Raw genomic sequence first — 226,959 nt, 5'->3', positions numbered from 1 at the left:
TGGCCGCGGCCCGACGTGAGCAGCAAGGGCAGGTGGCTCGACATCGACGGCCGCGCCGGGCTCGTGGTACGCAGCGGGAAGCATCCGATCGCGGTGTACGGCGACACGGTGGTGGCGGCCGACGGCCCCGCGGCGCCCGTCGTGGTCGAGGGCTTCGCGGGATCGTCGGCGGGCGCGTTGCGCGCGCTGGCCCGCGGCGCCTCTCCGAAGGCGGCGTCGGACAGCGTTCGAGCGGCGCTCACCGATGGCCACTTGAGCCTGTTCAATCTGTCGGGCGAGCGGGTCACCACCACGGTCGAGGTCCCGCGGTCCGGTGACCGGTGTGCGGTCTTCGAGGGGGACCAGACCCTGACCGACGGCGGTGTCACCTACCGTGCGGACCTCGACGCGGCCGGGGCCGTGCTGCTCGCTCCCCGGTTCACACTGACCCCGCTGTCCGGCGACCGACTGCCCGCAGGGCTGCGCGTGCGCGTGGTCGACGGGGCCACCCTGCGACTGTCCGGCGCCACGTGTCGCATGCGGGTGGCGGCGCAGGGCCGCAGTGCGGTGGCCTCGGTGTCCCGTGCCCGGGAGACGACGCTGCACCTGCCCGGCGCCACCGCCCACCCGTTGGACGACCGCGCGCTCGGCCGGACCGTCTTCCCGACCAGCCCGCTGCCCGAGGGCATGTCCGATCCGGCGGCGGCGGTGGACGGCGACCCCGCCACGTCGTGGCGTCCGGGGCCCGGTGGGCGCCTGGTCGTCGACCTCGGGGCGGAGATCCCGGTCCGCACCGTGGAGGCGCGGTGGACGGCAGGTGGCGCGCCCGTCGCCGAGGTGGAACTCAGCGCCGACGGGCTCGACTACCGGCTCGCGGGCCGCCTCGACGGCAAGCGCCCCGACCGGACGCTGTCGCTCGGCTCCGCGACCGCGCGCTACGTCGCCTTCAAGGTGACCGGGGAACGGGCCACGGACGCCCGGCTGGTCCGGCTGACCGTGCGCTGACCCGCACCGGGCCGGGGCCATCGCGGTGGCCCGCGGCTGACCGGGGCGGTCAGTAGCTCGCGGGGGCGGCGGCCGGCGCGTCCTGCGGGGTCTGCGCCGGTGCCGCCTTCGCCCGGCGCCACGGGCCGCGGAAGAGCAGCGACGCGGGGACGAACACGGCCATGCAGCACGCCGAGACGATCAGCCAGGCCCGCCAGCCGTCGGACGCGACCACCCGCGGCACGGCAAGGAGCACCACCACGCCCATCGCCTTGGTGAGGAAGGTGAAGACACCCCAGGCGGTGCCCTGGAGGCGCGGGTCGATGTCCTCGGCGTTCTCCGAGAAGTTCGCCATCCACGGCCCGTAGGCGCAGCCCATGACGCCGCCGAGGAGTGCTCCGGTGATCGCGACGTGCAGGTGGGACACGTCACCGCGTCCGACGAGACCCGCCAGGTACGCGGTGAGCAGCACACTGCCGACGGTTCCCGCGACGCAGAAGGGCTTGCGCAGTTGCAGTCGGTCGGAGAGGCGTCCCGAGACGACGAGCGTGAGGATGTTCAGCGTCCAGAACGCCGCCATGATCTGCGAGGCCGTCGCGGCGTCGAGGTCGAAGCTCTCGGCGAGCATCGTCTGCCCGTACACGACGAGCGTCACGTACAGCACCAGCCAGGCGGCGATGCCGACGACGTGGGCCCAGATGGCGCGGTGCGCGAACAGGTCGCGGGCGCGGGCCGGTTGCGTGTGGTCCGCCCGGCCGAGGGTCTCCCGCTCGGACTGCACGATGCGGGCGCGCAGTTCCGGTGACAGGTCCGCGATGTTGAAGGCGATCACCACGGAGAGCACGAGGGACACCGCCCCCATGATGACGAACTGCGAGCGCCACGAGTCGTCGAACAGCGGCAGGGTGAGGCTGGCGACGGCGGCGGCGAGGAAGCTCGCGCCGACCGGGCCCCACGTCCAGAACCCGAAGGCCTGCGCCCGGCCCATGCGCGGCGAGAAGTCCCGCACCAGCGGCGCGGTGCCCGCCATGGCCATGCCGTCGACGACCGACAGCACGGCTCTGACGGCGAGGAGCTGGCCCGCCGAGTGGACCGTCGTCATCAGGAAGCAGCAGCCCGCGGTGAGGATCAGCAACGGCACGATGAGCCGGACCCGGCCGACGGTGTCGGTGAGCCGTCCGCCCACCATCGACGCGACCGCCCCGGCGACGAGCGCCAGGGCGGAGACTCCGCCGTACGTCGTCAGCGACATGTCGAGGTCGTCGAGGAGGAGCGGCACCACGGGTGCGATCTGCCCCTCGTAGGACGCGATCAGGACGGCGAGGACCGCCATCGACAGGATGCGCATCCGCTGTCCGGCGTCCGGGTACCGGTCGAGCTCGCGCACCCGGAAGAGTCCGGTGCGCGGGCGCCCGCCGGTCACTCGCCGATCCCGCCGAGTCGTACGTGCCCCTTGATGAGGTTGCGGGCGATGGTGCGCTTCTGGATCTCGTCGGTGCCCTCGAAGATGCGCAGCAGCCGCAGCTCGCGGTACCAGCGTTCGATGGGCAGCTCCTTGGTGTAGCCCATGCCGCCGTGGATCTGCAGGACGCGGTCGACGACCTGGTTGGCCATCACCGCGCCGTTGAGCTTGGCGATGGACGAGGCGTGCCGGGCGTCGAGCCCCTGCTGCGCCCGCCAGGCCGCGTACAGGGTGAGCCACTTCGCGGACTCGATCTCCACCTGCGAGTCGGCTATGTGCCACTGGATCGCCTGGTAGTCGGCGATGGGCCGGCCCATGGAGTGCCGCTGGCGGGCGTAGTCGACGCCCATCTGGAGCATGCGTTCGGCGGAGCCGATGGCGCGTGCGGGAATGAGGTAGCGGCCCTGACCGATCCACTCCATCGCGAGCTGGAAGCCCTTGCCGACCTCACCGAGGACGTTGCGGCCGGGGACGCGCACCTCGTCGAAGACGAGGGAGGCCGGGCCCCACTGCCCCATGGTCTCGATCGGTTCGGACTTCCAGCCCATGTCCCGGTCGACGAGGAAGCAGGTGACGCCGCCGTCGGCGCCCCTGTCCGGGTCGGTGACCGCGAACACCATCACGAAGTCGGCCTCGTTGCCCCCGGTGATGAAGGTCTTCTCGCCGGTGATCAGCCAGTCGTCTCCGTCACGGACGGCGCGGCTGCGGATGTTGCGGGCGTCGGAGCCGGCACCCGGCTCGGTGATGGCGAAGCAGGAGCGGCGCTCGCCCTCGATGGTGGGCAGCAGGTACTCCCGCTTCTGCGCGTCGTCGCAGGCGTAGAGGATGTTGTCGGCGCCGCCGCCGAAGCTGAACGGGACGAAGGTCCGGCCGGTCTCCATGGCGATGATCGCGGACATGACGGCGCCGAGGTTCATCCCGCCGTACTCCTCGGGGGTGTTGACACCCCAGAAGCCCGCTCTGCGGGCCTTGGCGCGGAGTTCGGCGACGGTATCGGGATCGATGCCGCGCCGTCCGGCCCGTTCACGGCGCAGCACGTCCTGCTCGAGCGGCATCACCTCTTTGGTGACGAAGGCGCGGACGGTGTCCCTGATCTGGCGTTCCTCGGTGGAGAGCGAGAAGTCGACCACGGCAGTGCCTCCTCGGGCCCGATGACGAGAATCCTGGAACGGGAATCTAGGAATGAGTTCAAGTTGCCTGCGGCCCGGCGATCGGTCAAGAGGTCGGAACGAGTTCAACCGGCCTGCTGGCGCGGGGAATTGAGTGATCCTAAAATGCGGTTCGGTACGGCGGCGGGGCAGCGGGACAGCGAGTGCGCAAGGGGTGACGGCCGATGGCACGGAAGGCGGAGCGACTCTCGGCCAAGGAGAACGCCTGGCAGTGGAGTCGCACGGAACAGACCCGGCGCACGCTGCTCGACGCCGCCCGCGAGGTCTTCTGCGAGCAGGGGTTCACCGACACGGCGATCGTCGCGGTGGTGCGCAGGGCCGGATCGAGTGTCGGCAGCCTCTACCACCACTTCGGCGGCAAGACGGAGCTGTTCGTCGCGCTGTGGGAGGACTACGAGAACGAGCGCGAACGCGAGGCGGCGGAGGCGGTGGCCGCGGCGCGGGCGGCGGGCGAGACGGATCCGCTGGAGCTGTTCCTCGTCGGCACCCGCAGCTTCCTGGAGGGCTGCTGGCGGCGGCGCGACCTGATCGAACTGTGGATGGACGGCGACGGGCCGCCCGGCTTCGAGCTGATGCGCAGGGCGCGCGGTCGCGAGTGGATCCGGCAGAACGCGGTGCTGCTCGAAGCGGGCAGCGAGCCCGTGGACCGGCTGGTGGTCGGCGTTCTCACGGCCGTCATCGGCGAGGCGGGCCGGGAGATCGGCACGTGTGCGCGCAAGCGGGACGCCGACGAGATCTGCCGGGCCACGCTCGCGCTCATCCGGAGGCTGGATCCGGTGGACATCGAACCGCTCCGGGCACCCCGGCCCCGTACGCACTGACGCACTGACGCACTGACGCACTGACGCACCCACTCAGCCAGGCACTTGAAGGCCATGCACTGCAAGGCCGTGCACTTGAAGGGAACACACGTGGCACAGACCGAGGACGAGGCGCCCTACTTCACCCGGAGCGCGGACACCGCGGCCACTGGGGACACCGGGGACACCGGGGACACCACGGAGACCTTCGTGCCCGAGGCGCACGCGCGCGGCTGGTGGGCGCCCGACACAGTGCACGGGCGGCTCCTGGGCGGACTCGCCGCGCGGGCGCTGGAGCGCGAACACGCCGAGGAGGGGCTGCACTTCGCCCGGCTCACCGTCGATCTGTTCCGCACCGCGCGCTTCGCCCCGGTCGATGTCACCACGGAACGGGTCCGCGACGGGCGGCGGATCCGCGTGGCCGACGCCGTGGTGCGCGGCGGCGACGGGAAGGCGGTGGCGCGGGCAAGCGCCGTGCTGCTGCGCACCAGTACACCGCCGCCGGGGCACATTCCGGCGACCGGTCCGTGGGACGCGCCCTCGGCGCAGGAGATGCTGGCCCCGCACGGGCGCACCCAGTTCCTGCGCTTCGACGAGGAGCTGCGGCCGGTCCGGGAGTGGAGCGGCGATCAGCGGCGGCGGTCCTGGATGCGCGACGCCCGGCCGTTGGTCGGCGGGGAGGCGCTGTCCCCGCTCGTACGGGCCGCGCTGGCCGCCGACACCGCCAGTCCGCTCGCCCACGCGGGCGACGACGGGCTGCGCTACATCAACGCCGACTACACCCTGTCCCTGAGCCGGCTCCCGCTCAGCGACGAGATCGGCCTGGAAGCCACGGCGCACACGGCCGAGGACGGGATCGCCGTGGGGCAGTGCACGCTGTACGACGCGGCGGGTCCGATCGGCTACTGCACGACGACGGCGCTCGCCAACCCGGCGCCGGAGCGCTGACCCGCTACAGGGCCTGCACCTCCCCGTACGAAAGGGTCTCGGCAGTGGGCCGCCGCCCTTCGCGGATCGCACGCGCGGCAGCCACGGCCTCGCCGAGCGCCGTGCGGTAGAGCAGCGAGCCGAGGCTGACCCGGCGCACACCCAGTGCGCCCAGCTCGGCGAGGGGCGGGCCGGAGGGCGAGTAGAGGATGTTGAGCGGAAGCTCGAAGCGGCAGGCGAGTTCGCGGATCCGGTCGGGTGCGGTGACCCCCGGCACGAACAGCCCGTCGGCGCCTGCCTGTTGGTAGGCGCCGAGGCGCTTCTCGGTGTCCTCGTGGTCCGTATTCAGCCAGTAGGTGTCGGTGCGAGCGTTGACGAACAGCTCGGGTACGGCCGCCTTGACGGCCTCGATCTTCGCGGCGTGCAGTGCGACGGGGGTGAGGGTGCCGTCGGCGCGCCCGTCCTCGAGGTTGATCCCGGCGGCCCCGGCGTCGCTCACCAGCCGTGCCAGGTGGGCGACTTGCCCGGGCTCGTCACTGAACCCGCCCTCCATGTCGACGCTGAACACAAGGGCCGTGCGTCCGAGTCGGCGGGCCAGGGCCAGGGTGGCATCTGCGGTGGCGCCCGCGCCGTCCGGCAGCCCGGCCGCGGCGGCCACACCGAGGCTGGTGGTACCGACGGCCTCGAATCCGTCGGCGGCGAGGGCCGCGGCCGAGGCGCAGTCCCAGGCGTTCGGCAGGAGCAGCGGCGTGTCCCTCCGGTGCAGGCGGGCGAAGGGGGTGGCGTCGGGGCGGCGCGCCGACAGAGCCCCGGACGCCAGGGCCATGGCGTGGTCCCGCCCGGGGCAGCTCCGCGGCGGCGCTCCGAAGGCGAGAGGCTCGTCGTCGTCCGAGGGGGCGGCGGCCGTGGCGTCGAGGAGGACGAGATCACCGGCGGCGACGGCCGTCGCGCCGACGACGGTGTCGCGTGCGGCGACCCGGCGCAGGGCCCGGACGGGCGGGTCGTCCCGCAGTGTCTCGTGGAGCAGCCGCTCCACCTCGACGGAGCGGTGACGGTCGGCGGACGCGGCGTGCGCGTGCCGCACGAGGGCGGCGGTGGCGTCGCAGGCCTGCACGAGAAGACAGATCCGGGCGGCGACGCCTTCGTACCGGTCGTCCGGCCCGGGCCTGCCGGACTCGGAGGGCCGCCCGGGGCCGTCGGTGATCGGCTGCCGGAGGCTGTCGCCCTGCGGATGCCCCGCGCCGTCGCCGTCCGGCTGCCGAGGACCGGAACCGTGGCTCTGCGGAAATCCGTGTCCTTGAGGCTGAACGCAGCGGCCCGAGGCCGAGGACCGAGGGCTGCCGCCGTCCGGCTGACCGGGGCCGACGCTGTCCTGTCGCTCGAGGGCGCCGGCGCGCGCCTGCGGGAGGGCGGCGTCCTGCGGCTGCCCGGAGCCATCGCCGCGCGACTGCCCGAGGTCGCCGTCCTGCAACTGCCCTGCACCGTCACCCGGCAGCCGGCGAGGGGCGGAAGCGCGCCGCTGCCCCGTGCCGTCGCTCTCTCCCTCCTCCCCCGACGGCGACAGCAGTTCCACGAGACGAGCCACCGCCTCGTCCGCCGACGCGCTCTCGCCGCCGAAGTAACTGGCGGCCACCGTCGTGACCGCGTCCGCCACCGCGCGGGGGTCTCGGTAGCCCAGTGCTTCCGCGAGGGTGTGGACCACGTGGGGTGCCGCGTTGTCGGCGGCCGTCGCGGGCCAGCGGATCGCCGACTGTTTCAGCCGCCGCACGTCCAGGCGGGCGAGTTCGGTCTCCACCAGCGCGCGGCGGCGCGCGTGCGCGGCGCCGGAGCTGAACCGGGGCACGGTGGCCCGCAGCCAGGCCATGGAGGCCCCTGGCCGTCCCTCGGCGGCGGCCGGACGCTCCGGCACCAGGTGCGGGTCGGCCAGTGCCGCCCGCACGTCCTCGTAGCGGCGGATCTCGTGCACGGTTCGGTTCATGCCGTCGACGCTAGGTGCGGGACGCTTCGGGACCGGCCGAACCGTCCCCGCGGCGCAGCGACGCGTCCAGCGCACTCATCAGGTGCGCCACCCGTCCCTTGCCCCGAGGGGCCTCGGGATACCTGCTCAGCACGTCGACGAGGGCCGGGGTTGCGCGGCGCCGGGCCTGTTCGATGTACCGCTCCCCCGCCTGCGGATCGTCGCCCGCGACCAGCTCCGCCACGCGCGCCGCGCAGGCCGCCGCGCGCAGGATGTGACCGACCTGGGTGGCCTTCGCGATCGGGTGGAGATACGCGGCGGAGGCGGCGTCGCCCGCGGCGCGCGCGGCGAGGCACGCGGCTTCGGTGTCCGCCTCCTTGGCGGCCCGGTGCGCGTCGAGCGCGGTGACGCGCTGCAGCCGGGACCGCTTCGCCCCGCCGACGAACTCCCACGCGGCATCGACGGCCGCACGGGGCCTCGGGTCGTCCGGCGCCGCCGCCTCGAACACGGGAAGGACCTGATCGGCGCACTGTACGGCGTACCGGGCGACGGCCCGCAGCTCGTCCATGGTCAGGTCGAAGTCGCCGGTCACCGTGGTCGTCGCCATGGCCCGATCCTCTCACCGCGGCGCGGCCGTCGGCCTTGAGGTGATCTCGTTCAGGACTGCTGTCGGCGGTCCGTCACCCGGCGCAGCAGACGCAGGAATTCCTCCCGTTCCGCCGCCGAGAGCACGTCCAGCATCTGGTCGCTCACGTCGGTGACGCCGGGGGCCAGGCGGGTCACCAGGCGGCGGCCCTCCTCCGTGACGCGCACGACCTTGCGGCGCCGGTCGCGCTCGTCCTTCTCGATCTCCAGCAGGCCGCGTCTGCGCAGCCGCTCGAGGAGCGGCGCCGCGGTCGACTTGTCGAGGTTGGCCTGGGCGCCGAGGGTGCCCTGGTCCATGTCGCCCCGCAGGTCGAGCAGGCTCAGGACGGTGAACTGCGGGCCGGTCAGGTCCTGGTGGACCTGCTCGTACCAGAGCCGCGTGTGCAGCTGGTTGAGCTGGCGGGCGAGCGGCCCGAGCCCGCCGAGTGCGGACTCCAGGGCCTTGGCGTGCGCGCTCTTCCGGGACATCGGACGTCACCCCTCGCTTGATTAGGACGTACACGTACTTTACCGTGAAGCATATAGGACGTGTACGTAATAACTGTGCGTGAAGACGGGGAAGGCCGCGCGTCCGGGCCCTCGCCGCAAGAAAGGGTCGGTCATGACGCAACGCGGCAGCGCGCTCAACTTCCGGGATTTCGTGGCGGAGTTGCTCGACGTGGGCGACGCGGTCGACATCCGCGAACCGGTGAGCCCCACCCTTGAGGTCGGCGCCGTCACGCGGCGCGTCTACGAGACGCGGAGCCCCGCTCCCCTGTTCGGCAACCTCACCGAGGGCGCGCCCGGTCACCGCATTCTCGGCGCGCCCGCCGGTCTCACCGGCCGCGCGGACGGCGCGTACGGACGGCTCGCCGCGCACTTCGGGCTCCCTCGCGGGACCACGCCGCGCGAGCTGCTCGAACGGCTCATCTCCGCGATGCACGCCGATCCCCTCACCCCACGCGTCGTGGCCGAAGGCCCCTGCAAGGAGAACGTGCTGACCGGCGAGGACGTCGACCTGACCCGCTTCCCCGTCCCGCTGCTGCACGCCGAGGACGGCGGACGGTACTTCGGGACGTACGGCTTCCACGTGGTGCGCACACCCGACGGCCGGTGGACGAGCTGGTCGGTCAGCCGCACCATGCTGCACGGGCCGCGCACACTCGTCGGGCCCGCCATGCCGCAGCAGCACCTCGGCATGATCCACCAGATGTGGCGGGAACGCGGCGAGCCCACCCCGTGGGCGATGGTCATCGGGGCCCCGCCCGCCGCACTGGCGGCGGCGGGCATGCCGCTGCCCGCCGAGGTGAACGAGGACGGGTACGTGGGCGCCCTCACCGGCAGCCCCGTCGACGTCGTGCGGACCGAGCTGCACGACCTGCACGTGCCCGCCACCTCCGAGATCGTCCTGGAGGGGTGGATCAGCCCGGACGAGACGGCCGCCGAGGGGCCGATGGGCGAGTACCACGGGTACTCCTTCGCCGGGAGCAAGCAGCAGCCCGTGTTCCACGTGGAGACCGTCACGCATCGCGACGACCCCATCCTGCCGGTGTGCGTGGCGGGCCTCCCGCCAGAGGAGAACCACACCATTTGGGGCACGATGATCTCGGCGACCAGCCTGGACCTGCTGCGTTCCAGCGGGCTGCCCGTCTCCATGGCCTGGTGCTCGTACGAGGCCGCGACCTGCTGGATCGCCGTCGCCGTCGACATCGAGCGGCTGGCCGGGACGGGGATGAGCGAGCGTCAACTGGCCGATACGATCGCCGATGTGCTGTTCAGCTCGCACACCGGGTGGCTCGTCCCGAAGGTGATCCTGGTCGCCGACGACATCGACATCACCGACATCGACCAGTTGGTGTGGGCGATGGCGACGCGCTACCACCCCGGCACCGACGAGTACGTGTATCCGCAGGCGCCGGGCATCCCGATGGTTCCCTACCTCACGCCGGAGGAGGCGCGGGCCGGTCGCGGCGGGAAGGCCGTCATCAGCTGTCTGCTGCCCGCCCAACTGGCCGGTGAGACACCGGGGATCACCGCGTCGTTCCGGAATTCGTACCCGGAGGACATCAGGACCCGGGTCCAGGAGAAGTGGGCGGATTACGGATTCCGTCCCGCAGCCCCTCGGTAGCCCGCACATACGCCCGTACCAGCGGGCGCCGGTCGTCGGCGCGCCAGGCCAGGACGAAGCGGCTGGGCGCGATGCCGGTCACGGGGCGGGTGACGACGCCGCCGAGCGTGACCAGGGGCGCGTTGCCGACCGCCAGCAGGACCACACCCAGTTCCGCGACGAGCGCCTCGTACGTCTCCTCGGTGCTGGCCACCTCCGCGCCGACGACCACGGGCCTGCCGCCACGGGCGTCGGTGGCGAGCCAGTAGTCGCGCAGCGGCCCGGCGCTCTCGGGGAGCGCGAGGAACGGCTCGTCGAGCAGCTCGGCGAAGTCGACGCTCTCCCGGCCGGCCAGCGGGTGCGTCTCCGCCATGGCGACGAGGCGGGGCTCCTCGGCGACCGGCACCCATCGGTAGCGCTCCTGGTCCGGCAGCGGCAGCCAGACGAACGCCACGTCGCTGCTGCCGTCGGCGAGCCCCGCGCTCGCGTCGTCCCAGGACACCTGGCGGACCCGGAGCCGACTGCCGGGGTGTTCGGCGGTGAAGCGGGAGCGGATCGCCGGGAGCACGCCGCCGCGCCCCGGGCTCGAACTCATCCCCACGACGAGCGCAGCCGTCTGCTCGGCCACCACCTTGGCGAGCGTCTCCCGTGCCGCCTCCCACTCGGCGACGATGCTCAGAGCGTGCGGCAGCAGCGCCGCACCGGCCCCGGTCAGCCGGACCTCGCGCCGGTCCCGCTCGAACAGCACGGCGCCGACCTGCTTCTCCAGCATCCTGATCTGCTTGCTCAGCGCGGGCTGCGAGACGTACAGCCGCTCGGCCGCACGCGTGAAATGGAGCTCCTCGGCCACCACGGTGAAGTACCTCAGGTCCCGCCCATGAACGTCCATAACCATCGGCTATCACAGCAGGTCTTAGACGGGCAACTGGCTTTCCCCGCAAGGTGGTTCACAGACGGGCCGCCGACCACGGCGGCTCCCCCGGATCGAGGAGCACACCATGAACAAGGTTTGGCTGGTCACCGGAGCGAGCAGCGGGTTCGGCCGGGCGATCACGGAGGCGGCGGTCGCAGCGGGGGACGTCGTGGTGGCCGCGGCCCGTCGCACCGCGCCGCTCGACGATCTGGTGGCCGCGCACCCGGACCAGGTGGAGACGCTGGCGCTCGATGTCACCGCCGTCGACGACGTGCGGGCCGCGGTCGACGGCGTGGCCGCCCGGCACGGGCGGATCGATGTGCTGGTCAACAACGCGGGGCGCGGCTCGGTGGGGGCGGTCGAGGAGGCCACGGACGCGGAGCTGCGGGACCTGATGGACCTGCACTTCTTCGGTCCGGCCGCGCTGACGCGGGCCGTCCTGCCGCACATGCGCAGCCGCCGCTCGGGCACGATCGTCCAACTCACCAGCATGGGAGGACGGTTCGCGTTCGCCGGGGTCGGCGCCTACTGCGCCACCAAGTTCGCTCTGGAGGGGCTGTCCGAGGCGCTGGCCGCGGAGGTCGCGCCGCTCGGGATCCGGGTGCTGATCGTCGAGCCGGGCGCGTTCCGGACCGGCTTCGCCGGGGCCGCCTCGCTGACCCCGACGTCGACCCTGGACGCGTACCAGGACACCGTGGGTCCCGTCCTGACGGCGCTGCCGGGCGGCAGCGGCCAGGAACCCGGCGATCCGGCCAAGGCCGCGGCCGCGATCCTCACCGCCGTCACCGCCGACGAGGCACCGCTGCGCCTGCCGCTCGGCAACGACGCGGTCGACGCGATCACCGACCACCTCGACCGCGCCCGCACGGAGCTCAACTCCTGGGAGAAGCTCGCCCGTTCCACCGACTTCGACGGGTGACACCGTGCAAGGGCAGCGCCCCGGCAGACCTCAGCGCACGACGTCGAAGACGTTCTTCTGGAGCCCGTTCGCGTACGCCTCGTGCTCGACGAGCTTCAGGTGCTGGGTGTCCTTGTCGGTGGCGCTGAACAGCCGCTTGCCCGCGCCGAGCAGCACCGGGAAGACCAGCAGGTGGTAGCGGTCGATGAGGCCCGCGTCCGACAGGTTCTGATTGAGGGTGACACTGCCGTGCACGATGATCGGGCCGCCCTCGGTCTTCTTGAGCTCGGCGACCTCGTCCAGCGAGCGCAGGATCGTCGTCTCGCCCCAGTCGGAGACGAGGTCGCCGGACTTGAGGGTGGTGGACACGACGTACTTGGGCATCGGCTTGTACTCGGCGAACTCCTCCATGCCGGGCCACACCTGGCTGAACGCCTCGTAGCTGACCCGGCCGAGCAGCATCGCGGAGGCCTCGGTCTGCTCCCGGCCCTTGATCTCGAAGGCCTCGGGCACGAAGTCGATGCCCTTGGCCGTCCACCCGGAGTTGCGGTAACCGGGCTCACCGCCCGGCGCCTCCATGACTCCGTCCACGGACACGAAGGCTGTGCTGATCAACATACGCATGTCTGGACTCCCCTGACTCTGCACCGACAACCGACAACCGACAATCGAAAGCCGGTCGGCTCTGCATCAACTAACACGCTTTGACCGGCGGGTGCGGCGAAACTCATCGATATACGGCGGGTCGCGGATCCGAACCGGTCAGTCGAGGAGTGCGCCCGAGCTGCCGACCGGCTCCAGTTCCGTCGATCGCGCCGACGGGGCCCATCCTCGCCGTCCCCGTCGACCTGAACGACCGGGTGGGGCCGGCACTCCACCCGGATCTCGTCAAGTGCGTCCGCGGACCGGTCAGTCGGCGCGTCGCGTCCGCATCGCGTCCCTGAGCAGTTCCGCGAGATGGCGGGGCCGGCGGTCGGAGAGCTGGGTGATCTGGGTGCGGCAGCTGTAGCCGTCGGCGAGGACCACCGTGTCGTCGGCGGCCTCGCGCAGGGCCGGAAGGAGTGCCTGTTCGCCGACCGCGACCGACACGTCGTAGTGGCCCTCCTCGAAGCCGAAGTTGCCCGCGAGGCCGCAGCAGCCGGAGTCGAGGCGGCCGCTGTCCACACCGACGCGGGCGAGGACCCGGTCGTCCGCCTTGCTGCCGAGCGTGGCGTGCTGGTGGCAGTGGGTCTGGGTCAGGGCGGTGACGTCGTCGAGGCGGCCGAAGTCGACGTCGGGGGCGCGCTGGTCGAGGAGTTCGGCGAGGGTCACGGTCTGCTCGGCGAGGCGCTTCGCGCGCGGGTCGTCGGGGAACAGCTCCGTCGCGTCGGTGCGGAACAGGGAGGTGCAGCTGGGCTCCAGGCCGACCAGCGGCATGCCCTCCTGAAGGTACGGGTCGACGGCGTTGAGGGTGCGCTCCAGCACCTTCTTGGCCATGTCGAGCTGGCCCGTGGTGTGCCAGGTCAGGCCGCAGCACAGCCGGTCTGGCGGGAGGACGACTTCGAATCCGGCGTGTTCCAGGACGAGGACGGCCGCACGCCCCACCTCGGGCGACATGAACTCGGTGAAGGTGTCGGGCCAGAGGAGGACCTTGCCCCGGCTGCCGGGCGCCGGGACGTGGCGGCGCTTCTTGAAGCTCGTACGGAAGCGGCGTGCGGCGAAGGGCGGGACGGGGCGCTCCGGGGCGATGCCGCCCGCCTTCTTCAGGAGGGTGGCCGCCTTCTTGTTGCGTGTCACCGCGTTGACGACGCCCGGTGCGAGGCCCGCGAGGTGGGACCACAGCGGCAGCCAGCCGAGGGCGTAGTGCGAGGCGGGGCGGCGCTTGCCCTTGTAGTGGTGGTGCAGGAACTCCGCCTTGTAGGAGGCCATGTCGACGCCTACGGGGCAGTCGCTCTTGCAGCCCTTGCAGGACAGGCAGAGGTCGAGGGCCTCCGCGGCCTCCTCGGACTGCCAGCCGTCGGTGATGACGTCGCCCTGCACCATTTCGTAGAGCACGCGTGCGCGCCCGCGCGTGGAGTCCTTCTCGTCTCCGGTGGCCCGGTAGCTGGGGCACATCACGCCACCGGACGCGGTGCGGCACTTGGCGACGCCGACGCAGCGGCGCAACGCCTTGGTGAGGTCGCCGTCGTCCTCGGCGAGGGCGAGCGTGGTGGTGAGCTGGAGGGTGGGGCGGTGTCCCGCGGTGATGCGCAGGCGTTCGTCGGCAGGGCGGGGGTGGACGAGGATGCCGGGGTTGAGCCGGTTCTCCGGGTCCCAGATCGCCTTGAAGGCGCCGAAGGCGGCCATGGCCTCCTCGCTGTAGACGAGCGGCAGGAATTCGGCGCGGGCCTGGCCGTCTCCGTGCTCACCGGAGAGGGTGCCGCCGTGCCGGGCGACGAGTTCGGCCGCGTCCTTCATGAACGTACGGAAGATCCGCACGCCTTCGGCCGTCGCGTGGTCGAAGTCGATGCGGATGTGCACGCAGCCCTCGCCGAAGTGGCCGTACGGGGTGCCCTGGAGGCCGTGCGTCTCCAGGAGCGTGGCGAGGTCGCGCAGGTAGTCGCCGAGGTGTTCGACGGGGACGGCGGAGTCCTCCCAGCCGGGCCAGGCCTCGGAACCGTCGGGGGCGCGGGTGGCGAGGCCCGAGCTGTCCTCTCGGATCCGCCACAGGGCGGCCTGCTCCTTGGGGTCCTGGACGAGGCGTACGTCGACGGCGCCGGTGTCCTTCACCAGGGCCTCGGCGCGGGCCTGTTCGGCCTCCGGGTCGGGCGTCGCGTCGGCGTGGCCGAACTCGCACAGCAACCAGCCCGCGCCTTCGGGGAGCATCTCCTCGGGGCGGGCGTCGGGGACGTTGCGGCGCAGCGCCGCGACCTGGTCGCCGCCCAGGCCCTCGCAGGCGATGGGTTCGTGGCGCAGGACGTGGCGGGCGGCGTCGCCCGCCGCCGGGAGGTCGGAGAAGCCGAGGGCCACGAGGGTGCGACGGGCCGGGAGGTCGACGAGCTTGATCGTGGCCGATACGACGACCGCGCAGGTGCCTTCGGTGCCGACCAGCGCCGCCGCGAGGTCGAAGCCCTTCTCGGGCAGCAGGTGTTCGAGGCTGTAGCCGGAGACTTGGCGGCGGAAGCGGCCGAACTCGGTGCGCAGCATGGCCAGATGCCGGTCGCGCAGCTCGCGCAGGCGTGCGTGGATCTCGCCGGTGCGGCCGCCCTCGTCCATGACGTGCTGGAGTTCGTCGGCGTCGAGGGAGCGGAGCCGGATGCGCTCGCCGTCGTAGGTGAGGACTTCGAGTTCGACGATGTTGTCGGCGGTGCGGCCCCAGGCCACGGAGTGGGTGCCGCAGGCGTTGTTGCCGATCATGCCGCCGATGGTGCAGCGGGCGTGCGTGGAGGGGTCGGGGCCGAAGCGCAGTCCGTGCGGCTTGCAGGCGTCCTGGAGGCGGTCGAGGACGACGCCGGGTTCGACGCGGGCGGTGTGGGCCTCGGCGTCGATCTCGAGGATGCGGTTCAGGCTGCGGGAGGTGTCGATGACGACGCCGTCGCCGACGGCCTGTCCGGCGATGGAGGTGCCAGCGCCGCGCAGGGTGACGGCAACGTCGAGTCCGTGGCAGGCCGCGAGCGCCGCCGCCAACTCGTCCGTGTCGGCGGGCAGCACGACGGCCGCGGGCACCTGCCGGTACACGGAGGCGTCCTGCGCGTACTCGGCGCGCCGCCGCTTCCCGAAGGCGACCTCGCCGTGCGGCACGGCGTCCCGCAGTGCGCGCTCCAGCTTCTGCAGCGTCGCCGGGTCGGGGACGTCGGGGCGCGGCGCGGCGGATCCGGTCGTGGCGACGGGGGCGGACATGGTGGCTCCTTCGGGCGGGCGGAGTGGTGCTGCTGGAGGTGAGGGTCTCAAGATCGCTGCGGCAGGGTGGAGGATTCGCGGCATTGCGGGCCGTGCCGCCGTGGGGGGCGGTGCCGGGGTGGGCCGGGGGCGCGGGTGCTGGCCCGCACCGGGGGCCGCCCCTGTGCACACCCGTTCCGCCCTTCTGGGGCGGCCCGATTGCCCACAGCGGCGGCGGCCGACTGCCGGCACCCGGGAAGCACGTCGCCCCGGCGCGGCGAGGGCCGGCCGGGGCGACGACGGCATCCGGGGGCGCGTCGCAGCGCCGCCCCGGTTCCCACCGGAGGTGTCAGCCGAGGACCGCGGCGACCGACTCGCGCCACAGCCGCAGACCCTCGTCGATCTGTTCGCCGTTCACGACGAGCGGCGGGATCATCCGGACGACCTGGCCCTGCGTGCCGCAGGTGAGCAGGAGCAGCCCGCGCTCGGCCGCGGCGGCGTGCACGCGGGCGGCGGTGCCGCCGTCCGGCTCGCCGTCGGCGGTGACGAACTCGATGCCCGCCATCAGGCCGAGGCCGCGGACGTCGCCGATGCCGCCCTGCCCGCCGACCGGGTAGGACTCGGCGACCTCGCGCAGACCGGCGAAGAGCTGCTGGCCGCGCTCGGCGGAGTTCTCGACGAGCTTCTCCTCCTGGATGACGTCGAGGGTGGCGATGGCGGCGGCGCACGCCACCGCGTTGCCGCCGTAGGTGCCGCCCTGCGAACCCGGCCACGCCCGCGCCATCAGGTCCTTGGACGCGGCGATCGCGGACAGCGGGAAGCCGCTGGCCAGGCCCTTGGCGGTGACGATGATGTCGGGCTTGCCGTCGAAGTGGTCGTGGCCCCAGAACTTGCCCGTGCGGCCGAACCCGGTCTGCACCTCGTCGATGATCAGCAGGATGCCGTGCCGGTCGGCGCGCTCGCGCAGGCCGCGCAGGAAGGCCGTGTTGGCGGGCACGTAGCCGCCCTCGCCGAGGACCGGCTCGACGATGAACGCGGCGGTGTCGGCGGGCGTGGTGACGGTGGCGAGCAGCTGGTCCAGCTCGCGCAGCGCGAACTTGGTCGCGGTCTCCTCGTCCCAGCCGTAGTAGAAGCAGTTCGGGAACGGCGCGAGCGCGACGCCGGACATCAGCGGGCCGTACCCGGAGCGGAACTTGGTGGCCGACGTGGTCATCGACGCGGCGGCGAGCGTACGGCCGTGGAAGCCACCCTGAAAGGCGACGATGTTGGGCCGACCGGTGGCCTGCTTGGCGAGGCGCATCGCGGCCTCGACGGCCTCCGAACCAGAGTTGACGAAGAACAGCGAGTCGAGTCCGCTCGGCAGCACCTCGCCCAGGCGCTCGCTGAGCGTGCGCAGCGGCTTGTGCATGACGGTCGTGTACTGGCCGTGGATGAGCTTGCCGACCTGCTCCTGGGCGGCGGCGACCACCTTGGGGTGGCAGTGCCCGGTGGACGTGACGCCGATACCGGCGGTGAAGTCCAGGTGGGCGCAGCCGGACTCGTCGTAGAGATGGACGCCCTCGCCGCGTTCGGCCAGGACGGGGGTGGCCTGCTTGAGGACGGGGGACAAGGCACTCATGGACGGCTCCTCGCTCGGTGACCGCGGTGTTTCACGGATCTTCTACGGAGATCAACATCAGGCTGCGTCGTAGGATTGTCAACAACCTACACTCATGCAAGCATGCAATTCGGCGGCTGTCCACGAGTGAGCCGGGCCGGGAGTTCCAAAACCACGGGAGTCGAAGTGAGTGCAGTGACCGAACAGCAGACTGACCGCGAGCGGGCCGTCGTCGCGTCCGTGCCCGACGGACTGTTCATCGGCGGCAGCTGGCGCCCGGCGGCCTCCGGCGCGACCTTCGGCGTCGAGGACCCCTCACTCGCCCGCGAGCTGCGCACCGTCGCCGACGCGGGAGCCGAGGACGCGCGGGCCGCCGCCGAGGCCGCGGCCGCCGCGCAGGAGTCCTGGGCGGCCACCGCGCCGCGCGAGCGCAGCGAGATCCTGCGCCGCGGCTACGAACTCCTGATGGAGCGCCAGGAGGAGCTGGCCCTTCTGATGACGCTGGAGATGGGCAAGCCGATCGGGGAGGCGCGCGGCGAGGTGGCGTACGCCGCCGAGTTCTTCCGCTGGTTCGCCGAGGAGGCCGTCCGCATCGAGGGCGGCTACCAGTCCTCCCCCGACGGCAAGGACCGCTTCGTCGTGATGAAGCGCCCGGTCGGCCCGGTGCTGCTGATCACGCCGTGGAACTTCCCGCTCGCCATGGGCACCCGCAAGATCGGCCCGGCGATCGCGGCCGGCTGCACGATGATCATCAAGCCGGCCGAGCAGACGCCGCTGACGATGCTGAAGCTCGCCGAGATCATGACCGAGGCGGGCGTGCCCGCGGGCGTCCTGAACGTGCTGACCACGTCCCGCCCCGGCGAGGTCGTCGAGCCGCTGCTGCGCGGCGGCGTCATCCGCAAGCTGTCGTTCACGGGGTCGACGGCGGTGGGCCGCCTCCTCATCGAGCAGAGCGCCCAGCACGTGCTCCGCGTGTCGCTGGAGCTGGGTGGCAACGCGCCGTTCATCGTGTGCGAGGACGCCGACCTCGACAAGGCCGTCGAGGGCGCCATGGCCGCCAAGATGCGCAACATCGGCGAGGCGTGCACGGCCGCCAACCGGCTGTACGTGCACGAGTCCGTCGCCGCCGAGTTCGCCGAGAAGCTCTCCGCCCGGATGGCCGCGCTCGCGGTCGGCCGCGGCACCGAGGACGGCGTCACCGTCGGCCCGCTGATCGACGAGGACGGCCGCGGCAAGGTCGAGGAGCTGGTCGCCGACGCCGTCGAGCGCGGCGCGAAGGTCCTCACCGGCGGCGAGCGCGCCGAGGGCGAGGGCTACTTCTACACCCCGACCGTGCTGACCGGCGTCTCCCCCGACTCCGCCCTGATGAGCCAGGAGATCTTCGGCCCCGTGGCCCCGATCCTCACGTTCACCGACGAGGACGAGGTCGTCGCCGCGGCCAACGACACCGAGTACGGCCTGGTCTCCTACCTGTTCACGGAGAACCTGGAGCGCGCGTTCCGCCTCTCCGAGCGCCTGGAGACCGGCATGGTCGGCCTGAACAAGGGCGTCGTCTCCAACCCGGCGGCCCCCTTCGGCGGCGTCAAGGCCTCGGGCCTCGGCCGCGAGGGCGGCAGGGTCGGCATCGACGAGTTCCTGGAGACGCGCTACCTGGCGATGCCGCTGGGCTGACCGGCGGGCCGCAACCGACCGACCTTTCCCCTTCTTTGATCATCGATCAGACCGGAGCGACGACACCCATGGACCGTTTCATCGAGGTCTCCCTGCCCAAGCGCGGCGTCACCGCCACCGCCAGGCTGCTCGACGACCGCGCCCCGATCACCTGCGAGGCGATCTGGAACGCCCTGCCGCTGGGCAGCGACGTCTACCACGCGAAGTACGCGCGCAACGAGATCTACACCCTCGTCCCCGCCTTCGCTCCGCAGGAGCCCCCGCTGGAGAACCCGACGATCACCCCGATCCCCGGCGACCTGTGCTACTTCACGTTCTCCAACACCCAGATGAGCACGGCCTCCTACGGCTACGAGGCCGCCGCCGAGCAGCAGGGCAACCAGGCCGCGCACGCCGAGCGCGACATCGTCGTCGACCTCGCCCTGTTCTACGAGCGCAACAACCTGCTGATCAACGGCGACCAGGGCTGGGTCCCCGGCATCGTCTGGGGCACGGTCGTCGAGGGCCTCGACCGCCTCGCCGAGGCCTGCCAGGACCTGTGGCGGGCGGGCGCCGTCGGGGAGTCGCTGCAGTTCAAGCGCGCGGAGTGAGCGTGCGGGGATCGCACACCGGGTGAGGGGCGGGTACGGCCGCGGCTACAACGGGTCCCCGAGCGGCCCGTACTCCACCTCCAGGCTCTCGGCCCAGTGCGCCTCGAAGTCGGGCTGCGTGCCGTCGGCGTCGGTGAACCCGTACTCCCGGTAGAGGCCCCAGGTGGCCAGCGCCTGACCGGACTTGGCCAGGACGTCGGGGTCGGCGGCGAGCGCGGCGACGGCCCGGCCGAGGTAGGCGGGGGTCTCGGAATACGCGAAGTGCGGATCGCGGGCCGCGCCCTCGCGCCAGTTGGCCTCGGTGACACCGAAGCCGTCGAGCATGGCCTCCGAGCGCAGGAAGCCGGGTGTGAGGGCCACGGCCGCGACGCCGTGGGGCCCCAGCTCGGCGGCCTGGGCGACGGCGAGGCGGATGACCGAGGACTTCGCCAGGTCGTAGAAGAGCGTGCCGCGATAGCGGGCGGTGTTGCCGTCGGTGACCTCCACGACGAGGCCGCTGCGCCGGGCGACCATGAGGGGAAGCGCGTACCGGCTGGTGATGATGTGGGTCTCCACCGCCCGCCGTAGCAGCCGCAGGCCGGTGTCCAGGTCCTGCTCCCACATGGGGTGCTCCCAGTCGGTCAGCGGGTCGCCGCCCCAGACGGAGTTGACCAGGATGTCGAGCCGCCCGTCCTGCTCCGCGGCGATCCGGTCGACGAGGACCCGGACCTCGTCGGGGCGACTATGGTCGGTTCGGACCGGGATGCCGTGGCCGCCGGCGGCGGTGACCTGCTCGGCGGTCTGCTCGATGGTTTCCGGGCGGTCCATGTCGGAGCGGCCCTCCTTGCTGCTGCGGCCGGTGACGTACACCGTCGCGCCGGCCGCGCCGAGTTCGACGGCGATACCGCGTCCGCCGCCGCGCGTGGCGCCGGCGACCAGGGCCACTTGTCCGGCCAGGGGGCGTGGGTCGTTGGTCATGATTCCTCCGATTCGCTCGTGGTCGCGCCGGGTGGAAGGTGGGGGGCCAGGACGGCGTCGAGCTCCTGTCGCAGCCGTGTCTCGAGGCTGCCTTCGCGTTCGAGCGCCCAGGTCAGGCCGGCGCCCGCGGTGATCGCCTGGACGGTGCGGGCCAGCGCCGCGGTGTCGGTCCCGGCACGGAGTTCGCCCGTACGTGCCGCCTCGGCCAGCAGCTCCTCGATCACCCGGCCGTGAGTACGGTGAACGGCCAACGCGCTCTCGTACAGCTGGGGATCGCCGAGGTCCATGCACAGGAACGCCAGATGGTTGGCATAGCTCTCCGGGGTGGCCATCACGGCCGCCGACCGCACGGTCAGTGCCACCAGGGCCCCGAGCGCCGAGTCGGCCGATTCGCGCACGCGCTCGGCCGTCTCGCCCGCGTCCTTCTCGGTCCGGTCGGCGAGCGCAAGGAGCAGACCGCGCTTGGACCCGAAGCGCTGCACCAGCGTGCCCGGTACGACGCCGACCTCGCGCGCCACGGCGGCCAGCGTGAGTCCGGCGGGCCCCTCGCGGCCCATGACGCGCGTGGCCGCACGCAGGATCACCGCGTCCTCGATCCCTCGGGGACGTGCCATCGTCGCCACCCTCCATTAATAAATGCTCGTTCATTTATTAAAGCACGCGGGACACTGCCCTGGCAGCCCGCGGCCGCCGTCAGCAGTCGAAGACCGACCAGCAGATGTCGTTGCGCAGGCGCTGGTCGTCGAGGACGAGTGCGCGGACGGCGTCGGGGAGTTGGGCGCGCTGCCAGTGGCATTCGGCGCGGCCCGCGCTCTCGGCTTCGTCCTTGGGGGCCGCCGCACGTACCGCCTTGATTGCGTAGGCCGCGGCGCCGAGTTCGTGCGCGGCGACGTGCGCGACCACGGCCGCCTGCCCCGCCGCGAAGGCCGCGTGGCGGGGTGCGCCGGTCAGCACGCGGGCGGCGGCCATGGCGTGGCCGCCCGCCGCGCGGGAGTCGGACATCCGGATCTCTCCGCGCGTCCAGGCCCTGACCTGCTCGACGGCCTGCCGGGGACGCGGGTCGGCGGGCTCCACCACCTCGAAGAGCGGCAGCACGTGCTCGGCGCACGTGGCCGCCCACAGCGCCAGGAGGCGGTGGTCGTCGTCCGTGAGCGTCCCGCCGCGGCGCAGCGTGATGAAGCGCGGGTCGCGGACCTTGGGCAGGATCACGCGCCAACCCTACGGCGACGGGGCGCCGACCGTGGTCGGCTCCACTCAGCCCACGGGCGCCGTGCCCACCACACCGGTTCCGCGCAGGGCCGCGTGCAGAACCGCCGAGGCACGCAGGACCAGTTCGTCGCCGTGGCGTGCGGCGACCAGCTGCGCGCCGACCGGGAGGCCGGCCGCCGTCACACCGCAGGGGACCGTGGAGGCGGGCTGCTGCGTGAGGTTGAACGGGTACGTGAACGGGGTCCAGCCCGTCCACCGCCTGTGCTCGCTGCCCGGCGGCACCTCGACGCCCGCCTGGAACGCCGGGATCGGCACCGCGGGCGTGAGCAGCAGGTCGTACGTCTCGTGGAAGCGCCCCATGCGCACGCCCAGCGCCATGCGCGTGTCGACGGCGCCCAGGTAGTCGAGCGCGCTCTTCGCGGCGCCCTCGCGGCAGGCCTCCTGGAGTCCAGGGTCCAGGCTCGCGAACTGCTCGGTGCCCAGGTGTTCGACGACCTTGGCGGCGCCGGAGAACCACAGCGTGTGGTACGCCTCGACCGGGTCGGAGAAGCCGGGGTCGGCCTCTTCGACGTCGGCCCCGAGGTCGGCCAGGAGCCGGGCGACGGCGGCGACACGCTCGGCGACCTCCGGGTCCACGGGAGCGTTCACGAGGGTCGGCGCGTAGGCGATGCGCAGTCCGCGCAGGGAGCCGTCGGCGAGGGCCTCGGTGACGGCGCCGCGGTAACCGCGCAGCGGCGCGTCGAGCGCCGACCAGTCGCGGCTGTCGAAGCCCGTGACCGCGTCCATCAGGAGCGCCGCGTCCTCGACCGTGCGGGTCATGGGGCCCGCGTGCGCGAGGGTGCCGAAGGGGCTCGCCGGGTAGAGCGGGATCCGCCCGTACGTGGGCTTCATGCCGAAGATGCCGCAGAACGCGGCCGGGATGCGCACCGAGCCGCCGCCGTCCGTCCCGATGGACAGCGGTGCCATGCCGGCGGCGACGGCCGCGGCGCTGCCGCCGGAGGAGCCGCCCGAGGTCGTCGACGGGTCCCACGGGTTGCGGGTCACGCCGGTCAGCGGGTTGTCGGTGACGCCCTTCCAGCCGAACTCCGGCGTCGTCGTCTTGCCGACGAACACGGCGCCCTGGTCCCGCATCCGGGCGACGCACGGCGCGTCCTCGTCCCACTCCCGGTCGGCCGCGATGCTGAGGGAGCCACGCAGCGTGGGGTGGCCCTTGGTGAGCATCAGGTCCTTGATCGAGGTCGGTACGCCGTCGAGGAGGCCCAGGGCCTCGCCGCGCCGCCGCCGCTCCTCGCTCGCCCTCGCCTGGGCGAGCGCCTCGTCCCGGTTCACCAGGCAGAAGGCGTTGAGCTTGCCGTCGACGGCCTCGATGCGGTCGAGCACGGAGACGGTGGCCTCGACCGGCGACAGGTCGCCGCTCTCGTAGGCGGCGAGCAGTTCGGTGGCGGTCAGGGCGTACGGCTCCTGGGGAGCCGGGGTGCTCGTGCCGGTCGCGGGGGTCGCATCGGTCGTGCTGGTCATCGGGAGACCTCCTCTGCTGCGGCCTGCGGGGCGTCCGCGACCGGTACGTAACCCAGTTCCTTGTCCACGACATTGCGCAGCGGGCGGCCCGCCCGCCAGCGCGCGAAGTTGTCGGCGAAGACCTCGGCGAGGTCGTCGAGCCAGGTGTCGGTGTCGGCCGACATGTGCGGGGAGACCAGCAGGTTCGGCGCGCCCCAGAGCGGGTTGTCGGCGGGCAGCGGCTCCTGGCGGAACACGTCGAGCGCCGCGCCACCCAGGTGGCCGTCCTCCAGGGCGGCGAGGAGATCCTTCTCGACGACCATGGGGCCGCGTCCGACGTTGACGAAGCGGGCGCCCCGCTTCATTCGGCCGAACGTGGCCGCGTCGAACAGGTCCTGCGTCTGCTCGGTCAGCGGCGCCGCGCAGACCACCCAGTCGGCGCGCGCGAGCAGCGCGTCCAGTTCGTCGAAGGCGTGCACGGTGCCGACCTCGGGGTCGCCGTCCCTCCGTGTGCGTCCGACCAGGTCGGTCTCGATGCCGAGCGCCCGCAGGGTGCGCACGACGGCCCGGCCGATGGGGCCGCCGCCGAGCACGACGGCGCGCGTGCCCCAGACCCGCTGGGTGACCCGGTGCCGCCAGACGCGCTCGCGCTGCCGCTCGTAGGTGCCGGCGAAGTCCTTGGCGAGGGCGATGATCTGTCCCGCGACGTACTCGGCGATGGGCTGTTCGAAAACGCCGCGGGAGTTCGTCAGGATCGCCTCGGACTCCCGCAGGGCGGGGAACATCAGCCGGTCGACTCCGGCGCTCGCGGTGTGCACCCAGCGCGGGCCGCCCCGTTCGGGCCAGGCGCCGGGCAGCGCCTCGGTGCCGAACTCCCACACCAACAGCGCATCGGCGTTCGGCAGTTCGGCGGCGAGCCGGTCCTCGGGGATGCACACGAGCTCGGCGTGGGCGGCCACCTCGTCCAGGCCGTTCGGCCGGTGGTCGGCGAGCACCAGAACGCGGGATTTCTCGGTCTTCGGCACGGCGGTCCTTCGGGTCGCCCGGCGAATGCGGCGACGGTTGGTGCGGACGGTATGCGAGGAGCGGTTCGAGGGTTGACCATGGAGGGACGAAAGCTCTTCCGGAGCTGGGGAAGGGCCGTCCCCCGGGCTGAATTCCCAGCTCTTTACCGAGGCTTTCACCACGATGAACGAGCAGCCCCCCGTAGGGGATTGACACGCTAAGCAGCCGATCTTTACGTTGTCAACAATCTACAGGCGACCCACGGGCAATCTCTGCTACCCGTGGAGCGCCAAACCAAACACCCCTCCGCACCACCTGTCATCACACGTCCACCTCAGGCGTACGGACCGCTTCCCGTACGCGTGCAGCCACGAAGGGGCACTGCATTGGACATCACGACCTTCGGCGGGCCCGTCCCCCAGCTCGGCATCGGCGTCGTCGCGCCGTTCGACTTCGCGCTCGACCGCGAACTGTGGCGCTGGACCCCCGAGGAGGTCTCCCTCCATCTGACCCGCACCCCGTACGTCCCCGTCGAGGTCAGCGTGGACATGGCTCGTCTGATCAGCGAGCACGAGACCCTGCACAACGCCGTCATGGCGCTCGACGCGGTGCGGCCCGCGTCCTTCGCGTACGCCTGCACATCGGGCAGTTTCGTCGGCGGCACCGCGCACGAACGTGCGATGTGCGTGTCCATGAGCGGCGCGGGCCGCGGCGCGCCGTCCGTGACGACGTCGGGGGCACTGCTCGAGGCCGTCACCGAGCTGGGCGCGCGCCGGGTCAGCGTGATCACGCCGTACACGGCCTCGCTCACCGACTCGCTCGCCGACTTCCTGGGAGAGGCGGGCGTGGAGGTGGTCGGCCGTCAGTACATGGGCCTGACCGGGGAGATCTGGAAGGTCGGCTACCGCAACGTGGTGGAACTGGCCCGCTCGGCGGACCTGACGCACGCGGACTGCCTCTTCATCAGCTGCACGAACCTGCCCACGTACGACGTGATCCCGCAGTTGGAGGCGGAGCTGCGGATCCCGGTGATCTCCGCCAACCAGGTCACGATGTGGTCCGCGCTGCGGCACGTGGGCGCGCACGCCGCGGGTGACTACCAGTCGCTGATCGACCCGGCGGCCCGCGCCGCCCTCGCGCCGTACCACGCGCAGGGCGCCACTCCGCCGCCGCCCGCCGCCGCGGCGGCCGTCGTACGGGAGGCCGCCGACCGGGAGCAGCTCGCCGCGCCCGAGACCCCGGCGGCCGCTCCCCCGGACGAACCGGCCGCCGACCTCGACCTCGGCTGAGCCCTCCGAAGCCGCGCCACCTCCGTGGCGCTGCCGCTCTTCACACTGTCAACAATCTACATTTGACCGGATTCCCGGTACACTGCCTGCACGAAAGGACGACAGAAGCATGAGCGAGAAGACCACCCGCGTCGGGTTCCTGTACCCCGGACACTCCGCCGAGGACGACTACCCGCGCCTCGAGCGGATGATCGGCGGCGGCGCCCGGCTCACGCTCGTCCACACGGACATCGGCGTGGACGCGCACCGGGTGGACGACCTCCTGGAGATGGGCTCCACGCACCGTCTCAAGGCGGCGCTCGGCGAGCTGCTGGCCCAGCCGCAGGACGTGGTCGTCTGGGCGTGCACCAGCGCCAGCTTCATCTTCGGTCCCGACGGCGCCCGGAGGCAGGTCGCCGAGCTCGCGGAGGCCGCCGGCCTCCCGGTCGAGCGGGCCTCCTCGACGTCCTTCGCCTTCGCGCACGCGGTGCAGGCGCTCGGCGTGCGCCGGCTCGCCATCGCGGCGACGTACCCGGACGACGTGGCGGGCTACTTCGTACGGTTCCTGGAGCACCACGGCTCCGAGGTCGTCTCGGTGTCGGGCCAGGGCATCATCACCGCCGCCGAGGTCGGCACGCTGGGCCGCGAGCAGGTCATCGAGCTGGCGCGGAGCAACGACCACCCGGACGCCGAGGCGATCCTGCTGCCCGACACGGCCCTGCACAGCGCCGCCTGGCTGGACGACCTGGAAGAGGCCGTCGGCAAGCCCGTCCTGACCGCCAACCAGGTCACCGCCTGGGAGGGCCTGCGGCTCGCGGGCGACGAGGCACCGCGCGAGGGCCTCGGCTCGCTGTTCCGGCTCTCCCGCTCGTCCCATTCCCCGTCCCCCGCGGCCGTGTGAAGCGGCAGCCGCGCCGTTTGAGGAAGCGAACTGAATATGGCCACTGCGAAGACACTGCGACCGGTCAAGCGTGAACCCGCGGCGACCGTCATCGCCGCCCAGCTGACCGAAGCGATCATGAACGGCACCCTGGCGCCCGGCACCCAGCTGGGCGAGGCCGAGCTGGCGGGCCAGCTCGGCGTGAGCCGGGGCCCGCTGCGCGAGGCGCTGCAGCGCCTGGTGCAGCAGGGCATCGCCGTCAGCGCACCGCATCGCGGAGTCTTCGTGACCCGCCTCGACGAGGACGACGTGCGCGACATCTACCTGGCGCGCACGGCCATGGAGTCCGCGGCCTGCCGGCTCGTGCTCCAGCAGCACCCGCAGTCCACGGCGGACCACCTGGAGAAGGCGCACCGCCGGATGGAGTCGGCGGCGCGGCGGGGCAACGACGCGGCGCTGAGCGCCGCCGACATGGACTTTCACCAGGTCCTCGTCGAGGAGTCGGGCAGCCCGCGCCTGCAGCGCATCGCACAGACCCTGTTCGTGGAGACGCGGATGTGCCTGTCGGTCCTCACCGACGACCACCCCGACCCGGACGCGCTGGTCGAGGAGCACGCCGAGCTGATCGAGGCGATGCGCGACGAGGACGAGGAGCGGCTGCTCACGCTCCTCGACGCGCACATGCAGGACGCGGTCATCCGCCTCACGGGCGCGTCCGCGCAGGTGGCTGCCGAACCGGACGCGGCGGCTGGCTGATCCTTTCCGACACACACGTACGGCCTCCGGCGACCCGTCGCCGGGGGCCGTACGCATGCCCGGCCGCCTGTCGGAAATCCGTGAATCGGGGCACCCCCGCATCGGTTTTCCGGGGTTCGGCCCCGCTGGCTGGCCTCGACGGCGTCCGAGGACGGAGGGTGCACCAGGTCGGAAAGTCGAGCGCGGCGCGCGGCGCCGCAGGAGAGGGTCTTCGTGAACGTGGCGACAACGGCGAACGGAACACAGGAGCGGCGGGCCGTCACCCTCGTCATGGCCTGTGTCGGGGTGTTCGTCGCCTATCTGCCGGTGACTTCCGTGTCGGTGAGTCTCCCGGCGATCCAGCGCGCGCTGGGCGCATCCACATCCGAGCTGTCCTGGGTGTCGGACGCGTTCGTCCTGCCGATGGCGGCGCTCATCCTGACGGCGGGCGTGTTCGGCGACGTGCACGGGCGCAAGAAAGTGTTCCAGGCCGGTCTGGTGTTCACCGCCATCGGCGCCGCGACCGCGCTGTGTGCCCAGTCGGTCGAGGTGGTGTGGACCGGTCAGGCGCTCGCCGGGATCGGCGCGGCGGCGCTGCTGCCGACGACGCTGGCGATGATCAGCCAGGCGGTGCCCGATCCGCGTGAGCGCGGCAAGTTCGTGGGTCTGTGGGCGTCCTCGCTGATGGCGGCGCTGGCGGTGGGTCCGCTCGTCTCGGGCGTGATCCTCGACCACGCGGACTGGCGCTGGATCTATCTGCCGTCGATACCGGTGGCGCTGCTCGCCATGGTGGTCGCCGCCGTGCTGGTCACGGACTCCCGCGCCCCGCACGCCCGGGCCCTGGACTGGCCGGGGCAGATCACCGCGACGGTCGCCATCACGGCGCTCGTGTACGGGGTCATCGAGGGCGGCGCCGGGTCGTTCTCGGACACCCGGGTGCTCGTGGCGCTGTCGCTCGCCGTGGTCGGCCTGATCGCCTTCGTCCTCTTCGAGCGGCGCAGCGCGAGCCCGATGCTGGACCTGGGGCTCTTCCGCAGCGCCGGCTTCAGCGCGACGACCCTGATCGCGATGATCACGTTCATGGGGCTCATCGGGTTCTTCTTCGTCCTGAGCCTCTACTTCGGCATGGTGCAGCAGCTCGCGACCCTCGACGCCGGGTACCGGCTGCTGATGGTGACCGGGGTGTGCTTCTTCGTCGGCCCGGTGGCCGGGCGGGTGATGCACCGGATCTCGCCGCGCGTGCTGATCACCGTCGGTCTGCTGTGCGCGGCGGGCTCGCTGTTCTCGCTGACGTCGCTCACCGCCGACACCTCGTTCGGCCCGATGGCCTGGCGTCTCGCCCTGCTCGGGCTCGGCATGGGTCTCGTCGTCACGCCGATGACCGCGACCGCCGTGTCGTCCGTGCCGCACCACCTGGCGGGCATGGCGGCGGCGGGCAACAACGCGCTGCGGCAGGTCGGCGGCGCGCTCGGTCCCGCGATCCTCGGCGCGCTGCTCACGTCCCGGTCCACGGGGAACCTGGCGGAGCACCTGGCCGATGCCGGGGTCACCGGGTCCACGGCGGAGCGGATCGTCGGGGCGGCCGAGTCGCAGGGGCTCGGGGCGGTCGCCCAGTTGGACCTCGGAGCGAACCGGGGGCGGGCGCTCGGCGCGCTGTCCGAGGCGTTCCTCGACGGGATGCAGCTCTGTCTGATCGTGGCCGGTTCGCTGGCCGTGCTCGCGGCCCTGGTGGGTGCGGTGCTGCTGCGCCGTCCGCGCAAGGCTCCCGCGCCGGTCGAGGCGGCGGAGCCCGCCCAGTCCGGCACCGTGCGCGACGTGTCCGAGCCCGCCCTCTCCGGCACGGTGCGCGACGTGTCCGAGCCCGCCCTCTCGGGCACCGTGCGCGACGCGGCGGGCGCGGGCCTCGCGGGCGCCGTGCTCACCCTCATCTCGCCCACGGGTCAGCAGCTCGCCCGCGCGGTCGCCGACGCCGACGGGTACTACCGCGTGGGCGTGCCGGGCCCCGGCGCCCACGTGCTGATCACGACGGCGGAGGGCCACCACCCGCACGCCACGAATCTGGTCCTCGCCGACCGGTCGACCGCGCACGACATCCTGCTCTCCGGCGCGGGCAGCCTCACCGGGAAGATCGTCGGCGCCGACGGACTGCCCGTCGCGCACGCCGTCGTGACGGTGACCGACCCGCGCGGCGACGTGCTGGCGAGCGGCACCACCGACCCGGCGGGAAGCTACGTCTTCGGGGACATCGCGGAGGGCGACATCACCATCTCCGTGACCGCCGAGGGGTTCCGGCCCACCGCCGTCGCGGCGCAGGCCTCCTCCTCGGCGACCGTGCAGCCGGACATCGCGCTGCGGCCGGGCGTCCGGCTTCAGGGGCAGGTGCGGACGAAGGCGGGGCTGCGGCCGCTGTCCGACGCGCTCGTGACGCTGCTGGACGCCGCCGGGAACGTGGTCGGCACCTCGACCACCGGCTCGGACGGCGCGTACGCCTTCGGTGATCTGGACGCGGGAGAGTACTCGCTGGTCGCCAGCGGTTACCCGGCGTCCGCCACGTCGGTGTCGGTGAACGGCCGTACGGTGGACGGCCTCGACCTGGACCTGGCGCACCGGCGCGGCTGAGCCCGCGCGCACGACGAGCCCGAGCCCGAGGCCGCTTCCGCGCGGTCTCGGGCTCGTCCGTTCACGACGGCGCCCCGGGCTCCTTTACGATCACGGATACACCCATCCGTCCTGATCACGCCCCCCGGAGCCCCACGTGCTCGACGCACTCGACCTGCGGTTGCTGCAGGCCCTGCAGCTCGACGGGCGTGCGCCGTTCAGCAAGATCGCGGCCGTCCTCGGTGTTTCCGACCAGACCGTCGCACGCCGTTTCCGGCGGCTGCGCGAGAGTGTCCGCCTTCGGGTCGTCGGGGTCACCGACGAGGCGCTGCTCGGGCGCAGCAGTTGGCTGGTCCGGCTGCGCTGCGCCCCGGACGGCGCGGAGCAGCTGGCGGGGGCGCTGGCGCGGCGCCCCGACACCTCGTACGTGGGTCTGCTCTCCGGCGGCACGGAGGTGCTGTGCTCGATCAAGCCGCGCGGCGGGCAGGAGGACGAGCCGCTGCTCGCACGGCTCCAGCGGACACCGCTCGTCACCTCGGCGACCGCGCAGTGCGTCCTGCATCCGTTCTACGGTGGCCCGGTCGGCTGGCTCAACAAGATCAATGCGCTGGACGCGGACCAGGAGGCGGCGCTGCGGCTCCCGTCGGCCGCCGAACCGTCCGCGCCTCCCCCGGTCCTCGACGACGTCGACGAGACACTGCTCGCGCTGCTGCGCCGCGACGGGCGGGTCGCGCTGACCGAGCTCCAGGCGGCCACCGGCCAGTCCGAGTCGGTGGTCAAGCGCCGTCTGGACCGGCTGCGGTCGAGCGGCGTCCTCTACTTCGATGTACAGCACACCCACGAGTTGCTGGGCCGGTCCGTGATGGCGGCCCTGTGGCTCACCGTCGCGCCGTCCGCGCTCGCGTCCGTGGGCGAGTCGCTCGCGGCGCATCCCGAGGTCCGGTTCGCGGCGGCGGTGACGGGGGTGGCCGGAGTGTTCGCGGCGACCGTGCACCGCGACACCCGCGCGCTGTACACGTACCTGAGTGAAAACGTCGGGGCGCTCTCCGGAGTGCGGTCCGTGGAGAGCGCCCTGTTCGTGCGGCAGGTCAAACAGCTGACGTACGAGCCTGGCCGCTGACGTCCCGAGTGGTGCGTCCGCCGACGGTGACGAGCACCAGGCAGGCGAGGGCGACGCAGGCGATCGCGGTGAGCATCACCGAGTAGGGCAGCCACGTCGACAGCGTCGCCAGGACGGTCGGCAGCAGGAAGCCCGAGTAGGCGAGGGTGTAGTAGATGCCGGTCAGGCCCGCCAGGTCGTCGGGGCCCGCCATCCGCTGGATCTCCAGGAGCCCGGAGACGACGGCGATGCCGTATCCGGCGCCGAGCGCGACGGCCGCACCGGCCGCCCACCACGGGGACAGGAGTGCGGAGTTGACGGCGCACAGCACCGTGCCGAGCAGCATCACGGACATCGCCGCCACCGGCGCCCACGCGCCGCGCGAACCCGTGCGGCCGTCGAGCTTCTTGGCCAGCGGCTGCACGGCGAAACCGGTGCCCAGGGTCAGCACGGTCAGCGCGGTCGCGTAGGCGAGGCCCCAGTGGCCGACCCGGTTGTCGACGAGCTGCGGCATGACCGCGTAGGCGAGACCGGCCGCGCCGAACACCCACGGCGCCATCGGCAGCACCACCCAGCGGAAGCGGCGGCGGGCGGCGGCGGGTATGCGCAGGTCGGCGGCGAGTTCACGGAGCAGCGCGCCGGACGAGCGGACCTTGGCCCGGGTCTCCGGGATGCGCAGCAGGAGCACCGGGACGGCGGCGGTGAGCACGATGTGGACGACGTACGGCGTCACCATCGGCCAGGGGCCCCACTGGGCCAGGGCGCCGGCGACGCCCGCGCCGAGGGCAAAGCCCGCGGTCTGGCACAGGGAGGCGCGGCGCGCGGCGGCACCGGGGTCCGCGCCGGTCGACAGTTCCTTGACCCAGCTGCTGCCGACGGCCATGGCGATGCCGACGGCGACGCCGGTCATCAGGCGGCCCACGTAGATCGGCCAGGCGCTCTGTTCGCCGAAGCACAGGATGAGGCTCGCGAGGATGGAGGCGACGGCCCCGGCGATCATCACCGGCCGTCGTCCGCTGCGGTCGGACATCGGCCCGGCGAGCAGCAGGCCGGGGACCAGGCCGACGACGTAGGCGCCGAGGAAGGCGTCGACGCTGAGCGTCGAATAGCCGCCCAGTTCGCGGTACATGAGCAGGAGCGGCGTGAACTGGTTGCCGCCCCAGCCGCAGACGAACATCGCCGCGGCGACGGTCCGCCACTGGCCGGGGCGGATCTGAGCGGCCGGCTGTTCGGTCGACCGCTGGGTGGATTGTGTGTCGAGCATTGTGAGGGCAGGGCTCTTTCAGGGGTGGCAGGGGTGGGGGGTGCGGTTGTTGTGGGGGGGCTATCGGTCGTCGGCGGGACGGCCGTGCGTGGCTTCCAGGTGGGCGCGCAGTGCCGCGGCGAACGCGGCGTCGTCCCGTGCGCCGAGGTGGCCGAGCAGCGCCTCGTGCTCGTCGGCCAGGCCGGGCAGCCGCTCGGGCCGGTGCCCGAGCGCAGAGACGCTCATGCGGCGTTGCCGGTCGCCGAGGGTCTCGTAGAAGCGGGCCGCGATCGCGTTCCCGGAGGCCTCGACGACGCCTCGGTGGAAGGCCTCGTCCGCGACGGCGAAGGCGCGTACGTCCCCGGCGCGCGCCAATTCGCGCTGCTGCGCGACGAGGTCACGCAGCCGCTCCTCGTGCTCGGGGGCGAGGCCGACGCGGGCGATGCGTTCGGCGGCGGACTGTTCGACCGCCTGTCGCATCTCCAGCACGTCCGCTGCTTCCCCCGGCGGGACGGGCACCACGACGGCGCCGCGCTTGGGGTGCAGCCTCAGCAGTTCCTCGGACTCCAGGCGCAGGAACGCCTCCCGTACGGGCGTCCGGCTGACCTGCACCCGCTCGGCGATCTCCCCTTCACTGATGAGGCTGCCGCCGGGCAGCTTCCCGGTGAGGATCAGCTCCTTGGTGACGGCGTAGACCGTGGTGGCCGCCGACGCGGGTTTCGTCTGCTGAGGCTGGATCCGAGGCATGCCCGGACCCTAGCAGGCATAGATACAAGCTTGTATCTATGCCCCCTCCCTCGCTTTCAGGCCGCCCGCTCCAGGCAGTCCTCCACCACATGCTTGTCGAGCGCGGCCCGCACGAGGGCCGCCGACAGTTCGGCCCGTGGGGTGTCGCCGGCGAGGCGGGTCAGGGTGGTGGGGTTCTTCGGGAGGCCCAGGCGTTCAGCGCCCTGGAGGGCCTTGGCGTCCAGGAACGGGGCGTACTCCGGCCAGATGTCCTGGACCTCGCGCAGGAAGATGTTCGCTCCGGTCGGTCCGAGGCCGGGCGTGCGGCGCAGCAGGGCGCGCAGCTCCGTCCCGTCGCCGTCCGCCTGTGCGCGCATCCCGCGCAGGTCGCCGCCCCAGTCGTCGAGCAGCATGCGGGCGCCGTCGCCGAGCTGGGTGGCGGTGCGTTCGTCGTAGCGGCGGTAGCCGCCCTCCCCCAGCGCGTCGACGCGCTGCTGCCAGGTCGCGTCGGCCATGCCGCGCGGGTCGCGCAGGCCCGCCTCGTACAGGGCCCGGGTCGTGGCCACCGCGACCGAGGCCCGGATGCGGGCGCTGAGCAGGCTCGCGAGGACGAGCGTGCGGTAGAGGGGTTGCGGGGTGTTCTTGAGGCGGATGCCCGCCTCCGCGGCGTAGGTCCTCCCCTCGTGGTCGAGGAGTGCGCGCAGCACCTTCTTGTCGTCGGCCGTGGTCACGTGTGCTCCCTGACGACGTCGGTCGGATCCTTGTCGTCCCGCAGTCCCTGGTAGCGGGGGTGGCGCAGCATGCCGTCGCGGGTCCATTCGGAGAACTCGATCTGTGCGACGAGCCGTGGCCGCGCCCAGTGCGCGGTGCGTTCGGCGACGCGGTCGGTGAACGGCGAGCGGTCCTGCCGGAGTTCGTCGAGGCGTTCGCGCAGGGCGAGGAGGGTGCGCCGGTCGAAGCCGGTGCCGACCTTGCCCGCGTAGCGCAGCCGGTCGCCTTCGTAGTAGCCGATCAGGAGGGCGCCGATGCCCTCCCTGCTGCCGGTGGGCTCGGTGAAGCCGCCGACCACGAACTCCTGTCCGTGGGCGCACTTCAGTTTCAGCCAGTCCCCGGAGCGGCGCGGCTGGTACGTGCTGTCGGCGCGCTTGGCGATGAGCCCCTCCCAGCCGCGCCGGCAGGCGTCGGCGAGGAGTTCGGGGCCGCCCTCGTTGCGGTGGCTGCTGAAGCGGAGCGGGTCGGTGAACGTGAGCGCCTGCCGCAGCAGGGACTTACGGGTGCGCAGCGGCAGGCGGCGGACGTCCGTGCCGTCGAGACGCAGCAGGTCGAACACGTAGTACTTCACGGCGACCGGGCTCGCCGCGACGTCGCGGGGCCGGGTCAGGCCCATGCGCTGCTGGAGCCGCGCGAAGTCGGTGCGGCCGTGCGCGTACGCGACGATCTCGCCGTCGACGGTGAAGTCTGCGGCGTCCTGCGCGTCGAGCGCCTCGACGATCTCGGGGTACGTGGCGTCGATGCGGCGCCCCGAACGGGAGCGCAGCGTGGTGCGGCCGTTCTCGCGGACGGCGAGGACGCGGACGCCGTCCAGTTTTCGTTCGAAGACCCAGCCCTTGGCGAACTCGCGGCGGTCGCTCAGCGTCGCGAGCATCGGCGCGGCCGCCAGTTCGACGCCGGGGGCCGCGTCGCGGAGCCGGCGTTCCAGGTCGGACGGGAGTGTGTCGAGGAGGCCGGTCATGTGCCGTCACCGCCGTCGGAATCCTCGGCGACCTGGCGCAGGGTGCGGCCGCTGCGGGCGGAGCGGGCGCGCCGGGGGTCGGGGGTGCCGCCGCCCGTGCCGCCGGTTCCTTCGCGTACGAGGAGCCAGGTGGGTCGGGACTCGCGGCCCTTGAAGCGGGTCAGCGCGTACCGGCCGCGCAGTTTCTCGCCGTGCAGGTCGAAGGTGGCGTGGCCGTTCTCCAGCGCCTCGGCGAACGGTACGGGCCGGTCCCGCTTGTCGTGGCTCGCGGGGCTGTAGGTGCCCCGGTCCCAGACGATGACGGTGCCGCCGCCGTACTCGTCGTGCGGGATGACGCCCTCGAAGTCGCGGTATTCGAGGGGGTGGTCCTCGGTGGGGAGGGCGAGCCGCTTGTCGTGCGGGTCGGTGGAGGGGCCCTTCGGGACCGACCAGGACTTGAGGACGCCGTCGACCTCCAGGCGGAAGTCGAAGTGCATCGTGCTCGCGTCGTGGATCTGCACCACGAAGACGGGCTCGTCACCTCGCGCCGCGGTGGACGCGCCGGACGGCTCGCCGGTGGCGTCGAAGTCCCGCTTGCCCCGGTAGGCCCGCAGCCGGTCCTTCCCGCTCACGGCCACTCCCTTCGGTCGGGCCGCCGCTCCTGCTCGGCCCGGGCCGGGTACCCGTGATCGTCACGGGCACACGGCCGTCCGTGATCGCTGGTCCGCTGGTCCACTCAGGCCGCGGACGCCTCGTCGGCGATGGTGCGCTCCTCGCCCGCGGGGTGGGTGAGCTGGTGGACGAGGGCCGCGATGACGCCGCCGACCAGGGGCGCCACGATGAACAGCCACAACTGGGAGAGCGCGTCGCCGCCGGCGAAGATCGCCGGGCCGAGGCTGCGCGCCGGGTTGACGGAGGTGCCGGTGAGCGGGATGCCGACGAGGTGGATCACGGCGAGGACGATGCCGATGGGCAGGCCGTCGAAGCCGACCACGGCCACCCGGTGGGTCACGGCGAGCACCACGAACACAAGAAGGAACGTCAGTACGACCTCGGCGAGGAACGCGCCGCCGACGTTGATGTGCACGTCGGAGCGGTCGCCGTAGCCGTTGGAGCCGAAGGCGCCGCTGGTCTTGAGGCCGGGCACCTGCTTGGCGAGCAGGAACAGCAGGGCCGCGCCGACGATGCCGCCGACGAACTGGGCGATCCAGTAGCGGACCGCGGTCGCGACGTCGATGCGGCGGGCGCACAGCATGCCCAGCGTCACGGCCGGGTTGACGTGGCAGCCCGAGATCGGGCCGAGGGCGTAGGCCAGGGCGAGCAGCGTGAAGCCGAACGCGAGGGCGATGCCGAGGGTGCCGATGAACTGGGCTCCCAGGACCGCGGATCCGACGGCGAAGAACACCAGCAGCAACGTGCCGAGAAACTCCGAAATGACAGCGCGCGTCTGCATCTCCTGCGTTTCCTGCATCTCCACCACCTCGAACCTAGAAACGTAGCGTCACTTACTTGTGAGGCTCACGTGTCCGGGCCGTCGGCGCAGAGCGAGGCGGTTTGAATACCGCCGTTCGGGTGACAGGTGCTGTTCGGGGCGGGCGGGTCAGTCCTCGCCCCATGCCTGAAGGAGTATGTCGACGACTTCGTCGAGGTCGGCGTCGGCCAGGTCGTCGAAGGCGTCGGAGTGGCGGGCGAGCAGCACTCCGGCGACCGAGGCGACCAGGACGTCGGCGCGCAGTCCGGGACGGTCGCGACCCTCGCGGGTGAAGCGGGCGCGCAGCGGTTCGACGAGCCGGGCCTGGAGGGCGGCGCGGGCGGCGTCCTGCGCGGCCTGGTCGCTGGAGGGCTGCACGGCGACGCGCAGCAGCGGCACGGGTCCGCGCCGCTCCGCGCGCTCGGCGACCTCGCGCAGCCGGGGTCCGGTGAGCAGGTCGTCCGGGACGCTGTCGCCGTGTTCGGCGCGCAGTACCGCCACGTACAGCAGGGCCTTGCTGCCGAAGTAGCGGGAGATGAGGGCGGCGTCGACCCCGGCCCGTTCGCCGATCTCGCGGATGGTGGTGCGGTCGTAGCCGCGCTCGGAGAACAGTTCGGTGGCCGCCCGCAGCAGCGCCTCGCGGCTGCGGGCGCTGCTCCGGCGGCGGTCGGGGGCGGCCTCGGCGGTCATGCGCGGCTCGGCTCGGTGCGTGCCTCGGCGGCGGCGCCGGCCGCGACGACGGAGGGGCGCGGGCGGACGCCGACGCGGGTGAGGACCACGGCGATGACGGCGGTGACGAGGAAGGCGGCGCAGCCGACGAGACCCGCGGTGCGGTAGCCGTCGTTGGTGGGGAGCGCGGCGCCGGGGGCGGTGGAGGCCTGGAGCACGACGGCGCTGAGCGCGCTGCCCGTCGAGTAACCGATGTACTTCACGACCTGGTTGAAACTCATCGCGCTGCCGGTCTCCGCCGCGGGCACGCCGCCGACGATGAGTCCGGGCGTGACGGCGAAGGTGACGCCCACGCCGAGGCCGGCGAGCGCCATCATCGTGCCGATGCCCCACAGGCTGGAACGGGCGAGCAGGAAGCAGACGAGCGAGGCGAGCGAGAGCAGGCAGCCGAGCGGCAGCATGCGGGCGGGCGTCGCGGCCCGGCCCATGGCCCGCACCAGACGCCCGGTGACCAGGCTGGCCGCGGAGAACGGCACGAGCAGCAGGCCGGTGACGACGACGGAGGCGCCGAATCCGTAGCCGCTGCTGTCGGGGGTCTGGACGTAGCGGGTCACCAGGGAGATCAGCAGGTAGGTGCCGACGCCGCCGACCATGGTGGTCAGGTTGGCGACGAGGACGCCGCGGTCCTTGACGAGCCGGACGCGGACGAGGGGGTGCGTGGAGCGCAGCGAGTGCGCGATCCAGCCGCCGAGCAGCACCACCGCCGCGACCGCGAGGGCCAGCAGGGGCGCGGAGAGCCAGCCCCAGCGCTCCCCTTCGGCGAGCGCGAGGAGCAGCGCGGCCATGCCTCCGGCGAGGAGGAGCGCGCCGGGCACGTCCATCGGCGTGCTCGGCCGGTGCGGGGGCTTGGGGACGACGACGAGGGTGGCGAGGAACGCGGCGGCGGCCGTGGCGAGCGCGAACCAGAATCCGGCGTACATGCCGAGGTACTCCGCGAAGAGCCCCGTGATCGGGTAGCCGAGGCCGATGCCCGCGGCGGTGGTCAGCGACAGTGTGGTGACCGCGCCGCGCGCCTTCTCCGGCGGCAGCGCGTCGCGCGCGGTCGCGATGGCCAGCGGTACGAGTCCCATGCCGACGCCCTGCAGCGCCCGGCCCACCAGGAGGCAGGCGAACCCGACGGGCAGCGCCGCGAGCAGGCTGCCGACGAACACGGCGGCGAGGCCGCCGAGGATGACGCGCTTGCGGTGCGGACCGTCACCGAGCCGCCCCATGACGGGGGTTGCGATGGCGCCGACCAGCATGGTGACCGTCAATGCCCACTGCGCGGTGGAGACGGCGACGTGGTCCTCCGCGGCGATGGTCGGGATCAGCGGCGCGCCGAGGCTGCTGACGACGGCGACGAGCATCCCGAGGCTGACCAGGACCGGTACGAGGGCGCGCGGGTGGCGGAGCGGGGCGGGGGTCGAAGCGGGCGTCGGTATGGAGGGCTGCAAGGTCTTCCCGTTCATGTCATCAAGCGATGTCATCGCATGATGACACGGTGCCCTGGCCTTCTCTGCCTTCAGGGCGTCTTCGGTGGCCGACCTCACATACCGGCTGCGGGGAGTTCCACGGTGACGCGGAGGCCGCCGGAGGGGCGCGGGGTGAGGCCGAGGGTGCCGTCGTGGGCGCGGGTGATGGACTGGACGATGGCCAGGCCGAGGCCGACGCCCGCGTGGTCGGCGCGGATGCGTTCGGTGCCGCGCTGGAAGGGTTCGGTGAGGGTGGCCACCAGCTCAGGGGTCAGTGGTTCGCCCGTGTTCTCCACGGTGAGCAGCACCGCGCCGGGGCGCACGCCGGTGGTGACCCGCACGGTGCCCGCCCCGGGCAGATTGTGGACGATCGCGTTGTGCACGAGGTTCGTGGCCAGTTGCAGCAGGAGCGCCCGCGACCCGGTCGCATGGGCGATGTCCCCGTCGGCTTCGAGGGTGACGCCGCGCTTCTCCGCCAGCGGGAGCAGCGTTTCGATGGCCTCCTCCACCACGAGGGAGAGGTCGACGTCCTCGCGGGTGAAGGCGCGCCGCTCGGCGCGGCTGAGCAGGAGCAGCGCCTCGGTGAGGTCGATCGCGCGGGTGTTGACGGCGCTGAGCCGGTCGATGAGCTCGCCGGTGTCGCGGTGCGGATCGGCGCGGGCCACGTCGAGGAGCGACTTCGAGACGGCGAGCGGGGTGCGCAGCTCGTGGGAGGCGTTGGCGGCGAAGCGCCGCTGTTCGGCCACGTGTGCCTCCAGCTCCGTGAGCATCGCGTCGAAGGCGTCGGCGAGTTCCCGGAACTCGTCGCTGCGGCCCCTCATGCGGATGCGGTGGGAGAACGAGCCGCCCGCGGCCGCGCGCGTGGCGTCGGTGATGCGGTTCAGGGGCGCGAGCATGCGTCCGGCGAGGAACCATCCGCCGATGAGCCCGAACACCAGCAGGCAGCCCATGACGACGGCCGCGTTCGACGCGAAGTCGAGTGCGAGCTGTCTGCGGACCAGCAGTCCGTCGATGCCTGCTGTGACGTCGGGCAGGTCCTTCAGCAGGAAGAACCAGACCGCCGCGAGCATCAGGACTCCGGCGAGCATGAGGAATCCGGCGTAGCTGAGGGTCAGTTTGAGCCGGACGCTGACCCCGCGTGCCCTATCCACGCCCCGCTCCCCCGGCCTGCGGCTGCGCCTCGATGCGGTAGCCGACGCCCGGCACGGTGGCGATGATCCAGGGTTCCCCGAGCCGCTTGCGCAGCGCGGACACGGTGATGCGGACGGCGTTGGTGAACGGGTCGGCGTGCACGTCCCACGCGCGCTCCAGGAGTTCCTCGGCGCTCACGACACCGCCCTCGGCGGCCACCAGGACCTCCAGCACGGCGAACTGCTTCCTGGTCAGTGCGACGAACCGGCCGTCCCGGTAGACCTCCCTGCGGAACGGGTCGAGGCGCAGTCCCGCGATCTCCCGCACGGGCGGCCGGCTGTGGGCGCGCCTGCGGTCGAGCGCGCGGAGCCTGAGCACGAGTTCCTGGAGCTCGAACGGCTTGGTGAGGTAGTCGTCCGCGCCGAGTTCGAAGCCCGAGGCCTTGTCGTCGATGCGGTCGGCCGCGGTCAGCATGAGGATCGGCATGCCGCTGCCGGAGGCGACGATGCGTCTCGCGATCTCGTCGCCGGAGGGTCCGGGGATGTCGCGGTCGAGGACGGCGATGTCGTACGTGTTCACGCTCAGCAGGTCCCGGGCGGTGTGGCCGTCGCCCGCGATGTCGGCGGCGATCGCCTCCAGGCGAAGACCGTCGCGCACGGCCTCCGCCAGATACCGCTCGTCCTCAACAATCAGCACACGCATGGTCTTCACGCTACGAGTCGCCGCGTATCGTCGGCATATCGAAATGCGCAGACGTTGTGGCAACATCGCGCTGCCTTGACTGGCGGCATGACGCGCATCCCAACGGCCCGCCCAAAGCCCTGGCTTCCTCTCATCATCGGCCTCGTCGTCCTCGCGGCGGTGCTCGCGACCGTCCTCGGCCTGCGCTCGCCCGAGCCCTCGTCGGCCTCGCCGCCGAAGAAGGCTCCCCCGACGCCCTCGCCCATGGGCTCGAAGCACGACGCCGTGGGCGAGGCCGACGGGGTGGTCAGCGACGGCGTGACGGTCTTCGACGACACGACCCCGGCCGTCACCAGGCTCCGCCCCGACTTGCTGGGGGCCTTGCGCCGGGCGGCGACGGACGCCTCCGACGACGGAGTCACGTTCCACGTCAACAGCGGCTGGCGCTCCTCCGCGTACCAGAACCGACTGCTCGGCGAGGCGGTCTCCACGTACGGCTCGCGGGCCGAGGCCGCCCGGTGGGTGGCGAGCGCCGACACCTCGCCGCACGTGTCCGGCGACGCGGTCGACCTCGGGCGTTCCGAGGCGACGACGTGGCTCTCCGAACACGGCGCCGCGTACGGGCTCTGCCAGATCTACGGCAATGAGCCCTGGCACTACGAACTGCGTCCCGAGGCCGTCGATCGCGGCTGCCCGGCGCAGTACGCCAATCCCACCGAGGACCCGAGGATGCGGAAGTGACCGACAGCACGCGCGTACGGACGATGCGGTCGCTCCGCGCCCTCTCCCGGCCCGGCCCCTGGAGGCGCGGCCGGGTGCTCGCGGCCCTGGCGGTGCTGCTCGGGCTGCTTCTGCTGCTGCACGCGCGGATCCCCGACCGCGGGGGTCTTGGCAGTCTGGTGGACACCTTCCTGCCCTGGTTCGGCCTCTGCGTGCCGGTGCTGCTCGTCGCGGCGCTGTGGCGGCGGTCCGCCTCCGCCGTGGTGGCGGTGCTGCTGCCGGCCGCGGTGTGGACGGGCCTGTTCGGCGGGGTGCTCGCCGACAAGGCGCAGGCCGACGCCGGCGACCTCACCGTCGTCAGCCACAACGTCGGCGCCGCCAACCGCGATCCGGCGGGCACGGCCCGCGAACTGGCGGCCACGGGCGCCGACGTGCTCGCGCTCGAAGAGATCACGGCGCAGGCCCGGGGCACGTACGAGAAGGAGCTGGCCAGGGAGTATCCGCACCACGCGGTGCGGGGCACGGTCGGGCTGTGGAGCAGGCTGCCGCTGTCGGACGTCGAGGCGGTCGACACCAGGATCGATGTCGGGCCGCTGGGGGCCGCCAAGTCCGCGGCCGAGAAGGAGGGGTACGCCCGGGCGCTGCGTGCCACGGTCACCGCGGAGCGGGGCCCGGTGGCGGTGTACGTGGCCCACCTCGGTTCCGTACGTGTCACGCCCCGCACCGGTTTCGGGACGGGCGGCCGGGACCGGAACGCGCGGGCGCTCGCGGAGGCGATCGCCGCCGAGGACTACGAGCGGGTGGTGCTGCTCGGCGATCTCAACGGCTCGACGGACGACCGCGCCTTCGACGGCCTCACGCGGCAGCTGCGCTCGGCCCAGGAGGAGGCGGGCGACGGCTTCGGCTTCAGCTATCCGGCGGACTTCCCCGTGGTGCGGATCGACCAGATCCTGGTCCGGGGCGTCACGGCGGACAGCTCCCGGGTACTGCCGGCGACCGGCAGCGACCACCGGCCGGTGGCGGCCGGGATCAGCTGGTAGCAGACGGCGAGTGCCGGGCCCCGCGAGGTGCGGGGCCCGGCACGTGGGTGGCCGCTTCGGAGCGGCCGTCCCGGCCTGTCGGCGCGACCCGAGGACCGGCCGGGACGATCGTGTGTCGCCGTCCGGGGGTCAGTTGCCCAGCGCGTCGATCAGCGCCTTGGTGACGTCCTCGGTGGTGGCGGTGCCGCCGACGTCGCGAGTGAGGGTCCCGGCCCCGGTGACCGTCTCGATCGCCTTGTTGAGACGGGCCGCCTGGTCGGGCAGGCCGAAGTGCTCCAGCATCAGCGCGGCGCTGCCGACCGCGCCGATCGGATTGGCCAGGCCCTGTCCGGCGATGTCGGGCGCGGAGCCGTGCACCGGTTCGAACATGCTCGGGAAGCGCCGCTCCGGGTTGAGGTTGGCGCTGGCCGCGAGACCGAGACTGCCGGCGAGTGCGCTGCCGAGGTCGGAGAGGATGTCGGCGTTCAGGTTGGAGGCCACGACCACCGACAGGTCCTCCGGCTTGAGCACGAACTTCGCCGACATCGCGTCGACGAGCACGCTCTCGGTCTCCACGTCCGGGTACTCGGCGGCCACCCGCTTGAACACGTCGTCCCACAGCACCATGCCGTACTGCTGGGCGTTGGACTTGGTGACCGAGGAGACCTTGCGGCGCGTGCGGGTGCGGGCGAGGTCGAAGGCGAAGCGGATGATGCGCTCGCAGCCCACCTCGGTGAACAGGGAGGACTGGACGGCCACTTCGCCGCCGGGACCGCGCCCGGAGAGGTTCCGGCCGCCGAGCCCCGCGTACTCGCCCTCGCTGTTCTCGCGGACGACGACCCAGTCGAGCTCGGTGTCGTCGGCCTTGCGCAGCGGGCTGAGCACGCCGGGCAGGAAGTGCACGGGTCGGACGTTGGCCCACTGGTCGAAGTTCTGGCAGATCTTCAGGCGCAGGCCCCACAGGCTGACCTCGTCGGGGACGCTGGGCCAGCCGACCGCGCCGAAGTAGATGGCGTCGAAGTCCTTGAGCTGCTCCAGGCCGTTGTCGGCCATCATCTTGCCGGTGCGGGCGTAGTAGTCGCAGCCCCAGTCGAACTCCTGCCAGTCGAAGGCGAAGCTTCCGTCGGAGGCGTCGGCGAGGGCGTCGAGGACGGCGCGCCCCGCCGCCACGACCTCGGTGCCGACGCCGTCGGCGGGGATGGCGGCGATGCGGAAGGTGCGGGGCTCGGACACGAAGGCCTCCAGGAGTACGGGAAACGCCCGTGGCCAAGGGGGTACTCAAGAGCGCCTGGCCGGGCGGCGGTTGGTGTGTTCCCGAGTCAACAGGCCGGTGCGCGCAGCGTCCAAGACATGCTTCCGATGCGACACATAGGCACGGCTGATGGGTGCCGTGGCCGGGTGGCGTGTGCGTTACGTCGACGGGGTCCGGGCCCTGCGCTCCGCCAGCGAGCGGGTCAGCTCCAGGAAGGCGTGTGCGCCGGGTGTCAGATGCGCGGGGAGGCTGATCATCGCGACGTGCAGGTGTGCGGTCGGGACGAGCGAGGCGACGGCGAGTCCGCAGCGGCGGGCGAGCCGGGTCCAGGCGGCGGGCAGCACGGCGACGCCGACGCCGGTGAGCACCAGCGGGAGGATGGACGTGCGGTGGTCGACGACGGCGACGATCTCGGTGTCGCCGCTGCGGGCCGTGATGTCGTCGACGATGCCGCGCATGAGGCTGCCGGTCCGGGAGGCGATCAGCTTGTGCCCTGCGAGGTCCTGCGGGTGCAGCACGGCGCCGTCGGCGAAGGGCCCGTCGGCCGCGCCGACGACGACGAACGGCTGCTCCTCCACCGGCAGTACGTCGATTCCGGGCGCGGTCACCGGTTTGTCGGCGCCGAGCAGCCCCAGCTCGCAGGCGCCGCTGCGGACCAGTTCGACGGTCTCCTCGGGGGTGAAGGCGGCGCGGGTGCTGATGGTGACGTCCGGGTGGAGCTGGGCGAAGCGGTGGATCAGCGTGGTCATGGGCTCGATGCCGGGGGACGGCATGGTGGCCACTTCCACGGTGCCGCTGCCGAGTCCGGTGAGGGCGGCGGCCCGTTCGCGTACGGCGGCCAGGTCGCGCAGGACGCGGCGGCTCGGCTCCACCAGCTCGGCGCCCGCCTCGCTCAGGACGACGCCGCGGCCCATCCGGTGGAAGAGGGAGACCCCGAGGTCCGCCTCCAGGTTGGCCATCGCCTGCGACAACGACGGCTGCGCCACGTGGAGCGCGGCGGCGGCCCTGCTGAAGCCGCCGTGCTCCACGATGGCGAGAAAGTACTGCAGTTGCCGCGCGTCCATCCTGCCTCCTCCACCTGCTGCCACAAGGGCAACCTATCGACAGGTCGACATGGCGCCTCGGCGGGGAGGGGCAGGCCGGGCGGCCCGGGCTCAGGCGGGCGGGGCGGGCGCCGGCACGGGCTGGTGCACGGGCACCGGCGCCGCCTCGGCCGGGGGCGTCGCGGGCAGGGCGTCGACCTTCTCCCCCGCCAGGACCTTGCGCGCCCGCTCCAGGTCCACCGCGTTCTCCCAGCGGGCGACGACGAGGGTGGCGACGGCGTTTCCGCAGAAGTTGACCAGGGCCCGGCACTCGGACATGAACTTGTCGATGCCGAAGATCAGCATGATGCCCGCGGCGGGCACGTGTCCGACGGTCGACAGGGTCGCGGTCAGCGCGATGAACCCGCCGCCCGCGACGCCGGCCGCCCCCTTGGACGTCAGCAGCATGACGGCCAGCAGGCCGAGTTGCTGGCCGAGGGAGAGCGTGGTGTCGGTGGCCTGGGCGATGTAGAGCGTGGCGAGGGACAGGTAGATCGCGGCGCCGTCGAGGTTGAAGCTGTAGCCGGTCGGCACGACCAGGCCGACCGTCGGCCGGTCGACGCCCATGAACTGGAGCTTGCGCATCAGCCCCGGCAGCGCGGGCTCGGCCGTCGAGGTGCCGAGGACGAGGAGCAGTTCCTCCTTGAAGTGGCGCAGCAGTTGGAAGAGGTTGAGCTTCACGTACAGCGACAGCACGGCGCCGAGGACCACGACGACGAACACGATGGACGTCACGTAGAACAGCAGGATCAGCGAGCCGAGGCTGGCCAGGGTGGACAGGCCGAACTTGCCGATCGCGAAGGCCATCGCGCCGAACGCGCCCACCGGGGCCGCCTTCATCACGAACGACAGGACCTTGAAGACGACTTCGGTGAGCCGGTTGACGGACGCGATGATCGGCTCGCCGACCGGGCCGACCATCTTGAGGGCGATCCCGAAGATCACGGCGAGGAAGATGACCTGGAGGATGTCACCTTCGACGAACGCACCGAAGAAACTGTCGGGGACCAGGTGAGTGAGGAACTCCCACCAGTGCTGGGCCTCGCCCTGTTGTACGTACTGGCTCGCCTCGCCGGAGGCGTGCAGTCCGCCGACGTCCGCGTGCACGCCCTCGCCGAGCGGGAACAGGTTGATGGCGAGGAGCCCGAAGCCGAGCGCGACAATCGTGCCGACCTGGAAGTAGACGAGCGCCTTGACGCCCGTGCGGCCCACCTTCTTGAGGTCGGCCACGCCCGCGATGCCGCCGATGACGGTCAGGAAGACGATCGGGCCGATCAGCATCTTCATCGCCGTGACGAAGGTCGTGCCGACCGGTTCCATCGCCGTGCCCAGGTCGGGCCACCGCCAGCCGAGCAGGATGCCGACGACGATCGCCGCCAGCACCTGCACATAGAGCTGCCGGTACCACGGCTTTGCCTTCACCGGGGTGGTGGTGGCGCCTGTGGCGTCGTCCGGGGCATGCGTCATTGCAACCTCCATCCGGGCACGGCCGGGTGCTGCGGCACCGGGCCCGTCCGGCGCCGCCCCAACTACCGCGTCAGTGAAGCGGTTTGCGTGCGCGGAGGTCCACGACCAAAAATCGATGCCCCGGATAGGTGGCGCCTATGACCCCGGCGGCAGTTGCACCGTCATGATCAGTTGGCAGGTCCCGTCCCCCGCACCCCGGTAGGTGTGTGCGCAGTCCCCGTCGAAGGTGGCGGTCTGGCCGGCCGACACGGGGTGTTCGGTGCCGTCGACGACGAGGGTCATTCGGCCACTGATGACACTCACCGTCTCGATGACGCCGGCCTGGTGGGGATGGCTGGGGTACTCCTCGCCCGGTTCGAGGCGCCAGCGCCACACCTCGACCGGGGCCGGTCCTGCGGTCGTCAGCATGAGCCGGGCCTCGCCACCGCGCTCCCCCGCCCACAGCGGCATGACCTCGTCCGAGGACACCACGCGCACCCGTCCTTCGGCCGGGCCCTCCATCAGGGCCGACACTGAGACACCGAGGGTGTCGGCGAGCCGGACCAGGGTGGCGAAGTTCGGATTGCCCTGCGCCTTCTCCAGGCCGACCAGGGCACCCTTGCTGACCTTGGCGCGGCGGCCGAGCTCGTCCAGGGAGAGGCCCGCCCGCGAGCGAGCCGTCCTGACGTTGTGCGCGAGCGTGCGCAGGGCTGCCTCTGTCTCGGTCACCTGACCACCTTCCGCTTCACCACCGACCGGCCAGTGGAATGTACCGCGCGGTCGTTCGGTTGACACATCACGGTCGGTTCATTGTACGGTTTGGTCGTTCCACTGAAGCGCAAGGATGGCAAGGAAAGTCTCGTGATCGCTCTGCTGCTGGCCCTGAGCAGCTCACTCGCCTACGGGTGCGCCGACTTCCTCGGCGGCCTCGGCGCCCGCAAGGCCCATGTGCTGCGCACCGTGATGGTGGCGGCGCCCGCCAGCCTCGCGGTCGAGCTGCTGCTGTGGCCGTTCCTCGGCGCCTCGTTCGGTTCCGCCGCCGTCGCCTGGGGTGCGGCCTCCGGTGTCGCGTCGGCCGCCGCGTTCGCGCTGCTCTACAAGACCCTCGCGATCGGCCCGATGAACGTGCTGTCGCCCGTGACGGCGCTGGTGTCCGCCGCGCTGCCGGTCGCCGTCGGCCTGCTCCAGGGCGAGCACCTCGCCCTGGCGGGGATCATCGGGCTGCCGCTCGCGCTCGTCGCCGTGGTCCTGGTCAGCGCCGGGCACGGCGCGGGCGCGGCCCGCCCCTCGCGCACGGCGCTGCTGCTCGCCCTCGGGGCGGGCGCGGCCATCGCGCTGCAACTGGTCTGCCTGCACCAGGCGCCGTCGGACAGTGGCGTGGCGCCACTGATCGTCGGCAGGGCGGTCTCGTCGGCCGTCACGCTGGGCGCGGCCGGACTGCTGTACCGGCGGCTCGGGGCGGAGAAGCCCGCATACGGGATCTCGGCGACCGCGGGCGTGCTCGACTCGCTCGCGAACCTGCTGTTCCTGCTCGCCGCACGCAGCGGCGACCTGACCGTCGTCGCCGTGATCACCGCGCTGTACCCGGCCGGTACCGTGCTGCTCGCGCGCGGTGTGCTCGCGGAGCGCATCCACCGGGGGCAACTGGTGGGCCTCGGCACCGCCGCCGTGGCCGTCAGCCTGCTCGCCCTCACCTGAACACCCTCCTCCCCCGAACACCCCTCGCCCACCCGGATACGGAGTCGTCCGATGCCCGCCTTCCACCTCACCCCCGCCGTCGCCGACGCCTTCCCCGACACCCTCGTCGCCGTCGTCACGGCCACCGGCCTGCGCGGACGCGAGCCCTGGCCGGAAACCGGCACGGCGCTCGACGAACTGGAGCAGGAGCTGGCCGACGGTTCCTGGCAGCCCGCCGACGAGAGCGATCCCCGGATCGAGGCGTGGCACACCGCGTACCGCTCCTTCGGCACCAACCCGCGCCGCATCCGCCCCAGCGTCGACGCTCTGGGACGGCGCCTGGCCAAGAAGGGGTCGCTGCCGCGCATCAACCCGGCGGTCGACACCTACAACGTCGTCTCGGTGCGCCACGGCCTCCCCGCCGGCGCCTTCGATCTCGACCGGGTGACCGGCGACGTGGTGGAGATCCGCTACGCCGAGGGCACCGAGGAGTTCACGCCGCTCGGCGAGCCCGACACGGTCGAGCACCCCAAGCCCGGCGAGGTGATCTACACCGACTCCACCGGCGTACTGACCCGGCACTGGAACCACCGCGACGCGCACCGCACCTGTGTCACCGAGGACTCGACCCGGGTCGCGTTCCTGATGGAGACCGTGCGCGCGGACCGCGACGGGCACCTGCTGAAGGCGGCGGCCGAGGAACTGCGTGACCTGCTCGCCGCGCACGCCGAGCAGGTCACGGTGGAGTACGTCTCCGGGGCTCAGGCCGAGTAGGCCACCCGGAACCCGGTGTTGCCCGAGGTGCTGTCCGCCGTGTTGGAAGTGCGGGCGGCGACACGGTAGCGGTTGCAGTACGAGTGGTGGCAGAGGTACGAGCCGCCGCGCATGACGCGGATGTTCGGGTCGCCGCCCTGCTGCCACGGATCGGCGTTCCACTCCCACACATTGCCCGCGACGTTGTACAGGCCGTGGCCGTTGGGCCGGAAGGCGTGCACGGGGGCCGTGCCCGCGTAGCCGTCCTCCTCGGTGTTCTTGGTGGGGAAGGTGCCCTGCCAGATGTTGCACATGTGCTCGCCGCCGGGCGTGAGCTCGTCGCCCCAGGCGTAGCGGGCCTGGTCGAGGCCGCCGCGCGCTGCGTACTCCCATTCGGCTTCGGTGGGCAGCCGGCCGCCCGCCCACTGCGCGAAGGCGACGGCGTCGGACCAGCCGACGTGGGTGACCGGGTGGTCCCAGCGGCCTTCGAGATCGCTGCCGGGGCCCTCCGGTGTGCGCCAGGTGGCGCCCTCGACGCCGCACCACCACGGGGTGGCGTCGGGGCGCGGCGAGATCTTGCGCAGGTGACCGGGGAGGAACTTCGCGAAGACGTAGCTCCAGCCGAAGCGTTCGGCCTCGGTGCGGTGCCCGGTCTCCTCGACGAACGCGGCGAAACGCGCGGTGGTGACGGTGTACGCGTCGATGGCGAACGCCTTCACGCGCACCTCGCGCACCGGACCCTCCGCGTCACCGGGGTTCGCTTCGGCGTCCTCGCTGCCCATCCGGAAGGTGCCACCGGGCAGCTCGACACGGGTGTCGTGGGCGGCAGGTTCGTCGCGGGGTGCGAGCGCGACGACGACCGGCCCCGGGTCCGTGGCCCGCGGGGCCCCTTCGCGGGAGGGCGCGCAGCAGGACGCGACCGGACCGGGCGTGCGGCCGCTCATCAGGCCACGCCTTCCGATTCGAACGCGGAGAGCGTCGTGTCGTAGTCGGTCGGGACGTCGTACATCGGCGTCATCCAGTGGTAGAAGTTGTCGCCGCGGTCGCGCAGCAGGTGGTACAGGCGGTGCATCAACCGCGTGCGCACCTCGTGCAGTTCCGGGTGCTCGTACCGGTTCTGCAGCTCGTCCGGGTCGGCCTCGAGGTCGTACAGCTCGTTGTGGGACTCGGGGTTCACGACCAGCTTGTAGCGGCGGGTGCGCAGCATGCGCTGAGGGTACGGGAAGTGGTGGCCGTGGTACTCGGCGAGGTGGTGCTCGTCCCACTCGGGCCGCTCGCCGCGGGCCAGCGGCAGCAGGCTGCGGCTGTCGACGGCCGGAGCGGTGTCGGCACCGGCCAGCTCCAGGATGGTCGCCGTGTAGTCGGTGAGGGAGACGAACTCGTCGCGGACCTGCCCTCCCACGCCGCCGGGGACGCGGAGCAGTCCGGGGATCCGGTAGATGTCCTCGTACATGGCGGGGCCCTTGTCGTGCAGCCGGTGGGCGCCGGTGAACTCGCCGTGGTCGGCGGTGAAGCAGACGGCGGTCCGCTCGTCGAGCCCGAGGTCGCGCACGGCCTGCATGATGCGGCCGATCTGCTCGTCGATGAGCGTGACATAGCCCCAGTAGGCGGCTATCAGCTTGCGGCTGTCCTCCAGCGGCATGGTGTCGAAGGCCCACAGCCGGCTGTAGTTGCTCTGTACCGGCGGCTTGTTCGCGAACGTCTCGGCCATGGACGCGGGCAGTTCGACGAGCTCCGGGTCGTACATGTCGAAGTACTCGTTCGGCAGGATGTACGGCAGGTGCGGGCCGAAGAAGTGGGTGGCGAGGAAGAACGGATTGCCCTCGCCGCCGCGCTCGTCCTCGGCGAACCGGCGGAGCATCTCGATGGTGCGGGTCGCGAGGTAGTACTCGAAGGTGGCCTCGACGGGCTGGTGGAGGCGGGCCGCGAGCAGGTTGCCGGGGCTGCCGTTGGGGGTGGTGCCGCGCATCCGGTCGCTGATCGCGTACTCGGGCAGGCCCCGCTCCTTGAGGTAGGCGAGGTAGTCGGGGTGGTCGACCGGGTTGTGCCAGCCCTCCAGGTTCGGGCCCTCGAAGCCGTAGTCGGCGGCGGTGCGCTGGACGCCGCCGTGCCACTTGCCCATCAGGCCGAGGTTGTAGCCGTCGCCCTTGAGCTGCTCGGCGAAGGTGAACTGACCGTCGGAGAGGTCTTCCAGGTAGCCCACGTTGCGCTCGTAGTTGGCGAGCAGCTTGTGCCGGAAGGGGGCCGCGCCGGTGAGCAGGCTGGCGCGGGCCGGGGTGCAGATGGCGGTGGGGGTGTAGCAGCTGTCGAAGCGGGTGCCCTCGGCGGCGATCCGGTCGAGGTTCGGGGTGCGCACGTGCGGGTTGCCGTAGGCACCGAGGGTGTCGACCCGGTGCTGGTCGGTCATGAGGAAGAGCATGTTGTGGCGCACGGCGGTGCCTTTCGGATCGTACGAGGGGGGTTCGGCAAGGGACAGGTACTACGAGGCGTGCGTGGCGGTCCCGCCCGCGGACTCCGCGTCGGATGCCGGGGCGGCCGCCGCGTCCGGTGTCGCGTACCCCGCGAGCAGCGGTGACTCGTGGAAGACGAGGGCGAGCGCGCCGAGGGCGCCGGAGCGCTCGCCGAGCGCGGCCGGTACGAGTTCCACGTCGCGGTGGACGCGGGTGGCGGTGTAGCGGCGGAAGGCGGCCTCGACGGATCCGAGGAAGTCGGGGCCGAGCTCCGCCACTTCGCCGCCGAGGACGATGCGGCGCGGGTTGGCGGTGCTGGAGGCGGCGGCGAGGGCGCGGCCGACGGCGAGGGCCGCGCGCTCGACCGCGGCGCGCTCGGTCTCCTCGCCTGCCGCGAAGGCCTCGGTGAACCGGCCCCAGCTGCGCCGCCCGGCCGCCCGCAGCAGCGCGGGCACGGCGGCGACCTGCTCCAGGCAGCCGTGGCCGCCGCACCAGCAGCGCGCCCCGTCGACGTCGACGCTGATGTGTCCCAGCTCGCCCGCCGCGCCCTGCGCACCCCGGAACAGCAGTCCACCGGCGACGAGCCCGCCGCCGATGCCGTACGAGAGCGTGAGGTGCAGGGCGTCGCCCGCGCCGCGGGCCGCACCCCAGATCGCTTCGCCGAGCGCGGCGAGCCGCGTGTTGTTGTCGGCGAGGACCGGCACGTCGAGGGCCTCGGCGACCGCGTCGGCGACGGTCCGCCGTCGCTCCGTGGTGTCTCCGGGCCCCGGTGTGCCGATACCGACACCACCGAGTCCGGCAAGGTCGATGCGTTCGCGCGCGGCGAGGTTGCGCAGCAGCTCAAGGGCGGCGCCCGCCTGTTCGTGGTCCGGGGAACGCTGCGCCTGGTGAGTGCCCGCGAAGGCGGTGACCTCGTGCGCGGCGTTGGCGATCGCGACCGTGATGCGCTCGCGGCCGACCTCGATGCCGACCGCCTGGGCGGAGCGCGGGTTCAGCGTGAGCCGGTGCACCGGGCGGCCACGGCCGGAGGGCGGGCCCGCGGGCTCCTCGGTGACGACACCGTCGGTGAGCAACTGCCCGACGATTCCGGAGAGCGTGGTCCGAGAGAGCCCCGTGGCGGTGGCCACATCGGCCCTGCTGCTGGGGCCCTGCCTGCGCAGCACCTGGAGGACCCGCTCCACGTTCCCGTACCGCAACTGGCGGAGCACGGTGGGGTTCTTGACCACTGCCATGGGTCGGATACTCCCCCGCGGTCGGTATTTTCGTCAAGACTCCCGACAGAAATCAAAAGTGCTGGTCCGAACCCCCTTGATTTTCGTCGGAGTGTTGACGCTAATGATGCGGAGCCGACCAGCAAGGGAGCTCGTCATGCCTGCCGCCACCAGGGCCTCGGTGTCCGACGCACCGAGCGCGGACGTCCGATCGCGCCGCACGCTTCTGCTCTACCTGTGCGGCGCCTTCGGCGGTCTGCTGTCCGGGTACGACATGGGGATCGTCGCGGGTGCCCAGCTGTTCCTCACCCGCGACCTGGGCCTGAGCGCCTGGATGCAGGGCGCGTTCGTCAGCTCGCTGATGATCGGCGCGATCGCCGGCTGCTTCGCGGCGGGGCCCGCCACCGACCGCTGGGGGCGCCGCCCGGTCATGCTCGGCACAGCCGTGGTGTTCGGCCTGGGAGCGCTCGGCATGGCAGTGGCCACCGGGCCCTGGATCCTCATCGCGTTCCGGGTCGTCACGGGCGTCGCCGTCGGCCTCTCCTCGTCCGTGATCCCCAGCTATCTCTCCGAGCTGGCGCCGACCCGCATCCGCGGCCGGGTGTCCACGCTCAACCAGATGATGATCGCGGTCGGCATCTTCGTCTCGTACCTGATCTCCTACCTGCTCTCCGACGCGGGCGCCTGGCGCTGGATGCTCGGGCTCGCACTCGTCCCGGCCGCCGTGCTGTTCGCCGGGATGTGGACACAGCCGGAGACCCCGCGCTGGCTCGTCGCGCACGGCCGCGAGGACGAGGCCCGCTCGGTGCTGCTGCGGCTGCACACCGAGGAGGAGACCGAGACCGAGCTCGCGGACATCCGGGCCGCCGCGCACGGCGGGCGGGAGCGCAAGGGCCGCCTGGCCGAGCTGTTCGCCGACCGCCGGGTGCGGCGCGGGCTCCGGATCGCCGTCGCGATGGCGGTGATCCAGCAGATCATCGGCTCCAACACGATCGTCTTCTACGCGCCGACGATCCTGAAGGCGGCCGGTTTCGGCGATTCCGCGGCGCTCCTGAACAGCGTCGGCCTCGGCATCCTCTCCATCGTCACGACGTTCGTGACGGGACGTCTTGTCGACCGGGTGGGCCGCAAGCCGCTGCTCCTCACCGGGCTGGTCCTGATGATCGTCAGCATGAGCACGCTGTGCGCGGTGTTCTCGCTCGGCCTGCTGCACCAGACGCTCGGTCAGGTCGCCGCCGTCGCGAGCCTCGCCGTCTTCAAGGTGGCGTACTCGCTGAGCTGGGCGCCGCTGCTGTGGGTGATGCTTCCGGAGCTGTTCCCGCTGCGGGTGCGCAGCGTCGGCGTGAGTGTCGGCTCGGGCACGAACTGGGCCGCCAACTTCGTCGTCTCGCTGGTCTTCCCCGTGCTGCTCACGGCCGGGGCGGGCGTCGCCTTCGCGCTGTTCGCGGGGATCTGCGTCCTCGCCTTCGCGTTCACGGCGGCGTTCATCCGCGAGACGGCCGGTCGGTCCCTCGAGACGCTGGAGCGCGCGGCGGCCTGAGGCGTCACATCCTGGCCTGTACGAGCGCGTGGGCGCCGCTGACCCGCCACTTCTGGTGCGGTTCGGCGGCGTCCAGCGCGTTCAGGACGGAGGGCTCGAGGCCCGTGATCACGTCGCACTTCAGGGTGCGCAGCGCGACCACGGGAGTCGGCCAGTACGCGGTGCGCTCGGCGAACGACGTGGTGGGCTCCCACAGCCGGTCCCCCACCAGGCGCCGGTAGTTGAGGTCGCCCTTGAGCACGGTGAGCGTCGTGGCGGCGAACTCGGCGCGCAGATCGTCCGGCATGTCGGTGTACGGCAGCGGGGCGCAGGAGAAGGGGTGGGCGCGGACCACGATCCGCCCGTCCCCCAGTGCCGCCCAGATCCGCCCACCGGCCTCGCCTGCCGCGCCGCCCGCGCGGGTCAGCCGCCGCACACAGTCGACGACGTCGGCGGTCATGGCATCGGACACGTAGTACGGGTACGGCTTGACCTGCACGATCACGCGTGCGGCGCGCCCGCCGGCCAGCAGGTGGTCGACGAGCAGCAGGTCGGCGAGGAGTTCCCGCCCGGCGTTGTCCGCGACGAGGCTGATCGTGGCGCCGCCGCCCTGCGGCAGGGCGGTCCAGAACGCCTCGGAGTCGTCGGCGACGAGCCGCGTGTCGGCGCCGGGTTCGTCGCCGTCGGCGGTGACACGGAAGCCGAGGTCGGCGCGGTTGCCCCAGAGCGAACCGAGGAGCAGTCCGCGCTCCTGCTCCGCCACGGACACCGGGGCAAGCCGGTCGACGGCGCCCAGCTCGGCGTCGGTCTCGGGTGTGTCGAGCTCGGCCTGCTTGAACGGCCGGAAGGGGTCGACCCCCTGCCAGGCTCCGTCTCCTTCACCGAAGTACCCGACCGCGCCGAGAAGTTGTCGGTAGAAGTAGCTCTCCGCCCACAGGAACGGCGCGTCGAACCACGACCTTCCGAACCACTCGCTCCCCCACGCGTCCCACCGCTCACGGTCGTGCGCCCCGTCGCCGAGCGGCTCGATGACACCGTCCGCGGTGTTCCGCAGCAGCGCGTCCAGGGCGCGGTGCTGCTCGGGTCCGTACGGGAACGCGGCCCGCACCTTCTCGATGAGCGCGGGGTGCCGCTCGGCGAGCACGCTGCGGGCGAAGGAGCCGGGGGTGTTGCCATGGATGACGGGGGCGGTCGGGGTGTCGGGCATCGGCGGCGGGCTCCTCCGGGGTGGGGCGGGCCTTCGACCCTAGCCGTAGTGGACGAGGGTCGTGGGCACCACGGCGCGCCGCGCGGCAGCGGGGGCGCCGACCGACCCGCCCGCGGCCGGACGCTCGCCGAGTCGCGAGACGAGCAGTCGCCCCGCCTCCTTGCCGAGTTCGTCGCTGTCGTACGCCGCGATGGTCAGCGGCAGGCCGAGGAGGTCGGCGAGTTCGAAGTCGTCGAACCCCGCGAGCGCGGTGGCGGCGCCGGCCGCGCGGATGGCGCGGTAGGCGCCGATGGTGTTGCGGTTGTTGGAGCAGAACAGCGCGGTCGGGGGCTCGGGAAAAGCCAGCAGGTCGGCCGCGGCCCGCGCCGCCTCCGCCGTCTGCTGTGGTCCGAGGCGTACGTACCGGGGTGCGTGCTCGATGCCCGCTTCGGTGAGCGCGTCGGTGAAGCCGCGCAGACGTTCCGCGCCGGTGTACACGGCCGGCGGTGAGCCGAGGAAGCCGATGCGGCGGTGTCCCGCGTCGATCAGTCGCCGGGTGACGGCCAGGGCCCCGCCGTGGTCGTCGACGAGCACGCAGTCGGCGTCGAAGCCGTTCGGAGGGCGGCTCGCGACGACGACGGGCACGCCGTCGGCCGCGGCGGCGGCGAGGTGGCGCTGGTCGCCGTCGGCGGGCACGACGATGATGCCGTCTACTCGGCGGGCGACCAGGTCCTCGACGAGGCCGCGTTCGCTGTCGAGGTCGTGCCCGGTGTTCCCGATGACCGTCTTCAGGCCGTGCCCGCCGACGACGGCGTCCACGCCGAGGGCGAGCCGGGAGTAGAAGGGGTTGGCGAGGTTGGTGACGACGAGTCCGACGAGGCCGGTGCCGCTGCCCAGTCGCAGGCTGCGCGCCATCTCGTTGCGCCGGTATCCGAGTGCGGCGGCCGCCGCCCGCACCCGCTCCGCGGTCGCGGGCAGCACCTTGGGGTCGTCGCGCAGAACGCGCGAGACCGTCATGGCGCTCACGCGCGCCCGCTGTGCGACGTCCCACACCGTGGCGTGCGGGTCCTTGGCGGCGCCGGCCCCGGACTTGCCCAACGTCTCCCCCTCGCCGGTGGTGCTCGCCTCCACCCCGGCCCTTGTCAGCTCATGCTCCTGGCGGCGACCGCGCTCGCGGCGCCCAGCAGCGCCGCGTCACCGGCGAGCGCGGCGGGGCGCATCGCACGAGTATGCCGCGTGGGCGGCGGCCCGCTCACCTCGGTCACGTCAGGTGGCCAGCCGCACGTGGCGAGTCCGCGGTGCAGCGCCGGTGCGACCAGGTCCCAGGAGCCGGCCATGGAGCCCCCGACGACGAGGCCCGTTGCCCCGAAGGCGACGAGGCGCGGGCCGAGGACGGCACCGAGCGTTCCGAACGCCCCGTCCAGAACCCGACGTGCGTGCCGCTCCCCGGCGCGCGCCCGCTCGGCGATGTCGCGCACGTCGGCGCCCGGGTCGCCGTACCTGGCCATCAGGGCGCGGCGGGACACGGCGTCCTCCAGAGGGGCCCCGTCGACGGTGGTCAGGTCCATACGGCCCTCGGGCGGAACTCCGGGGCCCTGGTCGAGGATCCGGCCGTCGGCGAGGAAGGCGGAGCCGACGCCCGTGCCGAGGGTGATGCCCACGACGCGGGTGTGTCCGCGGCCTGCACCTGCCGAGCACTCCCCCAGCAGGAAGGCGTGCGCGTCGTTGAGGAAGACGATGTCACCGGGCCGCCGCGCCAATCGGTCGAGCAGCTCGGCCCGCACGTCCACCCCGTACAACGCCTCGAACTTCCCGACGTGCGCGAAGAGTCCGACGCCCCGCGCGTAGTCGAAGGGCCCGGGCACGGCCATCCCCCACATCGCCCCCGAGGGAGTGTCGAGTGCGTCGGCGCAGGCGCGCACCGCGCCGAGGATGTCCTCGGCGCGGCCGTGCGGGTCGAGGGGTCGGTGCGTGCGCCGCGCGACCCTGCCGGAGACCGGGTCGACGAGGCCGGCGGTGACATGGGTGCCGCCGACCTCGATGACCGGGATCACCGGACGAGCGCCTTCACGACGCGCACCGGTCCTCCGTCGGCCGCGCGCAGCCGGTACCGGCCGACGGCCGCGGGCACGGTCAGGGTCTCCGCACAGGCCAGTTCGTGGGTGTCACCGGACTCGGTGTGCAGGGTCACGCCGTCGCCGTCCACCACGTTGAGCACGTGGAAGCGTCCGGCGGTGTCGTCGTCCGCCTCGGCGCCCGCCTCCAGCACGAACCTCCGCACTTCGTAGAACATCTCGTCGAGCGCGCCGATGACCTCCTCGCGCCAGCCGGCTCCCTCGCGCAACGTGCGCGGTGACTGCACGAGGTCGCGGGCCACGGCATCGCCGCGCCGCACGGTCTCCAGGTTGGCGAAACCGTGTTCGTACGGCAGGGGGCGCGGGTTCCCGTCGGCGTCGGGCCTGAGCCAGTCGTAGAAGCGCAGGCTGTACAGGTACGGGGTGGCGCTGATCTCCAGGACGAGGTTGCCCGCGCCGCTGGCGTGCGGGGTGCCGGCCGGGATGAGGAACAACTGCCCCTGTTCGGCGGGGAAGGCGTGGACGTGGTCCTCGACCTCCATGGGGGTGCCCTGCGTGGCGGCCGCCTCGACCTGCTTGCGAAAGGCGTCGACGTCGGTGTGCTCGCGCAGCCCGAGGAACACCTTGGTGTCGGGGCTGCCGAGCGTCATGTAGTACGTCTCGTGCTGGGTGTAGGACCAGCCGAACCTCTCCCGCATGTACGTCTCTTGGGGGTGGCAGTGCAGCGAGAGGTTGCCGCCGCCAACGGTGTCGAGGTAGTCGAAGCGGATGGGGAACGAGGTACCGAAGCGGGCGTGCCCCTCCTCGCCGAGGACACTGTCCGGCTCCAGCACGCACATGAGCTGGAACGGCACTTCGGCCTGCGCGCCCGGGCCGGTCCCGACGAGAATGCCCGCCTCGGGTGCGATGAGTTCGTAGCCGAGCGCCGTGTTGCGGGCACCGGGATTGAAGCCGAGTTCGCGCTGCGCCCAGTGTCCGCCCCATGGTGTGGAGTTGAAGAAGGGGCGCGTGCGCACGGGCCTGCGGGCGAGTGCCGCGCAGGTCGCGCGCAGGCCGGGTCCGTCGAGCCATGTCGGGCGGCCGGGGTCCTGGAGGTCGAGCCAGCCGTCGAGGCGGGGGGCGAGGGCGTCACGGTGCCGGTCCAGCATGGGCCAGTCGGTGTAGAACAGGCGCCGCGGGTCGGGCTTGTCGTCAGGGAGGCCGAGGTGGGCGCCCCGGGTGCCCGCGACCGTGGCCGCCTCCGCGTGGCGCTTGGGCACGTCGGCGTACCAGAGCAGGTCGTGCTCGACGAGCGCGGCGCCCGGCCCGTACACGACGAGCAGTCCCTCGCCGGGGGCTTCGGGCGTCGGCACCGTGTCGAAGAGGTCGTCGAGCGGGTTCTCGGCGAGCTTGCGGAAGTAGGGGTCGTCCGCGCCGTCGGGATGGCCGACGCGGGCGCGGATCGCGGCGGGTGGTGCGTAGTGTTCGCGTACGTCGAGCAGGGCCACGGGGCGCGCGGCCCCGAGCCCTGCGGCGAGTGCCGCCCAGTCGACGGACGGCGGTCCGTCGACCGCCACTACAGCCCGCCCTGACGGCAGTTGAGCCGCCACCTGCTCCCAGCCGACGGCCAGGACGGCGGCGGGATCGGGGGCGTAACGCGGGTCGTGCCGGTACACAGAGTCTCCTTTACGCAAGGGATACGCAGCGGTGCACGCGGGCCGCGTCGTCAACGCCTGAAGAGCACCGCGGTGGTACCGAAGGCGGGGAGGTCGACGGTGACTTCGCCGTCCGCCAGGGCGAGTTCGTCCCCTGCCCGGCCGTGATAGTCGGCGACCCGCGCCGAAGCGACCGGGAAGTGGGCGCGTACCGGGCAGGCGACGGGCTCCTCGGCGAAGGACTGCAACCGCAGCAGCACGGCTCCTTCGGCGTCCGGGGTGGTGGCGCCGACGAGCCGGACTCGGGGGTCGCCGATCGTCGCGAAGGTCAATTGCCCGGCGGCGTCGGCGGACACGGGACCTCGGGCCCGCACGGCGTGCAGCGGGCGCGAGGTGCCGGCGGCGGTGCGCGGGCCGAGTCCCTCGGCGTCGTCGCCGGTGGCGCAGGAGAGCGAGTACCGGAAGGTGAACTCGAAGGCCTGCTCGCTGGGGAAGTTGGTGTCCCACAGGTTGTTGTGGATCCACGAGTACACGGTGGCGGGCTCGTCGTGGTTCATCGTCTTCGGGAACGGGGCGTACGGCAGGGCGATGTTGCCGAACTGCACGAGCGGCGCGTCCTGCGTGGCCCAGCCGACGGCGAGGTCGTCCTCCTGGAGCGTCACCCAGCGGCGCACGGCCCGCATGTGCAGGGCGGAGCCGGGGACGACGGGCAGGCCGGTGCCGGTGGCACCGCCCGAGGCCTCCATCCGCACGGTGGGTGTCTCGAAGGCGAAGGGGAACGCGAAGTAGGCGCTCTCCTTTCCGAGGGTGGCGTCCTTGTCGACCTGGTTCTCGATGTCGAGGCGGCCGATGCCGTGCGGCAGCGTGAGGGTGGTGCGGACGCGGTTGGCGCCCGGTGGGCGGGTCTCGTACGTGAGGGTCTCTGCGGTTGCCGTGGTGCGGCGGGCGATGAGCGCCGCGGGCGGGGCGACGGAGCGGTTGCCGAGGTGTTCGAGGCGGTCGGAGCCCGTGGTGCGGCTGGAGTTGTGGTTGAAGCCTCCGGACGTGGTGTAGCTGTCGTGGATGTAGGCGTTGAAGCCGGTGATGGCGTCGGCGCGGACCAGTTCACGCCCCGTCGCCCTGTCGATGACGGAGGCGATGCAGGCGCGGGCCAGGTCGACGCGTACGGCGAGGTGTTCGTTCTCCAGGAGCAGCGGGTCGGTGTGGGCGTGGGCCGCGGCGGCCGTGTCGGCCGGGTTCTCTCGTTCGCTGCCGCCCGTGGGGTTCCAGCCGGTGGCGGCCTTGACCACAGTCGACACCGCTTCGGTGCCGCCCGCGGCGGTGGCCGCGCGGACGTCGAGACGCACGGAACCGGCGGCCGGTACGTCGTCGACGCGGACGAGGAGGAAGCGGCCCGCGTCGCGGTGCTCCTCGTTGTCCTGCGGGCGCTCCTCGTGTGTCAGCTCGGCGCCGGTGCGGGCGTCGTGGACGGTCACGGCCTGGTCGAGGGGGACGCTGGACTCCGGAAGGAAGATCTCGGCGACCTCGGTACGCGGCGAGGAACAGGTGTTCACCACGTGGTAGGCGGCGGCCGCGTCGGCGGGCCGGGCCAGGCGCTGGCCCAGGCGGGCGTTCGCCCTGTTGAGGAGGGACTGTCCGTCGTCACGGGCGCGTACCGCCTGACCGTACTTCCAGTGCCACTGCTGCTCGCCGGAGTGGCCGTGGTCGTGACCGTGGGTCCAGGGGTCGCCCGCGCCCCAGGTGTGTTCGTCGAAGAGGGACACCGCTTCGTACACCCCGGCCGCGTCACGGGTGTCGTCGGCCGCCCCCGCGGCGCCGAGGACGCCCGCGAAGCTGCCGAGGGTCTGGGCGTCGGCGACGACGGCCTGGGCGGTGCGCGCCATGGACAGCGGGTGGGCGCCGGAGCCGACGCCGTCGACCCACCAGTCCGTCCAGTCGCCCTCGAAGGTCCGGATCTCGTCGCCGAGCCGGTTCTCGGCGTCGGTGAAGAAGTCCTCGTTGCGCGACAGGCGCAGCTGCGGGTAGGCCCAGGTCTCGTTCCAGCGCCGCACGGTGTCGGCGATGACGCGGCGCGGCGGCGCGTTGTCGCCGAACTTGCCCTGGACGCGCAGGTGCAGGATGTCCCACGGGTAGGGCTCGCGCTTGATCTCCCGCTCGTCCATGGCCCAGCCGAAGACGCCGCCGCGGTACGGGTACGGATGGGAGGCGAGCGAGGTGAGGTAGGCGGGCAGCAGGTCGTCGACGGAGGCGTAATCGGTGTCGAAGCCGAGCAGCGGGCCCTCCATGTAGGCGAGGCCGTGCGGGGTGTCGGTCATCCAGACGAGCACGCTGTTCCCGCTGGGTGCCTGCCAGCGGAACAGGCGCGGCAGCTTCTCGCCTCCGACGAGGTGGGGCACGGAGCGGCCGGCCCAGTTGTGCGCCACGGAAAGGTACTTGACGCCCGCGGCGCTCAGCGCGTCGACCATGCCGACGACGTGGCCGGGCACATCGGTCTGCATGGCGGAGGTGAACTCGACGCCGTGCTCGTCGCGGACCTGGTGGGCGAGGCGCAGCAGTTCGTGCAGCTCGTCGGTGGAGCAGGTCTCGCTGTGCAGGTTGAACGGAAGGGCGGTGAGTTCGATGCGGCCCTCCTGCACCCGCCGTACGAACTCCTTCACCTGCTCGGCGGGGCGGGCGTCGGCCCACTGCTGGAAGGAGAGCAGCGACTCGACACACCAGCGGAACTGGGACTCGGGCTCCCAGTCGTCGGTGGCCTGTGTCAGCTCCAGGCAGGAGTCGAGGAACGAGAGGTGTTCGGCGAGGACCCGGCCCTGCGGGTCGGTGTAGCCGATGTCGAGGTGCGAGTGGTGGACGAGGTGGATGGTCCACTCGCGCTGCGGGGTGAGGGTGACGTCGATGCCGTCGTCCTGCGAGGAGGCCACGGTGACCCGCTGGGCGGTGTCGACGGCGGGCAGCAGCAGGCGTACGGCTCCGTTGGGACCCGCGATGCGTTCGACGGGCAGTGCCGTGCCGGACTCGGTGCGCACGGTGAGCCCGGCCGGGATCCCGCCGCCGTTCACCGCCTCCACGCGCAGCGACTGCAGCAGTCCGCCGTTCTCGGCCCGGCGCATCAGTGGCTCGACGGTGAGCCGCAGGGGGCCGCCGGAGAGGCTGCCCTCCGCGCTCACGACGGAGCCGCGCAGGCTGTCGCGGATGCGGTCGTTGTCCCAGTCGGTGGTGCGGACGAGGGCCCGTGTGGTCATGCGGACTTCTCCAAATCTGGGTGCGGGGAAGGGTTCCGGCTCAGCGTGCGGAGGCGGTGACGCCGCGCAGGAACAGGCCGCGGAACACCAGGAAGACGACGAGGGTGGGCACGGAGACGATCAGCGCGCCGGCCAGGATGACGGGCGGGCCGGACGACGCGAAGGCGTTGTTGAGGTTGGTGAGGGCGGCCATCACCGGCTGGATCTCGGGGCTGCGGCTGAGGGTGATGCCGAACAGCAGGTCGTTCCAGACGGCGGTGAACTGGAAGATGAACGCGGCCCCGAGGCTGGATCCCATCAGCGGCACGTGGATGCGCCAGAAGATCCGCCGGAACGAGGCGCCGTCGATCATGGCGGCCTCGGTGACCTCGGGGGGCATCGTGGTCATCTGGTTGCGTACGAGGAAGAAGGCGAACGGGACGGCGTACGCGACGTAGATGAGCATGAGGCCGAGCCGGGTGTCGTAGAGGTTGCCGTCGGCGTACATGCCGAACAGTGGCGCGAGGAACATCTGCAGCGGGAAGAGCGTCCCCGAGTAGATGAGCCAGAACCAGAAGGTGGGCTTCGGGATGGGCAGCACCACGACGGCGAACGCGGCCATGGCGGCGACGACGACACCGGCCGCGCCGCACACCACCGCGTACAGCAGGGAGCCGAGGAAGCTGTCGCCGATGCCCGCGTCGCTCCATGCGGTCACGAGGTTGTCCCAGAGGGCGAAGCCGTTCGGTACCCAACTGGGTTTGCCCGCATAGGCGGTGACGGGGGTCAGCGCGTTCACGAGCAGCAGGTACAGGGGAATCAGCCAGAGCACCACGGTGCCGACGACGAAGATGTTGCGGACGATCCTTCCCACGGGTGTCACTCCTTGTCGATCGGCTCGGGTCAGTGCGGGGACGTCCCGGGCATCTGCCGCCGCAGGTACATCCAGGAGGAGGCGACGACGATGACGGACAGGACGAGGGCGATCGCGGAGCCGTAGCCGACGTGGAAGAGCCGGAAGGACTCGCGGTACATGGTCAGGGCGAGGGTCTCGGAGGAGCGTGCGGGGCCGCCCTGGGTCAGCACCCAGATCATGTCGAAGGCCTTGAGGCTGTTGACGATGGCCATGCCGACCACCACCACGCTCACGGAGCGGAGCTGGGGCAGCGTGATGTGCCGGAACATCCGCCACCCGGTGGCACCGTCGAGTTCGGCCGCCTCCACCGTCTCCCGTGGGATGGCGCGCAGTCCGATGGCGAAGAGGACGACGTTCAGGCCGGTCGCCTGCCAGGTGCTGGCCACGATCATGGAGAGGGTGTTCTGCGGCCATTCGAGCAGCCACGGCTGTGCGAGGGAGCCGAGTCCGATGCTGTCGAGCACCTGGTTGAGGGAGCCCTCCGAGGTGAGGATGAACTTCCAGAGCACGGCGGTCGCGGCGCCCGAGATGGCGTACGGGAGCACGACGACGAGCTGTGCGATCCGCCCGAAGCGCATCCGGTGCGTGGCCACGGCGATGGCGAGTCCCGCGGCGACGGGCAGCAGGAGTGTGCCCGCGACCCACAGCACGGTGTTGAGCAGCGACCGGCCGAAGATCGGGTCCTGCGCGAGCCGCGTGTAGTTCTCGAGGCCGGTGAAGTGGCTGCTGAAGCCGTTGTCCTCGAAGAGGCTGCCGTAGATGCTGCGCAGGAACGGGTAGACGAGGAGCACGCCGACGAAGAGCAGTGCGGGCAGCGCCCAGGGGACTCCGCTGAGCGGGCCCCCCATCCGGCCCGCGCCGCGTCCGCGGCCGGCCGCCTGGTGGGGTGTGCGGGTGGGGATGCGGCGGCGGGGCGACGCCTGCTTCGGCTGCCCGGACGCGGTGGGCGTGCGCACGATGTCGGTCATGAGTCCGCCGCCTCCCGCCACACCGGCCATGCCTCGTCGGCCCGGCCCTGCATCGTGCGCAGCACGCTCCGGTACGAGGACGGGTCGAGCAGGCCGGCCGCCAGGTCGTCGACCGTGGACTCGACGAGTTCGGGCGGCCCCAACTCCCAGAAGCGGTTGAACTGTTGCGCCTTCGACTCCCGTACGGTCGTCGTCACGCCGTCGATCAGCACGTTCGCGGGCGGCACCGTCGGGTTCGGGCAGCCGTCGCGCAGCGCGTGTGAGAAGGCCTTCATCACGTCGGGGTGCAGCCACGCGTCCGCGGCCCGCAGCGCCTCCGCCCTGTCGGAGCCCTTGACCGTGCAGACGAGGGCGCTCGACTCGAAGACGACGGCCCGGCGGACGCGGGTGTTCTGCATCGGCAGCACGAACGCGTCGAGGTTCTTGCCGGGTTTCCCTCCGATGCCCGCGAAGGTGGAGGCGAGCCAGCTTCCGCAGGGAACCATCCCGACCTTGCCGTGCAGCACCCCCGAGGCACCGGCCGCGTGCTCCATGTCGAGGGACGTGAACCAGTGCTTGTCGGCGAAGGAGGCGATGGTGCGCATGGCCCGCTGGGCGGGGGCGTCGGTGTAGCGCGCCCGGCCGTTCATGAGCTCCCAGTAGAACCGGGGGTCCTGCCGGGTGAGGATCTCCTGGAACCAGATGAACGCGGGCCACCGTCCTGCCGTGGTCGCGTGCAGCGGGGTGATGCCGGCGTGCTTGAGGCGTTCGGCGGTGTGCAGGAAGTCTTCCCAGGTCTCGGGCTTCTTGAGGCCGTTGGCCCGGAACACTTCCGGGTTGTAGAAGAAGACGTAGTAGGCGAGGTTCATCGGCAGTCCGTAGACCCGGCCCCGGTGGGTGAACGCGGGCCGCAGCGCCGGGTCGACCCAGCCCTTGCGGGCGGCGGACGCCCAGTGGCCGGACAGGTCCTCGATGCCGCCGGTGCGGGCGAGGTCCTGGAGCCGGTAGCCGGACCAGTACTTGAGCATGTCCGGTGTCTTGCTGGTGCGCAGCGAGGACTTGACGACCTGTTCGAAGGATTCGAGGGACGGGATGACCTCGGGCACGAGTCCGATGCCGTCGACCGAACGCATGGCCTGACCCGCCGCCTCGATCGGGGGCGCCCAGGTGGGGTTGTCCCCGTGCAGAGCCACCTTGCCGGGAGGCTGCCCTGCGGCGGTGCCGCACGCCGCGAGAACCGGTGCCGACGCGGTGGCCACGGCACCGGCGACGGCCGTCCGCAGCAGGGCGCGTCTGCGGGGGTGGGCGGCTGGAAGAGCTGGTGCGATGGGTGGTTGACGGCCTGTCATGGGGCGGCTCCCTCAGGCGTGCTCACGATCGTGTTATCGATAACACGCGATGCCGGGAGCATGGCGCCCGCATGCGGTGGGCGTCAATGGGGGCGTCACGAGGAATCTTCGGACGGGTATCTCGGCGCGCCGCGCCACCCGCCGGGTCTGGGCGGGTGGCGCGGGGCCGGGGAGCGCGGCCTACGAGGCGGCCGGAGCGTGCCTTACGAGGCGGTCGCGGCCAGCGCCGACGGGAAGTGGTCGGCCAGGTAGGCGTAGTCCTTGCGGTCGTTGTAGAGGTGCGCCGACAGGCGGAGGTAGCCGCGGCCGTGCCACGTCGTCACGGCGGTCTCGCAGCCGATGGTGTCCGCGACGTGGCGCTGCAGCGCGTGCGCCGCGTCCTGGTCGGCCGCCGTACCCTCGGGCAGCGGGACGAGGCGCATGGCCGGAGCCGGACTGCCGGCCACCGAGGACGTGTCCGCGCCCAGCGCTTCCGCGAGCAACTGCTGCGCCTGGTCGGCCAGTTCGACCATGTGGCGGCGCGCGGCGTCCCAGCCGAAGCGCTCCTCCACGAAGTCCAGAGAACGCGGCGCCGCGAGCCACGGCGCGAGGTCGGTCGTGCCCTGGTGGTCGAAGCGTGCGGGGAACGGGTACGGGGCGCCCCACGAGTCGGTCAGCGGGTACAGCCGCTGCGCCTGGTCGCCGCGCGCCACGAGGGCCGCCGTGCCACGGGGCGCGCAGGGCCATTTGTGCAGGTTCCCCACCCAGAAGTCGGCTTCGCCCGCGTCGCCGACCGGGTCCGCGAGCATGCCGGGCGCGTGCGCGCCGTCGACGAGGACGAGGGCGCCGGCCGCGTGGGCGTGCGCGGCGATGTCCGCGACGGGGAAGAGCCGGGCGGTGGGTGAGGTGATCTGGTCGACGACGACGAGGGAGGTCGGTGCCCGCTCCTCGCGCAGGGCGTCGGCGAAGCGCGCGGAGATCTCCTCGGGGGTCGCGTCGAGCGGGATGTGCAGGGTCCTCACCTGCGCGCCCGCCCGCTCGGCGGCCCGCCGCACCCCCATGGTGACGGCGCCGTAGGAGTGGTCGGTCAGCAACACCTCGCTGCCCGCGGGGAGTTCGATCGAGCCCAGGACCGTGCTGACACCGGCGCTGGCGTTGGGCACGAGGGCGAGGGTGTCCGGGGCGACGCGCAGGTGCCGGGCGATGTCGGTGCGGGCCCGTGCCACGCGCTCCGGGAGCCCGCGGAACCACCGGCACGGATTGGTCTCCATCTCCGTGCGCAGCGCCCGCAGTTCGTCGAGGGTGACTCGGGGCACGGCACCGAAGGAGCCGTGGTTGAGGTGGCGTACGTCGGGGTCGAGCGCCCAGGCGTCGAGGGGGTGGGAAGACATGTCACTCCGCGAGTCGTCCGATGACGGTGGCCGATCTTTCCGTACCCGCAGGACCGTATGCGGTAAAGCCCGCGCTGAACAGGGTGGACCGGCCCGGGCCGGTCAGCTGTCGGCGCGCCCGCTCTCGACCCGCACGGGGTTGGAGATGGCGAGGGAGGAGGCGTGCGAGCGGTTGCACGAGGCCCAGAAGAACGGGTCGTCGCTGGAGGTGTGCAGTTCCGCGCGGTAGTGGCCGGGGACGGGGTGCGGGTCCGTCACGCGGATGTGTGCAGGGCCCGTGGTGTCCAACGGTTCCATGTGCCACAGCAGGCCGTCACGCAGGACGAACAGGACGGCGGGCCGTGGTGTGTCGAGGTCTACGTCGAGGTGGACGGGGCCGTCGAGCGGCACGCTCCCGCCCATGGCGCAGTATCCGCCGGCGTCGGTGCGGGCGGACAGTCGCAGGGCGGCGCCACGGGACACGTAGGCGGCCCCCGCCCGCAGCGCGGTGAGGATGCTCTCGCGGGTGCGCTCGGCGTGTACGACGGTGGTGACCTGGCCGAGCCGGTGTTCCGGCTTTCGGGGGTGGTGGCAGTCCGTGCCGGCGACGCCGGTGACGTGGTGTCCCGAGGTGAGCAGCCGGTCCCACAGTCCGACGGCCGCGTCGTTGTTGGCGCCCTGGCCGAAGTTGTCGATCTCCAGGAGGTCGATGTCGTCCCAGGTGTGGTCGTCCCTGCGCCAGGCCTGGCGTCCGCTGAACGGATGGTTGACGCCCACGAGCCCGCCCTGGGCGTGCACGTCACGCGCGGCGTCGGCGAAGTCCCAGCCGTCGGCGTCGACGTAGGTGCCGGGCCATCGGGACAGTCCGTGCAGGTTCGCGTGGCCGAAGTGGGAGGTCAGCTCGATGGAGCGGAGGAGGACGAGACCGTCGGCCGCGCCCTGCTCCTCCAGGCGCGCGAGTTCCGTCCAGTGGCTCGACGTGTAGTGGTCGCTGACGGCGAGGAAGTCGAGGCCCGCGGCGCGCGCGGCGTCCAGCAGGGTGGGGAGGTCGGCGGAGCCGTCGCTGTGGAGGGAGTGGGAGTGGAGTTCGCCGCGCAGCCAGGTGGGCGGGGCCGAATGCGGTGTGGGTAGCGGCCGTTCGGCAGGTGCACAGCTTGCACCCGACGCGATGCCGGGCTCCGCGTCCGACACGTACACCCGCAACTCGTAGCTCCCGCCCTGCGTGAACCGGTCGAGGTCGATGCGGATGGTCCATTCCCCTGCGGGCAGCGATCCGGCATGGCATCCGGGGCTCGCGTGCCTCTCCCCCACCTCGAACGCGAGTCGGCGGGGTCCGGGGTCTCCTGGGCACTGGACGTGGCCGCGCAGGAATCCGGCGGGGTCGAGGGCGGCGGCGTAGAGCTGGAAGCAGTCGGTGACCTTGTCGAAGTCCAGCTCCACGCGGAGTGTGCCGACGTCGTCCGGGAGGGCGAGGGCACGGTCGAGGTACTGCTCCGTGGTGGACGCGGGATAGATGGTGCGGCTCTCCCGCAGAACGCAGCGGCTGCTCACCCGGCCCCCTTGAACGCCCAAACCCGCTCGCCCAGTTGAGCACGCCTCTTCGCGACGCGCCAGCGGATGCGCAGGATCGCGCGCCTGCCCGGCGCACATACACGTCGAACGGCGCCGTCAGCGCGCCGTCGACCACCCGTCGTACGCCGTGCTCCACGTAGAAGCTCAATCGGACTTGAGGTCAAGCCCCGCTGCCGCCTGCGCCCGGCGGCGTTTGCGCAAGAGGGCGTAGGAGGCGAGGACGATCATGACCGTGAGGAGACTGGCGGCGAAGTCCGCGCGGGTGGCGGGCAGGACCGCCATCGCGAGGATGACCACGGCCATCGCGCCGATCGTGAACCAGCTCAGATACGGGTAGCCCCACATCTTCAGCGTCAGGGCGGCCGGGTCCTCGCGCTCCAGGCGGGCCCGCAGCCGCAGTTGGGAGAGGGCCACGAGGAGGTAGACGAACAGGGCGACCGCTCCGTAGGAGTGCACGATGAACGAGAAGACCGTGTCCGGGGAGACGTAGGCGAAGACCACGGCCACGTAGCCGAGGACCGTGGCGAGGAGGATGGCCCGGCGAGGCACTCCGCTGCGGCTCAGTTTGGTGAGAGCGCGCGGTGCCTCGCCCTCCCGGGTGAGGGCGAAGACGATGCGGCTGGCCGAGTACAGGCCCGCGTTCAGGGAGGAGAGGACCGCGATCAGGATCAGGACGCGCATCAGGGTGTCGGCGCCGGGGATGCCGATCGCCTCCAGCGCCGCGATGTACGGTCCGCCGTCGAGCCGGTCCGAGTTCCACGGGACGATCACGACGACCAGGAAGATCGAGCCCACGTAGAAGAGCAGGACGCGCAGGACGACGGAGCGGGTCGCGCGGGCGACGTTGCGTCCGGGTTCGGCGGACTCCGCGGCGGCGAGCGCGGCGATCTCGGCTCCGGTGAAGAAGCCGACCGCCGGGATGACGGAGGTCAGGACCGGGCCCACACCCATCGGCAGGAAGCCGCCGTGCGCGGTCACATGGCCGACGCCGCCCGCGTCGTGGGCGCCGGGCCACAGGCCGACCACGAAGACCAGGCCGACGACGAGGAACACCGTGATCGCGGCGACCTTGATCGAGGAGAACCAGTACTCGAACTCGCCGAAGGTCTTCACCGACAGCATGTTGACCGCGGTCAGGATCAGCATCAGGGCCAGGCTGATGGTCCACAGCGGGAGCCCCGGCAGCCAGGCGCGCACGAGTTCGGCGCCCGCGACCGCTTCGAGGGCCACGACATTGACCCAGAAGTACCAGTACAGCCAGCCGATGGTGAAGCTGCCGAGGGGGCCGAGGGCGAGACGGGCATAGGCGTGGAAGGAACCGGCGGCGGGGCGGGCCACCGCCATCTCGCCGAGCATCCGCATGACGAGGACGACCAGACCACCGGCGAGCGCGAAGGAGAGCACGGCGGCGGGGCCGGTGTCCTGGATGACGACGCGGCTGCCGACGAAGAGCCCGGCGCCGATGACACCACCGATCGCGATCAGCGTCATGTGGCGCTGCTTGAGCCCGCCGCGCAGACCGGCGCCGCCGCCGTCCGGCGCCCCACCGGGCTGCGCACCGGCCGGGCTCCCGTCGCGCAGGGCCCGGTCGCTGGTGTCCGTCACGTCCGCCTCTTCTCCGTACGTCGCCGTGGGTCCGTCCGACGGCGCCACCACGTGGTGATCACGCGGCGCCGCCGGACAGTCTCGGCACGCCCGGAGGCCTGCGGGGCGTTTTCAATACACCGTTCACAAGGTCGCAACGCCGGATACGGGTCCAGGCCCTCGGGGCACCCCCGCGCACAACGACGCACCGTGTGCTCCGGTTAGCCTGCCACCTGCGGTGGTCTCCGCCGCTGCCGTTCCGCCCCGACGAAAGAGCCTTGAACATGACCACCACCGCCCGCGCCACGGTGCAGCACGAGGACGAGCGCACGCGGGTCACCCGCTGGGACTTCGAGCCGGGGCAGAGCACCGGTCGCCATGTGCACGAGTACGACTACGTCGTGGTCCCGGTCACCGACGGGCAGACCGACGTGATCACCCCGGACGGCACGGTCACGCGCAACGAGCTCTTCTCCGGCCGGTCCTACGCGCGGGCGGCGGGCAGTGAGCACGAGGTCGTCAACGCGGGCACCGCCCCGCTCGCCTTCGTCGAGGTGGAGCGCAAGTAACCCCTCCCCGCTCTCAGGCCTTGCGCCCCACCCCGCACACCGCCACCTCGACGGCCGCTTCCTCGGGCCGTGCCGATCCCGGCTCGGGGCGCCAGGCCGACGTACTGACGACCCCCGGTTCGACGAGGTCGAGTCCGTCGAAGAACCTGGCGATCCGCTCCGGCGAGCGCAGGTGGTAGGTGTGCACCGACTGCTCGTTGTAACCGGCGACCGCCGTGTTCAGCGCCTCATTGGTGTTCGTACCGTCGGTCAGGGCCAGGTAGCTGCCGGAGGGCAGCGCGTCGAGCAGCGCGGCCACCACGTCCGCGGGACGGTCGTCGTCGGACAGCTGCCCCATGATGCTGAGCAGGGTGAGCCCGATCGGCCGGTCGAAGTCCAGGGTGTCCGCCGCCTGCGCCAGGATCCGCTCCGGGTCCCGCACATCGGCGTCCAGATAGGCGCAGGCGCCCTCCGGCGTACTGGTGAGCAGGGCCCGCGCGTGGGTCAGTACCAGCGGGTCGTTGTCGACGTAGACGATCCGGCTGTCCGGAGCGATGCGCTGGGCCACCTCGTGCGTATTGTCCGCCGTGGGGAGGCCCGTGCCGATGTCGAGGAACTGCCGGACGCCCGCTTCGCCCGCCAGGAACCGCACCGCGCGCGCCAGGAACTTGCGCTGCACCCGCGCGACGGTGGCGAACTCGGGGAACGTGGCGAGGATGGCGTCGCCGACCTCGCTGTCGACGGGGTAGTTGTCCTTGCCGCCCAGCAGGTAGTTCCACACGCGGGCCGAGTGCGGACGGTCCGTCTGCAGCCTGTCTCGGAGCTCACCAGATGTGTGATCCATGGGCACAGCCTCACACACAACTCCGCTCAGGAACCGATGAGTTCGTGAACCGGCCGAGGTCTTCACAGGTGCCACCGTGGCGCGACACCCGAGGAGGAGTCCCCGTGATCGACCTGAAGCCGGCCTGCGACCGGATGATCGACGTACTGAACGGCGTGTCCGACGAGCAGTTGTCGTCGCCCACGCCCTGCTCCGAATACACCGTCCGCGACCTCGTCGGGCACGTCGACGACGCGGCGCGGGGGTTCACCGGCTTCGCCCGCAAGGAGGCACCGCTGCCCGGCGAGCCGGGCGACTGGCGGGCGGGCACCGCGAAGAGCGTGCGGGCGCTCGGCGACGCCTGGGACGATCCGGATGCCTGGCGGGGCGAGTCGGAGGGGCCGGGGTTCACGCTGTCGAACGAGACGTGGGGCAAGGTCGCGCTCACCGAGATGGTGGTCCACGGCTGGGACCTCGCCCGGGCGACCGGCCAGCCCTTCGACCTGCCCGAGGACACATTGCGCGCCTGCCACGACCATGTCTGCGGCTTCGTGACGGCGGCGCCCCTGCCGGAGCTGTGGGGGCCGCCGGTGGAGACGCCCGCCGACGCGCCCCTGATGGACCGCATCGTTGGCTTCACGGGGCGCCACCCCTAAACACCCCTGCCCCCCCCTGAACACCCCTGGACACGCCTGGACACCCCTCACAGTGCACTCTGCACAGCGAGCTCCGTCCCACCGGGCACTGCGCCCACCCCACCCCTTCGGCGGCCGCCGTAGCGTGCGGGCAACCGCAGTCGCTTGGAGGTTCGATGGCCGCCGCACGCGCCGTCGGGGTCGACGATCACGCCCTGACCAGAGTGCCCACCACCGCCCGTTACAGCTGGTGGTCCGTAGCCCTGCAGCGTTTCGGGCAGATCTCCGGGCTCAGCCAGTTCGTGCTCGGCGCGACGCTGGGCTTCGGGATGGACTTCTGGACGGCGTTCTGGGCACTCACGCTCGGCTCGGTGATCGTCGAGGTGCTCTCGATCTTCGTGGGGATCATCGGCGTACGGGAAGGGCTTCCGACGTCCGTGCTCGCGCGGTGGACCGGATTCGGGCGCGTCGGGTCCTCGCTGATCGGGCTCGCGATCGCGCTCAGCCTCATCGGGTGGTTCGGCATCCAGTCGGCGATCTCCGCGGACGCGCTGGCCGGGCTCGTCGGCGTGTTCCCCGCGCCCGTGTGGTCGGTCCTGTTCGGGCTCGGGGTGACGGCCGTCGTGCTGTGGGGCTTCGGCTCCATGAACTGGGCCGCGTACATCACGGTGCCCGCGTTCCTGCTGCTCGTCGGCTGGTCCACCGTGCACGAACTGGTGCGGTACGACATCGGGCACCTCGTGGCCTCCGCCCCGCCCGGCCCGCAGCTCTCCCTGGTCCAGGGCACGACGCTGGTCGCGGGCGGCGCCATCGCGGGCGCCATCATCACCCCCGACATGACCCGCTTCAACCGCTCCACCTCCGACGTCGTCAAGCAGACCGTGGTCGGCATCTCGCTCGGTGAGTACGTCGTCGGGCTCGCCGGAGTGCTGCTCGCGCACGCCACGCGGTCCGCGGACGTGACCGCGATCGCCGTGTCCTCGGTCGGCTGGGTCGGCACCCTCGTCGTCATCATGGGCGCGCTGAAGATCAACGACTGGAATCTGTACAGCTCCGGCCTCGGCGTCGTGAACTTCATCGAGTCGGTCTTCGGCCGCAAGGTGGGCCGCGCGACCGTCACCGTCCTGCTCGGCGTCGTCGGCAGCCTGCTCGCGGCGGCCGGCATCCTCGACCGGTTCGCCGACTTCCTCACCCTGCTCGGGGTCGCCTTCCCGCCCATCGCCGGCGTGATGATCGCCGAGTACTTCGTGGTCAAGCGGTGGCGCGGCGACCTGGAGGCCTCGCGGTCCTCCGGCACGCTGCCCGCGACGGCGCCGACCTGGGTCCCGGCGACGATCGTCGTATGGGTGCTGGCCTTCTGCGTCGGCGAGTTCGTCGACTGGGGCCTGCCCAGCATCAACTCGGTCGTCTTCGCGTTCGTCGGCTACGTCGTCCTGGGCCGGCTCGGCCTGGTGCGCGGTGTCGGTGTGTCCCGCGACATGGGAGCCGGGGTACCGGTGTCCGATGGCCCTGTACCCACCCCCGCCCCCTCCCACGACCCCCAAGCCTCTCGCGCCGCCAGCGGCGCCTCCCGCTAAGGAGACAGTTCCGTGCGTATCGGAATCGATGTCGGCGGCACCAACACCGACGCCGTCCTGCTCGAAGGACCGCGGGTGCTCGCCACCACCAAGTCCGCGACCAGCCAGGACGTGACGTCCGGCATCGTGTCCGCCCTGGAGGCGCTGCGCGCGCAGCACGCCTTCGACCCGGCGGCCGTCGGCGCCGTGATGATCGGCACCACCCACTTCCTCAACGCGCTCGTCGAGGCCCGCGGTCTCGCCCCGACGGCGGCGCTGCGCCTGGGACTGCCCGCGACGTCCGCGCTGCCGCCGTTCGTGGACTGGCCCGAGCGGCTGACGCGGGCCGTGTCGGGGCGGCCCTACCTCGCGCACGGCGGCCACGAGTTCGACGGGCGGAAGATCGCCGATCTGGACGTGGACGAGCTGCGCAGGCACGCCGCCGACATGGCCGCCCACGGCATCAGGTCGGTGGCGATCTCCTCGGTGTTCTCGCCGGTCAGCGACGAGTTCGAGGTGCGGGCGGCGGAGATCCTGCGGGACGAGCTGGGCCCGGACGTGGCCCTGTCCCTGTCCCACGAGATCGGCCGCATCGGCCTCCTCGAACGGGAGAACGCGACCGCCGTGAACGCGGCGCTGCGCGAGCTGGCCGCCGGGATCGTCGACGGCCTGGCCGGGGCGGTCGCCGGGTTCGGCGTCACGGCGCCGCTGTATCTGAGCCAGAACGACGGCACGCTGATGGACCTGGAGTACGCGCGCCGCTACCCGGTCGCCACGTTCGCCTCAGGACCCACGAACTCGATGCGTGGCGCCGCCGTCCTGTCCGGCCTCGAGACCTGCGCGGTCGTCGACGTCGGCGGCACCACCAGCGACGTCGGCGTGCTCACGCAGGGCTTCCCGCGTGAGGCGGGCACGGCCGTGGACGTGGCGGGGGTGCGCACCAACTTCCGTATGCCGGACGTGCACAGCATCGGCATCGGCGGCGGCTCGCTGGTGGTCTCGGAGGGCGGCCGGGTCACGGTCGGCCCGCGCTCGGTCGGCTACCGGCTCACCGAAGAGGCCCTGGTGTTCGGCGGATCCACGCTGACCGCCACCGATGTCGCCGTCGCGGCGGGGCTCACGGACATCGGGGACCGGGCGGCCGTCGCCCACCTGGACGCGCGGGTGGTCAAGGAGGCGCTGGACACGATCGCCGCCGACGTGGCGCGCGCCGTCGAGTCGATGCGGACCTCGCCGGAGCCGCTTCCGGTGGTCGCGGTCGGCGGTGGCTCGGTGCTGCTGCCCGACTCGCTGCCGGACTCCGGCGCGGTGCACCGCCCCGACCACTTCGCGGTCGCGAACGCGATCGGCGCGGCCATCGCGCAGGTCGGCGGCGAGGTCGACCGGGTGTACGCGATCGACGCGGGGCGCCGCGAGGCCGTCCTCGACGAGGCCCGGCAGGAGGCGGTCGACCGGGCGGTCGCGGCGGGCGCGGCCCCGTCCGGGGTCCGCATCGTCGAGTTCGACGAGGTCCCCGTCCCGTATCTGCCGGGCAACGCCACCCGGATCCGCTGCAAGGCCGTGGGCGACCTGCAACAGGTCGACTGAAGCCCGCCCCCACCCACGTAAGGAGAGCACGAGCACATGAGCTGGACCCTGGGCCCTGAGCAGCTGGACGACCTGGCGCGTGGCGCCGCGATCCTCGGCACCGGAGGCGGCGGCGATCCCACCATCGGCCGCCTGCTGGTGCGCGAGGCGATGCGCGAGCACGGTCCGGTGACCGTCCTCGACCCGGACGAGGTGGCGGACGACGCGTTCGTGATCCCCGTCGCGAACATGGGCGCGCCGACCGTGATGGTCGAGAAGCTGCCCGGCGCCGACGAGCCGGTGGCCGCGCTGCGCGCCCTGGAGGCGTTCACGGGCCGGAAGGCCGACGCGACGATGCCGATCGAGTGCGGCGGCAGCAACTCCCTGATCCCGCTGATCGTCGCGGCCCGCACCGGCCTCCCGGTCGTCGACGCGGACGGCATGGGGCGCGCCTTCCCCGAGCTGCAGATGGAGACGTTCCATGTGTACGGGGTGCCGGCCTCGCCGCTCGCGATGGCCGGCGAACACGGGGAGACCTGCGTGTTCGACACCGGCAAGGAGACCAAGCGCCTGGAGGACCTGGCGCGCCGGGTCACGGTCGGGCTCGGTGGCGGCGCCGCGATCGCCGAGTACTCGATGACCGGGGACCAGCTCAAGCGCACGGCGGTGCCGCGCACGCTGTCGCTCGCCCTGTCGCTGGGCCGGGCGGTCCGTGAGGCGCGCGAGGCGCACCGCGACCCGGTGGAGGCGCTCGGCGAGGCGGTGGGTGGCACGATCTACGGTCATCTGCGGGTGCTGTTCCGCGGCAAGGTGACCGATGTGGAGCGGCGCACGGAGGGTGGTTTCGCGCGGGGCCGGGCCACGTTCGCGGCGTTCGAGGGCGACTCTGCTCTCGAACTCCGTTTCCAGAACGAGCACTTGGCGGCGCTCCGCGACGGCGAGCCGATCTGTGTGGTGCCGGACCTGGTGTGCGTCCTGGAGGCGGACACCGGCGAACCGATCACGACGGAGGCGCTCCGCTACGGGCAGCGGGTCACGGTCATCGGCATCGCGGCACCGGACATCATGCGCACACCGAAGGCACTGGACGTCTTCGGCCCGTCCTGCTTCGGCCTGCCGTACGAATTCCGCCCGGTGGAGGAGACACTCCCGATTGAGAGCCCCTGCGGCGATTGAGCAGCGGGGTCCGGGCAGAGCCCCGGGACGCAGGGACGGACCGCCGCTGAGAGAATCGACGCGTGCCCCACACCATCACCGTCGGAGACGTGGACGCCCTGGTCACAGGGGTCAACGTACTGGGCTGCGGCGGAGGCGGCGACGCCGCGGCATTCGCCTCGATGCTGCGCCGCGCCCTGGGCGCGAACGGCACGGTCACCTGGCACGAGGCCGCCGGCCAGGACCCGGTCGTCGTCCCGGTGGGCGTCGTCGGCGCGGTGAACGTGCTGAGCGAGAAGCTGCCGAACGGCCGCGAGTTCCGCGAGGCGATCACCGCGGTGTCCCGCTGGACAAACGCCCCGGTCCCCGACGCCCTGATGGCCGTGGAGGCGGGCGGCCCCAACGCCCTCACGGTGCTGCTCGCCTCTCTCGACCTGGGCCTCCCCGTGGTCGACGTCGATCTGATGGGCCGCGCCCTGCCCCGGCTCGACCAGTTGAGCTGGGCGGTGCGCGGCCTTCCGGTCACCCCGTGCGCGCTCGCCGAGCCCGGCGGCCAGATCCTGGTGGTGGACTGCACGGACGCGCGCGGGCTGGAACGCACGGTGCGCGGCTTCCTCACGGCGGCGGGCGGCTGGGCGGCGATCGCGCTCGCCCCGGTGCGGCTGAGCACCGTGCGCGACGCCTGCGTGCACGGCTCCCTCACCCGTTCCCTCGCCCTCGGCCACGCGCACGCCACGCTTCCGCAGCGCCCGGCCCCGGAGTCCGTGGAGGCGGCGCTCGGCTGCCGGGTGCTCGCGGCGGGCCGGATCAGGGAGGTGGCGCGCAGCGAGGGCTCCGGCTTCGGTCGGGGCAGTGTCACGGTCACGGATGCCGGGTCCGGCGCCGTCGTCCGTCTGGAGACGGAGAACGAGATCCTGCTCGCCCTGCGCGACGGCGAGGTCGCCGCGACCGTCCCCGACGTCATCTTCCTCCTGGACCGCCGCACGGCACGGCCCGTGGCCATCGACCGGATCCGACCGGGTCAGGAGGTCATCGCGGCGACGCTGCCGGGCCCCGGGTTCTGGCGCCGACCGGACACGGAACCGTACGTGTCCCCGAGGGCGTTCGGCCTGGACGCGGAGGTCGTCGGATTCGAGGCGGTGGCCCGATGACGAGTGGTGTCGCGGGAAGTGCGCCGAGGGGCGTCTCGGGAGGTGTCTCAGGCGGGGTCTCAGGTGGTGACTCAGGTGGGGTCTCCCTCTCCGCGATGCTCGCTCACCCCACATGGCACGACGTCAGCCTCCTCGCCGGTCCGCAGGACGCCCGCCCCCTCCACCACCCCGTAGTGGCGCAGGACTTGGCGCACCCGCTGCCCGAGGAACCCGTCGGAAGGCTCCTCGTGCTGCTGGGCGGCGCGGACCGGGGCGACTGGCGGCTCGACGCGCTGCTGCGGCGGGCGCACGGCGCGGGGGTCGCGGCGCTGCTGGTACCGGGGGTGACGGCGCTGCGCATGTCGTCGACGCTGCTCGCCGAGCGGCTGCGGCTGCCCGTGCTCGGCTCCCCCGATCCGCTCGCCGCGTATCTCGCCCTGGAGCGGATGACCGCCGAACCGGCCCTGCTGCGCGCCGAGTCGGCACTCCGCGCCACGCAGGTGTGTGCCCGCGCGGACGACGCGGTGGACGCGCTGCTCGACGACCTGGGCACGCTGCTGCACCGCCCCGTCGCCCTGATCACGGCGGACGCTCGACACCTGGCGGGCGACCCGGACACGGTCCCGCACGCCGAACAGGACACGGTGGCAAGGCAGTTGACCGGCCGACCGCTCCCCCGCCCGATCGACCTCCGGAGCGGCGCCCGCCTGCTCACCCACCCGGTCGGCACCGAACGCGTCCCACCCCGCCTCGCCGTGCGCCTGCCCGCCCGGCTCGCCCCGGAGGCCGACGCCGTGGCGGCCGCCCTGGAGGTCGCGTCCGGCGCCGTACGGGAACGGCTCGCGCTGCGCCGTCTCGACCTGGAGCGCAGCGCCCGCCACCGCACCTCCCTGCTCGGCGAGTTGCTGCGCCCGGCGGGCGGTGAGATCCCGGACGCGGTGCGTCGGCACGCGGTGGAGTTCGGTTGGCGCCTGGACGGCTGGCACACCGGCATCCGCATCGGTACCGGGCCCGACGTGGACGTGGCGGGGCTGCGCGCCGAGGTCACGGACGCGTTCGCGGCGGAGCGGCTCGCCGCGCAGGTCGTCGAGCAGGGCGACGGCTGGTCCGCCTGGACCAGCACCGACCAGGAGCCGTCGACCAGCGACATCGAGCGGCACGCCGCCGCCGTGCGCCGTGTGCAGCGCCGCCTGCCCGAAGTCCTGCACACGTACGTGGGCGTGGGCCGCGCCCATCCGGGCCCCACCGGCATCGCCCGCAGCCTGGGCGAGGCGGCCGACGCCGCACGGCTCGCGCAGGGCCGGGAGGCGAGCGGCCGCTTCTTCCACGTCGACCGTCTCGGCCTCGCCCAGCTCCTGCTCGCGTGGACCCGCACGGACACGTTCCAGCCGGCGGCCCGCTCCCTGCTGGAGCCGCTGTCCGGCGAGCCCGGCGACCTGGTGCACACGCTCACCGCGTATCTCGACGCGGAGTCCTCCACGGCCGAGACCGCCGCGGTGCTCGGCGTGCACCGCAACACGGTCGCGGCGCGCATCGCCCGCGTACAGCAGCTGCTGAGCGTGGACCTCGCGGATCCGGACGAGCGGCTGGCCCTGCATCTGGCGTGCCGGACGGCCGTCGACGGATGAAGCGACCGAACTAGGACGCAATCTGACCTACTTGCTGAATAGCGTGACCGAAGCGAACACCAAGCGGGCACTTCCACGCGAGAGGCGGACACCATGACCACCAGCGAGCAGACGACCCACGAGGCGACCGACACCCCCGCCGTCACGGGCGAGCGCGCGGACTTCCTTGAGGCCCTTGCCAAGCAGCGGCACTTCCTGACCTTCACGACGCGCGATCTGACCGAGGAGCAGATCCGGCAGCGGCCCACCGCGAGCGCGCTGTGTCTCGGCGGTCTGATCAAGCACGTCACCGAGGTGGAGCGCGGCTGGGTGGGCTTCATGCTGGAGGGCCCTGTCGCCATGCCGGACTTCACGAAGATGACCGAGGCGGACTGGGCGGCCCGCGAGGAGGGCTTCAAGATGCAGCCCGACGAGACGCTGGCCGGTGTCCTGGCCGAGTACGAGAAGGCCGCTGCCAGGACCGACGAACTGGTGGCCACGCTGCCCGATCTGGACCGCAGGTGGCCGCTGCCGAAGGCGCCGTGGACCGAGCCGGGCGCGGACTGGTCGATCCGCCGGGTACTGATGCACCTCGTCGCGGAGACCGCGCAGCACGCGGGCCACGCCGACATCATTCGCGAGACCCTGGACGGCGCCAAGAGCATGGGCTGAACGCGGTCGGCCGGTCCCGCGGGCGCCGCGGGACCGGCCGGGGTCGAGGACCGAATGCCCGACGACCTCTCCGGCGCGCAACCGCCGCACCGGGTGGTATCGCTCCGGCGTCCGGAGGCTTGATGATGTTGGTCATGACATCACGCCCGATCAACCCCGCTTCCACCGACCTGATCACCGCGCTCGCCGACGGTTCGCTGCGCGTGGTCGATCTCACCGCCCCGCTGTCGTCCGGGACGCCGATCCTTCCGCTGCCCGAGCCGATGCATCCGATACCCCGGTTCGAGCTGGAGCGGCTCAACGACTGGGACGATCCGGGTGAGATCTCGTTCCAGAACCACATCCACACGGGCGAGCACGTGGGCACCCACTTCGACGCGCCGGTGCACTGGTCGTCGGGGCGTGATCTGGAGGACGTGGGCAGTGTTCCCGGGGCGCGGCTCGTGGGTCCCGCCGCGGTCGTGGACACGTCGGCCGAGTGTGCCAAGGACCCCGACCACCTGCTCGGTCTCGACGAGTTGAAGGCGTGGGAGCGGGAGCACGGCGCGCTGCCCGAGGGCGGCTGGCTGCTGTACCGGACGGGGTGGGACACCCGCTCCGACGACCAGGCCGCTTTCCTCAACGCGGACGACGACGGCCCGCACACGCCGGGTCTCACCGCGGAGTGCGCCCGGTACCTCGCGGAGGAGACCGGCATCGTGGGCATCGGGGTGGAGACCGTGGGCACGGACGCGGGACAGGCCTTCCGCTTCGAACCGCCGTTCCCCGTGCACCACTTCATGCTCGGCAACGGGAAGTACGGGGTGACGCAGCTGCGCAACGTCGGTGAACTGCCGCCGGTCGGCGCGGTACTCGTGGTCGCGCCGCTGCGCATCGTCGGCGGCTCCGGCAGCCCCGCGCGCGTCCTGGCGCTGACGCCCGCCGCGGAAGGCAAGTGAGCATGCTGGTAAGGGAAGCCATCGGCCGCGAACTGCACCGGCTCGGTGTGCGCACCGCGTTCGGCGTGGTGGGAAGCGGCAATTTTCATGTCACGGGCGCGCTCGTGGCGGCGGGCGCGCGCTTCGTCGCGGCGCGGCACGAGGGCGGCGCCGCGGTCATGGCGGACGCCCATGCCCGCACGAGCGGCGAGGTCACCGTCCTCACCGTGCACCAGGGCTGCGGCTACACCAACTCCCTGACGGGCGTGGCCGAGGCCGCGAAGAGCCGGACTCCGCTGCTGGTCGTGACGGCGGAGGCCACCGAGCCGACCTCCAACTTCCACGTCGACCAGTCGGCCGTCGCCGAAGGTGTCGGGGCGGTACCTGCGCGGGTCCGTTCCGCGCGCACCGCGCTCGACGACGTCACCCGCGCGTTCCGGATGTGCGCCGAGGAGCGCCGCACGGTGGTCCTCAACGTCCCCATCGACGTACAGGACGAGGCGCTGCCCGAGGACGCGGTGGCGCCGCGGCGCAGGCCGGCTCCCGGTCTGCCGCGGCCTGCCGCCGCCGACGTCGAGGACTTCGCCGAGCTGCTGCGCCGCGCCGAACGTCCGGTGTTCGTGGCCGGTCGCGGTGCCCGTGCCGCCGGGGCGGGCGAGGCGATCGCCGCGCTCGCGGAGCGGACGGGCGCGCTGCTCGCCACGTCGGCGGTGGCGCGCGGACTGTTCAACGGGCGGCCCGGCGCGGAGTGGTGTGTCGACGTCGCGGGCGGTTTCTCGACGCCGCTGGCCGCGGAGCTGATCTCGGGCGCCGATCTGATCGTGGGCTGGGGCTGCGCCCTGAACATGTGGACGATGCGGCACGGGCGTCTCGTCTCGGATGCCGCCAAGGTGGTCCAGGTGGACGTCGACCGCGACGCCCTCGGCCGCACCCGCGACATCGACCTGGGCCTGTGGGGCGGTGTCACGGAGACGGCGGACGATGTCACGTCGCTCCTGGCGGACGGATCCGCGACGATCGGCTACCGCACACCGGATATCGGCAAGCGCCTTACCGCTGAAGGTAGTTGGAGTCAGGTCCCGTACGAGGACGGAACCGGCGACGGCCGCATCGATCCTCGTACGCTCAGCCGCGTACTCAACGGCATGCTGCCCGCCGAGCGCACCGTCGCCGTCGACTCCGGCAACTTCATGGGCTACCCGAGCATGTACCTCGACGTGCCCGACGAGTACGGGCTGTGCTTCACGCAGGCGTTCCAGTCGATCGGCCTCGGCCTGTCGACGGCCATCGGCGCGGCGCTCGCCCGGCCCGACCGGCTGCCGGTGGCGGCGTGCGGCGACGGCGGATTCCTGATGAGCGTATCGGAGTTGGACACCGCCGTGCGTCTCGGGCTTCCGCTTCTGGTGGTGGTCTACAACGACGCCATGTACGGGGCCGAGGTCCACCACTTCGGCCGTCCCGAGGACGCGCCCGGACTGTCCACGGTCACCTTCCCCGACACGGACCTCGCGGCGCTCGCCCGCGGGCACGGCTGTGCGGCGCTGACGGTGACGGCGCCCGAGGATCTGTCCCCGCTCGCCGAGTGGCTCGCGGCCCCGGACCGGCCGATGGTGATCGACGCGAAGACGACGCGCGACGAGGGCGCCTGGTGGCTGCAGGAGGCCTTCGGCCACTGAATGCCCGCCCGGCCTGCCCGGCCGCCCTGCCGGTGGCCGGAGCAGGCCAGTGGCGGCCCCCACCGGAAATCGCTTCCGAACGTCGGCGGGGGCCACCGACGAGGAAGCACGGCTCCCCTTCGCGCGCTTCCTCGTGTGTTCCGTCCAGTGACGCCGCGGGACTGCGGGAGGAAGCCCCTGCCGGCATCTCGGACGGAGGACCACAGTCGCGTTGTCGGCGATGCGACTGTGGCGTCTACAGCCAAGTTGCCCGGGGACCAGGGGCGTTGAAGAGGGTAACCCTCCTCGGCGCATCCAAACTTATGGCACATGCCAGAGGCGCCTCAAGAGCCCTTTCCCGCCTAGTCCGACCGAAATCGCATGGGCCAGCGGCACGTGCATATTTCTATTTTTTCGCAGTCCCGTTCCGGTGAACGGGCGGTGCACTTGTCCGCATGGAGGACGTGTGTGCGTCACGGGGCGGCGGCCGCCGACGCCCGCAGCAGCTCCGTGAGCGCACGGGCCGCGGCGCTCGGCGGACGGTCGGCGGGCGCTGCCAGATACAGCGACCAGCCGAGGTCCGCGTCGGTCACCGGAAGGACGGCGAGGCCGTGCGCGGTGTCGGCGAGGAAGCGCGGCACCAGCGCGACGCCGAGGCCCGCCCTGACGTAGTCGGCGCTGGTGGCGAGGTCGGTGATCTCGATGGTGACGTGGCGCGGCACGCCCGCCGCGGCGAACGCGCGGTCGGCGACGGAGCGGTTGCCGTAGCCGACCGGGCAGTCGATGAACCGCAGCCCGGCCAGTTCGCGGATCGGCACGCTGTCGCGCCCGGCGAGCGGATGGTCGGCCGGTACCACGAGGTCCAGGGTGGACCCGGCCAGCGGCGTCAGGTCGACCTCGGCGGGGCTCGCCCCCGGCAGGGACACGAGGGCGAGGTCGAGGCGGCGTTCGGCGAGCGCCGTGAGATGCCCCCTGGATCCGGTCGGCGCGACGGTGATCTGCACCTGGACGCCGGGGTGCCTGCGGTGGAACTCGCCCAGCAGGCCCGGCAGATCGATCAGCTTGATCGACGTGAGGGTGCCCAGGCGCAGGGTGCCGCGCAGCGCGCCGCGCACCTCGGCCACGGCGTCGGCGGCGTCGCGGGCGGCGTCCAGCACCCGCCGGGCTCGCGGCAGGAGGGCCCGTCCCTCGTCGGTCAGCAGCACCCGCTTGGAGTTGCGGTCGAGCAGCCGGGCGTCCAGCTCGCGCTCCAGCGTCTTGACGGCGGCGGAGACGGCGGACTGGACGATGTGCAGCCGGGCCGCCGCGCGCGTGAAGTTCTGCTCCTCCGCGACCGCGACGAAGTATTCGAGATGACGTAGTTCCACGCGTCGACTATCGCATCGACGATCTGAGATCGCGATCGTCACGAGCGCGAAGATTCGTTGGACGCGATGGCTGTGTGCACCGAGAGTGGAACGTGCCCACCCGCTCCCCACCAGTCGAACGGACCCCTGCCGCATGGCCACGCCGACCCGCGTCCGCACCCCGCCCCACTCCCCCGGCCCGTCCACCGCCGCCACGTCCACCGCCTCCCCGTGCACCGCGGGGTCGCGCAGGCACGGCGTCGGCTTCTGGATCGTGGCGCTCGCCTTCCTCACCTCGATGGCGTTCTCGACGGTGCCGACTCCGCTGTATCCGCTCTACGAGGAGCGCGACGGCTTCTCGACCTTCATGGTCACCGTCGTCTTCGCGGTGTACGCGGTGGGCGTGGTGGTCAGCCTGATCCTGGCCGGCCACGTGTCGGACTGGGTGGGGCGCAAGAAGATCCTCCTGGCGGCGCTCGCCCTGGAACTGCTCGCCGCCCTGCTGTTCCTGTCGAGCCCGGAGCTGCCGGTGCTCCTTGTCGCCCGGTTCGTGAGCGGCCTCGGCATCGGCATGCTCAGCGCGACGGCAACCGCCCACCTGCACGAACTGCACCGCGCGCACCGTCCCGCCGGTTCCGCGCAGCGCTTCGAGACGGTGTCGACGGCCGCCAACATCGGAGGTCTCGGCCTCGGCCCGCTGGTCTCCGGCTTCCTCGCCCAGTACGTGACGGCGCCGCTGCGGCTGCCGTACGCGGTGTTCGCCGTTCTCCTCGCGGCCGTGGCCGTGGCTCTTTCGTTCGTCCCGGAGACCGTGGAGCAGCAACCGGTGCGGCCGCGCTACCGGCCGCAGCGGGTGAGCGCGGACCACGGCGACCGGGCCGGCTACGTGGCCGCGGCGACGTCAGCGTTCGCGTCCTTCGCGGTGTTCGGCCTTTTCTCGTCGATCGCCGCCGGATTCGTCGCGCACTCCCTGCACCGTCCGTCGCACCTGCTGGCCGGGGCGATCTCGTTCCTGGTGTTCGGGGGCGCGGCCCTCGCCCAGATCCTCACCAACCGCCTCGCGCCACGCACGAAGTCGACGCTGGGGCTGCTCGCGGAGGGCGCGGGCTTCCTGACGCTCGTCGTCGGCATGCACACCGCCGGCCTCGGCACGTTCCTGGTGGGTGGCGCGGTGGCGGGCGTCGGGGCGGGGCTGCTGTTCAAGGCGGCGCTCGGGGCCGTGGTCGCGATGGCGGCTCCGGCACGGCGCGGAGAGGCGCTCGCCGGCCTGTTCCTGATCGCCTACCTGGGTCTGAGCGGCCCGGCGGTCGCCCTCGGCGTCGCCACGCTCGCACTCTCGGCGACGACGGCGATGACCTGGTTCGCCGGGGCGCTGCTGCTGCTCCTGGCGATCTCCGCGGTCCTCAACCGGCGCTCGTACGGCGGACGTTGAGCCGCTCCTCGTTTGCTGCGCGAACGTGACGACCATGGCCGGTTTCGGTCGGCACTCACCCGCTCCCCTTCTGGCATGTGCCAGAAGGGGAGCCCGCAACGACGCAGGGCGGCGACGGCCAGGCAGCCACAGGACTCTCGACCGTGATTGCCGAATTCGCTGACCAGGCAGCCGGGTTGACGTATGGTCACCCAATGGACGGAGCGCAGTGGTTGGCCTCCTGTCACCGACAGCCGAGCGTGGCATATGCCGCTTGGGAGCGGTCGCCGTTTCTGGCGAGGCTTCCCGCGGGTCGCAACTGGGACGCCCTGCGTGTCCAACAGCCGCTCGGTCTGACGGTGTTGTGGGAGCTGGGCAAGGGGGCGGACGCCGTGCCGGTGCTCGAGGAGCACGCCAAGCCACGCCCCGTGTTCTACATCCTCACGCGCCGCGGCGCAGCGCACGCCCGGGGCTGGCCCGAGACGGAGGACGTCCGGATGCTCACCGCGGGCGAGGACCTGTCCATGCCGTCCCCCGACGCCGACGGCATCACGGGGGTGCGGCACCACTCGTTCCTGTGGCGGACCGCGCCGGACGGCAGCGGCACGCTGGTCGACCCCGAGCAGCTGCGCACCGCCCTGGAAGCGGCCCTCGACCCCGCGCGCCAGGCCGAGCGCATAAGGGCGGCCCGCGCCGTCTTCTGGGCGAGCAAGCGGCACAGCACCTGAGCGGAACCCATTCAGGGGATTCACCACAGCGAGTAACTGTACTGTGCACTCGTATCGGTTGTCCGAGAAAGGGTGATCCCCCATCGCCACCAGCAAGTCAGTCCACATAACCACTCCCGACGGCCGGGCCGACGCCTTCGTCGCCTTCCCCGACGACGGCGCGCGGCATCCCGGCGTACTCCTCTACATGGACGCCTTCGGCGTGCGGCCCGTGATCGAGGAGCTGGCCCGCGAGCTGGCCGGGCACGGCTACTACGTGCTCGTGCCCAACGTCTACTACCGGCACGGCGCCTCGCCCGTCGTCGAGCTGCCCGCGCACATCAGCGAGGAGAACAGGCCCGAGATCTTCGGCAGCCTGATGCCGCTCCTCGAGGCGCACACCGCCGAGCGCGCGCTGCGCGACGCGGACGCCTACGTCGACTTCCTCACCGCCCAGCCCGAGGTCGCCGACGGCCCCATCGGCACGACCGGCTACTGCATGGGCGCGGCCCTGGCGCTGCGCACCGCCGCGGCCCGCCCCGACCGGGTCGCCGCCGTCGCCGGTTTCCACCCCGGCATGCTCGTCACCGACGCGCCGGACAGCGCGCACCGCTCCGCCGACAAGGTCGCCGCGCGCGTCCACCTCGGTCTCGCGGAGGGCGATCTGTCGCCCGAGGCCGTCGACGAGCTGAACCGGTCCTTCGACGCCGCCGGCGTCGAGCACTCCATCGAGCTCTACCCCGGCAGCGTGCACGGCTTCACCATGGCCGACACGTCCGCCTTCGACGCGGACGCGCTCAAGCGCCACTGGGACCGGCTGCTGCCGCTCCTCGACGGCGCCCTGCGGGCCGGCTGAAGCTACGCGCCGTCGGGCGCGGCGCCCGCCGTGTAGACGTCCTTGACCTTGACCTCGGTCACGCCGCGCCCTTCGGGGAAGACCCGCCGCCAGTCGCCGATGACGTGCAGTTCGTCCGTACCCATCGCGCGCACGACGGTGAGGCCCTCCTCGTGTCCCTTCAGCGCCTTCAGCCAGAGGTTGGCGAAGGCCTGGGAGCGGATCAGGTGCATCCAGTCGGGGCGGTACAGGTCCCGGTTGTAGTTGGATTCGCCCATGGTGGCGACGAACTTGGAGTACATGGCCTTCACGTACTCCAGGGTCACGTCGTCGCCGTCGGCGATCGCCGTGTCCCGCGCGTCCTTGAGCGCCGTACGGAACTTCTCCAGCAGGTTCTCCGTCGCGCCGGAGGTGTACGACTCGTGGATCTCGGGCGGCTCGCACAGCCCGTACTTGGGACCCGAGAGGCGGTTCAGCAGCCGCAGCGTCGGTTCCGTCACCCACAGCGGGCCCGGTTCGTCGCGCTGTCCGATCGGGTTGGGCAGGACGGAGTCGTGGTCCCAGTGCGGCGGCGTGATCAGGTGGACGCCGGAGCGGCGCCGGTCGTGGTCGAAGCCCGTCGAATGCTCCAGCTGCCCGATCGGCAGATGTGTCTTGAGCGCGGACAGATAGGCGCCGTTGATGTCGAGCGCAGTCACCTCGTGCTCACCGGGCGGCAGTTCGGACCGCGTCCACTTCGGGCGGGCCTCCCAGATCTCGTCCGAGCCGCGAGCGGTCCGCTTCTTCAGGATGTCCGGCATCGCCGGGTAGGCGACGACGTCGTAGCGGGCGCCCTTGCGGGTCTCGTCGAGGAGCGCCATCGCGTCGGGGATGGCGCGCTTGATCAGCGCCGCGGTCGCCGCCTCCACGTCCCCTTCGTGCTCGGCGAGCACGGCGCGGACCGTCCGGCCGATCGTGTCGGACGGCTCGTCCGACGGCTGGAAGGCGCGGCGGGTGGGAGTGGTCCGGCGCTGCGGGCGGGGGCGCTCCGCGGGGCGTGGGGCCTCTGCGGCGGTCGCGGGCGCGGGCGGTGGCGTCGGCGTCCCGCAGTCCGTCGGGTCGAGGTGCTGGGCGAACCCGGCGACGCGCTGCCGGGCCGGCTCCCCGCACAGCACGCACGGCTCCGCCTCGGCGAGCGCCTCCACGTCGTCCTCGCCCCGGGGAGCGTCGGCCGTCGACTCGGCTTCCGGTTCGGGTTCCGGTTCGGGTTCCGGTTCGGTTTCGGCTTCCGCCGGGCCCTCGGCGGGCTCGCTCTCGGCGAGCTTCGCCGCCAGACCGTCGAGGAAGTACGCGTATCTGGTCCGGATCTCCCCCGCCGGGTCCCGCCCCGCCTCCCACGCGGCGAGCGTGGACGGGTTCACCCCGAGCGCCCGCGCCACCTGCACCTTGGTGAGGTGGGCCGCCTCGCGCAGCGCGCGCCGCACGTCCGGGGCGGGCAGTTCGGCCTCGGGGGTGACGGAGGCCAGCAGGGAGTCGATCGCGTCGAAGTCGCTCATGCGCCGCCCGCCTTCCGCTTGGCCCGGCGCCGCTCGGCGAGGGCCGGGACGGCGGCCTCCTTCACCCGCTGCTCGCCCCACCCCGTGAGGCGGGCGGCGCGCCCGATGCGCCCGTGCACGGGACGCCCGGTCACCGGGTCCCTGCTCAGGTAGACACGCAACGCCTCCACGACGCGCTCCTCCGCGGCCCGCAAGGCGGCCACTGCTTCGGCGAGTTCACGCTCGACATCCGGATCCGGCACATCGCGATTCTGTCATATTCGATCAGCGTACGGATTCCGTGACCGTCACGGATTCCGGCGTGTCGCCGGTTCCCGCTCAGTACCGCTCGGCCGCCCCCAGGTACTGCTCCGCGAACGCCGTCGCCGCCGCCCCTGACGTGAACAGACGGCGCAGCCGCGCCAGTGTCGTGCCCGTGCGGAACGGGTCGCCGAACGACGCCCCGTGGTAGACCTCCGACAGCCACTGCGAGAACTCCTGGTAGTCCCAAGTACGCCGCAGGCAGGCCGCCCCGTAGCCCTCGAGGCCGCCGCTGTCGCCCGCCGCGTGCGCCACGAGCGCGTCGCCGAGGAGGAAGGCGTCGTGCAGGGCGAGGTTGAGTCCCTTGGCCGCGATGGGGGCGACGAGGTGGGCGGCGTCCCCGGCCAGGAAGAGCCGGCCGTACGTCATGGGTTCGGTGACGTAGTCGTGCATGTCGAGGACGCGTTTCTCGATCAGCTCGCCCTCGGTCAGCGGCTTGGCGCCGTCGGCCGCGAGGCGGCGGCGCAGCTGTGTCCACACGCGTTCGTGGGTCCAGGACCCGGGGTCGTCGCCCGGCGGACACTGGAGGTAGTAGCGGGTGACGTCGGGGCTGCGCGGCATCTGCCCGGCGAAGCCCTCCTCGTGCATGCCGAACAGGACGCGGTCAGCCGACGGCGGCGCCTGGGCGAGCAGGGCCAGCCAGCCGATGCCGTAGTCGTGCCGCGCGACGCGGACCCGGTCGGCGGGGATCGCCTCGCGCGTCACCCCGCGGGCACCGTCGCACCCGGCGACGAACGCGCAGTGCAGCCACTGCCTCCGGCCGGTGTCGCCGCAGGTGTACGAGACCGCGGGGCGGTCGCCTTCGAGGTCGTGGAGCCGTACGTCGCTGACGCCGAAGCGGATGTCCCCGCCGCGTACGTCGGCGTACTCGCGCACGAGGTCCGTCACGAGCAGCGGCTGGGGGTAGACGAAGTGGTGGTGCCCGGCCAGTTCGGTGTAGTGGAAGGTGTGCCGCTCGCCCGCGAAGCGGAACTCGCACGCCGTGTGCCGCTCCGCGCGCCGCAGCAGTTCGCCCGCGAGACCGCGCCGGTCGAGGGCGCGCACGGCCCACTCCTCGATGACACCGGCCCGCGGCCTCCGCTCGATGAACGTACGGGTCTCGCCTTCGAGGACCACGCAGTCGACGCCCGCGGCCCGCAGGATGTTCCCGACGGTGAGGCCGGCGGGTCCGGCGCCGACGATCACCACTGAAGTCCGTTGGGAAAGCGTCGAGTTGGGGCCGCGCTCCGCGTCGGTCATGGCGCCCATTATGGGTCAGGTGATGTCGCCGCGGTCCACCGTCTCGGCGCCCTCCAGCGGCGCCCGCTCCAGGAACGCCACCGCGTCGGGCTCCCGCTCCCGCAGCCGCCGGAATCCGGCGGCGGTGAGGGTGCGGCAGCGCGTGGCGCGTTCGGCGAGGACCTTGCGGGTGCGGCGGGGCGGGAAGTCGGCGGGGGTGAGGGCCGCGCCGGGGCCCGCCGACCAGGTGCGGCCCGTCGTCACCGTGTCGGTGGAGTCGGCGCACACGGCGAGCCGTCCCGACTCGACGTACCAGAGGACGATCCGGTCGAGCGGGCGGGCGTGCGGCGGCGCGACGGACTCGCCCTCCGCGAGGTCGATGGTGTCGAAGGCCTCGGCGAGGGCGGCGCGCAGCCGGGCGTCGGCCTCGCCGAACAGATCGCAGTCGGCGAGCGGTACGGGGATCTCCGGGTCGAGCCCCAGGCCGGTGAGCAGCTCGTCCTCGCAGGCCTCCAGGGCCCGGCCGAGGTCGGGGAACTCGTCGGTGGTGCGGGTCATGGCCTGCCGCTCGTCCGGGTCGGCGAGCACCATGCGCAGGTCGCGGGCGCGCAGTTGTTCGGCAAGGCCGCGCAGCAGGTCGGCGGCGACCGGTTCGATGCGGCCGACGCGGGTGAGGTCGAGCACGAACCAGCCGACGGCGTCCGGGAGTTCGAGGGCAGCTTGCAGGGTCTGTTCGGCGGTGGCGAAGTCGAGGTCGCCCTGGAGGACGTGGACGCGGATGCGTTCCGTGCGGGCGTCGAGCGCGGCCCGCTGGGCGCGGGTGCGGTGGCGCAGGGAGCGCAGCGGTGCGGGGTGCAGGGAGCGGGGCGGCAGCGGCCGGCGCTCGGGGGACGTGGCCCGCATCAGGTGCAGCCCGAACTGGTCGGAGATGAGATGGCAGGCGGCGATGCCGCGCACACTGTTGCCCTTCTCCTCCAGCGGCGGGCTGAACACACCGATCCCGAACTGGCTCGGCAGCGCCACCCCGATCCCGCCGGACACCCCGCTCTTGGCGGGCATGCCGACCCGTAGCATCCACTGCCCCGACGCGTCGTACATGCCGCAGGTGGCCATGACGGCCAGGACGTGCTGGGCGTACCGGGTCGCGACGACGCGTTCGCCGGTGACCGGGTTGATGCCGCCGCCCGCGAGCGTCGCGTGCATGACGGCGAGGTCGTCGCAGGTGACGAGGACGGAGCACTGGCGGAAGTAGACGGCCAGCTCGGCCTCGACGTCGCCGGTGAGCGAGCCCGCGTTGTGCATGAGGTAGGCGAGGGCGCGGTTGCGGTCGCCGGTGGCGCACTCGGAGGCGTAGACGGCCTCGTCGACGGTGAGCGGGCGGCCCGCGAAGGCGCTGAGCCCGTCGAGGATGCGCTCGAAGCGGGCCTTCGGGGTGTCGCCGGAGACGAGTGAACTGGTCACGATGGCTCCGGCGTTGACCATCGGGTTGGGCGGGCGCCCCGTGCCCGGCTCCAGGCGGATGGAGTTGAACGCCTCGCCGCTCGGTTCGGCGCCCACACGCGCCAGGACGTTCTCCAGGCCGTGGTCGGCCAGTGCGAGCGCGAACACGAAGGGCTTGGACACGGACTGCGCGGTGAACCGGACGTCCGTGTCCCCGCTCCCGTAGACCCGCCCGTCGAGGGTGCACAGGCTGAGCCCGAACAGGCGAGGGTCGGCGCGGCCCAGTTCCGGAATGTACGAGGCGGGCTCGCCGTCGTTCAGGTCGCGCAGCCGCGACCGCACGCGGTCGAGGAGTGCGGTCAGCGGATCGGGTGCGGAGGTGGCCTGCTCGTGTCCCATCCAGTACATCGAAGCCCATGAGGCGCTTCGATGCCTGCCGAAAACCTCTGGTTCGGGCCCGTCCGGGGCAGCAGAGTGAGCGCATGAACGACACCGATCGCAAGAACGATCTCCTGCGCTACCTCCAGGACGCCCGTGACGCCCTGCTGTGGAAGCTCGACGGACTCTCCGAGTACGACGTGCGGCGCCCGCTGACGCCGACGGGCACCAATCTGCTGGGCCTGCTCAAGCATCTGGCCGGTGTGGAGCTCGGCTATCTCTGCGACACGTTCGGCCGGGCGCACGGCGAGCCGCTGCCCGACTTCAAGGACGGCGAGGACGAGAACGCCGACATGTACGCGGCCCCCGACGAGTCCCGCGAGGAGATCGTCGAGCGCTACCGGCGGGCCTGGACGCACGCGGACGCCTCGGTCGGGGAGCTGCCCCTGGACACCGTCGGCACGGTCCCGTGGTGGCCGAAGGAGCGCAACCAGGTCACCCTCCACCACGTCCTCGTCCGGGTGCTCTCCGACACCCAGCGCCACGCGGGCCAGGCCGACATCCTCCGCGAGGGCCTGGACGGTCGTGTCGGCTACCGGCAGGACAACGACAGCCTGCCCCCGCTGGACTGGGAGCGGCACCACGCCCGCCTGGAGGAGATCGCCGCACGCTTCAAGGATCGGCTGTCCTAGTTCGGCGCGTGCTGCGCCGCCAGCCGCACCGGCGCGTTCTGCGCCCCGTACCCCTGGTAGCCGTCGTCCCGCTGGGCCAGCTCGAAGAAGACGCGACCGACCGTGCGGGTGTAGCAGTGGCGGAAGGTGCCGTGTGCGTCGCGGTCGTAGAGGATGCCGAGCTCCTGGTACGTCTCCAGCTCGCCGGGCGCGAACTCGAAGCGCGCCGCCAGGTCGTCGTAGTAGTTGACCGGCATCGGCAGCAGTTCGCCGCCCGCATCCCGGAAGCGCCGGGCCGCCGCGACGACGTCGCTGGTGGTGAGGGCGATGTGCTGGGCCCGGTCCTGGTCCTCACCGGGACCGGGGCCCGCGCCGAGCGCGATGCGGACGGCGCCGTCGGCGGTGGAGACGGCCCGGCTGCGCAGCAGTCCGTACGGGTCGGCGACGTCCACGCTCGCCCGCGGCTCCAGGCCGAGCACGCTGCGGTGGAAGAGGGCGGCCTCGTCGAACTGGTGCCAGGGCTGGGTGAGCTGAAGGTGGTCGACGCCGGTGACGTCGGTCTCCGCGGGGCGCTCCCCCGTGGGCTCGAAGTCCCGGATCCAGCTGGGCAGTTCGGGGCGGTCGGTGGCGCAGAAGAAGAGTTCGGTGCCGTCGGGCGCGGCGACCGCGTCGAGGAGGACGTCGCCGGTTCCGCGGCGGCGGGGCAGGACCGGGGCGAGCAGCGCCTCGGCGCGGCGGGCGGCGGCGGCCGGGTCGGGGGACTCCAGGCCGACGGCGGCGAGGACGGTGCCGTCGCGGCGGGCGGCGGGACCGGTGTTGAGCAGGACGCGGGCCTCGCCCTGCTCCCACAGGTCGACCGGCTTTCCGCGGTGGCGTCCGGTGCGGGTGAAGCCGAGCGCGGCGAGGAGGTCGGCGGCCGGGGCGACGTCGGGGGTGACGAGTTCGGTGAAGGCCACGCCCGTGGGGACGACGGGTGCGGGCAGCCCGCCCTCCCCCACGTTCTCCTGGAGCACCAGCAGCGAGCGCAGCGCGTCGACGGCGGCGGGACCGGCCTCGGCCTGCCGGAACACGTCGTTGAAGATCTCCAGTGACAGCGGTCCCCGGTATCCGGCCCGCAGCACGTGCCGCAGCAGGCCCGCGACGTCGAGGTCGCCCTGGCCGGGGAAGCAGCGGTAGTGGCGGCTCCAGCGCAGGACGTCCATGTCGAGCAGGGGCGCGTCGGCGAGCTGGAGGAAGAAGATCTTGTCGCCGGGGATGTCCTCGATGCCTTCGAGGTCCTTGCCCTCGGCGCCGCGGGCGAGGATGTGGAAGCTGTCGAGGCAGGTGCCGAGCGCCGGGTGGTCGGCGGCCTCGACGATGCGCCAGGCGTGGTCGTAGGTGTTGACGTGCCGGCCCCAGGCGAGCGCCTCGTAGGCGACGCGGACGCCGAAGTCGTCCGCCCGCTCGGCGAGTCGGCGCAGTTGCCCGGCGGCGAGCGCGTCGTCGCCGACGGAGAGCGGGGAGACGCTGGAGCACACGAGCACGGTGTCGGTGCCGAGGCGCTGCATGAGCCGGAACTTGTGCTCGGCGCGCCGCAGGTTCTGCGCGAACAGGTCCTCGGGTACGGCCTCCACGTCGCGCATCGGCTGGTACAGGTCGATGCTCAGGCCGAGGTCGGCGCAGCGGGCGCGGACCTCCTCGGGGGTCAGGGGGCTGGCGATGAGGTCGTTCTCGAAGATCTCGACGCCGTCGAAGCCCGCGCGGGCGGCGGCGGTGAGTTTCTCGGTGAGCGATCCGCTGAGCGAGACGGTGGCGATGGAGGTGCGCACGGGGCTCCTTCCGGAGGGGGCGGGTCTGCGGGGCGGGACGGTGGCGGGGGTTGAAAGATCGGGGCTCTGCCCCGTACCCCGCTGCTCAATCGCCGCAGGGGCTTGAGCTGCTCAATTGGCGCAGGGGTTAGATGTGGCTGCTCGCAGCGCCTCCTCCGCGCCCGCCAGTTCGGCGAAGTGGGTGAGCATCCGGGCGGCGTCCGGCTCGCGCCCGGTGAACAGGCGGAACGCGTCGGCGGCCTGGAAGACGGCCATGCCGCCGCCGTCGAGAACGGCGCAGCCGAGGGCGCGCGCGGTGCGGACCAGTTCGGTCTCAAGGGGGCGGTACACGACCTCGGCGACCCACAGTCCGGGGTGCAGCAGCTCGGCGGGGAGCGGGAGGCCGGGGTGGGCGGCCATGCCGGTGGGGGTGGCGTGCACGATGCCGTCGGCGTCGGCGAGGTGCGTGGCGAGGGCGTCGGCCGCGGCGGGGACCGCGCGGCCCTCGCCGAAGTGCCGGTTCAGGGAGTCGGCGAGAGCGGCGGCGCGCTCCGGCAGCGCGTCGATGAGGACGATGCGGCCCGCGCCCAGGGTGAGCACCGCGTGCGCGACGGCGGCGCCCGCTCCTCCGGCGCCGAGCTGGACGACGCGCTCCATGCGGGCGTCGGGCAGTCCGCGGGCGAAGGAGGCGGCGAAGCCGGTGACGTCGGTGTTGTGGCCGGTGGCGCGGCCGCCGTCGAAGACCACGGTGTTGACCGCGCCGAGCGCGGCGGCCTGCGGCGACAGGTCGTCGAGGTGCTCGATGACGAGCTGCTTGCAGGGGTGCGTGATGTTGAGTCCGTCGAAGCCGACGGTGCGGGCGGCCCGCATCAGCTCGCCCACGTCTTCGGGCCGTACGCCGAGTTCGGCGATGTCGAGCCGCCGGTACAGGTACCGCAGGCCCTGCCGGTCGGCCTCCCGCTCGTGCAGCGCCGGGGAGAGCGAGGGACCGATGCCCTCGCCGACGAGACCGACGAGATAAGAGTCCTGGGACACGGGCACGGGGTCCTCCTGGCCGAGCGGCACAACTAATGTACGAACTGGTTCGTTACTCATATCAAGTCCACGGCCCTCCCGGGAAGACCCGGCTCCTACAATCGCTGGCAGCACTCGTCCCGTCCCCGCCCGAAGGACCCAGATGACCACTGTCGAAGAGCCGGCGCGCCGCGCGGGACGCATCCGCGACGCGGCCCGCACCAAGGCCGAGATCCTCAAGGTCGCCACGGAGGAGTTCGCCCGCGCCGGGTACACGGGCGCCCGCGTCGACGAGATCGCGGCCCGTACCCGTACCACGAAGCGGATGATCTACTACTACTTCGGCGGCAAGGAGCAGCTGTTCACGGCCGTCCTGGAGCGCAGCTACGCGGTGATCAGGCACGCGGAGCGGGACCTCGACGTCGAGCACCTCGACCCGGTCGCCGCGATCCGCAGGCTCGCCGAGCTGACCTTCGACCACCACGAGGCGCACCCGGACTTCATCCGCCTCGTGAGCATCGAGAACATCCACGACGCCGAGCACATCACGGCGTCGGAGACCATAGGCTCGCTCAACTCGCCCGCGATCGACGTAATCGGCCGGATCCTCGAGGCGGGCCGGGCGGACGGCGTCTTCACGGCGGACGTGGACGCGGTCGATCTGCACGCGATGATCAGCTCGTTCTGCTTCTTCCGGGTCTCCAACCGGCATACGTTCGGCGCCCTGTTCGGCCGCGACCTGACGGCGCAGGACCGCCGCGAGCACTACCGGACGATGCTGGGCGACATGGTGATCGCCTACCTGACGGCGGGCGACTCCGAGGGCTGATTCGCGCGTACGCCCTCGTCGAGACCTCTTGACAGGCGCGAAACACGGGCGCAACATCGCTGGCCATCCGCTACTAACTATCCAGTGGGTTAATTAACCCGGCCGATTCCGGTCCGCCGGGTTGGTCCACCCAGCCCTCAAGGAGCCCGCGTGTCCGTCCCCGCAGAACCTCCGCGCGCACCACAGGGCCAGCCCCGCAAGGCGGCCATCGCCGCCTGGAGCGGCAGTGCCCTCGAGTACTACGACTTCTTCATCTACGGCAGCGCCGCCGCGCTCGTCTTCCCGAAGGTGTTCTTCGACGAGTCCCACCCGGCCGACGCCACCCTGCTCTCGCTCGCCACCTTCGGTGTCGCGTACGCCGCGCGCCCCGTCGGCGCGTTCTTCCTCGGGCACATCGGCGACCGCCTCGGCCGCCGCAAGATCATGGTGTTCACGGTCGTCCTGATGGGCCTGTCGACGTTCCTGATCGGCTGTCTGCCCACCCGCGAACAGGTCGGCGGATTCGCGCCGTTGCTGCTCGTGCTCTGCCGGATCCTGCAGGGCATCTCGGCGGCCGGCGAGCAGTCGAGCGCGGGCTCGATGACCCTGGAACACGCGCCTGAGGACCGGCGCGCGTACTTCACGAGTTTCACGCTCAACGGCACGCAGGCAGGCCAACTCCTGGCCACGATCGTCTTCCTGCCGATCGCGGCACTGCCCGAGGACCAACTCCTGTCCTGGGGCTGGCGCATCCCGTTCTGGCTGAGCCTCGGCGTCGCCGTCGTCGGCTACGTGATCCGGCGCTCGCTCGACGAGACACCCGAGTTCGCCCGCAAGGCCGAGTCCGGCGAGGTCGCCAAGCTGCCGCTCGCGGTGCTGATGCGCGACCACTGGGTGGACGTGCTGCGCGTGATCGGAGGCGCGCTGGTCGCCTCCGTGAGCACGATCTTCACCGTGTGGGCCCTGTCGTACGCGACGAGCGACGCGGTCGGCATGGACCGCTCGGCCATGCTGTGGGTCGGCGCGCTCGCCAACCTCGTGGCGCTCGGCGCGATCCCGCTGTGGGCGCGCCTCGCCGACCGGATCGGCCGCCGTCCCGTCTTCCTCACGGGCGCCGCGGGCAGCGCGCTGCTGATGTTCGGCTACCTGTGGGCGATCTCCACGGGCTCGTACGTGCTGACGTTCGTGCTCGGCATCCTGGCGTTCGGCGTCGTCTACAGCGCGGCCAACGCCGTGTGGCCGGCCTTCTACGGCGAGATGTTCCCGACCCGCGTCCGCCTTTCGGGCATGGCGATCGGCACCCAGATCGGCTTCGCCATCTCCGGTTTCGCGGTGACGTTCGCAGCGCAGATCGCCGGTTCCGGCGGCGACAACTGGTTCGCGGTGGCCCTGTTCACGGCCGCCCTGTGCGTGCCTCCGGTGATAGCGGGCGTGACCGCCCGCGAGACGGTCCGGGTGCCGACCGCACGGCTCGGGGAGCGGGAGGAGCACCCCGTCGCGCTCAAGGACGTGCCCGGCGCGGCGGTCTGAACCGCGCTCACTTCTGGCGCCGGGCCTCGGGAAGCCGGGGTTCGGCGCTGTCCTGTGTGCCGATACCGGCCTTCCGCGCCGCCGAGTGCAGCGCCTGCAGGGCCACCAGCAGCACCCCGATGTCGTCGAGGTAGATCGGGTCGGGCAGCAGGTCGATCGGGGAAATCGTGTACAGGACCGCGGCCCAGAACAGCGCCTTGTTCTGCAGCGGGATGCCCGCGTCGGTGAGCAGCTTGCGGGCCTTGAAGATCCGGACCAGGAGCACGGCGGCGACCACCAGCATCGCGAGTGCCAAGACCGTGGCGATGACGATCCACGTGGTGCTGTCCATGCCGGTCCCCCTGGGCGTGCGGGCGATTCGTCCCAGGTTAGAGGGTACGGGTCCGCGCCTCCCCCACGTGCGGCGTGCGGCTCGTCGGGCGACTATGGGGACCCGAACACGCAAGCGGGGGTCGTGAGGAGGAGGGGCCGACAGTGCTGATCTTCGTGGCGATGATCCTTGGCGGTATCGGTGTGGTCTGCATAGGCATCACGGCGCGCCGGATGGTGACGGGCGACGTGGCCATCGGCCCGCCGCTCCTGGCGCTGGCCACGGCGTTCGCCGCGGCCGCGCTGATGCTGACGGCGACCGCCCTCGGCCAGTGAGCCGAGGGCGGTACGGGGCTCAGAACTCGTCGTCGTCCACCACGTGCACCGCGGCTTCCTCGGCCGAGGCCGCTCCCCCGCCGTAACCGGCGTCGCTGGCCAGCATGTCCTTCTCGGCGTCCTCGTGGGCACCCTCGTCCGGCGCGACCAGGCGGCCGGCGCGCAGGCCGCCCACCTCTGAGTCCAGCGGTTCGCCGTCGCCGTCGCGCAGATCGCCGACGCCGTCGCCGTCCTCGTCCTCCTCCCCCGACTCCAGCGCCTCGTAGGCGTCGACGACGGGGTCGGGCCGCTCCTCCGCGAGGCGCTCGTCGAGCGTCTCGCCGGCCTGCCGTTCCGCCGCCGTGTTTCCGCTGTGCTCGACGGCCAGCGGGCGCTCGGGCGGCGACCATCCCTCGTCGTACGGGTCGACGCCACGGTCGTTGAGGGTGTCCTCCACATCGAGGATCCCCTCGTCGTCCCCCACGTCAGGGCCCGAGGGCTGATACACCTCGTCGCCCATGGCCGAGTCGCTGCGCTCGGTCATGCCGCGCCACCTCGTCTCCGTGCTCCGTGTCACATAACCAGCGTGCACCAGTCCGCGCCGTCCGGCCGCTCCGGGGGCGCCACGCGCGCGTGCGCGACCATGCACCCGGTGGCCGGATCCGTCCTGCCGACGCCACCGGTTCGAGGACACATCCGTCACTCGTGGGGTGGGGCCGAGGTCCGAATGCTTGGGTCAGGACGCCAGGACGGGAAGAGACCCAGTGTCGGATTGCGTCACTCTATGTCGCTTTCCGTTGACAATCCGCAACCGACAACTCCCGAATCATCGACTCGACGGAACGAGGTCGTCGCATGCGCCGCACCGGATTCCTCTCTCTCGCCGCCGCCCCGCTCCTGGCCTTCGCCCCCACGGCGCAACCGGCCCAGGCGCTCACCGTCACGGAGCCCGCGGCGGGCTCCGTGCACCCCGCGGGCGGCAGCATGTTCGTCACCTGGAAGAACCCCACCGGCGAGAAGCTGGACATGTGGCTCGTACGCGGCGACACGGACCGTGTCGTACAGCTCGCGTCGCGGCTGTCCGCCGCGCGGGACAGCGAGACGTCCACCGTCCTGCCGAACGTGCCGGACGGCGACGGCTACTCGATCGAGCTCGTGAGCCGCGACGGCGACAAGCGCGGCTACAGCCCCTCCTTCGCAGTGGGCCCCGCGCTCCAGGGCGCGGGCGGACCCGCACGGCACGCCGGGCTCACTGCTCCCGGCCCGCGCTGACCTCCTCGGTCGCCGTGGCCCGCGCGGGCAGCGGCAGCACTCCGACGACGAGCCCGGCCCCCGCCGCGACCGTCCCGGCGACGACCACGGCCGGCCAGCCGCCCGCGCCCCAGGCCGCGGTGCCGACCAGCGAGCCCAGCGCGATGCCGAGGAAGCGCAGCGTGAAGTACACCGTGTTGAGGCGGCTGTGCACGGCCGGGTCGAGGGTGAACAGGACGGTCTGGCAGACGGCCTGACCTCCCCACACACCGACGTCGAGCACGATGACGCCCACGACGAGCGCCACCAGCGAGCCGGTCCCGCCGGGCAGCAGGATCAGCCAGCCGACCAGCACCAGCGCGGTCAGCAGGGCGAGCGCGCCACGCCTGCCCAGCCGTTCCGCGCTGCGGCCCGCGTACGGCGAGGCGAGCGCGCTCACGGCCGCGACGAGCCCGAACATCCCCGCGGCGGTCGACCCGAACCCGTACGAGTCCGTGACCAGGAACGTCAGCGTGGTCCAGAACGCGCCGAACGCGATCCCCACCAGCGCCCCGGACACCACGACCCGCGCGACGAGCGGATGCCGCACGAGCCCCGGCAGCGACGTCAGCGCCGCCCGGTACGAGGCGGGGACGCGCCCCGGCGCGCTGGGCAGCCGACGCGCGAGCACGCCCATCAGGGCCAGCGTGAGCAGACAGGACGAGACGTACACGGTGCGCCAGCCCGCGAGCTCGGCGAGGGCGCCCGCGTACGCGCGCGAGGCGAGCACCCCGACGAGCAGCCCGCCCTGCACCGCGCCGACGGTGCGCCCGCGGCCCCGCCCTGCGGCGCCCTCGTCGTCGGCCAGCGCCACGGCGAGCGGGGTGATCAGTTGCGGCACCGGCGAGCACAGCCCGACGACGAAGCCGGCCACCGCGAGGAAGGCCACCGAGGGGGCGAGGGCGCAAGCCGCGAGGGCGACCGATGAGGCCAGGCCGAGAGCGAGGACGATGCGGCGCCGGTCGTGGCTGTCGCCGGCCGGCACGACCAGCAGGATGCCGAGCGCATAGCCGAGCTGGGTGGCGGTGGGCACCGCGCCGAGCGTGTCGGCCGACGTGCCGAGGGAGGCGGCGACGGTGCCGAGGATCGGCTGGCAGAGGTAGACGTTGGCGGCGGTCACCGCGCAGGTGACCGCGAGCAGGGCGGTCGGGGCTTGGGCTCTGGGACGTACGGCGTTCACATACCGCGACGTTAGGCCGATGATCGGTGGCACACTTTCGTGGTCGAGCCAATACCTGTCGAGAGTGCGCCATGTACGGAAAGAGCGAGGACCGCGACGACTACCAGGACGTGCCGCGGCCGCTCGCCGCGATGGCCCGCGACCTGGCCGACGGGCACCACATCCCGCCGCACCACCACCGCCGCGCCCAGCTGATCTACGGCACCACGGGTGCCATCACCGTCACCACGGAGCACGGCTCCTGGGTCGTCCCCGCCACCCGCGGCGCCTGGATCCCTGCGGGCCTCACGCACGCGATGACCTGCGCGGGGGCGGTCGCCATGCGGACCCTCTACATCGCGCGGGAGGCGACCGTGCGGCTGCCCGACGAGCCGACCGTGGTCTCGGTGTCCCCGCTGCTGCGCGAGCTGATCGAGGAATCGACGCGCCTGCCCGTCGAGTACGACCCCGAGGGCCGCGACGGCGTCCTGATGCGGCTGCTGCTGCACGAGCTGGCCCCGCACCCGGTGCCCGCGCTGCACCTGCCGACGCCGACGGATCCACATCTGGACGGCCTGTGCGCGGCGGTCCGGGAGCGTCCGGGCGAGCGCTGGACGGCCGGGCGCGCGGCCGCGTACGCGCATCTCAGCACGCGCAGTCTGCAGCGCCGGTTCACGGCCGCGACGGGAATGAGCCTGGCCCGCTGGGTGCAGCAGGCCAGGCTCGTCCACGCGGTGACACTGCTCGCGAGGGGCGTGCCGGTCACGACGGTGTCCGGCGTGGTCGGCTACGCGACGCCCAGCGCGTTCACGGCGATGTTCCGCCGGGCGCTGGGCACGCGGCCGACCGCGTACTTCACCTGAACCGGTACGCGTACGTCACTTGAGGGCGACCAGCGACGCCAGGCTCATCAGGCCGACGAGGACGCCGCCGCAGAGCCCGACGCAGCGCGCCTTCAGGCGTTCGTAGCGCGCCTCGTACTCGCCGCGCAGCTCCGCGGCCCGCGCCACGATCTGGCCGAGCGCGGCCTTGTGGAAGGCGAGGCGCTCCTCGACGAAGACGCGCCGCACCTCCTCGCGCTGCGCGCCGGTGAGCCAGTCGAGCCGGTCGGTGAACGCCTCGGCCTGCGCATGGGCCTCGGTGACCTTCGAGTTCCACAGCAGATAGCCCTCCATCTGCTGGATCCCCGCGTTCACGTCGTGCTCGGTGCTGCTCATGCGGACGCGTCCTCGCGCCGGTCCTCGGCGTGGTCGAGGGCGGCGACACCGGGGTGGTGCAGGTCGAACGCCGGGGATTCCGAGCGGATCCGCGGCAGCGTCGTGAAGTTGTGCCGCGGCGGCGGGCAGGACGTGGCCCACTCCAGGGAGCGGCCGTAGCCCCACGGGTCGTCGACCTCGATGACCTTGCCGTACTTGGCGGTCTTCCAGATGTTGTAGAAGAACGGCAGCATCGACAGGCCGAGGAGGAACGCGGAGATCGACGAGATCGTGTTCAGCGCGGTGAAGCCGTCGGCCGCGAGGTAGTCCGCGTACCGCCGCGGCATGCCCTCGACGCCCAGCCAGTGCTGCACCAGGAACGTGCCGTGGAAGCCCACGAACAGCGTCCAGAAGGTGATCTTGCCGAGGCGCTCGTCCAGCATCTTGCCGGTGAACTTCGGCCACCAGAAGTGGAACCCGGCGAACATCGCGAAGACCACGGTGCCGAACACCACGTAGTGGAAGTGCGCCACCACGAAGTACGAGTCGGAGATGTGGAAGTCCAGCGGCGGCGCGGCCAGGATGACGCCGGTCAGTCCGCCGAACAGGAAGGTCACGAGGAAGCCGATCGACCACAGCATCGGTGTCTCGAAGGACAGCGAGCCCTTCCACATCGTTCCGATCCAGTTGAAGAACTTCACGCCTGTCGGCACGGCGATGAGGAACGTCATGAAGGAGAAGAACGGAAGCAATACGCCACCGGTGACGTACATGTGGTGCGCCCACACCGTGATGGAGAGGCCGGCGATCGCGATCGTCGCGCCGACCAGACCGGAGTACCCGAAGATCGGCTTGCGCGAGAAGACCGGGATGACCTCGGAGACGATGCCGAAGAACGGCAGGGCGATGATGTACACCTCGGGGTGTCCGAAGAACCAGAAGAGGTGCTGCCAGAGCAGTGCGCCGCCGTTGGTGGCGTCGAAGACGTGCGCACCGAACTTGCGGTCGGCCTCCAGGGCGAACAGCGCGGCGGCGAGGACCGGGAAGGCCAGCAGGACCAGCACACCGGTCAGCAGCACGTTCCAGGTGAAGATCGGCATGCGGAACATCGTCATGCCGGGCATCCGCATGCAGATGATGGTCGTGATGAAGTTGACCGAGCCGAGGATGGTGCCGAAGCCGGAGAAGGCCAGGCCCATGATGCCCATGTCGGCACCGATGCTCGTCGTGTGGATCGCGTCGGACAGCGGCGCGTACATGAACCAGCCGAAGTCCGGTCCGCCCTGCGGCGTGAGCAGCGCGCCGGCCGCGATCAGCGAGCCGAACAGGTAGAGCCAGTAGGCGAACATGTTCAGCCGCGGGAACGCGACGTCGGGGGCGCCGATCTGCAGGGGCATGATCCAGTTCGCGAAACCGGAGAACAGCGGCGTCGCGAACATCAGGAGCATGATCAGGCCGTGCATCGTGAAGGCCTGGTTGAACTGCTCGTTCGACAGGATCTGCATGCCGGGACGGGCCAGTTCGGCGCGCATGAAGAGCGCCATGATGCCGCCGACGCAGAAGAACGCGAACGATGTGATGAGATACAGCGAGCCGATCGTCTTGTGGTCGGTGGTGGTGAGCCACTTCACCACCACCGCACCGGGTCGCCGCGCGTGTGCGGTCTCCGAATCCGGTGCGTCGGCGCTCGCCGCCGCGCTCTCCGTGGACGTCATCAGGTAGTCGCTTCCTTGGCCGGTTTACAGGACACGACCACGACTAGCGGACGACGGGACGGGAATCGGGGACACGCGCGCCAGCGTGTCCCCGGTTCCCTCGAATGCAGCAGCCGGGGCGTCAGCCCGCCAGCCGGACGTCGTGCCGGACGGCGCCCAACGTCTCCTCCACGGTGACCAGTTCGGCGCGCGGTGCGTGCTGGGACGCCGAGATCACGAGGGTGTGGGTACCCACGGGCAGCCCCTCCACCGAGTAACTCCCCTGGCTCACCGCGGCCTTGGCGAGCCGCTTGCCGCGGGCGCTGATCACGGTGATCCACGCGGGGCAGCCCTCGGGGTGCGCGGCGCATGCCACGCGGCCGGTGAGGCGGGCCCGGCCCACGGGGGCCGGTTCACGCCGCTGCTGCGGGGTCTGGGCCTGCGGCTTCGGCTTCGGCTTGGGTCCGGCGGCCGGGACCTGCGCGGCCTGCGTCTGCTTCTGCGGTTCGCCCCAGGCCGCCATCACGGCGCGGGTGCGGCGCTGCATCGGCGACGCGGGCTGCTGCGCGGCGCCGTAGCCGGTGGCGACGGGCAGGCCCGCCTGCTCGGCGTAGGCGGCCAGCGTCTCGTCGAGCGCGTCGAGTTCGCGCAGCGCCGTGTGCAGCCGCTGGGCGCGCTGCCCGGACCTGGCGGGGGCCAGCTCCGCGCGCAGCTCCCGCAGGAGCGGGCTCACCCTGCGGTACGTGCCCTCGGGCTCGCCGGTCGCGAAGAACCGGTCGAGTTCCTTGAGGGACGCGGTGACCGTGGCGGTGACGAGGCGGGCGCGCTCCACGAGCCGCGGCGGCAGGTCGACGTCTATGTCGGCGGCCGAGGCCAGGGCGCGGGCGTGGCCCGTGGCGGAGGTCAGCAGGGCGACGCGGTGCTCGGCGGCCGGGCCGCTGACGCCGACCGGCATCCGCACGAGCGGCTTGGCGACGGCCTGCACCTGGAGCAGGGCGGCGTCCACGGCGCGGGCGGCGCCGCGCAGCCGGACGGGGGTGTCGGGCTGCGTCCAGCGCTGCTCGACCTGGGCGACGACCTGCGCGAGGACGTCGACGTAGCCGCGCTCGGCCTCCTGGACGACGGTGCGGCGGGCCAGCGGGAAGATCAGGGCGGCGCAGGCGGTGGCGACGAGGACGCCGATGCCGTTGTCCAGGAGCCGCTCCCCCAGCAGGTGGTCCATGCCGCTCTCGGGCGTGCTCAGCGCGTACAGCTGGCACAGGGCGACGACGAGGCCGACGACCCAGCAGGCGTAGGCGCGGGCCATGCCCCAGGCGCCGAAGGTGAGTCCGGCGACGATGACCGCGAGCGTCCAGTAGACGTGGTCGCGACCGATGAGGTGGACGAGGAGGATGCCGAGGACCGCGCCGACGACCGTGCCGACCATGCGGTGGCCGAACTTGCGCAGCCGCTCGTGCGTGGTGTTGGTGCCGAACAGCGTGATCATCACGCCGACCAGGCCCCAGTAGAAGCGGTGCGGGTCGATGGCGTCGGAGATCGGGACGACGATCGCGGCGGCCACGGCGGCGTGCACGGGGACGCGGATGTACGGGATGGCGCGGCGCCAGCCGGACTCCGTGGTGCCCGCGAGCACGCGGCGGGTGGGGCCCGCCGAGCCGGGCAGCCGGTTGTTCTCCAGGGCGACGGTCGGCTTGAACGGCACCTCGGCCTTGCCCGCGACGGCGCTCGCGCCGAGCGTGAGCCAGTTGTGCAGGGCGCGGGCGAGGGAGTCGAGGAGGTGGCCGACGCGGCGCGCGAGCACCGCGGCCTCCACGTCCTCGGTGGAGGCGTCCGGGTCGGCGAGGACCGCCTCGGCCCGCTCCTGGATGTGCGCGGCGGCCGGCTGGAGCCCCTCGGCCTCCCGTATCGGGGTGTCTCGGGCGAGCACGAGGCCGACGGCGAGCGCCTCGCGCAGCTGCTCGGGGACGGGCAGCCGGGTCAGCTCCTGGACGGCCTGGCCGATGCCGCGCAGCGCGAGCTCGGCGTCGAAGAGGTGCCGGTGCAGGAGTTCGGCGGCGGCCGGGTCGGCGGCGACCTCGGGCTGGGCGAGGCGGCCATCGATGGTGACGGTGGTGATGTTGAGGCGGCGCAGGGAGCGGCTCATGCGGCGCACGGCCCGCTCCTGGTCGGCGTCCGGGTCGACCGCGTCCACGGCGGCGTCGGCGACGCGCCGCGCCTCGACGACGAAGGCGCGCTGGGTGCGCAGGAGGTCCTCGCGGGGCATCGGGTAGCACAGCACGAGGCGCGTGACGAGGACGGCGGCGGCGGACACCAGGGCGACCGCGAACGCCTTGCCGACGAGCGCGACGGGGATGCCCGCGAGCATGCCGACCATCATGCCGTTGAACAGCATCATGCCGGTGACCAGCGGGATCGCCCCGAACCTGGCGAGCAGGAAGGTCAGGGCGAGGGCCGCGATCATCAGCACCATCTGCGGCACGCGGTTGCCGTTCATCGTCGCGCACAGCCAGAGCGCGACGGTGTACGGGAACGGCATCCACAGGATGGCGCGAGCGAGGCGGTCCCAGGAGTTCTCGGCGACCGCGAAGGCGCTCATCAGGCCCATCATCCCGGCGACCATCATGCCGATCATGTCGGGGATGCCGAGGGCCTCGGCCATCGCGTAGCCGACGGTGAGCGCGGTCACCATGGCGACGAGCGTGCGCCAGCCGGTCTGCAGCTGACCGAGTCCGGGGTCGGCCGCGAGGACCCAGTCCCACCATCTGCGGGGCCCGGCCACGCGGTGGGGTGCGAGGTCGGCTCCCGGAGGGGCTTCGTCCGCGGCGACGTGCTGGTCCGGCAAGGTGCCCGGGGTGGTCAACTGGCCTCCGATTCGATGGCGTTCAGCAGGGTGGCGAGTGCATCCCGCGCGGTGGACACCGCGCGCTCCGGGTCGTCGACGGCGCCGTCGAGCGCGGTGAGCAGGGCGGCGGCCATCCGCTGCCGCCCCGCTTCGATCAGGGCGCGCCCGGCGGGCGTCAGCGAGGTCTCGACGGCACGCCGGTCGTCCTCGCAGCGCCGCCGCTCGACGAGCCCGGCGTCCCCCAGCTTCTGGAGGAGCACGGTGACGCGCGGCTGCGCCATACCGGTACGTGCGGCGAGTCCGGTCACCCGGCACGGCCCGCCCTCGAGCGCGTCGAGCAGGGCGACCTGGCTCCGGGTGAGCCCGAACTCGCCTTCCCTGAAGAGCGACTGCCCGAGCTGGGCGATCCCCCGCAGCAGCCCGCGGGCGGCACCTTCGATGCGCTGCGCCTCGGTGGCGTCGACGGACCCCGGAGATAGATGCATATAGAAAGAATATACATGGGCCTTACAAGGGTCTGATGGTCGGGTGGCCCCGATCGACCCTCCCCGCGGCGGGTGAGCACCATCAAGCCCCTGCGGCGACGGAGCAGCGGGTTCCGGGGCGGAGCCCCGCGACCGCGCCTGCGCGAAGCCGCCCGCCCGCCGTCCGGCGAAGTACGTATCCCGCCCGCTCCCCAACTCCGGCGCCACCCCTTTCGGTGAGAAAATCCACACGTGGACGGGGGGATCCTGGAGCGGGATCTCGAGCTGGGGCGTCTGGCCGACGCCGCACGGGAGGCCGCGGCCGGAGCCGGCTCCGTCGTGCTCGTGCTCGGAGAGGCCGGAATCGGCAAATCGCACCTGGTCCGGGCGCTGCCCACCGTGCTGCCGCCCACCGCCCGGCTACTGGTCGGCCACTGCGACGACCTGGCCACGGGCCGCCCGCTCGGCCCGCTGCGCGACCTCGTCGGCAGCGTGGGCGCCGAGCTGGCCCGCGCCGTGCGGGACGCGGGCGACCGGCAGAGGATCTACGAGGCGCTCCACGCCGAGCTGGCCGGCGCCCCGCATCCCCCGGTGCTCGTCGTGGAGGACGTGCACTGGGCGGACGAGGCGTCCCTCGACGCGCTGCGGTACCTCGTGCGCCGCATCGAGCGGCTGCCCGCCGTGCTCGTCCTCACCTACCGCGACGACGAGCTGGGTCGCGGTCACCCGCTGCGCCAGCTGCTCGGCCAGTTGTCGGGCGCGGCCCGCGTGCACCGCCTGCCGCTCGCACCGCTCTCCCGCGCGGCCGTGGGCCGTCTGTGCGCGGCGGCCGGGCTGGAGCCGGCGCAGGTGTACGCGGTGACGTCGGGCAATCCGTTCTTCGTCGCCGAGGTACTGGCGGCGGGCGGCACGTGCGTCGTGCCGCCGACGGTGGTCGACGCGGTCCTGGCCCGGCTGCGCCGCCTCGACGACCCCGCGCGCGACGCCCTCGAACAGCTCGCCGTGGTGCCCTCGGCCGTGGAGCGGCCCCTGGTCGACGCGCTGCTGCCCGGCGGCTGCGCCGCACTGGCGGCGGCCGAGCAGGGCGGGCTGCTCGTGGTGGCGCCCGACCGGGTGGCATTCCGGCACGAGATCATCCGGCGTGCCGTGGCCGACTCGCTGCCCGCCGCGCGCCGCATCGCGCTCGACCGGGCGGTGCTCGCCGCGCTGGTGGCCGCGCCGGACGCCGACCGCTCGCGGATCGTGCACCACGCGGCGGCGGCCGGCGACCTCGACGCGGTCGCGCGGTACGGGCCGGACGCCGCGCGGGACGCGGCGCGGGCGGGCGCGCACCGGGAGGCCGCCGCGCATCTGCGGCTCGTCCTGCGCCGGCGCGAGCGGTACGCACCCGCGGAGCTGGCGGATCTGCTGGAGCGGTGCGCGGTCGAGAGCTACACGATCGGCGACTCGGTCACGGCCGTCGCCGCGCAGCGGGACGCCGTGCGTCTGCGCCGCGTGCTCGGCGATCCGCGGGCGCTCGGCGCGGATCTGCGCTGGCTGTCGCGGATCCACTGGTGGGCGGGCGACGCCGGGGCGGCGTGGGCGGCGGCCCACGAGGCCCTCGCCGTGCTCGAACGGGCCGGTGACGAGCGGCTCCTGGCGCTCGCCCTCAGCAACACGGCGCAGCTGCGGATGCTGTCGGACGCGTACGCGCAGGCCGTCGAGTACGGCGAGCGGGCCCTCGCGCTGGCCCGTGCGGCGGGCGACCCGGCGATCCTCTCGCACGCGCTCAACAACGTCGGGACGGCGCGCTGGCGGGACGGGGATCCACTGGGGCAGCGGCAGTTGGAGGAGAGCCTGGCGGTGGCGCTCGCCTCGGGCGAGGTGGAACACGCGTGCCGCGCCTACGCCAACCTCGTCTGGTCGCTCCTGGACGATCTGCGGTTCACGGAGGCCGACCGGCACCTCGCGCCCGCCATCGACCTCGCGGACCGTGCCGAGCACGTGGGCTTCCTGACGTACCTCCACGTCGAGCTGGCCCTGCGCAAGTTCGCCGCGGGCGACTGGGTGGCGGCCGAGCGGTACGCGCGGCTCGGCGCGGACGTCTTTCCGCCCGCCCGCTGCCCCGCCCTCACGGTCCTCGCGCGGGTGCGGGTGCGGCGCGGCGATCCCGGCGGCGGCGAACTCCTCGACCAGGCCTGGCGGATCGCCGTCGGCACCCGTGAGCTGCAACGCATGGGTCCGGTCGCCGCGGCCCGCGCCGAGGCCGCGTGGCTGCGCGGCGACGCGGCGGGCGTGGTCGCCGCCGCCGAGGCGGTGCACGAGCGGGCCCGCAGCCTCGCCGCGCCGCAGCGCTTCGAACTCGGCTACTGGCTGGCGCGGGCGGGCCGCCCCGCACCTCGGAACGGCTCGACCCATCCGTACGCGCTCCAGGCCGCGGGCCGCTGGGACAAGGCCGCCGAGCTGTGGCGCACGGCGGGCTGCCCGTACGAGGAGGCGGCCGCGCTCGCGCAGAGCCCCGACCCGGCCGTCAAACTGACCGCGCTCACCACCCTGGACGCGCTGGGCGCCGCACCGCTCGCCCGCCTGGTCCGCGCGGAGCTGCGCCGGCTCGGCGTACGGCGTGTCCCCCGCGGCCCGTACGCGGCGGCGCGCGGCAACCCGGCGGGGCTGACCGACCGGCAGCTGCAAGTGGCCCGGCTGCTGATGGCGGGCCTGACCAACGCGGAGATCGCCGAGCGCCTCGTCGTCTCCGTGCGCACCGTCGACAACCACGTCCACGCGGTCCTGGAGAAGCTCGACGCGCCCACCCGGCGCCGGGCCGCACAACGGGCGGCGGAACTCGGCCTCACGGCGGCCGACGAAACGTAGGTACCCGCGGGCCCGAGGTGGGTGGCGGCCACGCATGCCCGGCCGTGCGCGACGCCCGTAGAACGGGGCCGACGACACCCACTCCCGACGGGGGACCGCATGACCACGACACCCGAACAGGCCGCACGCCGCGAACTGAGCGGATTCAAGGGGACGTTGACGGGCCCTTCGGACTCCGGCTACGAGGAGGCCCGCGCCGTCTACAACGCGATGATCGACCGGCGCCCCGCGCTCGTCGCGCGCTGCGCCGACGCCTCCGACGTGGCGCAGGTGATCGCCTTCGCCCGACGGCACACACTGCCGCTCGCGGTGCGCGGCGGCGGCCACCACGGCGCGGGCCTCGGCACCTGCGAGGGCGGCGTCGTCACCGACCTGTCCCCCATCAACGCCGTCGAGGTCGACGCGGGCGCCCGCACCGTGCGGGTCGGCGGCGGCGCCACCTGGGGACTCGTCGACGCGGCGACGCACGAGCACGGCCTGGCCACGCCCAGCGGCATCATCTCCACCACCGGCGTCGGCGGCCTCGCGCTCGGCGGCGGACTCGGTCACCTCACCCGGCGCTGCGGACTGACCGTCGACAACATCCTCGGCACGGAGGTCGTCCTCGCCGACGGGACGACGGTGCGCGCGGACGCCGACACCAACACGGACCTGTACTGGGCGATCAGGGGCGGCGGCGGCAACTTCGGCGTCGTCACGTCCTTCACGTTCCGGCTGCACGAGGTCGACACGGTGGTGGCGGGGCCGACGTTCTGGCCCGCCGAGCAGAGCGCCGAGGTCCTCACCGCCTACCGGGACTTCCTGCCGTCCGCGCCCCGCGACGTGGGCGCCTTCTTCCTGTACGGCTCGGTGCCTCCGGCGCCGCCGTTCCCCGAGGAGCTGCATCTGCGGAAGGTGTGCGGGGTCGTGTGGTGCCACACGGCCGGGGATCCGGAGGCCGCGGACCGGGCCATGGCGCCGTTCCTCGATGACCTGCCGGCGCCGATGCTGCACGCGGTCGCGCCGATGCCGCACCCGGCGATGCAGTCGATGTTCGACGGCCTGTACCCGCCGGGTCACCAGTGGTACTGGCGGGCCGACTTCGTCCGCGAGATCCCGGACGCGGCGGTGGAGCAGCACGCCAAGTTCGGGCCGCAGACACCGACCATGCAGTCGACGATGCATCTGTACCCGATCGACGGCGCCGCCCACGACGTCGGCCCGTCCGACACCCCGTTCAGCTACCGGGACGCGCGCTGGTCGAGCGTGTTCGCGGGCGTGGACCCGGACCCGGCGGGCGCGGACCTGGTGCGCCGCTGGACGGTCGACTACTTCGAGGCCCTCCACCCGTTCTCGGCGGGCGGTGCCTACGTGAACATGATGATGGACGAGGGGCAGGAGCGGGTGCGGGCGAGCTACCGCGGCAACTACGCCCGCCTCGCCCGCGTCAAGGCGGCCCTGGACCCGGACAACGTGTTCCGCGTCAACCAGAACATCCAGCCGGACCCGGCCGCACGGGACAACGCCAGGCCCTAGGAGCGCACCCCCACAACGCGCCGCCCGGCCCCCGGAAACGTAGCGTGGTCGCATGTGCTGGAGTGCGACGGCCGATCTGGTGGCGGGTGGCGCGATCACCGCCGTGGGCGTGGGATGTGTCGGGCGCGCGGTGCGCAACCGGCCCCGGGCCGTGCCGCTCGCGGCGCTCCCGCTGCTGCTCGGGGCGCACCAGATCATCGAGGCGGTGATCTGGAACGAGGGCGGTGGCACCGGTCCCGCCGTCGTCGCGTGGGCGGCGATCGCGCTGCCCCTGCTGCCGCTGTGGGTGCCGGTGGGTGTGTGGTGCGCGGTGGCGCCGCGCGTGCGCCGTCGGCTGATCGTGCCGCTCGCGGCGGGCGTCGTGACGGCGGGGGTGCTCGCGTACGTCCTGGCGACGAGCACGGTGACGGCCGAGGTCCGTGGGCACACCATGGGCTACTCGATCGGACTGCCGCACGCCGGATGGCTCCTGGCGGGCTATCTGCTGGCGACGATCGGCTCGCTGCTGCTGTCGGGCGAGCGGGCCCTGGTGCTGCTGGGTGCGCTGGCGGCGGTCGCCGCGGCAGTGTGCGCGGCGCTGTGGCGCTGGGAGTTCGTCTCCACGTGGTGCGCCGGCGCCGCGCTCTGCTCGGTGGTGCTCTACTGGTGGCTGCGGGACGAGTCCCGTACGGTCAGCCGCAGTTGAGGTTGCTCACGGGGCTGATCTGCTGGCCCTGGGCCGGGCCGCTGTTCCAGTACAGGATCACCCGGTGGTCGTGCACACCCGCGCATCCGGCGCTGAGCGAGCCGCTTCCGCTGCCGACCCAGGTCTGCTCGGCGTCGTCGGCCCAGCCATACCAGCGCGAGCTCTGCAGCACCGCCTTGAACGTCCAGTTGTTGGCGCAGCCGGTGCTGGTGGCGGTCGCGGTGACGGTGCCGGGCGGGCCCTGGACCGGGACGCCGGGGTCGGACTGGCAGCCGTCGGCCGCGACGGCCGGGGTGTGCGCGGTGGCGAGCCCGCCGAGGGTGAGGACGGCGGCGGCGAGCACCGCGCGAAGCGTGCGCTTGGTGTGGTTCATGCGTACACGGCTACCAGCCGCCCGCCGCCGTCGACCCCGGCCACGCGGTCCGCGTCCCCCTAAGGGGTCAGCGGCTGTGGCACGGGGCTGCCGTCAGTCGGTGATCGTCACACAAGGCAGGCCCACGCTCTCGCCGCCGCGGAAGCCCTCGGCGCACAGTCGGGTGCCGGGCGCGAAGTGCCGCTGCGGGTAGGCCTGGTCGCGGTAGGTGCGGAACGCGTCGACGTCCTCGACCTTCGTGTTCGCGGACCAGCCGTCGGTGGTCCACACGCGGGCGCTGATGCGGTGCGGCTGGTTGGTGTTGATGACGGACACCTCGACGCGGCCCAGGTAGGTGCCGGTGTCGTAGGTCTCGATGCACACAGCGTTGTTGCACCACTTGCCGTCGGCGGCGGCCGGCTGGCCCACGGCGATGACGCAGCCGAGGGCGGCGACGGCCGCCGCGGCCGAGGAGAGGATCTTCTTGAAGGTGTCCCGCACGGGGTACTCCCTGTGTCTCGTACGACGTGGCGCGCGGAGCCGGGTGTCCGCGCTTCGCGCGCATCAACGCCGTACGCGACCAGGGGTTACGGCTCCTTCGTCCGGACGGTGAGGTCCCCTTCGTGCACCTCGACCCGGATCCGGTCACCGGCCGCGAGCTTGCCGTCGAGGAGCATCCGGGAGAGCCGGTTGTCGAGCTCGCGCTGGATGGTGCGGCGCAGCGGGCGCGCCCCGTACTCGGGCTGGTGGCCGCGCCGGGCCAGCCAGTCGACGGCCTCGGGGGCGAACTCGACGGCGATGTCCTGCGCGTGCAGTCGGCGCCGGGTCTCGTCGAGGAGGAGGTCGGTGACCCGGGCCAGCTGCTCGCCGCTGAGCCGCCGGAAGATCACGATCTCGTCGACGCGGTTCAGGAACTCCGGGCGGAAGTGTTCCCGCAGCGGGCGGAGCGCCTGTTCGCGGCGCGCGGTCTCGTCGGCACCCGCGCCGTCGGCACGGAAGCCCAGCGCGGCGCCGCGTCCGGCGATGGCCTCGGAACCGAGGTTGCTGGTCATCACGATGACGGTGTTGGTGAAGTTCACCGTGCGGCCCTGCGCGTCGGTGAGCCGCCCGTCGTCGAGGACCTGGAGCAGGGTGTTGAACACGTCGGGGTGCGCCTTCTCCACCTCGTCGAGCAGAACCAGCGAGTACGGGTGGCGGCGCACGGCCTCGGTGAGCTGTCCGGCCTCCTCGTGGCCGACGTAGCCGGGCGGCGCGCCGACCAGGCGGGAGACGGTGTGGCGCTCCTGGAACTCGCTCATGTCGAGCCGGACCATGCGGTCCTGGCTGCCGAAGAGCGCCTCGGCGAGGGCGCGGGCCAGTTCGGTCTTGCCGACGCCGGTGGGGCCGAGGAAGAGGAAGCTGCCGATGGGCCGGTCGGGACTGGCGAGCCCGGCGCGGGAGCGCAGGACGGCCTCGGCGACGGCGGTGACGGCCTCGTCCTGGCCGACGACCCGCTCGTGCAGATGCTGTTCGAGGCCGAGGAGGCGCTCCTTCTCCTCCTGGGTGAGGCTGCTGACGGGGATGCCGGTCTGCCGGGACACGATGTCGGCGATGTCCTCCGCGGTCACCTCGACGATGTGACCGTCGCCGGGGTCGGGCTCGCGGGCGCCCTCGATCCTGCTGGTCAACTCGGCTATGCGGTCGCGCAGTTCGGTGGCCCGCTCGTACTGTTCGGCGGCCACCGCCTCGTCCTTGTCGCGGGTGAGGTCGTCGACCTGGCGTTCCAGGGCGCGTACGTCGGTGGTCTTGGTGCGGTCGCGCAGCCGTACGCGGGCGCCCGCCTGGTCCATCAGGTCGATGGCCTTGTCGGGCAGGAAGCGGTCGGTGAGGTGGCGGTCGGACAGGTCGACGGCGGCGAGCAGCGCCTCGTCGGTGTAGCGGACCTGGTGGTGCGCCTCGTAGCGGTCGCACAGTCCGCGCAGGATGTCCACGGTGTCCGTCGTCGACGGCTCGGGGACGAGGATGGGCTGGAAGCGGCGGGCTAGCGCGGCGTCCTTCTCGATGTACCGCCGGTACTCCTCCAGGGTCGTGGCACCGATGACGTGCAACTCGCCGCGCGCCAGAGCCGGTTTGAGCATGTTGCCGGCGTCCAGTGAACCGCCTTCGGAGCCGCCGCCCCCGCCCGCGCCGACGACGGTGTGCAACTCGTCGATGAACACGACGAGTTCGTCCGGGTGGGCGCGGATCTCGTCGATGATCCCGGTGAGGCGCTCCTCGAAGTCGCCGCGGTAGCGGGTGCCCGCGACGACGCCCGACAGGTCGAGCGTGACGAGGCGCCGCCCGCAGAGTGTCTCGGGTACGTCGCCGTCGGCGATGCGCTGGGCGAGTCCCTCGACGATCGCGGTCTTGCCGACGCCCGCGTCACCGATGAGCACGGGGTTGTTCTTGCCCCTGCGGGAGAGCACCTCGACGGTCTGCTCGATCTCCTCGTCGCGGCCGATGACCGGGTCGAGGCGGCCCTGGCGGGCCCGGTCGGTGAGGTCCTCGCCGAAGCGGTCCAGGTTGGGGGTGGCCGCCGCGGGCCTCGCCTGCTGGCCGGGCCTGCTCTCGGCGGGGCCCTGGGGCGGGGGCTGCGGGGCGGGTCCGGGGGTGAAGCGGGCCTGGTTCAGGAGGTGTCCGGCCGCCGAGTCGGGGTTGGCGGCGAGCGCGAACACGATGTGGTCGGGGCCGATGTAGGCGACGCCCGACTCCCGCGCGATCACGTGCGCGTCGAGCAGCGCCCGTTTCACGGCGGGGGTCACGGAGAGGGACTGCGGGGTGCGGTTCGGTTCGCCGCTGCCCGCGTGCCGGTCGATCTCCCCCGCAAGCCGGTCGGGGTCGGCGCCGGCCCGTGTCACGAGGGTGCGGGTCGGTTCGAGGGAGAGCGCGGCCCACAGGAGGTGTCCCGTGTCGAGGTCGCCCCTGCCGTGCTCGGTGGCGTAGTTCGCGGCCGTGGCGACGAGGTGGCGGGCGGGCCCGCTCATCAGCCTGCCGATGTCGATCTGCCGTCGACCGCTGCCGCCGCCGCTGCCGAGGAACCGCGCGAAGAAGTCGCCGAAGGGGTCCTGCCCGAAGCCGTCGGACCCGGTGAATCCGCTGCTCATACCTTTCCGTTCCGGCGGGCGCTGCCGGTGTGCGACAGCACTGCCTCGTCGCCGTCCGTCCGAGGTGCGCGTAGCCCACTGCGGCGTGGATAAACGTGGTGGGACGTACGGGCGGGGATGTCAGGCGAAGGTGCGGCGGTACGTCTGCGGGCTGACGCCCGTGGTGCGCTTGAAGCGGTCACGGAACGCGGTGGGCGAACCGAAACCGACCCGGGCGGCGATCCGCTCCACGGGGTGGGCTGTGGTCTCCAGCAGGTGCTGGGCCTGGCGGATGCGCGCGCGGTGCAGCCACTGCAGGGGTGTGCTGCCGGTCTGCTCGCGGAAGCGGCGCATGAGGGTGCGGGTGCTGACGCCCGCGTGCGCGGCGATGTCGGCGAGGCTGAGGTCCCGGTCGAGGTTCTCCTGCAGCCACGTGAGGAGCGGTTCGAAGGTCGAGCCCTGCGGAGTCGGGGCGTGGTCGTGCACGATGAACTGGGCCTGCCCGCCCTCGCGTTCGAGCGGCATCACGGAGAGGCGGGCCGCGTCGGCTGCGACCGCGGAGCCGTAGTCGCGGCGGATCATGTGCAGGCACAGGTCGAGCCCGGCCGCCGCACCCGCCGAGGTGAGGATCTGCCCGTTGTCGACGTAGAGCACGTCGGGGTCGACCTCGATCTCAGGATGGCGCGCGGCGAGCGCGTCGGCGCCGATCCAGTGGGTGGTGGCGCGCAGGCCGTCGAGGAGCCCGGTGGCGGCGAGGGGGAAGGTGCCCGAGCAGATCGAGGCGATCCGGGTGCCGTCGGCGGCGGCCTCCCGCAGCGCGTCACGGACCGTGGGAGCGAGCGGGGCGGTGGGGTCGGCGGTGCCGGGCACGATCACCGTGTCCGCGCCCTTGAGCCCGTCGAGACCGCGGGGCGCGCGGATCGTGAACGTACCGGCGTCGACCTCCTCCCGCTCGGCGCACACCCGCACCTGGTAGCCGGGGCGGCCGTCGGGCAGCCGGGTGCGGCTGAAGACCTCGATGGGGGTCGCCAGGTCGAAGGGGATCACCTGGTCGAGGGCGAGGACGGCGATGGTGTGCATGGCGGGAATCTAACCCATCGACCAGTTCTCGCCACACCGATCAGACCGCGCTCAGACCGTGGCCCGAGTCCCCAGAACACGGTCATGGCGGTTGGCGGTATCCCGTTGACAGTCGTCACTATTGCCACTGGGAGACCGGCTCGCGCCTGATTAGCGTCGACGTCGATCCCGGCCGGACCGGGCGCGTGACCTGCGAAGGACCCCTCCCCCATGCTCATCCAGATCGTCCTGTTCGACGGCTTCGATCCGCTCGACGTCGTCGCCCCCTTCGAGGTGCTGCACGCGGGCGCCGTCGCGTCCGGCGGCGCGGTCGACGTGGAGCTGGTCTCGGCCGAGGGGCCGCGCGAGGTGGTCGGCGGGACCGGTGGGCTCGCGCTGCGCGCCACCGCCGCGCTCGATCCGCAGCGGGCGGACATCGTGGTGGTGCCCGGTGCGTCCGGCCCCGTCGGCGACCCCGGCGGGGTGCCGGACGAGCACGCGACGGACGCCACGATCCCCGTGCTGCTCGGCCGCACGCTCTCCACCGGGCTGCCCGCCCTGCTCGGCGCTGCCGTGGCCGACCCCGGGACGACGGTCGCGACGGTCTGCGGCGGCTCCCTCGTCCTGGCCCTCGCCGGGCTCATCGAGGGGCGCCCCGCCACGAGCCACCACCTGGGGCTCGACCTTCTGGAAGCCACCGGCGCCCGTGCGGTGCGGGCCCGTGTCGTGGACGACGGCGATCTCGTCACGAGCGCCGGCGTCACCTCCGGACTCGACCTCGGACTGCATCTGCTGGAGCGGGAGGTCGGCCCTCAAATCGCGCACGCCGTCGAGGAGTTGTTCGCGTACGAGCGTCGCGGCACGGTCTGGCGGGCACAGGACCCGGCCCCCGCAGCCTTCTGAACCTTCGATCGATCGAAAACATCCACCGACCATCGGCCGATCAGGGCCGGCGGCCGATCAGGAACACCGAGAGAGGAACCACCCCCGCATGTCCGTCGAAGGCACCTGGGACCTGTCCATCTCCACCCCCATCGGCACGATCGCGGCCGTCGTCGAACTCCGCAGGGAGAGCGGGACGCTCACCGGGGTCGCGCACGGTGCGGGCGAGGACGTCCCGCTGCGCGAGATCGAGTTGTCCGGTGACGGTCGACTCACCTGGAAGCAGGCGGTCACCAGGCCGATGCGCCTGAACCTGGCCTTCGCCGTCACCGTCGACGGCGACACCCTTTCCGGTACGTCCCGAGCCGGGCGGCTCCCGGCGTCGAAGGTGACCGGCGCCCGGCGCCCCGAGCCGGCGGGCGCGGGGCACTGACCATGACGAAGCTCCTGCTCATCCTGCATGTCCTGGCGGCCGTGCTGACCGTCGGGCCGGTCACCGTCGCCGCGAGCATGTTCCCCAAGTCGCTACGTGGCGCGCTCGGTTCACCGGGGGACGCAGAGGCACTGGCGACGCTGCGCACCCTGCACCGCATCTGCCGCGTCTACGCGGGTATCGGTGTCGCCGTGCCGCTCTTCGGGTTCGCGACCGCGAGCAGCCTCGGGGTGCTCGGCAGCGCGTGGCTCATCGTCTCGATCGTGCTGACAGCGGCCGCCGCGGCGGTTCTCGCCGTGTTCATCCTGCCCGCGCAGGAGGCGGCGCTCGACGCGGTCGGGGGGCCTGAGGCTCCCGCACTCCCCCGCTCCGCCTCCCAACTGGCCATGCTGACAGGCGTGTTCAATCTGTTGTGGGCCACGGTGACCGTGTTGATGATCGTTCGCCCCGGTTCCACGACCAGTTCCTGACGGGGACGTTGAACGGACGACGAACAGTCGGCGAAACCCGATGTGCGGACCCGTCGAGCAGCCCGGCGGGTCCGTACCGTCGCGCGCATGGGATGGCTCGAGATCGCCCTCACCACCGCCGGGCTGCTCATCGGCGTGGTCTCCGTCGCCACGCCGTTCGCGGCCGACCGCAGGGCGCGGCGCAGCAAGCGCGTCGGGTTCCGCAAGCAGATGGACATGGCGATAGGGCACAACGGCCCGCCGGACGAGGTCGATCCGCGCTTCGGGCTCTTCAACGACCTGCCCGACATGCGCGACGCGACGCTGGTGCTGCTGCGGATCGAGAACGACGGCTCGCGGCTCGTCGAGGCGTCCGACTACATCACCGCGAACCACGGGCTGACCGCCGAGTTCCGGGGCCGCAGCATCCAGGCGTTCGATGTCACGCTGCCCGATGAACACCGCAGTCTGTTGAGTCACTTCGAGGACGACCCGGGCCTCGTCGACGTGGCACCCGGCAAGCTGCACATCCCCAAGGTCCCCCTGAAGCCGGGCGCGTACTACAAGATCCTGGTGCTGCTCACGGGCGGCAGCGAAGGGGACGCGGTCACCGTCACCGGTGACATCAAGGACGGCAAGCTGCACGAGAACCACAGCCTCACGCCGGACGAGAAGCCACCGGTGTTCAGCAGCCGGGCCCGCTGGACCACGGTCACCCTCGGCGTCGCGCTGATCGCGGCGGCGACACTGCCGCTGTTCACGCCGTCACCGCTGCCGGACGACTGCGAGTCGGGCAGGCTCCGGCTGACCGGGTCCACGGCGTTCGCCCCGGTGATGAAGGAGCTCGCACAGAAGTACCGCGGGCATTGCGGGGACGAGCCGCGGATCACGGTCGCGGCGCGCGGCAGCCGTACCGGGGTGCGTGAACTCGCCCTGTCCGGCGAGGAGTCGGGGAGCACGGCGGGTGTCATCGCGTTCTCCGACGGGCCCCGCCCCGCGAGCTACACCCGGCTCAGCGAGAGCCGTGTCGCGGTGTCCCTGTTCACGCTCGTCGCGCACGACGACGTCCGCCTGACCAACCTGTCCGTGAGCGATGTGCGGCGCGTCTACCGGGGAGAGGTCCGCAACTGGTCGCAGGTGGGCGGGCCCGATCTGCCGGTCGTCCTGGTCAGCCGGACCTCGGGCTCGGGCACGCGGTCGGCGCTGACAGCGCGGGTGCTCGCGGGCGCGGACGAGCCGCCCGCGACGTCGGACGACTGCGTCAACCGCACGGCCAGTGCCGCCGCCCGCGTACTGCGCTGCGAGCTGGACTCCACCGAGCAGGTCCTGGACACCGTGGCGCACACACCCGGCGCCCTCGGTTACAGCGAGCTGCGCGCCGCGTCGCCGCCGGACGCGCCGAAGGGCCTGCACCGGCTCACCCTCGACGGCCACACCCCGGATCCCGACAGGCTCGACGCGGGCGGCTATCCGTACCGCGAGATCGAGTACGCGTACACCTTTGGTCGCCCCCCGGCGGACTCGCTGGCCTCCAGCTTCCTCTCGTACGCCGTCGACAACGGCACGGGCAAAGGCGTCGTCGCCACGCACGGTCACCTTCCGTGCGGGACGCCGGTGGGGCTGCGGGTGTGCGGCAGGGACGACTGACGGGTACGGCCGCGGGCGGCACCTCGCGGGCGGCGCCCACGCATCACAGAACGTAGAATTTATGGGTATTCCGGGCGCGCGGCGCGTCCGGGAAGGCGAGGTGGCGTCATGGCCGGACCGACCCAGAGCCGACTGCACCGGGCCGCGCGAGCACCCGTCGCCGCGGCGTTCGTGTCCGCGAGCCTGTTCACCGCGGGCCCTGCCGTGGCGGACGACGGCGACGCCAAGGACAAGAGCGCGCGGGAGTTGGCCGACGCGGCGAAGAAGGAACTCCTGGACGCGACGTCGCTCCACATGACGATGAAGAACAGCACGGACGAACGGGACGCCCGCACCCCGGCCTCCGTCGATCTCCGACTCGACGAGGACGGAAACTGCACGGGCGAGCTGCGCATGGGCACCGGCGGCGCCAAGGGCGGCAGCGTCGACCTCGTGAAGCACGGCGACGAGGTGTGGATCAAACCGGACGCCACCTTCTGGAAGACCCAACTGAACGGCCGAAGCGGCGAGTTGGCGGCCGATCTGATCGGCGACCGGTACGTGCACGGCACCACCGACGACCCGATGCTCGACAGCCTCTCCGGCACCTGCGACCTCGACTCGTTCCGTGAGCGCCTGAAGGACGGCTCGGACCGCACCGGCAAGGACGAGCTCACGAAGGGCGACCAGAAGAAGGTCGCCGGCACCGAGGTCGTGCCGCTCACCTCCGGAGACCGTGCGGAGCGCCTCACGCTCTACGTCACCGCCGACGAGCCGCACCGGCTGGTGCGTGCCACCGAGAAGGGCTCGGGCGACTCCCTGTCGATGACACTGACCGACTACGGGAAGCCGGTACCGAAGAAGACGCCGTCCGCGGACGACTCGATCGACGTCTCGGACCTGCGGGGCAGCGGGCCGTCGCAGGCGCCGCACGCCGCCTGAACCTCCGCGCGCCGATGGGGCCGCGTCGGCCGTGCCGTGCCGGTCAGGCGCCCTTCGGGTAGCGGACGAAGAGGATGCCCTGGACCTCTCCGTCCGGCGCGCCGTAGATGTGCGGGGCGTCCGCGGCCCAGTGGGCGTACCCGCCCGGCCCCGCGGTCGTGGGTGCGTCAGGCGGGCCGGCCACGGCCGTCCCCGAGAGCACCATCAGGCTCTCCGTGGTGTGCGGTACGTGCGCCGCGGACTCCTGCGTCGCACCCTCGGCGATGGTGACGCGGAAGACGTCGGTGGCCGCGTCCGCGTCCTCGTACCGCTCGATGAGCACCGCGGTGACCGCGCTCCCCGAGACACCGGCCGCTCCGGCGCCCCCGCCGCGCGACGGGTCGTCGAGGACGGCGCTCAGCGGGCGGCCGAGCGCGGTGGTCAGGGCGTAGAGGGTTTCGAGGGTCGGGTTGCGGCGGCCGGTCTCCAGCTCGGAGAGCGTGCCCTTGCCGACGCCCGAGCGGCGCGCGAGCGCGGACAGGGACAGGCCACTGTCCTCGCGCAGCAGTTTCAGCCTGCGCCCCACTTCGTCACCAAGCCCCATCGCCCGGTCCCCTCCCGCGCCCGTCGGCGCGTGTTGACGTGTCGCCCACGGCGTCCTTAGTGTTCCACAAACAGAACGTTCTGTTTGTGGAACGCTTTGCGCTCTCGCACCATCCTGCCCTCCCCTGCCTTCGGAAGTGACACCCGCATGTCCTCGCTCGCCCGCATACGCGCCCTCGCACCGCCCTCGGCCGTGGCGGCGGGACTCATCGCCACCACCGTCGGTGTGACCAGCGCGGCGGCGATCGTGTTCACCGCCGCGCGGACCGCGGGGGCGGACGCGCGGGAGGTGTCCTCGTGGATGCTGGCGCTCGGCGTCGGCATCGCCGTGACCACCGTGGGCCTGTCGATCCGCAACAAGGCGCCCGTGCTCACCTCCTGGTCGACACCGGGCGCCGCGCTCCTCGCCACGAGCCTGAGCGGGGTGTCCATGGAGAAGGCCGTGGGCGCGTTCGTGTTCAGCGCCGTGCTGACGGTGGTGAGCGGTCTCACGGGGTGGTTCGCGCGGCTCATGGACCGCATCCCGGTGCCGCTCGCCTCCGCGCTCCTCGCGGGGGTGCTGCTGGACTTCGGGACGGGTCTCTTCGGGCAGATGGGCGGGCACTTCGGGATCGCGTTCCCGGTGTTCGTGCTGTACCTCCTCGCCCGCCGGCTGCTGCCGCGCTACGCCGTGGTGGTCGCGCTCGCCGGTGGCGTCGTGGCCTCCGTCCTCACCGGTGGCTGGCACCTGGAGCGGGTGCGACTGTCGCTCGCGCAGCCCGTGTTCACGACGCCCGAGCTGGACTGGAAGGTGCTCGTCAGCGTCGGTGTGCCGCTGTTCGTGGTCACCATGGCCTCGCAGAACCTGCCGGGTGTCGCCGTGCTGCGCACGTCCGGCTACGAGGTGCCGATCTCGCCCGTCCTGACGTGGACCGGCATCGCGCAGGCGGTGCTCGCTCCGTTCGGTGCGTTCGGCCTCAACCTCGCGGCGCTGACCGCCGCGATCTGCACGGGCGAGGAGGCGCACCCCGACCGCAAGCGGCGCTATCTCGCGGCCGTGTGGGCGGGTGTCTTCTACCTGTGTGTCGGTCTGCTCGGCGCGACCGTGGCCTCGCTGCTCGGCGCGATGCCGCACGCGCTCGTCCTGGCGGTCGCCGGGGTCGGGATGCTCGCCACGATCGAGTCCGCGCTGGCCGGCGCGCTGGCCGACCCGAAGTCCAGGGAGGCGGCCGTCGTCACCTTCCTCGCCACGGCCTCCGGGGTGACCCTGCTGGGCATCGGGTCCGCGTTCTGGGGGCTGCTCGCGGGCGTGCTCACCAGTGTCGTCACGTCCGTGGCGCGCCGCCGCACCACCCCGCCCGCGGCCACCGCCCAGCCGGTCACGGCCTCGTCGCGCACACCTGAGCGAACCTCCGTGTGACCTCGGACCACGCCGCGACGGCCGCGCCCTCGTCGGCCACCGCCGCGGCGTGCAGCCGGTCCCGGTCGAAGCCCTTGCGGGCCAGCTCCTCGGCGTCCCATCCGGCGATCCGCCCCGCCTCGGCCTCCGGGTGGAACTGGACGCCCCAGGCACGCTCCCCCACCCGGAACGCCTGGTGCGGGCAGTCCTCGGTGGACGCCAGCCAGACGGCGCCCGGCGGCAGCTCGGTGATCTGGTCGACGTGCCGCTCGATCGCCGGAACCGTCGCATCGAGCCCGTGCAGCAGCGGGTCGTCGGCAGCCTCGGGCCGCAGTCGTATCCGGGTGCTGCCGTACTCGGGCCGCCCGTGACTCCCCCGTACGGCGCCGCCCGCGACGTGGGCGAGCAGCTGGCCGCCGAGGCAGATGCCGAGGACGGGCGTGCCGCCGTCGAGGGCCTGCGCGACGAGGCGGCGGGTCGCGGGGAGCCAGGGCGCGCGCTCGTCGTCGTCCGGCAGGTAGCCGCCGCCGAGCACCAGCAGCGGCCTGCCGTCGAGCGCCTGCGGCAGCGACTCGCCCTCGTACGGACGCAGCACTTCGAGATCGACGCCCGCCGCACGCAGCCAGTCGCCGACCCGGCCGGGACCGCCGTTCTCGGTGTGCTGCACGACCAGGACGGGGTCAACTGCTGTGCCGCTCATCCGCTTTCGCCTCGTTCCTCACATCGATCGGGGCCGTGCCCCGTGTTGATCAACGCAGCAGATCAGCGCGCGGCGCATCCCGTCAACGGTCCGACGGTCGTCCTACGCTGAGCGTCATGTCAGACTTCGCAGCCGCCGCGACCCGTTTCACCGGCCGCCCCGCCACCAACGAGCGCCGCCTCTCCACCCACCTCGGCGCGGTCACCCTCGACGACGGCCGCGTGGTGATGGTGAAGCAGGCCGACGCCCCGGCGGCGGTGCGCGCCGAGGCGGCCGGGCTGCGGTGGCTCGCGGCGGCCGACGCGGTGGCGGTGCCCACCGTGCACGGGTACGACGAGCGATGTCTGGTCGTCGACCAGGTCGCCGAGGGGCGGCCGAGCGGGGACGCCGCGGCGCGGTTCGGCCGGGACCTCGCGCGGCTGCACGGCGTCGGGGCCGAGGCGTTCGGGACGGCGCCGCCCGACGGGCCCACGGACGCGTACATCGGACTCGCGCCCATGCGCAATGTGCCGGGCGACGACTGGCCGCGCTGGTACGCCGACCATCGCGTGCTCCCCTACCTGCGCAAGGCCGTCGACGCCGGCACCCTCTCCGCCGCCGAGGCGCAGCCGATCGAGCGGGTCTGCGAGCGGCTGCCCGACCTCGCGGGGCCCGCCGAGCCGCCCGCCCGACTGCACGGCGACCTCTGGAACGGCAACCTGCTGTGGGGCGCCGACGGCACGGCCCACCTCATCGACCCGGCCGCGCACGGCGGGCACCGCGAGACCGATCTGGCGATGCTGCACCTGTTCGGCGCGCCGCACCTGGACCGGATCGTCGACGGCTACCAGCGGGTCGCGCCGCTCGCCGACGGCTGGCGCGACCGCATCCCGCTGCACCAGCTCTTCCCGCTGCTCGTGCACGCGGTGCTGTTCGGGCGCGGCTACGCCGAGCAGGCGATCACCGCGGCCCGCTCCCGGCTCACGTAGCGACTATGCCGTCGCGAACCGCGTGAGCACGGCCTGCGGGCGTACGCCCGGCAGCGCGGCGCGGAACGTCCGGTAGTAGCCCAGCTCCTCCTTGCTGCGCAGCTCGGGTGCGCCGTCCTCGGCAGTCGCCGCCGCGAACTCCTCGTCCGTGATGCGGCTGTCCCACAGCGGGCTCAGGACGCTCTCCGCGCCGCTGCCCGTGCCGAACTGCTCCTTGCGCCGCCACAGCAGGTGTTCCGGCAGCCAGCCGGCGAAGGCGCGGCGCAGGTGCCCCTTCTCCATGCCGTCGTCCTCCAGTGCCTTGACGGGCGCGGGCAGTGACATGGCGTGCGCGATGACGTCCCGGTCGAGGAACGGGACCCGTGCCTCCAGGCCGTGGGCCATGGTGACGCGGTCGCAGCGCTGGAGGTTCAGGCCGTGCAACGCGCCTATGGTGCGGCGCAGTTCGGCGTCCAGTGCGTCGGGGGCGGCGTGCTGCTCGTGGTAGTAGCCGTAGCCGGCGAAGAGTTCGTCGGCGCCTTCGCCGGTGAGCACCGCCTTCACGTGCTGTGCGGCGAGTTCGGACAGGAACCAGTTGGGCACCGCGCTGCGGATGAGGCTGGCGTCGAAGGACTCCACGCACCCGACCACCTCGTCGAGCGCCCGCGCCGCGGCCTCGGCGTCGAGCACCGCCTCGTGGTGCTCGGTGCCCAGGAATGCGGCGGCCTCCCGCGCGGCGAGCAGGTCCGGGGAGTCCTCCGTGCCGACGGCGAAGGTCTTGAGGCGGCGGCCCTGACGGGCGTACGTGTCGGCGGCGACCGCGGCGACGAGGCTGGAGTCGAGCCCGCCGGACAGGAACACACCGACCTCGACGTCCGCCATCAGGTGCCGGCGGACGGAGTCGGCGACGGCCTCGAAGGTGGCCTTCTCGACGACCTGCTCGGGCACCCCGCCCCAGGTGTCGGTCACGTCGGGGACCGGCTCGGCGAAACGGCGCAGTCCGTCCTCGGGCGTCCACCAGCAGCCGGGCGGGAAGATCTCGGCGTTCGGCTGTACGTCGGGGTGGAAGGCGCGCAGTTCGGAGGCGAAGTGCACGGCGGTTTCCGTGCGCGCCCAGTACAGGGGCTTGACGCCGATGGCGTCGCGGGCGGCGACGAACCGGCCGCCGGGCGTGGCCGCGCACAGCGCCCACATGCCGCGCAGCCTGAGCAGGCCCTCGGGCCCGTCGGTGCGCAGCACGGCGAGCGCCGCCGCGGAGTCGGAGGAGGTGCCGAAGGCCTCGGCGGGCAGTTCCTCGCGCAGTGTCCCGTGGTTGTAGATCTCGCCGTTGCACACGAGCGACCAGTCGTCGTCGCCTGTGCCGCCGAGGGGCTGGTGTCCGCCGTCGAGGTCGACGATGGAGAGGCGGCGGTGGCCGAGCCAGGTGTGGCCGCCGACCGTACGGGTTCCGCTGTCGTCGGGTCCGCGGTGGGCGAGCCGGTCGAGCATCCCCTCCGCCGCCGCGTCGGCGCACTCGGTGTCGAGACTTCCGTGATGACTGTGTATGGCTGCGATTCCGCACATGTGGATCGACCATAGAGCGGTCCGTGCGAATGGAACAATGCGAGTTGCTGTATACGCACGCCGCTGTGGGAGGCTTGCGTCATGGCAGCGGAGAACCTGAGCAGCGTGCACCGCGCGCTGGACGTGCTGCGCGCTCTCGCGCAGGGGCCGATGGGCGTGCAGGAAGTGGCGCAGGCGGTGGGGCGGGAGAAGACGCAGGTGTCACGGACCCTGAAGGTCCTGGCGCAGGAGGGGTTCCTGGAGCGGGACCCGCGCACGCTGCGCTATCGCGTCGGCTGGCAGCTGCTCGCGCTCGCCTCGTCGGCGGGCGAGGAGCGGCTGTACGGGGAGGCTCCGCCGGTGCTGCGGGATCTGGTGCACCGCGTCGGGGAACCGGCGTATCTGACGGTGCTGTCCGGGCACGGTGTCGTCACGGTGCTCACGGAGCGCACGTCGCGCGGGCTTCAGGCGCACGAGTGGATCGGCCGCACCTCGCCCCTGAACTGCACGTCGGCGGGCCGTGCGCTGCTGTTCGGGCTGCCGGACGACCAGGTGGCGGCGCTCCTGACGACCGAGGACGGGGCGCCGCTGCCGGGCACGGACGCGGCGCCGCGCGACACTCCTGCCGTCCTGGAGCGGCTGCGCGTGGAGCGGGCGCGCGGCTTCGCGGTGGCCGCGGAGGAGATGGAGCCGGGCCTGACCGCGGTCGCCGTGCCGGTGCACGACCACCGGGGTGACGTGGTGGCGGCGGTCAACGTGTCGGCGCCCGTGTTCCGGCTGCCGCCGGAGTCGCTGCCGCAGGTCGCGGAGGCGGTGATCGCGGCGGCGCACCAGCTGTCGGCCCGGCTCAACGGCGCGCCGCCGCCCGCGTGACTCAGCGGACCCGGGCGACCGCCGCGTAGATGCCCGACGGCTCGGGCTCCGGTGCGGCGCCGTCCCGGAACCACTCGGTGGCGGTGACAAGGCCCGGCTCGACCATGTCGAGCCCGTCGAAGAAGCGCGCCACGCCTTCGTGGGTGCGGAAGCCCAGCTGGATCCCAGCCGCGGCGTACTGCGCGACGACCTTCTCGACCAGTTCGGGGAAGATGTCGCAGGAGGCGTTGGAGAGCACCAGGTGACTGCCGGTGGGCAGCTCGGACACCAGCCGGGACACGATCCCGTACGCCTCCTCGTCGTCCGGGACGAAGTGCATCAGCGCGATCAGCGACAGGGCGATCGGCCGGTCGAAGTCCAGGACCGTACGGGCGTGTTCGATGATGGCGTCCGGCTCCCGGACGTCGCCCTCGATGTAGTCGGTGACACCCTCGGGGCTGCTCACGAGCAGCGCCTGCGCGTGCCGCAGCACGATGGGGTCGTTGTCGGTGTAGACGACCTTGGCCGACGGGACCACCCGCTGCACGATCTGGTGCAGGTTCGGCGAGGTCGGGATGCCGGTGCCGATGTCCAGGTACTGGTCGACCCCCTGCCCCGCGAGCCAGGCGGCGGCCCGGTGCATGAACTCCCGGTTCTGCCGTGCGGCGTCCCGTGCCTCGGGCGGCAGTTGCGCGCCGACGGCCTCGTCGACGGGGTAGTTGTCCTTCCCGCCGAGCAGCCAGTCGTAGACCCGTGCGGGGTGCGCCTGGCTGGTGTCGATACGGGGCCTCGGTGCGGGTGCCGTCATGAGGACTCTCCAACGTCGCTGAGGGGGCAGGCCGATGCCTGTGACCTGCCCGCAGTCTTTCATGCCAACTCCCTTTGTTCACGACGGAGTTGCAGGTCACGGCGGGTGTGCGGGCGACAGCGCACGGTACGCGCACCGTCCCCCGTCCGCCTACCCTTGGGTCACCCAACCATGATCCACCCCGAGGAGCCACCGTGCGTGACTGGCACACCGAGCTCGGCCTGGAGCCGCACGGCGAGGGCGGCTTCTTCCGCCGCGTCTACACGAGCCCGCACGAGCTGTCGACGCCGCACGGCCCCCGCCCCTCGGCGACGTCGATCTACTATCTGCTCGACGAACGGCAGCCGAGCGGCCTGCTGCACCGCAACCGCAGCGACATCCTGCACTTCCTGATCGACGGCGGCCCTCTGGAGTACGTGACGGTGGACCCGGCCGGCTCCCTGCGGCGCACCGCCCTGGGCCCGGACGACGAGCGCTTCCTGCTGGTGCCGGGCGGCCACTGGAAGGCGTCGCACCTGCTCGGCGACGCCCGCCACGGACTGGTGGCGGAGGTCGTCACACCGGGCTTCGACTACACGGACTACGAGTTCGCGACGGGCGACGTACTGGACGAGTTCCCGCACCTCGCGGACGAGCTGCGGGAGTTCGTACGCCGATGAGGCGGCGTCAGCCGAGCGTGCGCACCGGGCTGCCCGCCAGGAACGCCTCGATGTCCTCGACCGCGCCTTCGAAGAAGCCCTCGTAGTTGCGCCGCGTGACATAGCCGAGGTGGGGCAGGCCGAGGAAGTTCGGCGCGGTGCGCAGGGGGTGGTCGGCCGGGAGGGGCTCGGTGTCGAAGACATCGCTGCCCGCGCCCGCGATCCAGCCCTCGCGCAGCGCCCGCAGCAGCGCCCCCTGGTCGACGATCGCGGCGCGCGACGTGTTGACCAGGTAGGCGGTGCGGCGCATGCGGCGCAGTTCGTCCGCGCCGAGCAGGCCACGGGTGCGGTCGCCGAGGACGAGGTGGACGGAGACGAAGTCGCTGGTCTCGAGGAGTTCCTCCTTCGACGCGGCGAGGGTGGCACCGGCTTCGGCGGCCCGCTCGGCGGTGAGGTTCTGGCTCCAGGCCGCGACGTCCATGCCGAAGGCGGCGCCCACGCGTGCGACCCGTTCGCCGATCTTCCCGAGGCCGAGCAGGCCGAGTCGGCGGCCGTGCAGATCGGCGCCGAGGGTGGACTGCCAGGGTCCGCCGTCGCGCAGATTGCCGCCCTCGGCGAGGACGCCGCGGGCGAGGCCCAGGATCAGGGCCCAGGTGAGCTCGACGGGCGGTTCGGGGTTGCTCGCGGTGCCGCAGACGGTGACGCCGTGCGCGGCGGCGGCGTCGAGATCGATCGACGCGTTGCGCATGCCCGAGGTGACGAGGAGCCGCAGCTTCGGCAGGCGCGCGATCAACTCGGCCGGGAACGGGGTGCGTTCACGCATCACGACGACGATCTCGCAGTCACCGAGCAGCGCGACGAGCTCGTCGTGCGAGTCGACATACCGATTCAGGTACGTGACGTCGACCCGGCCCGACAGCCGGTCCCAGTCGGCGAGGCCACGGGCGACGCCCTGGTAGTCGTCGAGTACGGCGCACCGCAACATGCTCACATCACTCCCGGTTCGAAGAACACCTCGAGGGTCGGCTCGAAGATCGTCGGCAAACCTTAACCGGGAGCGCTGGTACAGACTTTCGCGCAGTCCCTTGACGCCCTCGTGCCCCACCCCTTAAATCAACTCTTGAACGGAACACATCAAGCGCAGCCTTCTTGCCTTCACTTTCTGGCGTGCCGCGGGACGGCACGACCCCCTACCCGAAGTGATGTGATGCCCCATGCGCAGTTCACTGCGCCCGCTGAGCCGCAGACTCCCCCTGGGCGCCGCGGCACTGCTGTGTGTCGCCGCGGCGTTCATCCCCACGGCGAACGCCGCCGAAGTCGACGACGGCGCCGAGCACACCGCGGCGGTCACCTTCTCCGACGACTTCGACGGGCCCGCGGGCTCGGCGGTCGACGGCTCGAAGTGGCAGACCGAGACCGGAGACAACGTCAACAACCACGAGCGGCAGTGGTACACGGCGGGCAACAACAACGCTGCCCTCGACGGCCAGGGCAATCTGGTCATCACCGCCCGGAAGGAGAACCCCGGCAACTACCAGTGCTGGTACGGCTCGTGCCAGTACACCTCGGCGCGCCTCAACACGTCGGGCAAGTTCGAGACGACGCACGGCCATGTCGAGGCCCGGATGAAGATCCCGCGCGGGCAGGGCATGTGGCCCGCGTTCTGGATGCTGGGCAGTGACATCGGCTCGGCCGGCTGGCCCAACTGCGGCGAGATCGACATCATGGAGAACGTGGGCTTCGAACCGTCGACGGTCCACGGCACCATCCACGGTCCCGGCTACTCCGGTTCCGGCGGGATCGGCGCGGGCAACACGCTGCCCGACGGCAAGGCCTTCGCGGACGACTTCCACACCTTCGCGGTGGACTGGACGCCCAACAAGATCTCCTGGTCCGTGGACGGAACAGTCTTCCAGACCCGGACACCGGCCGACGTCGGGGGCAACCAGTGGGTCTTCGAGAAGCCGTTCTTCTTGATCCTGAACCTCGCCGTGGGCGGGGACTGGCCCGGCGACCCGGACGGCAACACGCAGTTCCCGCAGCAGTTGGTGGTGGACTACGTGAAGGTGACCACGTGACGCCGCATCCGTGAGCGCCTGAAAGCACGAGGAGGGGCCCGGCGCGCACGGCGCCGGGCCCCTCCTCGTCTCTGCGATGTCTGTTCGATGCAGCTCAGGCCGACGTGCGGCAGTCCGGGTGGCCCCAGCCGTCGGGGTTCTTGGCGATGTCCTCACCGGCCGCGTACGGGCGACCGCAGCGGCAGCGTCCGGGGAACTTCGCCTTGATGGTGCGCGACGAAGAGCCGGAGGAGGCGGCGCGCTTGGCGGGCGCCGACTTCGCGCGCGGGGGCTTGGCGGAGGACGGGGCGGACGGCGGCGGCTCGGGCGAGCCGAGCGCGCTGCCCGCGTCCTGCTGGGCCACGGCGGCCTGGCTGGCGGCGCGGTCCGCGAAGTCGTTGAGCGGGTCGCCGTCGACCTGGTGCGCGGGCACGTACTTGAACTCGACCGCGCGGCCCTCGAGGAGCGCGTCGATCCGCTGCACCAGTTCCTGGTTGGCGACGGGCTTGCCGGCGGCCGTCTTCCAGCCCTTGCGCTTCCAGCCGGGCAGCCACGTGGTGACGGCCTTCATCGCGTACTGCGAGTCCATCCGCACCTCGAGCGACACATTCGCGTCGACCGTACTCAACAGCCGCTCCAGGGCGGTGAGTTCGGCGACGTTGTTCGTCGCGGTGCCGAGCGCGCCGGCTTCCCACTGCACGGGCTTCTCGTCACCGTCGGCGACGACCCAGGCCCACGCCGCGGGTCCGGGATTTCCTTTCGACGCGCCGTCACACGCGGCGATCACTCGTTCTGCCATGCCCCCGATCATGCCAGGTCAGTCGTCCAGGTCGACGCGTACGGTCAACAGGTCGACGCCGAACCCGCGGACTGCGGCGCTGTTGAGGCGCGGCAGGGTCTTGAGGCGGGCGCGGGCGTCGTCCTCGGGCAGCAGGTGCGCGGTGCCGCTGTGCCAGTGGCCGCGCAGGCGGACGCGGACGCGCGGGTCGGCCTGGATGTTGCGCACGTACTGGGACGTGAACCCGAACTCCGAGACCAGCCAGAAGGCCCCGTCCACTCGGCGCCCGCCGACCGGGGTGCGGCGCGCGAGCCCCGACGTGCGCCCCGTCGTCTCCAGGAGGACCTGCGTCGGCAGTCGCCGGGTCACGGGATTGACGAGGTGGCGCTGGAAGGTGGTGACGAGCCGGTGCTTGGTCTCGTGGAAGCGCGTCATGGGCGCACTGTAGACCGGGAGCGGGCGGCCGACCGGGAATCGGCGACCGGCCGGGAACCGGCGGTGAAAGAGGAAGCCCCGGCCGTGACGGGGGACCACGGCCGGGGCGGCTTGAGGTGGAGCACGGATGGCGGTCGCCTCTCGGCGGGAGGCTCCGCAGGGCTTCAGCCGAACGATCTTCCCTGCGGGCAATAGGTAGGGCCCGGGGACACTGTTCCATCCGTGTCCACGTCTTGGTCAACGGACCGGGTGGCAGGGTTGTTCCCGGCGACCCCGGAGGTGGGCGTGAGGTACGTCACCGCCTGCGCCGTCTCGTGACCGTCCGAGCCGTCTGCACCGAAAGGACCCGTCCAGGCCCGAGCTGAGCGGTGTGAAACGTCTGCGGGCTCTCGTTCTAAGCTGCAACGATGATCTTCCGCCCGGGTTCCCGCCGACTGTCGGCTCTGTGCCTCGCCCTGACCGCCGTGTTCGCGCTGTCCGCCTGCTCGTCGCAGGACTCCGGAGACCGCTCCCCGAAGGTCCAACGGCCGACGGCGGGTGTCCGGTTCGACTACCAGATCGGCGGCGCGTACGAGCCGCCCTCCGGGGTGCGGGCCGTCTCGCGGGACCGCGGGGACAAGCCCGCGCGCGGGCTCTACAACGTCTGCTACGTCAACGCCTTCCAGGCGCAGCCCGGCGCGGTGGACTGGTGGCGGCGTCACCACGACGACCTGCTGCTGCGGGACGAGTCGGGGAAGTTGGTGATCGACGAGGACTGGGACGAGCCGCTGTTCGACATCTCGACGTCGACGAAGCGCTCGCGCCTCGCGCGCATCGTCGGCGACTGGATCGACGGCTGCGCCGACGACGGCTTCCAGGCCGTCGAACCGGACAACCTCGACTCCTACGAGCGCTCGGACGGGCTGCTCGACACCTCGGACGCGGTCGCGTTCGCGCGGCTCATCACCGAAAGGGCACACGCGTCCGGGCTCGCGGTCGGCCAGAAGAACACCGCGGACCTGCTGCCCAAGCACCGTGCCGTCGGCTTCGACTTCGCGGTGACGGAGGAGTGCCAGCGTTACGACGAGTGCGCGGAGTACGCGGCGGCGTACGACGACCGGGTCCTCGCCGTCGAGTACCGCGAGGGCGACTTCGAGCGGGCGTGCCGGGCGTGGGGCGACCGGCTCTCTCTCGTACTGCGTGACATGGACGTACGGCCCGCCGGCACGAAGGGGTACGTGCGGCGGGCCTGTTGAGCGGCGCGGGGTTCGGTCAGGCCTTTCGGGTCGGGTCGCTCAGCGCGTCCAGGCGGCGCTTGATCGCGTCGAGGGCGCCGGGGCGGCGGCCCGGCACCTGTTCGCGCACGGCGGTCAGCGCGGCGGCGTGACCGCGGGCCCGGTCCGGGTCGCGGACCTGTTCCCACTGGTGGTGGGCGCGGTCGACGGCCGCCTCCACGTCCTCGTCCGAGGGCGCCTCGCCGCGGGCGATCCGGGCGTGCGCCACGGCGATCCACAACTCGCAGCTGCGGCCCGGTTCGTCGGCCAGGCGGGCGAGGTCGGCCCGCACCTCCATCCAGTGCACGACCTGCGACGACCGCATCCCATGCACCCGCAACGCCTCCCCCTCCCACGCGGCAGCGATGGAAGCGGCTTCCCCATGCCGCCCGGCCTGCACCGCGGCGAGCAGCAGGGCGTGCGGGTCGGGGGCGGCGGGCTGGGCGGGCATCGGCGGGGCGGGAGCCGCTGGTACGGGGGCCGGCGGGGCCGTGGGCATCGGCGGGGCGGGCATGGGCTGGGGCGCGGCGGACGCAGAGCCCGAAGGCGACGCCTTCGCGAGCTGTACGGCCGGTGCGGGGGTGGGGGCCGGTCCTGCGTCCGCAACAGGCGCCGGAGCGGGGGCGGGGGTCGGGACTACGTCCGCAACAGGCGCCGGAGCGAGGCCGGGAGCCGGTGCTGCGTCCGCAACAGGCGCCGGAACAGGGGCGGGCGCTGCGGCGGTGGGCACGGCAGCCAACCGAGCCGGAGGTTGAGCCACCACCGGCGCCGGAGCTTCGACCGGGGCCGAAGTTGACGCCTGGACCGGGTCAGGCACCGCGACCGAAGCCGGTGCCGGGACTGGGGGCGGACCAGGCACTGCCGCCGGGGCCGGGGGCGTGACCGATATCGGAGCCGAAGCCGGAACGGGAGCGAGGCCCGGGCTCGGCGCTGCACCAGCGGCTGAACCCGCGGACGGATCCTGATCGGCACTCCGACCGGAAGTCTCTGGCGTGCCAGCATCCGGGGCCGCAGACGGACCCGCGACAGAGTCCGGACCTGAAGCGACTGCCGTCCCAACGGCCGGATCCCCAGACGGAGCAGAGACACCAGCCGACCCCGAAGTCACAGAGGCCCCCGCGCGCGACGCCGCGGACGGATCCGCAACAGAACCCGGACCCGAAGTCATCGCCGCGCCACCCGTCGGCACCTCGGCCGGAGCAGGGGCGGGCGCCGAGCCCGAAGCCACAGGAGCCCCAGCGCGCGAGGCCCCGGACGGATCCGCTACAGAAACCGGGTCCGACGTCATCGCCGCGCCGCCCGTCGGCGCCTCGGCCGGAGTCGGGGCTGGCGTCGGGGCCGATGCCACAGTCAGGGCCGCGTTCGTCTCCCGGGGCGAGGGCCGGTCCTGGCCCGCCTCCGGAACCGGTGCCGCCGCAGGGGCCGCATCCCGCGGCGCCGCGGGCGTCTGACCAGGAGCCGGCTCAGGAACAGGAGCGGGAGCCGACACAGGACGACCGGGTGCCGGGACCTGGCCGACGCCCGGCGCCGGGGCCGGAACCGATGCCGACCCTGTCGGCTCTGCCGACGCGCCAGGTGCCGCGGCAGCAGCCGCACCCGTGACCTCCGCCCCACCGGGCCGCCCCGCGGCCCCGGTGATACCCGGATCCCCGGCGACCGCATGACCGCTCTCGGCCCCCGCCGGAGGCGCGGAGTCCGCAGGACGTCCGGTGTCGCCCGCGTGCCCGTTCTCCGCCGGAGGCGCCACGTAACCCGACCCCAGCCCCACGAACCACGCGTCCGCCGGGCCCACATGCGCCGCCGCCGTCTCGTGGAGGTCGGGCGGGGTGGGGCGGGCGCCGGTGCGCCAGATGTCCGCGTAGGCACGGAGGTAGGTCGGGGTCAGGGTGGTGCGGCGGGGCGGGGGCGGCAGCACCCGGCCGAAGAGGCTCGTGCCGTGGCCGAGGCCCAGGCCGCCCACACCGACGTGCTTCCATGCCTCCGCGTCGGCGACGAGGTCGAGCACGACGGTCGTGGTGTGCGGGCGGCGCCGGGTGAGTTCGGCGGTGAGCCAGTGCCAGGGCAGCGCCGTGTAGCGCAGCGTCGACGGGGTGGTGCGGGCCAGCGCCAGGTGCAACAGGCGCTGGCGGTGGTCGAGGTGGAGCTGGCCCGCGACGTACAGGTGGAGCGGGCCGGGCTGCGCGGCAGCGGTGCGCAGGCGGGTGAGGACGGCCTGCGGGTCGAGCGGGTCGGCGAGTTCGACCACGGACGCCGCCGCCGTGCCGGTGAGCACGCTCGGCGGCACGGCCGCGAGCGTGGGCAGCACGGAGACCGCGTCGATGAGGCCCGCCTTGCCGACAGGGGCTGCCGCGAGGAGCAGCGCCGTGCCCGGCTCGGTGGAATGTGCCTCGTTGTTGCCTTGCGCGTTGATCACCACAGCAGAACCGTAACCGCAACACAGAGCGTCCCGCTGCCGTCACGGAGCCTCAAGTCGCCCCGTGACGGTCGGTTTTCAGCCCTTTTTGCCCGAAGGATGCGCGCAGCGCAGCCGATCTCCGGTAACCGGGGCCCCTTCCACCATGCTGCGGTCGTACGTCACTTGCGTCACGGCCTGATCACCCGCGCCGACGGTGACGCGGAAGACGGGCCCGAATCCGGCCACGGACCGCAGCTGCGCGCCGGGGAGCGCGGATGCCAGGGAGGGCGCGAAGCGGGCGCGTTCGGGATCGTACGTGACGACGGTGGGTCCGCTCGGGCGGCTGCTCGGGGCGGCTTCCTCGGTCACGTCGAACCCGCTCCGGCGCAGCCCGTCGGCGACGCGCGGGTCGTCGACACGCACCTTGGTCTCCTTGGGCGGCATAGCGACGGGGACCGGGCCGCCGGACTTGCGGGTGGAGGTCAGCGGCCGGTCCGCGCGCAGCGCCACGAACATCCGCTTCGCCCGCTTGCCGTCCCACAGCAGCGACGAGCCCCACTTGGGGTCCCGGTAGTCGAAGTTCGAGATGGGCACGGTGGCGAACTCGGTCTGGCGCGGCGTGACATTGCGCAGCTTCCAGGCCAGGGACATCAGCGTCTTCGCGTTCGTGTGCCCGTCGGTGCGTACGTGGGTCATCAGGGTGCGGGCCGTCCGGGCGGCCGCCATCGGGTCCTTGAGGACGTCGGCGTCGGCGAGCCGCGCCAACATGCCGAGCAGGAGTTTCTGTTGGCGGCGCACGCGGCCGAGGTCGCCGGGCGGGTCGAGGTGCCGGGCGCGGACGTAGCGCAGTGCGTGCGTGCCGTCGATGTCGTGGGTGCCGGCGGCGAGATCGAGGCCCGAGTTCTCGTCCTTCAGGGGCTTGTCGCTGCACACCTCGGCGCCGCCGAGGTCGTCGACGGCCGCCACGAACTTCCGGAAGTCGGTCTCCATGTAGTGGTCGATGCGCAGCCCGGTGGCGCGTTCGACGGTGCGGACGGTCAGGTCCCGGCCGCCGTGCGCGTACGCCCCGTTGATCTTCCCGCTGTGCGTGGGGTGGTCGTGCCGGGCGAAGCGCACGAAGGAGTCGCGGGGCAGGGAGACGACGCTGAGGCGGCGGCCGTCGGCGGGGATGTGCACGAGCATCAGCACGTCGGTGCAACCGCACTCCTGGCCACCGACGTGCAGCCGCTGGATCTCCTCGCGGCTCATCCCGCTGCGCCGGTCGAGTCCCGCGACGAGGAGGTTGGTGCCCTTGCCTCCGCTCGCCGCGGAGTCCGGTCCCGCGGCGGGAGCGGATCTGCCCGCCGCGGGTCCGGCCCCCGCGAGCGTGGTGATCAGCAGGGCGGCCGCGGCCACCGCGTGGCGGCGGCGGAGACGGTGGTGAGGGGCCATGGGGGACCTCCGTCGAGTGGATGTCGTGGCGGGTGCGACCTGACCGCTTTACCCCACAACGCCACTCTCGTCCCGCTCCGGCACGCCTGATTCACCGTCATGCACGCATGCGGGCCTCCCCCGTCGGAACCAATCGCCACAGCCATGTCGTCTCCGCCGCACGTGCGGCGTGCAGTGGATCGGTGCGGTCGCGGGAGCGCGGGTGGCACGGCCGGGCGTCGAGCCGTCCTGCGACCCGCAGCCCCGCGGCGGCGAAGGCGTCCGTGAGCCGGTCACGGTCGCGGAGCCCGAGGAGTTCGGCCAGGTCGGAGAGGATCAGCCAGCCTTCGCCGCCGGGTTCGAGGTGGTCCGCGAGCCCGTCGAGGAAGCCGTGCAGCATGCGCGAGTCCGGGTCGTACACGCCTTCTTCGAGGGGTGAGGTGGGGCGTGCGGGCAGCCAAGGCGGGTTGCAGACGACGAGCGCGGCGCGCCCGTCCACCGGCCAGAGGCCCGGCTCGCCGACCTCGACGCGGTCCGCGAGGCCGAGCCGGTCGATGTTGTCGCGGGCGCAGGCGAGGGCGCGCGGGGCGGAGTCCGTCGCGACGACCCGGTCCACGCCGCGCCGGGCGAGGACGGCCGCGAGCACCCCGGTGCCGGTGCCGAGGTCGAAGGCGACGCCGCCGACCGCGCCGCGGGGCAGCTCCGCCTCGCGGACCAGGTCGACGTACTCGCCCCTGACCGGGGCGAACACCCCGTAGTGCGGGTGGATGCGGGCGCCGTCCAGCGCGGCCACGGGCACGCCGGTGCGGCGCCACTCGTGGGCGCCGAGCACGCCCAGCAGCTCGCGCAGCGGTACGACGCCGGGGGTGCCGGGGGCGGGTCCGTAGGCCTCGGCGCAGGCGCGGCGTACGTCGGGGGCGCGGCGCAGGTCGAGGCCGTGGTCGGCGTCGAGGACGACCAGGAGCATGCCGAGGATCCGGGCGCGGTGGGCCTGGTTTCTGCGGTGCTGGTGGAAGCCGCCGGCGGGCGGCAGCGCACGGTCGACGCGGCGGCCGAGCGCGCTCAGCAGCTGCCGGGCGCCGTGGTAGTCGCCGCGCCACAGCAGTGCGGTGCCTTCGCAGGCCTGGCGGTAGGCCTCCCGCGCGCTGATCCGGTCGTCGGCGACGACGACGCGCCGGGGCGGCCGCCCGCCGCCGAGCGCACGCCAGGGCGCGGCACGGGTGGTGTCGGTTTCGGGATCGGTCCAGTGCAGGACGGTCACCGTGGGAACTCCTCGTGGTGGAACGTGCGGGGCACGGAGCGCACGTGCGAGGAGCGGGAGGCGGCGGCCCGGTGGTCGTCACCGGGCAAGCACATGGGTCAGGGGCGGCCCGGCTCCCGCGTCGCGGTGCGCGGGAGGCGGTCGCCGAGGACCAGCCCTGGAACGATGGCCGATGTCATGGGGCGGATTCTCCCAGACGGTACGTGCAGATCAGAAGCCCTTCAGCGATCCGCACGAGGACCGATCCGGACCGGACCCGATCCGGACCCGATCCGGACCCGATCCGGACCCGACCCGATCCCCACGAGGACCGATCCGGCCGCCGACGGGCCTCAGCGGTAGCCCGTGACATCGGCCGGCTTGCCCGCGTCCTGTACCTCGACGAGGTAGCGCCAGGAGTCGGGCCTGCTGCCGTCCAGGTCGGTGAATCCGTAGATCTTGGCGAGGCCGCCGCTGGACTGGGACGTCCCGTTAAACCGCGCGACGTCCGGGTCGGCGGCGAGCGCGGCGACGGCACGGCCCGTGTAGCGGGGTGTCTCGGAGATGGCGAAGTGCGGCTGGACCCGCACCGCGTCGTGCCAGTTCTCCTCGGTGACGTCGTAGTGGCCGAGCATGATCTCGGAGCGCATCCAGCCGGGCGTGAGGGCGACGGCGGTGGCGCCGCGTGGGCCGAGTTCGTGGCCGAGGGTGAACGCCATGCGCAGGACGGAGCTCTTGGCCAGGTCGTAGAAGAAGGAGACGCGGTAGTTCTCGCTGTTGTACTCGGCCGTGCCGTCGGTCACCTCGACGACCAGGCCGCCGGGGTTGCGCAGCAGCAGCGGCAGCGCGAAGTGGCTGGTGACGGCGTGCGTCTCGACAGCGAGGCGGTGCAGCCTGAGCCCGTTGTCCAAGTCGTGCTCCCAGACGGGCGTGTCCCACTGGAAGAGGTTCTCGCCGCCCCAGATGTCGTTGACGAGAATGTCGAGGCGGCCCTCTTCGCGGTCGATGCGCTCGACAAGAGCGCGCACCTGGTCCTTTTCGAGGTGGTCGGTGGGGATGGCGACACCGTGGCCGCCTGCGGCGGTGACGAGGTCGGCGGTGTCCTCCACGGTTTCGGGGCGGTCGTACTCGGAGCGGTGGGCGCGGGTGCTGCGACCGGTGACGTAGACCGTGGCTCCGGCCGCGCCGAGTTCGACGGCGATGCCGCGGCCCGCGCCACGGGTGGCGCCCGCGACCAGGGCGACCTTTCCGCGCAGGGGCTGTCCGTCCGTCGCGGCGTGGGTGGCGTCAGGCATGAGGTCGTCTCCCGTTGCTTCCAGGTGTCTCGCGCGTGTTTCCAGGTGTCTCACGTGCGCGTCGCGCCGTGCGGCCCGCTCTCACGAGCATGTCCCGAAATCCCGACATCCCTTGTCCTGCTTTCGGTGGGACTTTGCCGGGAATACGCGGGGCCTGCGCGGGGCTACGAAAGGACTGCCCGGGGAAGATCGCGTCACATACCTGCCGGGGTACGTGGTGATACCCTCGGGGGTATACCAGCGAGACAGGAGAGACATGAGCACCACCCTCGCCGCCGCCGAGCTGCACGCCCGGCCCGCGGACGACACCCTCGTCCTCGACGTGCGCGCGCCCGCCGAGTACGCGTCGGGTCACGTGCCCGGCGCCCTCAACGTGCCCGCCGACCTCATCGACGAGCTGCTGCCCGACCTGCGTGACGCGGCCGAGCGCCGCCGGATCGTCGTCGTGTGCGCGGCCGGGCAGCGCTCCGCCGCCGCCTGCGCGAAGCTCGCCGAGGCGGGCGTCGACGCCGTCGGGCTCGACGGCGGCACGCAGGCATGGACCGCCGAGGGGCTGCCGGTCGACACGGCGGCCCGACCCGAGCGCGCCGTCTGGGCGATGGACCGCCAGGTCCGCTTCGCCGCCGGTTCGCTGGTCCTGCTGGGCCTCGCGCTCGGCCGCCGCGCCCCGAAGGTCCGACTGCTCGCCGCCGGTGTCGCCTCCGGCCTCGTCTACTCCGGCGTGAGCAACACGTGCGGCATGGCCGCGATGCTCGGCAAGCTTCCCTTCAACCAGCCCGCGCCTGGCGCGCTCGACACGGCCCGCGCGGCCCTGCGCTCATGAGCGGTACAGGCAATCCGGAGGCGATGGACGCCGTCCTGAAGCGGCTGCGCCGCGCGCAGGGGCAGCTGACCGGTGTCATCGCGATGATCGAGGCGGGCCGCGACTGCAAGGACGTGGTCACGCAACTGGCCGCCGTCTCGCGCGCGTTGGACCGGGCCGGATTCAAGATCATCGCCTCCGGCATGCGGGACTGCATGACCGCGGCGGACGGCGAGCAGCCGCCGCTCAGCGAGGAAGAGCTGGAGAAGCTGTTCCTGTCGCTGGCGTGAGACATCGTCCGCCCGCGTGACACGTGATTCGGGCGCGCCGCTCCCCTGGTGCGGCGCGCCCACCGCTCCCCCGGTGCGCCACCCCGTCAGCCGATGACGAACGGCACCTTCCGTGCCAGCGGCCCCAGTTCGGCCAGCTCCCGTTCCGACGCGGCTCGGCGCCCCGTCCCGACGAGCAGTACGTCCGTGTCGGTCCACGACGCGGGGAACGCGGCTCCCGCGATCTCCTCCAGAAGCGCCCGGGCCCGCGCCGCCCCCTCCGCCGGCGGTCCCGGCACATCCGGGAGGTGGGCGATCAGGTCGAGGTGGTGCAGGTTCCACTCCAGGACGTACGCGGTGAGGTAGTCGCCCACCGTGAGGACCTCTCCCTGCGTGCTCACGCGGGCATCAGGGTCCGCGAGCCCGGCCGCCCGCCCCGCGGCGGATCCCACGTCGTCGAGGTGGAACGTGAGCAGCGCCGGGTCCTGGTAGGCCGCGGCGAGGCGGACGGTCAGCGCGTCGAGCGGATCGTCGCCGGTCGGCGGCTCGCTGTCCACGTTCCAGTACGTCACCGCGTCGACGGTCGGCTCCGTCGAGGCGGGGGTGGCCAGGGTGATCAGCACGTCCTGCGCGTCGATGACGAGATGACACACGAGGTCGCGCACCAGCCAGCCGGTGCAGCCGGAGGGCTGCTCGAAGGCCTGCTCGGGAAGGCCGGCGACCGCCGCGCGCAGCGCGGCCCATGAGCGCGAGAAGTGATCCACGGCGGCACGCTATTGCGGCCGGGGAGGCCGGACAAGCACCCGCGGACCGTACGGAGCTACTCGGCTCCCTCCGCCGACCCGCCTTCCGGGGCCGGCCGCCTGCGGCGGCGCAGCGGCACCACGTCCATCGATGTCAACCGCTCCTCGTCCGCGACGAGTTCCATGCCGGTGATCCGTGGCGGGTCCGTCGTGAGGTCGACCTCGACGGTGAAGGCGACCTTGAGGGTGCCCGCGTGCGACCAGACGAGTCCGGCCGCGCCGTCGACCAGGGCGAGGCGGGCGGCCTTGGCCCGGCCCGCGTACAGGGAGGCCACCGCACGCGCGCCGACCACCTCCGGCTCCGAGCCCATGGCGATCGCGGCGGCGTCCGAGCGGACCACGACGTCCGGGTCGAGCACGGTGAGCAGGGCCTCGAAGTCGCCGCCCTGCGTCGCGGCGAGGAAGGCGTCGACGACCTCGCGGCGCCGCTCCCGGTCCGCCGCCTCCGTGGCGCGCGGGTCCGCGTCGCGCACGCGCCGCCGCGCACGGCTGGCGAGCTGGCGGGTGGCGGCAGGGGTGCGCTCGACGACGGGCGCGATCTCGTCGAACGGCACGGCGAACAGGTCGTGCAGTACGAAGGCCAGGCGCTCCGCCGGGGCCAGTCGGTCGAGGACGACCATGAGCGCGAGGCCCAGCGAGTCGCCGGTGACCGCCTCGTCCGCCGGGTCCACGGGGCTGTCCTGCCCGTCCGACGGTTCCTGCGCCTCCAGCGGGTCCTCGCGGCGGCTCGCGCGGGCGCGCAGCACGTTGAGGCAGATGCGGGAGACCACCGTGGTCAGCCATGCGGCGAGGTTGTCGATGGCGTCGGGCTCGTCCTCGCGGGCGATCCGCAGCCATGCCTCCTGCACGGCGTCGTCGGCCTCGGCGGACGAGCCGAGCATACGGTGGGCGACGGCGCGCAGCCGCGGCCGGTGCTCCTCGAAACGGGCGGCGAGGACTTCGGCGGCTCCGGCCATCTGTCACATTCCTCCGTGCTGTCATGTCATGTGAGTGCGCCACCCATGTTCGCCGTAAAGGAGAGTCACATGTCGCAGGTTCCGCCCGCCCGTTCGGCGAAACAGCGCAAGCAGGACACCCTCGACCGCCTGGAGCGCGAGGTCGACGCGTGGGTCGCGACGGCCGGGCCCGAGGGCGGGGCGCCGTACATGATGCCGCTGTCGTTCCTGTGGCGGGACGACTGTGTGTACGTGTCGACGCGGGCGACGAATCCGGTGGCACGCAATCTCGTGGCGAGCGGGCAGGTGCATCTCGGCATCGGGCCGACGCGGGACGTCGTGCACATCATCGGGCGCTGCGAGGCACTGCCGGCCGACGAGGTCTCGCAGGAGTTCGGGGACGCGTTCGCGGCCGGTGCCGGGTTCGACCCGCGGGCGGCCGACGGACCGTATCTGTACTTCCGTGTCCGGCCCGTGCGCATCCAGGCCTGGCGCGAGGCGAACGAGCTCGCGGGCCGTGACCTGATGCGCGACGGGGTGTGGCTGGACGCGGACTGAACGCGCGTGCCCCCGCCACGCCGGGCGCGGCGGGGGCACATGTCGCACGCGACAGGGTGCGGAGGTCAGCCGACCGGCTGCGGCTCCTTGTCGGCCGCGGGACCCGTGTTCTCCGCGTGCCAGTCGTCGTTGTCGGCGAGCGGCTTCTCCTTCAGTACGAAGGCGAGCACCAGGCCTACCGCGAAGACGGGCAGCAGGTACAGGAAGATCGGAACGAGCGCTTCCTGGTAGGAGTTGACGACCGTGTCGCGCAGCTCGGCGGGCAGGGCGCGGACCAGCGCCGGGGTGAGCGAGTCGCTGTCGCCGACCTTGGCGGCGGCCTCGGCCGGGATGCTCGCGGCCAGCTTGTCGGTGAGACGGCTGGCGAACACGGCGCCGACGACGGCGGTGCCGAGGGTCGCGCCGATCTCCCGGAAGAAGTTGTTCGCCGACGTCGCGGTGCCGACCTCGGCGGCCGGGAAGTCGTTCTGCACGGCGAGCACGAGGGTCTGCATCATCAGGCCGACACCGGCGCCCGCGAGGCCGACGTACACGCAGACCAGCCAGACCGGGTCGGAGACGTCGAGCGTCGACATCAGGTATGCGGTGAGCATGATGATCGCGGTACCGGCGATCGGATAGACCTTGTACTTGCCGGTCTTGGACATGATCGCGCCGGACGGCAGGGCGGTGCCCATGATGCCGACGACCATCGGGATCAGGAGCAGTCCGGACTCGGTGGCCGACTTGCCGTAGACCATCTGCAGGTAGGTCGGCATGTAGCCGACGATCGCAAACATGCCGAGACCGATGACGATCATGCCGAGCAGGGTGGCGACGTTGAAGATCGGCGAGCGGAACAGGTGCAGCGGGATGACCGGCTCCTTGGCGCGCTTCTCCGCGACGAAGAACAGCACCCAGGCGACGACGGCGCCGATGCCGAGGCCGATGACCAGCGGGTCGGACCACTCGTACTGCGTGCCGCCCCAGCTCGCGAAGAGGACGGTGCAGGTGACGGCAGCGGCCATCAGGGCGGTGCCGACGTAGTCGAGGGTGACCTGGACGGCCTTGCGCGGCAGTTTGATCGCGACGGCGGCGACGAAGAAGGCGAGGATGCCGAGCGGCAGGTTGATCCAGAACGCCCAGCGCCAGGAGTGCGCGTCGGTGAACCAGCCGCCGAGCAGCGGGCCGACGACGGACGACAGACCGAACACGGCGCCCATCGGGGCCATGTACTTGGCACGCTCACGCGGCGGCACCAGGTCGGCGATGATCGCCTGCGAGGTGATCATGAGGCCACCGCCGCCGAGGCCCTGGAGGGCGCGGCCCGCGATCAACGTGCCCATGTTCTGGGCGAGTCCGCAGACCACCGAGCCGACCAGGAACAGGGCTATGCCCGCGAGGAAGATGTTCTTGCGGCCCATGAGGTCGCCGAGCTTGCCGTAGACCGGCATGCCGATGGTGGCGGCGAGGATGTACGCGGTGGTGATCCAGGCCATGTGCTCGATGCCGTTGAGCTCGCCGACGATGGTCGGCAGGGCGGTCGAGACGATGGTCTGGTCAAGCGCGCCGAGCAGCATGGTCAGCATCAGCGCGGCGAAGATCAGGCCGAAGTTGTGCGGCTTGACAGTGCCCTCTTCGATCTCTGCGTTCCCGTCGATCCCCTTGGCCGGGTCGGGGCCGGAGTCGATGCCCTCGGAAGCGGGGGCGTGCGTCATTACGGTGTTCTCCGATGTGGTGTGCGAGTGGAGTGGTGCATGGCTGACCCTGCGGCGGGGAGAGCGGTTGCCGCGTACGGGGTACTTCGGTGGTGCCGCTTCGGGGAGAAGCTTCGGGGCGGGGAGATCCGTGGGTGACCGCGAGGGGGGCGGTGGTCACCCGGGTGGTGTGCCTACTTCACGGCAGCCGGTCCCAGCAGCGTGCGCAGCGAGTCGAAGGATTCGCGGATGCGCCCGGCAGGCCCGTCGCGGTGGTCGCTCGACTGCTGCCACCGCTTGATCCCGCTGCGGACGGTCGCCATGGCGACGCCCGCGAGCAGTTCGGCGGCCTCGCCGTCGGGCGGGGTGCCGGTGCGCCGGGCGATGAGGCCGGCCACGTCCCGTTCGACGGCCTCGCACTGGGCGAGGAAGGCGGCGAGGACCGAGGGCACGCCCTCCGCGATGCGCAGCGAGTCCTCCAGCTCCTGCGGCCCCGGGGCCGCTTCCTGGAGGTGGTCGGCGAGAATGTCGCCGAGGTCGCGCAGCACGGCGTCGGTTCCGCTCCCCTCCCCTTCGGCGAACCGGTCCGCGAGTGCGGGCGGTACGGAGCCGGGCAGGGCGAAGAGGGCGGCTTCCTTGCTGGGGAAGTAGTTGAAGAAGGTCCGCGGTGAGACGCCGGCCTCCTTGCTGATCATCTCGACCGTGATCTGCGCGAAGCCGTGTTCGCGGGCGAGTTTCAGCGTGGCCGCGTGCAGCTCGGTGCGCGTCTGGCGGCGCCTGCGCGCGCGCAGCCCCTCGGCGGGGGCGCTCTGCTGCGGGTGGGGGGCGGTCACGCTCGGAATTCTTGCACACTGTGCAAACCTTGCGCGCACTGCATCCCCCGCCTCGCGACGTGCTTCGTGTCACACATTCGGGTTAGGGTCTTATGCCCGTATTCGTCGACTTTCCTCCGTTTGGCGGCAGGAAATGGCCGCGACGGACCGACCACGGACTGGGGACTTCCGATGCGCGCTCGACACGTCACGCGTCATGCCACGGCGGCCACCCTCGCCGCCCTCGCCCTGACCGCGCTCGCGGCGCCGACCGCGGGAGCGGCCGGGCCCGCCACGCAGGCCGGGCCCGCCGCGCTCGCGCGCTGCGGCGAGAATGATGTGACCGTGCGAGCCGACCCCTCCGACGACAACGCGGACATCCTGAAGTTGAGCGTGCGCAACGACTCCTCGAAGGCATGCCTCGTCGACCGCGTTCCGACGATCACGTACGGAGACCTGGACGGGGCCGCCCTGCCGCTGCCCACGGTGCCGCACGCCGGGCGCACCCTGGCCGCGCACGACACCGCGTACGCGGCGGTCCTCTCGGTCTCCGACGCGGAGGACGCCAAGGACGAGGCGCCCGCCGTCCTGTACGTGACGGTCTGGGCGGTGCCCGATCACGAGGGCCGCAGCTTCCAGGCGCTGACCCTCGGTTCGCCGACCGGCGTACGGGTGTGGGAGCCGGTGACGACGCTGTGGCAGTCGTCGCCCGCTCAGGCGCAGCGGGTGCTCGAGGAGCAGACCACGGGCCGCGGCACGCTGGCGGTCTGACGCCGCACCGTCACCGGTGCAGCCGCGCCCGCGACCTGAGGTGCGGCCGCGCGGCGACCATGGAGTCGTCGTGCACCCGCGCGCCGGGCAGCCGGTGCCGGGCGGCGAGGAGCGCGGCGTCCACGTCGCTCGTGCCGGTGGCCAGGCAGAGGCTGTACCCGACGTCGTCGAGCCGGCGCTGCGCGGCGGGCCCCCCTTCCTCGGCGTCGAGGGTGCTCAGCGTCTCGTACTCGCGCACGAGACCGGCCATCAGGGCGGGATGGGCGAGAAGCATCTGCGACCGCTCCCTTCCGTCGTCGTCATCGGCCACACGGCCGGCCTCCCGACTCCCCCTTCACCAGGGGTCGAAACACCGGGCGGGCGTGGGCCGGCTACGAAGCGAGCGGATCCACGGCCAACAGCGTCGCGTCGTCGTGGAGGCGGCCTCCGCTGTGGTGCAGCAGGTCGGCCGAGAGCGCCGCGGTGAAGGGGGCCAGGGGCAGGCTGCTCAGTTCGGCCGCGCGGTCGGCGATGGGGTACGAGGCGCCGTCCGCGTCGCGGGCCTCGGTGGCGCCGTCGGTGTGCAGCAGCATGCGGTCCCACGCGGACGCGGATATGTGTTCGGCGCCGCACCAGCCCTGCGCGAGGTCGAGCAGCCCGAGCGGCGGCGCGGGGGCGGGCACCGGGGCAGGCACCGCGGCCCCGTCGCGGAGCAGGAGGGGCGGCGGATGCCCGCAGCAGACCACCTCGGCCGACCCGTCGGGGGCGACCGTCATCAGCGTGGCCGTGACGAACCGGTCGGGCTCCTCGGAGTGGGCCACCAGCGAGTGCAGCCGCACCGCGAGCACCTCCAAGGTCCGCTGCACGCGCGCGAGTCGGTGCCAGGTGCGCAGTACCGTGTCGGCCGTGCCGGACAGGTCGGCCCCCTTGCCCATCACGTCCCCGACGAACAGCCGGGTCCCGTACGGGGTGTCGACCACGCCGTGCAGATCGCCGCCCGCGCCCTCCGGCACCGTGCCTGCCGGCAGCCGACGGGCGCTGACGCCCAGGGTGCCGAACGTTTCGGGCAGCGGAGTGGTCGACGACGGACGGGTGGTCATAAAGGCCTTTCGGAAGGGGGGCGGGCGCATCGGCTCCGGGGACGACGGTGGGCGCGGCTCGATCGGCCCGGCAGCCATGGCGCTCCGGGAAGTGTAGTCAACCGGGCGCGCCGTGTGACCAATTCCCCGAAGTACGTGTGGTACGCACCGGGCATGTGCCAACTCGGCCCGCGGAGCTTCCCGTTCGGGTGGTCGTCGCGTGAAGAAGGGACGACGGCGCCCGGTTCCCCCTAGCCTGTCGACACAGTCGACGGCATCCGCTCCGCACGAAGTGAGCCCCGCATGAACCCAAGTCCCGCCCGGCGCACGCCGGGAGACCTGCCCGCCGAGACCACCAGTTTCGTCGGGCGGCGGCGGGAGCTGGGGCAGCTGGCGGACGTGCTGACGCGGGCCAGGCTCGTCACGCTGACCGGGCCCGGCGGCGTCGGCAAGACCCGGACCGCGGTGCGCGCGGCACGCGAGCTGCGGGGGACGTATGCCGACGGGGTGCGGCTCGTCGAGCTGTCCGCGCTGCACGACCCCGCCCTGCTGGCGAACGCGGTGGCCGCGGCGCTCGACCTGCCGGAGCAGACGACGCGGCCCGCGCTCGAGGTGATCGCCGACCATCTGGAGGACCGCGAGCTCCTGCTGCTGCTCGACACCTGCGAGCACCTGGTCGACGCGTGCGCGATGCTCTCCGACGAACTGCTGCGCGCCGCGCCCCGGTTGCGGATCGTCGCCACCAGCAGGCAGCCGCTCGACGTGCCCGGTGAGCACGTCCTGCCGATCGGCCCGCTGAGCATGCCGGAGCCCACGAGCGGCGCGGGCCGGGAGTGCGACGCGCTGGCCCTGTTCGCGGACCGGGCGTCCGCCGCGGTGCCGGGATTCACGGTGAGCGCGGACAACCGGGCGGACGTGCTCGCGCTGTGCCGTCGGCTCGACGGGATACCGCTCGCCATCGAACTCGCGGTGTCCCGGCTGCGCGTGCTGTCCCTCGACGAGATGCTGGCCCGGCTCGACGACCGGTTCCGGCTGCTCACCGGCGGGCGCCGCACCTCGGTGCCGCGCCATCAGACGCTGCGTACGGCGATCGGCTGGAGCCACGACCTGTCGACACAGGCGGAGCGGCTGCTGTGGGCCCGCTTGTCCGTGTTCGCGGGCGAGTTGAGCCTCCAGGCCGCCGAGTCGGTCTGTGCGGACGAGGAGGCGCTGCCGGTCGAGGACGTACTGACCTCGCTCATCGGCCTCGTGGAGAAGTCGGTCGTGGTGCGGGTCGAGACGCCCGAGGGCACGCGGTACCGGATGCTGGACACGATCCGCGAGTACGGCCTGGAGCAGCTCGCCGCCCTCGGCGACGAGGGCCGGGCCCGCCGCCGTCACCTGGAGTACTTCCTCGACGCGGCCCGCGCCTTCGACGAGGAGTGGACGGGCGACGCGCAGATCCCGCTGCTGCGGGCGCTGGTGCGCGACCAGGCCAATGTCCGCATCGCCCTGGAGCACTGCGTCGCGTCGCCCCGTTTCCACTGCGACGGCCTGGAGATGGCGACGGCGCTGTGGGGCTACTGGCATGCGACCGGCCTGCTCACCGAGGGCCGCTACTGGCTGCGCCGCACCCTGGACGGCTGCCGTGACGAGACGCCGCACCGCGTCAAGGCGCTGTGGCTGACGAGCTGGTACATGGACGTCCAGGGTGAACGGGGCAAGAACGAGGCGCTGTTGAAGGAGGCCGAGCAGGTGGCCGAGCGCATCGGCGACCGGGTCGGCGCCACATGGTCGCTCGCCTTCCAGGCGCACCGTCGCTACTTCCTGGGCCAGATGGAGGGCTGCGCCGACGAGTTCGACGAGGCCCGCGCCCGGATGACGGCGCTCGGCGACGACACGGGCCTGCTCATGCTCGGCTTCTACGGCGGGTTCATGCTCATCCTCTCCGGCGACCACGAGAAGGGCATCGCCTGGTGCGACGACTCGCTGGCCCGGGGCTCCGAGCATCCCGGCGAGCAGTGGGCGCGCGGCTGGGCGCTGTGGGTCAAGAGTGTCGGCCTGTGGCTGAAGGGTGATCACGAGGCGTCCGTGGAGTGCGCCCGCGAGGGCATCCGCAGCAAGGCGGCGCTGCACGACCTGATGGGGCTCGCCCACTTCCTGGAGGGTCTTGCCTGGCAGGCGGCGCGGCTGCGGCACTTCGAGCGGGTGGCCACGCTGCAGGGCGCGGCGGACGCGCTGTGGCGGCGGGCCGCCAAGGAGGCCCGGTTCGGCATCCCGGTGCTGCACGAACTGCACGCGCAGGCGGCGGCCGCGGCCCGCGAGGTGCTCGGCGCGGACGGCTACCACCGCTCGTTCGAGGAGGGCGGGACGCTGCCGCTGGACGTGGTGGTGGACCTGGCGCTCGACGACGAATCGGCGCCCTCCCCCGACGTACCGCCGCAGCGCTCGGGACCCACCGACGGGCTCACGCCGCGCGAGCGGCAGGTCGCCGCTCTGGTCGGCGAGGGGCGCACCAACCGGGAGATCGCGGCGAAGCTCGTGGTGTCGAAGCGCACGATCGACTCCCATGTGGAGCACATCCTCACCAAGCTCGGCTTCACCTCCCGTTCCCAGATCGCCGCGCTGCACGTCGCCTCCTCGGCGGACTCCGCCGTTCCACCGGCCGAGGTGTGACGAAGCGGGTCGTACGGGCGTGAACAGCCGCTACCGTGAAGTTCGGTAACACACCTCACCGAGGCCCACGGAGGCCGGATGGCCGAGGACGGTGCACGGGGGTCGGGCCCACTGCCGAGGTTGCGGCTCGACGAACTGCTCGAAGAACTCCAGGTACGCATCGGTGCGGTCCGCCGTACCCGCGACCGCCTGCAGGGACTGCTCGAAGCGGTCCTGTCCGTGGGTCAGGAGCTGGATCTCTCCCAGGTGCTGCGGCGGATCGTGGAGGCGGCCGTGGTCCTGGTGGATGCCGAGTACGGGGCGCTCGGCGTGATCGGCGAGGACCGGCTCAAGCTGTCGCAGTTCCTGCCGGTCGGGATCAGCGACGAACTGCGCGCGGAGATCGGTGACCTGCCGTCGGGGCACGGCCTGCTGGGCGAGCTGATCCGGCATCCGGAGCCGCTGCGCCTGCCGGAACTCGCCGAGCACCCCGCCTCGGCGGGCTTCCCGCCGCACCATCCGCCGATGCACACGTTCGTCGGCGTGCCGATCCGGGTCCGCGACGACGTGTTCGGGAACCTGTACCTGACGCAGAAGCGCGGCGGCGGCGACTTCGACGACGAGGACGTGGCGGTCCTGCAGACGCTGGGCGCCGCGGCGGGCGTGGCGATCGAGAACGCGCGGCTGTACGAGGAGGTGCGGCTGCGCGAGCGCTGGCTCCAGTTGAGCACCGACTTCACGGGGCAGCTGCTGTCGGGCGCCGACGAGGCCGAGGTGCTGCGCCTCATGGTGGACCGGGCACGCGAGATCACCGCGGCGGACCTCGGCGTGGTGGCGCTCCTCGTCCCCGGCGACGACCAGTTGCACGAGACGCTCGCACTCGGCGAACGCGCCAAGGCGCACAGTGACGTGACGCTGCCGCGCGAGGGCACCTTCGCCGGGACGGCGCTCGCCGAGCGCGGGTTGATCACGTCCGACGACATCCGCAAGGATCCGCGGATCACCTACCAGCCGGACCGCTGGGACGGCCTGGGTCCCGCGGTGGCGGTGCCGATCGGCACGGCGGAGGGGGTGCGCGGGGTGCTGATGCTGGCCCGCAGGGCCGATCATCCTCCGTTCTCCGCTTCGGAGTTGATACCCCTGAGCGGGTTCGCGGGGCAGGCCGCCCTCGCCCTGGAGCTGGCGGACAGGCGGCGGGACGCGGAGCAGATGAGCCTGTTGGAGGATCGCGACCGGATCGCCCGCGACCTCCACGACCTCGCGATCCAGCGGCTGTTCGCGACCGGTATGACGCTGCAGAGCGCGCAGCGGTTCGTGCAGCATCCGGAGGCGGCGGAGCGGCTGCTGCGGGCCGTGGACGACCTGGACACCACCATCAAGATCATCCGCTCGACCATCTTCGGGCTGCGCGAGCGCGGCGGCCCGCCGACCGGCTCCGGGCTGCGCGTACGGGTCGTACGGGCCGTGGAGGACGCCGCCCAAGTCCTCGGCTTCACACCGTCGTTGCGCATGGAGGGCCTGATCGACGCCGATGTTCCGGGGCGGCTCGCCGACGACACGCTTGCCGTGCTCGGCGAGGCGCTCACGAACGTGGCACGGCACGCGCGCGCCGCTGCCTCGGACGTCGCGCTCGTGGTGCGGGGCGGTGCGTTGACGCTGACCGTGACGGACGACGGCGTGGGGATCGCCGAGACGCCCGAAATCCATCGCAGCGGGCTCGCCAATCTCGCGGCGCGTGCCGGGCGGCGCGGCGGGGCGATGACGGTCACGGCGCGGGAGGGCGGCGGCACCCACCTGGAGTGGACGGTGCCGCTCGGCTCGTCGCCGCGGGACCCCTGAGCCGGTGCGTGTCAGTTCCGGGGCCTGTCCTGAGGGAGTCTCGTCGCGATCACGGCGGCCTGGATCCTGCGCTCCACGCCCAGCTTGGCGAGCAGCCGCGAGATGTTGTTCTTCACCGTCTTCTCCGACAGGAAGAGCCGCCGCCCGATCTGCCGGTTGGTGAGCCCCTCCCCCACCAGCGCGAGGATGTCCCGCTCCCGGTCGGTCAGGTCGACCAGCTCGTTCAGGGCCGTGTCGACCGCGTTCTCCCCGGCCCGCTCGTCCTCCTCGGGGCCGCGCAGGCTGCGCATCAGCCGGGCCGTCGTCGCGGGGTCGAGCATGGACTCGCCCGCGGCGACGGTGCGCACCGCCGAGACCAGGTCGGAGCCCTTGATCTGCTTCAGTACGTAGCCGCCGGCGCCGGCCATGATGGCGTCGAGCAGCGCGTCGTCGTCGTCGAACGACGTCAGCATGAGACAGCTGATGTCCGGGATGAGCACGCGCAGTTCGCGGCAGATGGTGATGCCGTCGCCGTCCGGGAGGCGCACGTCGAGGACGGCCACGTCGGGGCGGAGCGCGGGTCCGCGGGCGAGGGCCTGCGCGGCGGTGGCCGCCTCGCCGACGACACTCATGTCGGGTTCCGCTCCGAGGAGGTCGCGCAGGCCGCGGCGCACCACTTCGTGGTCGTCGAGCAGCAGGATGCGTATGGGCCGGTCCGCTGAGAAGGTGCGTGGCTGTGGCATACGGCCCCCTCGGATGTGGTGTGTCCCGGACGGGTGGGTGCGAGCCCGTCTAGATCCTGGGGCCGGAGGGACTGATCCGCCAGGGCCGAACGGTACCGTTCACCCGGCCCTCGCGGCCCGTGGTCGGTGCTATGCGGCCCCCGATCCGTAGGGGGCGTACAGGTCGAGCAGCCGGGTGCGGGTGACGCTGAGCCGGTGGGCGAGCACGCCGCCCACCCACTGGGCGACGAAGGAGCCGAGTCCGGGGTCGGACGCGCACAGCAGGCGGATGGTGGTGGCGTCGAACTCATGGGCCCTGAGCGGGGTTTCGGCCTCCGCGCCGAGCTGCCACACGTACGGAGGGAAGAGCCACGACCAGCCGACGAGCTCGCCGTGGCCGAGGGACTCGACGACGGGGGCGCGCCGGCCGGGCACCCGCATGTCGAGGGTGACCCGGCCGCTGCGCAGGATCCAGAAGCGGTCGGCGCGGGAGCCCTCCTCGAAGAGCCGGGCGCCTTCCGGGAAGCTCACGTCGCGGGCGAAACGCATCAGCCGGCCGCGGTACTCCTCGGGCAGGGTCTGGCTCATCCGTGGTGCCGTGGTGGTCATGGGCAGCCTCCTTCCGAGGCTCGGACGCGGGCCGGAAGCGGTCCCCTCCCCTCCAGGAGGTGCCGCCGAATCCCGGCTGTCGGCGAAGCCGGGCTCCGGCGGCGTCATCGCGCCAGCCGGACTGCGTCCTTGCGATACCTCGACGATGCCGGTCGCGGGCCCGCGCGCCCAGGGGCCGAACGGCTCCGGAGCGAGGCCTGTCGGCTCTCCCGGTGGGCCCGTCGGGCCCCCTGAGCAGGCGCTCGGCCCGGCCGCGGCAGTGGCTAAGCGGGTCGCCGGGTCCATTCGGGTCCGACGCGGCGCCAGTCCCGCTCCCACGCGGCGAGCCTGCGGCGGTCGAGGACGCGCCGCAGGAGGAATCGCGCGAACAGGGCGAGGGTCGCGGTGGTCCCGGTGACCAGGAAGGCGGTGGTGAGCGCGCGGGCCCAGACGGCTTCGGACCCCCAGGGTTGCGTGGTGACACGGCCGCGCCGGTCGAGCCAGACGGTGGCGCGGTCGCCGCGTTCGAGCCCGGCGGCGACAGGCGCCGTGGCCACGACGGTGCCTCGGCCCTCATCGGTCCAGCGGACCCTGACCGGGTACGTGACCGTGTCCTGCACCCCGCTCGACGACGGCACGTAGTCCGGGGCGTCCTCGAGGAGCTTCGCCCGGACCTGCTGACGCTGTGCGACCTGGGTGCGGGCGTGCTCCGCGGCGTCGGCGTGGGCCGCCCAGCCGGCGGCGGCGCCCGCGGCCGGCGCCACGAGCAGGGCGAGCAGTCCAAGGAGCAGGGCCGCCCACCCCTCGACCGCGTCCGACCTGCGCCGCAGGGGGTTGCCCTTGGCCTTCCTCAACTTCTTGCAGGTCGTCATCGTCACCTCCCTGCCAGAGTAAAGCCACGCTCGCGTGCGCGGGCGGTCCGGCACAGGGGCCGAACGGCCCCTCGCCGAGGGCCGGTTCGCCTCTCCCTGCGCAGGTCGGGCCGGTGAGACGGTCCCGGACACCGGGGCCCGAGAGCGCCCGATCCCGCCGTGCTCCACACGAGTGACCGCCGTCTGATGTGGAACCCGCACTGAGAGCACACCGCCCGTGTGACCGCCATGGAGAGGTTCGCGTCATGACCATTTGCCGTGTTCTGAGCGTGGGGACGGACGCTTCGCGCGAGAGCGTGTTCGCAGCGGACTGGGCGGCCCGCGAGGCACTGCGCCGCGGACTGCCGCTCCGTCTGGTGCAGGCCGCCGGCACGGAGCGGCCCGCGCCGCGGCTGCCGGACGTCGATCTGCCCGACCGCGGCGTCCTGGACCTGGTGGCCCTGCGGCTGTCGTACGCGCATCCCGCGCTCGAGATCATCGCCCGGCGCCGTGCCGAGCAGCCGGTGACCGCGCTCCTGGCGGCGGCCGCGGAGTCGGAGACCCTGGTGCTGGGCTCGCGGGGCTTCACCGGGTACTCGGGGTTCCTGGTCGGCTCGGTCGCCCTCGCGGTCACGGCGCGCGCGAAGCGCCCGGTGGTCCTGGTGCGGACCGGCGGGGTGCCCGAGGACGAGGACGCGGGGCGCGGCTCCCGGCCGGTGGTGGTCGGGCTCGACGTGTCGGCGCCCGCCGACGAACTGCTCAATTACGCGTTCGAGGCCGCGGCCCTGCGCGGCGCACCGCTGCACGCTGTACATGCCTGGACGCTGCCGCCGCTGGGCGGCGGCCGGCCGGGCGGGGCGCTGCCGGGCGACGCGGCGAGCCAGGAGGAACGGCTGCGCAGGTCGCTCGCGGAGGCGGTGCGCACCTGGCAGTCGAAGTATCCGGAGGTGCGGGTCGAGGAGCGGCTCCTGTACGGGCAGGCGGGCCACCATCTCCTGAAGGCGGGCACGGCGGCGAGCCTGACGGTGGTGGGCCGGCGGGCCGAGTCGTCCCATCTGGGCTGCACCGCGCACTCGGTGGTGCACCATGTGACCAGCACGGTCGCGGTGGTCCCGCACGCCTGACCGGGCAACGCTCCGCTCAATGTCGCCATCACGCAAGCGGAGCGCAATTTCTTGCGCTAATCTTGCGCCCCATGACGCGCAGACTTGCTCAGGTGGCGAAGAAGGTCGGGGTCAGCGAGGCCACGGTCAGCCGGGTGCTCAACAACAAGCCCGGGGTGTCGGAGGCGACGCGCCAGTCGGTGCTCACCGCGCTCGACGTCCTCGGATACGAGCGGCCGACCCAACTGCGCGGTGAGCGGGCCCGGCTCGTCGGCCTGGTCCTCCCTGAGCTGCAGAACCCGATCTTCCCCGCGTTCGCGGAAGTGATCGGTGGCGCGCTCGCCCAGCAGGGCCTCACCCCGGTGCTGTGCACGCAGACCAAGGGCGGCGTCTCGGAGGCCGACTACGTGGAGCTGCTGCTGCAACAGCAGGTGTCCGGCGTGGTGTTCGCGGGCGGCCTGTTCGCGCAGCAGGACGCCGAGCACGGCCACTACCAGCGGCTCGCCGAGCGACAGGTGCCGGTGGTGCTCGTCAACGCCTCCATCGAGCGACTCGGCTTCCCCTGCGTGGCGTGTGACGACGCGGTCGCCGTCGAGCAGGCGTGGCGGCATCTGTCCTCGCTCGGCCACGAGCGGATCGGCCTGGTGCTGGGCCCTGACGACCACATGCCTTCGCAGCGCAAACTCTCCGCGGCGCGCGCCATGGAGAGCGGGCTCCCCGGCTCGGCGGTGGAGCGGGCGATGTTCTCCCTGGAGGGCGGGCATGCCGCGGCGGCCCGGCTGCTGTCCCGCGGCATCACCGGCATCATCTGCGCGAGCGACCCCCTGGCACTCGGCGCGGTGCGGGCCGCCCGCCGCGCGGGGCTTTCGGTGCCGGGCGACGTGTCGGTGGTGGGGTACGACGACTCGGCGTTCATGAACTGCACCGAGCCCCCGCTGACCACGGTGCGCCAGCCGATCGAGGCGATGGGGCGGGCCGCAGTCGAGCTTCTCGTCGCACAGATCCAGGGCGGCACGGTCCCGCCGGGTGAGCTGCTGTTCGAGCCGGAGCTGGTGGTGCGCGGCTCGACGGCACCGCCGCCCCCGGCTACGTAACAGGGCCCCAACTCCCCCGCGCAGGCTCTCTGTTCATTTTTTGCGGAATACGCGCGACATCTTGCGCCCATCGGTTGGCGGTGCTTGAGTGTGGCTCGCTCCGGCACCCCCGGTCCCTGCGACGGCGGTGCCGGGCCTCCACGTTCCTGCCTGCACAGGCTCAGGCCCTGAGGGGACCCACCGATGAGAAGCACTTCCGTGACCGTTGTCGTGACCGCGCTCGCTCTGGTCTCGCTCACGGCCTGCGGCACCAGCAGCAGCTCCGACGACGGGGCCGGCGCGGGCGCCGGGTCGAAGGCCGACATCTCCGCCCCGCTCGACCCGAAGACGAAGGTCTCGCTGACCATCGACTGCATGCCGCCGAAGGCGAAGGCGGCCGAGCGGCGGCAGTGGATCGAGGACGTCAAGACGTTCAACGAGAAGTACCCGAACGTACGCGTAGACGGAAAGTCGACCGCGGGGCAGTGCGAGGAGCCGGCCCGGTTCACGGCCGCACTCAAGGCGAAGTCCCAACCGGACGTCTTCTACACGTACTTCACCGATCTCCAGCAGGTGCTCGACAACAACGGCGCCGAGGACATCACCCCGTACGTCACGAAGAAGACCGTCCCGGCGCTCGGCTCGATCGACCCCAACGTGCTCGGCGCGCTGAAGAAGGACAACAAGCTCTACGCCCTGCCCACCAGCAACTACACGATGGGCATGCTCATCAACCGCAAGCTGTTCAAGAAGGCGGGGCTCGACCCGGACAAGCCGCCGACGACCTGGGCCGAGGTGCGCACGGCCGCGAAGAGGATCGCCGGACTCGGCAACGGCGTCTCGGGCTACGGCGAGTACAGCGCGGAGAACACCGGCGGCTGGCACTTCACCGCGACGATGTACGGGCTCGGCGGCGACGTCGTCACGTCCGACGGCAAGAAGGCGGCGTTCAACAACGCCACCGGCAAGCGGATCGCCCAGCAGCTGCACGACATGCGCTGGAAGGACAACAGCATGGGCAAGACGCAGCTGCTGAAGTGGGGCGACCTCCAGAAGCAGATCGCGTCGGACAAGCTCGGCATGTTCCTCGCGGCGCCGGACGACGTGACGTACATGGTGCAGCAACTGGGCGCCGACTACAGCAACTTCGGGATGGGCCCGATCCCCGGCGGCAAGGCCACCCTGTTCGGCGGCAACGACTACATGATCAAGAAGGGGTCCTCGCCCGACAAGATCAAGGCCGCGATCGCCTGGCTGAACTTCAAGACGCTCACCCCCGGCAAGGGCCAGTTCGACTGGGCCAGGACCAAGGCGGACAAGCTCCCGGTCGGCCTGCCGCAGCCGAACTTCTTCACCGGCTCGGTGAAGGCGGACGACCTCCAGTCCCGGACGAACAACGCCACCATGCCCGTACGCAATTTCGAGCCGTTCATGGCGAACCCCGTGCGCGGCAAGGCGGAGCCGCCGAAGGCGCAGGAGGTCTACAAGGTCCTCGACAACGTCATGTCGGGTGTCCTCACCAACAGGAACGCCGACGTCGACAAGCTCCTGTCCACCGCCGAGCAGCAGGTCAACCAGGTGCTGGCCAACCAGTAGGACGCCCCACCGGTACCTGTGATCCGAGGAGTGACCATGTCGGCCCCGACGCTGCCCGCGAAGCCCCGGCAGTCCGCACCACCCGCACGCAACAGCCAACTCGCCTCGTCCAACGGCTCGTTGGTGCGCGCCGTGAAACGCCATCTCGCCGCCCACGGCTTCCTGATCGGCGCGGTGCTCTGCTTCTCCTTCTTCTCCTGGTATCCGATGGTCAGGGAGTTCCTCCTGGCCTTCCAGAAGACGAAGGACGGGCGCACCACCTGGGCCGGCTGGTCCAATCTCACGTACGTCTTCAACGACCCGGCCTTCTGGCAGGCCTGGCGCAACACGCTCCTGTTCACCGCCCTGGCCCTGGTGCTCGGGTTCGCCGTCCCGTTCCTCGTGGCGGTCCTGCTCAACGAGTTCCGGCACGGCCAGGGCTACTTGAGGCTGCTCGTCTATCTTCCGGTGATGCTGCCGCCGGTCGCCTCCGTCCTGCTGTTCAAGTACTTCTACGACCCCGGATACGGCCTCTTCAACCGCGTCCTCGGCGTCTTCGGGATACCGGAGCAGCAGTGGCTGCAGTCCACCGACACCGCGATGCTGTCCGTGGTCGTCGCGGCGACGTGGATGAACATGGGCGGCGCGACGCTCATCTACCTGGCGTCGCTCCAGGGCATTCCCGGCGAGCTGTACGAGGCCGCCGAACTGGACGGCGCCGGGCTGTGGCGCAAGATCTGGCACGTGACGATCCCGCAGACGCGGCTGATCCTCTCCCTGATGTTCCTGATGCAGATCATCGCGACGATGCAGGTCTTCACGGAGCCGTTCCTGCTGACGAACGGGGCGGGCCCGGAGGGCTCCACGACGACCGTCGTCTACCTGATCTACCAGTACGCCTTCAACTTCAACAACTACGGCGGCGCGGCGGCCCTCGGCCTCGTCCTGCTCGTCCTGCTCGCGGCGTTCTCCGCCGTGTACGTACGGCTGAGCCGCGCATCGGACGACTGAGGAGAGAGCGAACCCATGGCCACCGACACGATGCGCCCCCGCACCCTGATCTCCCCCGCCCAGCTCGGCAGGCGGCGCGGAAAGATCCTCTACTGGACCGTCTTCGGCCTCACCACGGCCCTGTTCACACTGGTCTTCCTCGGCCCGCTGTACTGGATGGTGACCGGCGGCCTCAAGACCACGGCGGAGATCGTGCAGTCCCCGCCCACCCTGGTGCCCGACAGCGTGCACCCGGAGAACTACCGGTCGGCCTGGCAGGTCATGGACCTGGCCAGACTGCTGGTCAACACCCTGTACTACGCGTTCGGCGCGCTCGCCTTCCAGCTCGTCCTCGACGTCGCCGCCGCGTACTCCCTGTCCAAGCTCCGCCCGCTGTTCGGCAACGTCGTGCTCGGCATGATGCTGGCGACGCTGATGATCCCGGCGACGGTGCTCGTCGTCCCGCAGTACCTGACGGTCCTCGACGTGCCGATCTTCGAGCGCAATCTGCTCAACAGCCCCTGGGCGATCTGGCTGCCGTCCGTCACGAACGCGTTCAACATCTTCCTGCTCAAGCGGTTCTTCGACTCGATCCCGCAGGAGCTGCTCGACGCGGCGTCCATCGACGGCGCCTCGTCCCTGCGCACGCTGCGCTCGGTGGTGCTGCCGATCTCCCGGCCGATCCTCGGCGTCGTCTCCATCTTCGCGGTGGTCGGCGTGTGGAAGGACTTCCTCTGGCCGATGCTGACGCTGCCCGATCCGGCGAAGCAGACACTGAACGTCGGCATCTACTCGCTGTCCAACGGCGTCCCGCAGAACCAGCTGATCGCCGCGCTCGCCATCGCGTCCGTGCCGACGCTGATCCTCTTCCTGCTCTTCCAGCGGAACATCATGAGCGGACTGACCGCCGGCGGCCTCAAGGGCTGAGCCCGTACCGCTCCTGACACCCCACACCCTTGCGAACCTTGCGCGAAAGGAACCCTTCGTGGTGGCCGACGACTGGTGGCGCAGTGCTGCCATCTACCAGGTGTACGTCCGCAGTTTCGCCGACGGCGACGGCGACGGCACCGGCGACCTGTCCGGTGTCCGGGCCCGGCTGCCGTATCTGGCCCGGCTCGGCGTGGACGCCATCTGGTTCACCCCGTGGTACCGCTCGCCGCTCGCGGACGGTGGCTACGACGTGGCCGACTACCGGGCGATCGACCCCGCGTTCGGCACCCTCGCCGAGGCCGAGAAGCTGATCGCGGAGGCGCGGGACCTCGGCATCCGCGTGATCGTCGACATCGTGCCGAACCATGTGTCCGACCGGCACGCGTGGTTCAGGGCCGCGTTGGCGGCGGGGCCCGGCAGCCCGGAGCGCGAGCTGTTCCACTTCAGGCCGGGACGCGGCGCGCACGGCGAGCTGCCACCGAACAACTGGCCGTCCCAGTTCGCGGGCGCCACCTGGACGCGGGTGCCGGACGGCGAGTGGTACCTGCACCTGTTCACCCCGGAGCAGCCGGACCTCAACTGGGCGCATCCGGCGGTGCGCCAGGAGCACGAGGACGTGCTGCGCTTCTGGTTCGAGCGGGGCGCGGCCGGCGTGCGCGTGGACTCGGCGGCCCTGCTCGCCAAGGACCCGTCGCTGGCCGACGCGGCCCGCGACGACACCAGCGGCTACGTCGACCGCGACGAGCTCCACGACGTCTACCGCTCCTGGCGCGCCGTCGCCAACGACTACGACGGCGTCCTGATCGGCGAGCTGTGGGTCCCCGATCCGGAGCGCTTCGCCCGCTACCTGCGCCCCGACGAGTTGCACACGGCCTTCAACTTCGACTTCCTGACCCGCCCCTGGGACGCCGCCGAGCTGCGCGCGTCCATCGACCGCACGCTCGCCTACCACGCGCCTGTGGGGGCGCCCGCGACCTGGGTGCTGTGCAACCACGACGTGACCCGCACGGTCACCCGCTACGGCCGCGCCGACACCCGCTTCGACTTCGCCACGAAACGCTTCGGCACCCCGAGCGACCTGGCGCTCGGCCTGCGCAGGGCGCGCGCGGCGGCGCTGCTCTCGCTCGCCCTGCCCGGCTCCGTGTACCTGTACCAGGGCGAGGAGTTGGGGCTTCCGGAGGTGGAGGTCGACCGCGCGCACATCCAGGACCCGATGCACGCCCGCTCGGGCGGTGTCGACCCCGGTCGCGACGGCTGCCGGGTGCCGCTGCCGTGGACCGCGCACGGTGCGACCCACGGATTCGGGGAGGCGGGCGTGGCCTGGCTGCCGCAACCGCCGGACTGGGGTACGTACGCCGCCGAGGTCCAGGAGGACGATCTGGGCTCGATGCTCTCGCTGTACCGGGGCGCACTGCACCTGCGGGCATGCCAACCGGGCTTTCGTGGCGACGAGTTGACGTGGCTGACGACTCCCGAGGGGGTACTCGCGTTCGCTCGCGGGCACGGCCTCGTGTGCGTCGTGAACCTCGGCGCGGAGCCCGTGCGTCTACCGCCGCACCAATCGGTGCTGCTGACCAGCGACTCCCTGGACTACGACGGGAGCCTGCCGCGCGACACGGCGGCCTGGCTGCGTACGTAGGTACAACTACGACGTTCGACGGGGCGTGCGCCACCGGACGTATGAGCGTGGCATACGCCCCACCCGACCATCCGTTCGACAGAACGCCCCGAAAGAGTCCCCCAAGAGGACAAGGGCATATGCCATGGGCACCACCGCATCGTGTATGGCCAAACACCTTACGAGCCAACGCGGCCTGTGCCAGAGTCTGTAGCGGTCCTTCCGTCAGCCCTGGCCACCCGTGCCCGCATCGGAGTTTCCTCATGCCGCCCCATGCCTTCGCGGACCGCCCCGCCGGTCAACCGCCTGAGCGTGGCACGGTCGAAGCGCTGATCTCGCAGACGCGCCGCCTGCTCGGCGACGTCTACGCGGTGCGCCGCGAATCCGTGCTGCCGGACGAGACCGACCCCGAGTCCCGCTGGCAGCGCGCCCTGTACGAACTGGCGGTGCACCAACTCAGCGATCTCGACCGGCATCTGGCCCAGCTGCGGGAGGGCCCGGGCCCCCTGACGGGACTGCCGCCCCAGCGGCTCGCCGCGCCGCCGCAGACCGGTTCGCTGCTGAGCCGGGTGGGCAGCGCCGAATGGAACCTGCTGACCGACGAGGTCACCTGGTCCGACGAGCTCTACCAGATCCTCGGCAGGGACGCGGACGCGCCCGCGCTGACCCTCGACGAACTGCCCGCCCTCGTCCACCCCGACGACCAGCCGAAGCTCACCGCGATGGTCACCGACTGCCTGATCGACGGCAAGCCGATCGACGGGGAGTTCCGCGTCGTGCGCCCGGACGGCCCGGTGCGCACCGTGCACATGATGGGCGAGCCCGTGCTCGACGCCGACGGCGCGACCGCCTCGATGTGGGCGGTCGTCCGCGACGTCAGCGAGCTGCGCCGCAGCCAACGCGCGGTGAGCGAGACCCGTGACTCGCTCCAGCGCCAGCGGCACATCGCGCAGACCGAGCACCGGCTCGCGGTCGAGCTGCAGGAAGCCGTGCTGCCGCCGTGGCCTGGCTCCCTGCGGCTCCCGCGCAGCGACCCCGGCGGCCTCGAACTCGCCGCGCAGTACTTCCCCGCCTCCGTCGGCAATCTCGTCGGCGGCGACTGGTACGACGCGCTCGAACTGCCGGGCGGTCGAACCCTGCTGACCGTCGGCGACCTCACGGGGCACGGCGTAGCCGTCACCTCCGGCATGGCGATGCTGCTCGGCGCCGTCCGCGGCATGGCGATGCGCGACACCGCGCCCGGCGAGCTGCTCGGCTCCCTCAACCACCTCCTCGACTCGACCGTCCAACCAGCGCTCGGCAGCGCCCTGTGCTGCCGGTACGACCCGGCGGCCCGCACGCTGGCGTGGGCGCAGGCGGGACACCCCGCTCCCCTGCTGTTCCGCGACGGGGCGGGGCGTGCGCTCACGCCACCCGACGGCGTCCTCCTGGGCGCCACGTCCGGCGCCGTCTACGGGCAGGCCGAAGAGCCGCTGCGCGCCGGGGACCTGCTGGTCCTGCACACGGACGGACTGGTGCCACGGCGTGGCTCGACCGCGTCCACGGGCCGGCTGCTCGCACTGGCGGAGCCGCTGGCCGCGGCACGTGACGCGCAGGAGTGCGTGCGTGTGCTCCAGGACGAGTTCGGTCACCGCGAGCGCGAGGACGACGCCTGTGTTCTCGTCGCGAGGATCGGCTGAGGATCGGTTCCTGACCGCTCCGCACGAGTACCCGTTGCCTACTGCTGCTTACCGCTCGGCACGCCTCACGTCTGCATCCGCTTGCCCGTCGCCCTCGGCAGCGCCAGCTTGATCTCCTGACGCAGGTCGTCGATCTTCGGGTAGTCCGCGTAGTGACCGGTCAGCCGGTACATCTCGCGCAACCGGTCCCAGGTGCGGTGCGAGGAGTTGGAGCCCATCGAGTTGAGCGCCAACCGCGCGTAGCGGTCCGCCTGTTCGGGGTCGTCGGCGATGAAGCAGGCCGAGGCCATCGACAGGTGGTCGAAGATCTTCGACCGGTCCCTGCCGCCCGCACGCAGCGCCAGGGCCTCCTGGGCGTGCCGCTGCGCGATGACGGCGGCGGCCGGCTCGTGCTCGGCGAGTGTGCGGTAGGCGAGGGCCTGCATGCCGTGCAGGTCCGCCTCGTCGAACATCTGCATCCAGGACGGCGGTGGCACATCGGCCTTGTCGGAGACGAACAGCTCCTCCGCCTGGCCGAGGGTGCGGCGCATCGCCTGGCCCTTGCCCAGGGACGCCTGAGCCCAGGCCTCGATGGTGTAGAGCATCGCCTTCGTGCGCGGAAGCACCTGGTCGCCGGAGCCGGACTTGGCGAGCTTCATCAGGTCGAGCGCCTCGTCGGCCGCGCCCAGGTGGATCTTCTGGCGGGCGGCCCGCGACAGGGCCTCACCCGCTCTCGGCCGGTCGCCGCCCTCACGCGCGGCGTGCGCGGCGATGACGAAGTACTTCTGCGCCGTGGGTTCCAGGCCGACGTCGTGGGACATCCAGCCCGCGAGGACGGCGAGGTTGGCGGCGACGCCCCACAGGCGCCGCTGCAGATGGTCGGGGTGGCGGTAGGAGAGCATTCCGCCGACTTCGTTGAGCTGACCCACGACCGCCTTGCGCTGCAACCCGCCGCCGCGGGATGCGTCCCAGGCCCGGAACACCTCGACAGAGCGCTCGAGTTCCTCGATTTCCTGCGACCCGATGGGGGCCGCCTCGTATCGGTCGAACCCGGCCGCGTCGGCGTGGGCCGGAGAGTTCAGCGGATCGTCGGTCCTGGGGGCATCGGCCACGAGGGCCGGGTCGGTGTGGAGCCAGTCGTGCATGGCGCTGCTGAGTGCGGAGCCTGCGGCGAGCGCGGCACCCGCGCCCACCAAGCCGCGTCGGTTGAGCATGAGGTCCATTCCCGTGAATTCGGTGAGGACCGCCGCTGTCCGCTCGGGCGCCCACGGCACACCGTCGGGGCCCTGTTCCTCCAGGCCGCCGCCCTGCCGTTTCCCTACACGCCCGTGTCGGACGAGACCGAGGTCCTCGATGGTCACGACACGGCCGAGTCGCTCGGTGAACAGCGCCGCCAGCACCCGGGGCACCGGATCGCGCGGGATCTCTCCCATGTCGATCCAACGCCGCACCCGCGAGGTGTCGGTCGCCAGCTGGGCGTGGCCCATGGCCGCCGCCTGCCGGTTGACCAGTCTCGCGAGTTCGCCCTTGGACCAGCCGGCCAGGCCGAACAGGTCGCTCAGGCGGGTGTTGGGTTGTGCGTTCACGTAAGCCCCCAGGTTCTCGGCTGAAATTGACAGTAGCCCTCTGTCAGTTGCAGGGCGACTATTCGCCAGGGTTCGCCAGGGTGCGCCAGCTGTTGTGCTCATGGACGCCTGGTGTCAGGTAGGAGTGCGCCACCCCGACCCGGTCGCATCAGGGCATTCCCCAGGGTGTACCGAATCGGCCGGGCCGGGCCGGCGCAGGCAACTCACTGGCACACGAAGGGATCTGTTTCGCCCATGTACGCAGCATCGTCCTCCGTGTCCGCCCCGCCCCGGCCGCTGCGCCCCGCCCGTCCGGTGGTCGGCGGAAGCGGCCCGTACCTCGACCCCGCACGGCCCGCGGCCGGGACGCTGAACGGCATCGCCCGGCCCCGTCGCGCCCCGGGGCTCGGCACGCAACCGCTCAGCGGGAGACTCGACTTGTCCGGCCCTCAGGGCGCGCAGCTGCGCACGGCCATCGCGTCGGTGCACCGGATCTGCCCGGAGTTCCACCCGGTGCAGGTACTGCGCCGTTCTCCGCGCTCCGTGCTCCTCGTCGGTACGACAGGGCGCAGCACCGCCGTAGCGAAGTGTTTACTGGATCACGCGCCGGCCCACGCCGCGCGGATCCGGCAGGAGATAGCCGCATACCGTTCGTTCGTCCGACACCGGCCCCCGGTGCGGGTGCCCCGGCTCATCGCCGCGGACCCCGACAACGGCACGCTGGTGATCGAGCGGATGCCCGGCCGGGTGGCGGCCCTGCAGCGCCACCCGGCCGAGGCTCCACCGCGGGCGGACGTGCGGGCCGCGCTCGGCGCGATCTGTCGGCTGAACCAGTGGCGGCCCCCGGCGGGCACCTTCGACGCGCCGCTGGACTACGCGGCCCGGATCAACCGCTTCCACGAGCTGGGACTGCTCACCGACCGGGACATGGGAGACCTGCAGAAGCTGCTGCACGGGATCGCGCACACCGCGGGCCGCGGCGGCATGGGCCAGTTCTGCCACGGCGACGCCCTGCTGTCGAACGTACTCCTTGCGCCCACCGGGCCGGTGCTCGTGGACTGGGAGCACGCGGGCTGGTACCTGCCGGGCTACGACCTGGCGACGCTCTGGTCGGTGCTCGGTGACGCCCCGGTGGCGCGGCGCCAGATCAGCCAGCTCGCGCAGTCCGGCGGTCCCGCGGCGCGCGACGCGTTCCTGGTAAACCTGATGCTCGTCCTGACGCGGGAGATCCGCACCTACGAAACGGCCGTGCAGCGTTCCCTGCACGAACAGACCCCGGCAGCACCGTCAGCTCAGGCCCACCCCGGTGCTGCGCCGTCCGGCGAGGAGCAGCGGCTGTTGCTGCGCCGTCTGCACGACGACTGCAATATGGCTCGCAAGGCGGTGCGTGCGGCAGTCGGCACTCGCTGACGGGGACGGAGATCCGCGGGGCGCCCGGAAGGAACGGGGCGCACCGCGGATCTTCGTATGCGGGCCCTCATTGGTTCACACCACTGACGCACCGCAGGCGGTCGCACTACCGGCGGCGAAATCTCCGCACACGCCTGTTGACTTGGGAAATCCAGGGGAATCAACCCTGCGCGGCGCATGATTGACGGATCGTCGGCGAGCCGATACCACTGACCCACCATCGGCCCGCAGGTACCGCGCTCTCACTCGTTCCCAGTGCTCCCTGGAGGCACCTTTGCACCGGTCGACCCGTTCCCTCATTGGCAGACGTCACAGGCGCGCCCTCGGCGCACGGGCGGCCGGTGGCACGGTCGCGGTGGCGGCGCTCCTCGTGCCGCTGCTCGGCGCGGCCCCGCCGGAGGCCTCGTCCGGGCCCTCTTCGGGCCGGCTTCAGCAAGCGTTCGCCGCGGCGGCGGCCGAGTACAAGGTGCCGCAGAGCGTGCTGCTCGGTGTGTCGTACCTGCAGTCGCGGTGGGACGCGCACGACGGGGCGCCGAGCGTCACTGGCGGCTACGGCCCCATGCATCTGACGGACGCGAGCGCCGCGCTGCGCGACGCGGTGCGGCACAGTGAAGCGGAGGGCGACGCGCGCGGCGACGACTCGCGGGCCCCGCTGAAGGCCTCGAAGGCCGTACCGAAGGCCGGCGAACTCCCGGCGCGACTGCGGACGTTGCCGCGCGCCGCGCAGCTCACCGGGCTTTCGGCCGAGCAGTTGCGCGCCGACCCGGCGGCGAACGTGCGTGGCGGCGCCGCCCTCCTCGCGGCCGCCCAGAAGAAGCTCGGCAGGCCGCTCAGCGACCGGCCCGCCGACTGGTACGCGGCGGTCGGGACGTTCTCCGGCGCGGACGACGCCGCGACGGCGGGCACGTACGCCAACGATGTCTTCGCGGTGATCCGCGACGGCGAGCGCCGCACCACGGACGCCGGCCAGAAGGTCACCCTCCGCGCCCGGCCCGACGCCGAACCGCAGGCCGCGCAGATCGAGAAGACGGGCCTGCGCAAGGCGGACGCGTCCGGGGCCGAGTGCCCGAAGACGGTGTCGTGCGAGTGGATCCCGGCGCCGTACGAGGAGTTCGGCGACGGCGACTACGGCAATCACGATCTCGCGGACCGCCCGAAGGACCAGAGCATCGACTACATCGTCGTCCACGACACGGAGGCGACGTGGGAGCAGACGCTCAAGCTGGTCCAGGACAAGACGTATCTGGCGTGGCACTACTCGCTGCGCTCGACGGACGGCCACATCGTGCAGTCCATCAAGAACAAGGACGTCGGCTGGCACGCGGGCAACTGGTACGTCAACGCGAAGTCGATCGGCCTGGAGCACGAGGGTTTCCTCGCGCAGCCGGACTCCTGGTACACGGAGGAGATGTACCGCTCGTCGGCGCGCCTGGTGAAGTACCTCTCCAAGAAGTACGGCATCCCGCTGGACCGGCAGCACATCCTGGGGCACGACACGGTGCCGGGCACGACGGCGTCGACCATCAAGTCGATGCACACGGACCCGGGCCCGTACTGGGACTGGTCGCACTACTTCGCCCTGATGGGCAAGCCGTTCCACCAGACGGCGGGGCCGAACGGCGGGCTCGTGACCGTCGCGCCCCAATTCGCTTCGAACCAGCCGACGTTCACGGGTTGCGAGAAGGCGGGCGTGGCCTGTGCGCCGCACGGTTCGAGCGCGGTGCGCCTGTACTCGGAGCCGAGTGAGGACGCCCCGCTGATCAAGGACATCGGGCTGCGCCCCAACGGCGATCCCTCGACGATCGACGTCAACGACATGGCGTCACGGGTGTCCGCCGGCCAGCAGTACGCGGTCGCGGGCCGCGAGGGCGACTGGACGGCTATCTGGTACCTGGGCCAGAAGGCCTGGTTCAAGAACCCGTCCGCACAGCCGACCGCCCTGCCGGCCAAGGGACTTGTGGTGACGCCGAAGCCGGGCGCGAGCGACGTCCCGGTGTACGGGCGGGCCTACCCGGAGAAGGAGGCCTACCCGTCGGGCATCACGCCGCAGGCGATCTCACCGCTGCCGTACAAGCTGCTGGCGGGCCAGCGCTACGCGACGGGCGGGGCGACCACGGGCGAGTACTTCTACTCCCCCACCTTCGACACCTCGACGCACAAGGTGGTCAAGGGCAAGGACGTGTACTACGAGATCCAGTTCGGACACCGCGTCGCGTACGTGCGGGCGGCGGATGTGATGGTGCAGCCGTCCACGGTGTCGTAGGAACCGGCGCGGCCTGATGCGTCGCGCTGCTCAGCCCTGCTGGAACAGCTCCGCGGGCAGCGGCTTGAGCAGCGCGTACAGGTCGTCCGTGATCGGGCGGTCCCAGGACGCGATGGTCACGAGCACGTTGTCGCTGCGGTCGAACTGCACGCAGGAGATCCGCGTCTCGGAGAGCTTCAGGCGGCGCACCACCAGGAGGTTGTCGCCCTGCATCACCGGGACGTCCTCCACGTCGGTGACGGTGACTTCCTCGTCGTTCTCGAGGGCGAGCAGGAGCTGCGCCACTTCGAAGGGGATCTCGCCGTCGCCGACCTCGCGGGCCGGGGAGCCCTCGGGCAGATTGCCGATGACCATCGCGGGGCCGCGGCCGCCGAACAGGTCGTAGCGCAGGAAGACACCCTGGCAGGTTCCGTCGGGGGCGGGCAGCAGACCGGCGCCCAGGTTGCCCGGCCAGTCGCCCGGATCCATGGCCAGGACGTCGAAGTCGGGACCCGCGGGGGTCGCTGCGCGGCGGCGGAGGAAGGACATGCGCCAATGGTACGTCGACGTTGAGCCACTGCCCGCGTCGGGTCGGTCACGGCTGTGGGCAGTCGTCCCGCGGAACGGAACGCCTGACCACAGCAGTGGCCTACTCCCCCAGGGCCGTCGCAAGCCCCTGCGGGTTCGTGCCCAGTTTCCGGTACGCGGCCGAAAGCAGCCGTACGGTCGTCGGCTCGTCCAGGTGAAGCTGCGCGGCGACCTCCGACGGACAGGAGCCGCGCGCAGCGCACCGCGCCGCCGCCCGCTCCCGCGCGGTCAGCGTGTCCGTGACGGCGCTGTGCAGCGGCCGCGGGCGCAGTCCCGCCGCGGCCAGCTCGTCGCGGGCGCGCTGGGCGAGGCCGTCGGCGCCGCAGCCGACCGCCGTGTCGAGGCCCCGGTAGAGGTGGTCGGCGGCCTCGTCGGCGCGACCGGCCCCGCGCAGTTCCGCGCCGAGGGCGACGAGCGAGCTGGCCAGTTCGTAGCCGGCGGGTGAGCGCTCCAGGTGGGCGACGGACTCCTCCAGGAGCTTGGCGCGCTCGCTGCCCGCGGAGACCTCGGCCACCGTGCGCAGGGCCTGGCCCACGGCGGACGGCGCCCCGTAGTGCCGGGCCCGCTCGACGGCGTCCTCGGCGAGGGCCCGGGCCCGCTCGGGGGCGTCGGGCGATTCGGCGCGGGCGAGGTGCAGCTGCCAGGGGCACCAGGCGGGGTTGCGCATGCCGCGCGGGTCGAGTCTGCGGCCCGCCGCGGCGAGCTCCTCGGCGGCGTCCTCGGTCCGGCCGAGCGCGAGGAGCAGTTCGCCGTACACGGTCTGTGCGTCGGGGAAGACGACGGCGGCGGGGAACGGCGGCCCGAAGGCGTTCGCGTCCGCCACCTCCTTGGCCTCGGCGGCCCGCCCGCGCGCGAGCAGCACTTCGACGAGGGTGCCGACGGCGTACCAGTGGGCGGGGGTGCCGGGGCCGACGCGCCGGGCCAGGCGCAGGCCCGCGCGGACGAAGTCCTCGGCCTCGGCGAGCCGGCCGCGCCGGTAGCGGACGTAGCCGAGGAGCGTGTACGCGAAGGACAGGTGGGCGCCGCGCCAGCCCGCCTGCTCGAAGTCGGCGATGCCCTCCACGAACAGTTCCTCGGTGCGGCCGGGTCGGTCGGCGTAGAGGAAGGCCATCGCGACGAGGACGGGGACCTCGAAGCCGCGGTCCTCGTCCGCGGCCCAGCGCAGTCCGCCGGCGAGGGCACGCTCGGCGTACTGGATCACCGAGTCGGCGGGCTCGCCGCGCAGGGTGGCGTCCCAGGTGCGCAGGCCGATGAGGTAGCGCTCGGTGAGGTCGCGTCCGGTGAGTCGGTCGGCGAGTTTGGCGAGGCGCCGGGAGCGGGCCGGGGAGTCGGGTTCGTCGGCGCGGAAGGCGTCCCACATGAACTGTTCGGCCTGCATGCGCAGGCGTACGCGCGGGTCGTCGGTGACGCGGATCTCGCGGGCGAGGGTCTCGGAGGCCTCGGCCAGGCGGTCGGTGTGGGCGAGGACTTGGGAGAGGCGGTAGACGATGCCGTGGCGCAGGGCGGGGTCGGTGATGGGTTCTTCGAGGGCGGCGCGCAGGTGGTTGACGGTGGTGGCGGGTTCGGTGAGCAGGGAGGCGCTGCCGAGTTCGTAGAGGACGGCGGCGCGGTCGTCGAAGGCCGGGGGTTCGCGCAGTGCGCGGGCGAGGTAGCGGCGGGCGGCGTCCGGGGCGCCGGTGCGGACGGTCTCGCAGGCGGCGGCGCGCAGCTGGCGCACGACCCACGGGTCGCCTTCGGGGTGGGTCTCCAGGAGGTGCCGGGCGGCGGCGCAGGGGCCGAGTCCCGCGTCGAGGACGGCCTGGGCGGCCTGTCCGTGCAGGGCGACGCGGACTCCGCCGGGGATGGCGCGGTAGACGGCGGTGGCGATCAGCGGGTGGACGAATTCGAGGGGTTCCACGCCGGTGAGGACGCGGGCCATCCGGAGCCGGTCCGTGGCGTCGGCCGCGTCCTCGGGGCCGAGCCCGGCGACGTTCGCGGCGAGTTCGGGCACGATCTCGGTGCCGAGGACGGCGCAGGCCCAGGCGAAGCGGACGGTGGCGGCGCCGAGGCGTTCGATGCGGGCGACGAGGCCGCTGCCCTTGGCAGCCGCGGCGAGGTCGCGCAGCAGGTGGGCGCCGTTCTCGGTGGGGACGAGGCCGCGGTCGCGGACCTTCGCGGTCAGCTCGACCGCCTCGAAGGGGTTGCCCGCGGTGACGGCCCAGCACTCGCGGCAGAACGCGTCGTCGGCGTGGCCGCCGAGGGTCTCCCGGACGAGTCCCGCGATGGCGGAGGCGCTGAGCGGTTCGAGTCCGAGGGCGCGGCGGCCGGACCGGCCCGGCAGTCCGCGCAGGGCTTCGGCGTGGTCGGGGAGTTCTTCGGGGCGGTAGGCGACGACGAGCAGGAGGGGCAGTTCCTCGGCGCGTGGGGCGAACGCGGCGAGCCAGCTCAGGGACTCGGGGTCGGCCCAGTGGGCGTCGTCGAGGACGAGGACCATGGGGGCCTGTTGTACGGCGAGGTGGGTGAGCACCCAGTCGAGTCCGTCGCGCAGGCCCTGTGGGTCGGGCGGCGCGCCGTCGGTGGGGGCGCAGAGGCCGAGGGCGGGGCCGACGATGGTGTACCAACTGCCGAGCGTGGCGCGGAGGTCCGCGGCGGAGCCGCCCGCGAGGCGTGGTTGGAGGAGCTGGCGTGCGACGTGGAAGGCGACGCCCTGCTCCTGGTCGCCGCCGCGTGCGTAGAGGACGGTACAGCCCTTGGCGGCGGCCCTGCGGCGCACCTCGGAAAGGAGCGTGGTCTTGCCGAGTCCTGCGGTCGCGGCGACGGCGAGCAGCGCCCCGTGCGGCCGGTCCGGGGGGTCTCCTCCGCCCCGCGGCAGCCCGGCCAGCTCGTCCAGCACCACGTCCACGGCGGCGAGTTCGCTGTCCCGCTCGAACAGCGTCCGCCGGCCCCGGCCATCGCTTCGCACCATGGCGCACCCCCACCCGCGGCACGGTCGCGCACCGCGACTTCCAGGCACCTCAGCGTACGCCCGGGCGCCTGAACCGGAGTGTGATGCGACATTCTCCGTACGAAGTCCGGCGCAGCCAGGGTCCGTTAATGTACGGGGCCGGGAACAGACGTACGAAAGGGCACCATGGACGATCTGCGTCAGCTGTTGCGCGGTCTCGAGGTCTTCTCCGGCGAGTTGCCGACGTTCGATCCGGCCGCGACGCCGGACACTCCCCGGGAGCTGTTCGCCGACTGGCTGCTCGGGGCGCTGGCCGCCGGAGTGCGGGAGCCGCACGCGATGACGCTCTCCACGGCGGGCGCGGACGGCGATCCGCAGGCCCGGACCCTGATCCTCAAGGCGGTGACGGACACCGGCTGGCAGTTCGCGTCGGACGGCGGCAGCGTCAAGGCACACGATCTGGCCGTGCGCCCCTACGCGGCGCTCACGTTCTACTGGTCACCCCTGGCGCGCCAGGTACGGGTGCGCGGGCCCGTCGTCCGGGAATCGGCGGAGGCCTGCGCGGCCGACTTCCGGGCCCGCGGGGCGGCGGCCAGGGCGGAGGCCCTGCTCGGCCGCCAGTCGCGCCCACTGTCGAGTCTCGCCGAACGCGACGCCGCGGTGACGGCCGCGCAGGACCGGCTCGCGGAGGATCCCGACGCGGTGGCGCCCGGCTGGACCCTGCACACGGTGCGCGCGGAGTCCGTGGAGTTCTGGCAGGGCGACAAGAACCGCCGCCACACCCGCCTCGCGTATTTGCACGACGACACCGACGGGTGGCGCAAACAGTTGCTGTGGCCATGATCGGGCCGGTGCTCGACTACTGGCGGGCCGGTCTGGACGCCGTGCCGGAGGAGGTGTGGCGGCGCCCCGACCTTCAGGTGCTGCTGCTCGCCGACAACCGGCTCACGCGCCTCCCCGAGCGCATCGGCACACTGACCGGCCTGCACACCCTGGATCTCGGGCACAACCGGCTGACCACCGTCCCGGCGGAGCTGGGCTGTCTCACGGGCCTGACGCGTTTCCTGTATCTGCACGACAACCGGCTCACCGCACTGCCGGAATCGCTCGGCCGTCTCGACCGGCTCGCGTATCTGAATGTGGGCGAGAACCGGCTGGCGGCGCTGCACTCGACGCTCGGGACGATGACCGGGCTCGTGGAGCTGCGCGCGCAGCACAACCGCCTCACCGAGCTGCCGGACGGGATCGGCGGGCTCACCGCGCTGCGGGAGCTGTGGCTGCGGGGCAATCGGCTCTCCGCGCTGCCCGCGTCCGTCGGGGAGCTGGCGGAGCTGAGGGAGGTGGAGCTGCGGGAGAACGCGTTCGACGCCGTGCCCGGCGCGCTGCGCGGGCTGCCGCGCCTGCGCCGCATCGACCTGCGGGCCAATCGGCTGCGGGAGGTTCCGCAGTGGCTCGCGGAGCTGCCCTGCCTGGAGAAGCTCGATCTGCGCTGGAACGCCGTGCGCCTTCCGCCCGGCCTGCTCGACGAGCTGGCCGGGCGGGGGTGTGTCGTCCTGCGCTGAAGCCGTTTTTGTGGAGGGGTCAGTCGGCCTCGGGCGGGACCACCGCGACCGGGCTCGCCGCGTGGAGCAGAGCGGCGTGGGTGACCGAGCCGAGCATGGGGGCGGGGCGGGTCAGGCGGCGGCGGTGGCGGCCGACGACGAGGAGCTCCGCGTCCCGCGAGTTCTCGACGAGACTGCCCGCCGCGTCCCCCGGAACCACCAAAACCTCAACCTCAACTTTAGGGTTAGATTCGCGCAGATCGGCGAGAGTCTCGTCGGCCACTCGAAGCGTGTCGTGCTCGGCCGCCTGCTGGTCGAGGGCGCTCGGCGTGAAGTCCCCGTACGCCGTCCAGGCCAGGACCGGCCACGGATAGGCGGCGACGACCTGCACCCGCGCACCCGACCGCGCCGCGTGGTCGAACGCGTAGGCCAGCGTCGCGTGGTCCGGCTCCTCCGCCTTCAGTCCGACCACGACGCGCGGTCCCGGTTCCGCGACCTTGTCGCCGTGCACCTCGCGCCCCGGCGGCGGTACGACGACGACCGGGCAGGCCGCGTCGCGCGCCGCCGCCACACTGTTCGAGCCGAGCAGCAGACCGGCGAAGCCGCCGCGCCCGCGCGAGCCGAGGACGAGCAGCTGGGCCTCGCCGCTCATCTCGGACAGCACCACGGCCGGCAGGCCGACCCGGCTGATGAACTCGAGCGGCGGCAGCCCCTCGCGGCTCTCCAGGTCCTTGCGCAGCTCCGCGAGGTACGCGTCGTTCTCCGGCTCCTCGGGGCCCGCCACGAGCACCTCGGCCTGGAGGAACGGCGCGTACTGCCGTACGTGCACGACGCGCAGCTCGGCGCCGCGTCGGGTGGCCTCGGCGAGCGCCCATTCCAGGGCCCGGAGGCTGTCGTCGGATCCGTCCACCGCGGCGAGGACGGGCAAGTGGTGCGGGCTTGGCATGATCTCTTCGCCTCCGACACTGGGCGCGTCGCCGCGCCCTCATTGACCGGCTGTTCCTGTGGCCAGGCTCGCAAATGCCGAGGCCACAGGACAGGGCCGTTGGTCCTGTGTCGGAAACCGGACCAAATGAACCGCGCGGCGACTACGTGAGGTCGAACTCGCCCTCGCGGGCGCCGCTCACGAACGCCCCCCACTCGGCCGGTGTGAAGATCAGGGACGGGCTCTCGGGTCGTCCGCCGTTGCGCATCGCGATGAAGCCCTCGACGAAGGCGATCTGGACATCGCCCTGGCCCCCGCTGCTGGACCGCCAATCCGCCTTGCTGAGGTCCAGGTCCGGCTTCTCCCACCCCATGAGCGGGTACTGGTCGATGGTGCTCTCGGCCACGTCCGTGCTCCTCCCGGTTCGTCGTCCGTGCGTCAGCCTAGCGATCGGTGCGTGCTGCGCACAGGCCGCGAAGGGCGGTGTTGGTCAACGCGCGTTCATCGGCCGGGCGGTTCGGAGCCGACGAGCCACATGGAGAAGAACTGCGAGCCGCCGCCGTAGGCGTGTCCGAGGACCTTCCGCGCGCCGTCGACCTGGTGTTCCCCGGCCTGACCGCGCACCTGGAGAGCGGCCTCGGCGAAGCGGATCATGCCGGAGGCGCCGATGGGATTGGTCGACAGGACGCCGCCCGACATGTTGACGGGGAGGTCACCGTCGAGCTCCGTGACACCCGATTCGGTGAGCTTCCAGCCCTCGCCCTCGTCCGCGAACCCGAGGTTCTCCAGCCACATCGGCTCGTACCAGGAGAACGGCACGTACATCTCGACGGCGTCGATCTCGCGGCGCGGGTCGGCGATCCCGGCCTGCCGGTACACGTCGGCGGCGCAGTCCTTGCCGGCCTGCGGGGACACGAAGTCCTTGCCCGCGTGGAGGGTGGGTTCGCTGCGCATGGCGCCGCCGTGCATCCAGGCGGGCGGCTTCGGCGAGCGCTCCGCCCCCGCGCGGTCGGTGAGGATCATCGCGCAGGCGCCGTCGGAGGACGGGCAGGTCTCGGAGTAGCGGATGGGGTCCCAGAGCATCGGTGCCGCCTGGACCTTCTCCAGGGTGATGTCGTGCTCGTGGAGGTGGGCGTAGGGGTTCTTCAGGGCGTTGCGCCGGTCCTTGTAGGCGACAAGGGAGCCCACGGAGTCGGGGGCGCCGGTGCGCCGCATGTACGCGCGCACGTGCGGGGCGAAGAATCCGCCCGCGCCGGCGAGCAGCGGCTGCTGGAACGGGATGGGCAGCGAGAGCCCCCACATCGCGTTGGATTCCGACTGCTTTTCGAAGGCGAGGGTGAGGACGGTGCCGTGGACGCGGCCCGCGACCAGGTTCGAGGCGACGAGCGCGGTCGAGCCGCCGACGGAGCCCGCGGTGTGCACGCGCAGCATCGGCTTGCCGACGGCGCCGAGCGCGTCGGCGAGGTACAGCTCCGGCATCATGACGCCCTCGAAGAAGTCGGGCGCCTTGCCGATGACGACGGCGTCGATGTCGGCCCAGGTCAACTCGGCGTCCTCAAGGGCGCGCCCGGCCGCCTCGCGGACGAGGCCCGCGATCGACACGTCGCGGCGGGCGGCGACGTGCTTGGTCTGCCCGATCCCGACGACCGCCACCGGCTCCTTGTTCACGGCCTTGCTCATCACTGGTCCTCCCCTTCGAGTACGACGACCAGGTTCTGCTGGAGGCAGGGCCCGGAGGTGGCGTGGGCGAGCGCGCGCCCGGAGTTCCCCGCGTGGATGCGGGCGGCGGCCTCGCCGATGCGGATGAGGCCCGCGGCCATCACCGGGTTGGCGGCGAGCGCGCCGCCGGACGGGTTGACGTCGACGTCGTCGCCGAGCTCGAGGGCCCGGCGCAGGACGACCTCCTGCGAGGTGAACGGGGCGTGCAACTCGGCGGTGTCCACGGGCCGTTCGAAGGCTCCGGCGTTCTTCGCGGCGAGCCGGGACGAGGGCGAGTCGGTGAGGTCGCGCACGCCGAGGCTGTGCGCCTCGATGCGGTGGTCGATGCCGCGGATCCAGGCGGGCCGCTCGCACAGCTCCCTGGCGCGGTCCCCCGCGGCGAGGATGACGGCGGCCGCCCCGTCCCCGATCGGCGGGCAGTCACCGGTGCGCAGCGGATTTACGACGTAATCGCCGTGGGGGACGTTCCCGCGCAACTGGGCGTGGGGATTGCCCGCCGCGGACTCCCTGCTGCGGGCGGCAACCCCGGCGAGCGCGGGCTCGTCGGTGTGGCCCTCGTCGATCAGCGCCTGCGCCTGGAGGGCGGCGAGCGCGACGGAGTCGGGCCACAGCGGGGCGACGTAGTACGGGTCGAGCTGGCGGGTGAGCACATCGCGTACGGAGCCGGGCGAGGACTTGCCGTACGAGTAGACGAGCGCGGTGTCGGCCTCGCCGGTCAGCAGCTTGGTCCAGGCCTCGTACAGCGCCCACGCGCCGTCCATCTCCACGTGCGACTCGGAGATCGGCGGCCAGGCGCCGACGCCGTCGAGCGCCATGGTGAACGAGAAGGCGCGCCCGGCGAGGTAGTCGCTCGATCCCGAGCAGGTGAACCCGATGTCGCTGGTCTTCAGTCCGGTGCTGGCGAGGACCTCGTGCAGGACGGGCATCAGCATCTCGACCTCCGACTGTTCGTCGGAGGTACGGGTGTGGTCGGTCTGCCCGAAGGCGACGACGGCGATGTCCCGGATCGGCGGCCGCATCAGATCAGCTCCCTGTAGGTGTCGTAATCGGCGTCGGGTTCGCCGGTGGGCCGGTAGTGGTCCGGGTAGCGCCCGCCCTCCGTCCACACCGGTTCGACCCGCAGTCCCATGCGCACCTGGTCGTACGGGATGCCGGCGATGCGGCCGTGCAGGGCGAGGTCGGCGCCGTCGAGGGCGATGTGGGCGTAGACGTACGGGACTTCGATGTCGAGGTTCTTCGCCTTGATGTTCACGATGCAGTACGTGGTGACGGTGCCGCCGGGGCCGACCTCGACCTGGTCGGTGGTGGCGACGCCGCAGGTCGGGCAGGCTCCGCGGGGCGGGATGTACACCTTGTGGCAGGAGGGGCAGCGCTCGCCGACCGTGCGGCGATCGGCGAGGGCGTTGATGTAGCGGGTCTGGGCGCCGCCGGGACTGTAGGTGTAGTCGAGGCGGGCCTCGGCGACGATGCCGGTGACGGGGTTCTCGAACTCGCCGCTGTGCGGGGCGACGTGGGACGGCGTGTCGGCACCGTCGTACGGTTCGAAGCAGGCGATGTCGGTGATGGCGCCCTCGCGCTCCTCGGCCCAGCGGACGCGGACGCGCTGTCCGGTGTGCACGGCGTCGGGGCCCGCGGCGTCGAGGGCGTGCAGCAGGGCGGTGTCGGCGCCGTCCAGCTTGACGAGGACCCAGGCGAAGGGGGTGTCGAGGGGCTGGCCGCGCCGGGGCTCGGGGTTCCAGGCCCAGGTGGTGACGGTGCCGGTGGCGCCGACCTCGACGAGGTCGCGGATCTCCTCGGCGGTCACGGGGTCGTACTCGACGGGCGGGACCAGCACCTTGCCGTCGCCGGTCTTCACCCCGAGGACGGTCCGGTCGCGCAGGCCGCTGAGGAAGGCGGACTGGACGGGTCCGAGGGAGCGGGTGAACGGGAACTCCACGACCAACGGTGCGCGCAGCACCTCGGGTTGGGCGGTGGATGTCATGAGGCCTCCTTGACGTGTGGGCGTACGGGACTGAGGGGCACGGCCGCGGGCCTCACTTCCGCCGGAAGTCGGCCGGGCGCTTCTCCGCGAACGCGCGGGCGCCTTCCTTCGCGTCGGCGGTGTCGAAGATGGGCCAGCCGCGCTTCAGCTCCGAGGCGAGGCCGTCGGTCTCGGTCATCTCGGCGGTCTCGTAGACGGAGGCCTTGACCGCCTCGACGGCCAACGGGCCGCAGGCGTTGATCTGTTCGGCGATCTCCAGGGCGGTGTCGAGGGCGGTGCCGTCGGGCACCACGCGGCCCACGAGTCCGATGGCCGCGGCCTCCGGTGCCGGGTAGGGGCGCCCGGTCAGCAGCATCTCCAGGGCGTGGGTGCGCGGCACCTGGCGGGGCAGCCGGACGGTCGAGCCGCCGATGGGGAAGAGCCCGCGCTTGACCTCGAAGAGCCCGAACGTGGCCGACTCCCCCGCCACCCGGATGTCCGTGCCCTGGAGGATCTCGGTGCCACCGGCGACGCAGTGCCCCTCGACGGCCGCGATGACGGGCTTTCGGGGCCGGTGGTGGCGGAGCATCGCCTTCCAGTGCAGGTCGGGGTCGGCCTTGAGCCGGTCCCTGTAGTGCTCGCCCTCCATCCCCTTGCCCGCGAGCGCCTTGAGGTCCATGCCGGCGCAGAAGGCGCCGCCCGCCCCGGTGAGCACGACGGAGCGGATCGCGTCGTCCGCGTCGGCCTCCAGCCATCCGTCGTAGAGGCCGACGAGCATCGGCAGGGACAGCGCGTTCTTGGCCTCGGGCCGGTTGAGCGTGAGTACGAGCGTGGCGCCCTCGCGGCGCACGTCGAGATGTTCGGTGCCACCCATGACGGGTCCTCCAGTCAGCCGCAGCCTCGGACCTGGAACAGGTTGCAGTAGGGCACGTGCCAGTTCAAGAGTTTTCTGACACCCAGTCAGATTTCTTGTGCGGAGCCCCTTCCCCCTTACTGCCCGTTCTGTTCTTATGACGGCCACGAGAGTTGCGGCCTGGATCAGGAGGAGCGCGGTGGAGTACAACCTTGCCGACCTGTTCGAGTCGGTCGTCGACGTGGTCCCCGACCGCGAGGCGCTCGTCTACGTGGATCACCCCGGTACGGGCGCGGAGCGCCGGCTCACGTACGCACAGCTGGACGCGGCGGCCAACCGCGTCGCGCACCATCTGATCACCGCCGGGCTGCGCCCCGGTGAGCACCTGGGCCTGCATCTCTACAACGGCATCGAGTACCTGCAGACGGCCCTCGGCTGCCTCAAGGCGCGCGTCGTCCCGGTGAACGTGAACTACCGCTACGTAGAGGAGGAGTTGGTCTACCTCTACCAGGACGCGGACCTCGCGGCGCTCGTCTTCGACGCCGAGTTCACCCCGCGGGTCGCGGCGGCGCTGCCGCGCGCCGAGAAGCTGCGCCACCTGGTGCGCGTGGGCGCCCCCGAGGCGGACGCGCCGCCGCTGAAGGCGGTGGACTTCGAGGAGGCGACGGCGCAGTCCTCCCCGGAGCGCGGGTTCGCGCCGCGCTCGCCCGACGACCAGTTCATCATCTACACCGGTGGCACGACGGGTATGCCCAAGGGCGTGATGTGGCGTCAGGAAGACCTGTTCTTCGCGGGGTTGGGCGGCGGGGCGCCCACCGGTGAGCCGGTGTCACGGCCGCAGGAGCTGGCCGAGCGGGTCGCGGCGGGCGGCGACGGCATCACGTTCTTCCCCACTCCCCCGCTGATGCACGGCACGTCGACGCTCACGGCGTTCATCGGCTTCAACTTCGGGCAGCGCGTGGTCATCCACCGCAAGTTCGCGCCGGAGGAGGTGCTGCGCACCATCGAGAAGGAGAAGGTGACGAGCATGTCCCTGGTGGGCGACGCGATGCTGCGCCCGCTCATCGATGCGCTCAAGGGCCCCCTGAAGGGCACGGACTGCTCCTCGATGTTCAGCGTCTCGTCCTCGGGCGCGATCATGTCGGACACGGTGCGCGCCCAGTTCCAGGAGCTGGTGCCGAACACCATGCTGCTGAACAACTTCGGCTCCTCCGAGTCCGGCTTCAACGGCACCGCGACGGCCGGATCGGGCGCGGGCGCCGGCTTCCACGTGCAGGTGAACTCCCGTACGCAGGTGGTGGATCCGCTGACGTACGAGCCGGTCGCGGTCGGCGAGGTCGGGCGGATCGCGCAGCGCGGCCACGTACCGCTGGGCTACTACAACGACCCGGCGAAAACCGCGGAGACGTTCTTCCAGAAGGGCGACGAGCGGTGGGTGCTGCTCGGCGACATGGCGACGGTCGACGCCGACGGCATCGTCACCGTCCTCGGTCGCGGCTCGCAGTGCATCAACACGGGCGGCGAGAAGGTGTACCCGGAGGAGGTCGAGCAGGCCCTCAAGTCGCACCCCGACATCTACGACGCGCTCGTGGCGGGCGTGCCGGACGAGAAGTGGGGCAACCACGTGGCGGCGGTGGTCCAGCTCATGGACGGGGCGGACACGCTGACGCTGGACACCGTGCAGGCCCACTGCCGCTCCCACCTGGCCGGCTACAAGATTCCCCGGCAGCTGGTCGTCACGGACCGGATCCAGCGCTCGCCGAGCGGCAAGGCGGACTACCGGTGGGCGCGGCAGGTGGCGGCGGAGGGCGACGCGTAGGCCCCTCCGCCGGGCCACCTCCGACGGGGCTCAGTCGAGACAGAACTCGTTGCCCTCGACGTCCTGCATCGTGATGCAGGACTCGTTCTCCTCGTCGGCGTACTGCGTGTACAGGTGCGTTGCACCAAGTGCGACCAGTCGCGCGCACTCGGCCTCGAGGGTGGCGAGCCGCTCATCGCCCACGAGGCCGCTGCCCGCCCGTACGTCGATGTGCACCCGGTTCTTGACGGACTTCCCCTCGGGGACCGTCTGGAAGAACAGGCGGGGCCCCTCCCCCGTGGGATCCGCGGCGGCGGACCAGGATGCGTCCTCGTCGGCCCCGGGCGGCATGACGTAGCCGAGCACCTCGCACCAGAACCGGGCGACCCGGACGGGCTCCGCGCAGTCGAAGGTGATCTGAACCTTCTTGATCGTTGTCATCGGCGCACCCTAGCAAGGGTGTTCCCTTCCACGGTCGGGTTTTTTCGGTTGCCGGGCCCCTGCCCCGGTGCTGGAGTGACCGGATGGATCAAGCGGCGGTGTGGGAGCTGTTCGACCGGGAGCTGAGGCGCGAGGCCCGCCCGGACGAGGCGGGGGCGCGGGTCGAGCGGGACGGCGCCGTCGTGCGGCACGTCGGCCCGGCGGCGGGGTGGAACGGGGTGCTGTGGTCGGACCTCGACGAGCGCGGAGCGGACGCGGCGATCGCCGCGCAGGTGCGGTTCTTCGGCGGGGCGGGCCGGAGCTTCGAGTGGAAGACGTACTCCCACGACCGGCCCAGCGACCTGCCCGACCGGCTGACGGCCGCCGGGTTCGTGGCGGAGGAGACGGAGACGCTGTTGGTCGCGGAGATCGCCGCGCTGCCCGTCGACGCGGAGCCCCCGGCGGGCATCCGGCTGCTTCCCGTCACCGAGGACGCGCACGTGGAACTGGTGGAGCGGGTGCACGAGCAGGCCTTCGACACCGGCCGCCCCGCCGTCATCGGCCACCTGCTCCGGGCCGAGCTGGCCCGGGATCCGGCCACGGTCCCCGCGGTGGTGGCGCTGCACCGCGACGAGCCGGTGAGCGCCGCCCGCCTGGAGCTGCATCCGGGGACGGCCTTCGCGAGCCTGTGGGGCGGCGGCACCGTGCCCGCGTGGCGCGGCCGCGGCATCTACCGCTCGCTCGTCGCCTTCCGGGTCCGCATCGCCGCCGCGCACGGATTCGCGTACGTCCAGGTGGACGCGTCGCCGCACAGCCGGCCGATCCTGGAACGCCTGGGGTTCGTCGCGCTCGGGACCACTACGCCGTTCGTCTGGAAGCCCCCGGCCTCCCGCTGACGGCGGCCCCGATCGCAGACCGGCACGTCGCACGTCTTGACGACCACGGCACCTCCTTGACTTACTGATCCACAGCAGGGCAACCGAATGATCGGTCGGGAGTTTCGGGAGTGCGTGCGATGGCGTCGATGGAGACGGACTGGCTGGACGAGGGCGAGCGGCTGGGCGCGGACGAACTGCGCGCGCTGCAACTGGAGCGGCTGCGCGGCACGCTGCACCGGGTCTACGAGCGGGTGCCCTTCTACCGCGAGGCGTTCGACAAGGCGGGCGTGCGGCCCGAGGACTGCCGCACGCTTGCCGACCTGGGACGTTTCCCGTTCACGACCAAGGCGGACCTGCGGGACAACTACCCCTTCGGGCTGTTCGCCGTGGAGCAGTCCGAGGTGCGCCGGCTGCACGCGTCGAGCGGCACGACGGGCCTGCCCACGGTCGTCGGCTACACCGACGCCGATCTGTCGATGTGGTCGGACATGGTGGCGCGGGCGATCCGCGCGGCGGGCGGCAGGCCGGGGCACAAGATCCATGTGGCGTACGGGTACGGCCTGTTCACCGGTGGGCTCGGCGCGCACTACGGGGCGGAGCGGCTCGGGTGCACGGTCATTCCGGCGTCCGGCGGCATGACGTCGCGCCAGGTGCGGCTGATCCTGGACCTGAAGCCCGAGATCATCATGGTGACACCCTCGTACATGCTCACGCTCCTCGACGAGTTCGAGCGGCAGGGCGTCGATCCGCGCACCACCTCGCTGAAGGTCGGCATCTTCGGCGCCGAGCCGTGGACCGAGGAGATGCGGCGCGAGATCGAGGAGCGGGCGGGGATCGACGCGGTCGACATCTACGGCCTGTCGGAGGTCATGGGGCCCGGCGTCGCCCAGGAGTGCGTCGAGACCAAGGACGGGCTGCACATCTGGGAGGACCAGTTCTATCCGGAAGTCGTCGACCCGATCACGGGTGAGGTGCTACCGGAGGGCGAGCCCGGCGAGCTGGTCTTCACCTCGCTGACGAAGCAGGCGATGCCCGTGGTCCGGTACCGGACGCGGGACCTGACGCGGCTGCTCCCGGGGACGGCGCGGCCCGCCTTCCGGCGCATGGAGAAGATCACCGGGCGCAGCGACGACATGGTGATCCTGCGGGGAGTGAACCTGTTCCCGACGCAGGTCGAGGAGATCGTGCTGCGCACGCCCGGCGTCGCACCGCACTTCCAGCTCCGCCTCACCCGCGAGGGCCGGATGGACGCGCTCACCGTGCGGGCCGAGGCCCGGCCGGACGCGACACCGCAGGAGCGGGAGACGGCGGCGCGCGCCATCGCGGCCGGGATGAAGGACGGGGTGGGGGTGACGGTGGCCGTGGAGGTCGTCGAACCGGAATCCCTGGAGCGGTCGGTGGGCAAGATCAAACGCATCGTGGACGAGCGGAAACGCTGAACCAGCCCTACAGCAGTCGCCGTACACAGGTTCACACGCATGTTTGTGCGGTCTTCATGACCCACCGCCCACCGACCCTTACGCTCTGTCACATGACTCACATCGCACTCAACCCGCTCGCAGACAGGGTCAGTCCGAACCTCTTCGATCGTCTGGGCGGAGCCGACACCGTCCGAGCCGTCGTCGAGCTGCTCTACGAGAAGATCCTTGCCGACGCAGACCTGACGCACTACTTCACCGACATCGACCTCGACAGGCTGAAGGAGCACCAACGCATCTTCGTGGGCCAGGCGTTGGGTTCCACCGAGATATACCCCGGCCGTGTCATGGTCTACGCGCACGCCGGACTCGGCATCACGGACGCGGCCTTCACCCGCGTCGTCGAGCACCTCGAAGCCTCGCTCGCCGAGTTCGGCGTCGACAAGGAGATCATCGGCACGGTCTCGGAGACCTTGTGCCCCCTGCGGAAGGACATCGTCACCGCTTGATCGCGGGGGTGCGGATCGGTGGCGCACCGCCACCGGGCCGTCGTACCGTGGTGCGCGTACCGCATCGCACGGCGGCCTCCGACCCGTTCTCCGTATCCGGAGGTCCCGCATGTCCGCCGAGCCAGCGGTACGCCCCTTCCGTCGCGACGACCGCGACCAGCTGACCACGCTGATCAACGCGCATGTCGCCGCCGTCGTCCCCGGCCTCTCCGTCTCCGTGAACACCGTGCTGAGCAGCCTGGAGCGGCAGCCGGACGAGTTCATCACCGACCCGTGGGTCGCCGAGCGCGTGACCCTCGTCGCCGAACAGCGCCACCATGTCGTGGCCGCGGCCCATCTGCTGCGCTACCGGGCGGACACCTCGGTCGGCGGCGACTACCGGGACGCCGCCGAGATCACCTGGTTCGTGCACCGGCCGCCGGCCTCGTTATGGCCCGACTCCGAGCGGGCCGCGGAGCTGCTGCTGGCCGCGTGCCTCGCGCAGCTCACTCGCTGGCGACCCCGTGTCTGCCACGCCGACGGTGCGCTGCCCGCGCCCGCCGTCTACGGCGTGCCCCGGCCGTGGCCGCACATCCACGCGGCGTACCGGCGCGCCGGGTTCCGGCACACCGGTGGCACGGAGGTCGTGCTGATCGCGCGGGTGCCCGAACTGCCCCGCCCGCAGTCGCGGCCGGGCCTCGTCTTCGAGCGCACCCTGGGCGAGTGCGGCACACGCTTCACCGCGTACGACGACGCGGGCGCCGCCCTCGGCTTCGTCGAGGTCGACACCGCCCTCGGCCGCCCCGAACGGATCGGCCGGTCCCCCGGCCTCGCCGACATCGGCAACCTGCACGTCGAGGCGGCCGGGCACCACGAGGAGCCGGTGCACCAACTGCTCGCGCAGGCCGCCGACTGGCTGGGGCTGTGCGGCGTGGACCGGCTCCTCGGCTATGAGGACGCGGACGACGGGGACCGGATCGAGCTCATGCGCGGCGCCGGGTTCCGGGAGCTGACACGCACGGACCGCGGGTGGCGGATCCCCACGGACCGAGGACCGCAGAGGCCCGTCACACGAACCGGTCGCGCAGCTCCCGCTTGAGGATCTTGCCGGAGGCGTTCCGCGGCAGCTCGTCCACGAAGACGACCCTCTTGGGCGCCTTGAAGTGGGCGAGCCGCTCGCGCGCGTGGGCGATCAGCTCTTCCTCGGTGACGTCCACGTCGGCGCCGCGCACCACGACCGCCGTGACCGCCTCGATCCACCGCTCGTCGGGCAGCCCGACGACGGCGGTCTCGGCGACGGCCGGGTGGGTGTAGAGGGCGTCCTCGACCTGGCGCGAGGCGACGAGCACGCCGCCGGAGTTGATGACGTCCTTCACCCGGTCGACGACGGTGAAGTAGCCCTCGGCGTCGCGCACCGCGAGGTCGCCGGACCTGAACCAGCCGTCCCGGAAGGCCTGTTCGGTCTCCTCGGGCTTGTCCCAGTAGCCGTCGCACAGCTGCGGGGAGCGGTAGACGACCTCGCCGGGCGTCCCGTCGGGCACCTCCTTGCCCTCGTCGTCGACGATCTTCGCCTCGACGAACAGCACGGGCCGCCCGCAGGAGTCCATCCGCCCCTCGTGCTCGTCGGGGCCGAGGACGGTGGCGAGCGGACCGATCTCGCTCTGCCCGAAGCAGTTGTAGAAGGCGAGGCCCGGCAGCCGCTCGCGCAGACGTTCGAGGACCGGGACCGGCATGATCGAGGCGCCGTAGTACGCCTTGCGAAGGCCGCCCAGGTCACGGGCGGCGAACTCGGGGTGCTGGGAGAGACCGATCCACACCGTCGGCGGCGCGAACAGGCTGTCGGCGTCCCCCGCCTCCACCAGGTCGAAGACCCGGCCCGCGTCCGGTGCGTCGAGGATCGTGTTCACGGCGCCCACCGCCAGGTACGGCAGCAGGAACACGTGCATCTGCGCCGAGTGGTACAGCGGCAGCGCGTGCACCGGCCGGTCCGTCTCCTTGAGGTCGAGGGCGTGGATGGCGCTCACGTACTCGTGGACGAGGGCGCGGTGCGTCATCCGGGCACCCTTGGGCAGCGCCGTGGTCCCCGACGTGTAGAGCAGCTGCGCCAGATCGTCGGCGTTCGGCGGCTCCCCGTCGTACGGCGCGCTCGCCGCGAGCCGGGCGAGCAGCGAGTCGTCCGCGTCGCGCAGCGGCAGCACGCGTACGCCGTCGGGGAGCCGGCCCGCGATGCCGGGATCGGCGAGGACGAGCGTGGTGCCGGACTGGCTGACGATGTACGCGAGGTCGTCGCCGGTCAGGTTCTGGTTGACCGGGACGTGCACGAGTCCCGCGCGCGAGCAGGCGAGGAAGCCGATCAGGTACGCGTCCGAGTTGTGCCCGTACGCGCCGACCCGGTCGCCCGGCACGAGCCCCTCGGCGCGCAGCGCCCCGGCGGCCCGGGACACCGCGTCGTCGAGTTCCTCGTACGTCCATGAACGCGGCCCGTAGCGCAGGGCGACGCGCGCCGGGGTGCGGCGCGCGCTGCGGCGCAGGACTCCGTCGACGGTGCTGCTGGCGGCTTCGGCGGCCGGTGACCTCGTCATGGCGTGATCCTCAGTGGTGGCGGACGTGAGGTCAAGGCGCCGGACGGCGGACGGCGCGGACGAAGTCCCGGATCGGTGCATCCGATCCGGCCGTGCGGGGCGAAAGCAGGAGTGAGGCAGCGGACACCACCCGTTCGCTGATCCCCTTCGCCGCTGACGCCGGGTGCCTGCACGCCTCGGCGTCAGCGGCCCTTGTCTCCCTCCCGGTGCGATGCACCTCTGTCGTCCCCCTCTGCACGGGACATACCGGTTGGTACGCTCGGCGGCGCTTCACTTCGATCAATTGCCCGTGCCAACACTGCAGTTGGGAGCACGATGCGCACACGTCCGGGACACAGACGCCTCGCGGCCCTGGGGGTCGCCCTGTTGACCGCGCTCACCGGCACGGCCTCGGTGTCGTCCGCCGCGGCGGAGCGCGGCGAGCAGCCGCACGGCGGCGGCCTGTCCGCCACCATCCGGTACACCGAGTACGGGATTCCGCACATCGTCGCCAAGGACTACGCGAACCTCGGGTTCGGCACGGGGTGGGCGCAGGCCGCCGACCAGGTGTGCACGCTCGCCGACGGGTTCGTGACGCTGCGCGGCGAACGGTCGCGCGCCTTCGGTCCGGACGCGGCGCCCGACGGCTCGCTGTCGTCGGCCACCAAGAACCTTTCGAGCGATCTGTACTTCAAGGGTGTCCGCCAGACGCGCACGGTGGAGAAGCTGCTCGCCGAGCGGGCGCCCGCGGGCCCGAGCCGCGCCACGAAGGACGCGATGCGCGGCTGGGCCGCCGGGTACAACGCGTGGCTCAAGCAGAACCGGATCACCGACCCGGCGTGCAAGGGCGCGGACTGGGTCAAGCCGGTGACGGAGCTGGACGTGGCGACGCGCGGTTTCGCACTCGCGGTGCTCGGCGGGCAGGGGCGCGGCATCGACGGCATCACGGCCGCGCAGCCCCCGACCACCGGCACCCCGCAGGCCCAGCCCGACTCGTCCGAAGCAGCCCGTGCCGCCCGTGAGTTGTTCGCGCAGGACGACTCCGACATGGGCTCGAACGCGGTCGCGTTCAGTGGCGCGGCCACGGCGAACAAGCGGGGCCTGCTGCTCGGCAATCCGCACTATCCGTGGCAGGGCGGCCGCCGCTTCTGGCAGTCGCAGCAGACGATCCCCGGCGAACTGAACGTCATGGGCGGGACGCTGCTCGGCAGCACCGGCATCTCGATCGGCCACAACGAACACGTCGCGTGGAGCCACACGGTCGCCACGGGCGTCACGCTCAACCTCCACCAGCTCACCCTCGACCCGGCCGACCCGACGACGTACGTGGTCGACGGCAAGAAGGAGAGGATGACGAAGCGGTCCGTGACCGTGCCCGTGAAGGGCGGCGAGGACGTGACACGCACCCAGTGGTGGACACGCTACGGACCGGTCGTCACCAACCTGGGGGCCCAGCTTCCGCTCCCCTGGACCCCGACGACCGCCTACGCCCTGAACGACCCGAACGCGGTCAACCTGCGGGCGTCCGACACGGCGCTCGGCTTCAGCAAAGCCCGCTCGACCGAGGACGTGCGTGCGTCACTGCGCCGCACGCAGGGCCTGCCGTGGGTGAACACGATCGCGGCGGACTCCTCGGGGCACTCGCTGTTCACGCAGTCGCAGGTGCTGCCGCGGATCACCGACGAGCTGGCGGCGCGGTGCTCGACGACGCTCGGCAAGGCGACGTATCCGGCCTCTGGTGTCGCGGTCCTCGACGGGTCGAAGGGCGACTGCGCGCTGGGCAAGGACAAGGACGCGGTGCAGCCGGGCATCTTCGGCCCGTCCAGGATGCCGGTGCTCAAGGACGCCCCGTACGCGGAGAACTCCAACGACAGCGCCTGGCTCGCCAACCTCGACAAGCCGCTCACCGGCTACGAGCGGGTCTTCGGCACCATCGGCACGCAGCGCTCGATGCGCACGCGCGGCGCCGTCGAGGACGTCGCGGGGATGGCGGACAAGGGCGGCCTGAGGGTCTCCGACCTGCAGCGGCAGCAGTTCGCCGACCGCGTCCCGGCCGCCGATCTGACGGCGGCCGACACGGCGAAGGCGTGCGCGGCGCTGCCCGGCGGCACGGCAACGGCCACCAACGGCGCGGCGGTTGACGTCTCGCGGGCCTGCGACGTGATCGGCACCTGGGACCGCACCATGGACACCGACAGCCGGGGCGCCCTGCTCTTCGACCGGTTCTGGCGCAAGCTGACGGCGGCGGTGCCCGCGGCGCAGCTGTGGAAGGTGCCGTTCTCCGCGGCGGACCCGGTGAAGACGCCGAACACGCTGAACACGCAGGCGCCCGGCTTCGCGACGGCGCTCGCCGACACGGTGGCCGAGCTGAAGGGCGCGAACATCCCGCTGGACGCGAAGCTCGGCGACCACCAGTTCGTGACGCGCGGGGGTGACCGCATCCCGGTGCACGGCGGCACGGAGTCGCTCGGTGTGTGGAACAAGGCCGAGCCGGTGTGGAACGCCGCGGGCGGCGGCTACACCGACGTGACGACCGGGTCGAGCTACATCCAGGCGGTCGGCTGGGACGGCGGGCGCTGCCCGGTGGCGCGCACCCTGCTGACGTACTCCCAGTCCTCGAACCCGAATTCGCCGCACTACAGCGACCAGACCCACCTCTTCTCCAAGAAGAAGTGGGTCACGGAGCGCTTCTGTGAGAAGGACATCCTCGCGTCGCCCGCACTGAAGGTGGTGCGGGTGCGCGGCTGACCGGTGCGGGCCGGGGCGGTCTCAGACCGCCCTGGTCCGCCCCTCCCAGTACGGATCGCGCAAGCGGCGCTTGTAGAGCTTGCCGTTGGGGTCGCGGGGCATCGTCTCGATGAAGTCGACGCTCTTGGGGCGCTTGTAGCCGGCGAGCTGGGTCTCGCAGTGGGCGAGGATCTCGGCCGCCAGGGCGTCACCGGCCGCGCGGCCCTCCGCGACCTCGACGACCGCCTTGACCTCCTCGCCCCAGTCGTCGTGCGGGATCCCGAACGCGGCGGCGTCGGCGACGGCCGGGTGGGTGAGGAGCGCGGACTCGATCTCGGCGGGGTAGATGTTGACGCCGCCCGAGATGATCATGTCGATCTTGCGGTCGCGCAGGAAGAGATAGCCGTCCTCGTCGATCACACCGAGGTCGCCGACCGTGAAGAAGTCGCCGATGCGGTTCTTCTTCGTCTTGGCCTCGTCCTTGTGGTACGAGAATCCGCCGGTCTTCATCTTCATGTAGACGGTGCCGAGCTCACCGGCGGGCAGCGGTTCGCCGTCGTCGTCGTAGACGGCCAACTCGCTGATGGGCCAGGCCTTTCCGACCGTGCCCGGCTTCTTCAGCCAGTCCTCTGCGGTGGCGAACGCGCCGCCGCCCTCGCTCGCCGCGTAGTACTCCTCGACGCAGGTCCCCCACCAGTCGATCATGCCGCGCTTGACGTGGTCGGGGCAGGGGGCGGCGCCGTGGATCGCGTGCCGCATGGACGTCACGTCGTAGCGGTCCTTCACGTCCTGCGGGAGCGCGAGGAGCCGGTGGAACTGGGTCGGCACCATGTGCGTGTGCGTGCACTTGTGGTTGTCGATGAGGCGCAGCATCTCCTCGGGCGTCCACTTGTCCATGAGGACGACGGGGTGCCCGATGTTCAGGGCGGCACCCGCGAACTGCAGGACGGCCGTGTGGTACAGCGGGGAACACACCAGGTGCACGTTGTCGTCGAAGGGCTTGACGCCGAAGATGCCGAGGAAGCCGCCGAGGTACGCCTCTTCGGGGAGCTTGCCCTGGAGCGGGCGGCGGATGCCGCGAGGGCGGCCCGTCGTGCCGGACGTGTAGTTCATGACCCAGCCGAGCGTGCGGTCGGTGGGCGCCGACTCGTCCTGCCCGTCGAGGAGTTCGGTGTACGGGCGGAAGGTCTCGACGTCCCCGACCGCGTACCGGTGGGTGTCGGGCAGGCCCGCCTCGTCGGCGGCGGACTTGGCCGCGTCGGCGAACCGCTCGTGCGCGATGAGCACCTTGGCGCCGGAGTCGGAGACGATCCAGGCGATCTCAGGGCCTACGAGGTGGTGGTTGACCGGGACGAGGTAGAACCCGGCCTGCGAGGCGGCGAGGTAGGCGGTGAAGAACTCGACGCTGTTGGGGAGGACGACCGCGAAGGCGTCACCGCGTTCCAGACCGGCCGCGCGCAGGCCGTGGACCATCTTGTTGGAGGCAACGTGCAGCCGCCCCGCCGTCCACGGCTCCCCGTCGGGGGCGATCAGGACCGTGCGGTCGGGATCGGCGGCGGCCTGCGCCCAGAAGCCGTTGGGAGGCGTGCTGTTGGGGGGTGTGCTCATGCTCTTCACTCACCGTCCTGCGATCTTGTTGATGCGGTCGATCGCCTTCTCGAAGCCGCGTGTCAGGTCGTCGAAGACCGCCTGGACGCTGCGCTCCTCGTTCATCCGGCCCACGATCTGCCCCACGGGTGTGCCGAGCAGGGGCTCCACCTCGTACTTCTGGATGCGCGAGACGGCCTCGGCGACGAGCAGTCCCTGCAGCGGCATCGGCAGCGGTCCCGGCCCGGCCGGGTCGTCCCAGGCGTCCGTCCACTCGGTGCGCAGTTGGCGCGCGGGCTTCCCGGTCAGCGCGCGCGAGCGGACCGTGTCGCCGGAGCCCGCGGCGAGCAGCTTGCGGGTGACGGCGGGCGAGTGCATGTCGGCCTCGGTCGTCGTCAGCCACACCGAGCCCAGCCACACACCCTGCGCGCCGAGTGCGAGCGCGGCGGCCACCTGCTGGCCGCTGCCGATGCCGCCCGCCGCCAGGACCGGCAGCGGGTCGACGGCCTCGACGGCCTCCGGGGTGAGGACCATGGAGGCGATCTCGCCCGTGTGGCCGCCGGCCTCGTAGCCCTGGGCGACGACGACGTCGATGCCCGCGTCGGCGTGCTTGCGGGCGTGCCGGGCGCTGCCCGCGAGGGCGGCGACGAGGATGTCGTGCTCGTGGGCGCGCGCGATCACGTCGGCGGGCGGTGAACCGAGCGCGTTGGCGAGGAGTTTGATCGGGTAGTCGAAGGCGACGTCGAGTTGGCTGCGGGCGACCTGTTCCATCCAGCCGGTGATGCGCCAGCCGGACGCCTCGCCCTCGGCGAGTTCCGGGACGCCGTACTTCGCGAGGGTCTCCTGGACGAACGTCCGGTGCTCCGGCGGGATCATCGCCTCGATGTCGGCCTCTGTGACGCCCTCGACCTTCTTGGCGGGCATGACGACGTCGAGGCCGTAGGGCCGTCCTTCCGCATGTCCGTCGAGCCAGTCGAGGTCGCGTTTGAGTTCGTCGGGTGCCGCGTAGCGGACCGCACCGAGCACACCGAAGCCCCCGGCCCTGCTGATGGCCGCGGCCACCGCAGGGAACGGCGTGAAGCCGAAGACGGCGTGCTCGATCCCCAGTTTCTTGCTCAGCTCCGTCTGCATGCGCGCAGGATGCCGCAGCGCGGCGGACGACGGAAGAGCTTTTCTGATGCGGCGTCAGATTCTTCACCGGTCGGTCATGACGCAGGGGTGTTGACACGAGGCAGCGCTGACAGCGAAGTTTCATCCGACTCGGTAGATCCCGAAAGAATTTTTCAGGAGGGCCTCGTCCATGAGCGGAGCACCCGAAGCAGCGGACAGACCACACAGAGGCCACCCCGGCCTGAGCAGACGGCAGTTCGGCGCGGCGGGCCTCGCGCTGGGCGGCGCCCTGGCCCTCGCCCCGTTCCCGGCGGGACCCGCCGCGGCCGGCACCGGACAGGCGGCCAAGCGCCCCACCCTGCGGCGCGGCTCCCCCGAGCGCGCGGGGCTGCTCGCGGGCCACTTGCGTCAACTGGTCGCCGACGCCGAGAAATACGTGGGCACCTTCCCCGGCGGCCCCAAGCACCCCTGGTACGCGGGCGCGGTGCTGCTCGCGGGCCGCGGCGGCACGGTCGCGCTGCACCAGCCGATCGGCAAGGCGGTGCGCTACGCGCGTTACGACGACAAGACGGACACGGGCATCGAGTTCCCGGCCGAGCAGCAGATCGACATGGCCGACGACACCGTCTTCGACCTCGCCTCGATCTCCAAGCTGTTCACGTCGATCCTGGCCGTGCAGGAGATCGAGCGCGGCGGGCTGGAACTGGAGGCGAAGGTCGTCTCGTACCTTCCCGAGTTCACCGGCGGCGGCAAGCAGGATGTCACGGTCCGTCAGCTCCTCACCCACACCTCGGGGTTCCGGCCCGACATCGCCTTCTACAAGGAGTCCGAGCACGACGCGCAGCTCGCCCTCCTGTGGAAGGAGGCGCTGATCAACCCGGCGGGCAGCACGTACCTGTACTCGGACCTCAACCTCATCACGCTCCAGCTCGTCGTCGAGAAGCTCACCGGCAAGCGCCTGGACGTGCTGCTGCCCGAGCGGATCACGGGGCCGCTCGGCATGACCCGCACCCGCTACAACCCGCCCGCCTCCTGGAAACCCAAGGTCGCGGCGACCGAGGACGCGCGCGCACCGTGGTCGGGCCTGGACCGGGGCCTGGTGTGGGGCGAGGTGCACGACGAGAACGCGTACGCGTTCGGCGGCGTCGCGGGCCACGCGGGCGTCTTCTCCTGCGCCTGGGACATGGCGGTGCTCGGCCGCACGCTCCTCAACGGCGGGGTCTACGGCACGGCGCGGATCCTGTCCCAGAAGTCGGTGGACCTGATGTTCACCAACTTCAACACGGACTTCCCCGGCGACGAGCACGGCCTCGGTTTCGAGCTCTACCAGCACTGGTACATGGGCGCGATGGCGACACCGCGCACGGCGGGCCACACCGGGTTCACCGGCACCTCGCTCGTCCTCGACCCGACGACCGACTCGTTCCTCATCGTGCTCGGCAACTCCGTGCACCCGGTGCGCTCCTGGCGATCCGGTTCCGCTCCCCGGGTCGCCGCGGGCAACAACATGGCGCGCGCCGTCGCCGTGCGACCCCGGCACGGCCGCACCGCGTGGTTCTCCGGCATGGCGAGCGCCACATCGGCGACGCTGACGCTGCCGGACCTGCGCCTCGCGTCGCACAAGGCGCGCCTGGACTGCGCACTGTGGTGGGACACCGAGCCGCACTCGGACTTCCTGTTCCTGGAGGTGTCCACGGACGGCGGCTCGGCCTGGAAGCCGCTCCCGTTCACGACGGACCGCTCCGACGCCCACCCGTCGGGCTCCGTCGACGGCTACGCGGACCGCACCTGGCACCGCCTCACCGCCGACCTGGGCCCCTTCGCCTCGTCCCCCGTCCGACTTCGCTGGCGCTACGCGACCGACCAGCTGTACGTCGGCCGGGGCGCCTACGTCGACGGCATCCGCGTCCTGGACGGGGACGACGAGGCGTTCGACGAGGCGCGCCCGGCGGACTCGTCCCGCATCGAGGCGAAGGGGTGGACGGCCTCACGGGACTGATCGAGCACATGCCGCCGTGAGAGGCGAGCGAGCACGGCCCTAGGAGATCAACCGCGGCGTCCGCGCCGAACGGTCAGCATGACGCCGGCACCCGCGAGGACGAGCGCCCCGGACCCGGCCGCCCACCAGCCCATGCGCGACGAACTCCCCGTCTCGGCCAACTCGCCACCCGTGTGGCTCCCTTGGGAGGCGGTGGGACCGGGGTCGGGGCGCGAGCCCCCGCCCCCGGCGGACTGGGTCGGGGTGGGGGTCGGGACCGCGGTGTGCGTGGGCGTCGGGGTGGGTGTGGGCGTCGGCGTAGGGGTGGGCGTGGACGGCTCGCAGGCCTGCCACTGGAGGACCACCTCACCGTTGCCGGAACGCACACCGGTGCTGTACACCGCGTCGGCCGGGCCGCTGCTCGAGCCACCACCGCCGCCACCGGCACCGGCGTTCTCGAATCCGTACTGGCCGGCTGCCCCGCCCGCGCCACCGCCATGGGCGCCGCCGCCACCGCCACCGCCACCGGTCACGTCCGAGTAGCGGGCGGTGTCCCGCCCGCCGTCCCCGCCATTCATTCCGTCGGCGTCCCCGCCCGGTACCCCGGGCATGCTCCCCTCCGGCTGGCTGATGCCCGCGGCGCCGCCCGTGCCGCCGTTCGCACCGGCCTTCCCGCCGCGGCCCATCCGGTACGAGTTCTCCACCGCCTGGTCGCCCGTCGCGCCATCGGTGCCGTTCACGCCGAACTGGCCGCCGTCGCCGCCCCGGCCGTTGTCTCCACCCCGGTAGGAGTAGACGCCTCCGCCGCCACCCCCGCCGCCGGCGATGATCTCCATCCGGCCGCCGAGGGACACGGTCGTCGCTCCGCCGCCGCCCGCCCCCGGATAGCCGCCCGCGTCCTCGCGTCCGCCCGGCTCGCCCCCGCCGTTGTAGCCCCCTTCTCCGAACACCCCCGGGTTCTGGAAGGCCCCGGCCTCACCCGTGGTACCCGCGCCCCCCACGTTCACCGTGAGCACCTGACCGGCACTCACCTTCAGGTCGGCCTTCACCTCTCCGCCCTTGCCACCCGCGGCACCCTCCGTGACATCGGCCGCGTGCGAGGAACCGAGCGGGGCCCGGCCTCCGGCTGCCCCGAAGGCGTCGATCGTCACCCCGCACACGTCCTCGGGGACGGTCACCTTCTGCTCGGCGCCGGAGAAGGCGACCGTCTCGTCGTCCAGGGCCTGGGCCGCCCCTGCCGGCACGAGGGAGAGTGCCGTGATCGCTGCCAGGGCCAGCCCGCGTGGATACTGTTGTGTTTTCATCATGCAAGCATGTTTGTGCGGCGCTCACGGGGGCCCGGGCCCGACACGCTTCCCGTGGACCGGTCGGCCCCCAATGGGGGAAACCGTCGTCACCGGAGTCCCTGTCAGCGCCCCAGCACGGCCATCGCCGCGTTGTGCCCCGGGATCCCGCTGACCCCGCCGCCGCGCACCGCGCCCGCGCCGCACAGCAGGACGTTGGCGTGCCCGGTCTCCACACCCCATCGGCCGGTGGTGTCCGTGGCGTACGGGAACGACAGCTCCCGGTGGAAAATGTTGCCGCCGGGAAGGCGCAGGTCCCGCTCCAGGTCGAGCGGGGTCTTCGCCTCGATGCAGGGTCGGCCGTCGGCGTCGGTCGCAAGGCAGTCCTCGATCGGCTCCGCGAGGTGGGCGTCGAGCTGGGCGAGCGTCGCCTTCAGCAGCTCCGCGCGGGCCGTGTCGTTGTCGGCGGCGAAGAGCCGGGCCGGGGCGTGCAGGCCGAACAGGGTGAGCGTCTGGTTCCCGCGCTCGACCAGCTCGGGAGCGAGGATCGTCGGGTCGGTCAACGAGTGGCAGTAGATCTCCGAGGGCGGGGCGCCGGGCAGGGATCCCGCGGCGGCCTCGGCGTGCGCGGCCGCCAACTGGCCGTACCCTTCGGCGACATGGAAGGTTCCGGCGAACGCCTCGCGCGGGTCGACGGAGGTGTCCTTGAGGCGCGGCAGCCGCTTCAGCAGCATGTTCACCTTGAGCTGGGCGCCCTCGGCGGGGGCCGGAGGGGTGTCGCCGGTCAGCCGGGCGAGGTCCTGCGGTGAGGCGTTGACGAGGACGTTGCGGGCGGCGACCGTGCCCTCGGCGTCGGCGGTCCGGTAGGTGACCTCGGCCTCGGCGCCGTCCGTCGCGATCCGGGTCACCTCGTGCCCGGTGACCAGGTCGGCGCCCGCCGCGCGGGCCGCGGCGGCGAGCGCGTCGGTGAGGGCGCCCATGCCGCCGACGGGGACGTCCCAGTCACCCGTGCCGTTGCCGATCACGTGGTACAGGAAGCAGCGGTTCTGGGCGAGGGACGGGTCGTGGGCGTCGGCGAAGGTGCCGATCAGGGCGTCCGTGAGGACGACGCCGCGTACCAGGTCGTCGGTGAAGTGCTCCTCGATGCCGACGCCGATGGGCTCCTCGAACAGCAGTCGCCAGGCGTCCTCGTCGCCGACCCGCTCGCGCAGCGCTGCACGGCTGGGCAGCGGTTCGGTGAGCGTGGGAAAGACCCGCTCGGCGATCTGCCGGGTCGTCTCGTAGAAGCGGGTCCACGCCTCGTACTCGCGCTCGCCGCCCGTGAGCCGGTGGAACGCCTCGCGGGTGCGCTGCTCGCCGCCGCCGACGAGCAGTCCCGTCGGGCGTCCGTCGCGGACGGCCGGAGTGTACGAGGACACGTCGCGGGTGGCGGTCGCGAAGCGCAGCCCCAGGTCGGCCACGATCTTCTTGGGCAGCAGGCTGACGAGGTACGAGTAGCGGGAGAGACGGGCGTCGACGCCAGGGAAGGGGCGGGTGGAGACGGCGGCCCCGCCGGTGGTGCCGAGCCGTTCGACGACGGCGACGGACTGTCCTGCGCGGGCGAGATAGGCCGCGGCCACCAAGCCGTTGTGGCCGCCGCCGACGACGACGGTGTCGTAGCGTTCGCGGAGATCATGTGCGGGCATGGCCCTTGGTAACACGGGCCGATCCCGGGGGACCAGGGGGCAGGCCCGCACTCACCCGCCCGGCGCGCCCTGCTGCCGCAGGGCCGCGACCCGCCGGTACAGGGCCACCGCGTCCGCCGTGCGGCCGAGCTGCTCCAGGCAGTGCGCCTCGTCGTTGCGGCTCGCGAGGGTGCTGGGGTGGGCCTCGCCGAGGACGCGCTCGCGGGCCTCGGCGACCGCCCGGTACTCGCCGAGGGCGTCCTGCCAGCGCCCCAGCCAGCCCAGGGCGACGGCGACCTCGCGGCGGCTGACGAGCGTGTCCGGATGGTCGGCACCGAGGACCCGGCGGCGGATCGCGCACACGTCGCGGGCCTCGGCGAGCGCCTCCTCCCAGCGGGCCAGGCGCCCGAGGTTCACCCCGAGCCCGTGCCGGGCGCGCAGCGTCTCCGGGTGCTCGGGCCCGCTGATCCGCGTACGGTCGTCGATCAGGCGGCGGTAGAGCGTCAGGGCGTCCGCGCTGCGGCCGAGGCGGCCGAGGCTGATGCCCACCTCGTAGCGGGCGGCGAGGGTGTCCGGGTGGTCGGGACCGAGGGCGCGCGACCTCGCCCGCGCCACCTCCTGGTACGAGCGCAGGGCCTCGCTCCAGCGCCCCAACTGCCCCAGCGCGTAGCCGACTTCGCAGCGCGTGACGAGCGTGTCGGGGTGCTCGGCGCCGAGGACGCGGGAGCGCGCGTCCGCGACCTCGCTCGCCATCCGGTACGAGTCCTCCAGGCGGCCGAGCCTGCTGAGGTTGAAGGCGAGGTTGTGACGGCAGCGCAGTGTGTCGGGGTGCTCGGGCCCCATGGCCCGCTCCCGCGCGGCGAGCACGGCGCTGTACACCTGGTGCGCCTCGAAGTGCCGCCCCAGTTTGCCCAGTACGTACGCGACTTCCTGCCGCGCGCCGAGCGTGTCGGGATGCTCGGGGCCGAGCACCCGCTCGCGGCCCTCGACGACGCCGCGGTACTCGCGCAGCGCGTCCGCCGCCCGCCCGGTGCGGCTGAGCGTGAACGCCACTTCGTAGCGGCTGGCGAGCGTGTCGGGGTGGTCGGGGCCGAGGGCGTACTCCCGCTCGGCGGCGACGGCGCGGTGCACCTCGCCCGCTTCGGCCCAGCGGCCGAGCCGGCCGAGGCTGAGTCCCGCGTTGTGCCGGGAGACGAGGGTGGCGAGCAGTTCCGGGGCCGGGGTGGGGCGCTGGACGACGTCCGGGGCGGCGGGGGTGTGGCGGGTGTCGCGCGCGATCCACTCGCCGGAGAGGCCCGCCGCGGTGTCCGGGGGTGTGACGCGGGGGCCGGGGACGCCGGTGGCCTTGTGTCCTGTGGTCATGCCGCGGGTCCAGGAGGGCAGCCGGGGCTCGCGGGTCTCGGGCTGTTCGCGTGCGGGGCCTTCTCGTACGGGCTGTTCTCGTACGAGATGTTCGCGTGCGGGCGCGTCGGGGCGCGGTTCCAGGAGCGCCGACCGCACCGTCGGCACGTACGTCCCGCGGCCGGAGCGCGCGCCGTCCACGATCCGGCGGCGCAGCTCCCGTGCGTCGCGCGGCCGCCCGTCGGGGTCCTTGGCGAGCAGGTCCAGGATGATCCGGTCGAGGAAGGCGGGCAGTTCGGGCCGGTGTCCGCGCGGCGCCTCGGGGACCGTGTCGCGGTGCCCGACGAGCACGGCCCACGCGTCCTCCAGGTCGAACGGCGGGGCGCCGGTGGCGACCTCGTACAGCACGCACCCCAGGGAGTACAGGTCGCTGCGCTCGTCGACGGGTTCGCCGCCGATCTGCTCGGGCGACATGTAGTGCGGTGTGCCCATGGCGATGCCGGTGCCGGTGAGCCGGGACGTGAAGCCGATGTCGTGGCCGAGCCGGGCGATGCCGAAGTCGCAGATCTTCGCCGTGCCGTCACCGAGCCGCATGATGTTGGCGGGCTTCAGGTCGCGGTGCACGACGCCCTGTTCGTGGGTGTAGGCGAGGGCGGCGGCGACCTGGTCGGCCATGTCCACGATGTCGTCGACCGGCAGCGCCTTCGGACGGGTCTCGTCGAGGAGCTGGCTGAGGTTCTTGCCGTCCAGCAGCTCCATGACGAGATACAGGATGCCGTCGTACTCGCCGAAGTCGTGCACGACGGTGATGCCCCGGTGCTGGAGCGCGGCGGCGACCCGCGCCTCCCTGCGGAAGCGCTCCCGCAGGACGCGGGTGAAGGACTGGTCGCTCTGCGGACCGAGCGGCTTGAGGCACTTCACGGCGACGTGCCGGCCGAGCGACTCGTCGCGCGCCCGCCACACCTCGCCCATGCCGCCCCGGCCGATGCGGTCGAGCAGCCGGTACCGCCCGTGGATCAGCCTGACGTCCCGCGTCTCCCCCACCCCTGGCATCTCCCGCCGTCGCCCCCGTCGCGTCGCTACGCCGTGCCCGGCCCGTCCAGTATGGCTTCCCATCTGTCGACTTTGTACGGGGCAGGGCGGGCGTCGGCACCGAGTCTCCCCATGGCCCGCAGGATGTGTTTCGGCGGGAGTTGCCAGCGCACCCGGTCGGGAATCAGGCGCAGCGCGGTTCCCGTGGCGCGCAGCCGACGGGAGACGGCGGCGGGTTCGGGGGCCCGTCTGCCGTACAGCTCATGGGCGTACGGCGGCAGGGAGGCGTACGCCAGGTTGGCCACGCGCCGCCAGAGGGCTTCGCGGGCCGGGATCAGCAGCAGGTGGGTGGGCGGGCGCTGCAGAAAGTCGTCGACCTCGCGTGCTTCGGGCCCGGCGGCCAGCTGCGGCCGCACGCGCTCGAAGTAGGCCGCCAACTCCGCCTGACTGCCCGGTACTTTCTCCGGTTCGAGGCCGACGAGCCGGGCGCTGGTGCGGTGCTCGGCGACGTACCGGTCGGCCTGCGCCTCGGTGAGCCGGTACCCGGAGCGGCGCGCGACGTGCAGATAGGAGTCGATCTCGGCGCAGTGCACCCACAGCAGCAGCCCGGGTTCGTCGACGCCGTACCGCTCCCCCGTGTCCGGGTCGGTGGCCCCCAGGTGACGGTGGATCCGCCGTACGCGCGCCCCGGCCTCCTCGGCGGCCTCGCTGGTCCCGTACGTGGTCGTCCCGACGAAGCTCGCGGTGCGCATGAGCCGGCCCCACGCGTCGCGCCGGAAGTCCGAGTTCTGCATGACGCCGCGCACGGCGCGCGGGTGCAGCGCCTGGAAGTACAGGGCGCGCACGCCGGCGATCCACATCATGGGGTCGGAGTGCACCTGCCAGGTCACCGAGTCGGGGCCGAAGAGCCCGGGGTCCGCTTCGCTCATGTCGCACCGCACCTCCTGCTCGCAGGGTACGCACCCGGTGGGGGCGGAACCCGATCAACGCCGTGATCGTCCTGACGATCAGGGACCACAGGCGGAATGGTCAGGGACAACGGGTGGACGGACAGGACGACATGAGCGAGCGGACCGGCGACGACACGACGCGGGCGACGGCCTCGGCCCGCGGCGCGGGGCCCTGGCGACGCGGCCGGGTGCTCGCCGTGCTCGCCGCCCTGACCGCGCTCGTCCTGGTGTTCCACCGGCGGATTCCGAACACGCCGGGGCGTCTGGGGAGCCTGGTGGAGTCGTTCCTGCCGTGGTTCTGGCTGCCCCTGGTCGTGCTGCTCGTCCTGGGGCTGCTGCGCCGGGCACCGCTCGCCCTGCTGGTCCTGCTGCTGCCGACGACGGCCTGGGCGTACCAGTGCGGCCTGCTGGCGCCCGAACCCTGGCCCGGCGATCCCGACCTTTCCGTGGTGCAGCACAACGTCAGCGACGAGAACACCGACCCGGCGGCCACGGCGAGCGAGCTGTCCGGGCAGTCCCCCGACCTCATCGCCCTGGAGGAGCTGCTGCCGAAGGCCCGGGACACTTACGAGCGGGGTCTGGCCGCGAGCCATCCGCACCACGCGGTGATCGGCACGGTCGGGCTGTGGTCGAAGTACCCGCTCACCGGCGTCCGGGCGGCCGACATCAAACCCGCCGGGATCACGGAGCCGTGGAACCGTGGGCTGCGCGCGGTGGTGAAGGCCCCGCAGCGCGACATCGCGGTGTACGTCGCCCATCTGCCCTCGATACGGTTCGGCGCGAGCGGTCTGGCGTCGCAGTGGCGGGACGAGAGCGCCCGCCGGCTCGGCGCGGCCGTCGCCGCCGAGAAGACGGCAACCGTGCTCGTCCTCGGTGACTTCAACGGCACGGTCGACGACCGCGGTCTCGCCCCGCTGACCTCACAGCTGGACGTGCCGGACCGCGGGTTCGCCTTCAGCTATCCCGCCGCGTTCCCGGTGGCGCGGATCGACCAGGTGATGGCCCGCTCGGCGACCGTCGGCCACGTCCGCACGCTGCCCGCGAACGGCAGCGACCACCTCCCCGTCCTCGCCAAGATCGTCCTGGACCCGCTCAGCGACGCACCCGCGGCATCCCCAGGCCGATCCACGAGATGATCTCCCGCTGGATCTCGTTGTTGCCGCCGCCGAAGGTGAAGATGACGGCGGAGCGGTAGCCGCGTTCCAGCTCTCCGTGGAGGACCGTCCCGGCGCTGCCCTCCTTGAGCGCGCCCGCCGCGCCGACCACTTCCATCAGCCAGGCGTACGCGTCGCGGCGGGCCTCGGAGCCGTAGACCTTGACGGCGGAGGCGTCCTGCGGGAGGAGCGTGCCTTCCTGGACGGCGTTCACCATCTGCCAGTTGAGGAGCTTCATCGCGTCGAGTTTGGTGTGGGTCTGGGCGAGGCGCTTCCTGACCCAGCCGAGGTCGACGACGCGGCGGCCGTCGGCGAGCTTGGTCTCCATGGCCCAGCGCTGCACGTCGTGCAGGGCGCGGATCGCCATGGTGCCGTGGGCGGCGAGCGTGACACGTTCGTGGTTGAGCTGGTTGGTGATGAGCCGCCAGCCCTTGTTCTCCTCGCCGACCCGGCGGGAGACGGGGACGCGGATGTCCTCGTAGTAGCTGGCGGTGGTGTCGTGCGAGGCGAGGGTGTTGATGACGGTGCAGGAGTAGCCGGGGTCCGACGTCGGGACCAGCAGCATGGTGATGCCCTTGTGGGTGGGCGCGTCCGGATCGGTGCGGACGGCGAGCCAGACCCAGTCGGCCGTGTCCCCGTTGGTCGTCCAGATCTTCTGCCCGTTGACGACGTACGAGTCGCCCTCGCGGACCGCGCGCGTCTTCAGCGCCGCCAGGTCCGTTCCCGCGTCCGGTTCGCTGTAGCCGATCGCGAAGTCGAGCTCGCCGGAGAGGATCTTCGGAAGGAAGAACTCCTTCTGCTCGTCGGTGCCGAACTGCATGATCGTGGGCCCCACGGTGTTCAGGGCCATCAGCGGCAGCGGCACCCCCGCCTGCGCCGCCTCGTCGAAGAAGATGAACTGCTCCATGGGCGAGAGCCCGCGGCCGCCGTACTCCTTCGGCCAGCCCACGCCGAGCCATCCGTCGCTGCCGAGCCGGCGCACGGTCTCCCGGTAGAAGCGCTTCTGCGCGGCAGGGTCCTCGTAGCGCGCGTACGCGTTCTCGGGCACGAGCTCGGCGAAGTAGGCGCGCAGCTCGGTGCGCAACTGCTGCTGCTCAGGCGTGTATTCGAGGTGCACGGCCCCTCCTGGCGGTCAACTGCGTGGTCAGGGCGCTGACGTGTGCCAGCTTGACGGCGCACACAGTAGAACGCGTTCCAGAAATAGGGAATGCCGTGAACCGGAAGAACTGATGGAACGTCAGCCGAGGGTCGCCAGGAAGTCCGTGCAGGCCCGCGCGCACTCCCGGCACCGTTCCGCGCACTCGGCCGCGTCCGCCATACGGTCGCAGGCGTGCGCGCACTCCAGGGCGACGGCCCGGCACCACTCCACCTGGAGCCGGATCCCGTACTCGTCCTGGTGGGCCTCCTCCGACAGCAGCCGGCAGGTGGCGTCGCACACCTCGACGCTGAGCAGCAGCGCGCGCCGCAGACCGTGCGGCGCGTCGGGCTGACCGGAGCCCCCGGCCGGGGCCGGACGCGCGGGCCCGTGCACCTGCGGGACCACCGGCCCGAGGTCGGCGGAGCTCACCAGCAGGGCGCAGGCGCGGGCGCACTCCGTGCAGGACTGCGCGCACGCGAAACGGTCCTCGAGAAAGCGGACGAGGTCGTCCTTGGGCGGTTCGGTCAGCAGGGCACGGTCGGCGCCCGCGGAGTCCTCGGCGTGGCCATGCGTATACACCGGCCCGGCTCCTTTCCAGGGACGTACTGCTGGGGTGCGAGTAGCCGGATCGGCCGGCGTCAAACCGCGTATCGCCACCGCCGGTGCGGGAGTTGACGCAAGACGGTCCCGTCGACGGAGGACGCGGCGAGGCCGGCGCCGGTCGGGGCGCCGCCCGTAGCCGAGCGGCGCCCCGCCTCTTGCGCGTGCGCGGCCTCGCCGGACTTCTTGGCCGTCAGGTGTTGCCGGTCACCTTGCGGATGGCGTCCCGCGTCCGGTCGACGACCGCGGACACGGGGCCCGCGACGATGTTCTTCGTCGCGGTGTCCGTGCCGGGGTGCGGGCGGGTCGGCGCCACGGCCTCGGCCGCCTTCACGGCACGGCCCAGGGTCTCCAGCTTGGAGCGGTCGGCGACCTCGCCGAAGTGGGCGAACTCGTAGCGCTCCTCCGCGTCCGCGTGCGCGAGGACGTCCTGGCGCAGCGCGGCGAACCTGTCGAGGAACTCCGGCGAGTCCGGGTCCATGTCATCGAGCTTCGACAGGACCTTCTTCGCCTTCTCCTCCTCCTCGATCCTGTCCTTGACGACCTGTTCGCCGCCCTCGATGTTCTTGCGTGCGAAGGGGTGCACGACCTCTTCCTCCGCGGTCTCGTGCACTGCCAGCAGCCTCACCAGTTCGTGGAAGCACTCCTTGCGCTCCTCGCCCTTGGTGTTGGCCACCTCCTCGAACAGAGTGCGGATCCTGACGTGCTGTTGCAGCAGCAGCTGCACCACATCGTTGGGGTCCTTCGTGCCCTTGGTCTGGGGCATGTCGTGTCCTCTGGATTCTGTGTCTGGGGTGCGGAGCGAGCCGGGTACCCGGGGCTCAGGCCGGTACGCGCCGCCCATTCCATGCTGTCCGAATTCCGCCGGTGCCAGAAAATGACCAAGGCCGGGCCCTCGGCGACTGCCGAGGACCCGGCCTTATTGATCAGGACTTCCGCGGTTTCGCGCCCGGGTTTATCGGTACCGGGCGGGGTTACTCACCACCGGTACCAGCGTGACCTGGAACCGCTAGCCGTAGTACCGCGCATCACGAATCCGAGCAGCCACACCACGAGCACGGCGATCGCCACCCACCACAGCAGTTTCACGGCGAATCCCGCGCCGAAAAGAAGCAGCGCGAGTAACAGGACCAACAGAACAGGAATCACGGTGAATACCTCCTTGCAGCCCGAGTTCCCGAGAATTGCGCCCATATTCCGTCCAGTCGTTGCGAGTTGATGTATGGCAAAGGAATCCAAGAAAAACGATCAAAAGACCCGGCTCACCGTTCTGGTGGCACTCGGCGCCAATCTGCTGATCGCCGTCGCCAAGGCCGTGGGCGGTCTCATCTCCGCGTCGCCCGCGCTGCTTTCGGAGGCCGCGCACTCGGTGGCCGACAGCCTCAATGAGGTGTTCCTGCTGGCCGCGCTGCGCCGCAGCCGCCGGCCGCCGGACCGCAGGCACCCGTTCGGGTACGGCAAGGAGCGGTTCTTCTGGTCGTTGCTCGCCGCCGTCGGGATCTTCGTGATGGGCGGCTGCTTCTCCTTCTTCCAGGGGTTCGAGGCGCTGACGTCGGGCGGCGGTGAGGAGTCCCGCAGCGGGTACGTCGCCGGGCTCGTGGTCCTGGGCGTGGCGCTGCTCGCGGAGGGTGGTTCGCTGCTCCGTGCCGTGCACCAGGCCCGCGTGCAGCCCGGCGACGGGATCGGGGCGGACCCTGCCCTGCGCACGGTCCTCGCGGAGGACGGCACGGCCGTGGTCGGGGTCCTGCTCGCGGCGGGCGGCATGGTGCTGCACATGGTGACGGGCCGGGTCGAGTGGGAGGCGGGCGCGTCGTTCTGCATCGGTCTGCTGCTCGTGTTCGTGGCGTACCGGCTCGGCGCGAGCGCGCGCGGCCAGCTGATCGGCGAGGCCGTCACGCCCGAGCTGCACCGGGGCATCCGGGATCTCCTTGCCGCGCAGCCGGAGATCGATCATGTGGCGGAGCTGCACACGATGCGCCTGGGCATGGACTCGACGCTGGTCGCGGCGCGGATCGATCTGGCGCCGGGCATCGAGAGCGAACGCCTGGAGTTGGTCCTCGAACGCGTCAAGCGGTCCGTGCGGAACCGCTGGCCCGAGGCCGACCACGTGTTCCTGGACGTGGTGGACGCGCCGCAACCGGCGCGCGAGCGGTGACGTGCGGCGGCTCAGATCACCCGGAACAGATCGGCGGCGGTGTGCACGTCCATGAAGTCCTCCACCGAGCGGAGGTTGTCGCACAGTGCGTCCAGGACGGAGTCGGTCGCGGCGGCGCGCGGGGCGCCGACGGCCACACCGAAGAGACGGAAGCCCAGCCGCTGCTTGGCCGCGTTCCAGCCGCGCATCCATTCCTCGCCGACTCCGCAGTCGTCGTCGGTGAGCAGCACGATGTCGCCGCGGGCGCGGGCGGTGTCGGTGAACTCCCGTTCCAGGAGGTCGCGGGCGGCGCCCAGCGGGGCCTCGTAGCTGGTGCCGCCGCCGAGGAAGGTCTCCGCGAAGGCGAGTGTCGCGTCGAGCGACGCGGCCCGGTCCGCGGGGAACCGGTGGACCCGCACCTTGTCGGCGGCCGAGAACAGGATGCCGACGAAATCGCGACCGCCCGCACGCGCCTGGTCGAGCAGGGCGAGCGCGCACGCCTTCGCCCACGCCTCACGGGTGACGCCGCCGGGCCCCGCCTCGTACATGGAGTGCGAGGTGTCCACGCACGCGATGACGGCGCCGCGTCCGGTGGGCTGCTCGCCCCGGCTGTCGTAGAGCATCAGCTCGCGCGCGGCGTAGCGGGCGGCGAACACGGCGCGCAGTGCGGGCACGCCGAGTCCGGCGAGTTCGGAGGGGACGACGCGGGACAGGTCGTCGCCGAGGGTGACGCCGACGAGTTCGCCGGTGGCGTGCTCCACCTTGCGGGCGCGCTCGCCCTCGGCCATCTGCCGGAAGCGGCCGATGAGTTCGGCCCATTCGGCGAGGCGGCCGGTGCGCAGCCGTTCGGCGAGCCGGGCCCGCTCCGCGTACGGCATCCGTTCCAGTTCGCCGGGGCCGAGCCCCCAGGCCCGCATCAGGCTCATCTCCTGGCGCACGGCACGGGATGCCTTCGCGGCGGCGCTGCGGGCGGCGGCGCGGATGCCGGGGCTGCTGGGCGCGCCGGGTGTGCCTGGCGTGTTCGGGGTGTTGTCCGTCGGCGCATCGGCATCGCGCCCGTCGCGGCGCCGCGGTGTCTCGTCCGCCCGCTGGTCCTGCGGCTCACGCTCCAGCACGCTCCGCAGCGCGGGCCCCTGCGCGAGCAGTGCCATGGCGGCCGCGTACGGGTCGCCGACGGTGATCCGGCGCGTCTCCGCGAACTCCGGCGACTCCATGAGCGCGGCGACGAACTCGTGGTTGTCCAGCCGCGAGCGCGCCATCTCCGTACGCTCACGAATCCGCACCCGCGGCTTGTAGGCGGCCAGGAACACATCGGTGAGCAGATCCTGCGCACTCTCGGCGAGCGCACCCAGCTCCGCCGCCAACTCCCTTATACCCACGGCCTGTTCGTACGTGTCTTGCCACGCCATCCGGTCGAAATGGTCCGCTGCGACGCTCGCGTGGGCTTGCGTGGCCGGGTTCAGGGCCGCTCCCCCGCCGCACCCGCGTCGACGCCGAGCGCCTCGGTGAGGACGCGGGCACGGACGGCGCGCTGACGGCCGGTGACCCGGTCGATGGCGGCAGTGGAGCGTCCGGCGCCCGCCGCCTCCGCGCGCAGTTTCTCCAGGCGCTGGCCGGCGGTGGCGAGCTGGTGGTGCGCCTTCTTGATGACCCAGTCGCTCAGCGCCTCGCGGGACTGCCCCGCCATGGCGTCGAGCTGGGTCTCCAGCTCCTCGATGGTGTCGGCGAGGTCGAGCGCCTCCTTGGCGTCGGGGTTGACCAGGTGCAGCACCTCGCGCTCGACGGTGGGGCGCTGGGCGGGCGAGTCCCACAGCACGTGCGTGAGCACCGACAGGTCGGTCTGCGCGACCGCTGCGCGGCCGTCGAGGTACGCGGAGGCCTGGAGCAGGCCGACCGCCTGCCGCCAGCGCCGGTCGGAGGCGACCAGCTCCTTGCGGCGCAGGGCGGCCCGCAGCGTGCACACCGCGTCGACGATCGCGTCGGGGACGTCCACGGCGGGGACGGTCTCCGCCACGGCCCTTTGCAGTTCGGCGAGTTCGACCGTCGTCCGTGCCGGTGTCCCGGAGCGGCCGCCGACGGCGGAGCGGACGAGGGCGGCGAAGTTCGCGGGGTCCTCCAGGTATCCGACCTCGATCCGCACGAGGAGCCGGTCGTAGATCGCGGCGGAGTCCTCGCCCTCGGACAGTTCGTTGCTGGCCGTGATGGCGCCGATCAGCGGGCAGTGGATCGGCGCGCCGCCGTTCTCGGGATGGTAGATCCGCTCGTTGAGGTAGCCCAGCGTCTCGTTGAGGGCCGCGGTGGAGCACTTGAAGATCTCGTCGATGAACGCGATGTGCGCGGTCGTCGCCCGCCCGTCGTAGACCTGCCGGTACTCGCCGCGGGCCAGTGCCGCCACGTCGATGGGGCCGAACATGCGGGTCGGGGCGGTGAACTTGGAGAGCAGGATCTCCCAGTACGCCGCCCCCTCGATCCGGCCCGTGAGCTCGCGGGCCAGCTCGGACTTCGCGGTGCCGGGCGGGCCGAGCACCAGGGAGTGCTGCCCCGCGAGCAGCGCCGTCACCAGGGTCCGTACGACGTCGGCCCGTTCGTAGAAGCGCTCGGACAGCTCGTCGCAGATGGCGCGCAGCCGCTCGGCCGTGTCGTCCCGGCCGCCCGCGTCACCCCGTTCCACCGAGTCGTCCCGCTCCCCCAGCGCGTCCCGCGCGTCCACTGCCGCTCCCCCTGTCCACAAGGCCCCACCGATTTCCCGGTCGGACCCCAAAATACGTCAGTGGCCGCGCTTGCCGACGCCCGGCAGGAACTCCTGCACCTTCGCCTTGAGGCCCTGTTTGACCACGTCGGTGCTCTGCGGGTCGCCCTTGAGGATGGCCTCAGCCGTGGACTCCATCTGCTCCCACGTCGCGTGCGGCGGGATCGGCGGGACGGACGGGTCGGTGCGGAAGTCGACGACGGAGGGCCCGTCGGCGGCGAGCGCCGCGCTCCACGCCTCGGTGACGTCCTCGGGCTTCTCGACGCGGATCCCGGTGAGCCCCAACTGGCGCGCGAACGCAGCGTAGTCCACGTCGGGCAGCTCCTGCGAGGGCAGGAAGGACGGTGAGCCGCCCATGGCGCGCAGCTCCCAGGTCACCTGGTTGAGGTCCTGGTTGTTGAGGACGCCGACGACGAGCCGCTGATCGGTCCAGCGGTTCCGGTACTTGGCGGCGGTGATGAGTTCGGCGAGCCCGTTCATCTGCATCGCGCCGTCGCCGACGAGCGCGACGACGGGCCGGTCGGGGTGCGCGTACTTGGCACCGATCGCGTACGGGACGCCGCAGCCCATGGTGGCGAGCGTGCCGGAGAGGGAGCCCCGCATGGTGCCGCGCATGGTGATGTGTCGGGCGTACCAGTTGGCGGCGGAGCCGGAGTCGGAGGTGAGGATGGTGTCGTCCGGGAGCAGCGGGTCGAGGGCGCGGACGACGTGCTCGGGGTTGATGGGGTCGGCGCTCAGCTCGGCGCGGCGCTCCATGACGTCGTGCCAGCGGCGGATGCTCGCGCACGTCTCGTCGTACCAGTCGCGGGCCTCGTTGCGGTGCAGCAGCGGCAGCAGGCGGCGCAGCGTGGCGCGGGCGTCGCCGACGAGGTTCACCTCGTACGGGTAGCGCATGCCGATCATGTGCGGGTCGATGTCGATCTGGACGCCGCGCGCCTTGCCGTACTCGGGCAGGAACTGCGAGTAGGGGAAGCTGGAGCCGATGGTGAGCAGGGTGTCGCAGTCGCGCATCAGCTCGTAGGAGGGGCGGGTGCCGAGGAGCCCCGACGCGCCGGTGACGTACGGGAGTTCGTCGGAGAGCACGTCCTTGCCGAGCAGTGCCTTGGCCACGCCGGCGCCGAGGAGTTCGGCGACCTCGCACACCTCGTCCCTCGCTCCTGCCGCGCCCTGCCCGACCAGGATCGCCACCTTGTCCCCCGCGTTGAGCACCTCGGCGGCCCGCTCGACGGCCTCCTGCGCGGGTTCGGCCGTCCACGAGCTGCGGTCGAGGCTGGACGGCACCATCTTGAAGGCGTGCGGCGGCGCGGTGTGGTCGAGTTCCTGCACGTCACCGGGGATGATCACGGCGGTGGGGGCGCGGCGGGCGGTCGCGGTGCGGATGGCCCGGTCGAGGACGTTGGGCAGCTGCTCGGGGACGTTGACGGTCTCGACGAAGTCGGAGGCGACGTCCTTGTACAGCGTGTGCAGGTCGACTTCCTGCTGGTAGCTGCCGCCCATGGCGCTGCGGGCGGTCTGCCCGACGATGGCGACGACCGGCACGTGGTCGAGCTTGGCGTCGTACAGGCCGTTCAGGAGGTGGATCGCTCCCGGCCCCGAGGTGGCGACGCAGACGCCGACGCGGCCGCTGAACTTCGCGTAGCCGACCGCTTCGAAGGCGGCCATCTCCTCGTGCCGGGCCTGGACGAACTCGGGCCGGTTGTCGGCGCGGCCCCAGGCGGCGAGCAGTCCGTTGATGCCGTCGCCGGGGTAGCCGAAGACCTGTTCCACGCCCCAGGCGCGCAGTCGGTCGAGTACGTGGTCGGCGACCTTGATGCTCATGCCGGGACCTTTCGGTTCGGGGACGGCTGCCGCGGTCCGGGTGACCCGCCCACGGGCACGGAAACCCGGTTGGCGGCGGCGTCGCGGGGTACTCGGTGGGGCGACGCGCGCCAGGGGGTGCGCCGGAGGAGGAGTTATGAGTCTGGTGCGGGCAGGGGTTCTGGTCCTGGACTGCACGGAGCCGGAGGAACTCGCCGAGTTCTACCGGACGTTGCTGGACGGCGAGATCCAGACGTCTCCCGGCAGCAACCGCATCGAGGTCGTCGGCGAACAGGGCCTACGGATGGCCTTCCGCCGCGACCTGAACGCTGCTCCGCCCAGCTGGCCGCGCCCCGACGACTCGCAGCAGGCCCATCTCGACCTCCTCGTGGACCAGGGGGACCTGGACGAGGTGGAGCGCCTGCTCATCGACCTGGGCGCCCGTCCGTTGGAGACCCGTGGCGCCCGCGGCCCGAACGAGACGCGGCTGTACTCCGACCCCGCCGGACACCCGTTCGCGACGCACTGCGCGCGGCATCCGTTGCCGAAGACCGGCTGAGCGGGCCACGGGAGAGCTCTGCGCACCGCGTCTACAAAACCGTCTACTGATGAACTCGACTGTTTTCCGTAGGAATTCGGTCGGAAAGGTATCCGATCATGAACACGAAGGAGCGCGCTCCGCACCCGGCAGAGACCAAGCGCGAGGTCAAGGGCGGGATCCGCACCTGCCGCCCCGCGCGCGGCGACGGGCGTGACCCCTCGGGCAGTGTCAACGACCGCGACACGGAGTGGAATCTGGTGCGCGGAGAGGACTGAGCGAGGCCTTCCCTCCGGTTGATACGGGCATATGCTGTCGGTGCCGACGAGGGGAGGCACCAGGCGATGCCCACCGTTGTTCGACCAAGAATCCTCGTCGTCGACGACCGCGACGACACCCTGTTCGCGATGGAGAGTGCGCTCGCCCCGCTGGGCTACCCCGTGGACCGGGCCAGGACCGGGGACGAGGCCCTCAAGGCCGTGCTGCGCGGCGGCATCGGCCTGGTGCTGCTCGACGCGCTGATGCCCGACGTCAGCGGCTTCGAGGTCGCCCACTACATGACGCGCCTGGAGCAGACGCAGGACATCCCGATCATGATCGTCACCGGCGCGGGCCAGGACACCACGCTCGCCTCCAAGGCCTTCGAACTGGGCGTCGCCGACTATGTGGTGAAGCCGGTCGAGCCCTGGGTGATGCGGACGAAGGTCCGCTATCTGTACGAGACGAGCCTACGCATGCAGGCTCTGCGCGAGCGCCTTCGAGCGTATGAGAACGGTGGCGACGACAAGCCCGCGCCACCGGCGCACGCCGTCCAGGACCATCCCCTGTCACGCCCCGCCTGACCTGCTCTTTCAGTACTGGGTGGCCATGGTCACACCGGCGCGAGGACTTTCGGCCCGAAACTCGGTTGTAGAGTACAACTGCACCACGAGTTGTAAAAGCCAACCGATTCGTTCCGTGGAGGTCCTGCCCATGAGCGGCACGCGCGAGCCCGCGCTGCGCCACGTCCTGACGCATCTGCTCACCCCGCTCCTGATGTGCGTCGGCATGGGCCTCGCCTATCTCGGCGCCTTCGCCTCGCCCGAGCCGCACCACATGCCGATCGCCGTCGTCGGCTCCGGGCCCGAGGCGAAGGTCTTCGCGCAGACCGTGAAGGACAAGGCGGGCGACGCGCTCGACGTCCGCACGCTCGACTCCCGCTCGGCCGCCGTCGACCGGCTGAAGACGCGGGACATCGACGGCGCCTACGTCCTCGGCGACGGGAAGCCCGAGCTGATCGTGGCCTCCGCCGGGTCCGACACCACCGTCTCCGCCGTCGAGAAGATCTTCACGCCCGTCGCCGCCCAGCAGGGCGCGCCGCTGAAGGTGACGGACGTGGCTCCGACGGTCGACGACGATCCGACGGGCCAGGGACTGTTCTTCCTCCTCGTCGCGGTCAGCATCGGCTCGTACGCCTCGGTCGCGGTGATCGGCGGCGCGGGCGGGGTGCTGCGGATGCGCACCCGCGCGCTGCTGGTCGTCGGCGCGTCCGGTGTGGTCAGCCTGATCGGGGCGGCGTTCGCGGGCCCGGTCTTCCATCTCGCGCACAGCCACCTGTGGGGCCTGTGGGGCATGACGTGGCTGTACTCGGCGGGCGTGCTGCTGATCGGCGTAGGACTGCACACGTTCCTGAAGAAGTGGACGACGCTCGGCGTCATGGTGCTGTTCGTGATGCTGAACTTCACCAGTTCCGGCGGGATCTTCCGGCCCGAGCTGCAGAACGGCTTCTTCGCGAGCCTGCACGGCTTCTGGAACGGCGCCGGATACGTCGAGGGGGCCCGCAACCTCCTGTACTTCGGCGGGCACGATCTGGCGCGCAATCTCTGGACGCTCGCGGCCTGGCTGCTCGTGGGCGCGGCCATGATCGCGGTCGCGGGCCTCGCCGAGCGCCGCCGCAGGGCTCCCGGGATCGAGGAGCCGGCCCCAGCGCACATGCACAAGCGGGAGGTCGTGCGCGACCAGGAGCAGGAAGAGGAGATGGAGGAGGCCGTGGGCGTCTGACCCCGCCCACTCCCCCATCCGCGTACGGCGAGGGCCCCGCTGCATCCAGCGGGGCCCTCGCCGTATGCGCAGCGCTGTCGGTCACACCCCGGCGGGGATGTCCTTCGCCCGCTTGCGGACGGCGAACGACGTGCCGATTTCCACGAAGCCGACCACGATCAGCCAGATGCCGGTGACCAGCGTGAGGACCGCCAGGGTCTCGAACGGCGACACGATCAGCACGATGCCGGCGAGCGCGGTGACGACGCCGAGGAAGACCTGCCAGCCGCGGGCGGGCATGGCCGGGTCGGAGGCCGCGGCGACGGTCTGCGTGATGCCGCGGAACAGCCAGCCGATGCCGATCCACAGGGCGAGCAGCAGCGTCGACTCCATCGCCCCGCGGAAACAGAACAGGCCGAGCAGCACCGACAGGGCGCCGCTGATGAAGCCGATGACGCGCATCCCGGCCGTCGCGTGCGTGCCGAACGCGGCGACGAGCTGGAAGATGCCGCTCACCAGCAGGTACACGCCGAACAGGACGCCCGCCACGCGCAGCGATACGCCCGGCCAGATCAGCACGAGCAGGCCGAGGATGACCGAGGCGGCGCCCATGAGCAGCACGGCCTGCCAGGCGGACTGCGCGAGCCTGCCGAGCGGGCCCTGTCCTGGCCGGGGTTCGCCGCCGGCCGTCCGGTGGGGAGTCTGCGGGTCGTACGGTGCTTGGGTCATGCTCGACTGTCCCTACGGGAGACCCGGCGCCGCCATCGCGCGTGGGCCGAACGGATGACGTCAGGCGCTGTCGCCCGCCGCCTCGGCCTTGTGCCGCACGGAGCACACCAGCGCGTCGTTCTGCACGTCCGCGACGATCGTGTCGCCCTTGTCGGCCTCGCCGCTGAGCATCAGTGACGCGAGCCGGTTGTCGAGTTCGCTCTGGATGGTGCGGCGCAGCGGGCGCGCCCCGAACTCCGGCTGGTGCCCGTGCGCGACGAGCAGCTTCTTCGCCGCGTCCGTGACCTCCAGGGTGAGTCCCTGGGCGTGGACGCGGCGCTTGCTGTTGTCGAGGAGGTGGTCGACGATCTCGCCGAGGTCGTCCTGGGTGAGGCCGTGGAACAGGATGATGTCGTCGATACGGTTGAGGAACTCCGGCAGGAACCGGCCGCGCAGGTCCTCCATCAACGAGTCCTTGATCTCGGAGACGTCGCCGTGGTGGGCGAGGATCCGCTGCGCCCCGATGTTCGACGTCATGATGACGACGCAGTTGCGGAAGTCGACGGTCCGGCCCTGCGAGTCGGTGAGCCGGCCGTCGTCGAGAACTTGGAGCAGCGTGTTGAAGACGTCGGGGTGGGCCTTCTCGACCTCGTCGAAGAGCAGCACGCTGTACGGCTGGCGGCGGACCTTCTCGGTGAGCTGTCCTGCCTCGTCGTGGCCCACGTATCCGGGCGGCGCGCCGACGAGCCGGGAGACCGTGTGCTTCTCCTGGAACTCGCTCATGTCGAAGCGGACCATACGGTTCTCGTCGCCGAACAGCAGTTCCGCGAGCGCCTTGGCGAGCTCGGTCTTGCCGACGCCGGTCGGGCCGAGGAAGAGGAAGGAGCCGACGGGCCGGTTCGGGTCGCCCATGCCCGCGCGATTGCGGCGCACGGCCTCCGAGACGGCCGTCACCGCCTCCTCCTGGCCGACGACCCGGTCGTGCAGCGCGTCCTCCAGCTTGAGCAGCTTCTCCTTCTCGGTGGCGGTGAGCTGCGAGACGGGGATGCCGGTGCGGCGCGAGACGACGTCGGCGATGTCGGACGCCGTCACCTCGACGACGCCCTCGCGGCGCTCCTCGATCCCGGCGAGCTCGCCCTCCGCGTCGCTGATCTGCTTCTTCAGCTCCGAGGCCTTCTCGAAGTCCTCTCCGGCGACGGCCTGGTCCTTCTCGCGGCGCAGCTTGGCGATCCGGTCCTCGCGGCTGACGACCTCGGTGGAGCGTCCGGTGCTGCGCAGCCGGACCCGGGCGCCGGCCTGGTCCATGATGTCGATGGCCTTGTCGGGCAGGAACCGGTCGCTGATGTAGCGGTCGGACAGCTCCGCCGCCGCGGCCAGCGCGCCGTCCCCGAAGCGGACCTGGTGGTGCGCCTCGTAGGCGTCGCGCAGCCCCTCCAGGATCTGCACGGTCTCCTCGACGCTGGGCTCGGGGATGGTCACCGGCTGGAAGCGGCGCTCCAGGGCCGGGTCCTTCTCCACGTACTTGCGGTACTCGTCGATGGTGGTGGCGCCGACGACGTGCAATTCGCCGCGGGCCAGCGCCGGCTTGAGCATGTTGCCCGCGTCCATGGACCCCTCGCCGGTGGCGCCCGCGCCGACGACGGTGTGCAGCTCGTCGATGAACAGGATGACGTCGCCGCCCGCGTTCTGGACGTCCTCGATGACCTTCTTCAGGCGCTCCTCGAACTGGCCGCGATACTGCGCCCCGGCCACCATCCCGGACAGGTCGAGGGCGACGACCCGCTTGTCCTTGAGGGTGTCGGGCACCTCCCCCGCGACGACGCGCTGCGCGAGGCCCTCGACGATGGCGGTCTTGCCGACGCCGGGCTCGCCGATCAGCACGGGGTTGTTCTTGGAGCGCCGGGAGAGGATCTCCACGGTCTGCTCGATCTCCTCGGCCCTGCCGACCACCGGGTCGAGCTTGCCCGCCTTGGCCTCCTCAGTGAGGTCGCGGCCGAACTCGTCGAGGGTGGGTGTGTCGCTGCCGGCGCCACTCGCGGCGCCGGACGTGGCCGGCACCCCGTCCGCGCGGGCCGCGGTGTCGGCGGCGCCGCGCGTCCGGTCGACGTCCACGCCCCGGGCGCGCAGCAGCCGTGCGGCGCCCGCGTCCGGGTCGTCGAGGAGGGCGCCCAGGATGTGCTCGGGCCCGATGTACGAGACCCCGGCGGCTTGGGAGCGGGCGTGGGCCGCGGCGAGGGTGCGCTTGGCGGCCGGGGTGAGTCCCGGTTCGGAGGACGGTTCGCCGCTCTCCCCCGGCAGGACCCTCTCGATGGTGGCGGCGAGCGCGTCGGGGTCGGCGCCGGACTGCGCGAGCAGCGTGCGCGCCGGGTCGACCTGGGTTGCCGCCCAGAGCAAATGCTCGGTGTCGAGGTCCGAACTGCCGTCCTCGGCGGCCTTGTTGGTGGCCCGTCCGATCAGCTCGCGCGCCGAGTCCGTCAGCAGCCGCCCGATGGGCACCCGCTGCACCTGCGGCGGCGCGGAGCCCGGCGACATGCCGAAGAAGCGGTTGATCAGCTCTCCGAAGGGGTCGGGCGAACCGAAGGGGGTTCCGAAGGACATCGACATGGCGGGATCTCCCGGTGGACGTCACGGCAACACCCATCACTCAAGCAACACCTCGCCCACTACGCAAAGCGGGGGAAAGCAGCACAATGGGGCCATGACCGCAAATCATGGCTCAGACCGCTTCGCCGTCCGCCGGGTCTACGATCCGCCCGCCCCGGCCGACGGCACGCGCCTGCTGGTCGACCGGCTCTGGCCGCGCGGGGTGTCGAAGGAGCGCGCCGACGTCGACGAGTGGCTCAAGGAGATCGCGCCGTCGAAGGAGCTGCGCTCCTGGTACCACGAGGACAAGGCGGACCGGTACGACGCGTTCGCCGAGCGCTACGCGGCGGAGCTGGCCGAACCGGAGCGCGCGGATCTCGTGGACCGGGTGCGCGAGCTGGCGACGCACGGCCGGGTGACGCTCGTGACGTCGGTGAAGGACATCGAGCGCAGCCATGTCCCGGTGCTGCTGCGCCACCTCGAAGAGGGCTGAGCCCCGCTCAGGCGGCGAGGCAGACGGTGCCCTGCGCGCCCTGACCGGACGCCGTCACGCTGCTCGTGGAGACCAGCCGCACCGGCCGCACCACCGCCGCCAACTCCCGCTGCGCCAGGGCGAGTACGTCGAAGAGCCCGAGACCGAGCGCCCCGGCCACCGCGGCGAGCATCTCCGACGAGGCCTCCTTGCGCCCGCGCTCGACCTCCGACAGGTAGGGCATCGAGATCCCGGCGACGTCCGCGACGTCCTGCAGCGTCCGCCCCTGGGCCCGCCTGCGCCGCCGCAGCACACCGCCCACGACGTCGCGCCACAGGGGCTCCTGGACCTGCGGGGGACGGGGGCGGCGGCTCTCCTGGATGCTCATCGGCCCACCATAGGGGCGCGCGTGGCGGTCGCGCCCCGCACTTCGCCCACGGCGATATCGCTCAGCTCCGGTCCCGCTCGTGGCGCAGCAGCACGACGCCGTTGCCGAACGTATGGGTCTCTTCAAGGCGCAGCGGGCGCTCGGCGAAGGTCTCGCCGCGGTGGAACATGGGGGTGCCGGCGCCGATCAGGACCGGGTGGACGTAGACCCGGAACTCGTCCACGAGATCGTGCTCCAGGAAGGTCCGCGCGAGGTTCGCCCCGTCGATGACCAGATCGCCGCCGGGCTGTTCCTTGAGAGCGCGGATCGCCTCGGGGGCCACCTCGTTCATGACGGTGGTGTGCCACTCGCCCGGCCCCGGTGGGAGGGTCCGGGAGAACACGATCTTCGGCATCTCGCGCCACAGGCCCGCGAATTCGACGGTGACGGGCGAGGCCTCGGGGTCCTTGTCGGCCATGGGCCAGTAGCCGGCCATCAGCTCGTGCGTGACGCGTCCGCTGAGGAAGCCGCCGAAGGTCCGGCACAGGTCGTTCATGTGCTGGTGCAGTTCGTCGTCGATCCGGTGCCAGCCGATGTCCCGGTCGGGGCTCTGCATGAAGCCGTCCAGGGACATGCCCATCATAAAAACGATCTTGCGCATTGCGGGTCGCCTCTCGCCGTCGGCCGTCAACCGCGCTCCCAGTCGCACGGAGGTGAGGGGCAAGCGTGCGCGTCGTGTTCCTTCAGGGCCACGCTCACCAGACTCAGCAACAGCTGCACATCCGTGTCGCACTCCAGGAGCACGGTAATCCAGGAGGCTCCCGGTTGCACGCGGATGGCGCTGTTGTGTCGGAGCTGGGGCAGCAGTCGCTGCACGGCCGACGACGTCAGGTACAGATCGGCGCAGTCGTCGGCGTGGAAGTGCACGAGATCGTGGCCCGCCGCGCGAAAGGCGTGCCCAACCGAGCACCGGGGCGGGCCACTTACCAGGTTCGGCCATGTTCCGAGCTCGGTCATGGCGCGCTGGGCCGCGGTCATGCCTCCATCCTCGCGCACGCTTCACCTGGAGGACCACCCCCATCCACCGGGCGGTTACAGCGGGCCCGAGCCGACGAGTTGGCCGCCGTCGACGACGAGGGTCTCGCCGGTGATCCAGCGGGCGCCGTCCCCGGCGAGGAAGGCGACGGCCTCGCCGATGTCGTCGGGTTCGCCGATCCGGCCGAGCGGCGTGGCGCCCGCGACCGCGTCCTCGTTGTCCTGCCAGAGCGCTTCGGCGAGGCGGGTGCGCACGACGCCGGGCGCGATGGCGTTGACGCGTACCTTCGGGCCGAGTTCCAGGGCGAGGTGCTTGGTGAGGTGGATGAGGGCGGCCTTCGAGACGTGGTAGATCCCGACGTCCTTGGCGACCGAAAGCCCGCCGATGGAGGCCGTGTTGACGACCGCGCCGCCGTGCTCGCCCATCCACGCCTTCACCGCGAGCGACGTCCACAGGATCGGCGCCCACAGGTTGACGTCCATGGTCTTGGCGAAGCGGGCGTGGTCCTGGTCGACGATCGGCCCGTACGCCGGGTTCGTACCGGCGTTGTTGACGAGGATGTCGAGGCGGCCGTAGGTCGCCACGACGTGGTCGACGCAGGCGCGCGCCGCGTCCTCGTCGGTGGCGTGCGCCCCGACCCCCTCGACGCCGTCGCCGAGCTCGCGCGCCGCCGCTCGGGCGCGCTCCTCGTCGCGGGAGGTGACGACGACGCGGGCGCCGCGGTCGCGCAGGGCGCCGGCGGCCGCGAGGCCGATGCCCCGCGACGCGCCGGTGACGAGCGCGACCCGCCCTTCCAGGGATGCCTCCGGGGAGTTCCCGGGAGAGGTCGCTGGAGGGGTCACGTCACTTCTCACCCCGCTCCTTCTGGCGGCGGCGCAGCTCGCGCCGGGCGATGGTCCGCTTGTGCACCTCGTCGGGGCCGTCGGCCAGGCGCAGCGTGCGCAGGTGCGCGTACATGCTGGCGAGCGGGAAGTCGTCGGAGACGCCGCCGCCGCCGTGCACCTGGATGGCGCGGTCGACGACCTTGAGGGCGACGTTCGGCGCGGCGACCTTGATCGCGGCGATCTCGGTGCGGGCTTCCTTGTTGCCGACGGTGTCCATCAGGTAGGCGGCCTTGAGGGTGAGCAGGCGCGCCATGTCGATCTCGATGCGGGCCTCGGCGATCCAGTCCTGGATGTTGCCGCGGTCGGCGACCGGGGAGCCGAAGGTCGTCCGGGACTGGGCGCGGTCGATCATCAGGTCGAGGGCGCGCTCGGCCATGCCGATGGAGCGCATGCAGTGGTGGATGCGGCCGGGGCCGAGCCGGGCCTGGCTGATCATGAACCCGTCGCCCTCGCCGGAGAGCAGGGCGGTGGCCGGGACCCGTACGTTCTCGAAGAGCACCTCGGCGTGGCCCTCGCGGTCCTGGTAGCCGAAGACGGGCAGTCCGCGCACGATCGTGACGCCGGGGGTGTCGATCGGTACGACCATCATCGACTGCTGGCGGAAGGCGGGCCCGTCGGGGTCCGTCTTGCCCATGACGATGAGGACCTTGCAGTTCGGGTGCAGGGCGTTGGACGTCCACCACTTGCGGCCGTTGAGCACGTAGTCGTCGCCGTCGCGCTCCATCCGCATCTGGATGTTGCTGGCGTCGGAGCTGGCCACGGCGGGCTCGGTCATGGCGAACGCGGAGGCGATCTCACCGTTGAGGAGCGGCTTGAGCCACTTCTCCTTGTGCTCCTCGGTGCCGAAGAGGGTGAGCACCTCCATGTTGCCGGTGTCGGGCGCGTTGCAGTTCGTGGCCTCGGGGGCCAGGCCCGCGCTGCGGCCCATGATCTCGGCGAGCGGCGCGTACTCGAGGTTGGTGAGTCCGGGGCCCCACTCGGGGTGCGGGTGGAAGAGGTTCCACAGTCCACGCTTCTTCGCCTCGGTCTTCAGCTCCTCGATGACCGGCGGGTGGAAGTGCGGGTCGCCGGACTCGGCCATCTGCGCGGCGTAGACCTGCTCGGCGGGGTAGATGTGCTCGTCCATGAAGGCGAGCAGCTTCTCCTGGTATTCCTTGCCCCTGGCGGTCTGTTCGTACACGGGTCGGTTCCTCCCAAGTCTTGTCTTACGGTGTCACACGCGGCCCGACACACCCAGCAGGCGGTCGAGTTCGGCGGCGGTCGTGGCGGCGTCGCGGTGCACGACCCCGGCGATGCCGATGCGGGCCGCGGACGTGATGTTCTGTTCCAGGTCGTCGACCATGACGGTCTGTTCGGGGGCGACGCCGAGGCGTTCGCAGGCGATGGCGTAGGCGCGCCGCGAGGGTTTGCGGACGCCGATCTCGCCGGAGATGGTGACGGCGTCGAACAGGGCGGGCAGGTCGAAGCCCGCGTAGCAGTCGTCGCCGAGGGAGTTGGAGAGCAGGCCGACGCGGTGTCCTTCGGCGCGCAGCTTCGCGACGAGGGCGACCATGTCCGGGTCGGGGCGCAGCCCGGCCTGCATGCGGGTGACGAGTCCGGGCGCCTCGACGTCGGCGCCGTGGGCGCGCAGCCGCGCGGCGAAGCCCTCCTCGAACGCGGACTGCCCGATGAGCCCCTTCTCGTGCTCGACGAGCAGGGCGCTGCTCTCCTTGTCGTGCGTCAGCAGCCGCAGCAACAGGCCGGGCTCGCCCGTGAGTTCGCGCCCCAGGTCCTCGAAGGCGTCGACGAGGCTCGTGGTGAGCACGCCGCCGAAGTCGAAGAGGACGGCGTCGCGGGCGGTCATCGCACGGACTTCTGGTAGCGGCGCATGCCGCGCAGCCACCGGTCGTAATCGCTCCCCTTGTGGCGGTAGAAGTCGAGCACCTGCGGGTGCGGCAGCACGAGGAAGCGCTCGTCGCCGACGGCCGCGACCACCTCGTCGGCGACGTCGAGCGGCTTGAGCAGGTTCCCGGCGTCGAGGACGGCGCGGGCTGCGGCCTGCTCGGTGGGGTCGGAGGAGCGGGTGCCCGCCATGAGCAGTTCGGTGTCGACGCCCTGCGGGCACAGGCAGCTGACGCGCACGCCCTGGTCCCCGTACGTGACCGAGAGCCATTCGGCGAAGGCGACGGCGGCGTGCTTGCTGACGGAGTACGTGGCCGAGCCGATCTGCGTGAGCAGGCCCGCGGCCGATGCGGTGGAGAAGAAGTAGCCCTCGCCGCGCTCCGCCCAGCCGGGCACGAGGAGCTTCGCGGCGCGCACATGCGCCCTCACGTTGATGTCGAGCGCGCGGTCCCACTCCTCCTCGCTCGCCTCGAGTCCGGCGCCGCCGCCGATCCCGGCGTTGGCGAAATACAGGTCGACGGGCCCGAAGCTCTCCTGCGCCACCGCGACGAGGCCGCGCAGGTGCTGGGTGTCCCCCGCGTCCCCGGCCCGGCCGGCGACGCGCTCCCCGTGGGTCTCGGCGAGCCGCTCGACCGTGGCGTCGAGGCGGGTGGCATCGAGGTCGGTGAGCAGCACACCGCGGGCGCCGGCCTCCAGGAGGCGCTGGGCGACGGCGGCGCCGATGCCGCCCGCGGCTCCGGTCACGATCGCGACCCTGTCGTTGATCAACATCCCGCTGTCCGCTCCTTCGCTTCCCTACGTCCCACCCGGTGCGTGGCACTCACCGTACTTGAATCCGACGTCAAGTTCTAGAGATTCCTGAGCGGCGGGGAGGTCGCGCAGGTCACACCCGTCCGCCGGTGACGACGGCCGGGTCGATGGCACGCTTGAGGATCTTTCCGGTGGCCCCCTTCGGCAACGTGTCGACCACGGCCAGCAGATGGGGCACCTTGTAGGCGGAGAGCCGCTCCTTGGCCCAGGCCCGCAACTCCTGTACGTCGAGCGTGGCGCCGGGGCGCAGGGCGACGACGGCCGCGACCTCCTCGCCGTAGTGCGGGTCGGGCACTCCGATGACGGCGGCCTCGACGATGTCGGGGTGCTCGTACAGCACCTCCTCGACCTCGCGCGGGTAGACGTTGTATCCGCCGCGGATGACGAGGTCCTTCTTGCGGTCGACGATCCGCAGATCGCCCTCGGCGTCGAGGGAGCCGAGGTCTCCGGTGCGCAGCCAGCCGTCGGCGTCGAGGGTCTCCCCGGTCGCGTCGGGCCGGTTCCAGTACCCCTTCATCACGACGGGCCCCTTGATGTGCACCTCCCCCACCTCGCCGGGCGGCAGTTCTTCGCCCTCCTCGTCACGCACGGAGACCGCGCAGCCCGGCAGCGCGCGCCCCACAGTGCCCGGACTCGCCGGTTCGCCCGCGAGATGGCAGGTCGCGGCGCCGGTGGTCTCGGTGAGGCCGTACCCCTCGACGATCGTGCACCCGAACCGCTCCTCGAAGGCCCGCATGACCTCGACCGGCAGGGACGCCCCGCCGGAGGAGGCGAGGCGCAGCCCCGCGAAGTCGGCCTGCCCGCCGTCGCCGGTCTCGCGCAGCAGCGCGTTCCACATGGTCGGCACGCCGGCGATGAAGGTGGGCCGGTCGCGCCGGATGAGCGTCACCATGACTTGGGGGTCGAACCGTTCGAGCAGGGTGAGCGAGCCGCCCGCGTGCATCGTGGTGCCCATGACGCAGGCCTGCCCGAACACGTGGAACAGCGGCAGCCCGGTGACGGCCCGGTCGTCGGCCCCGATGGCGTGGATGTCACAGAAGATCGCGGCACACGATTCGAGGTTCCCGTGGGTGAGCTGTGCGCCCTTGGGACGGCCCGTGGTGCCCGAGGTGTAGAGCAGGGCGGCGGTGTCGTGGGGATCGACGGGGTGCGGATCGGGCGTGGCGGATGCGGGCGCGATCCCGGCGAGTCCTTCGCTCAACTCCACGAACGCCACGCCCAGTTCCTCGGCCGTGCTCCGGGCCACCGGGGCGAGCGCGGTCCACGCCAGCACGAGCCGCACGCCCGCGTCCCGCCCCATGTACGTCAACTCGCGCTCGGTCGCCATGGTGTTGGCCGTGACCGCGACGGCACCCGAGGCAAGGACCCCGTAGTACGCCATGGCGAACTCCGGCACGGACGGCGCGACGAGCAGCACCCGGTCACCGGGGCGGACGCCGCACGAGCCCAGCAACTCCCGTACGGCAGCGGCACGCTCACGCACCTGCCCGTACGTCCAGGCGCCCTCCGCCGAACCGCGCAACGCGATCCGGTCCGGGGCGGTGGAGGCGTGAGTCCAGACGGGCGCGGAGGCATTGGGCATGCGGGACCTTTCGTATGCAGTACGGCGGGCGAAATCAAGCCCGCCTTTCGAACGAGAGCCCGCGGGGTCCGGGGCAGAGCCCCGCGACCGCACACCGGGGTGACCGCAACGAACACTCAGGCCGACCCGAGCGGCCGGAACTTCGGCTCCCGCCCCTCCAGATAACTGGTCACACCCTCCGCCGCGTCGGGCCGCCCGAACGACTCCTCCATGAGCGCCTCCGCCTGCCGCGCCGCCGTCTCGAAGTCCGTGTCGAACGCCGCGCCGAGCTGCTGCTTCATCACGCTCATCGACGTCGGCGAACACCAGGTCGCCAGCTCCGTGGCGTAGGCGACGGCCTCGTCGAGCAACTGCTCCCGCTCCACGACCCGGTTCACGAGCCCCATCTCGTACGCCTCCGTGCCGCGCACGACCCGCCCCGAGAACAGCAGGTCCGCCGCGCGTGCGGGCCCGACGAGCCGGGGCAGCAGCCATGCGACCCCGTACTCGGCGATCAGCCCGCGACGCGCGAACGACGTGGTGAACTTGGCGTCCGGTGTGCTGAACCGGATGTCGAAGTACAGCGCCTCCACGAAGCCGAGACCCGCCGCCGCACCATTGATCGCGCCGATCAGCGGCTTGCGCAGACTGAGCGGGAACCAGCGGGGCCGCTCCCGCTTCGGCCGTTCCTCGGTCGCGGCGTCGGCGGAGCCGATCCGTTGCAGCTCCGCCATGTCGGCGCCCGCGCAGAACCCGCGGCCCGCTCCGGTGACGACGACCGCACGTACCTCGGGGTCGGCCTCGGCCTCGTCGAGGAGTTCGAAGTAGCGGTCCTCCAGCTCGTTGGTCCAGGCGTTGAGCCGGTCGGGGCGGTTGAGCGTCACGACGGTCACGGCGCCGCGCCGCTCGGCGTACGCCAGGTCCTGGTCGGTCGTCGTCACGGTCGCGCTCCTTCCACGGCGCCGGGCACCGCTGTCGGGTCCTCGCGCACCTCGCGCGGGTTGGTCTCGCGCAGCACCCAGGCGCTGCCGAAGGTGAGCAGGCCCATCACCGCGACGAACACGGACACCCAGGTGGTGCCGCCGGTGCCGCCGATGATCGCGGTCATGATGAGCGGGGTGCCGCCGCTGATGGTGAGGGCGGCGATCTGGTAGGCGAGCGAGGCACCGGAGTAGCGCACGCGCGGCTCGAAGAGTTCACCGATGTAGGCGGCGAGCGGCCCGTACGTGAGGGACTGACCGAAGCCGCCGATCAGGACGGCGACGCCGAGCCACAGCAGCGAACCGGTGTTGACCAGCCAGAAGTAGGGGAACGCCCAGAGCACGATGATGGCCGCGCCGACGAGCACGGCGGGCCGCCGTCCGACCCGGTCGGACAGCCATCCCGCCCACAGCACGAACACGGCGCCGACCGCGGTCACCGGGAGGGCCACCAGGAGGATGGAGTCCTTGTCGAGGCCGAGGTGCTCGGCGGCGTAGCTGATGACACCCGCGATGCTGATGTAGAAGAGGCAGTTGGTGCCGGCGAGGAGTCCGGCCGCGAGCAGCACGGTGCGCCACTTGGTGCGGAGCACCTCGACGACGGGCGCCCGCGCCACCTTCTCCTTCTCGCTCTTCGCGGCGGCCTGCTCGGCCATGGCCCGGAACTCGGGCGAGTCCTCGACCTTGTTCTGCACGTACATCACGACGGGCAGCAGCACCGCGCTCACCAGGAACGGGATGCGCCAGCCCCAGCTCATGAACGCCTCGTCCGAGGTGACGGCGCTCGCGAGGAGGAAGACACCGTTGCCGAGGAACACGCCGAGCGAGACACCCATCTGTCCGAAGGTGCCCGCGTATCCCTTGCGTTTGGGTGAGGCGGACTCGGTGAGCAGGAGCGCGATGCCGCCCCACTGGGCGCCGCAGGCGAGTCCCTGGACGAAGCGGAGCAGCACGAGGAGCACGGGCGCCGCCGCGCCCATGACCCCGGCGCCCGGCAGGCAGCCGATGAGGAACGTACAGGCGCCCATCAGGGCCATGGACAGGACGACCATCGCCTTGCGGCCGTGCCGGTCGCCGAGGTGTCCCGCGACGACGCCGCCGATCGGCCGGGCGACGAAGCCCGCCCAGAACGTGCTGAACGACAGCAGGGTGCCGGTCAGCGCCGAGGACTCGGGGAAGAACACTGCGGGGAAGACCAGCGCGGCGGCCGTCCCGTAGAGAAAGAAGTCGTACCACTCGATGGAACTTCCGATGAGACCCGCGGCAAGCAGCTTGCCCGAGGCGCGCGCCGGAGGTGTCTCGGCGGCTGCCTGCTCGGAGCCTTTTCGGGGCTGTGCGGTGGGCGGATTCACGTGCGGTGCTCCTCCGTCGTCCGAACATGTCACGACCGCTGCGGCCCTGCGGCCGACCCCTGTATATTTGAACCCAACGTCAACTTCAATACCTTGAACACGCCCTTGAACAGGGACTGTTCCAGTTGTTACCCGAAGCCGACATCGAGGAGTTGCCCCAGTGAATGCCCCCGCGGCCGTGACCGAGTGGAACCGCGTGACCTCACGGCAGGTCGACGTGAACGGGATCTCGCTGCGTGTCTTCGAGCACGGACCGGCCGATGCGGACAAGCCGCTGGTGGTGCTCTGCCACGGCTTTCCCGAGCTGGCGTTCTCCTGGCGCCACCAGGTGCTCGCGCTCGGTGCGGCCGGGTACCGGGTGCTCGCCCCGGACATGCGCGGGTTCGGTGGGAGTTCCCGGCCCACGGACCCGGACGCGTACGACACGCTGACCGTCTGCGCCGATCTCGTCGGGCTGCTCGACGCCGTGGGCGCGGACGACGCGGTGTTCGTGGGGCACGACTGGGGTGCGCAGGTGGTGTGGCAGCTGGCCCTGGCACACCCGGAGCGGGTGCGGGGCGTGGTGGGGATGAGCGTGCCGGTGGCCCCGCGCTCCCCCGTGGCGCCGATGCCGGTGATGCGCCGGCGGCTCGGCGACGCGTTCTACATGGTGTGGTTCCAGGAGCCGGGTGTCGCCGACCACGCCCTCGCGCAGAACGTGCGCAGGACGCTGGTGACGCGGGAGATCTGGTCGGCCGAGTGGGCCGAGCGCCCGGACGAGAAGTTCCCGCCGCCGTCCTGGCTGAGCGAGGAGGAACTCGCCTACTACGTGGAGGAGTTCGAGCGGACCGGGTTCACGGGCGGACTGAACTACTACCGGAACATGGACCGCACCTGGGAGCTGACGGAGCACCTGGCCGGGCGCACCATCGACTGCCCCTCGCTTTTCGTCACCGGATCGGCGGACCCGGTGGGCCGGTTCATGCCCGCCGACCGGCTGGAGGAGGTGCTCACCGATCTGCGCGGGCGTGTCGTGCTCGACGGCGCGGGACACTGGATCCAGCAGGAACGGGCCGGTGCGGTCAGCGCCGCTCTTCTGGAGTTTCTCGCAGGTGTCGGCTGATACGATCCGCAGCCACCGGTGGGTGCACACCCCGTGACGGGTGCGCGTCCACCAGGGGAAGCACGAACGAAGGGACCCGCGTTGGCTGCCCAGGCCCCGGCCGCAGACGGCGGCCAGAAGCAACCCATCACACCGCGCAGCGCCCGCGGCGTCCGCACGCGCAACGCGCTGGTGACCGCCGCGCGCGAGGTGTTCGAGCGCGACGGGTATCTCGACGCCCGCATCACGGACATCTCCAAGGCCGCACACGTCGCGTCCGGCTCGTTCTACACGTACTTCAACAGCAAGGAAGAGATCTTCCAGGCGCTGGTGGCGCAGGTGCAGGAGGAGATGCTGCACCCGCATCTGCGCGAGCGCACCGGCATCACCGACCCGCGCGAGATGATCGACGCCTCGAACCGCGAATATCTGCGCGCCTACAAGAAGAACGCGCGGCTCATGGCTCTCTTCGAGCAGGTCGCGCAGGTGGACGAGACGTTCAAGCAGCTGCGCATCGAGCGGGGCAACGCGTTCGCGCGCCGGAACGCCAAGCTGATCCGCTCCCTCCAGGACGCCGGCGCGGCCGACCCCGCCCTTGACCCCCTGGTGACGGCGCACGCGCTGTCCGTCATGGTGAGCCGCATGGCGTACCTGGTGTTCGTCCTCGGCCAGCGGATCCCGTACGAGAAGCTGGTGACGACGCTCAACAAGATCTGGGAGAACGGGCTTCAGCTCAGGGAGCCGGAGGCCTCCGGGGAGTCCGGGGCCTGAGCCGCGCGGGCGGCGCGGCGCTCCAGGATCTCCAGGACGCGCCGCCCCCAGCGCAGGTTCTCCTCCTCGAAGGAGATGCCGCGCAGCAGCGTCAGATACGGTCCGACGCGCTCCCCGTCGGCGAGGAAGTCCGCCTCGTCGAGTGCGCCCAGCAGATGCCGCCGCACCCGCTCGTAGCGGGCGAGCTTTCCGCGCGCCCAGTCCAGGCGCTCCTCGATGTGCGCGCGCACGGCGTCGACCTCTCCGACGTCGACCGCCTGCACCTTCACCATCAGTTCGTCGCGCAGCGCCAGCGGTTTGGGCTGACGCCGCGTGAACGCCGCCAGGTCGGCGCGGCCCGCCTCGGACAGCGTGAACATCCGCTTGTTCGGCCTGCGTTCCTGCGGCACGAGCCGCGCATCGATCAGTCCGTCGGCGGCCAGCCGGTCCAGCTCGCGGTAGAGCTGCTGGGGTGTCGCCGCCCAGAAGTTCGACACCGACACGTCGAAGATCTTCGCCAGGTCGTATCCGGAGGCCTCGCCCTCCAACAACGCGGACAGGACGGCGTACTTGAGCGACATGTGGACACCATACAGCGATGCGATTACTGTCGCTCACACCTATTCAACTTGTTGCCTATGAGTCTGTGGGCGAGGAACCGAGGTGGCACCCATGCATCCCTTCCGCACAGCCGTGGAGAAGGGCGATCTCGACGCGGTCGAGGTCATGCTGGCCGAGAACGTGGTCTTCACCAGCCCAGTCGTGTTCAAGCCGTATCCGGGCAAGGCGATCACCGCGGCGATCCTGCGCGGCGTGACCCGCGTCTTCGAGGACTTCCGCTACGTCCGCGAGTTCGACGGCGCGAACGGGCGGGAGCACGCCCTCGTCTTCGAGGCGCGGGTCGGCGAGCGGACGATCACCGGCTGCGACTTCCTGCACTTCGACGAGGACGGACTCATCGACGACTTCATGGTGATGGTGCGTCCGCTCTCCGCCGCGCAGGCGCTGGCCGAGGCGATGGGCGCGCAGTTCGACCGGATCGCCGAGGAGGCCGCGCGGGCCTCGCAGGGCGCATAGGAGCGCCTGCGTCCGGGGGTCAGCGCAGGTCGCGCTCGACGGTGAGGTCGTCCTCCAGCTCGAAGAGGACCTCTCCGGAGTCGGCGGCCGCGTTGGCCACGGGGCGCACGGCGGCGCCGAGCCACACCATGTGCGGGGCGGTGCCCACGATCCGGCAGGGCACGACGAAGTCCTCGGGGAAGCGGACGAGCGCCTCGTTGCGCGCGACTCCGGTGCCGCGGTGGACGACGCGGGACTGGACCACGACGCCGGGACCCGCACTGTGCTCGGTCTTCAGCTCGCTCGACGCGCAGACCGGACACAGCAGCCGCCGGAACGACGGGGTGCGGCACCAACGGCAGCGCTGAAACGGGAATCCGGCCTCGGCCGTCGCGGGATCCGCGGCGCCCTTGACGCCCCGCGGCGCCATGACGCCGATGTCGCTCGTGAACGCCCCTGACATCACTGACATCCTTCGGCCTCCCGCACTCGCCCGGTGCGCGCCGGGCGGCAGTGCCGCGGCGCCCTTTCACCGTATGACACTCAGTGCCAGCCGAACAAGACACTGAGTACCATCAAGTTGCTTCAGGCGCCGATCTGGTCGCTTTCTACGCCGTATTCATTGCTTCAGGCGGCGTTCTCATTGCGCCAGGTGGCGTTCCCCTAGCGTCAGGCGGCGTTCCCCTTGAGCCAGAGGGCGGGCTCAGTCGTCCCGCAGCGCCGACTCCACCCGCTGGATGACCCGCCACATCGGGGCCCCCTTGGTCGCCACCATCACGACGACGTCCTCCTGTTGAGGCTCGGGCGCCACCGCACCGGCACTCCCCTCCCCCCACGTCCCGCGCACGAGGCGCAGCGCGCGGTCCACCGCCTCCTCGGCGTCCCCCTCGCCGCCCGAACGCAGCCAGGAGCGCAGTCCGTTGTTGTGCGCGGCGACCACGGAGGCGGCCACCACCTCGGCACGCAGCGCACCGTCGGCGGCATCGGCCCAGCGTCGGCGCAGATACCCGGCGAGCGTGCGCTCGTAGCGCCGCACGACCGACAGCTCGTACGTCCGAAGGCCCGGCACCTCACGGGTCAACCGGTAGCGCTGCACGGAGAATTCGGGGTTCGCGGCGTACATGCGCAGCACCAGGCTCGCGGCGTCGCACACCATGTCGACGGCGTCGCTCTCGTCGCTCGCGGCCTCAAGGAAGGCGGTCATGTCGGCGAGGCAGCTCTCGTGGTCCGGGAAGACCGCGTCCTCCTTGGACGGGAAGTACCGGAAGAACGACCGGCGGCCCACCCCGGCCCGCGCCACGATGTCGTCCACGGTCGTCCGCTCGAAACCGCGCTCCAGGAACAGCTCGAACGCCGCCTCGGCCAGCACCTCCCGCATGGGTGCCTTCTTCTGTGTCCCGTTGACCTCGCGCGCCTCGCTCATGGCGGGAACGTAGCACCGGACCGGCAACTTTGGCACTACGTACCTTTACAGAGGGAACTGAGTGCCATAGGTTGGCGGCGAGTATGGCGAGTATGC

General features: G+C 72.1%; 204 protein-coding genes (1 of these 204 only partly in view). 84 read left to right on the top strand and 120 right to left on the bottom strand.

From position 1 onward, the window contains the following. A protein-coding gene (locus ACY34M_RS24320; RefSeq protein WP_462720158.1) for a discoidin domain-containing protein crosses the window boundary here: on the top strand, positions 1-984 show its 3' portion. Its footprint begins 2,145 nt before the window's first position; the window shows 984 of its 3,129 coding nt (coding positions 2,146-3,129); its start codon lies beyond the left edge, outside the window; the stop codon is at positions 982-984. Positions 985-1,033: 49 nt separating this feature from the next. Here the strand turns inward: ACY34M_RS24320 and ACY34M_RS24315 are convergent, their stop codons facing one another. Continuing rightward, positions 1,034-2,386 carry an MFS transporter gene (locus ACY34M_RS24315; protein ID WP_462720157.1) on the bottom strand — a complete coding sequence of 451 codons (1,353 nt, stop codon included), beginning with the start codon at positions 2,384-2,386 and terminating at the stop codon, positions 1,034-1,036. After that, a complete protein-coding gene (locus ACY34M_RS24310; RefSeq protein WP_462720156.1) occupies positions 2,383-3,555 on the bottom strand; it encodes an acyl-CoA dehydrogenase family protein in 1,173 nt (390 codons plus the stop codon). Before ACY34M_RS24310 ends, ACY34M_RS24315 begins: the two co-directional genes overlap by 4 nt. A 203-nt stretch (positions 3,556-3,758) precedes the next feature. Between ACY34M_RS24310 and ACY34M_RS24305 the strand changes: the two genes are divergently transcribed. Together ACY34M_RS24305 and ACY34M_RS24300 are read left to right on the top strand one after the other, a co-directional pair. Beyond that, positions 3,759-4,415: a TetR/AcrR family transcriptional regulator gene (locus tag ACY34M_RS24305; RefSeq protein WP_462720155.1), complete on the top strand. Its 657-nt coding sequence runs from the start codon at positions 3,759-3,761 to the stop codon at positions 4,413-4,415. A gap of 90 nt (positions 4,416-4,505) precedes the next feature. After that, positions 4,506-5,342 (top strand): thioesterase family protein, encoded by an 837-nt coding sequence (locus ACY34M_RS24300; RefSeq protein ID WP_462720154.1) that lies wholly within the window; start codon positions 4,506-4,508, stop codon positions 5,340-5,342. A gap of 4 nt (positions 5,343-5,346) precedes the next feature. Here the strand turns inward: ACY34M_RS24300 and ACY34M_RS24295 are convergent, their stop codons facing one another. The 3 genes from ACY34M_RS24295 to ACY34M_RS24285 are packed head-to-tail and all read right to left on the bottom strand — an operon-like array spanning position 5,347 to position 8,391. Continuing rightward, positions 5,347-7,299 carry an isocitrate lyase/PEP mutase family protein gene (locus tag ACY34M_RS24295; protein WP_462720153.1) on the bottom strand — a complete coding sequence of 651 codons (1,953 nt, stop codon included), beginning with the start codon at positions 7,297-7,299 and terminating at the stop codon, positions 5,347-5,349. A gap of 10 nt (positions 7,300-7,309) precedes the next feature. After that, positions 7,310-7,885: a putative immunity protein gene (locus tag ACY34M_RS24290; RefSeq protein WP_462720152.1), complete on the bottom strand. Its 576-nt coding sequence runs from the start codon at positions 7,883-7,885 to the stop codon at positions 7,310-7,312. A gap of 50 nt (positions 7,886-7,935) precedes the next feature. Continuing rightward, positions 7,936-8,391, bottom strand: a complete 456-nt coding sequence (locus ACY34M_RS24285; protein ID WP_462720151.1) for a MarR family transcriptional regulator — start codon at positions 8,389-8,391, stop codon at positions 7,936-7,938. Positions 8,392-8,524: 133 nt separating this feature from the next. On the opposite strand from ACY34M_RS24285, the gene ACY34M_RS24280 reads away from it, so the two are divergent. Next, entirely contained in the window at positions 8,525-10,030 is a 1,506-nt protein-coding gene (locus ACY34M_RS24280; protein WP_462720150.1) for a UbiD family decarboxylase, read from the top strand. Here the strand turns inward: ACY34M_RS24280 and ACY34M_RS24275 are convergent. Next, a complete protein-coding gene (locus tag ACY34M_RS24275) occupies positions 9,969-10,904 on the bottom strand; it encodes a LysR family transcriptional regulator (protein ID WP_462720149.1) in 936 nt (311 codons plus the stop codon). The genes ACY34M_RS24280 and ACY34M_RS24275 overlap by 62 nt on opposite strands. A 103-nt stretch (positions 10,905-11,007) precedes the next feature. On the opposite strand from ACY34M_RS24275, the gene ACY34M_RS24270 reads away from it, so the two are divergent. Further along, positions 11,008-11,841 carry an oxidoreductase gene (locus ACY34M_RS24270; protein ID WP_462720148.1) on the top strand — a complete coding sequence of 278 codons (834 nt, stop codon included), beginning with the start codon at positions 11,008-11,010 and terminating at the stop codon, positions 11,839-11,841. Positions 11,842-11,871: 30 nt separating this feature from the next. Here the strand turns inward: ACY34M_RS24270 and ACY34M_RS24265 are convergent, their stop codons facing one another. From ACY34M_RS24265 to ACY34M_RS24255, 3 genes are all read right to left on the bottom strand, one after another. Further along, complete coding sequence (locus tag ACY34M_RS24265; protein ID WP_462720147.1) at positions 11,872-12,444, bottom strand: dihydrofolate reductase family protein; 573 nt, start codon at positions 12,442-12,444, stop codon at positions 11,872-11,874. Between the two features lie 285 nt (positions 12,445-12,729). Then, on the bottom strand, positions 12,730-15,678 hold the full coding sequence (locus ACY34M_RS24260) for an FAD-binding and (Fe-S)-binding domain-containing protein (protein WP_462720146.1): 2,949 nt from the start codon (positions 15,676-15,678) through the stop codon (positions 12,730-12,732). Positions 15,679-16,006: 328 nt separating this feature from the next. Next, a complete protein-coding gene (locus tag ACY34M_RS24255; RefSeq protein WP_462720145.1) occupies positions 16,007-17,275 on the bottom strand; it encodes an aspartate aminotransferase family protein in 1,269 nt (422 codons plus the stop codon). 165 nt (positions 17,276-17,440) lie between these two features. Between ACY34M_RS24255 and ACY34M_RS24250 the strand changes: the two genes are divergently transcribed. Then, positions 17,441-18,925 carry an NAD-dependent succinate-semialdehyde dehydrogenase gene (locus ACY34M_RS24250; protein WP_462720144.1) on the top strand — a complete coding sequence of 495 codons (1,485 nt, stop codon included), beginning with the start codon at positions 17,441-17,443 and terminating at the stop codon, positions 18,923-18,925. Between the two features lie 68 nt (positions 18,926-18,993). Then, the gene (locus tag ACY34M_RS24245; RefSeq protein ID WP_462720143.1) at positions 18,994-19,515 is read left to right on the top strand and encodes a DUF3830 family protein; all 522 of its coding nucleotides are present in this window, start codon (positions 18,994-18,996) and stop codon (positions 19,513-19,515) included. A gap of 45 nt (positions 19,516-19,560) precedes the next feature. Here ACY34M_RS24245 and ACY34M_RS24240 read toward each other — a convergent pair whose 3' ends face one another. The 5 genes from ACY34M_RS24240 to ACY34M_RS24220 form a co-directional block, all read right to left on the bottom strand. Then, entirely contained in the window at positions 19,561-20,472 is a 912-nt protein-coding gene (locus tag ACY34M_RS24240) for an SDR family oxidoreductase (protein ID WP_462720142.1), read from the bottom strand. Beyond that, a complete protein-coding gene (locus tag ACY34M_RS24235; protein WP_462720141.1) occupies positions 20,469-21,086 on the bottom strand; it encodes a TetR/AcrR family transcriptional regulator in 618 nt (205 codons plus the stop codon). The genes ACY34M_RS24240 and ACY34M_RS24235 overlap by 4 nt, the downstream gene beginning before the upstream one ends. Before the next feature lie 79 nt (positions 21,087-21,165). Beyond that, a complete protein-coding gene (locus ACY34M_RS24230; RefSeq protein WP_462720140.1) occupies positions 21,166-21,681 on the bottom strand; it encodes a putative immunity protein in 516 nt (171 codons plus the stop codon). 45 nt (positions 21,682-21,726) lie between these two features. Beyond that, on the bottom strand, positions 21,727-23,199 hold the full coding sequence (locus ACY34M_RS24225) for an amidase (RefSeq protein ID WP_462720139.1): 1,473 nt from the start codon (positions 23,197-23,199) through the stop codon (positions 21,727-21,729). Next, positions 23,196-24,203: a D-2-hydroxyacid dehydrogenase gene (locus tag ACY34M_RS24220; RefSeq protein WP_462720138.1), complete on the bottom strand. Its 1,008-nt coding sequence runs from the start codon at positions 24,201-24,203 to the stop codon at positions 23,196-23,198. Before ACY34M_RS24220 ends, ACY34M_RS24225 begins: the two co-directional genes overlap by 4 nt. A gap of 366 nt (positions 24,204-24,569) precedes the next feature. Between ACY34M_RS24220 and ACY34M_RS24215 the strand changes: the two genes are divergently transcribed. The 5 genes from ACY34M_RS24215 to ACY34M_RS24195 all read left to right on the top strand — a co-directional run bounded on the left by ACY34M_RS24215 (position 24,570) and on the right by ACY34M_RS24195 (position 30,784). Continuing rightward, on the top strand, positions 24,570-25,472 hold the full coding sequence (locus tag ACY34M_RS24215) for a maleate cis-trans isomerase family protein (RefSeq protein ID WP_462720137.1): 903 nt from the start codon (positions 24,570-24,572) through the stop codon (positions 25,470-25,472). A gap of 109 nt (positions 25,473-25,581) precedes the next feature. Then, a complete protein-coding gene (locus ACY34M_RS24210; RefSeq protein WP_462720136.1) occupies positions 25,582-26,352 on the top strand; it encodes a maleate cis-trans isomerase family protein in 771 nt (256 codons plus the stop codon). Positions 26,353-26,388: 36 nt separating this feature from the next. After that, positions 26,389-27,087 (top strand): GntR family transcriptional regulator, encoded by a 699-nt coding sequence (locus ACY34M_RS24205; protein WP_462720135.1) that lies wholly within the window; start codon positions 26,389-26,391, stop codon positions 27,085-27,087. A gap of 213 nt (positions 27,088-27,300) precedes the next feature. Next, positions 27,301-29,685, top strand: a complete 2,385-nt coding sequence (locus ACY34M_RS24200; RefSeq protein WP_462720134.1) for a DHA2 family efflux MFS transporter permease subunit — start codon at positions 27,301-27,303, stop codon at positions 29,683-29,685. Between the two features lie 136 nt (positions 29,686-29,821). Next, positions 29,822-30,784 (top strand): Lrp/AsnC family transcriptional regulator, encoded by a 963-nt coding sequence (locus ACY34M_RS24195; protein ID WP_462720133.1) that lies wholly within the window; start codon positions 29,822-29,824, stop codon positions 30,782-30,784. Here the strand turns inward: ACY34M_RS24195 and ACY34M_RS24190 are convergent. The 10 genes from ACY34M_RS24190 to ACY34M_RS24145 form a co-directional block, all read right to left on the bottom strand. Then, positions 30,753-32,027 carry an MFS transporter gene (locus ACY34M_RS24190; protein WP_462720132.1) on the bottom strand — a complete coding sequence of 425 codons (1,275 nt, stop codon included), beginning with the start codon at positions 32,025-32,027 and terminating at the stop codon, positions 30,753-30,755. The genes ACY34M_RS24195 and ACY34M_RS24190 overlap by 32 nt on opposite strands. A gap of 60 nt (positions 32,028-32,087) precedes the next feature. Continuing rightward, positions 32,088-32,753, bottom strand: coding sequence for a GntR family transcriptional regulator (locus ACY34M_RS24185; protein WP_462720131.1), 666 nt, complete (start codon positions 32,751-32,753; stop codon positions 32,088-32,090). Between the two features lie 56 nt (positions 32,754-32,809). Beyond that, positions 32,810-33,463: an HhH-GDP family DNA glycosylase gene (locus ACY34M_RS24180; RefSeq protein ID WP_462720130.1), complete on the bottom strand. Its 654-nt coding sequence runs from the start codon at positions 33,461-33,463 to the stop codon at positions 32,810-32,812. Further along, positions 33,460-34,464 carry a non-homologous end-joining DNA ligase gene (gene ligD / locus ACY34M_RS24175; protein WP_462720129.1) on the bottom strand — a complete coding sequence of 335 codons (1,005 nt, stop codon included), beginning with the start codon at positions 34,462-34,464 and terminating at the stop codon, positions 33,460-33,462. The genes ACY34M_RS24180 and ligD overlap by 4 nt, the downstream gene beginning before the upstream one ends. Further along, positions 34,461-35,075 carry a DNA polymerase ligase N-terminal domain-containing protein gene (locus ACY34M_RS24170; RefSeq protein WP_462720128.1) on the bottom strand — a complete coding sequence of 205 codons (615 nt, stop codon included), beginning with the start codon at positions 35,073-35,075 and terminating at the stop codon, positions 34,461-34,463. The genes ligD and ACY34M_RS24170 overlap by 4 nt, the downstream gene beginning before the upstream one ends. Before the next feature lie 104 nt (positions 35,076-35,179). Then, the gene (locus tag ACY34M_RS24165; protein ID WP_462720215.1) at positions 35,180-35,896 is read right to left on the bottom strand and encodes an MIP family channel protein; all 717 of its coding nucleotides are present in this window, start codon (positions 35,894-35,896) and stop codon (positions 35,180-35,182) included. A 147-nt stretch (positions 35,897-36,043) separates the two neighbouring features. Further along, entirely contained in the window at positions 36,044-36,604 is a 561-nt protein-coding gene (locus ACY34M_RS24160) for a TetR/AcrR family transcriptional regulator (protein WP_462720127.1), read from the bottom strand. Continuing rightward, positions 36,601-38,109, bottom strand: a complete 1,509-nt coding sequence (locus tag ACY34M_RS24155) for an MFS transporter (protein WP_462720126.1) — start codon at positions 38,107-38,109, stop codon at positions 36,601-36,603. Before ACY34M_RS24155 ends, ACY34M_RS24160 begins: the two co-directional genes overlap by 4 nt. Before the next feature lie 59 nt (positions 38,110-38,168). Continuing rightward, positions 38,169-39,245, bottom strand: coding sequence for a sensor histidine kinase (locus ACY34M_RS24150; RefSeq protein ID WP_462720125.1), 1,077 nt, complete (start codon positions 39,243-39,245; stop codon positions 38,169-38,171). Beyond that, complete coding sequence (locus tag ACY34M_RS24145; protein WP_462720124.1) at positions 39,238-39,927, bottom strand: response regulator transcription factor; 690 nt, start codon at positions 39,925-39,927, stop codon at positions 39,238-39,240. Before ACY34M_RS24145 ends, ACY34M_RS24150 begins: the two co-directional genes overlap by 8 nt. Before the next feature lie 87 nt (positions 39,928-40,014). On the opposite strand from ACY34M_RS24145, the gene ACY34M_RS24140 reads away from it, so the two are divergent. Together ACY34M_RS24140 and ACY34M_RS24135 are read left to right on the top strand one after the other, a co-directional pair. Then, a complete protein-coding gene (locus ACY34M_RS24140) occupies positions 40,015-40,647 on the top strand; it encodes a M15 family metallopeptidase (RefSeq protein WP_462720123.1) in 633 nt (210 codons plus the stop codon). A 23-nt stretch (positions 40,648-40,670) separates the two neighbouring features. Further along, on the top strand, positions 40,671-41,666 hold the full coding sequence (locus ACY34M_RS24135) for an endonuclease/exonuclease/phosphatase family protein (RefSeq protein WP_462720214.1): 996 nt from the start codon (positions 40,671-40,673) through the stop codon (positions 41,664-41,666). 129 nt (positions 41,667-41,795) lie between these two features. Here ACY34M_RS24135 and ACY34M_RS24130 read toward each other — a convergent pair whose 3' ends face one another. The 4 genes from ACY34M_RS24130 to ACY34M_RS24115 all read right to left on the bottom strand — a co-directional run bounded on the left by ACY34M_RS24130 (position 41,796) and on the right by ACY34M_RS24115 (position 46,154). After that, positions 41,796-42,878: a tartrate dehydrogenase gene (locus tag ACY34M_RS24130; protein WP_462720122.1), complete on the bottom strand. Its 1,083-nt coding sequence runs from the start codon at positions 42,876-42,878 to the stop codon at positions 41,796-41,798. 177 nt (positions 42,879-43,055) lie between these two features. Continuing rightward, positions 43,056-43,961 (bottom strand): LysR family transcriptional regulator, encoded by a 906-nt coding sequence (locus ACY34M_RS24125; protein ID WP_462720121.1) that lies wholly within the window; start codon positions 43,959-43,961, stop codon positions 43,056-43,058. A gap of 90 nt (positions 43,962-44,051) precedes the next feature. Beyond that, a complete protein-coding gene (dctA, locus tag ACY34M_RS24120) occupies positions 44,052-45,446 on the bottom strand; it encodes a C4-dicarboxylate transporter DctA (RefSeq protein ID WP_462720120.1) in 1,395 nt (464 codons plus the stop codon). A gap of 135 nt (positions 45,447-45,581) precedes the next feature. Further along, positions 45,582-46,154, bottom strand: coding sequence for a helix-turn-helix domain-containing protein (locus ACY34M_RS24115; RefSeq protein WP_462720119.1), 573 nt, complete (start codon positions 46,152-46,154; stop codon positions 45,582-45,584). Positions 46,155-46,286: 132 nt separating this feature from the next. Here ACY34M_RS24115 and ACY34M_RS24110 point away from each other — a divergent pair, with 132 nt between their 5' ends. Continuing rightward, the gene (locus ACY34M_RS24110; RefSeq protein WP_462720118.1) at positions 46,287-47,123 is read left to right on the top strand and encodes an EamA family transporter; all 837 of its coding nucleotides are present in this window, start codon (positions 46,287-46,289) and stop codon (positions 47,121-47,123) included. Between the two features lie 51 nt (positions 47,124-47,174). Further along, on the top strand, positions 47,175-47,876 hold the full coding sequence (locus tag ACY34M_RS24105; protein ID WP_462720117.1) for a B3/B4 domain-containing protein: 702 nt from the start codon (positions 47,175-47,177) through the stop codon (positions 47,874-47,876). On the opposite strand, the gene ACY34M_RS24100 is transcribed toward ACY34M_RS24105, so the two are convergent. The 3 genes from ACY34M_RS24100 to ACY34M_RS24090 are packed head-to-tail and all read right to left on the bottom strand — an operon-like array spanning position 47,864 to position 51,537. Then, complete coding sequence (locus ACY34M_RS24100) at positions 47,864-48,799, bottom strand: formylglycine-generating enzyme family protein (protein WP_462720116.1); 936 nt, start codon at positions 48,797-48,799, stop codon at positions 47,864-47,866. The genes ACY34M_RS24105 and ACY34M_RS24100 overlap by 13 nt on opposite strands. Beyond that, a complete protein-coding gene (locus tag ACY34M_RS24095; RefSeq protein WP_462720213.1) occupies positions 48,799-50,274 on the bottom strand; it encodes a sulfatase-like hydrolase/transferase in 1,476 nt (491 codons plus the stop codon). Before ACY34M_RS24095 ends, ACY34M_RS24100 begins: the two co-directional genes overlap by 1 nt. Before the next feature lie 60 nt (positions 50,275-50,334). Then, entirely contained in the window at positions 50,335-51,537 is a 1,203-nt protein-coding gene (locus ACY34M_RS24090) for an ROK family protein (protein WP_462720115.1), read from the bottom strand. Positions 51,538-51,673: 136 nt separating this feature from the next. Between ACY34M_RS24090 and ACY34M_RS24085 the strand changes: the two genes are divergently transcribed. Next, positions 51,674-53,056, top strand: coding sequence for a sugar porter family MFS transporter (locus ACY34M_RS24085; RefSeq protein ID WP_462720114.1), 1,383 nt, complete (start codon positions 51,674-51,676; stop codon positions 53,054-53,056). A 4-nt stretch (positions 53,057-53,060) separates the two neighbouring features. Here ACY34M_RS24085 and ACY34M_RS24080 read toward each other — a convergent pair whose 3' ends face one another. The 11 genes from ACY34M_RS24080 to ACY34M_RS24030 form a co-directional block, all read right to left on the bottom strand. Then, positions 53,061-54,242 carry a damage-control phosphatase ARMT1 family protein gene (locus tag ACY34M_RS24080; protein WP_462720113.1) on the bottom strand — a complete coding sequence of 394 codons (1,182 nt, stop codon included), beginning with the start codon at positions 54,240-54,242 and terminating at the stop codon, positions 53,061-53,063. A 39-nt stretch (positions 54,243-54,281) separates the two neighbouring features. After that, positions 54,282-55,238 (bottom strand): LacI family DNA-binding transcriptional regulator, encoded by a 957-nt coding sequence (locus ACY34M_RS24075; RefSeq protein WP_462720212.1) that lies wholly within the window; start codon positions 55,236-55,238, stop codon positions 54,282-54,284. A gap of 125 nt (positions 55,239-55,363) precedes the next feature. Further along, entirely contained in the window at positions 55,364-56,275 is a 912-nt protein-coding gene (locus ACY34M_RS24070) for an ROK family protein (RefSeq protein ID WP_462720112.1), read from the bottom strand. After that, positions 56,272-57,951: a class I mannose-6-phosphate isomerase gene (locus ACY34M_RS24065; RefSeq protein ID WP_462720111.1), complete on the bottom strand. Its 1,680-nt coding sequence runs from the start codon at positions 57,949-57,951 to the stop codon at positions 56,272-56,274. The genes ACY34M_RS24070 and ACY34M_RS24065 overlap by 4 nt, the downstream gene beginning before the upstream one ends. A gap of 50 nt (positions 57,952-58,001) precedes the next feature. Further along, the gene (locus tag ACY34M_RS24060) at positions 58,002-61,172 is read right to left on the bottom strand and encodes a glycoside hydrolase family 38 N-terminal domain-containing protein (RefSeq protein ID WP_462720110.1); all 3,171 of its coding nucleotides are present in this window, start codon (positions 61,170-61,172) and stop codon (positions 58,002-58,004) included. A 40-nt stretch (positions 61,173-61,212) separates the two neighbouring features. Then, entirely contained in the window at positions 61,213-62,025 is an 813-nt protein-coding gene (locus ACY34M_RS24055; RefSeq protein ID WP_462720109.1) for a carbohydrate ABC transporter permease, read from the bottom strand. Positions 62,026-62,054: 29 nt separating this feature from the next. Further along, positions 62,055-63,035, bottom strand: coding sequence for a carbohydrate ABC transporter permease (locus ACY34M_RS24050; RefSeq protein WP_462720108.1), 981 nt, complete (start codon positions 63,033-63,035; stop codon positions 62,055-62,057). Then, on the bottom strand, positions 63,032-64,363 hold the full coding sequence (locus tag ACY34M_RS24045) for an ABC transporter substrate-binding protein (RefSeq protein ID WP_462720107.1): 1,332 nt from the start codon (positions 64,361-64,363) through the stop codon (positions 63,032-63,034). Before ACY34M_RS24045 ends, ACY34M_RS24050 begins: the two co-directional genes overlap by 4 nt. 203 nt (positions 64,364-64,566) lie before the next feature. Further along, positions 64,567-65,733: an aminotransferase class V-fold PLP-dependent enzyme gene (locus tag ACY34M_RS24040; protein WP_462720106.1), complete on the bottom strand. Its 1,167-nt coding sequence runs from the start codon at positions 65,731-65,733 to the stop codon at positions 64,567-64,569. Between the two features lie 102 nt (positions 65,734-65,835). Next, a complete protein-coding gene (locus ACY34M_RS24035) occupies positions 65,836-67,263 on the bottom strand; it encodes a CehA/McbA family metallohydrolase (protein WP_462720105.1) in 1,428 nt (475 codons plus the stop codon). A gap of 165 nt (positions 67,264-67,428) precedes the next feature. Further along, positions 67,429-68,889 carry an amino acid permease gene (locus tag ACY34M_RS24030; RefSeq protein ID WP_462720104.1) on the bottom strand — a complete coding sequence of 487 codons (1,461 nt, stop codon included), beginning with the start codon at positions 68,887-68,889 and terminating at the stop codon, positions 67,429-67,431. Between the two features lie 263 nt (positions 68,890-69,152). On the opposite strand from ACY34M_RS24030, the gene ACY34M_RS24025 reads away from it, so the two are divergent. Next, entirely contained in the window at positions 69,153-69,437 is a 285-nt protein-coding gene (locus ACY34M_RS24025) for a cupin domain-containing protein (RefSeq protein ID WP_462720103.1), read from the top strand. A gap of 13 nt (positions 69,438-69,450) precedes the next feature. On the opposite strand, the gene ACY34M_RS24020 is transcribed toward ACY34M_RS24025, so the two are convergent. Further along, entirely contained in the window at positions 69,451-70,260 is an 810-nt protein-coding gene (locus ACY34M_RS24020; RefSeq protein WP_462720102.1) for an SAM-dependent methyltransferase, read from the bottom strand. Positions 70,261-70,364: 104 nt separating this feature from the next. Here ACY34M_RS24020 and ACY34M_RS24015 point away from each other — a divergent pair, with 104 nt between their 5' ends. From ACY34M_RS24015 to ACY34M_RS23975, 9 genes are all read left to right on the top strand, one after another. Next, positions 70,365-70,895, top strand: a complete 531-nt coding sequence (locus ACY34M_RS24015; protein WP_462720101.1) for a TIGR03086 family metal-binding protein — start codon at positions 70,365-70,367, stop codon at positions 70,893-70,895. Positions 70,896-71,050: 155 nt separating this feature from the next. After that, positions 71,051-72,451: a purine-cytosine permease family protein gene (locus tag ACY34M_RS24010; RefSeq protein WP_462720100.1), complete on the top strand. Its 1,401-nt coding sequence runs from the start codon at positions 71,051-71,053 to the stop codon at positions 72,449-72,451. Between the two features lie 12 nt (positions 72,452-72,463). Then, on the top strand, positions 72,464-74,017 hold the full coding sequence (locus ACY34M_RS24005; RefSeq protein ID WP_462720099.1) for a hydantoinase/oxoprolinase N-terminal domain-containing protein: 1,554 nt from the start codon (positions 72,464-72,466) through the stop codon (positions 74,015-74,017). 36 nt (positions 74,018-74,053) lie between these two features. Then, positions 74,054-75,172 (top strand): DUF917 domain-containing protein, encoded by a 1,119-nt coding sequence (locus ACY34M_RS24000; RefSeq protein WP_462720098.1) that lies wholly within the window; start codon positions 74,054-74,056, stop codon positions 75,170-75,172. A 62-nt stretch (positions 75,173-75,234) separates the two neighbouring features. Continuing rightward, positions 75,235-76,302 carry a DUF917 domain-containing protein gene (locus ACY34M_RS23995; protein ID WP_462720097.1) on the top strand — a complete coding sequence of 356 codons (1,068 nt, stop codon included), beginning with the start codon at positions 75,235-75,237 and terminating at the stop codon, positions 76,300-76,302. 95 nt (positions 76,303-76,397) lie between these two features. Further along, complete coding sequence (locus ACY34M_RS23990) at positions 76,398-77,909, top strand: helix-turn-helix domain-containing protein (RefSeq protein ID WP_462720096.1); 1,512 nt, start codon at positions 76,398-76,400, stop codon at positions 77,907-77,909. 93 nt (positions 77,910-78,002) lie between these two features. Beyond that, on the top strand, positions 78,003-78,560 hold the full coding sequence (locus ACY34M_RS23985; protein WP_462720095.1) for a DinB family protein: 558 nt from the start codon (positions 78,003-78,005) through the stop codon (positions 78,558-78,560). A gap of 134 nt (positions 78,561-78,694) precedes the next feature. Beyond that, positions 78,695-79,498, top strand: coding sequence for a cyclase family protein (locus ACY34M_RS23980; protein WP_462720094.1), 804 nt, complete (start codon positions 78,695-78,697; stop codon positions 79,496-79,498). A 2-nt stretch (positions 79,499-79,500) separates the two neighbouring features. Then, positions 79,501-81,153: a thiamine pyrophosphate-binding protein gene (locus ACY34M_RS23975; protein WP_462720211.1), complete on the top strand. Its 1,653-nt coding sequence runs from the start codon at positions 79,501-79,503 to the stop codon at positions 81,151-81,153. 452 nt (positions 81,154-81,605) lie between these two features. Here ACY34M_RS23975 and ACY34M_RS23970 read toward each other — a convergent pair whose 3' ends face one another. Beyond that, positions 81,606-82,499 carry a LysR family transcriptional regulator gene (locus ACY34M_RS23970; RefSeq protein WP_462720093.1) on the bottom strand — a complete coding sequence of 298 codons (894 nt, stop codon included), beginning with the start codon at positions 82,497-82,499 and terminating at the stop codon, positions 81,606-81,608. A gap of 133 nt (positions 82,500-82,632) precedes the next feature. Here ACY34M_RS23970 and ACY34M_RS23965 point away from each other — a divergent pair, with 133 nt between their 5' ends. The 3 genes from ACY34M_RS23965 to ACY34M_RS23955 all read left to right on the top strand — a co-directional run bounded on the left by ACY34M_RS23965 (position 82,633) and on the right by ACY34M_RS23955 (position 85,452). After that, positions 82,633-83,910: an MFS transporter gene (locus tag ACY34M_RS23965; protein WP_462720092.1), complete on the top strand. Its 1,278-nt coding sequence runs from the start codon at positions 82,633-82,635 to the stop codon at positions 83,908-83,910. A gap of 239 nt (positions 83,911-84,149) precedes the next feature. After that, positions 84,150-84,617, top strand: a complete 468-nt coding sequence (locus ACY34M_RS23960; protein WP_462720091.1) for a hypothetical protein — start codon at positions 84,150-84,152, stop codon at positions 84,615-84,617. A gap of 82 nt (positions 84,618-84,699) precedes the next feature. Then, positions 84,700-85,452 carry a dienelactone hydrolase family protein gene (locus ACY34M_RS23955; protein WP_462720210.1) on the top strand — a complete coding sequence of 251 codons (753 nt, stop codon included), beginning with the start codon at positions 84,700-84,702 and terminating at the stop codon, positions 85,450-85,452. Positions 85,453-85,454: 2 nt separating this feature from the next. Here the strand turns inward: ACY34M_RS23955 and ACY34M_RS23950 are convergent, their stop codons facing one another. From ACY34M_RS23950 to glsA, 4 genes are all read right to left on the bottom strand, one after another. Beyond that, positions 85,455-86,966, bottom strand: a complete 1,512-nt coding sequence (locus ACY34M_RS23950; protein WP_462720090.1) for a helix-turn-helix domain-containing protein — start codon at positions 86,964-86,966, stop codon at positions 85,455-85,457. Further along, complete coding sequence (locus ACY34M_RS23945; RefSeq protein ID WP_462720089.1) at positions 86,963-87,208, bottom strand: hypothetical protein; 246 nt, start codon at positions 87,206-87,208, stop codon at positions 86,963-86,965. The genes ACY34M_RS23950 and ACY34M_RS23945 overlap by 4 nt, the downstream gene beginning before the upstream one ends. A gap of 76 nt (positions 87,209-87,284) precedes the next feature. Beyond that, positions 87,285-88,505 (bottom strand): 4-hydroxybenzoate 3-monooxygenase, encoded by a 1,221-nt coding sequence (locus tag ACY34M_RS23940; RefSeq protein ID WP_462720088.1) that lies wholly within the window; start codon positions 88,503-88,505, stop codon positions 87,285-87,287. A gap of 15 nt (positions 88,506-88,520) precedes the next feature. Then, on the bottom strand, positions 88,521-90,323 hold the full coding sequence (gene glsA, locus ACY34M_RS23935; RefSeq protein WP_462720087.1) for a glutaminase A: 1,803 nt from the start codon (positions 90,321-90,323) through the stop codon (positions 88,521-88,523). 83 nt (positions 90,324-90,406) lie between these two features. Here glsA and ACY34M_RS23930 point away from each other — a divergent pair, with 83 nt between their 5' ends. Beyond that, a complete protein-coding gene (locus ACY34M_RS23930) occupies positions 90,407-90,994 on the top strand; it encodes a DinB family protein (RefSeq protein ID WP_462720086.1) in 588 nt (195 codons plus the stop codon). On the opposite strand, the gene ACY34M_RS23925 is transcribed toward ACY34M_RS23930, so the two are convergent. After that, positions 90,991-92,781, bottom strand: a complete 1,791-nt coding sequence (locus ACY34M_RS23925; RefSeq protein ID WP_462720085.1) for a bifunctional sugar phosphate isomerase/epimerase/4-hydroxyphenylpyruvate dioxygenase family protein — start codon at positions 92,779-92,781, stop codon at positions 90,991-90,993. The two genes, ACY34M_RS23930 and ACY34M_RS23925, sit on opposite strands and share 4 nt — an antisense overlap. 111 nt (positions 92,782-92,892) lie before the next feature. Then, on the bottom strand, positions 92,893-93,795 hold the full coding sequence (locus ACY34M_RS23920; RefSeq protein ID WP_462720084.1) for a shikimate dehydrogenase: 903 nt from the start codon (positions 93,793-93,795) through the stop codon (positions 92,893-92,895). Positions 93,796-93,937: 142 nt separating this feature from the next. Between ACY34M_RS23920 and ACY34M_RS23915 the strand changes: the two genes are divergently transcribed. Next, a complete protein-coding gene (locus ACY34M_RS23915) occupies positions 93,938-94,603 on the top strand; it encodes a TetR/AcrR family transcriptional regulator (protein WP_462720083.1) in 666 nt (221 codons plus the stop codon). Positions 94,604-94,753: 150 nt separating this feature from the next. Next, entirely contained in the window at positions 94,754-96,112 is a 1,359-nt protein-coding gene (locus ACY34M_RS23910; RefSeq protein ID WP_462720082.1) for an MFS transporter, read from the top strand. 7 nt (positions 96,113-96,119) lie between these two features. On the opposite strand, the gene ACY34M_RS23905 is transcribed toward ACY34M_RS23910, so the two are convergent. After that, a complete protein-coding gene (locus ACY34M_RS23905) occupies positions 96,120-96,443 on the bottom strand; it encodes a YkvA family protein (protein WP_462720081.1) in 324 nt (107 codons plus the stop codon). 143 nt (positions 96,444-96,586) lie between these two features. On the opposite strand from ACY34M_RS23905, the gene ACY34M_RS23900 reads away from it, so the two are divergent. Beyond that, positions 96,587-96,757 carry a hypothetical protein gene (locus ACY34M_RS23900; RefSeq protein WP_462720080.1) on the top strand — a complete coding sequence of 57 codons (171 nt, stop codon included), beginning with the start codon at positions 96,587-96,589 and terminating at the stop codon, positions 96,755-96,757. Positions 96,758-96,776: 19 nt separating this feature from the next. Here ACY34M_RS23900 and ACY34M_RS23895 read toward each other — a convergent pair whose 3' ends face one another. After that, on the bottom strand, positions 96,777-97,280 hold the full coding sequence (locus ACY34M_RS23895; protein WP_462720079.1) for a DUF5709 domain-containing protein: 504 nt from the start codon (positions 97,278-97,280) through the stop codon (positions 96,777-96,779). Between the two features lie 311 nt (positions 97,281-97,591). Here ACY34M_RS23895 and ACY34M_RS23890 point away from each other — a divergent pair, with 311 nt between their 5' ends. Then, positions 97,592-98,008 carry a GPI anchored serine-threonine rich family protein gene (locus ACY34M_RS23890; RefSeq protein ID WP_462720078.1) on the top strand — a complete coding sequence of 139 codons (417 nt, stop codon included), beginning with the start codon at positions 97,592-97,594 and terminating at the stop codon, positions 98,006-98,008. Here the strand turns inward: ACY34M_RS23890 and ACY34M_RS23885 are convergent. Next, entirely contained in the window at positions 97,986-99,206 is a 1,221-nt protein-coding gene (locus tag ACY34M_RS23885; protein WP_462720077.1) for an MFS transporter, read from the bottom strand. The two genes, ACY34M_RS23890 and ACY34M_RS23885, sit on opposite strands and share 23 nt — an antisense overlap. A 71-nt stretch (positions 99,207-99,277) precedes the next feature. On the opposite strand from ACY34M_RS23885, the gene ACY34M_RS23880 reads away from it, so the two are divergent. Continuing rightward, positions 99,278-100,048 carry an AraC family transcriptional regulator gene (locus ACY34M_RS23880; protein WP_462720076.1) on the top strand — a complete coding sequence of 257 codons (771 nt, stop codon included), beginning with the start codon at positions 99,278-99,280 and terminating at the stop codon, positions 100,046-100,048. Between the two features lie 15 nt (positions 100,049-100,063). On the opposite strand, the gene ACY34M_RS23875 is transcribed toward ACY34M_RS23880, so the two are convergent. From ACY34M_RS23875 to ACY34M_RS23860, 4 genes are all read right to left on the bottom strand, one after another. Further along, entirely contained in the window at positions 100,064-100,402 is a 339-nt protein-coding gene (locus ACY34M_RS23875) for a hypothetical protein (protein ID WP_462720075.1), read from the bottom strand. Further along, positions 100,399-102,096, bottom strand: a complete 1,698-nt coding sequence (gene ctaD / locus ACY34M_RS23870; RefSeq protein ID WP_462720074.1) for an aa3-type cytochrome oxidase subunit I — start codon at positions 102,094-102,096, stop codon at positions 100,399-100,401. The genes ACY34M_RS23875 and ctaD overlap by 4 nt, the downstream gene beginning before the upstream one ends. Before the next feature lie 121 nt (positions 102,097-102,217). Further along, the gene (locus tag ACY34M_RS23865) at positions 102,218-104,935 is read right to left on the bottom strand and encodes an FUSC family protein (protein WP_462724123.1); all 2,718 of its coding nucleotides are present in this window, start codon (positions 104,933-104,935) and stop codon (positions 102,218-102,220) included. Beyond that, on the bottom strand, positions 104,932-105,402 hold the full coding sequence (locus ACY34M_RS23860) for a MarR family winged helix-turn-helix transcriptional regulator (RefSeq protein WP_462720072.1): 471 nt from the start codon (positions 105,400-105,402) through the stop codon (positions 104,932-104,934). Before ACY34M_RS23860 ends, ACY34M_RS23865 begins: the two co-directional genes overlap by 4 nt. A gap of 231 nt (positions 105,403-105,633) precedes the next feature. Between ACY34M_RS23860 and ACY34M_RS23855 the strand changes: the two genes are divergently transcribed. From ACY34M_RS23855 to ACY34M_RS23845, 3 genes are all read left to right on the top strand, one after another. After that, positions 105,634-108,231 carry an ATP-binding protein gene (locus ACY34M_RS23855; protein ID WP_462720071.1) on the top strand — a complete coding sequence of 866 codons (2,598 nt, stop codon included), beginning with the start codon at positions 105,634-105,636 and terminating at the stop codon, positions 108,229-108,231. A gap of 99 nt (positions 108,232-108,330) precedes the next feature. Then, positions 108,331-109,746 carry an FAD-binding oxidoreductase gene (locus ACY34M_RS23850; RefSeq protein ID WP_462720070.1) on the top strand — a complete coding sequence of 472 codons (1,416 nt, stop codon included), beginning with the start codon at positions 108,331-108,333 and terminating at the stop codon, positions 109,744-109,746. Between the two features lie 52 nt (positions 109,747-109,798). After that, positions 109,799-110,431 (top strand): DUF6629 family protein, encoded by a 633-nt coding sequence (locus ACY34M_RS23845; RefSeq protein WP_462720069.1) that lies wholly within the window; start codon positions 109,799-109,801, stop codon positions 110,429-110,431. On the opposite strand, the gene ACY34M_RS23840 is transcribed toward ACY34M_RS23845, so the two are convergent. From ACY34M_RS23840 to ACY34M_RS23825, 4 genes are all read right to left on the bottom strand, one after another. Continuing rightward, positions 110,418-110,804 carry a hypothetical protein gene (locus ACY34M_RS23840; protein ID WP_462720068.1) on the bottom strand — a complete coding sequence of 129 codons (387 nt, stop codon included), beginning with the start codon at positions 110,802-110,804 and terminating at the stop codon, positions 110,418-110,420. The genes ACY34M_RS23845 and ACY34M_RS23840 overlap by 14 nt on opposite strands. 93 nt (positions 110,805-110,897) lie before the next feature. Then, on the bottom strand, positions 110,898-111,284 hold the full coding sequence (locus tag ACY34M_RS23835) for a hypothetical protein (RefSeq protein ID WP_462720067.1): 387 nt from the start codon (positions 111,282-111,284) through the stop codon (positions 110,898-110,900). An 86-nt stretch (positions 111,285-111,370) separates the two neighbouring features. Beyond that, positions 111,371-113,905 carry an ATP-dependent Clp protease ATP-binding subunit gene (locus ACY34M_RS23830; RefSeq protein WP_462720066.1) on the bottom strand — a complete coding sequence of 845 codons (2,535 nt, stop codon included), beginning with the start codon at positions 113,903-113,905 and terminating at the stop codon, positions 111,371-111,373. A gap of 120 nt (positions 113,906-114,025) precedes the next feature. Beyond that, a complete protein-coding gene (locus tag ACY34M_RS23825; RefSeq protein WP_462720065.1) occupies positions 114,026-114,964 on the bottom strand; it encodes a GlxA family transcriptional regulator in 939 nt (312 codons plus the stop codon). Positions 114,965-115,174: 210 nt separating this feature from the next. Between ACY34M_RS23825 and ACY34M_RS23820 the strand changes: the two genes are divergently transcribed. From ACY34M_RS23820 to ACY34M_RS23800, 5 genes are all read left to right on the top strand, one after another. Next, positions 115,175-115,846 carry a DJ-1/PfpI family protein gene (locus tag ACY34M_RS23820; protein WP_462720064.1) on the top strand — a complete coding sequence of 224 codons (672 nt, stop codon included), beginning with the start codon at positions 115,175-115,177 and terminating at the stop codon, positions 115,844-115,846. 88 nt (positions 115,847-115,934) lie between these two features. Beyond that, positions 115,935-116,258: a hypothetical protein gene (locus tag ACY34M_RS23815; RefSeq protein WP_462720063.1), complete on the top strand. Its 324-nt coding sequence runs from the start codon at positions 115,935-115,937 to the stop codon at positions 116,256-116,258. 2 nt (positions 116,259-116,260) lie between these two features. Then, entirely contained in the window at positions 116,261-116,728 is a 468-nt protein-coding gene (locus ACY34M_RS23810; protein ID WP_462720062.1) for a DUF2269 family protein, read from the top strand. 87 nt (positions 116,729-116,815) lie between these two features. Beyond that, a complete protein-coding gene (locus ACY34M_RS23805; protein WP_462720061.1) occupies positions 116,816-118,354 on the top strand; it encodes a PstS family phosphate ABC transporter substrate-binding protein in 1,539 nt (512 codons plus the stop codon). Between the two features lie 108 nt (positions 118,355-118,462). Then, positions 118,463-119,275 (top strand): LolA-like protein, encoded by an 813-nt coding sequence (locus ACY34M_RS23800; protein WP_462720060.1) that lies wholly within the window; start codon positions 118,463-118,465, stop codon positions 119,273-119,275. Between the two features lie 43 nt (positions 119,276-119,318). Here ACY34M_RS23800 and ACY34M_RS23795 read toward each other — a convergent pair whose 3' ends face one another. Further along, a complete protein-coding gene (locus tag ACY34M_RS23795; RefSeq protein WP_462720059.1) occupies positions 119,319-119,858 on the bottom strand; it encodes a helix-turn-helix domain-containing protein in 540 nt (179 codons plus the stop codon). Between the two features lie 147 nt (positions 119,859-120,005). On the opposite strand from ACY34M_RS23795, the gene ACY34M_RS23790 reads away from it, so the two are divergent. Beyond that, positions 120,006-121,256: a benzoate/H(+) symporter BenE family transporter gene (locus ACY34M_RS23790; RefSeq protein ID WP_462720058.1), complete on the top strand. Its 1,251-nt coding sequence runs from the start codon at positions 120,006-120,008 to the stop codon at positions 121,254-121,256. On the opposite strand, the gene ACY34M_RS23785 is transcribed toward ACY34M_RS23790, so the two are convergent. After that, on the bottom strand, positions 121,216-121,935 hold the full coding sequence (locus ACY34M_RS23785; RefSeq protein WP_462720057.1) for a type 1 glutamine amidotransferase: 720 nt from the start codon (positions 121,933-121,935) through the stop codon (positions 121,216-121,218). The genes ACY34M_RS23790 and ACY34M_RS23785 overlap by 41 nt on opposite strands. A 116-nt stretch (positions 121,936-122,051) precedes the next feature. On the opposite strand from ACY34M_RS23785, the gene ACY34M_RS23780 reads away from it, so the two are divergent. Then, complete coding sequence (locus ACY34M_RS23780; RefSeq protein ID WP_462720056.1) at positions 122,052-122,903, top strand: fructosamine kinase family protein; 852 nt, start codon at positions 122,052-122,054, stop codon at positions 122,901-122,903. Positions 122,904-122,906: 3 nt separating this feature from the next. On the opposite strand, the gene asnB is transcribed toward ACY34M_RS23780, so the two are convergent. Beyond that, positions 122,907-124,445 (bottom strand): asparagine synthase (glutamine-hydrolyzing), encoded by a 1,539-nt coding sequence (gene asnB, locus ACY34M_RS23775; protein WP_462720055.1) that lies wholly within the window; start codon positions 124,443-124,445, stop codon positions 122,907-122,909. A gap of 81 nt (positions 124,446-124,526) precedes the next feature. Between asnB and ACY34M_RS23770 the strand changes: the two genes are divergently transcribed. Beyond that, entirely contained in the window at positions 124,527-125,297 is a 771-nt protein-coding gene (locus ACY34M_RS23770) for an IclR family transcriptional regulator (RefSeq protein WP_462720054.1), read from the top strand. A 1-nt stretch (position 125,298) separates the two neighbouring features. On the opposite strand, the gene ACY34M_RS23765 is transcribed toward ACY34M_RS23770, so the two are convergent. Beyond that, entirely contained in the window at positions 125,299-126,084 is a 786-nt protein-coding gene (locus ACY34M_RS23765; protein WP_462720053.1) for an SAM-dependent methyltransferase, read from the bottom strand. Positions 126,085-126,278: 194 nt separating this feature from the next. Here ACY34M_RS23765 and ACY34M_RS23760 point away from each other — a divergent pair, with 194 nt between their 5' ends. Continuing rightward, positions 126,279-126,743 carry a cupin domain-containing protein gene (locus ACY34M_RS23760; protein ID WP_462720052.1) on the top strand — a complete coding sequence of 155 codons (465 nt, stop codon included), beginning with the start codon at positions 126,279-126,281 and terminating at the stop codon, positions 126,741-126,743. 7 nt (positions 126,744-126,750) lie between these two features. Here ACY34M_RS23760 and ACY34M_RS23755 read toward each other — a convergent pair whose 3' ends face one another. Further along, complete coding sequence (locus tag ACY34M_RS23755; protein ID WP_462720209.1) at positions 126,751-127,707, bottom strand: D-2-hydroxyacid dehydrogenase family protein; 957 nt, start codon at positions 127,705-127,707, stop codon at positions 126,751-126,753. 229 nt (positions 127,708-127,936) lie between these two features. Here ACY34M_RS23755 and ACY34M_RS23750 point away from each other — a divergent pair, with 229 nt between their 5' ends. Then, positions 127,937-128,800, top strand: coding sequence for a glycoside hydrolase family 16 protein (locus tag ACY34M_RS23750; protein WP_462720051.1), 864 nt, complete (start codon positions 127,937-127,939; stop codon positions 128,798-128,800). 94 nt (positions 128,801-128,894) lie between these two features. Here ACY34M_RS23750 and ACY34M_RS23745 read toward each other — a convergent pair whose 3' ends face one another. Further along, positions 128,895-129,590 (bottom strand): ribonuclease H family protein, encoded by a 696-nt coding sequence (locus ACY34M_RS23745; RefSeq protein WP_462720050.1) that lies wholly within the window; start codon positions 129,588-129,590, stop codon positions 128,895-128,897. A 6-nt stretch (positions 129,591-129,596) separates the two neighbouring features. Continuing rightward, positions 129,597-129,992, bottom strand: coding sequence for a nitroreductase/quinone reductase family protein (locus tag ACY34M_RS23740; protein WP_462720049.1), 396 nt, complete (start codon positions 129,990-129,992; stop codon positions 129,597-129,599). 407 nt (positions 129,993-130,399) lie between these two features. On the opposite strand from ACY34M_RS23740, the gene ACY34M_RS23735 reads away from it, so the two are divergent. Continuing rightward, entirely contained in the window at positions 130,400-131,227 is an 828-nt protein-coding gene (locus ACY34M_RS23735; RefSeq protein ID WP_462720048.1) for an endo alpha-1,4 polygalactosaminidase, read from the top strand. A gap of 16 nt (positions 131,228-131,243) precedes the next feature. Here the strand turns inward: ACY34M_RS23735 and ACY34M_RS23730 are convergent, their stop codons facing one another. From ACY34M_RS23730 to ACY34M_RS23715, 4 genes are all read right to left on the bottom strand, one after another. Then, positions 131,244-131,696 carry a hypothetical protein gene (locus ACY34M_RS23730; protein WP_462720047.1) on the bottom strand — a complete coding sequence of 151 codons (453 nt, stop codon included), beginning with the start codon at positions 131,694-131,696 and terminating at the stop codon, positions 131,244-131,246. Positions 131,697-133,736: 2,040 nt separating this feature from the next. Continuing rightward, positions 133,737-135,071: an LCP family protein gene (locus ACY34M_RS23725; protein ID WP_462720046.1), complete on the bottom strand. Its 1,335-nt coding sequence runs from the start codon at positions 135,069-135,071 to the stop codon at positions 133,737-133,739. 97 nt (positions 135,072-135,168) lie between these two features. After that, positions 135,169-136,311 (bottom strand): methyltransferase, encoded by a 1,143-nt coding sequence (locus tag ACY34M_RS23720; RefSeq protein ID WP_462720045.1) that lies wholly within the window; start codon positions 136,309-136,311, stop codon positions 135,169-135,171. Positions 136,312-136,643: 332 nt separating this feature from the next. Next, the gene (locus tag ACY34M_RS23715) at positions 136,644-137,585 is read right to left on the bottom strand and encodes an SDR family oxidoreductase (protein ID WP_462720044.1); all 942 of its coding nucleotides are present in this window, start codon (positions 137,583-137,585) and stop codon (positions 136,644-136,646) included. A 256-nt stretch (positions 137,586-137,841) separates the two neighbouring features. Here ACY34M_RS23715 and ACY34M_RS23710 point away from each other — a divergent pair, with 256 nt between their 5' ends. Further along, entirely contained in the window at positions 137,842-138,408 is a 567-nt protein-coding gene (locus tag ACY34M_RS23710; RefSeq protein WP_462720043.1) for a rhodanese-like domain-containing protein, read from the top strand. After that, positions 138,405-138,677 (top strand): metal-sensitive transcriptional regulator, encoded by a 273-nt coding sequence (locus ACY34M_RS23705; protein ID WP_399229821.1) that lies wholly within the window; start codon positions 138,405-138,407, stop codon positions 138,675-138,677. The genes ACY34M_RS23710 and ACY34M_RS23705 overlap by 4 nt, the downstream gene beginning before the upstream one ends. Before the next feature lie 86 nt (positions 138,678-138,763). On the opposite strand, the gene ACY34M_RS23700 is transcribed toward ACY34M_RS23705, so the two are convergent. Together ACY34M_RS23700 and ACY34M_RS23695 are read right to left on the bottom strand one after the other, a co-directional pair. Beyond that, positions 138,764-139,420 carry a maleylpyruvate isomerase N-terminal domain-containing protein gene (locus ACY34M_RS23700; protein WP_462720042.1) on the bottom strand — a complete coding sequence of 219 codons (657 nt, stop codon included), beginning with the start codon at positions 139,418-139,420 and terminating at the stop codon, positions 138,764-138,766. A gap of 56 nt (positions 139,421-139,476) precedes the next feature. Next, positions 139,477-140,415: a sigma-70 family RNA polymerase sigma factor gene (locus ACY34M_RS23695; protein ID WP_462720041.1), complete on the bottom strand. Its 939-nt coding sequence runs from the start codon at positions 140,413-140,415 to the stop codon at positions 139,477-139,479. Positions 140,416-140,484: 69 nt separating this feature from the next. On the opposite strand from ACY34M_RS23695, the gene ACY34M_RS23690 reads away from it, so the two are divergent. Then, on the top strand, positions 140,485-140,952 hold the full coding sequence (locus ACY34M_RS23690; RefSeq protein ID WP_462720040.1) for a pyridoxamine 5'-phosphate oxidase family protein: 468 nt from the start codon (positions 140,485-140,487) through the stop codon (positions 140,950-140,952). 65 nt (positions 140,953-141,017) lie between these two features. Here the strand turns inward: ACY34M_RS23690 and ACY34M_RS23685 are convergent, their stop codons facing one another. Both ACY34M_RS23685 and ACY34M_RS23680 read right to left on the bottom strand, forming a co-directional pair. Next, positions 141,018-142,649, bottom strand: coding sequence for an MDR family MFS transporter (locus ACY34M_RS23685; RefSeq protein ID WP_462720039.1), 1,632 nt, complete (start codon positions 142,647-142,649; stop codon positions 141,018-141,020). Between the two features lie 173 nt (positions 142,650-142,822). After that, positions 142,823-143,461, bottom strand: coding sequence for a TetR/AcrR family transcriptional regulator (locus ACY34M_RS23680; RefSeq protein WP_462720038.1), 639 nt, complete (start codon positions 143,459-143,461; stop codon positions 142,823-142,825). Positions 143,462-143,632: 171 nt separating this feature from the next. On the opposite strand from ACY34M_RS23680, the gene ACY34M_RS23675 reads away from it, so the two are divergent. Next, positions 143,633-144,211, top strand: a complete 579-nt coding sequence (locus ACY34M_RS23675) for a DUF4232 domain-containing protein (protein ID WP_462720037.1) — start codon at positions 143,633-143,635, stop codon at positions 144,209-144,211. 10 nt (positions 144,212-144,221) lie between these two features. On the opposite strand, the gene ACY34M_RS23670 is transcribed toward ACY34M_RS23675, so the two are convergent. Beyond that, positions 144,222-144,485 (bottom strand): DUF5133 domain-containing protein, encoded by a 264-nt coding sequence (locus ACY34M_RS23670; RefSeq protein WP_462720208.1) that lies wholly within the window; start codon positions 144,483-144,485, stop codon positions 144,222-144,224. 97 nt (positions 144,486-144,582) lie between these two features. Beyond that, entirely contained in the window at positions 144,583-145,290 is a 708-nt protein-coding gene (locus ACY34M_RS23665) for a PP2C family protein-serine/threonine phosphatase (protein WP_462720036.1), read from the bottom strand. Between the two features lie 282 nt (positions 145,291-145,572). On the opposite strand from ACY34M_RS23665, the gene ACY34M_RS23660 reads away from it, so the two are divergent. Beyond that, the gene (locus ACY34M_RS23660) at positions 145,573-147,924 is read left to right on the top strand and encodes a helix-turn-helix transcriptional regulator (RefSeq protein WP_462720035.1); all 2,352 of its coding nucleotides are present in this window, start codon (positions 145,573-145,575) and stop codon (positions 147,922-147,924) included. Positions 147,925-148,002: 78 nt separating this feature from the next. Further along, a complete protein-coding gene (locus ACY34M_RS23655) occupies positions 148,003-149,742 on the top strand; it encodes a sensor histidine kinase (protein WP_462720034.1) in 1,740 nt (579 codons plus the stop codon). Positions 149,743-149,753: 11 nt separating this feature from the next. Here the strand turns inward: ACY34M_RS23655 and ACY34M_RS23650 are convergent, their stop codons facing one another. The 3 genes from ACY34M_RS23650 to ACY34M_RS23640 form a co-directional block, all read right to left on the bottom strand. Then, a complete protein-coding gene (locus ACY34M_RS23650) occupies positions 149,754-150,464 on the bottom strand; it encodes a response regulator (RefSeq protein WP_462720033.1) in 711 nt (236 codons plus the stop codon). Positions 150,465-150,593: 129 nt separating this feature from the next. Continuing rightward, entirely contained in the window at positions 150,594-151,052 is a 459-nt protein-coding gene (locus ACY34M_RS23645; RefSeq protein WP_462720032.1) for a cyclic nucleotide-binding domain-containing protein, read from the bottom strand. Between the two features lie 263 nt (positions 151,053-151,315). Next, positions 151,316-151,903: an Rv1733c family protein gene (locus tag ACY34M_RS23640; protein ID WP_462720031.1), complete on the bottom strand. Its 588-nt coding sequence runs from the start codon at positions 151,901-151,903 to the stop codon at positions 151,316-151,318. A 245-nt stretch (positions 151,904-152,148) separates the two neighbouring features. On the opposite strand from ACY34M_RS23640, the gene ACY34M_RS23635 reads away from it, so the two are divergent. The 7 genes from ACY34M_RS23635 to ACY34M_RS23605 all read left to right on the top strand — a co-directional run bounded on the left by ACY34M_RS23635 (position 152,149) and on the right by ACY34M_RS23605 (position 160,850). Continuing rightward, positions 152,149-153,006, top strand: coding sequence for a universal stress protein (locus tag ACY34M_RS23635; protein WP_462720030.1), 858 nt, complete (start codon positions 152,149-152,151; stop codon positions 153,004-153,006). 71 nt (positions 153,007-153,077) lie between these two features. Continuing rightward, positions 153,078-154,079 (top strand): LacI family DNA-binding transcriptional regulator, encoded by a 1,002-nt coding sequence (locus tag ACY34M_RS23630; RefSeq protein WP_462720029.1) that lies wholly within the window; start codon positions 153,078-153,080, stop codon positions 154,077-154,079. A 183-nt stretch (positions 154,080-154,262) separates the two neighbouring features. Then, positions 154,263-155,654 (top strand): extracellular solute-binding protein, encoded by a 1,392-nt coding sequence (locus tag ACY34M_RS23625; protein ID WP_462720028.1) that lies wholly within the window; start codon positions 154,263-154,265, stop codon positions 155,652-155,654. A gap of 36 nt (positions 155,655-155,690) precedes the next feature. Further along, the gene (locus tag ACY34M_RS23620; protein ID WP_462720027.1) at positions 155,691-156,644 is read left to right on the top strand and encodes a carbohydrate ABC transporter permease; all 954 of its coding nucleotides are present in this window, start codon (positions 155,691-155,693) and stop codon (positions 156,642-156,644) included. Positions 156,645-156,674: 30 nt separating this feature from the next. Further along, positions 156,675-157,550 carry a carbohydrate ABC transporter permease gene (locus ACY34M_RS23615; RefSeq protein ID WP_462720207.1) on the top strand — a complete coding sequence of 292 codons (876 nt, stop codon included), beginning with the start codon at positions 156,675-156,677 and terminating at the stop codon, positions 157,548-157,550. Positions 157,551-157,611: 61 nt separating this feature from the next. Next, positions 157,612-159,192: a glycoside hydrolase family 13 protein gene (locus ACY34M_RS23610; RefSeq protein ID WP_462720206.1), complete on the top strand. Its 1,581-nt coding sequence runs from the start codon at positions 157,612-157,614 to the stop codon at positions 159,190-159,192. A 242-nt stretch (positions 159,193-159,434) separates the two neighbouring features. Further along, complete coding sequence (locus ACY34M_RS23605) at positions 159,435-160,850, top strand: PP2C family protein-serine/threonine phosphatase (protein WP_462720026.1); 1,416 nt, start codon at positions 159,435-159,437, stop codon at positions 160,848-160,850. Positions 160,851-160,915: 65 nt separating this feature from the next. Here the strand turns inward: ACY34M_RS23605 and ACY34M_RS23600 are convergent, their stop codons facing one another. Next, complete coding sequence (locus tag ACY34M_RS23600; RefSeq protein ID WP_462720025.1) at positions 160,916-162,415, bottom strand: DNA-binding protein NsdB; 1,500 nt, start codon at positions 162,413-162,415, stop codon at positions 160,916-160,918. A 234-nt stretch (positions 162,416-162,649) separates the two neighbouring features. Between ACY34M_RS23600 and ACY34M_RS23595 the strand changes: the two genes are divergently transcribed. Together ACY34M_RS23595 and ACY34M_RS23590 are read left to right on the top strand one after the other, a co-directional pair. Further along, positions 162,650-163,804, top strand: a complete 1,155-nt coding sequence (locus ACY34M_RS23595; protein ID WP_462720024.1) for an aminoglycoside phosphotransferase family protein — start codon at positions 162,650-162,652, stop codon at positions 163,802-163,804. 298 nt (positions 163,805-164,102) lie between these two features. Continuing rightward, a complete protein-coding gene (locus tag ACY34M_RS23590) occupies positions 164,103-166,067 on the top strand; it encodes an N-acetylmuramoyl-L-alanine amidase (RefSeq protein ID WP_462720205.1) in 1,965 nt (654 codons plus the stop codon). Positions 166,068-166,097: 30 nt separating this feature from the next. On the opposite strand, the gene ACY34M_RS23585 is transcribed toward ACY34M_RS23590, so the two are convergent. Together ACY34M_RS23585 and ACY34M_RS23580 are read right to left on the bottom strand one after the other, a co-directional pair. Then, positions 166,098-166,595: a hypothetical protein gene (locus tag ACY34M_RS23585; RefSeq protein WP_462720023.1), complete on the bottom strand. Its 498-nt coding sequence runs from the start codon at positions 166,593-166,595 to the stop codon at positions 166,098-166,100. A 100-nt stretch (positions 166,596-166,695) separates the two neighbouring features. Beyond that, entirely contained in the window at positions 166,696-169,578 is a 2,883-nt protein-coding gene (locus tag ACY34M_RS23580) for an ATP-binding protein (RefSeq protein ID WP_462720022.1), read from the bottom strand. A 165-nt stretch (positions 169,579-169,743) separates the two neighbouring features. Here ACY34M_RS23580 and ACY34M_RS23575 point away from each other — a divergent pair, with 165 nt between their 5' ends. After that, on the top strand, positions 169,744-170,400 hold the full coding sequence (locus ACY34M_RS23575) for a pyridoxine/pyridoxamine 5'-phosphate oxidase (protein ID WP_462720021.1): 657 nt from the start codon (positions 169,744-169,746) through the stop codon (positions 170,398-170,400). After that, on the top strand, positions 170,397-171,119 hold the full coding sequence (locus ACY34M_RS23570) for a leucine-rich repeat domain-containing protein (RefSeq protein ID WP_462720020.1): 723 nt from the start codon (positions 170,397-170,399) through the stop codon (positions 171,117-171,119). Before ACY34M_RS23575 ends, ACY34M_RS23570 begins: the two co-directional genes overlap by 4 nt. A 19-nt stretch (positions 171,120-171,138) precedes the next feature. On the opposite strand, the gene ACY34M_RS23565 is transcribed toward ACY34M_RS23570, so the two are convergent. The 6 genes from ACY34M_RS23565 to ACY34M_RS23540 all read right to left on the bottom strand — a co-directional run bounded on the left by ACY34M_RS23565 (position 171,139) and on the right by ACY34M_RS23540 (position 176,576). Then, on the bottom strand, positions 171,139-172,044 hold the full coding sequence (locus ACY34M_RS23565; RefSeq protein ID WP_462720019.1) for a universal stress protein: 906 nt from the start codon (positions 172,042-172,044) through the stop codon (positions 171,139-171,141). Positions 172,045-172,186: 142 nt separating this feature from the next. Next, positions 172,187-172,429 (bottom strand): DUF397 domain-containing protein, encoded by a 243-nt coding sequence (locus tag ACY34M_RS23560; protein ID WP_462720018.1) that lies wholly within the window; start codon positions 172,427-172,429, stop codon positions 172,187-172,189. Positions 172,430-172,524: 95 nt separating this feature from the next. Beyond that, positions 172,525-173,691 carry a thiolase domain-containing protein gene (locus ACY34M_RS23555; RefSeq protein WP_462720204.1) on the bottom strand — a complete coding sequence of 389 codons (1,167 nt, stop codon included), beginning with the start codon at positions 173,689-173,691 and terminating at the stop codon, positions 172,525-172,527. Between the two features lie 11 nt (positions 173,692-173,702). Then, on the bottom strand, positions 173,703-174,761 hold the full coding sequence (locus tag ACY34M_RS23550) for a thiolase domain-containing protein (protein ID WP_462720017.1): 1,059 nt from the start codon (positions 174,759-174,761) through the stop codon (positions 173,703-173,705). Then, positions 174,761-175,723, bottom strand: coding sequence for a Zn-ribbon domain-containing OB-fold protein (locus ACY34M_RS23545; protein WP_462720016.1), 963 nt, complete (start codon positions 175,721-175,723; stop codon positions 174,761-174,763). Before ACY34M_RS23545 ends, ACY34M_RS23550 begins: the two co-directional genes overlap by 1 nt. 52 nt (positions 175,724-175,775) lie before the next feature. Continuing rightward, complete coding sequence (locus tag ACY34M_RS23540; RefSeq protein WP_462720015.1) at positions 175,776-176,576, bottom strand: crotonase/enoyl-CoA hydratase family protein; 801 nt, start codon at positions 176,574-176,576, stop codon at positions 175,776-175,778. Positions 176,577-176,754: 178 nt separating this feature from the next. Between ACY34M_RS23540 and ACY34M_RS23535 the strand changes: the two genes are divergently transcribed. Beyond that, positions 176,755-178,374 carry an acyl-CoA synthetase gene (locus ACY34M_RS23535; protein ID WP_462720014.1) on the top strand — a complete coding sequence of 540 codons (1,620 nt, stop codon included), beginning with the start codon at positions 176,755-176,757 and terminating at the stop codon, positions 178,372-178,374. 30 nt (positions 178,375-178,404) lie between these two features. Here the strand turns inward: ACY34M_RS23535 and ACY34M_RS23530 are convergent, their stop codons facing one another. Further along, positions 178,405-178,794 carry a VOC family protein gene (locus tag ACY34M_RS23530; RefSeq protein WP_462720013.1) on the bottom strand — a complete coding sequence of 130 codons (390 nt, stop codon included), beginning with the start codon at positions 178,792-178,794 and terminating at the stop codon, positions 178,405-178,407. An 83-nt stretch (positions 178,795-178,877) separates the two neighbouring features. On the opposite strand from ACY34M_RS23530, the gene ACY34M_RS23525 reads away from it, so the two are divergent. The 4 genes from ACY34M_RS23525 (at position 178,878) to ACY34M_RS23510 (ending at position 182,656) form a co-directional block, all read left to right on the top strand. Beyond that, positions 178,878-179,669 carry a GNAT family N-acetyltransferase gene (locus ACY34M_RS23525; RefSeq protein WP_462720012.1) on the top strand — a complete coding sequence of 264 codons (792 nt, stop codon included), beginning with the start codon at positions 178,878-178,880 and terminating at the stop codon, positions 179,667-179,669. Between the two features lie 119 nt (positions 179,670-179,788). Beyond that, positions 179,789-181,090, top strand: coding sequence for a phenylacetate--CoA ligase PaaK (gene paaK, locus ACY34M_RS23520; RefSeq protein ID WP_462720011.1), 1,302 nt, complete (start codon positions 179,789-179,791; stop codon positions 181,088-181,090). 92 nt (positions 181,091-181,182) lie between these two features. Continuing rightward, complete coding sequence (locus ACY34M_RS23515; protein ID WP_462720010.1) at positions 181,183-181,578, top strand: group I truncated hemoglobin; 396 nt, start codon at positions 181,183-181,185, stop codon at positions 181,576-181,578. A gap of 109 nt (positions 181,579-181,687) precedes the next feature. Continuing rightward, a complete protein-coding gene (locus ACY34M_RS23510; protein ID WP_462720009.1) occupies positions 181,688-182,656 on the top strand; it encodes an N-acetyltransferase in 969 nt (322 codons plus the stop codon). On the opposite strand, the gene ACY34M_RS23505 is transcribed toward ACY34M_RS23510, so the two are convergent. Next, entirely contained in the window at positions 182,625-184,139 is a 1,515-nt protein-coding gene (locus ACY34M_RS23505) for an acyl-CoA synthetase (protein WP_462720008.1), read from the bottom strand. The genes ACY34M_RS23510 and ACY34M_RS23505 overlap by 32 nt on opposite strands. 315 nt (positions 184,140-184,454) lie before the next feature. On the opposite strand from ACY34M_RS23505, the gene ACY34M_RS23500 reads away from it, so the two are divergent. After that, complete coding sequence (locus tag ACY34M_RS23500; protein ID WP_462720007.1) at positions 184,455-186,866, top strand: penicillin acylase family protein; 2,412 nt, start codon at positions 184,455-184,457, stop codon at positions 186,864-186,866. A gap of 21 nt (positions 186,867-186,887) precedes the next feature. On the opposite strand, the gene ACY34M_RS23495 is transcribed toward ACY34M_RS23500, so the two are convergent. Both ACY34M_RS23495 and ACY34M_RS23490 read right to left on the bottom strand, forming a co-directional pair. Then, positions 186,888-188,453: an acyl-CoA synthetase gene (locus tag ACY34M_RS23495; RefSeq protein ID WP_462720006.1), complete on the bottom strand. Its 1,566-nt coding sequence runs from the start codon at positions 188,451-188,453 to the stop codon at positions 186,888-186,890. A gap of 9 nt (positions 188,454-188,462) precedes the next feature. Next, complete coding sequence (locus ACY34M_RS23490; RefSeq protein ID WP_462720005.1) at positions 188,463-189,563, bottom strand: NAD(P)H-dependent flavin oxidoreductase; 1,101 nt, start codon at positions 189,561-189,563, stop codon at positions 188,463-188,465. Between the two features lie 169 nt (positions 189,564-189,732). Here ACY34M_RS23490 and ACY34M_RS23485 point away from each other — a divergent pair, with 169 nt between their 5' ends. Further along, complete coding sequence (locus ACY34M_RS23485; RefSeq protein ID WP_462720004.1) at positions 189,733-191,541, top strand: serine hydrolase domain-containing protein; 1,809 nt, start codon at positions 189,733-189,735, stop codon at positions 191,539-191,541. A gap of 47 nt (positions 191,542-191,588) precedes the next feature. Here ACY34M_RS23485 and ACY34M_RS23480 read toward each other — a convergent pair whose 3' ends face one another. The 4 genes from ACY34M_RS23480 to ACY34M_RS23465 all read right to left on the bottom strand — a co-directional run bounded on the left by ACY34M_RS23480 (position 191,589) and on the right by ACY34M_RS23465 (position 197,769). Further along, the gene (locus ACY34M_RS23480) at positions 191,589-192,824 is read right to left on the bottom strand and encodes a hypothetical protein (protein WP_462720003.1); all 1,236 of its coding nucleotides are present in this window, start codon (positions 192,822-192,824) and stop codon (positions 191,589-191,591) included. A 104-nt stretch (positions 192,825-192,928) separates the two neighbouring features. Further along, positions 192,929-194,488: a phytoene desaturase family protein gene (locus ACY34M_RS23475; protein WP_462720002.1), complete on the bottom strand. Its 1,560-nt coding sequence runs from the start codon at positions 194,486-194,488 to the stop codon at positions 192,929-192,931. Between the two features lie 51 nt (positions 194,489-194,539). Further along, on the bottom strand, positions 194,540-196,861 hold the full coding sequence (locus ACY34M_RS23470) for a serine/threonine-protein kinase (protein WP_462720001.1): 2,322 nt from the start codon (positions 196,859-196,861) through the stop codon (positions 194,540-194,542). 26 nt (positions 196,862-196,887) lie between these two features. Continuing rightward, a complete protein-coding gene (locus tag ACY34M_RS23465; protein ID WP_462720000.1) occupies positions 196,888-197,769 on the bottom strand; it encodes an oxygenase MpaB family protein in 882 nt (293 codons plus the stop codon). A gap of 131 nt (positions 197,770-197,900) precedes the next feature. Here ACY34M_RS23465 and ACY34M_RS23460 point away from each other — a divergent pair, with 131 nt between their 5' ends. After that, positions 197,901-198,926, top strand: coding sequence for an endonuclease/exonuclease/phosphatase family protein (locus ACY34M_RS23460; RefSeq protein ID WP_462719999.1), 1,026 nt, complete (start codon positions 197,901-197,903; stop codon positions 198,924-198,926). Here ACY34M_RS23460 and ACY34M_RS23455 read toward each other — a convergent pair. From ACY34M_RS23455 to ACY34M_RS23440, 4 genes are all read right to left on the bottom strand, one after another. Then, the gene (locus tag ACY34M_RS23455; RefSeq protein ID WP_462719998.1) at positions 198,883-200,061 is read right to left on the bottom strand and encodes an acyl-CoA dehydrogenase family protein; all 1,179 of its coding nucleotides are present in this window, start codon (positions 200,059-200,061) and stop codon (positions 198,883-198,885) included. The genes ACY34M_RS23460 and ACY34M_RS23455 overlap by 44 nt on opposite strands. Before the next feature lie 120 nt (positions 200,062-200,181). Next, complete coding sequence (locus ACY34M_RS23450) at positions 200,182-200,613, bottom strand: ferredoxin (protein ID WP_462720203.1); 432 nt, start codon at positions 200,611-200,613, stop codon at positions 200,182-200,184. Between the two features lie 262 nt (positions 200,614-200,875). Then, positions 200,876-201,448, bottom strand: a complete 573-nt coding sequence (locus tag ACY34M_RS23445; protein ID WP_462719997.1) for a hemerythrin domain-containing protein — start codon at positions 201,446-201,448, stop codon at positions 200,876-200,878. Between the two features lie 212 nt (positions 201,449-201,660). Continuing rightward, positions 201,661-201,831: a hydrophobic protein gene (locus ACY34M_RS23440; RefSeq protein WP_356384721.1), complete on the bottom strand. Its 171-nt coding sequence runs from the start codon at positions 201,829-201,831 to the stop codon at positions 201,661-201,663. Between the two features lie 73 nt (positions 201,832-201,904). On the opposite strand from ACY34M_RS23440, the gene ACY34M_RS23435 reads away from it, so the two are divergent. Next, positions 201,905-202,837, top strand: coding sequence for a cation diffusion facilitator family transporter (locus tag ACY34M_RS23435; protein ID WP_462719996.1), 933 nt, complete (start codon positions 201,905-201,907; stop codon positions 202,835-202,837). A gap of 11 nt (positions 202,838-202,848) precedes the next feature. Here ACY34M_RS23435 and ACY34M_RS23430 read toward each other — a convergent pair whose 3' ends face one another. From ACY34M_RS23430 to ACY34M_RS23420, 3 genes are all read right to left on the bottom strand, one after another. Continuing rightward, on the bottom strand, positions 202,849-204,279 hold the full coding sequence (locus ACY34M_RS23430) for a VWA domain-containing protein (protein ID WP_462720202.1): 1,431 nt from the start codon (positions 204,277-204,279) through the stop codon (positions 202,849-202,851). After that, entirely contained in the window at positions 204,276-205,487 is a 1,212-nt protein-coding gene (locus ACY34M_RS23425) for an AAA family ATPase (RefSeq protein ID WP_462720201.1), read from the bottom strand. Before ACY34M_RS23425 ends, ACY34M_RS23430 begins: the two co-directional genes overlap by 4 nt. Before the next feature lie 96 nt (positions 205,488-205,583). Then, complete coding sequence (locus ACY34M_RS23420; RefSeq protein ID WP_462719995.1) at positions 205,584-207,383, bottom strand: thiamine pyrophosphate-requiring protein; 1,800 nt, start codon at positions 207,381-207,383, stop codon at positions 205,584-205,586. Between the two features lie 136 nt (positions 207,384-207,519). Between ACY34M_RS23420 and ACY34M_RS23415 the strand changes: the two genes are divergently transcribed. The 4 genes from ACY34M_RS23415 (at position 207,520) to ACY34M_RS23400 (ending at position 209,940) form a co-directional block, all read left to right on the top strand. Continuing rightward, positions 207,520-207,921: a VOC family protein gene (locus tag ACY34M_RS23415; RefSeq protein ID WP_462719994.1), complete on the top strand. Its 402-nt coding sequence runs from the start codon at positions 207,520-207,522 to the stop codon at positions 207,919-207,921. 98 nt (positions 207,922-208,019) lie between these two features. After that, the gene (locus ACY34M_RS23410; protein WP_462719993.1) at positions 208,020-208,178 is read left to right on the top strand and encodes a hypothetical protein; all 159 of its coding nucleotides are present in this window, start codon (positions 208,020-208,022) and stop codon (positions 208,176-208,178) included. Positions 208,179-208,244: 66 nt separating this feature from the next. After that, entirely contained in the window at positions 208,245-208,742 is a 498-nt protein-coding gene (locus ACY34M_RS23405; RefSeq protein WP_462719992.1) for a response regulator, read from the top strand. A gap of 130 nt (positions 208,743-208,872) precedes the next feature. After that, positions 208,873-209,940 (top strand): ABC-2 transporter permease, encoded by a 1,068-nt coding sequence (locus ACY34M_RS23400; RefSeq protein ID WP_462719991.1) that lies wholly within the window; start codon positions 208,873-208,875, stop codon positions 209,938-209,940. An 81-nt stretch (positions 209,941-210,021) separates the two neighbouring features. On the opposite strand, the gene ACY34M_RS23395 is transcribed toward ACY34M_RS23400, so the two are convergent. Together ACY34M_RS23395 and ACY34M_RS23390 are read right to left on the bottom strand one after the other, a co-directional pair. Then, on the bottom strand, positions 210,022-210,648 hold the full coding sequence (locus tag ACY34M_RS23395; RefSeq protein ID WP_462719990.1) for an HdeD family acid-resistance protein: 627 nt from the start codon (positions 210,646-210,648) through the stop codon (positions 210,022-210,024). 60 nt (positions 210,649-210,708) lie between these two features. Then, positions 210,709-213,231, bottom strand: coding sequence for an ATP-dependent Clp protease ATP-binding subunit (locus ACY34M_RS23390; RefSeq protein WP_462719989.1), 2,523 nt, complete (start codon positions 213,229-213,231; stop codon positions 210,709-210,711). A gap of 94 nt (positions 213,232-213,325) precedes the next feature. Between ACY34M_RS23390 and ACY34M_RS23385 the strand changes: the two genes are divergently transcribed. Beyond that, on the top strand, positions 213,326-213,703 hold the full coding sequence (locus tag ACY34M_RS23385; protein ID WP_462719988.1) for a DUF488 domain-containing protein: 378 nt from the start codon (positions 213,326-213,328) through the stop codon (positions 213,701-213,703). Positions 213,704-213,710: 7 nt separating this feature from the next. On the opposite strand, the gene ACY34M_RS23380 is transcribed toward ACY34M_RS23385, so the two are convergent. The 10 genes from ACY34M_RS23380 to ACY34M_RS23335 form a co-directional block, all read right to left on the bottom strand. Continuing rightward, entirely contained in the window at positions 213,711-214,070 is a 360-nt protein-coding gene (locus ACY34M_RS23380; protein ID WP_462719987.1) for a helix-turn-helix domain-containing protein, read from the bottom strand. A 61-nt stretch (positions 214,071-214,131) separates the two neighbouring features. Further along, positions 214,132-214,710 (bottom strand): dihydrofolate reductase family protein, encoded by a 579-nt coding sequence (locus ACY34M_RS23375; RefSeq protein ID WP_462719986.1) that lies wholly within the window; start codon positions 214,708-214,710, stop codon positions 214,132-214,134. Positions 214,711-214,736: 26 nt separating this feature from the next. After that, positions 214,737-215,087 carry a luciferase domain-containing protein gene (locus ACY34M_RS23370; RefSeq protein ID WP_356384685.1) on the bottom strand — a complete coding sequence of 117 codons (351 nt, stop codon included), beginning with the start codon at positions 215,085-215,087 and terminating at the stop codon, positions 214,737-214,739. Positions 215,088-215,141: 54 nt separating this feature from the next. Then, positions 215,142-215,927 (bottom strand): SDR family oxidoreductase, encoded by a 786-nt coding sequence (locus ACY34M_RS23365; RefSeq protein ID WP_462719985.1) that lies wholly within the window; start codon positions 215,925-215,927, stop codon positions 215,142-215,144. A 1-nt stretch (position 215,928) separates the two neighbouring features. Beyond that, positions 215,929-217,149 carry an acyl-CoA dehydrogenase family protein gene (locus ACY34M_RS23360; protein ID WP_462719984.1) on the bottom strand — a complete coding sequence of 407 codons (1,221 nt, stop codon included), beginning with the start codon at positions 217,147-217,149 and terminating at the stop codon, positions 215,929-215,931. 33 nt (positions 217,150-217,182) lie between these two features. Then, positions 217,183-217,812, bottom strand: a complete 630-nt coding sequence (locus ACY34M_RS23355) for an HAD family hydrolase (RefSeq protein WP_462719983.1) — start codon at positions 217,810-217,812, stop codon at positions 217,183-217,185. Further along, positions 217,809-218,621 (bottom strand): SDR family oxidoreductase, encoded by an 813-nt coding sequence (locus ACY34M_RS23350; RefSeq protein WP_462719982.1) that lies wholly within the window; start codon positions 218,619-218,621, stop codon positions 217,809-217,811. The genes ACY34M_RS23355 and ACY34M_RS23350 overlap by 4 nt, the downstream gene beginning before the upstream one ends. A gap of 112 nt (positions 218,622-218,733) precedes the next feature. Next, positions 218,734-220,242: an AMP-binding protein gene (locus tag ACY34M_RS23345; protein WP_462719981.1), complete on the bottom strand. Its 1,509-nt coding sequence runs from the start codon at positions 220,240-220,242 to the stop codon at positions 218,734-218,736. Between the two features lie 116 nt (positions 220,243-220,358). After that, on the bottom strand, positions 220,359-221,162 hold the full coding sequence (locus ACY34M_RS23340) for an enoyl-CoA hydratase-related protein (RefSeq protein WP_462719980.1): 804 nt from the start codon (positions 221,160-221,162) through the stop codon (positions 220,359-220,361). Next, positions 221,159-222,553 (bottom strand): MFS transporter, encoded by a 1,395-nt coding sequence (locus ACY34M_RS23335; protein ID WP_462719979.1) that lies wholly within the window; start codon positions 222,551-222,553, stop codon positions 221,159-221,161. Before ACY34M_RS23335 ends, ACY34M_RS23340 begins: the two co-directional genes overlap by 4 nt. A 160-nt stretch (positions 222,554-222,713) precedes the next feature. Here ACY34M_RS23335 and ACY34M_RS23330 point away from each other — a divergent pair, with 160 nt between their 5' ends. Together ACY34M_RS23330 and ACY34M_RS23325 are read left to right on the top strand one after the other, a co-directional pair. Next, positions 222,714-223,655, top strand: a complete 942-nt coding sequence (locus ACY34M_RS23330; protein ID WP_462719978.1) for an alpha/beta fold hydrolase — start codon at positions 222,714-222,716, stop codon at positions 223,653-223,655. Positions 223,656-223,736: 81 nt separating this feature from the next. Further along, complete coding sequence (locus tag ACY34M_RS23325) at positions 223,737-224,405, top strand: TetR/AcrR family transcriptional regulator (RefSeq protein ID WP_462719977.1); 669 nt, start codon at positions 223,737-223,739, stop codon at positions 224,403-224,405. On the opposite strand, the gene ACY34M_RS23320 is transcribed toward ACY34M_RS23325, so the two are convergent. Next, a complete protein-coding gene (locus ACY34M_RS23320) occupies positions 224,363-224,965 on the bottom strand; it encodes a PadR family transcriptional regulator (protein WP_462719976.1) in 603 nt (200 codons plus the stop codon). The genes ACY34M_RS23325 and ACY34M_RS23320 overlap by 43 nt on opposite strands. Positions 224,966-225,056: 91 nt before the next feature. Between ACY34M_RS23320 and ACY34M_RS23315 the strand changes: the two genes are divergently transcribed. Further along, entirely contained in the window at positions 225,057-225,461 is a 405-nt protein-coding gene (locus ACY34M_RS23315) for a nuclear transport factor 2 family protein (RefSeq protein WP_462719975.1), read from the top strand. Positions 225,462-225,480: 19 nt separating this feature from the next. Here the strand turns inward: ACY34M_RS23315 and ACY34M_RS23310 are convergent, their stop codons facing one another. Both ACY34M_RS23310 and ACY34M_RS23305 read right to left on the bottom strand, forming a co-directional pair. Then, positions 225,481-225,903: a Zn-ribbon domain-containing OB-fold protein gene (locus ACY34M_RS23310; RefSeq protein WP_462719974.1), complete on the bottom strand. Its 423-nt coding sequence runs from the start codon at positions 225,901-225,903 to the stop codon at positions 225,481-225,483. Between the two features lie 240 nt (positions 225,904-226,143). Then, the gene (locus ACY34M_RS23305; RefSeq protein WP_462719973.1) at positions 226,144-226,863 is read right to left on the bottom strand and encodes a TetR family transcriptional regulator; all 720 of its coding nucleotides are present in this window, start codon (positions 226,861-226,863) and stop codon (positions 226,144-226,146) included. Positions 226,864-226,959 lie beyond the last annotated feature (96 nt).

Source organism: Streptomyces sp. EDA2-14 (assembly GCF_054963755.1).
This window is presented reverse-complemented; position numbering and strand designations above follow the sequence as displayed.

Coding starts and splice junctions, on each gene's coding strand:
- ACY34M_RS24305 (WP_462720155.1), top strand. CDS start 3,759: ATGGCACGGAAGGCGGAGCGACTCTCGGCCAAGGAGAACGCCTGGCAG.
- ACY34M_RS24295 (WP_462720153.1), bottom strand. CDS start 7,299: ATGAACCGAACCGTGCACGAGATCCGCCGCTACGAGGACGTGCGGGCG.
- ACY34M_RS24290 (WP_462720152.1), bottom strand. CDS start 7,885: ATGGCGACGACCACGGTGACCGGCGACTTCGACCTGACCATGGACGAG.
- ACY34M_RS24285 (WP_462720151.1), bottom strand. CDS start 8,391: ATGTCCCGGAAGAGCGCGCACGCCAAGGCCCTGGAGTCCGCACTCGGC.
- ACY34M_RS24280 (WP_462720150.1), top strand. CDS start 8,525: ATGACGCAACGCGGCAGCGCGCTCAACTTCCGGGATTTCGTGGCGGAG.
- ACY34M_RS24275 (WP_462720149.1), bottom strand. CDS start 10,904: ATGGTTATGGACGTTCATGGGCGGGACCTGAGGTACTTCACCGTGGTG.
- ACY34M_RS24270 (WP_462720148.1), top strand. CDS start 11,008: ATGAACAAGGTTTGGCTGGTCACCGGAGCGAGCAGCGGGTTCGGCCGG.
- ACY34M_RS24265 (WP_462720147.1), bottom strand. CDS start 12,444: ATGCGTATGTTGATCAGCACAGCCTTCGTGTCCGTGGACGGAGTCATG.
- ACY34M_RS24260 (WP_462720146.1), bottom strand. CDS start 15,678: ATGTCCGCCCCCGTCGCCACGACCGGATCCGCCGCGCCGCGCCCCGAC.
- ACY34M_RS24255 (WP_462720145.1), bottom strand. CDS start 17,275: ATGAGTGCCTTGTCCCCCGTCCTCAAGCAGGCCACCCCCGTCCTGGCC.
- ACY34M_RS24245 (WP_462720143.1), top strand. CDS start 18,994: ATGGACCGTTTCATCGAGGTCTCCCTGCCCAAGCGCGGCGTCACCGCC.
- ACY34M_RS24240 (WP_462720142.1), bottom strand. CDS start 20,472: ATGACCAACGACCCACGCCCCCTGGCCGGACAAGTGGCCCTGGTCGCC.
- ACY34M_RS24235 (WP_462720141.1), bottom strand. CDS start 21,086: ATGGCACGTCCCCGAGGGATCGAGGACGCGGTGATCCTGCGTGCGGCC.
- ACY34M_RS24225 (WP_462720139.1), bottom strand. CDS start 23,199: ATGACCAGCACGACCGATGCGACCCCCGCGACCGGCACGAGCACCCCG.
- ACY34M_RS24210 (WP_462720136.1), top strand. CDS start 25,582: ATGAGCGAGAAGACCACCCGCGTCGGGTTCCTGTACCCCGGACACTCC.
- ACY34M_RS24205 (WP_462720135.1), top strand. CDS start 26,389: ATGGCCACTGCGAAGACACTGCGACCGGTCAAGCGTGAACCCGCGGCG.
- ACY34M_RS24190 (WP_462720132.1), bottom strand. CDS start 32,027: ATGCTCGACACACAATCCACCCAGCGGTCGACCGAACAGCCGGCCGCT.
- ACY34M_RS24185 (WP_462720131.1), bottom strand. CDS start 32,753: ATGCCTCGGATCCAGCCTCAGCAGACGAAACCCGCGTCGGCGGCCACC.
- ligD (WP_462720129.1), bottom strand. CDS start 34,464: ATGACCGGCCTCCTCGACACACTCCCGTCCGACCTGGAACGCCGGCTC.
- ACY34M_RS24165 (WP_462720215.1), bottom strand. CDS start 35,896: ATGCAGACGCGCGCTGTCATTTCGGAGTTTCTCGGCACGTTGCTGCTG.
- ACY34M_RS24160 (WP_462720127.1), bottom strand. CDS start 36,604: ATGACCGCCGAGGCCGCCCCCGACCGCCGCCGGAGCAGCGCCCGCAGC.
- ACY34M_RS24155 (WP_462720126.1), bottom strand. CDS start 38,109: ATGACATCGCTTGATGACATGAACGGGAAGACCTTGCAGCCCTCCATA.
- ACY34M_RS24145 (WP_462720124.1), bottom strand. CDS start 39,927: ATGCGTGTGCTGATTGTTGAGGACGAGCGGTATCTGGCGGAGGCCGTG.
- ACY34M_RS24140 (WP_462720123.1), top strand. CDS start 40,015: ATGACGCGCATCCCAACGGCCCGCCCAAAGCCCTGGCTTCCTCTCATC.
- ACY34M_RS24135 (WP_462720214.1), top strand. CDS start 40,671: ATGCGGTCGCTCCGCGCCCTCTCCCGGCCCGGCCCCTGGAGGCGCGGC.
- ACY34M_RS24125 (WP_462720121.1), bottom strand. CDS start 43,961: ATGGACGCGCGGCAACTGCAGTACTTTCTCGCCATCGTGGAGCACGGC.
- dctA (WP_462720120.1), bottom strand. CDS start 45,446: ATGACGCATGCCCCGGACGACGCCACAGGCGCCACCACCACCCCGGTG.
- ACY34M_RS24105 (WP_462720117.1), top strand. CDS start 47,175: ATGCCCGCCTTCCACCTCACCCCCGCCGTCGCCGACGCCTTCCCCGAC.
- ACY34M_RS24100 (WP_462720116.1), bottom strand. CDS start 48,799: ATGAGCGGCCGCACGCCCGGTCCGGTCGCGTCCTGCTGCGCGCCCTCC.
- ACY34M_RS24095 (WP_462720213.1), bottom strand. CDS start 50,274: ATGCTCTTCCTCATGACCGACCAGCACCGGGTCGACACCCTCGGTGCC.
- ACY34M_RS24090 (WP_462720115.1), bottom strand. CDS start 51,537: ATGGCAGTGGTCAAGAACCCCACCGTGCTCCGCCAGTTGCGGTACGGG.
- ACY34M_RS24085 (WP_462720114.1), top strand. CDS start 51,674: ATGCCTGCCGCCACCAGGGCCTCGGTGTCCGACGCACCGAGCGCGGAC.
- ACY34M_RS24080 (WP_462720113.1), bottom strand. CDS start 54,242: ATGCCCGACACCCCGACCGCCCCCGTCATCCATGGCAACACCCCCGGC.
- ACY34M_RS24075 (WP_462720212.1), bottom strand. CDS start 55,238: ATGACGGTCTCGCGCGTTCTGCGCGACGACCCCAAGGTGCTGCCCGCG.
- ACY34M_RS24060 (WP_462720110.1), bottom strand. CDS start 61,172: ATGACCACACGGGCCCTCGTCCGCACCACCGACTGGGACAACGACCGC.
- ACY34M_RS24050 (WP_462720108.1), bottom strand. CDS start 63,035: ATGACCGACATCGTGCGCACGCCCACCGCGTCCGGGCAGCCGAAGCAG.
- ACY34M_RS24045 (WP_462720107.1), bottom strand. CDS start 64,363: ATGACAGGCCGTCAACCACCCATCGCACCAGCTCTTCCAGCCGCCCAC.
- ACY34M_RS24040 (WP_462720106.1), bottom strand. CDS start 65,733: ATGTCTTCCCACCCCCTCGACGCCTGGGCGCTCGACCCCGACGTACGC.
- ACY34M_RS24025 (WP_462720103.1), top strand. CDS start 69,153: ATGACCACCACCGCCCGCGCCACGGTGCAGCACGAGGACGAGCGCACG.
- ACY34M_RS24020 (WP_462720102.1), bottom strand. CDS start 70,260: ATGGATCACACATCTGGTGAGCTCCGAGACAGGCTGCAGACGGACCGT.
- ACY34M_RS24010 (WP_462720100.1), top strand. CDS start 71,051: ATGGCCGCCGCACGCGCCGTCGGGGTCGACGATCACGCCCTGACCAGA.
- ACY34M_RS24000 (WP_462720098.1), top strand. CDS start 74,054: ATGAGCTGGACCCTGGGCCCTGAGCAGCTGGACGACCTGGCGCGTGGC.
- ACY34M_RS23990 (WP_462720096.1), top strand. CDS start 76,398: ATGCTCGCTCACCCCACATGGCACGACGTCAGCCTCCTCGCCGGTCCG.
- ACY34M_RS23985 (WP_462720095.1), top strand. CDS start 78,003: ATGACCACCAGCGAGCAGACGACCCACGAGGCGACCGACACCCCCGCC.
- ACY34M_RS23980 (WP_462720094.1), top strand. CDS start 78,695: ATGACATCACGCCCGATCAACCCCGCTTCCACCGACCTGATCACCGCG.
- ACY34M_RS23975 (WP_462720211.1), top strand. CDS start 79,501: ATGCTGGTAAGGGAAGCCATCGGCCGCGAACTGCACCGGCTCGGTGTG.
- ACY34M_RS23965 (WP_462720092.1), top strand. CDS start 82,633: ATGGCCACGCCGACCCGCGTCCGCACCCCGCCCCACTCCCCCGGCCCG.
- ACY34M_RS23950 (WP_462720090.1), bottom strand. CDS start 86,966: ATGAGCGACTTCGACGCGATCGACTCCCTGCTGGCCTCCGTCACCCCC.
- ACY34M_RS23940 (WP_462720088.1), bottom strand. CDS start 88,505: ATGACCGACGCGGAGCGCGGCCCCAACTCGACGCTTTCCCAACGGACT.
- glsA (WP_462720087.1), bottom strand. CDS start 90,323: ATGGGACACGAGCAGGCCACCTCCGCACCCGATCCGCTGACCGCACTC.
- ACY34M_RS23930 (WP_462720086.1), top strand. CDS start 90,407: ATGAACGACACCGATCGCAAGAACGATCTCCTGCGCTACCTCCAGGAC.
- ACY34M_RS23915 (WP_462720083.1), top strand. CDS start 93,938: ATGACCACTGTCGAAGAGCCGGCGCGCCGCGCGGGACGCATCCGCGAC.
- ACY34M_RS23905 (WP_462720081.1), bottom strand. CDS start 96,443: ATGGACAGCACCACGTGGATCGTCATCGCCACGGTCTTGGCACTCGCG.
- ACY34M_RS23895 (WP_462720079.1), bottom strand. CDS start 97,280: ATGACCGAGCGCAGCGACTCGGCCATGGGCGACGAGGTGTATCAGCCC.
- ACY34M_RS23890 (WP_462720078.1), top strand. CDS start 97,592: ATGCGCCGCACCGGATTCCTCTCTCTCGCCGCCGCCCCGCTCCTGGCC.
- ACY34M_RS23880 (WP_462720076.1), top strand. CDS start 99,278: ATGTACGGAAAGAGCGAGGACCGCGACGACTACCAGGACGTGCCGCGG.
- ACY34M_RS23875 (WP_462720075.1), bottom strand. CDS start 100,402: ATGAGCAGCACCGAGCACGACGTGAACGCGGGGATCCAGCAGATGGAG.
- ctaD (WP_462720074.1), bottom strand. CDS start 102,096: ATGACGTCCACGGAGAGCGCGGCGGCGAGCGCCGACGCACCGGATTCG.
- ACY34M_RS23860 (WP_462720072.1), bottom strand. CDS start 105,402: ATGCATCTATCTCCGGGGTCCGTCGACGCCACCGAGGCGCAGCGCATC.
- ACY34M_RS23850 (WP_462720070.1), top strand. CDS start 108,331: ATGACCACGACACCCGAACAGGCCGCACGCCGCGAACTGAGCGGATTC.
- ACY34M_RS23845 (WP_462720069.1), top strand. CDS start 109,799: ATGTGCTGGAGTGCGACGGCCGATCTGGTGGCGGGTGGCGCGATCACC.
- ACY34M_RS23840 (WP_462720068.1), bottom strand. CDS start 110,804: ATGAACCACACCAAGCGCACGCTTCGCGCGGTGCTCGCCGCCGCCGTC.
- ACY34M_RS23830 (WP_462720066.1), bottom strand. CDS start 113,905: ATGAGCAGCGGATTCACCGGGTCCGACGGCTTCGGGCAGGACCCCTTC.
- ACY34M_RS23825 (WP_462720065.1), bottom strand. CDS start 114,964: ATGCACACCATCGCCGTCCTCGCCCTCGACCAGGTGATCCCCTTCGAC.
- ACY34M_RS23820 (WP_462720064.1), top strand. CDS start 115,175: ATGCTCATCCAGATCGTCCTGTTCGACGGCTTCGATCCGCTCGACGTC.
- ACY34M_RS23815 (WP_462720063.1), top strand. CDS start 115,935: ATGTCCGTCGAAGGCACCTGGGACCTGTCCATCTCCACCCCCATCGGC.
- ACY34M_RS23810 (WP_462720062.1), top strand. CDS start 116,261: ATGACGAAGCTCCTGCTCATCCTGCATGTCCTGGCGGCCGTGCTGACC.
- ACY34M_RS23805 (WP_462720061.1), top strand. CDS start 116,816: ATGGGATGGCTCGAGATCGCCCTCACCACCGCCGGGCTGCTCATCGGC.
- ACY34M_RS23800 (WP_462720060.1), top strand. CDS start 118,463: ATGGCCGGACCGACCCAGAGCCGACTGCACCGGGCCGCGCGAGCACCC.
- ACY34M_RS23795 (WP_462720059.1), bottom strand. CDS start 119,858: ATGGGGCTTGGTGACGAAGTGGGGCGCAGGCTGAAACTGCTGCGCGAG.
- ACY34M_RS23790 (WP_462720058.1), top strand. CDS start 120,006: ATGTCCTCGCTCGCCCGCATACGCGCCCTCGCACCGCCCTCGGCCGTG.
- ACY34M_RS23785 (WP_462720057.1), bottom strand. CDS start 121,935: ATGAGCGGCACAGCAGTTGACCCCGTCCTGGTCGTGCAGCACACCGAG.
- ACY34M_RS23780 (WP_462720056.1), top strand. CDS start 122,052: ATGTCAGACTTCGCAGCCGCCGCGACCCGTTTCACCGGCCGCCCCGCC.
- asnB (WP_462720055.1), bottom strand. CDS start 124,445: ATGTGCGGAATCGCAGCCATACACAGTCATCACGGAAGTCTCGACACC.
- ACY34M_RS23770 (WP_462720054.1), top strand. CDS start 124,527: ATGGCAGCGGAGAACCTGAGCAGCGTGCACCGCGCGCTGGACGTGCTG.
- ACY34M_RS23765 (WP_462720053.1), bottom strand. CDS start 126,084: ATGACGGCACCCGCACCGAGGCCCCGTATCGACACCAGCCAGGCGCAC.
- ACY34M_RS23755 (WP_462720209.1), bottom strand. CDS start 127,707: ATGTTGCGGTGCGCCGTACTCGACGACTACCAGGGCGTCGCCCGTGGC.
- ACY34M_RS23750 (WP_462720051.1), top strand. CDS start 127,937: ATGCGCAGTTCACTGCGCCCGCTGAGCCGCAGACTCCCCCTGGGCGCC.
- ACY34M_RS23745 (WP_462720050.1), bottom strand. CDS start 129,590: ATGATCGGGGGCATGGCAGAACGAGTGATCGCCGCGTGTGACGGCGCG.
- ACY34M_RS23740 (WP_462720049.1), bottom strand. CDS start 129,992: ATGACGCGCTTCCACGAGACCAAGCACCGGCTCGTCACCACCTTCCAG.
- ACY34M_RS23735 (WP_462720048.1), top strand. CDS start 130,400: ATGATCTTCCGCCCGGGTTCCCGCCGACTGTCGGCTCTGTGCCTCGCC.
- ACY34M_RS23730 (WP_462720047.1), bottom strand. CDS start 131,696: ATGCCCGCCCAGCCCGCCGCCCCCGACCCGCACGCCCTGCTGCTCGCC.
- ACY34M_RS23725 (WP_462720046.1), bottom strand. CDS start 135,071: ATGGCCCCTCACCACCGTCTCCGCCGCCGCCACGCGGTGGCCGCGGCC.
- ACY34M_RS23715 (WP_462720044.1), bottom strand. CDS start 137,585: ATGCCTGACGCCACCCACGCCGCGACGGACGGACAGCCCCTGCGCGGA.
- ACY34M_RS23710 (WP_462720043.1), top strand. CDS start 137,842: ATGAGCACCACCCTCGCCGCCGCCGAGCTGCACGCCCGGCCCGCGGAC.
- ACY34M_RS23705 (WP_399229821.1), top strand. CDS start 138,405: ATGAGCGGTACAGGCAATCCGGAGGCGATGGACGCCGTCCTGAAGCGG.
- ACY34M_RS23695 (WP_462720041.1), bottom strand. CDS start 140,415: ATGGCCGGAGCCGCCGAAGTCCTCGCCGCCCGTTTCGAGGAGCACCGG.
- ACY34M_RS23690 (WP_462720040.1), top strand. CDS start 140,485: ATGTCGCAGGTTCCGCCCGCCCGTTCGGCGAAACAGCGCAAGCAGGAC.
- ACY34M_RS23685 (WP_462720039.1), bottom strand. CDS start 142,649: ATGACGCACGCCCCCGCTTCCGAGGGCATCGACTCCGGCCCCGACCCG.
- ACY34M_RS23675 (WP_462720037.1), top strand. CDS start 143,633: ATGCGCGCTCGACACGTCACGCGTCATGCCACGGCGGCCACCCTCGCC.
- ACY34M_RS23670 (WP_462720208.1), bottom strand. CDS start 144,485: ATGCTTCTCGCCCATCCCGCCCTGATGGCCGGTCTCGTGCGCGAGTAC.
- ACY34M_RS23665 (WP_462720036.1), bottom strand. CDS start 145,290: ATGACCACCCGTCCGTCGTCGACCACTCCGCTGCCCGAAACGTTCGGC.
- ACY34M_RS23660 (WP_462720035.1), top strand. CDS start 145,573: ATGAACCCAAGTCCCGCCCGGCGCACGCCGGGAGACCTGCCCGCCGAG.
- ACY34M_RS23655 (WP_462720034.1), top strand. CDS start 148,003: ATGGCCGAGGACGGTGCACGGGGGTCGGGCCCACTGCCGAGGTTGCGG.
- ACY34M_RS23650 (WP_462720033.1), bottom strand. CDS start 150,464: ATGCCACAGCCACGCACCTTCTCAGCGGACCGGCCCATACGCATCCTG.
- ACY34M_RS23645 (WP_462720032.1), bottom strand. CDS start 151,052: ATGACCACCACGGCACCACGGATGAGCCAGACCCTGCCCGAGGAGTAC.
- ACY34M_RS23640 (WP_462720031.1), bottom strand. CDS start 151,903: ATGACGACCTGCAAGAAGTTGAGGAAGGCCAAGGGCAACCCCCTGCGG.
- ACY34M_RS23635 (WP_462720030.1), top strand. CDS start 152,149: ATGACCATTTGCCGTGTTCTGAGCGTGGGGACGGACGCTTCGCGCGAG.
- ACY34M_RS23630 (WP_462720029.1), top strand. CDS start 153,078: ATGACGCGCAGACTTGCTCAGGTGGCGAAGAAGGTCGGGGTCAGCGAG.
- ACY34M_RS23625 (WP_462720028.1), top strand. CDS start 154,263: ATGAGAAGCACTTCCGTGACCGTTGTCGTGACCGCGCTCGCTCTGGTC.
- ACY34M_RS23620 (WP_462720027.1), top strand. CDS start 155,691: ATGTCGGCCCCGACGCTGCCCGCGAAGCCCCGGCAGTCCGCACCACCC.
- ACY34M_RS23615 (WP_462720207.1), top strand. CDS start 156,675: ATGCGCCCCCGCACCCTGATCTCCCCCGCCCAGCTCGGCAGGCGGCGC.
- ACY34M_RS23605 (WP_462720026.1), top strand. CDS start 159,435: ATGCCGCCCCATGCCTTCGCGGACCGCCCCGCCGGTCAACCGCCTGAG.
- ACY34M_RS23595 (WP_462720024.1), top strand. CDS start 162,650: ATGTACGCAGCATCGTCCTCCGTGTCCGCCCCGCCCCGGCCGCTGCGC.
- ACY34M_RS23585 (WP_462720023.1), bottom strand. CDS start 166,595: ATGTCCTTCCTCCGCCGCCGCGCAGCGACCCCCGCGGGTCCCGACTTC.
- ACY34M_RS23580 (WP_462720022.1), bottom strand. CDS start 169,578: ATGGTGCGAAGCGATGGCCGGGGCCGGCGGACGCTGTTCGAGCGGGAC.
- ACY34M_RS23575 (WP_462720021.1), top strand. CDS start 169,744: ATGGACGATCTGCGTCAGCTGTTGCGCGGTCTCGAGGTCTTCTCCGGC.
- ACY34M_RS23570 (WP_462720020.1), top strand. CDS start 170,397: ATGATCGGGCCGGTGCTCGACTACTGGCGGGCCGGTCTGGACGCCGTG.
- ACY34M_RS23565 (WP_462720019.1), bottom strand. CDS start 172,044: ATGCCAAGCCCGCACCACTTGCCCGTCCTCGCCGCGGTGGACGGATCC.
- ACY34M_RS23550 (WP_462720017.1), bottom strand. CDS start 174,761: ATGCGGCCGCCGATCCGGGACATCGCCGTCGTCGCCTTCGGGCAGACC.
- ACY34M_RS23545 (WP_462720016.1), bottom strand. CDS start 175,723: ATGACATCCACCGCCCAACCCGAGGTGCTGCGCGCACCGTTGGTCGTG.
- ACY34M_RS23540 (WP_462720015.1), bottom strand. CDS start 176,576: ATGGGTGGCACCGAACATCTCGACGTGCGCCGCGAGGGCGCCACGCTC.
- ACY34M_RS23530 (WP_462720013.1), bottom strand. CDS start 178,794: ATGACAACGATCAAGAAGGTTCAGATCACCTTCGACTGCGCGGAGCCC.
- ACY34M_RS23525 (WP_462720012.1), top strand. CDS start 178,878: ATGGATCAAGCGGCGGTGTGGGAGCTGTTCGACCGGGAGCTGAGGCGC.
- paaK (WP_462720011.1), top strand. CDS start 179,789: ATGGCGTCGATGGAGACGGACTGGCTGGACGAGGGCGAGCGGCTGGGC.
- ACY34M_RS23515 (WP_462720010.1), top strand. CDS start 181,183: ATGACTCACATCGCACTCAACCCGCTCGCAGACAGGGTCAGTCCGAAC.
- ACY34M_RS23510 (WP_462720009.1), top strand. CDS start 181,688: ATGTCCGCCGAGCCAGCGGTACGCCCCTTCCGTCGCGACGACCGCGAC.
- ACY34M_RS23505 (WP_462720008.1), bottom strand. CDS start 184,139: ATGACGAGGTCACCGGCCGCCGAAGCCGCCAGCAGCACCGTCGACGGA.
- ACY34M_RS23500 (WP_462720007.1), top strand. CDS start 184,455: ATGCGCACACGTCCGGGACACAGACGCCTCGCGGCCCTGGGGGTCGCC.
- ACY34M_RS23495 (WP_462720006.1), bottom strand. CDS start 188,453: ATGAGCACACCCCCCAACAGCACGCCTCCCAACGGCTTCTGGGCGCAG.
- ACY34M_RS23490 (WP_462720005.1), bottom strand. CDS start 189,563: ATGCAGACGGAGCTGAGCAAGAAACTGGGGATCGAGCACGCCGTCTTC.
- ACY34M_RS23485 (WP_462720004.1), top strand. CDS start 189,733: ATGAGCGGAGCACCCGAAGCAGCGGACAGACCACACAGAGGCCACCCC.
- ACY34M_RS23480 (WP_462720003.1), bottom strand. CDS start 192,824: ATGAAAACACAACAGTATCCACGCGGGCTGGCCCTGGCAGCGATCACG.
- ACY34M_RS23475 (WP_462720002.1), bottom strand. CDS start 194,488: ATGCCCGCACATGATCTCCGCGAACGCTACGACACCGTCGTCGTCGGC.
- ACY34M_RS23470 (WP_462720001.1), bottom strand. CDS start 196,861: ATGCCAGGGGTGGGGGAGACGCGGGACGTCAGGCTGATCCACGGGCGG.
- ACY34M_RS23465 (WP_462720000.1), bottom strand. CDS start 197,769: ATGAGCGAAGCGGACCCCGGGCTCTTCGGCCCCGACTCGGTGACCTGG.
- ACY34M_RS23460 (WP_462719999.1), top strand. CDS start 197,901: ATGAGCGAGCGGACCGGCGACGACACGACGCGGGCGACGGCCTCGGCC.
- ACY34M_RS23445 (WP_462719997.1), bottom strand. CDS start 201,448: ATGCCCCAGACCAAGGGCACGAAGGACCCCAACGATGTGGTGCAGCTG.
- ACY34M_RS23435 (WP_462719996.1), top strand. CDS start 201,905: ATGGCAAAGGAATCCAAGAAAAACGATCAAAAGACCCGGCTCACCGTT.
- ACY34M_RS23420 (WP_462719995.1), bottom strand. CDS start 207,383: ATGAGCATCAAGGTCGCCGACCACGTACTCGACCGACTGCGCGCCTGG.
- ACY34M_RS23415 (WP_462719994.1), top strand. CDS start 207,520: ATGAGTCTGGTGCGGGCAGGGGTTCTGGTCCTGGACTGCACGGAGCCG.
- ACY34M_RS23410 (WP_462719993.1), top strand. CDS start 208,020: ATGAACACGAAGGAGCGCGCTCCGCACCCGGCAGAGACCAAGCGCGAG.
- ACY34M_RS23405 (WP_462719992.1), top strand. CDS start 208,245: ATGCCCACCGTTGTTCGACCAAGAATCCTCGTCGTCGACGACCGCGAC.
- ACY34M_RS23400 (WP_462719991.1), top strand. CDS start 208,873: ATGAGCGGCACGCGCGAGCCCGCGCTGCGCCACGTCCTGACGCATCTG.
- ACY34M_RS23395 (WP_462719990.1), bottom strand. CDS start 210,648: ATGACCCAAGCACCGTACGACCCGCAGACTCCCCACCGGACGGCCGGC.
- ACY34M_RS23390 (WP_462719989.1), bottom strand. CDS start 213,231: ATGTCGATGTCCTTCGGAACCCCCTTCGGTTCGCCCGACCCCTTCGGA.
- ACY34M_RS23385 (WP_462719988.1), top strand. CDS start 213,326: ATGACCGCAAATCATGGCTCAGACCGCTTCGCCGTCCGCCGGGTCTAC.
- ACY34M_RS23380 (WP_462719987.1), bottom strand. CDS start 214,070: ATGAGCATCCAGGAGAGCCGCCGCCCCCGTCCCCCGCAGGTCCAGGAG.
- ACY34M_RS23375 (WP_462719986.1), bottom strand. CDS start 214,710: ATGCGCAAGATCGTTTTTATGATGGGCATGTCCCTGGACGGCTTCATG.
- ACY34M_RS23370 (WP_356384685.1), bottom strand. CDS start 215,087: ATGACCGCGGCCCAGCGCGCCATGACCGAGCTCGGAACATGGCCGAAC.
- ACY34M_RS23355 (WP_462719983.1), bottom strand. CDS start 217,812: ATGACCGCCCGCGACGCCGTCCTCTTCGACTTCGGCGGCGTGCTCACC.
- ACY34M_RS23350 (WP_462719982.1), bottom strand. CDS start 218,621: ATGTTGATCAACGACAGGGTCGCGATCGTGACCGGAGCCGCGGGCGGC.
- ACY34M_RS23345 (WP_462719981.1), bottom strand. CDS start 220,242: ATGCCCAATGCCTCCGCGCCCGTCTGGACTCACGCCTCCACCGCCCCG.
- ACY34M_RS23320 (WP_462719976.1), bottom strand. CDS start 224,965: ATGTCGCTCAAGTACGCCGTCCTGTCCGCGTTGTTGGAGGGCGAGGCC.
- ACY34M_RS23315 (WP_462719975.1), top strand. CDS start 225,057: ATGCATCCCTTCCGCACAGCCGTGGAGAAGGGCGATCTCGACGCGGTC.
- ACY34M_RS23310 (WP_462719974.1), bottom strand. CDS start 225,903: ATGTCAGGGGCGTTCACGAGCGACATCGGCGTCATGGCGCCGCGGGGC.
- ACY34M_RS23305 (WP_462719973.1), bottom strand. CDS start 226,863: ATGAGCGAGGCGCGCGAGGTCAACGGGACACAGAAGAAGGCACCCATG.